The organism is Microcoleus sp. FACHB-68 (assembly GCF_014695715.1).
In the GTDB taxonomy this organism is placed as follows: domain Bacteria; phylum Cyanobacteriota; class Cyanobacteriia; order Cyanobacteriales; family Oscillatoriaceae; genus FACHB-68.
The window spans coordinates 461,373-687,117 of record NZ_JACJOT010000013.1 but is presented as its reverse complement, the minus strand read 5'-3'; the positions used below and the strand labels follow the sequence as shown (position 1 = coordinate 687,117).

At 46.3% G+C, this 225,745-nt stretch carries 192 protein-coding genes, 1 tRNA gene and 1 pseudogene (1 of these 194 running past the window's edge); 104 read left to right on the top strand and 90 right to left on the bottom strand.

What is annotated here, in order from left to right; all coding sequences use genetic code 11:
* Positions 1–90: pseudogene (locus tag H6F73_RS20575) on the top strand (IS1 family transposase); the annotation flags it as partial.
* Positions 91–154: 64 nt separating this feature from the next.
* The gene (locus tag H6F73_RS20570) at positions 155–1,693 is read left to right on the top strand and encodes a DUF1565 domain-containing protein (protein WP_190760605.1); all 1,539 of its coding nucleotides are present in this window, start codon (positions 155–157) and stop codon (positions 1,691–1,693) included.
* Positions 1,694–1,697: 4 nt separating this feature from the next.
* On the opposite strand, the gene H6F73_RS20565 is transcribed toward H6F73_RS20570, so the two are convergent.
* A complete protein-coding gene (locus tag H6F73_RS20565; protein ID WP_190760604.1) occupies positions 1,698–2,585 on the bottom strand; it encodes a metallophosphoesterase in 888 nt (295 codons plus the stop codon).
* Positions 2,586–2,920: 335 nt separating this feature from the next.
* Between H6F73_RS20565 and H6F73_RS20560 the strand changes: the two genes are divergently transcribed.
* Complete coding sequence (locus H6F73_RS20560; RefSeq protein WP_190760649.1) at positions 2,921–3,256, top strand: STAS domain-containing protein; 336 nt, start codon at positions 2,921–2,923, stop codon at positions 3,254–3,256.
* A gap of 229 nt (positions 3,257–3,485) precedes the next feature.
* Here H6F73_RS20560 and H6F73_RS20555 read toward each other — a convergent pair whose 3' ends face one another.
* The 5 genes from H6F73_RS20555 to H6F73_RS20535 all read right to left on the bottom strand — a co-directional run bounded on the left by H6F73_RS20555 (position 3,486) and on the right by H6F73_RS20535 (position 10,293).
* On the bottom strand, positions 3,486–5,831 hold the full coding sequence (locus H6F73_RS20555; protein ID WP_242072554.1) for a SpoIIE family protein phosphatase: 2,346 nt from the start codon (positions 5,829–5,831) through the stop codon (positions 3,486–3,488).
* Between the two features lie 151 nt (positions 5,832–5,982).
* A complete protein-coding gene (locus H6F73_RS20550; RefSeq protein ID WP_347239581.1) occupies positions 5,983–6,567 on the bottom strand; it encodes an ATP-binding protein in 585 nt (194 codons plus the stop codon).
* Positions 6,564–7,562, bottom strand: a complete 999-nt coding sequence (locus H6F73_RS20545; RefSeq protein ID WP_190760603.1) for an exopolysaccharide biosynthesis polyprenyl glycosylphosphotransferase — start codon at positions 7,560–7,562, stop codon at positions 6,564–6,566. The genes H6F73_RS20550 and H6F73_RS20545 overlap by 4 nt, the downstream gene beginning before the upstream one ends.
* A gap of 605 nt (positions 7,563–8,167) precedes the next feature.
* Positions 8,168–8,560, bottom strand: a complete 393-nt coding sequence (locus H6F73_RS20540) for a hypothetical protein (protein ID WP_190760602.1) — start codon at positions 8,558–8,560, stop codon at positions 8,168–8,170.
* A gap of 308 nt (positions 8,561–8,868) precedes the next feature.
* On the bottom strand, positions 8,869–10,293 hold the full coding sequence (locus H6F73_RS20535) for an FAD-dependent oxidoreductase (protein WP_190760646.1): 1,425 nt from the start codon (positions 10,291–10,293) through the stop codon (positions 8,869–8,871).
* Between the two features lie 124 nt (positions 10,294–10,417).
* On the opposite strand from H6F73_RS20535, the gene H6F73_RS20530 reads away from it, so the two are divergent.
* Positions 10,418–11,029: a cupin gene (locus tag H6F73_RS20530; RefSeq protein WP_190760601.1), complete on the top strand. Its 612-nt coding sequence runs from the start codon at positions 10,418–10,420 to the stop codon at positions 11,027–11,029.
* A gap of 177 nt (positions 11,030–11,206) precedes the next feature.
* On the opposite strand, the gene H6F73_RS20525 is transcribed toward H6F73_RS20530, so the two are convergent.
* Positions 11,207–11,662, bottom strand: coding sequence for an ABA4-like family protein (locus H6F73_RS20525; protein ID WP_190760600.1), 456 nt, complete (start codon positions 11,660–11,662; stop codon positions 11,207–11,209).
* 33 nt (positions 11,663–11,695) lie between these two features.
* On the opposite strand from H6F73_RS20525, the gene H6F73_RS20520 reads away from it, so the two are divergent.
* Positions 11,696–12,643 carry a leucine-rich repeat domain-containing protein gene (locus H6F73_RS20520; protein ID WP_190760599.1) on the top strand — a complete coding sequence of 316 codons (948 nt, stop codon included), beginning with the start codon at positions 11,696–11,698 and terminating at the stop codon, positions 12,641–12,643.
* Between the two features lie 28 nt (positions 12,644–12,671).
* Here the strand turns inward: H6F73_RS20520 and H6F73_RS20515 are convergent.
* Positions 12,672–12,753 (bottom strand) — tRNA-Leu (locus H6F73_RS20515).
* Positions 12,754–13,116: 363 nt separating this feature from the next.
* Between H6F73_RS20515 and H6F73_RS20510 the strand changes: the two genes are divergently transcribed.
* Positions 13,117–13,890: a tetratricopeptide repeat protein gene (locus H6F73_RS20510; protein ID WP_190760598.1), complete on the top strand. Its 774-nt coding sequence runs from the start codon at positions 13,117–13,119 to the stop codon at positions 13,888–13,890.
* A 124-nt stretch (positions 13,891–14,014) separates the two neighbouring features.
* Here the strand turns inward: H6F73_RS20510 and H6F73_RS20505 are convergent, their stop codons facing one another.
* The 3 genes from H6F73_RS20505 to H6F73_RS20495 all read right to left on the bottom strand — a co-directional run bounded on the left by H6F73_RS20505 (position 14,015) and on the right by H6F73_RS20495 (position 17,503).
* The gene (locus H6F73_RS20505; RefSeq protein WP_190760597.1) at positions 14,015–16,066 is read right to left on the bottom strand and encodes a TonB family protein; all 2,052 of its coding nucleotides are present in this window, start codon (positions 16,064–16,066) and stop codon (positions 14,015–14,017) included.
* 177 nt (positions 16,067–16,243) lie between these two features.
* Positions 16,244–17,005 (bottom strand): precorrin-2 C(20)-methyltransferase, encoded by a 762-nt coding sequence (locus tag H6F73_RS20500; RefSeq protein ID WP_199330669.1) that lies wholly within the window; start codon positions 17,003–17,005, stop codon positions 16,244–16,246.
* Between the two features lie 39 nt (positions 17,006–17,044).
* Positions 17,045–17,503, bottom strand: a complete 459-nt coding sequence (locus H6F73_RS20495; RefSeq protein WP_190760596.1) for an NUDIX hydrolase — start codon at positions 17,501–17,503, stop codon at positions 17,045–17,047.
* A 203-nt stretch (positions 17,504–17,706) separates the two neighbouring features.
* Between H6F73_RS20495 and H6F73_RS20490 the strand changes: the two genes are divergently transcribed.
* Entirely contained in the window at positions 17,707–18,411 is a 705-nt protein-coding gene (locus tag H6F73_RS20490; RefSeq protein ID WP_190760595.1) for a lipase, read from the top strand.
* An 85-nt stretch (positions 18,412–18,496) separates the two neighbouring features.
* Here H6F73_RS20490 and H6F73_RS20485 read toward each other — a convergent pair whose 3' ends face one another.
* Positions 18,497–19,105 carry a glutathione S-transferase family protein gene (locus tag H6F73_RS20485; RefSeq protein WP_190760594.1) on the bottom strand — a complete coding sequence of 203 codons (609 nt, stop codon included), beginning with the start codon at positions 19,103–19,105 and terminating at the stop codon, positions 18,497–18,499.
* A gap of 166 nt (positions 19,106–19,271) precedes the next feature.
* Entirely contained in the window at positions 19,272–19,670 is a 399-nt protein-coding gene (locus H6F73_RS20480; RefSeq protein ID WP_190760593.1) for a hypothetical protein, read from the bottom strand.
* Positions 19,671–19,962: 292 nt separating this feature from the next.
* Here H6F73_RS20480 and H6F73_RS20475 point away from each other — a divergent pair, with 292 nt between their 5' ends.
* Complete coding sequence (locus H6F73_RS20475; RefSeq protein WP_190760592.1) at positions 19,963–20,832, top strand: DUF4351 domain-containing protein; 870 nt, start codon at positions 19,963–19,965, stop codon at positions 20,830–20,832.
* Positions 20,833–20,835: 3 nt separating this feature from the next.
* On the opposite strand, the gene H6F73_RS20470 is transcribed toward H6F73_RS20475, so the two are convergent.
* From H6F73_RS20470 to H6F73_RS20430, 9 genes are all read right to left on the bottom strand, one after another.
* Positions 20,836–22,761: a cation:proton antiporter gene (locus tag H6F73_RS20470; protein ID WP_190760591.1), complete on the bottom strand. Its 1,926-nt coding sequence runs from the start codon at positions 22,759–22,761 to the stop codon at positions 20,836–20,838.
* A gap of 326 nt (positions 22,762–23,087) precedes the next feature.
* A complete protein-coding gene (locus H6F73_RS20465; protein WP_190760590.1) occupies positions 23,088–24,254 on the bottom strand; it encodes an MltA domain-containing protein in 1,167 nt (388 codons plus the stop codon).
* Positions 24,255–24,335: 81 nt separating this feature from the next.
* A complete protein-coding gene (locus tag H6F73_RS20460; protein WP_190760589.1) occupies positions 24,336–24,563 on the bottom strand; it encodes a hypothetical protein in 228 nt (75 codons plus the stop codon).
* 95 nt (positions 24,564–24,658) lie between these two features.
* Positions 24,659–24,922: a hypothetical protein gene (locus H6F73_RS20455; protein ID WP_190670077.1), complete on the bottom strand. Its 264-nt coding sequence runs from the start codon at positions 24,920–24,922 to the stop codon at positions 24,659–24,661.
* A 664-nt stretch (positions 24,923–25,586) separates the two neighbouring features.
* Complete coding sequence (gene coaBC / locus H6F73_RS20450; protein ID WP_190760588.1) at positions 25,587–26,807, bottom strand: bifunctional phosphopantothenoylcysteine decarboxylase/phosphopantothenate--cysteine ligase CoaBC; 1,221 nt, start codon at positions 26,805–26,807, stop codon at positions 25,587–25,589.
* 74 nt (positions 26,808–26,881) lie between these two features.
* A complete protein-coding gene (locus H6F73_RS20445; protein WP_190670073.1) occupies positions 26,882–27,094 on the bottom strand; it encodes a DUF2555 domain-containing protein in 213 nt (70 codons plus the stop codon).
* A gap of 84 nt (positions 27,095–27,178) precedes the next feature.
* Positions 27,179–27,799 carry an alpha/beta hydrolase gene (locus H6F73_RS20440; RefSeq protein WP_190760644.1) on the bottom strand — a complete coding sequence of 207 codons (621 nt, stop codon included), beginning with the start codon at positions 27,797–27,799 and terminating at the stop codon, positions 27,179–27,181.
* 209 nt (positions 27,800–28,008) lie between these two features.
* The gene (locus tag H6F73_RS20435; RefSeq protein WP_190760587.1) at positions 28,009–29,298 is read right to left on the bottom strand and encodes an ABC transporter substrate-binding protein; all 1,290 of its coding nucleotides are present in this window, start codon (positions 29,296–29,298) and stop codon (positions 28,009–28,011) included.
* Between the two features lie 336 nt (positions 29,299–29,634).
* On the bottom strand, positions 29,635–30,912 hold the full coding sequence (locus H6F73_RS20430; protein ID WP_190760643.1) for a DUF389 domain-containing protein: 1,278 nt from the start codon (positions 30,910–30,912) through the stop codon (positions 29,635–29,637).
* 453 nt (positions 30,913–31,365) lie between these two features.
* Between H6F73_RS20430 and H6F73_RS20425 the strand changes: the two genes are divergently transcribed.
* The 5 genes from H6F73_RS20425 (at position 31,366) to H6F73_RS20405 (ending at position 35,532) form a co-directional block, all read left to right on the top strand.
* A complete protein-coding gene (locus H6F73_RS20425) occupies positions 31,366–31,569 on the top strand; it encodes a hypothetical protein (protein WP_190760586.1) in 204 nt (67 codons plus the stop codon).
* On the top strand, positions 31,566–32,726 hold the full coding sequence (locus tag H6F73_RS20420) for a PAS domain-containing protein (RefSeq protein WP_190760585.1): 1,161 nt from the start codon (positions 31,566–31,568) through the stop codon (positions 32,724–32,726). The genes H6F73_RS20425 and H6F73_RS20420 overlap by 4 nt, the downstream gene beginning before the upstream one ends.
* A gap of 301 nt (positions 32,727–33,027) precedes the next feature.
* On the top strand, positions 33,028–33,726 hold the full coding sequence (locus H6F73_RS20415) for a Crp/Fnr family transcriptional regulator (RefSeq protein WP_190760584.1): 699 nt from the start codon (positions 33,028–33,030) through the stop codon (positions 33,724–33,726).
* A gap of 2 nt (positions 33,727–33,728) precedes the next feature.
* Entirely contained in the window at positions 33,729–34,142 is a 414-nt protein-coding gene (locus H6F73_RS20410) for a hypothetical protein (RefSeq protein ID WP_190760583.1), read from the top strand.
* 433 nt (positions 34,143–34,575) lie between these two features.
* A complete protein-coding gene (locus H6F73_RS20405) occupies positions 34,576–35,532 on the top strand; it encodes a protein-glutamate O-methyltransferase CheR (protein ID WP_190760582.1) in 957 nt (318 codons plus the stop codon).
* A 70-nt stretch (positions 35,533–35,602) separates the two neighbouring features.
* Here the strand turns inward: H6F73_RS20405 and H6F73_RS20400 are convergent, their stop codons facing one another.
* The 5 genes from H6F73_RS20400 to csaB all read right to left on the bottom strand — a co-directional run bounded on the left by H6F73_RS20400 (position 35,603) and on the right by csaB (position 38,336).
* On the bottom strand, positions 35,603–35,899 hold the full coding sequence (locus tag H6F73_RS20400) for a potassium transporter TrkG (protein ID WP_190760581.1): 297 nt from the start codon (positions 35,897–35,899) through the stop codon (positions 35,603–35,605).
* Positions 35,893–36,036 (bottom strand): NAD-binding protein, encoded by a 144-nt coding sequence (locus H6F73_RS20395; protein ID WP_242072553.1) that lies wholly within the window; start codon positions 36,034–36,036, stop codon positions 35,893–35,895. Before H6F73_RS20395 ends, H6F73_RS20400 begins: the two co-directional genes overlap by 7 nt.
* Before the next feature lie 227 nt (positions 36,037–36,263).
* On the bottom strand, positions 36,264–36,752 hold the full coding sequence (tadA, locus tag H6F73_RS20390) for a tRNA adenosine(34) deaminase TadA (protein ID WP_190760580.1): 489 nt from the start codon (positions 36,750–36,752) through the stop codon (positions 36,264–36,266).
* Between the two features lie 45 nt (positions 36,753–36,797).
* Complete coding sequence (gene grxC, locus H6F73_RS20385; protein WP_190760579.1) at positions 36,798–37,115, bottom strand: glutaredoxin 3; 318 nt, start codon at positions 37,113–37,115, stop codon at positions 36,798–36,800.
* 168 nt (positions 37,116–37,283) lie between these two features.
* Complete coding sequence (csaB, locus tag H6F73_RS20380) at positions 37,284–38,336, bottom strand: polysaccharide pyruvyl transferase CsaB (protein WP_190760578.1); 1,053 nt, start codon at positions 38,334–38,336, stop codon at positions 37,284–37,286.
* Positions 38,337–38,466: 130 nt separating this feature from the next.
* Here csaB and H6F73_RS20375 point away from each other — a divergent pair, with 130 nt between their 5' ends.
* From H6F73_RS20375 to H6F73_RS20350, 6 genes are all read left to right on the top strand, one after another.
* Positions 38,467–38,835, top strand: a complete 369-nt coding sequence (locus tag H6F73_RS20375; protein ID WP_242072583.1) for a DUF2499 domain-containing protein — start codon at positions 38,467–38,469, stop codon at positions 38,833–38,835.
* On the top strand, positions 38,832–39,128 hold the full coding sequence (locus H6F73_RS20370) for a DUF3593 domain-containing protein (protein WP_190760577.1): 297 nt from the start codon (positions 38,832–38,834) through the stop codon (positions 39,126–39,128). Before H6F73_RS20375 ends, H6F73_RS20370 begins: the two co-directional genes overlap by 4 nt.
* A 114-nt stretch (positions 39,129–39,242) precedes the next feature.
* A complete protein-coding gene (locus tag H6F73_RS20365; protein WP_242072552.1) occupies positions 39,243–40,172 on the top strand; it encodes a WD40 repeat domain-containing protein in 930 nt (309 codons plus the stop codon).
* A gap of 317 nt (positions 40,173–40,489) precedes the next feature.
* The gene (locus H6F73_RS20360; RefSeq protein WP_347239580.1) at positions 40,490–42,361 is read left to right on the top strand and encodes a serine/threonine-protein kinase; all 1,872 of its coding nucleotides are present in this window, start codon (positions 40,490–40,492) and stop codon (positions 42,359–42,361) included.
* 62 nt (positions 42,362–42,423) lie between these two features.
* A complete protein-coding gene (locus tag H6F73_RS20355) occupies positions 42,424–43,551 on the top strand; it encodes a serine/threonine-protein kinase (protein WP_190760575.1) in 1,128 nt (375 codons plus the stop codon).
* 203 nt (positions 43,552–43,754) lie between these two features.
* Entirely contained in the window at positions 43,755–45,605 is a 1,851-nt protein-coding gene (locus H6F73_RS20350; RefSeq protein WP_190760574.1) for a serine/threonine-protein kinase, read from the top strand.
* A 24-nt stretch (positions 45,606–45,629) separates the two neighbouring features.
* Here H6F73_RS20350 and H6F73_RS20345 read toward each other — a convergent pair whose 3' ends face one another.
* Positions 45,630–45,965, bottom strand: a complete 336-nt coding sequence (locus H6F73_RS20345) for a hypothetical protein (RefSeq protein WP_347239579.1) — start codon at positions 45,963–45,965, stop codon at positions 45,630–45,632.
* A 293-nt stretch (positions 45,966–46,258) separates the two neighbouring features.
* Between H6F73_RS20345 and dusB the strand changes: the two genes are divergently transcribed.
* Positions 46,259–47,314, top strand: coding sequence for a tRNA dihydrouridine synthase DusB (gene dusB, locus H6F73_RS20340; RefSeq protein ID WP_190760573.1), 1,056 nt, complete (start codon positions 46,259–46,261; stop codon positions 47,312–47,314).
* A 45-nt stretch (positions 47,315–47,359) separates the two neighbouring features.
* On the opposite strand, the gene H6F73_RS20335 is transcribed toward dusB, so the two are convergent.
* The gene (locus H6F73_RS20335; protein ID WP_190760572.1) at positions 47,360–52,537 is read right to left on the bottom strand and encodes a PAS domain S-box protein; all 5,178 of its coding nucleotides are present in this window, start codon (positions 52,535–52,537) and stop codon (positions 47,360–47,362) included.
* 534 nt (positions 52,538–53,071) lie between these two features.
* Positions 53,072–53,581 (bottom strand): allophycocyanin subunit beta, encoded by a 510-nt coding sequence (gene apcB, locus H6F73_RS20330; RefSeq protein ID WP_190760571.1) that lies wholly within the window; start codon positions 53,579–53,581, stop codon positions 53,072–53,074.
* 559 nt (positions 53,582–54,140) lie between these two features.
* Between apcB and glnA the strand changes: the two genes are divergently transcribed.
* From glnA to H6F73_RS20310, 4 genes are all read left to right on the top strand, one after another.
* Positions 54,141–55,562 (top strand): type I glutamate--ammonia ligase, encoded by a 1,422-nt coding sequence (gene glnA / locus H6F73_RS20325; protein ID WP_190760570.1) that lies wholly within the window; start codon positions 54,141–54,143, stop codon positions 55,560–55,562.
* 139 nt (positions 55,563–55,701) lie between these two features.
* A complete protein-coding gene (locus H6F73_RS20320) occupies positions 55,702–56,757 on the top strand; it encodes a class I SAM-dependent methyltransferase (RefSeq protein ID WP_190760569.1) in 1,056 nt (351 codons plus the stop codon).
* 402 nt (positions 56,758–57,159) lie between these two features.
* Positions 57,160–57,660 carry a YbjN domain-containing protein gene (locus H6F73_RS20315; RefSeq protein ID WP_190760568.1) on the top strand — a complete coding sequence of 167 codons (501 nt, stop codon included), beginning with the start codon at positions 57,160–57,162 and terminating at the stop codon, positions 57,658–57,660.
* Positions 57,661–57,793: 133 nt separating this feature from the next.
* Positions 57,794–58,462: a biotin/lipoate A/B protein ligase family protein gene (locus H6F73_RS20310; RefSeq protein ID WP_199330701.1), complete on the top strand. Its 669-nt coding sequence runs from the start codon at positions 57,794–57,796 to the stop codon at positions 58,460–58,462.
* Here H6F73_RS20310 and argF read toward each other — a convergent pair.
* From argF to H6F73_RS20290, 4 genes are all read right to left on the bottom strand, one after another.
* Complete coding sequence (argF, locus tag H6F73_RS20305; RefSeq protein WP_190760567.1) at positions 58,448–59,368, bottom strand: ornithine carbamoyltransferase; 921 nt, start codon at positions 59,366–59,368, stop codon at positions 58,448–58,450. The two genes, H6F73_RS20310 and argF, sit on opposite strands and share 15 nt — an antisense overlap.
* A 300-nt stretch (positions 59,369–59,668) precedes the next feature.
* On the bottom strand, positions 59,669–60,082 hold the full coding sequence (locus tag H6F73_RS20300) for a response regulator (RefSeq protein WP_190760566.1): 414 nt from the start codon (positions 60,080–60,082) through the stop codon (positions 59,669–59,671).
* A 286-nt stretch (positions 60,083–60,368) separates the two neighbouring features.
* A complete protein-coding gene (locus tag H6F73_RS20295; protein ID WP_190760565.1) occupies positions 60,369–60,764 on the bottom strand; it encodes a response regulator in 396 nt (131 codons plus the stop codon).
* A gap of 74 nt (positions 60,765–60,838) precedes the next feature.
* A complete protein-coding gene (locus H6F73_RS20290) occupies positions 60,839–62,992 on the bottom strand; it encodes a GAF domain-containing protein (protein WP_190760564.1) in 2,154 nt (717 codons plus the stop codon).
* A 962-nt stretch (positions 62,993–63,954) separates the two neighbouring features.
* Between H6F73_RS20290 and H6F73_RS20285 the strand changes: the two genes are divergently transcribed.
* On the top strand, positions 63,955–64,494 hold the full coding sequence (locus H6F73_RS20285) for a pentapeptide repeat-containing protein (protein ID WP_190760563.1): 540 nt from the start codon (positions 63,955–63,957) through the stop codon (positions 64,492–64,494).
* Positions 64,495–64,974: 480 nt separating this feature from the next.
* Positions 64,975–68,367 (top strand): PAS domain S-box protein, encoded by a 3,393-nt coding sequence (locus tag H6F73_RS20280; RefSeq protein WP_190760562.1) that lies wholly within the window; start codon positions 64,975–64,977, stop codon positions 68,365–68,367.
* Between the two features lie 106 nt (positions 68,368–68,473).
* Here the strand turns inward: H6F73_RS20280 and H6F73_RS20275 are convergent, their stop codons facing one another.
* The gene (locus H6F73_RS20275; protein WP_190760561.1) at positions 68,474–68,737 is read right to left on the bottom strand and encodes a transporter suffix domain-containing protein; all 264 of its coding nucleotides are present in this window, start codon (positions 68,735–68,737) and stop codon (positions 68,474–68,476) included.
* A gap of 8 nt (positions 68,738–68,745) precedes the next feature.
* Positions 68,746–69,507 carry a carbohydrate ABC transporter permease gene (locus tag H6F73_RS20270; protein ID WP_242072580.1) on the bottom strand — a complete coding sequence of 254 codons (762 nt, stop codon included), beginning with the start codon at positions 69,505–69,507 and terminating at the stop codon, positions 68,746–68,748.
* Between the two features lie 436 nt (positions 69,508–69,943).
* Between H6F73_RS20270 and H6F73_RS20265 the strand changes: the two genes are divergently transcribed.
* The 5 genes from H6F73_RS20265 to folE all read left to right on the top strand — a co-directional run bounded on the left by H6F73_RS20265 (position 69,944) and on the right by folE (position 74,953).
* Positions 69,944–70,639, top strand: a complete 696-nt coding sequence (locus H6F73_RS20265; protein WP_190760559.1) for an aldehyde oxygenase (deformylating) — start codon at positions 69,944–69,946, stop codon at positions 70,637–70,639.
* Between the two features lie 326 nt (positions 70,640–70,965).
* Entirely contained in the window at positions 70,966–71,991 is a 1,026-nt protein-coding gene (locus H6F73_RS20260) for a long-chain acyl-[acyl-carrier-protein] reductase (RefSeq protein ID WP_190760558.1), read from the top strand.
* 153 nt (positions 71,992–72,144) lie between these two features.
* A complete protein-coding gene (gene accA / locus H6F73_RS20255) occupies positions 72,145–73,125 on the top strand; it encodes an acetyl-CoA carboxylase carboxyl transferase subunit alpha (RefSeq protein ID WP_190760557.1) in 981 nt (326 codons plus the stop codon).
* 271 nt (positions 73,126–73,396) lie between these two features.
* Positions 73,397–74,122 (top strand): SDR family oxidoreductase, encoded by a 726-nt coding sequence (locus tag H6F73_RS20250; RefSeq protein ID WP_190760556.1) that lies wholly within the window; start codon positions 73,397–73,399, stop codon positions 74,120–74,122.
* Between the two features lie 108 nt (positions 74,123–74,230).
* Complete coding sequence (gene folE / locus H6F73_RS20245) at positions 74,231–74,953, top strand: GTP cyclohydrolase I FolE (RefSeq protein ID WP_190760555.1); 723 nt, start codon at positions 74,231–74,233, stop codon at positions 74,951–74,953.
* 78 nt (positions 74,954–75,031) lie between these two features.
* Here folE and H6F73_RS20240 read toward each other — a convergent pair whose 3' ends face one another.
* On the bottom strand, positions 75,032–75,697 hold the full coding sequence (locus tag H6F73_RS20240; protein WP_190760554.1) for a phosphoribosylanthranilate isomerase: 666 nt from the start codon (positions 75,695–75,697) through the stop codon (positions 75,032–75,034).
* A gap of 158 nt (positions 75,698–75,855) precedes the next feature.
* On the opposite strand from H6F73_RS20240, the gene psaK reads away from it, so the two are divergent.
* The 14 genes from psaK to H6F73_RS20170 all read left to right on the top strand — a co-directional run bounded on the left by psaK (position 75,856) and on the right by H6F73_RS20170 (position 87,630).
* Complete coding sequence (psaK, locus tag H6F73_RS20235) at positions 75,856–76,122, top strand: photosystem I reaction center subunit PsaK (RefSeq protein WP_190760553.1); 267 nt, start codon at positions 75,856–75,858, stop codon at positions 76,120–76,122.
* 378 nt (positions 76,123–76,500) lie between these two features.
* Positions 76,501–77,736, top strand: coding sequence for a site-2 protease family protein (locus H6F73_RS20230; protein WP_190760552.1), 1,236 nt, complete (start codon positions 76,501–76,503; stop codon positions 77,734–77,736).
* Between the two features lie 281 nt (positions 77,737–78,017).
* Entirely contained in the window at positions 78,018–79,553 is a 1,536-nt protein-coding gene (locus tag H6F73_RS20225) for a HAMP domain-containing sensor histidine kinase (RefSeq protein ID WP_242072551.1), read from the top strand.
* Positions 79,510–80,178 (top strand): response regulator transcription factor, encoded by a 669-nt coding sequence (locus H6F73_RS20220; RefSeq protein ID WP_190760551.1) that lies wholly within the window; start codon positions 79,510–79,512, stop codon positions 80,176–80,178. Before H6F73_RS20225 ends, H6F73_RS20220 begins: the two co-directional genes overlap by 44 nt.
* Positions 80,179–80,534: 356 nt before the next feature.
* Positions 80,535–80,750: a hypothetical protein gene (locus H6F73_RS20215; protein ID WP_190760550.1), complete on the top strand. Its 216-nt coding sequence runs from the start codon at positions 80,535–80,537 to the stop codon at positions 80,748–80,750.
* Positions 80,751–81,023: 273 nt separating this feature from the next.
* The gene (locus tag H6F73_RS20210; RefSeq protein ID WP_190760549.1) at positions 81,024–82,568 is read left to right on the top strand and encodes a SulP family inorganic anion transporter; all 1,545 of its coding nucleotides are present in this window, start codon (positions 81,024–81,026) and stop codon (positions 82,566–82,568) included.
* A gap of 266 nt (positions 82,569–82,834) precedes the next feature.
* Positions 82,835–83,470, top strand: a complete 636-nt coding sequence (locus tag H6F73_RS20205) for a Uma2 family endonuclease (protein WP_190760548.1) — start codon at positions 82,835–82,837, stop codon at positions 83,468–83,470.
* Positions 83,471–83,491: 21 nt separating this feature from the next.
* A complete protein-coding gene (locus tag H6F73_RS20200; protein ID WP_190760547.1) occupies positions 83,492–84,028 on the top strand; it encodes a nucleotidyltransferase family protein in 537 nt (178 codons plus the stop codon).
* 91 nt (positions 84,029–84,119) lie between these two features.
* Positions 84,120–84,416, top strand: coding sequence for a DUF4258 domain-containing protein (locus tag H6F73_RS20195; protein ID WP_190760546.1), 297 nt, complete (start codon positions 84,120–84,122; stop codon positions 84,414–84,416).
* Between the two features lie 4 nt (positions 84,417–84,420).
* On the top strand, positions 84,421–84,663 hold the full coding sequence (locus tag H6F73_RS20190) for a YgiT-type zinc finger protein (RefSeq protein ID WP_190760545.1): 243 nt from the start codon (positions 84,421–84,423) through the stop codon (positions 84,661–84,663).
* A gap of 84 nt (positions 84,664–84,747) precedes the next feature.
* Complete coding sequence (locus H6F73_RS20185; protein WP_190760544.1) at positions 84,748–84,984, top strand: DUF433 domain-containing protein; 237 nt, start codon at positions 84,748–84,750, stop codon at positions 84,982–84,984.
* 536 nt (positions 84,985–85,520) lie between these two features.
* Entirely contained in the window at positions 85,521–85,970 is a 450-nt protein-coding gene (locus H6F73_RS20180; RefSeq protein ID WP_190760543.1) for a TFIIB-type zinc ribbon-containing protein, read from the top strand.
* A 1-nt stretch (position 85,971) separates the two neighbouring features.
* Entirely contained in the window at positions 85,972–86,904 is a 933-nt protein-coding gene (locus H6F73_RS20175; RefSeq protein WP_190760542.1) for a hypothetical protein, read from the top strand.
* A gap of 96 nt (positions 86,905–87,000) precedes the next feature.
* The gene (locus tag H6F73_RS20170) at positions 87,001–87,630 is read left to right on the top strand and encodes a PAP/fibrillin family protein (protein ID WP_347239578.1); all 630 of its coding nucleotides are present in this window, start codon (positions 87,001–87,003) and stop codon (positions 87,628–87,630) included.
* Positions 87,631–87,764: 134 nt separating this feature from the next.
* Here H6F73_RS20170 and H6F73_RS20165 read toward each other — a convergent pair whose 3' ends face one another.
* Together H6F73_RS20165 and crtW are read right to left on the bottom strand one after the other, a co-directional pair.
* The gene (locus H6F73_RS20165; protein WP_190760541.1) at positions 87,765–90,872 is read right to left on the bottom strand and encodes an ExeM/NucH family extracellular endonuclease; all 3,108 of its coding nucleotides are present in this window, start codon (positions 90,870–90,872) and stop codon (positions 87,765–87,767) included.
* 506 nt (positions 90,873–91,378) lie between these two features.
* Complete coding sequence (crtW, locus tag H6F73_RS20160) at positions 91,379–92,203, bottom strand: beta-carotene ketolase CrtW (RefSeq protein WP_190760540.1); 825 nt, start codon at positions 92,201–92,203, stop codon at positions 91,379–91,381.
* A gap of 586 nt (positions 92,204–92,789) precedes the next feature.
* Here crtW and H6F73_RS20155 point away from each other — a divergent pair.
* A complete protein-coding gene (locus H6F73_RS20155; protein WP_190760539.1) occupies positions 92,790–93,617 on the top strand; it encodes an SDR family NAD(P)-dependent oxidoreductase in 828 nt (275 codons plus the stop codon).
* 42 nt (positions 93,618–93,659) lie between these two features.
* On the opposite strand, the gene H6F73_RS20150 is transcribed toward H6F73_RS20155, so the two are convergent.
* Both H6F73_RS20150 and H6F73_RS20145 read right to left on the bottom strand, forming a co-directional pair.
* Positions 93,660–94,952 (bottom strand): glycosyltransferase, encoded by a 1,293-nt coding sequence (locus H6F73_RS20150; RefSeq protein WP_190760538.1) that lies wholly within the window; start codon positions 94,950–94,952, stop codon positions 93,660–93,662.
* A gap of 32 nt (positions 94,953–94,984) precedes the next feature.
* On the bottom strand, positions 94,985–95,725 hold the full coding sequence (locus H6F73_RS20145) for a DUF2993 domain-containing protein (RefSeq protein ID WP_190760537.1): 741 nt from the start codon (positions 95,723–95,725) through the stop codon (positions 94,985–94,987).
* Between the two features lie 506 nt (positions 95,726–96,231).
* On the opposite strand from H6F73_RS20145, the gene H6F73_RS20140 reads away from it, so the two are divergent.
* A complete protein-coding gene (locus H6F73_RS20140; protein ID WP_190760536.1) occupies positions 96,232–97,797 on the top strand; it encodes an FAD-binding oxidoreductase in 1,566 nt (521 codons plus the stop codon).
* Between the two features lie 205 nt (positions 97,798–98,002).
* Here H6F73_RS20140 and H6F73_RS20135 read toward each other — a convergent pair whose 3' ends face one another.
* Positions 98,003–99,940 carry an alpha-amylase family glycosyl hydrolase gene (locus H6F73_RS20135; protein WP_190760535.1) on the bottom strand — a complete coding sequence of 646 codons (1,938 nt, stop codon included), beginning with the start codon at positions 99,938–99,940 and terminating at the stop codon, positions 98,003–98,005.
* A 258-nt stretch (positions 99,941–100,198) separates the two neighbouring features.
* Positions 100,199–101,305: a transcription termination factor NusA gene (nusA, locus tag H6F73_RS20130; RefSeq protein ID WP_190760638.1), complete on the bottom strand. Its 1,107-nt coding sequence runs from the start codon at positions 101,303–101,305 to the stop codon at positions 100,199–100,201.
* A gap of 247 nt (positions 101,306–101,552) precedes the next feature.
* Here nusA and H6F73_RS20125 point away from each other — a divergent pair, with 247 nt between their 5' ends.
* Positions 101,553–101,999, top strand: a complete 447-nt coding sequence (locus H6F73_RS20125; RefSeq protein ID WP_190669965.1) for a helix-turn-helix domain-containing protein — start codon at positions 101,553–101,555, stop codon at positions 101,997–101,999.
* A gap of 191 nt (positions 102,000–102,190) precedes the next feature.
* Here the strand turns inward: H6F73_RS20125 and H6F73_RS20120 are convergent, their stop codons facing one another.
* The 4 genes from H6F73_RS20120 to H6F73_RS20105 form a co-directional block, all read right to left on the bottom strand.
* Positions 102,191–103,681 carry a serine/threonine-protein kinase gene (locus tag H6F73_RS20120; RefSeq protein ID WP_190760534.1) on the bottom strand — a complete coding sequence of 497 codons (1,491 nt, stop codon included), beginning with the start codon at positions 103,679–103,681 and terminating at the stop codon, positions 102,191–102,193.
* Positions 103,682–103,768: 87 nt separating this feature from the next.
* Complete coding sequence (locus H6F73_RS20115; protein ID WP_190760533.1) at positions 103,769–104,230, bottom strand: hypothetical protein; 462 nt, start codon at positions 104,228–104,230, stop codon at positions 103,769–103,771.
* A 70-nt stretch (positions 104,231–104,300) separates the two neighbouring features.
* On the bottom strand, positions 104,301–104,678 hold the full coding sequence (locus H6F73_RS20110) for a DUF1823 family protein (protein WP_190760532.1): 378 nt from the start codon (positions 104,676–104,678) through the stop codon (positions 104,301–104,303).
* 295 nt (positions 104,679–104,973) lie between these two features.
* Positions 104,974–105,519 (bottom strand): CPBP family glutamic-type intramembrane protease, encoded by a 546-nt coding sequence (locus H6F73_RS20105; RefSeq protein ID WP_190760531.1) that lies wholly within the window; start codon positions 105,517–105,519, stop codon positions 104,974–104,976.
* 130 nt (positions 105,520–105,649) lie between these two features.
* On the opposite strand from H6F73_RS20105, the gene H6F73_RS20100 reads away from it, so the two are divergent.
* From H6F73_RS20100 to sds, 7 genes are all read left to right on the top strand, one after another.
* Positions 105,650–105,943, top strand: coding sequence for an acylphosphatase (locus H6F73_RS20100; protein WP_190760530.1), 294 nt, complete (start codon positions 105,650–105,652; stop codon positions 105,941–105,943).
* A gap of 216 nt (positions 105,944–106,159) precedes the next feature.
* Complete coding sequence (gene yidD / locus H6F73_RS20095; RefSeq protein WP_190760529.1) at positions 106,160–106,417, top strand: membrane protein insertion efficiency factor YidD; 258 nt, start codon at positions 106,160–106,162, stop codon at positions 106,415–106,417.
* A 224-nt stretch (positions 106,418–106,641) separates the two neighbouring features.
* Entirely contained in the window at positions 106,642–107,124 is a 483-nt protein-coding gene (locus tag H6F73_RS20090; protein ID WP_190760528.1) for a helix-turn-helix domain-containing protein, read from the top strand.
* 121 nt (positions 107,125–107,245) lie between these two features.
* Positions 107,246–107,476 carry a hypothetical protein gene (locus tag H6F73_RS20085; RefSeq protein WP_190760527.1) on the top strand — a complete coding sequence of 77 codons (231 nt, stop codon included), beginning with the start codon at positions 107,246–107,248 and terminating at the stop codon, positions 107,474–107,476.
* Positions 107,477–107,647: 171 nt separating this feature from the next.
* A complete protein-coding gene (locus tag H6F73_RS20080) occupies positions 107,648–109,396 on the top strand; it encodes an N-acetylmuramoyl-L-alanine amidase (protein ID WP_190760526.1) in 1,749 nt (582 codons plus the stop codon).
* Positions 109,397–109,463: 67 nt separating this feature from the next.
* On the top strand, positions 109,464–110,345 hold the full coding sequence (gene murI, locus H6F73_RS20075; protein WP_190760525.1) for a glutamate racemase: 882 nt from the start codon (positions 109,464–109,466) through the stop codon (positions 110,343–110,345).
* 1,645 nt (positions 110,346–111,990) lie between these two features.
* Positions 111,991–112,962: a solanesyl diphosphate synthase gene (gene sds, locus H6F73_RS20070; RefSeq protein ID WP_190760524.1), complete on the top strand. Its 972-nt coding sequence runs from the start codon at positions 111,991–111,993 to the stop codon at positions 112,960–112,962.
* A gap of 57 nt (positions 112,963–113,019) precedes the next feature.
* Here sds and H6F73_RS20065 read toward each other — a convergent pair whose 3' ends face one another.
* Complete coding sequence (locus H6F73_RS20065; RefSeq protein WP_190760523.1) at positions 113,020–113,508, bottom strand: hypothetical protein; 489 nt, start codon at positions 113,506–113,508, stop codon at positions 113,020–113,022.
* 193 nt (positions 113,509–113,701) lie between these two features.
* On the opposite strand from H6F73_RS20065, the gene hetZ reads away from it, so the two are divergent.
* Genes hetZ through H6F73_RS20050 form a run of 3 tightly spaced genes read left to right on the top strand, consistent with a single transcriptional unit; the run spans position 113,702 to position 118,224 of the window.
* The gene (gene hetZ, locus H6F73_RS20060) at positions 113,702–114,844 is read left to right on the top strand and encodes a heterocyst differentiation protein HetZ (protein ID WP_190760522.1); all 1,143 of its coding nucleotides are present in this window, start codon (positions 113,702–113,704) and stop codon (positions 114,842–114,844) included.
* Positions 114,837–115,856, top strand: a complete 1,020-nt coding sequence (locus H6F73_RS20055; protein WP_190760521.1) for a hypothetical protein — start codon at positions 114,837–114,839, stop codon at positions 115,854–115,856. Before hetZ ends, H6F73_RS20055 begins: the two co-directional genes overlap by 8 nt.
* A 55-nt stretch (positions 115,857–115,911) precedes the next feature.
* Positions 115,912–118,224, top strand: coding sequence for a DUF3488 and DUF4129 domain-containing transglutaminase family protein (locus tag H6F73_RS20050; protein WP_190760520.1), 2,313 nt, complete (start codon positions 115,912–115,914; stop codon positions 118,222–118,224).
* 128 nt (positions 118,225–118,352) lie between these two features.
* Here the strand turns inward: H6F73_RS20050 and H6F73_RS20045 are convergent, their stop codons facing one another.
* Positions 118,353–118,601: a DUF1816 domain-containing protein gene (locus H6F73_RS20045; protein WP_190760519.1), complete on the bottom strand. Its 249-nt coding sequence runs from the start codon at positions 118,599–118,601 to the stop codon at positions 118,353–118,355.
* 639 nt (positions 118,602–119,240) lie between these two features.
* On the opposite strand from H6F73_RS20045, the gene H6F73_RS20040 reads away from it, so the two are divergent.
* Positions 119,241–120,104, top strand: coding sequence for an alpha/beta hydrolase (locus H6F73_RS20040; RefSeq protein WP_190760518.1), 864 nt, complete (start codon positions 119,241–119,243; stop codon positions 120,102–120,104).
* A 182-nt stretch (positions 120,105–120,286) separates the two neighbouring features.
* Here the strand turns inward: H6F73_RS20040 and H6F73_RS20035 are convergent, their stop codons facing one another.
* The 5 genes from H6F73_RS20035 to carA all read right to left on the bottom strand — a co-directional run bounded on the left by H6F73_RS20035 (position 120,287) and on the right by carA (position 124,387).
* Positions 120,287–120,571 carry a DUF1816 domain-containing protein gene (locus H6F73_RS20035; RefSeq protein WP_190760517.1) on the bottom strand — a complete coding sequence of 95 codons (285 nt, stop codon included), beginning with the start codon at positions 120,569–120,571 and terminating at the stop codon, positions 120,287–120,289.
* Between the two features lie 99 nt (positions 120,572–120,670).
* Positions 120,671–121,639 carry a 23S rRNA (guanosine(2251)-2'-O)-methyltransferase RlmB gene (gene rlmB / locus H6F73_RS20030; protein ID WP_347239587.1) on the bottom strand — a complete coding sequence of 323 codons (969 nt, stop codon included), beginning with the start codon at positions 121,637–121,639 and terminating at the stop codon, positions 120,671–120,673.
* Positions 121,640–121,946: 307 nt separating this feature from the next.
* A complete protein-coding gene (locus tag H6F73_RS20025; protein ID WP_242072578.1) occupies positions 121,947–122,351 on the bottom strand; it encodes a ribonuclease III domain-containing protein in 405 nt (134 codons plus the stop codon).
* 357 nt (positions 122,352–122,708) lie between these two features.
* The gene (locus H6F73_RS20020) at positions 122,709–123,068 is read right to left on the bottom strand and encodes an STAS domain-containing protein (RefSeq protein WP_199330668.1); all 360 of its coding nucleotides are present in this window, start codon (positions 123,066–123,068) and stop codon (positions 122,709–122,711) included.
* A 164-nt stretch (positions 123,069–123,232) separates the two neighbouring features.
* Entirely contained in the window at positions 123,233–124,387 is a 1,155-nt protein-coding gene (gene carA / locus H6F73_RS20015) for a glutamine-hydrolyzing carbamoyl-phosphate synthase small subunit (protein WP_190760514.1), read from the bottom strand.
* Positions 124,388–124,952: 565 nt separating this feature from the next.
* Between carA and H6F73_RS20010 the strand changes: the two genes are divergently transcribed.
* Both H6F73_RS20010 and H6F73_RS20005 read left to right on the top strand, forming a co-directional pair.
* Entirely contained in the window at positions 124,953–125,993 is a 1,041-nt protein-coding gene (locus tag H6F73_RS20010) for an aldo/keto reductase (RefSeq protein ID WP_190760513.1), read from the top strand.
* 416 nt (positions 125,994–126,409) lie between these two features.
* A complete protein-coding gene (locus tag H6F73_RS20005; protein ID WP_190760512.1) occupies positions 126,410–127,915 on the top strand; it encodes a phenylacetate--CoA ligase family protein in 1,506 nt (501 codons plus the stop codon).
* 172 nt (positions 127,916–128,087) lie between these two features.
* Here the strand turns inward: H6F73_RS20005 and H6F73_RS20000 are convergent, their stop codons facing one another.
* Complete coding sequence (locus tag H6F73_RS20000) at positions 128,088–129,524, bottom strand: calcium-binding protein (protein WP_190760511.1); 1,437 nt, start codon at positions 129,522–129,524, stop codon at positions 128,088–128,090.
* A 444-nt stretch (positions 129,525–129,968) separates the two neighbouring features.
* On the opposite strand from H6F73_RS20000, the gene H6F73_RS19995 reads away from it, so the two are divergent.
* The 3 genes from H6F73_RS19995 to H6F73_RS19985 all read left to right on the top strand — a co-directional run bounded on the left by H6F73_RS19995 (position 129,969) and on the right by H6F73_RS19985 (position 131,670).
* A complete protein-coding gene (locus H6F73_RS19995) occupies positions 129,969–130,208 on the top strand; it encodes a hypothetical protein (RefSeq protein ID WP_190760510.1) in 240 nt (79 codons plus the stop codon).
* Positions 130,208–130,714 carry a GNAT family N-acetyltransferase gene (locus H6F73_RS19990; RefSeq protein ID WP_347239577.1) on the top strand — a complete coding sequence of 169 codons (507 nt, stop codon included), beginning with the start codon at positions 130,208–130,210 and terminating at the stop codon, positions 130,712–130,714. The genes H6F73_RS19995 and H6F73_RS19990 overlap by 1 nt, the downstream gene beginning before the upstream one ends.
* Before the next feature lie 203 nt (positions 130,715–130,917).
* A complete protein-coding gene (locus H6F73_RS19985; RefSeq protein ID WP_190760509.1) occupies positions 130,918–131,670 on the top strand; it encodes a HEAT repeat domain-containing protein in 753 nt (250 codons plus the stop codon).
* Positions 131,671–131,765: 95 nt separating this feature from the next.
* Here the strand turns inward: H6F73_RS19985 and H6F73_RS19980 are convergent, their stop codons facing one another.
* The 6 genes from H6F73_RS19980 to H6F73_RS19955 form a co-directional block, all read right to left on the bottom strand.
* A complete protein-coding gene (locus tag H6F73_RS19980; protein WP_190760508.1) occupies positions 131,766–133,010 on the bottom strand; it encodes an NAD(P)/FAD-dependent oxidoreductase in 1,245 nt (414 codons plus the stop codon).
* Between the two features lie 254 nt (positions 133,011–133,264).
* Positions 133,265–134,140, bottom strand: coding sequence for an NAD(P)-dependent oxidoreductase (locus H6F73_RS19975; RefSeq protein WP_190760507.1), 876 nt, complete (start codon positions 134,138–134,140; stop codon positions 133,265–133,267).
* Between the two features lie 186 nt (positions 134,141–134,326).
* A complete protein-coding gene (gene rd / locus H6F73_RS19970; protein WP_190760506.1) occupies positions 134,327–134,488 on the bottom strand; it encodes a rubredoxin in 162 nt (53 codons plus the stop codon).
* Positions 134,489–134,591: 103 nt separating this feature from the next.
* On the bottom strand, positions 134,592–135,359 hold the full coding sequence (locus H6F73_RS19965) for a ChaB family protein (RefSeq protein ID WP_190760505.1): 768 nt from the start codon (positions 135,357–135,359) through the stop codon (positions 134,592–134,594).
* Positions 135,360–135,722: 363 nt separating this feature from the next.
* Positions 135,723–136,376 carry a retron system putative HNH endonuclease gene (locus H6F73_RS19960; protein ID WP_190760504.1) on the bottom strand — a complete coding sequence of 218 codons (654 nt, stop codon included), beginning with the start codon at positions 136,374–136,376 and terminating at the stop codon, positions 135,723–135,725.
* Entirely contained in the window at positions 136,373–137,671 is a 1,299-nt protein-coding gene (locus H6F73_RS19955; RefSeq protein ID WP_190760503.1) for an AAA family ATPase, read from the bottom strand. Before H6F73_RS19955 ends, H6F73_RS19960 begins: the two co-directional genes overlap by 4 nt.
* Before the next feature lie 91 nt (positions 137,672–137,762).
* Here H6F73_RS19955 and H6F73_RS19950 point away from each other — a divergent pair, with 91 nt between their 5' ends.
* From H6F73_RS19950 to H6F73_RS19935, 4 genes are all read left to right on the top strand, one after another.
* Positions 137,763–138,278 (top strand): DUF4112 domain-containing protein, encoded by a 516-nt coding sequence (locus H6F73_RS19950; RefSeq protein ID WP_190760502.1) that lies wholly within the window; start codon positions 137,763–137,765, stop codon positions 138,276–138,278.
* Between the two features lie 81 nt (positions 138,279–138,359).
* Positions 138,360–139,397 (top strand): hypothetical protein, encoded by a 1,038-nt coding sequence (locus H6F73_RS19945; RefSeq protein WP_190673686.1) that lies wholly within the window; start codon positions 138,360–138,362, stop codon positions 139,395–139,397.
* 230 nt (positions 139,398–139,627) lie between these two features.
* Positions 139,628–140,704, top strand: coding sequence for a fatty acid desaturase (locus tag H6F73_RS19940; protein ID WP_190760501.1), 1,077 nt, complete (start codon positions 139,628–139,630; stop codon positions 140,702–140,704).
* A 377-nt stretch (positions 140,705–141,081) separates the two neighbouring features.
* The gene (locus H6F73_RS19935; RefSeq protein WP_190760500.1) at positions 141,082–142,995 is read left to right on the top strand and encodes a serine/threonine-protein kinase; all 1,914 of its coding nucleotides are present in this window, start codon (positions 141,082–141,084) and stop codon (positions 142,993–142,995) included.
* A 38-nt stretch (positions 142,996–143,033) separates the two neighbouring features.
* On the opposite strand, the gene H6F73_RS19930 is transcribed toward H6F73_RS19935, so the two are convergent.
* The 3 genes from H6F73_RS19930 to H6F73_RS19920 are packed head-to-tail and all read right to left on the bottom strand — an operon-like array spanning position 143,034 to position 147,592.
* On the bottom strand, positions 143,034–144,338 hold the full coding sequence (locus H6F73_RS19930; RefSeq protein ID WP_190760499.1) for a hypothetical protein: 1,305 nt from the start codon (positions 144,336–144,338) through the stop codon (positions 143,034–143,036).
* A 15-nt stretch (positions 144,339–144,353) separates the two neighbouring features.
* The gene (locus H6F73_RS19925; RefSeq protein ID WP_190760498.1) at positions 144,354–145,043 is read right to left on the bottom strand and encodes a hypothetical protein; all 690 of its coding nucleotides are present in this window, start codon (positions 145,041–145,043) and stop codon (positions 144,354–144,356) included.
* A 38-nt stretch (positions 145,044–145,081) separates the two neighbouring features.
* Positions 145,082–147,592 carry a dynamin family protein gene (locus H6F73_RS19920; RefSeq protein ID WP_190760497.1) on the bottom strand — a complete coding sequence of 837 codons (2,511 nt, stop codon included), beginning with the start codon at positions 147,590–147,592 and terminating at the stop codon, positions 145,082–145,084.
* A 799-nt stretch (positions 147,593–148,391) separates the two neighbouring features.
* Between H6F73_RS19920 and H6F73_RS19915 the strand changes: the two genes are divergently transcribed.
* Entirely contained in the window at positions 148,392–149,123 is a 732-nt protein-coding gene (locus tag H6F73_RS19915; protein WP_190760496.1) for a 1-acyl-sn-glycerol-3-phosphate acyltransferase, read from the top strand.
* A 600-nt stretch (positions 149,124–149,723) separates the two neighbouring features.
* The gene (locus H6F73_RS19910) at positions 149,724–152,420 is read left to right on the top strand and encodes a chloride channel protein (RefSeq protein ID WP_190760495.1); all 2,697 of its coding nucleotides are present in this window, start codon (positions 149,724–149,726) and stop codon (positions 152,418–152,420) included.
* Positions 152,421–152,458: 38 nt separating this feature from the next.
* On the opposite strand, the gene H6F73_RS19905 is transcribed toward H6F73_RS19910, so the two are convergent.
* Positions 152,459–152,809, bottom strand: coding sequence for a DUF86 domain-containing protein (locus H6F73_RS19905; RefSeq protein ID WP_147686561.1), 351 nt, complete (start codon positions 152,807–152,809; stop codon positions 152,459–152,461).
* A complete protein-coding gene (locus H6F73_RS19900; RefSeq protein WP_190760494.1) occupies positions 152,799–153,095 on the bottom strand; it encodes a nucleotidyltransferase family protein in 297 nt (98 codons plus the stop codon). Before H6F73_RS19900 ends, H6F73_RS19905 begins: the two co-directional genes overlap by 11 nt.
* A 217-nt stretch (positions 153,096–153,312) precedes the next feature.
* Between H6F73_RS19900 and H6F73_RS19895 the strand changes: the two genes are divergently transcribed.
* Complete coding sequence (locus tag H6F73_RS19895) at positions 153,313–153,609, top strand: DUF2288 domain-containing protein (RefSeq protein WP_190760493.1); 297 nt, start codon at positions 153,313–153,315, stop codon at positions 153,607–153,609.
* Positions 153,610–153,653: 44 nt separating this feature from the next.
* Here the strand turns inward: H6F73_RS19895 and H6F73_RS19890 are convergent, their stop codons facing one another.
* The 3 genes from H6F73_RS19890 to H6F73_RS19880 all read right to left on the bottom strand — a co-directional run bounded on the left by H6F73_RS19890 (position 153,654) and on the right by H6F73_RS19880 (position 156,519).
* Positions 153,654–154,301 carry a YdcF family protein gene (locus H6F73_RS19890; RefSeq protein WP_190760492.1) on the bottom strand — a complete coding sequence of 216 codons (648 nt, stop codon included), beginning with the start codon at positions 154,299–154,301 and terminating at the stop codon, positions 153,654–153,656.
* 229 nt (positions 154,302–154,530) lie between these two features.
* Positions 154,531–155,214, bottom strand: coding sequence for a DNA endonuclease (locus H6F73_RS19885; RefSeq protein WP_242072549.1), 684 nt, complete (start codon positions 155,212–155,214; stop codon positions 154,531–154,533).
* Positions 155,215–155,445: 231 nt separating this feature from the next.
* Positions 155,446–156,519 (bottom strand): tocopherol cyclase family protein, encoded by a 1,074-nt coding sequence (locus H6F73_RS19880; RefSeq protein WP_190760491.1) that lies wholly within the window; start codon positions 156,517–156,519, stop codon positions 155,446–155,448.
* Between the two features lie 272 nt (positions 156,520–156,791).
* On the opposite strand from H6F73_RS19880, the gene H6F73_RS19875 reads away from it, so the two are divergent.
* The 12 genes from H6F73_RS19875 to H6F73_RS19815 all read left to right on the top strand — a co-directional run bounded on the left by H6F73_RS19875 (position 156,792) and on the right by H6F73_RS19815 (position 171,694).
* Positions 156,792–158,876: a dynamin family protein gene (locus H6F73_RS19875; RefSeq protein ID WP_190760490.1), complete on the top strand. Its 2,085-nt coding sequence runs from the start codon at positions 156,792–156,794 to the stop codon at positions 158,874–158,876.
* A 59-nt stretch (positions 158,877–158,935) separates the two neighbouring features.
* Positions 158,936–160,045 carry a leucine-rich repeat domain-containing protein gene (locus H6F73_RS19870; protein WP_190760489.1) on the top strand — a complete coding sequence of 370 codons (1,110 nt, stop codon included), beginning with the start codon at positions 158,936–158,938 and terminating at the stop codon, positions 160,043–160,045.
* Between the two features lie 94 nt (positions 160,046–160,139).
* Positions 160,140–161,870: a leucine-rich repeat domain-containing protein gene (locus H6F73_RS19865; RefSeq protein ID WP_190760488.1), complete on the top strand. Its 1,731-nt coding sequence runs from the start codon at positions 160,140–160,142 to the stop codon at positions 161,868–161,870.
* A 358-nt stretch (positions 161,871–162,228) separates the two neighbouring features.
* A complete protein-coding gene (locus H6F73_RS19855; protein ID WP_190760486.1) occupies positions 162,229–163,317 on the top strand; it encodes a leucine-rich repeat domain-containing protein in 1,089 nt (362 codons plus the stop codon).
* Between the two features lie 63 nt (positions 163,318–163,380).
* Positions 163,381–165,042 (top strand): dynamin family protein, encoded by a 1,662-nt coding sequence (locus H6F73_RS19850; RefSeq protein WP_190760485.1) that lies wholly within the window; start codon positions 163,381–163,383, stop codon positions 165,040–165,042.
* A 172-nt stretch (positions 165,043–165,214) separates the two neighbouring features.
* On the top strand, positions 165,215–166,288 hold the full coding sequence (gene dhaK, locus H6F73_RS19845) for a dihydroxyacetone kinase subunit DhaK (RefSeq protein ID WP_190760484.1): 1,074 nt from the start codon (positions 165,215–165,217) through the stop codon (positions 166,286–166,288).
* A 10-nt stretch (positions 166,289–166,298) separates the two neighbouring features.
* Positions 166,299–166,934 (top strand): dihydroxyacetone kinase subunit DhaL, encoded by a 636-nt coding sequence (gene dhaL, locus H6F73_RS19840; protein WP_190760483.1) that lies wholly within the window; start codon positions 166,299–166,301, stop codon positions 166,932–166,934.
* Positions 166,927–167,928: an iron ABC transporter permease gene (locus H6F73_RS19835; RefSeq protein WP_190760482.1), complete on the top strand. Its 1,002-nt coding sequence runs from the start codon at positions 166,927–166,929 to the stop codon at positions 167,926–167,928. The genes dhaL and H6F73_RS19835 overlap by 8 nt, the downstream gene beginning before the upstream one ends.
* A 229-nt stretch (positions 167,929–168,157) precedes the next feature.
* Positions 168,158–168,949 carry an ABC transporter ATP-binding protein gene (locus tag H6F73_RS19830; protein ID WP_190760481.1) on the top strand — a complete coding sequence of 264 codons (792 nt, stop codon included), beginning with the start codon at positions 168,158–168,160 and terminating at the stop codon, positions 168,947–168,949.
* A 95-nt stretch (positions 168,950–169,044) separates the two neighbouring features.
* Positions 169,045–169,917 carry an ABC transporter substrate-binding protein gene (locus H6F73_RS19825; protein ID WP_190760480.1) on the top strand — a complete coding sequence of 291 codons (873 nt, stop codon included), beginning with the start codon at positions 169,045–169,047 and terminating at the stop codon, positions 169,915–169,917.
* 449 nt (positions 169,918–170,366) lie between these two features.
* The gene (locus tag H6F73_RS19820; protein ID WP_190673782.1) at positions 170,367–170,750 is read left to right on the top strand and encodes an AbrB family transcriptional regulator; all 384 of its coding nucleotides are present in this window, start codon (positions 170,367–170,369) and stop codon (positions 170,748–170,750) included.
* Complete coding sequence (locus H6F73_RS19815) at positions 170,750–171,694, top strand: alpha/beta hydrolase (RefSeq protein ID WP_190760479.1); 945 nt, start codon at positions 170,750–170,752, stop codon at positions 171,692–171,694. The genes H6F73_RS19820 and H6F73_RS19815 overlap by 1 nt, the downstream gene beginning before the upstream one ends.
* A 75-nt stretch (positions 171,695–171,769) precedes the next feature.
* Here H6F73_RS19815 and H6F73_RS19810 read toward each other — a convergent pair whose 3' ends face one another.
* Entirely contained in the window at positions 171,770–172,498 is a 729-nt protein-coding gene (locus H6F73_RS19810; RefSeq protein ID WP_190760478.1) for a DUF72 domain-containing protein, read from the bottom strand.
* A gap of 464 nt (positions 172,499–172,962) precedes the next feature.
* On the opposite strand from H6F73_RS19810, the gene H6F73_RS19805 reads away from it, so the two are divergent.
* The 6 genes from H6F73_RS19805 to H6F73_RS19780 all read left to right on the top strand — a co-directional run bounded on the left by H6F73_RS19805 (position 172,963) and on the right by H6F73_RS19780 (position 186,886).
* Entirely contained in the window at positions 172,963–174,240 is a 1,278-nt protein-coding gene (locus H6F73_RS19805) for a hypothetical protein (RefSeq protein ID WP_190760477.1), read from the top strand.
* Positions 174,241–174,445: 205 nt separating this feature from the next.
* The gene (locus H6F73_RS19800; protein WP_190760476.1) at positions 174,446–175,081 is read left to right on the top strand and encodes a GerMN domain-containing protein; all 636 of its coding nucleotides are present in this window, start codon (positions 174,446–174,448) and stop codon (positions 175,079–175,081) included.
* 20 nt (positions 175,082–175,101) lie between these two features.
* Entirely contained in the window at positions 175,102–175,974 is an 873-nt protein-coding gene (locus H6F73_RS19795; RefSeq protein ID WP_242072548.1) for a nucleotidyltransferase domain-containing protein, read from the top strand.
* Positions 175,975–176,978: 1,004 nt separating this feature from the next.
* Positions 176,979–179,816, top strand: coding sequence for a PAS domain-containing protein (locus tag H6F73_RS19790; protein WP_190760475.1), 2,838 nt, complete (start codon positions 176,979–176,981; stop codon positions 179,814–179,816).
* 1,300 nt (positions 179,817–181,116) lie between these two features.
* Positions 181,117–181,911: a DUF928 domain-containing protein gene (locus H6F73_RS19785; protein ID WP_190760474.1), complete on the top strand. Its 795-nt coding sequence runs from the start codon at positions 181,117–181,119 to the stop codon at positions 181,909–181,911.
* Positions 181,912–181,918: 7 nt separating this feature from the next.
* A complete protein-coding gene (locus H6F73_RS19780) occupies positions 181,919–186,886 on the top strand; it encodes a CHAT domain-containing protein (protein WP_190760473.1) in 4,968 nt (1,655 codons plus the stop codon).
* Positions 186,887–186,901: 15 nt separating this feature from the next.
* On the opposite strand, the gene H6F73_RS19775 is transcribed toward H6F73_RS19780, so the two are convergent.
* The gene (locus tag H6F73_RS19775; protein WP_190760472.1) at positions 186,902–187,048 is read right to left on the bottom strand and encodes a hypothetical protein; all 147 of its coding nucleotides are present in this window, start codon (positions 187,046–187,048) and stop codon (positions 186,902–186,904) included.
* A 255-nt stretch (positions 187,049–187,303) separates the two neighbouring features.
* Between H6F73_RS19775 and H6F73_RS19770 the strand changes: the two genes are divergently transcribed.
* Both H6F73_RS19770 and H6F73_RS19765 read left to right on the top strand, forming a co-directional pair.
* Positions 187,304–189,394, top strand: coding sequence for a CHASE2 domain-containing protein (locus H6F73_RS19770; protein WP_190760471.1), 2,091 nt, complete (start codon positions 187,304–187,306; stop codon positions 189,392–189,394).
* A 20-nt stretch (positions 189,395–189,414) separates the two neighbouring features.
* Positions 189,415–190,665: an ATP-binding protein gene (locus H6F73_RS19765; RefSeq protein ID WP_190760470.1), complete on the top strand. Its 1,251-nt coding sequence runs from the start codon at positions 189,415–189,417 to the stop codon at positions 190,663–190,665.
* Positions 190,666–191,044: 379 nt separating this feature from the next.
* Here the strand turns inward: H6F73_RS19765 and H6F73_RS19760 are convergent, their stop codons facing one another.
* Complete coding sequence (locus H6F73_RS19760) at positions 191,045–191,248, bottom strand: hypothetical protein (protein ID WP_190760469.1); 204 nt, start codon at positions 191,246–191,248, stop codon at positions 191,045–191,047.
* 379 nt (positions 191,249–191,627) lie between these two features.
* Here H6F73_RS19760 and H6F73_RS19755 point away from each other — a divergent pair, with 379 nt between their 5' ends.
* A complete protein-coding gene (locus H6F73_RS19755) occupies positions 191,628–192,119 on the top strand; it encodes a DinB family protein (RefSeq protein WP_190760468.1) in 492 nt (163 codons plus the stop codon).
* 69 nt (positions 192,120–192,188) lie between these two features.
* On the opposite strand, the gene H6F73_RS19750 is transcribed toward H6F73_RS19755, so the two are convergent.
* Both H6F73_RS19750 and H6F73_RS19745 read right to left on the bottom strand, forming a co-directional pair.
* A complete protein-coding gene (locus tag H6F73_RS19750) occupies positions 192,189–193,094 on the bottom strand; it encodes a pyridoxamine 5'-phosphate oxidase family protein (protein ID WP_190760467.1) in 906 nt (301 codons plus the stop codon).
* Positions 193,095–193,106: 12 nt separating this feature from the next.
* Positions 193,107–193,742 (bottom strand): glutathione S-transferase, encoded by a 636-nt coding sequence (locus H6F73_RS19745; protein WP_190760466.1) that lies wholly within the window; start codon positions 193,740–193,742, stop codon positions 193,107–193,109.
* Positions 193,743–193,844: 102 nt separating this feature from the next.
* On the opposite strand from H6F73_RS19745, the gene H6F73_RS19740 reads away from it, so the two are divergent.
* Positions 193,845–194,390, top strand: a complete 546-nt coding sequence (locus H6F73_RS19740) for a TetR/AcrR family transcriptional regulator (RefSeq protein ID WP_190760465.1) — start codon at positions 193,845–193,847, stop codon at positions 194,388–194,390.
* Positions 194,391–194,607: 217 nt separating this feature from the next.
* Here H6F73_RS19740 and H6F73_RS19735 read toward each other — a convergent pair whose 3' ends face one another.
* Positions 194,608–195,906 carry a hypothetical protein gene (locus H6F73_RS19735; protein ID WP_190760464.1) on the bottom strand — a complete coding sequence of 433 codons (1,299 nt, stop codon included), beginning with the start codon at positions 195,904–195,906 and terminating at the stop codon, positions 194,608–194,610.
* A gap of 91 nt (positions 195,907–195,997) precedes the next feature.
* A complete protein-coding gene (locus H6F73_RS19730) occupies positions 195,998–196,303 on the bottom strand; it encodes an antibiotic biosynthesis monooxygenase family protein (RefSeq protein ID WP_190760463.1) in 306 nt (101 codons plus the stop codon).
* A 141-nt stretch (positions 196,304–196,444) separates the two neighbouring features.
* Between H6F73_RS19730 and H6F73_RS27080 the strand changes: the two genes are divergently transcribed.
* Together H6F73_RS27080 and H6F73_RS19725 are read left to right on the top strand one after the other, a co-directional pair.
* A complete protein-coding gene (locus H6F73_RS27080) occupies positions 196,445–196,579 on the top strand; it encodes a hypothetical protein (RefSeq protein ID WP_277882628.1) in 135 nt (44 codons plus the stop codon).
* 407 nt (positions 196,580–196,986) lie between these two features.
* Positions 196,987–198,069 carry a glycosyltransferase family 4 protein gene (locus tag H6F73_RS19725; RefSeq protein WP_190760462.1) on the top strand — a complete coding sequence of 361 codons (1,083 nt, stop codon included), beginning with the start codon at positions 196,987–196,989 and terminating at the stop codon, positions 198,067–198,069.
* Positions 198,070–198,282: 213 nt separating this feature from the next.
* Here H6F73_RS19725 and H6F73_RS19720 read toward each other — a convergent pair whose 3' ends face one another.
* Complete coding sequence (locus tag H6F73_RS19720) at positions 198,283–201,861, bottom strand: HEAT repeat domain-containing protein (protein ID WP_190760461.1); 3,579 nt, start codon at positions 201,859–201,861, stop codon at positions 198,283–198,285.
* 615 nt (positions 201,862–202,476) lie between these two features.
* Here H6F73_RS19720 and ftsH3 point away from each other — a divergent pair.
* A complete protein-coding gene (gene ftsH3, locus H6F73_RS19715; protein ID WP_190760460.1) occupies positions 202,477–204,315 on the top strand; it encodes an ATP-dependent zinc metalloprotease FtsH3 in 1,839 nt (612 codons plus the stop codon).
* Positions 204,316–204,412: 97 nt separating this feature from the next.
* On the opposite strand, the gene H6F73_RS19710 is transcribed toward ftsH3, so the two are convergent.
* Both H6F73_RS19710 and H6F73_RS19705 read right to left on the bottom strand, forming a co-directional pair.
* The gene (locus tag H6F73_RS19710; RefSeq protein ID WP_190760459.1) at positions 204,413–205,822 is read right to left on the bottom strand and encodes a sorbosone dehydrogenase family protein; all 1,410 of its coding nucleotides are present in this window, start codon (positions 205,820–205,822) and stop codon (positions 204,413–204,415) included.
* 139 nt (positions 205,823–205,961) lie between these two features.
* A complete protein-coding gene (locus H6F73_RS19705) occupies positions 205,962–206,552 on the bottom strand; it encodes a hypothetical protein (RefSeq protein WP_190760458.1) in 591 nt (196 codons plus the stop codon).
* A 115-nt stretch (positions 206,553–206,667) separates the two neighbouring features.
* Here H6F73_RS19705 and H6F73_RS19700 point away from each other — a divergent pair, with 115 nt between their 5' ends.
* Positions 206,668–207,369 carry a dienelactone hydrolase family protein gene (locus tag H6F73_RS19700; protein ID WP_190760457.1) on the top strand — a complete coding sequence of 234 codons (702 nt, stop codon included), beginning with the start codon at positions 206,668–206,670 and terminating at the stop codon, positions 207,367–207,369.
* A 19-nt stretch (positions 207,370–207,388) separates the two neighbouring features.
* On the opposite strand, the gene H6F73_RS19695 is transcribed toward H6F73_RS19700, so the two are convergent.
* Together H6F73_RS19695 and H6F73_RS19690 are read right to left on the bottom strand one after the other, a co-directional pair.
* Positions 207,389–208,108, bottom strand: a complete 720-nt coding sequence (locus H6F73_RS19695; RefSeq protein ID WP_190760456.1) for a DUF1838 family protein — start codon at positions 208,106–208,108, stop codon at positions 207,389–207,391.
* Positions 208,109–208,383: 275 nt separating this feature from the next.
* Positions 208,384–208,956 (bottom strand): hypothetical protein, encoded by a 573-nt coding sequence (locus H6F73_RS19690; protein WP_206754754.1) that lies wholly within the window; start codon positions 208,954–208,956, stop codon positions 208,384–208,386.
* A gap of 857 nt (positions 208,957–209,813) precedes the next feature.
* Here H6F73_RS19690 and H6F73_RS19685 point away from each other — a divergent pair.
* On the top strand, positions 209,814–210,530 hold the full coding sequence (locus H6F73_RS19685; RefSeq protein WP_190760633.1) for a L,D-transpeptidase family protein: 717 nt from the start codon (positions 209,814–209,816) through the stop codon (positions 210,528–210,530).
* A 264-nt stretch (positions 210,531–210,794) separates the two neighbouring features.
* Here the strand turns inward: H6F73_RS19685 and H6F73_RS19680 are convergent, their stop codons facing one another.
* Positions 210,795–212,672: a tetratricopeptide repeat protein gene (locus H6F73_RS19680; protein ID WP_190760454.1), complete on the bottom strand. Its 1,878-nt coding sequence runs from the start codon at positions 212,670–212,672 to the stop codon at positions 210,795–210,797.
* 17 nt (positions 212,673–212,689) lie between these two features.
* On the opposite strand from H6F73_RS19680, the gene H6F73_RS19675 reads away from it, so the two are divergent.
* Positions 212,690–212,932, top strand: coding sequence for a hypothetical protein (locus tag H6F73_RS19675; RefSeq protein ID WP_206754753.1), 243 nt, complete (start codon positions 212,690–212,692; stop codon positions 212,930–212,932).
* Positions 212,933–213,163: 231 nt separating this feature from the next.
* Here H6F73_RS19675 and H6F73_RS19670 read toward each other — a convergent pair whose 3' ends face one another.
* The 3 genes from H6F73_RS19670 to H6F73_RS19660 form a co-directional block, all read right to left on the bottom strand.
* Entirely contained in the window at positions 213,164–216,037 is a 2,874-nt protein-coding gene (locus H6F73_RS19670; protein ID WP_190760452.1) for a HEAT repeat domain-containing protein, read from the bottom strand.
* 184 nt (positions 216,038–216,221) lie between these two features.
* On the bottom strand, positions 216,222–217,091 hold the full coding sequence (locus H6F73_RS19665) for a DUF4351 domain-containing protein (RefSeq protein ID WP_190760451.1): 870 nt from the start codon (positions 217,089–217,091) through the stop codon (positions 216,222–216,224).
* Between the two features lie 136 nt (positions 217,092–217,227).
* Positions 217,228–218,190: an aldo/keto reductase gene (locus H6F73_RS19660; RefSeq protein ID WP_190760450.1), complete on the bottom strand. Its 963-nt coding sequence runs from the start codon at positions 218,188–218,190 to the stop codon at positions 217,228–217,230.
* 133 nt (positions 218,191–218,323) lie between these two features.
* Here H6F73_RS19660 and H6F73_RS19655 point away from each other — a divergent pair, with 133 nt between their 5' ends.
* A complete protein-coding gene (locus tag H6F73_RS19655; RefSeq protein WP_190760449.1) occupies positions 218,324–218,911 on the top strand; it encodes a DUF1802 family protein in 588 nt (195 codons plus the stop codon).
* A 150-nt stretch (positions 218,912–219,061) separates the two neighbouring features.
* Here the strand turns inward: H6F73_RS19655 and H6F73_RS19650 are convergent, their stop codons facing one another.
* Positions 219,062–220,078, bottom strand: a complete 1,017-nt coding sequence (locus H6F73_RS19650; protein WP_190760448.1) for an aromatic ring-hydroxylating dioxygenase subunit alpha — start codon at positions 220,076–220,078, stop codon at positions 219,062–219,064.
* A gap of 173 nt (positions 220,079–220,251) precedes the next feature.
* Here H6F73_RS19650 and H6F73_RS19645 point away from each other — a divergent pair, with 173 nt between their 5' ends.
* Entirely contained in the window at positions 220,252–220,956 is a 705-nt protein-coding gene (locus H6F73_RS19645; protein WP_190760447.1) for a Uma2 family endonuclease, read from the top strand.
* Between the two features lie 120 nt (positions 220,957–221,076).
* Here the strand turns inward: H6F73_RS19645 and H6F73_RS19640 are convergent, their stop codons facing one another.
* From H6F73_RS19640 to H6F73_RS19630, 3 genes are read right to left on the bottom strand one after another with little or no spacing between them, the layout of a single operon-like run.
* Positions 221,077–221,997 carry a glycine betaine ABC transporter substrate-binding protein gene (locus tag H6F73_RS19640; protein WP_190760446.1) on the bottom strand — a complete coding sequence of 307 codons (921 nt, stop codon included), beginning with the start codon at positions 221,995–221,997 and terminating at the stop codon, positions 221,077–221,079.
* A complete protein-coding gene (locus H6F73_RS19635; protein ID WP_190760445.1) occupies positions 221,994–222,629 on the bottom strand; it encodes an ABC transporter permease in 636 nt (211 codons plus the stop codon). The genes H6F73_RS19640 and H6F73_RS19635 overlap by 4 nt, the downstream gene beginning before the upstream one ends.
* Entirely contained in the window at positions 222,626–223,393 is a 768-nt protein-coding gene (locus H6F73_RS19630) for an ATP-binding cassette domain-containing protein (RefSeq protein ID WP_190760444.1), read from the bottom strand. Before H6F73_RS19630 ends, H6F73_RS19635 begins: the two co-directional genes overlap by 4 nt.
* Before the next feature lie 131 nt (positions 223,394–223,524).
* Between H6F73_RS19630 and H6F73_RS19625 the strand changes: the two genes are divergently transcribed.
* From H6F73_RS19625 to H6F73_RS19615, 3 genes are all read left to right on the top strand, one after another.
* Positions 223,525–223,767 carry a hypothetical protein gene (locus H6F73_RS19625; protein ID WP_190760443.1) on the top strand — a complete coding sequence of 81 codons (243 nt, stop codon included), beginning with the start codon at positions 223,525–223,527 and terminating at the stop codon, positions 223,765–223,767.
* A complete protein-coding gene (locus H6F73_RS19620) occupies positions 223,754–224,212 on the top strand; it encodes a type II toxin-antitoxin system VapC family toxin (RefSeq protein WP_199330667.1) in 459 nt (152 codons plus the stop codon). The genes H6F73_RS19625 and H6F73_RS19620 overlap by 14 nt, the downstream gene beginning before the upstream one ends.
* Before the next feature lie 62 nt (positions 224,213–224,274).
* Complete coding sequence (locus H6F73_RS19615; protein ID WP_190760442.1) at positions 224,275–225,060, top strand: Uma2 family endonuclease; 786 nt, start codon at positions 224,275–224,277, stop codon at positions 225,058–225,060.
* 248 nt (positions 225,061–225,308) lie between these two features.
* Here the strand turns inward: H6F73_RS19615 and H6F73_RS19610 are convergent, their stop codons facing one another.
* A protein-coding gene (locus tag H6F73_RS19610) for a cytochrome b N-terminal domain-containing protein (RefSeq protein ID WP_190760441.1) crosses the window boundary here: on the bottom strand, positions 225,309–225,745 show its 3' portion. Its footprint extends 187 nt past the window's final position; only the last 437 of its 624 coding nucleotides appear in the window; the start codon falls outside the window, past its right edge; its stop codon occupies positions 225,309–225,311.

The window sequence follows — 225,745 nt, the reverse complement described above, 5'->3', positions numbered from 1 at the left end:
TGTTATTCCAAGTCTGTGGAGATGCTGAAGTGTTCACTGCGTTTACTGCTTCACTACTTAAAGTACCGAACAGTTCCCTTGCCAGCTTAGTTCATTACATTTTCAGCAACGCCGAGTAAGATAGTAATTGTTCGCTTCACAGAAAACAGGGGAAATGTTGAGACGTACATTAACTCGAAGGGCGGCGCTGGCGTTAGGCGCAGCTTTGTTCGTTGTGGCTGCTACAAATCTTGCTGCTACAGCAAAAACCTATTATGTCGATCCTGCCGGCAGCGATAATCAAGGGGATGGATCGAAGCGTAAGCCCTGGAAAACGCTTGCTCATGCCGTCAAGAATGTCCCTGCGTCGCCGGGACACACGATTCATTTAAATCAAGGCATTTTTACAGAGACTGTCCCATCCATTGTTCCCCCCGGAATTAGTATTGAAGGAGAAGGAGCCGGTAAAACCGTAATTAAAAGTGGAATTGATGATTTTTTACTTCAACTTGAATCTGCCCCGGTGGTCGAAGGCAATCAAATTTTAAGTAATTTCAAAATTGAGGGGCAAAACCGGAAGTTGAAGGGGGGTATTTTTGTTCGAGGCCGGCATAATGTGATCGTTCGGGGCGTATATTTTGAGGAAATCGATTTTACCGGCTTGCAGATTATTGCAGAGTGGACTTCTTCTAGAACGACTCCTCCGGCAACTTATCTCAATGGAATTGAAGTTGATAATTGCAACTTTAAAAATTGTTCAAAAGATTTAGATAAATGGAGTTCGGGCTGTCTTCACATTGGCGGATTAAAAGAAGCCCAAATTCACGATCTTAAAATTCAAGAAGATCGAGGCTATGGCATCAAGTTTTTCGCTGGGGGCTGGTTTAAAGGAATCAAAATTTATAATTGTGAACTCGTTGTTCCCGATTCAGATCCCCTTTGGAAAGCAGATAGCGCTTTGGAATTGTGGCGTATGTTCGATGATTGTGAAATTTATAATGTGAAGTCTAACCAGTGGTTTTCTCTGGTGGGTGGCGACAAAGGTAAAGGAACCCGAAGCGTTACAGTTCATGATTGCGAAATTATTGTTAAACGCTCGGATGAGCAGTACCTTCAAGGCATAGAAGTGACCGTCTCAGATAGTGAATTTTATAATAATTATTTTGAAAATCCCGGAAGTTTTGGTGCTTTTGCGATGTGGGGAGGTGAACCGCTCTCTAATATTCTCATTCATCATAATATTATTCGCGGTGGCTCGAATACGAACGCGCTGGCATTTGTTCAATCTGATGATTCGGCAAGTTTTTCAGATATCAAGTTTTACAACAACCTTTGTGAGAACCTAGAATTTGGAGTGAAACTGAAGCCGGTGGGGACAGGAGAGATCCGTAAAGTAGAGATTAAAAATAATATTTTTAGTAATGTTAAAACTGCAATTTTAGCTTATAACTCACCCAATAAAATACTCGATACCGCTGTTGCTCATAACTGTTTTTATCAAGTAGAGAAAACATTTAAAGAAGAAAAGGGTAAAACTGTTAACACCCAGTTTGAAAATAATATTGAAGTTGATCCCGAATTAATCGGGTCAGGAAAAAATTGGGATCAATACTATAAACCCAAGAGTCCAAAGAGTCCGGTGGTGGATGCCGGCATAGAAGTTGGCTTGCCCTATAAAGGAAAAGCTCCAGATATTGGTGTTTATGAATATTAATCTGTTACAGCACTTTTCCTAAGAGAGTGGGTTTCTGAAATTCGTCTAAACTACAAGATGGAGAATTGACAAGCGTAATTAGCGTAACTTCTGGAGGACAAAACAGGCGTCCAGGGCGATATGATCCCAGTCCTCGATTAACATAAAGCTGGTTATTTCCTAACTGGTAAAATCCCGCTGCCCATTCCCAATGCTCAACCACTTTGTAACAGTTTCCAGACAGATAAGGAATCCAGCGCCGTAGAGGTTTGGGGGTAGCACGCCGCATTGGTTTGAGAAATGCCGCCACCGGCCCGATTTTGGGTAAGACAATTTGGCCACCGTGGGTGTGCCCAGACAGTTGCAAATCGACTCGCCACTTTTGCAGGGGCAGGGCAGTATCCGGATTGTGAGATAATACGATTCGGGGGGTCATTTGATCTAGCAGGGTAAACACCGGCTTGGGATTGAACTCGCCCGACCAAAAATCGGCTAGCCCCACCAGGGCTAATTCTGGCCCTAAGGGATAGACAATTTCGTTCCACAATACGCCAATACCGATTTGAGTTAAAGCTTGGGTAATTTCGGTTTTCGAGTGCTGATATTTGAGGTCGTGGTTGCCTAAAATCGCATAAATGCCGGCGCGGCTTTGCAGATGTTTAAGGCGCAGCACGAGCTTGTGAATGGGTTCTGGCTTCTTCGTTACATAGTCGCCAGTGAGCAGGATGAGTTCTGGTTCTGCCTGATTGGTAACGGCGAGGGCTTCTTCTAAAAGGGCGTCAGACAGCCTGCCTCCATCGTAGTGGAAGTCCGACAACTGCGCGAGCTTTATCCCTTGGAGACGTGCCGGCAAGTTGGGGATCGCAACGGTTAAATTTTCTACCCGCAATGGGCCAGTTAATAGCCGATGCATATTTGGGATATTGATTGACAAAGTGCAAGTTTAGCTTAACAAACCAGCCGGTGTTGAGGGGGTGCCGGTATGAAGGTGCGGGGGCGGCACCGGCTGCCAAATTGCCATATATTTGGACAAAATTAGAGATTTTCAAATCGTTATAACTCCTGTGCTACAACTGTTCTGGCAACCACTAGACAAACAGGCAGTTTTTAGGAGACTCTATAAATGAGCTGGCTCCGAACAAATCGTTTCCTTTTTACGTCGGTTTTTGGTACAGCTACGCTAGTTGCGAAATCAGATGCAGAATTGCTGCTGTGTCTATTTGTGAAATGAAGGATGCCTTAAAAAACATGAGCCTTACAGTTAAAGTTGTTGAACCTTCCGGAATTTTAGATAGTACGAAAGCCAATCAATTTGAGCAAGAAATTAGCGAGATAATTGAAGCCGGCGCTGATATTGTGTTGGTTGATTTAAAGGATGTAACCTTTATGGATAGCTCAGGCTTAAGAGTTTTAGTATCCGCTTTTAAAACGGTTCAAGCTGCTAAAAGCAAACTAGCTGTCTGCTCCGTTAACCATCAGGTAAGAATGTTATTTGAGCTAGCAAGCGTTGATAGATTCCTTGATATTTTTGCCAATCGTGAGGAATTTAGCAACTCTTTAGTCTCATCCGACTCATCACGTTGATTGTTTGATAAAATTGTCGCTCGATAGGCAATACTGTTTAATCAAAGACTAACGCTTTTGGAGCCTTTGATTTTTATTTTACGCCGGCACAACTGAGATTTCAGTCAATTTTTCTGGGGAGTCGGGGCGATTTTTAACTTCGCCCCTATAATTTTTAAAATGAATGTAAAAAATAATAATCAGCATGAAAGCTGAATCGTTCGCAGCGCCGCCGATTGAGTGTTTAGATTTAATCGAAGTTCACTTTTAAAAGAGATACATCATCCTCAAAGGTGTCTTGGCTGCCCAAAGCCCGTAGGTCGTCTAAAATATGTTGAAGGCTGAGGGTGTCGGGTCGTCTGGACTCGGCCAACCACTCAATAAAATGATCGAAGCTCCAAATCGTCCCATCCGGTTGCTTAATTTCGTAAATTCCATCACTGTAAATGTACAACGTGCTGAAAGGTTCAACGTGACACTCAGCGTTTGCATATTTGACGTTAGGAAACATTCCAATGGGCAACCCTCCGGGGGTTCTTAGATGTTGAACTTGGGGGGAAGAAGTATTGATCTTTGATAGTAAGACTGCCGGCGGGTGGCCGGCACTAGCATAGACGAGTTTGCGCGTGACTCGGTTATAAACTCCATACCAGATGGTAAAGTACATATTTCGTTGCTTTTCCATCTGAAACGCCTCATTCAGCGCTTCTAAGACCGCATTCGGTTGATAAAAATTTGTATTGAGAGAGCGCGAACGCAAAACATTTAATACAGAAACCGATAGCAGTGCCGGCCCTAAACCATGCCCGGAAACATCTAGCAAGTAAATCGCTAAATGGTCTTGATCAAGCCAGTAATAATCAAAGCAATCTCCGCCCAACTGTTGAGAGCAAATAAACTTTGACTCTATTTTTATTGGCTCAGTAACCGGAGAGGGCAGGAGCGATTTCACATACTCAGCCGCTTCCGCTAATTCTGCTCGCAACGCCGCCTCGGCTTGCTTGCGCTTAGTAATATCAATCCCGACAAAAACAGCCGCTTCGTCTCCAAGCCATTTCCACTTTTTGGCAATCACCACCAGACTTCGGGGAATGCCATCGACTGGCGGACCCTCAATTTCTATAGAGTCTTCGCTCGTCCGGTTAGCAAAAAAACTGCGGACAAATTTACCAAACTTATCTTGGCGAAAGCCGACTTCTTGACCAACTAACGCGTCTTGAGACAAGTTGAGAAGGCTTGCCAAATGCCGGTTCACTCCCAGATAACGAAAATTAGAACTAATTAAAGAAACTGTACCGGGCACTGCATCCAGCACAACTTGGAGCAAGTCCCTCGCCATCTGTAATGTCGCCTCTGACTGCTTGAGATTGGTGATATCCTGCACAAACCCTTCCACAGCCACAGACCGGCCTTGGGTATCTCGCAGCAGCCGGATCGTTTCGGAAATCCAAATGACCGAGCCATCCCGTTTGCAGACCTCAGCCTCAGTCTTGTACTGCACCTGGCCTTGAGTCTCTAAGTAGCGTACGCACTCACTCCAGTGGGTGGGATTAACATAGAGTTGATTGATATTTCCCACACTCTCTAGGAATTGCTCTGGGGAATCATAACCGTAAATGCGAGCCAAGGCGGAGTTAGCGGTGCGATAATGTCCGTCCAGGGTCACTTGAAAAAGCCCTTGAGCGGTATTTTCAAAAATTTGCCGGTACTTCCGAGCGGTGACATTTCGGAAAATCCCTCGCGTGATGGCAGGTTGACCATTTTCCCACCGGCAGCTGATATTTCCTTCCACCCATATCGGCTCCCCTTGCTTGCTAACAAAAATCATCTCGACTGATTCGAGTGATTCTCCGTGGCGGAGTTTTTCGAGCAACCAAGACTGACGGCTTTCTGGATGTAAAATATCCCACAGCGATAGTTGGGCCACTTCCTCGTCGCTATAGCCCAACGTTTGCCGCCATGTCTGATTGACAGAGAGAAAACGCCCATCAGAAACGCGAATGCTCTGGATCAAAACATTGGCTCTGTCGAGAAAATTGTGGAGATGAGCTTGGGTTGTTTCCATTTGCCGCAGTTGGCGGCCTTTCTCCATCAGCGCCATTATCTGACGCGACAGGGTTGCTAAAATGTCTAGCTGCCCGTCGCTCAAATCTCGCGGCACGTAATCCATAACACATAAGGTGCCCAAGACCAAACCATCGGGGGTCACTAGCTGGGCACCGGCATAAGACCGGATATAAGGAGGACTAATCACTAAGGGATTGGCGGCAAAGCGGGGATCTTGCAAAGTGTCGCTAACCGTAAACACTTGATCGGACAAAATCGCATGGGCACAGAACGCCACATCCCGTTTTGAAGCCCGTCCTGCCCATCCCACTTTCGACTTGAACCACTGCCGGTCGGTATCGATTAAGCTAATCAGTGCGATGGGAGTTTCACAAATTTTTGCAGCGAGACGCACCAGATCGTCAAATGCCTGTTCAGGTAATGTATCAAGTACCTGATACTTCCGTAGCGCTTCAATCCTCTTGGCTTCGTTATCAGGCAATGGTGCCTTGATCATTGCGATACGACCACTTGCGAGGGAGTTAACCATCAGACGATTTGCCTCAAGCCAAGATTTGAATGTATAAGCTACTCCTATACATCTAAATAGACCTAGCTCATGGAGGCAATCCCCCTAGGGGGTGATTTTAAACGGGCGGGGAAAAAAGCGCAATTAACACGGCCAACATTAAAAAATTTGATTATTTGCTAATTTTTTTTCGCATCAGCAAACAATTGCGCTCGTCTGGTGTTCGCGTATACGAAAGCTCATCCATCAGCTTGTACATGAAGATCAATCCATTGCCGTGCGGGTCGGGATCGCCGGGACGAAAGAGTTTTAGGTTTTCGTGCAACCTTTTTTCTAAATCAAACGGTTGACCTTGATCCCAAATTCGCATTTCCATCTGGTGCGAAAAAAGTTTGACCTCAATCTCAATGGGGGTCGTCTGGGGCAAGTTTCGGTGAGCATGGCGCACCGCGTTCGTTAAACCTTCTGCGAGGGCTGTTTGGCATTGCCACCAAACGTTACAGGGGAGCAGCGCCAGTTTAAACTGCTCAAACCATTGCAAAACTTCGGCTAGAGCATTCAGTTCCGTCAAGACGGAAAGCTGGGCTTGTTTGAGGGGTTGTTCTTGTTTCTCTGGTTTTTTTCCCAGGTGGGATTTCCACCAGCCGCCAAGGTTGTCTAACACCATCTTCTCAATGAAGAATGAAGAATGAAGAAGGAAGAATGAAGAAGGAAGAATAAAGAATTCCCAATTCTTAATTCTAAAGTCTTCACTCACATCGCACCGCTGTTTTTATTAAACAGGACTAGAACAGTTTGAAGAATTAATTTTAAGTCATAGATAAGGCTCCAATTTTTTTGATATTGCAAATCCAGACGGATCACGTCCTCAAATTTGCTGATGCGAGACCGGCCCTTTACTTGCCATTCGCCGGTCATGCCGGGTTTGACATCTAAGCGTTGCCATTCTGGCACTTCGTAACGCTCTACTTCATCCGGGGTTGGAGGCCGGGTGCCAACTAAACTCATTTCGCCTCTAAGGACGTTCCAAAACTGCGGCAGCTCATCCAAACTGGTTCGCCGCAGAAACCGGCCTACTCGCGTGATCCGGGGATCATTGTCGTTTTTAAACAATGGGCCTTCTACTTGGTTAACCACTTGCGATTTCAGCGCTTCTGCATTGACGCACATTGAGCGCAGTTTCCACAGCCGAAATCGCCGGCCCATCCAACCGCAGCGGATTTGACTGAAGAAAATTGGGCCAGGATCGTCCAGTTTGATGGCAATCCCAATGGGAATCAGCAAAATTGCCGTCAAAACCAAACCCACCAAAGCCCCCACCACGTCTATCAAGCGTTTGACCCACGAGCGCACGGAGGGATGGGTCGTTGGTAGCTGATTTTGGACGCGACGGGCGCTACTGGGTGTCGGCGTTTCCGTTGCGGGTTCAATTTTTAAAACTTGATCGAGTCCAGTTATGGACAGGACTGCCATAACTTGGGGCTGGACAGTTTGCAGGATCAATTCAATTCCCTGCTGTTGGGTGATTCGCACATTATTGACCAAAGCCCCAACCCCACTACTGTCCATAAAGTGGGTTTGGCTAAAATCAAGGATGATTTTGCTGGGAACGGGGCTTTGCTGGCAAAGCTGTTGGCAGGTTTGCTTAAAGGCAACTGCTTCTAGCACGCTTAGGCGAGCAGGCAGCTGAACCAAGGGAATTTCGTTGGTGACTATAACCCGAAAGTCTGCGTCTGGGGGTTGGCTAACCATAAAAGCCTGATACTAAGTTACGCTCGCATAATTTTATTTTGAGACTTTGGCGAATGATTTTCATCCTTATCTGGCTAATCCTAACTGAGGAAACAACTTAGTATCAATCCAACTCACACTTTTCTAACACAGTCGCTTGAACAAAAAAAGTCCCTTCGCACTTTAATGTCAGCTATCTTTTATTTGGGGAAAAGTTTGTACCGGCAAAACTGACCACATTGGAATGCTCCGATCTGGCCGACTGTATTGCCGATCACGCCAAGCCGCATCAAAACTCAAAACTAAATACCTACTAGCCGCTTTTGTCAAGCTTTTTTTTGCTTTTGTTGCTTGGTCACCTGGACTCCCAGTGCATGGAGCGGCTCCCGGAGAAATAATATCAGTTGTTCGCTACCAGTGGTTAGTTGTTCAGGCATTAGACGCAAAAAAACTTAACAATTGGTTTGGGGAGCGTTCGTCTTGATCGGGAGGCGCACTAGGCTGCCGGCAGAAACATCGTAGCCCTTTCCCTTGGCACAGCGTGATCCCCATTAAAAAAGCCCACAAAAGCAGGCTCTCACACAGCAGGTCATAATTAGATGTCGCAGGGGCGAACAAAATATTTGCTAACTTGCACTTCCAACCTCGGATGGGTGGGAGAAAATTTTACCCATCATAAACTTAGGTGGAAATTGCCCTAAGTCGTTTGAAGCGGCAGAATCTTCTGCTTGAGTATCAGCCGGGACTACGCAGATAGCTGTCTGGGCGACTCCAGGCATGAGGTTTGTGACTTGAGTGATGATGCTACCGATGCTTTCGGCTAGTTGCTTTGCCACGTCTAGGGAAGGAGCCAAGATGAAAAAGGTTTTCACGCCAGTTTGACTGGGGGCAATACCAAAAGTGCAATTATCTAACAGGGTGCGAGTGGAACCATCAAAAGAATCACAGAAGCGATCTAGTAACGCTTGGTAAAAGGATTCAGCCAGAGTTCGATCATCGAAACTGGGTCTTGAGAGCATGGCAAGTCCCTCCTAGGACTGTTGGGTGCCATAAACAAATCTTCATATTTCTAGTATGGGGCATTTTTCCCCCACCGGCAGTGACCGATTCATTAAAATTATGTGACAATCATCTACCGGAAGAGTGATTCTAGTTATTGAGGAAGGGTGATATAGGTATGAAAATTATGTGATCTAGCTCACTAATCGGAACGAATGGATGAGATCGGTGGCTAGTGAGCAGGCAGTGCGGCAGCGCGAGCGTAAAAAAATTGAAGCGTGAAAGAGTAGCAGACAAAAAAGGAGAAATGTGTTTTTGCTCGGTCTGCTCACAAGGATCGACGCAATTGGAAGAACTTCTCTAGAATGCTCTGCAACCGGCTATTTTTGGCATATTTTTGCTTGGTGAGCTGCAAAGCCGCTTTACTGTTAACTTCTGCCAGGGTGGGGTAGATGTGAATCATGCCGGTGAGGGCCGATACCTTGAGCCGGTTGGACATCGCCAAAACGACCTCGTGAATTAACTCGCCGGCAGATGGGCCAACAATATGAGCGCCGAGAATTTCTCCGTTACCCTTAGTAATAATTTTAGCAAACCCCACTGTCGCTGCCTCTGCTTGAGCGCGATCTACAGAGGCAAATTCCTGTTTAAGTACCTCAATGCGATCCCCGTAACGATTTCTCGCCGCTTCCTCTGTTAATCCGACTCTAGCAAGTTCGGGATCGGTAAAGGTGGCCCAGGGAATCACCCGATAATTCGCTTTAGTTATGGGAAAGAATAAGGCATTTTTCAGCACCACACTGGCTTCATAGCTGGCAACGTGGGTGAACTGGTAGCCGCCGATCACGTCCCCACAGGCATAAATGCGGGGATTGGTTGTTTGCAGTTTGCCGTTTACCTGAATTCCCTGTTTACCGGCTTCCACACCGGCAGCTTCTAAGTTAAGAGATTCTACATTCGCAACTCGACCGGCAGCAACCAAAATTTCATCCGCGACAATTTTCTGGTTTCCCGCCCAGAGAAGTTTTTGACCCTCAACCACTTCCACCCGATCTACTCGTGTGTTCGTTAGCACTCGAATGCCTTCAGATTCAAACTGAGCTTGCACCACAGCCGCAGCTTCCGGGTCTTCTTTAGGTAAAATGCGATCCTTGCTGGCGATCAGCGTTACCTGCGAACCTAAGCGGGAGAATGCTTGACCCAACTCGCAGCCAATTGGCCCCCCACCAATAACCGCAAGAGATTTGGGACGCTGTTGCACAGAGAAAACTTGCTCGTTGGTGAGATAACCGGCTTGTTGCAGTCCCGGTACAGGGAGAAGTGCCGGTTTTGAGCCGGTGGCGATCACAAATGCTCTAGCGCAAAGTTTTCGGCCATTTACCTCAAAAGTCTGCCGGTCAAGGAATTGGCCCGATCCAAAGATGACTTCAACGCCTAAGCTTTCAAATCGTGCCGGTGAGTCATTGGGTTCAATAGTAGAGATGACGCGCTGAACGTGCCGGTTGGCTTTGGCAAAATCAATTTGGGGATCTTGGCAGGAAATACCAAAACGCTCAGCATTTTTGACTTCCCAGGCGATACGAGAGGCATGGATCAGGGATTTGCTGGGTACGCAACCCACCCAGAGACAGTCGCCTCCCAAACGATCCCGTTCTACCAAAGCTACTTTTGCTTTCAGTTGCGCTGCCGCACTGGCGACGACTAAACCTCCAGATCCACCGCCGATGATGACTAAATCGTATTCAACTGCCACGATTTCACCTGTTATTCCCGTGTTGCGTCGTAACTTTAGCTTAGCTTGGGATGCAGTTAAAGCTGATTGAGCGATTCGGTTCAGTAATATTTGCTGCACCGATATTTTTAAGTTTTGCCTTTTTATGGAAAGTCATGATTGGTTAGTCACCGATAGCGGGCAGTGTCAAGCTTGTGTGTTGCTGAGCGAGAGTGAGTGGCCAACCAGCACTTACCGGCTCTATCGGTTTCTAACAGAGGTGGAAGATATTCTGTTGGAAGTACAGGAAGATCGCCGGCGTCTCCAAGCAATTCGCCCATTGGTGCGCCGGTTGCTCACAAGTTCCTATTGGCTGCAATGTGCTTATCTTGAACCTTCACCGGAAACGGGATGGTCGGTTTTAAAGCTTTATGAGGAGCCAAATTTTCCGCTGTGCGTGCAGATTGTATCGTGGCTACCTGGAAAAGTTTCGGCGATTCACCATCATGGGACTTGGGCGGTGGTGGCGCTAATTAGTGGCCAAGAGAAAAATACGTTTTGGCAAAGAACCGGGGAGGCTGAATTTCCAAATCGAGTTCAACGGGTTGGTGAACGCATTTTGGAGGGTGGGGATATTCTCGGTTTTACGTCTAATGTGATTCATTGTGTTGAAGCTTTAGGTGATGAGCCGGCGGTGAGTTTTCATATCTTTGGGAAACCGGAAAAGTGTTCGCCTTTAGAGTTTGAGCCGGTGAGTTCTACGGATGGGAGTGTTTAAGCTGTTTATTGGAATTTTTAAGATTTTTTAACCACAGATAAACACAGATAAACACAGATGGGTTATCTGTATTTACCTAGGTTCAGTTGTTTTTTTTAGGATGATTTTTGCCAAGAGTTTGGTGACAAAGAGCGGTTCTTGTTCGTTTTGTTTCGGTGCAATCTCTCTAAAATGGGGTTAGGGTGTTGTTGGTGTTGGTTCTGTTTCAGGTTGGGGGAAGAATTTCTGACTCACCCAAGCGGTGACAATATGGGAGAGTAAGCCTAATGGGCCGGCAAATAAGCAGAGGGCGATAGAATGAATTGTCCAGGTGCCGGTGCGTTGTCCTTCTAGGTAGATCCAACGACCGACAAATAGATCCATTACTAGAAAATGTATCCAGCCGGTTGCTGCGGCTCTTTCTTCAGCGAAGAAGCGGGCGATATCTGCTAATTTTGGATTGGATAATGCTTGAGCAGATTCAGATGTGATGGTGCCGCTGAGCAAAAATAAGTACAGCGCGGCTAAGAGCACAAAAGGTATGAGGGATTGCATAATCTTTCGGGTGATCCCCCAGTTGGGCAATAAAATCATTAATGTCCAAAAGGGTAAGACGAATAAATTAGCGCCGGTGAATAGTTGTTCGATTGTCATAACCTGATCGTGACTCCTGTGTAAAGTAAGAGAATGTTACTGAAAATTTTAGGCAAAAATAACTCGGTTCGCGCAAAAATCTTTCAAACAGTCGTTTCTGTCAGTATTGCTATAACGCTCTCTTTAGAAGTTTACAGGCTGCCGGCTTCTTCGGGTCAAGGGGTGCCGGCAACGATGTTCAAAACGTTTGCTGATTGGTGTTCCAATCAAGCCAATCTTTCTGCCGATGTCAAACATACGGTTGAGGTGCTGTTAAAAGAAGCCGGCACTTCTGATTGTGATGTTGCAAACAAGCAACTTTCAAGACAGACTATTCTTATCCTTAAAAGTCAGCAAATTTCTAATCTTAGCCCCTTACAATCCCTGACTAATTTAACGAATTTATATCTCAGCTATAATCAAATTTCCGATCTTACACCTCTGCAATCTTTAACGAATCTCACTCATCTAGACCTGTACGAAAATAAAATTTCCGATCTCACCCCCCTGCACTCTTTAACTGAACTCACTTATCTTTCTCTCAGTCATAATCAGATATCAGATATTACGTCGCTGAAATCTCTGACTAAGTTAAAGACATTATCTCTAGATTTTAATCAAATTTCTGATATCAGTTCCTTACAATCTCTGACAAATTTAACCGGACTCTATCTCAGCGGCAATCAAATTAGGGATCTCAACCCGCTGAAATCGCTAGAAAACTTAACTGCTCTTTTTCTGAGCGGCAATCAAATCAGAGATATTAGTGCTTTGCAAGGATTGACTAACTTAACGATTCTTTATCTTAGCGTCAATAAAATTAGAGAAATCGAGGCTTTGCAATTTCTCACGAATTTAACTGAACTGAACTTGAATTCCAATCAAGTTAAAAATATTACCGCTTTGAAATCTTTAACGAAACTAACAACGGTTAATCTGCGCCAAAACCGAATTTCTGAACAAGCTTGCCCGGTTCAACCTGAGTCGATTTGTAAGTTTTAGCTTGAACCGGCTTACAACCGGCTTCTAATGCGGATGAAAGGACTTGAACCTTCACTCCTTGCGGAACCAGAACCTAAATCTGGCGCGTCTGCCAATTTCGCCACATCCGCATGATGCGCTTTGCTATCATAGCAAAGCTTTGTGCAATAAGGAACTCCCTGCAATGGATAATTGGAAGAAACTTTAGCTCACAGGGGCTTTGAGAGGAATTGCTAATCAGTGAGGGAGACGCCTGCCGGCCATTGTAACCGTTGCAGGAAAAGGGTTTCGGGCGGATAGGGTCCTCAGCAAAACTCCTGCCGGTGTGCATCCCGCCGGCAGCAAAAGTATAAACGTTAAGATTTAAAAGGTTTACTCGCTTCCCACTTTAAGAATACCCATCGGGCAGCAGAGGAAAATGCTGAGATAGCGATAATCTTCTTCTGGGAAGGGAGCGATTCAAGAAAAAAATCAAATCTAAGCCTATAAACCCTATGAATGAAGAACGCATTGAAGCTTACTTGGCGCTGATCGAAGAACTGATGACTTGTACGAGTGGTGAAGAACTGGAGATCTTAAATGCCAACCTAGACTTGATTGATGCCGGCTTGGTGGAAACGATGCAAATGGTGTCGGCAAAGCTGTCAGAGGAGGGCAATCACGATGCTGCTGGGTTCTTACAAGAGTTCGCAACTCAGCTAAATGCGGCGATGGGTAACGCCGCCGCTGCCGCTGCCAGTCCAGAGGAGTATTTCAATTTCTTGGGTGAAATCTTGCAAGTCGTCTCAGAAAATCCTGATCCGCAAGTGGTTTACCCGCTGCTGCAAAATAATGTAGATAAGCTGGATGGATTTTTCGCGCAATTGCTGCAAAGCTGGGCGATGTCAACGCTGCCGCAGGTGGATCAAGAAGAGGGCGAAGGACTTGCCGGCGTGATTGGCAATTTTAGCAACCTGATTCAGCAATTCCCAATGGGTGATAAGGGCAGTAATTTAGAGATTGCTATCACCGGCTACGAAATTGCGGCGGCGGTGTTTAGCCCGGAAAGCTTCCCAGAAGTGTGGGCCGGCACCCAAAATAATTTAGCGGTGGCTTACAGTGATCGCCCTCAAGGGGATCGGCTGGAGAATTTAGAGCAAGCCATCAGCTGCTATGAAAATGCCTTGCAGGTTTACACCCTGGATAAATTCCCAGAACAGTGGGCGATGGCTCAGCGGAATTTGGCCATCGCTGAAGATGAGCGCAAAGTTCTTGCCGGTGTGGTTTAAACCATTTCCTGAAACCAGCCAAATTGAACCAAAAAGAGGGAAGCTGAGATTTAAGTTTTCTCGGCTTCCCTCGGCGTTATTATTCTGCAACCTTATACGTTGAGCTAATTCCGCCAATCTCCAGTTAAGGCAGTGAGGGAAGTGCAGATTCCTTTGTCGGCGGGGACTTTTCGGGAATCAGGTCAGGTGCCGGCTGTTCGGGAGCAGGAGTAGCCGCCTCTGTTGGAGTAGCTGCCGGCTGTTTGGCTGCCGGTGTGAGAGCATCCGTTTGAGGCGCTGCCGGCTTTTCAGGGGCAGGTGTGGCAGCCTCTGTTGGAGTGGCTGCCGGCTTTTCGGGGGCCGGTGTGGCAGCCTCTGTTGGAGTGGCTGCCGGCTTTTCGGGGGCCGGTGTGGTAGCCTCCGTTTGAGGCGCTGCCGGCTTTTCGGGGGTCGGTGCGGCTGCCTCTGCGGGAGGTGCTGCCGGCTGTTGTGGGACAGCGGATGAGCCTTTAGAAGTCTGATTCACTGCCGGCTTTTTAGGGGCAGATGTTGACTTATCTGGGTTCTGAGCCGGTGCCCCACTTTCTGGTGCCGATGCCGGCTGTTCGGGGATCAGGTCAGATGCTCCTGCGCCTGGTGTCGGCGGCTTTTCAAGCTGTTCGGCTGCAGGCTTTTCTGGAGTGGGTGCAGACTGTTCCGGCTGAGTGGGTGCCGGTAGCGGCTGTTCGGGGATCAGCTCAGGTGCAGGTTTTTCCGGAGTTGGCTGCTGATTTTGTGCCGGCTTTTCTGTTGCCGGTTTTTCTGGAGTTGGCTGCTGGTTTTGTGCCGGCTTTTCTGTTGCCGGTTTTTCTGGAGTTGGCTGCTGGTTTTGTGCCGGCTTTTCTGTTGCCGGTGCTGCATTCTGGGGTGAGTTGCCGGTTTGGAACTGGACAACTACCTGGTAAACGATCGGCTTTTCATTCGGTGGGTATTCATCCTGCATCGCCGCCTGTAGCGCTGCCTTGTCCACAGCTGCATCCCCTGTGCTCATTAACAGCATGACCTCAACAACTTTGCCTTGGGGATCCACCGTCACCCCAACTAAAGCAGCCGCTTCTTTTTGCGGTGAACCGGCCTCTTTCGGATAGCGAGCTTGTAGCACTTGGGGGCTTGCCGGGACGGCATCAGGATTTGTCTGTTTTACTTTGGCAACGTAGCTGGTATAAGCTTCTGTCGCCCTCAGCCTCAGTTGGTCATTCTCTGAAATCGAGCCGGTAGCAGTTGCGGCGGCTTGTTGCTGTTGCTGCCTCTGCCGCATCATTGCCGCCGCAATTCTTTCCTCTTGTGCCCTGCGTTGTTGCTCAGGGGTGAGTGAACTGGAATTGGGAGTGCCTGGTTTTGCTAATGCCGTTGCCCCAGCCGCATCTGTCTTCCGCACAGCTTGATCCTGCTGTTGTTGGCGTAGTGCGATCTGCTGTCGCTTCTTCAAGGTTTCTGCAACCTTTTGTTGAACTTCCCTTGCTGGCGGGTTATCCGGTAGATCAGCTGCCAGCATTTGATCAAGGGGCGATAGTCCTGCCTGCAAACCCGTATTCGGCAATATCCCACCCGATGTTACAGGGGGAGGGAAATTTGTCAAGGGCGGCGGTGCCGGCAGGGCACCCCAGTTTGCAGAGGCCATTTTTTGCCGCTGGTCGAGCGAACCTTGCACACTGTTGTTCTGTAGCAGGTTTGACCCATCTGGGATATCGGCGGGGGATGTCAGGTTTGACCAATCTTGGAGGGGAGTGGGAGGTATGGCGCTATATAAATCTGGTAAGGAAATCGGCGGCGGCAGATCGGTTAATTTGGGAAAGGCATTCGGCGGCGGCAGGGGAGGAAAATTATAAGCAGTGACTTGATTATCTAGGGGCGGCAGCTTGGGTAGCTCACCTTCTCCGGGCAGCGCCGGCAGAGGTGGCAGTGAATTAATGGGCGAAGGAATCGGTGGTAGGGTAATTTGCGATCTGCTTGACAAGTCCGGCAGGAGGCGCTGTTCTTGGGGAGTTAATTGGATAACATTAATTGTTGAGGCCGACTTCACTGTCTTGGAAGACAGGGGCAACAGGGGCCACCCCACAGCGAGAAGTGCATGGATGCCCACTGAGGCGAAGATGGCCAACCAAGTTGGCTGCAACAGTGTTGTTCGCAGGCTATTCAAGGGGGAGGCGTTTTCCATAATCGGTATACTATAGGCCACTCTGTCGTGGCGGACTTGTCAGCAGGCAATCTATTCTACAGAAGTATTCCGCTCATAGATTAGGCGTCAGAATTACTTCAAAATTTTAAGATCGTAGAAGGGGTTTTTACCACTGCCGAGCTAAATTTGCTCTGGAAAAATGACCGCTTTGCCGGCTTAAAAGTTGCTATCCTCGGATTTGATAGGCTTCGTTCCAGACACTTGTACGATCATTAGCGAGAAATAAGGCAAGTTTAAGTGGGGACGATCTAGCAAGTCAGTATAGATCACTTGGTCTGGTAATGTGGCGCGTTCTACCACCCAAGTATTGGTTAGTAAATTATGCCGGTGTAATAGCGCCCAAACTTGTTCGTAAACCGAACTCAGCTTCATTAGCACCACAACATCTGCCCAATTTAGCGCCGTTTCTAGTTCAGTGATGTTATAAAGTGCCGGCAGCACAACCAGGCGTTGACCACGAATGGTTAGAGGCAATCCTAAAGCTGCTGCTGCTGCCATTGGTGAACTAATTCCAGGGATCGTCTGCACGACAGCTTCTGGATGCAAATGTTGTAGTGTTTGCGATAAATAGGTAAACGTGCTGTAAAAGCTCACATCTCCCTCAGAGACAAACGCCACATCTTGTCCCTGCTGCAAATATTGCCAAACTGTTTCGGCTGACTGCTGCCACGCTTGTGTCAAGATTTCCTCATCTTGCACGTATGGAAAGTTTAACGCCAGTTGCACTTGTTGGGGACGCAACCATTCAGCCACAATGTCTTGGGCGATTCCCGGTTTGCCGTGAATGCCGGCTGGAAATGCCACCACCGGCACCCTTTCCAGCAGCCGCATTCCTTTGACCGTGATTAATTCTGGATCGCCTGGGCCAACGCCAATGCCGTATAATATGCCGGTTTGCACAGTTATTTCAGTCTTCAAAATTGAATAAATAGCCTGTTTGATGTTTAATTTTATTTCCTAAAGGGCGCTCCCTTTAAAAGTTACCAGCTCAAGCGGGTAAATTATGCCACCGCCGGCTACATAATGACAGATTTCTCGAACATCTTGTCCGCGAAGCGGTAAATTCTCTATTTCTTCTAAAGTAAACCAGGCTGCACCTAAAGATTCTTCATCTGCTATTGTTTTCGGGGGTGTGTTATCTTTCGGACGCGCAACAAAAAACACTCGAACACCAGCCGATATTCCATCTACAGGGGTGTATTCAATGCGAATAATTCCTTCAAGAATCACAGAAATTCCGGCTTCCTCTAATGTTTCCCGCTGCGCCGCCTCTATCCAAGTTTCTCCCGGCTCAATTCTGCCGGCTGGAAAATACCACGGCTGACCGTAGTTACATTCTTGAACTAACAGAAACTGCTGTTCTAACCGAACAATAACGATTGCAGAATACCTAGTCGGAATTGGTTCACGTTGCATAATGCCATTTTAAATTTTAGATTAACTTTTAACCATCAATTTGTTTATAGAGAGATGCACAAGCAAACAATATTATGGCAAAATATCATAAAATATTACCTGAGATTAACGAACCAATGAGCTAGATTAGCGTAGATTTATTCTTACCTTTTTAAGCATCTTTTGGAATAATTGTCAACTCAATTTTAACTTTAAAAACTAAAATGCCATTACCAACTGTTATTTTACCGGGTTATTTCGCTGGCGCTGCTGAATACCTCGAATTGCAACAATCTTTGGTGGGGTTGGGTTTCCCTGCTGTGACAGTGCCGGTGCGCCGGCGGGATTGGTTGCCCACGGTGGGGGGACGCTCAATTGTTCCTATTTTGCGGCTACTAGATCGCACAGTCAAACAAGTTTTACAACAATACAATGCTTCTCAAGTTAACTTAATCGGTCACTCTGCTGCCGGTTGGATCTCGCGCATTTATTTAGGAGAAAAACCTTACATCATTCATGGAGATGTGATGGAAGATGCCGGTTTGTGGTTCGCCCATCCATCGGTGACGACGTTGGTGACGCTGGGAACCCCTCAATACAGCTTATATGAACGTTGGACTCGCAAGAATCTAGATTTTGTCAATAATAACTATCCAGGTGCGTTTCATCCAAATGTGCACTATGTCTGTGTTGCCGGTAAGGCGATTTTTGGGGCGCGGCGTCCGGGGCAATTGTTGGCTTACAACAGTTATAAATTGACTTGTGGCACCGGCAATACTTGGGGAGATGGAATAACGCCGGTTGAGGCAGCACATCTGGAAGGTGCGGAGAACCTAGTGATAGAAGGAGTCATGCATTCTCCGAGGCGTGTTGGGTTGTGGTATGGTTCCCCAGAGGTTTTGCCGGCTTGGGTGCCCTATTTAAAGTAAAAGGTAAAAGAAAACTTTGTCCTTTTACCTTTGTTTCAACTACTACAATGCTATGCAAATTAGAGGCAAAAGTTTTAGCTGCCGGTTATCCTTGCGGAATGGTTGAGTTTACCGATGCGCGTTGGTGAAGCGTTTTAAACCATTGTTCAAGGTGTGGGTGTTGCTGCTGCCACTCTTCCCCAAATCGCAGAGTATAGTAGCCAAGGGCAGACAGTGCAGCAATATCTGCAGCCGTCCAATTTGCACCGAGGAGGTAGGGAGAGGTGCTGAGTTGCTGTTCTAGGATAGGTAAGAGCCGGTCAATTGCCGCTTGATACTTCGCCTGATCGCCGGCGTCTGCCTTGTCGCCTTTACGCTTCTGATACCAGAGGCCAACAATATTATCCCCCAGAGTATCCGCTAGTTCTTCCCACTGCCGGCACTGGAGGCGTTGGGCGCGATCACTGGGGTAAAAACTCGGTTCTGGATAAGTTTCGTCAAGATACTCCACAATCAATGTAGAGTCCCAAAGGGTGGTGCCATCTTCATCTACGAAGACTGGGACTTTGCCAATGGGAGAAATTTTCAGGAATTCCGGTGATTTATTGGCAATATCCGTTTCCTTGAGTTCACAAGGCAAATTTTTCTCTGCCAGCAAGATCCGCACCTTCCGAGCGTAAGGCGATCTCTGAGCGTAGTATAGGGTTCTAGCCATCAGATTGATTTGGTATCCAAAGTTACTGTTTTAAAGTTTACTCTATGTATGGATACCTAGTCTCTGTAGGGATAGAGTTATGGATGATATTTCCAGAAAACTGCAGATAAACTGCACACCGCATTTAATTGGGTTGTTGTCCTAATAATAGGTCATCCTATTACCTTCACTGCTGCGGATCTCCAATTGTCACCTTAGCTTGTCCAATTTCACAAGTCGTACCTGTATGGCACAAGCCGGTGCCTATGGGATCATTAAATTTTACATCAACATCTACGACAGCTATTTTAAAGTTCCCCTCTGGAAGATCAGCATTAAACTTGCATTTAAAAGAATCTGGACACTGGGAGCTAGTGATAGACTCAATTTTGTCGCCATCAGGGAAGCACTCCATGCCAACCATTTGATTTGTCACACAGATAGCGATATCTGGTGCACCATTCAGAATATCCCACTTTTCACTATTGGCTTTTGCTCGATCAATTTCTACATTAATGGTAGTCAGCTCAGCCTGGGCTAGATTCGGAAAGCTAAATAGAAAACAAACCAAGAGAAAGCTTAGCAAAAGTATTCTTTTTAGGAAGATATGAAGATTTGAATGTGTCATTATTAGTGATAGTGCCGGTGAGGAGGATTCAACAGTTAAACCAGACGTTATCAGTTTTATAATCCCTTAGAATCCGTATAGTTACTAAGGCAATAGTTTAAATTGATCTACCGGCAGCGCATCGCTCAGTATAAACCGCAGCTTCCGATTTACAAAGAGCTACTTAGTGCGGTGAGGGGTATCACCGGCATCCCCAACTTTACCGGCTGCCGGTAATATCAATGCGTAGTCCTTTACTTAACACATCCTTTTGACTTACGACAACGCCTGTAAATATCTCGCTGAAAAGTACCCAGCAGAATTTGCTCGCTGGCTGCTATCAGTTAACACGACTTCCGTTCAAGTTCTTAAAACGGAACTCACCCTAGAACCCATTCGCGCCGATTCTGTTACTTTTCTACAAACGCCTAACCAAATCTTGCACATTGAATTTCAAACGATACCGACTTCTGATCCACCTATTCCATTCCGGATGCTTGATTACTATACGAGATTAAAGCGACAGTATTGGTGTGAAGTTGAGCAGGTGGCGCTCTTTTTAAAACAAACCGGCTCAGAAATTGTCTTTACCGACGAGTATCAAGACACAAACACGCGACATCGCTATCAAGTCATCCGTCTGTGGGAACAAGATCCCGCGCCATTTCTAGCCAACCCTGCACTGCTGCCCCTAGCCACCCTAACTCGCACCGCCTCTCCTGCAACCTTGCTAGAGCAAGTCGCCCAACAAATCGCTAAAATTGAAGACATTGATGAGCGACGAAATATTTTAAGTTGTGCGGATATTCTCGCCGGCTTACGATTTGAAAAAGATTTGATTCGTCAACTATTTAGAGAGGACATTATGAAGGAATCTGTTACCTATCAAGCTATTCTTGAAGAAGGCCGGCAAGAAGGTCGCCAAGAAGGTCGCCAAGAAGGCCGGCAAGAAGGGCGTAAAGAAGGCGAGGTGCTGCTAATTCTGCGCCTGATTGCCCGCCGGCTGGGTAGGGTTGATACACAGATGCAAGAACGCATTCAACGCCTATCAATCCCTCAGCTAGAGGAATTAGGTGAAGCGCTGTTGGATTTCTCCGAAGCTACTGATTTAGTTGCTTGGTTAGAAGCCCATCAGTCATAACTTTTACGACTCGGCTTTAACTTCTTCTAAAGCAGTTTCTAACACAGCAGCCGGGATCGGAATTTCTTCCACCGCCGGCAGTTTTTCCAGAGTTAGACGAGAATTATTTGCACCCGATAGTCGCCTCAAAAGTTTGGGTTTGGGGTCGTGCAGCAGATAAATAATTCGATCTCCAGGTTGCCAAGCTTCAGAGGCCGGCACGACCTGCAAATGCGCTTCCCGTTCTATTAATAAGGGCACCAATTCTCCAGAACGAATTAGCGCTTGGAGATGAGCTTCTTGAAAGGCAAAGCCAGGTTCTTTAAGAAGCGTTTCTCCTAACTTTACTTCCCCATCGCTGATGTATTCATTCCAAGTTTTACTTGGCACATCTGGCATAAACGGCTGATTGATTTTTCCTTTATTCGCGGGAGGATTCGCTTGCGGATCGCGAGGAAATATTGCCAAAACTCTGGGAGGTTGAAATTCTTCCACAGCACGCTGAGCTAAGACTAAATTTACCTCACCATTGCTCGTCATTGCTACAAATGTTCCCATTGATGCCAGTCCCGCCTCTTCCAATACATTGGTATCGAGAGCGCTGCTCAAAAACACCGGGATATTTTCTTGCTCAGCCAGCTTACAAGCTTCCGGGTTCGTATCAATTAAAACGATTGATTCACCCCGTTCTTGGAACAGACGTGCAATCAGCCGCGATAGCGGGTTTGAACCTACAATCACCGCGCCGGTTGCCTTTGTGGAGGTAACGCGCAGCAACTGAGCCACCCAACGAGCGGTTAATCCTTGCACAAAAACCGTCAAAATAATTGTGAGAAAAACCAGGGCTTTAATTGAATCTCCCCCGTTAATTCCGCGCTGGGTTAGCAAAATTGCGAATAGAGAAGACACTGAGGCGGAAACAATTCCTCTGGGGGCTATCCAACAGACAAATAGCTTTTGACGCCAGTTTAGCCCACTGTTCCAAGTGCAAAGCCAGACATTAATCGGGCGCACTATAAACATTAGCGCTAAGACTGTGAAAAGGCTGCCCCATCCTAAAGCGATAATACTGGCGATGGATAAATCTGCCGCCAGCAAAATAAACAGCACTGAAACGGCTAAAATCGTGAGCTGGCCTTTAAACCGGCGCAACAAACGCTCTTCTGGCAAAGACGCCGAACGCAAGACAATACCGGCAACCACCGTTGCCATCAGTCCCGACTCATCCCGCACGCTTTGCGCCAGACAAAATATACCCCACAAGCCGGCTAAAACGACTAAATTCTTCAATTCCTCAGAGAGGAACTCAGCTTTTTTCAGGAAAAAGCCCATAACCCAACCACCGGCAGCACCGATTGCACCGCCAATTCCTAAGCGAAGAACCAAACCTGAAATCAGCCTTACAGGGTCAGCATCGCCATTTAAAATGATGTCGAGCACTAAAACCGATAAAATCGCCCCCACCGGATCGATTAAGACTCCTTCGCCCTCCAGCAAGGCGGCAACCTGACGATCAACCTGTACCTGTTTCAGCAATGGGCCAATAACTGTCGGGCCGGTGACAACGACAAGCGCAGCGTAGAGAAAGGCAATGGGCCAAGGAAATTCACCCAGCCAGTGCGCCGCCATGCCCCCGCCAATTAGCGTGATTAGCGTGCCGATGGTAACTAAGTTCCGCAAACTCGTTGAAACTCTTCCGAGTTCTCGCAGTTCTAGATTCAGCCCTCCCTCAAATAAAATTAATGCCACTGAGAGAGAGACGATCACCTCTAAGCCATCGCCCAGCAGGTTGGGATGCAGCACTCCAAAGCCATCCGCGCCTAAAAGAATGCCGAACAGCAGCAAGAAGACGATACTGGGGACTTTTAAATAGTCGCCCAGAACTTGAGCCGCTATTCCGCTGACGACAGTTAAAACTATCAGCAGGGTAATATCAAAAGGTGAGTCCATAGGCGTGATTCAGTGCAGACTATCCGCTTGGGGTTAAATGCCTCATTTTTCGGGTTGAGCGCGACTGAATGGAGTTGGCATAAACACTGAAGCGGGGGAGTAAAAAGTTTCCCCAGAAGTTCGTCCAAAGTCAGGGGTTAACCCAGGAAAAATGATAATCTAAAAATTGTTTTTGATTTCCTTGGAGCCTCAGACCCAAGTCAACCCAGAATAGCATAGCCGATTGAATGCTTTAGTTAGACTGCTAAGCTCAAGGGTGCCGGCCAGAGACTGAAGGCTAATCACCCTGCTCTGTCCGGCAAAATCTAAAGATTGTGGATATCTCCTTATTTAAGGAGCAGATAGTATAGATTTCCTCTGGTGCCGGTGACACCGGCACGTTCTCCAGCCATCTTACCGGCTCCCACAAAATAATCGGCGCGACCCGGCCCTTTTATGGCGCTACCGGCATCTTGGTCAAGCACGTAGCGGCTAACCAAACGTTGCTCTATCTGACCGGCAGCATTGTGGTAAGGCAGTTTGGTGTGAACCAAGGCTAAGGCACCAGGAGGCATAACAGATTTATCGGTGGCGATCGAGCGTTCCGCAGTCACCGGCACTTGCAAGCTTCCCGTCGGTCCCCCAGCCTTCGTTTCCGCAAAGAAGATAAAGCGATTATTTCGCGGCAGATAGTTATTCATTTCAGCCGGATTTCTGCGGAAAAAGTCGGTGAGAACCGGGATTGTCTGGCCATCGAGCTTTAATTTACCATCGTTTGCCAGTAGCCGGCCAATGCTGGTATAGGGATAGTTGGTTGCGCCGCCATAGCCAACGCTCATCACGCTGCCGTCAGTTAACTGCAATTGCGCCGATCCTTGGATATGAACCCAGAAGGCTTCTAAGCGATCACTGAGCCACACCAGTTCCATCCCCCGTAGCGGGCCATTCGCCGCTTGCAATCCATCGTAACCTTCAAGTTGGGCGCGAGTGGGATGGGGTTGAGACCAGTTGGCGAAGTTGGGGGGCCGGCGGTAGAGGGGGTAACGATAAACTGAATTGGGGACGCGGCTGGCGGCAAATTGCGGTGTGTAATAGCCGGTGAAAAACACGGTTCCCCGATCATCGCTGCCGGTGGATTGGTAATACACAAATTCACGGCGCACAGCCGCTTGCAGTTCTGCCGGCGAGTTTGATTTGATCACCAGTTGCCGGAACCGTTGGAGACTGCGACGAACCCGATCAAGAGTAATGTCCTCCGCCGGATACTGCTGATAGGCTTTGGCGGCTGCCGGTGTTTCTAAATATCGCAGGCTGTTGTCAATTGCCGTCAAGAGTGCTTGCCGATCTCCAGGTTGGCCGGCTTTGTCCCACAATTGATCATCTAAACCCAAGACGTTGCTCGTATTCTGGCGATCTGGAATGATGGGCTGCAATGGGACACTCGATAGCACGCTCAATGGTAGCGTTGATAAGGCGACTCCCAAACTGAGTACCAAAGCCAGTTTTTTAATCATAAAGAAAAATCCGATAGAGTAGGAAACTCAGTCGCTAGGCTGCGCTGAGACAAAAACACTGGCTGCCGGTTGTAACCGTTCTCACGCCAATGCCATCCTGATCACTTCGCTATCTAGTCTCAATAACCCGAAAACTCGATGAAGCAATAAATCAATATTGGAGGCAAAAACAATCAGAACTGTGTCTAAATTCCGCATGGGAGTCTGAGAAGCAAGCTCAGCGCGTGATGTGAACGATACGGCTTGAGCAACCAGAGGATGAATGCTGAATGTAATGGTGCCGCCAATATTGCAGATAAATGTAGCCACAAGGGTTTTACCGGAGTGGGTAGAGGCTGTGTTAAACAGCCTAAAAGAAGTCAGAATCCTCGTCTATATGGCTAGCGCGATGAGAGCGAGGTGTGTCAATCTTCTTCGGTATATCTTTCTACACTCGATGTGTAAATCGGTTCTACCCGAAGCGCCAAAATTCGGGATGGGCGTGCGACCATATACTCGCCTTGAATATTTTTGATCGGTACGCTGATGAAGTCGTTGGAATTGGATTTGGGCACTAATTCGCCGCTGTACCACTTCTGAAATTCTTGAATGGTCGGGAAACGAACTTCTTCCCGGTGTCCACCCTCCATCAAGATGTGGACGGCATATTCATTAGGGGTTCTGGGCATACAGAATGGCTATCCTAAACGCATCCCTCTCATTATGAGCAGGGTTATATAGAAAACAACGCAATTTTCTCAGAAAACTGCACCAAAAACTTTACCTAGGATAGCAGACTCACAAAATTTTAGGTTTTAGAGAAAGAAGGCTGAGATTAGGGGATGAGGGGATTCGGAAAATATTTAGTTGTTATTAATATTTTAAACAGCAACACCCAAGGCTTTACTAACTGAGTGATTTCCTCTTGTTTGGTGATCTTTTTTAGAGGTGTACTGATTTATATTTTTCCTAATTCTCTTAGGAATATCAGTGACATTGCTCTCTATCAACTAAATGAGGAAGTATCAGCGTTCTGCTTGGGTGTTACTGTATTTAGACGAGACAGATTTAAGTGAAACAGCTCTTTTTACCTCTCAATTTAATGGGACTTGGCTGTTGTCTCTGCCAGGGAAGCTTTGTTGCTTCACTTATTAATATAGCACTGCATTTTGAAAGCAACTGATTGTGATAAAAAACTTTACTTTTAGCAAGATATAGTTATTTTCTAACAGTGGAAAAAGCCTGTAAGTCTTTATCCTATGAGCTTTGATAAGTTTTAATAAATGTAAACTTATTAAAAGCTCGGCTTGCTTAAATGTTAAGTAAAAGCCAGTTGAGTAATTGTGCTTGGGATTAATTACCGGCTTCTTCTTGAAGAAAATCAAAAAGATGATGAGCCAGTTGCAGCTTGCTACAGGGGGGAATTTCAACTTGCCGGCCTTCAGTATTTAGAAAGATGGCTTGATTGGTGTTACTGCCAAAACCGGCATCCGGGATATCAATCGGGTTAGCAACAATCGCATCTAATTTTTTAGTCTGTAATTTCTGCCGCGCCGGCGTCAAAATATCGCCGGTTTGGGCAGCAAATCCGATCAAACGCTGATGAGGTTGTTTGAGTGTGCTTAACTGCGCGACAATATCAGGCACCGGCTCTAAGGGTAAAGATGCCGGCAGTGCTCGTTTTGGTAACTTTTGGGCGGTGTAATGCGCCGGCTTAACATCGGCGACTGCTGCCGCCATGATAATTAAATCAGCATCGGGAAAACATTCAAGCATTGCCTGCTGCATCTGCGCTGCGCTGCCGGCAGCAATCGTTCGCACTTGTTGGAGAGAGGCGAGCATTTTTGTCTCCATTGGTGCGTGAACCAGTGTCACCTTCGCACCCCGGTGGACGGCTGCCTGGACTAAGGCTATGCCCATTTTACCCGTCGAAGGGTTGCCGATGAAGCGCACCGGATCTAAGTATTCTCGTGTGCCACCGGCACTAATTAAAATCTGCTTGCCGGCTAAATCTCGTTTGCCGGCGGTATGTAGCAGCGATTCAATTTGGGTCAAAATTTGGTCAGGTTCTGCCATCCGACCGGAACCTACGCGATCACAGGCTAAAATACCGGCATCAGGGCCGACACTATGATAGCGGGAATCGGTTTGAATCAGTTGCCAGTTTCGCCGCACCGGCATCTGTTCCCACATATCTGTATTCATTGCCGGTGCTAACAAAATTGGACAGGTAGAAGCGAGTACCGTATTTGTCAGCAGGTTGTCTGCCATGCCGTAAGTTAATTTTGCCAACGTATTCGCGGTTAGCGGCGCAATTGCAAAAATTTCTGCCCATTCTCCCAACTCAATATGTAGCGGGCGTTTGTGGGTGGGTTGCCAGAAATTTGCATCGGTATAGGCGGGATGCCGGCATAGGGTTGCCACCGCTAGAGGTGTGATAAATTCTTGGGCACTATCCGTCATAATTACCCGAACTTCCGCCCCAGCTTTTGCCAAGGTTGAAATCACATCACAGACTTTATAAGCTGCAATGCCGCCGGTGATGCCAATTAAAACTCGTCTGCCACTCAACATAATTTAGAAAAAAGCAAGGGAGAACTTTTAAGTTTAATTCTCCCTCACTGCTGGAGTTCCTCTGTTACTTCCCGTCAAGCTTCGTCATAAGCTTCCATATCCAGGAGGTAGATGTAAGGTTCAACGAGTTCTGGACGTTGAAATGCGATGGCACGCAAAAGATGCCAATCATTTAGCCCCTCAAAGGCATCCGTATACTCATCTTTCTCTAGGCGTACAGCCAGTTTCGCTACATCATCTGATGTCAGAGTAGCGATTTCTTGCTTGAAAATGCTCGAAGTTACCATTGATCCGCCCTCCTTTGGTTAGCATCTGCATTAACTTTTGACTCAAGGAGTACAGATGCGACTCCGACATCTATCCTACGCTTTTTAGCGGGTATTCGACACCGTTTCCACAATAAAACTTCGCATCAGAACAATGGCAGCCGGCACAATTTCATGCCCCATGTCGTATTCTTGATACTGCACCGGCAATCCTAAAGCCGTTAAAGTGTCTCGTGTTTGCTGGGCAGCCCGCAGTGGCACCATATAGTCTTGCCGGCCATGTATGATCAAAACCGGCGTGGAAGTCTTAGCCGGCTGAGGGTTTGGATGCAAATAGCCACTGAGACAGATTAAACCGGCAAGGGGTAAGGTTAATCCCACATCCATCGTCATTGCCGCACCCTGAGAAAATCCGCATAAAATTGTGCGCGAAAGGGGAACGCCGGTCGTGCTTTCGAGGGATTTTAACCAATCTGTTAATATTTGCCGGCTTTCTGCAAGTCCCTTGTAATCTTCTCGTTCCAAGTTGTACCAGGCTTTGCCCCTAGGCATCCGGGGGTGAGTAAAGGGGGCATTTGGGCACAGAAACTGGTAATCCGGTAAATTCAACACCGGCACCACAGATGCCAAATCTTGAGCATTGGCACCCCAGCCATGCAACACAATGATTAAGCCAACAGGGGGTTGACCGCTTGCCGGTGGGATGGTGATAACGTCTAGTGACAGAGGGTTGCTCCTTAAATATGACTGACTAGATCAATCTTAGACTTTGCACCCACTGCCGACTTGCGTCTTAAGGAGAGGGTTAAGACAGAAATATTGCACCCTTTTGCGAGGAATTCAGCTATTTACGGGGGATTTAAATTCCTGCCGGCTGGGGAGACGGGTGCAATATTTCAGTTAATACCAAGATTTGATACGAATTGCCAAACCCCTCAATTTAAAATCAAATTTAAGCGCTTTTGAGAATTTTCTAAAGCTTCTTTAGGTGCGCCCCCTAATAACGTTGCTTCAATTGCCCTTCCCAAGCTGTCAGATAAGCGAGAGTAGCCGGGAATGATAGGCCGCGAACGTGTCCATTTCATTTGCTCTAGAAATACTTTGAGCGTCGGTTGTTGGGTGATAAAAGCTTGATAAGCTTTGCTTTTTCTCGCTTTTAAGTTAATCGGTAAATAGCCAGTGCCCAAAGCCCATTGCGTTTGAAATTCTTCAGTTAAAACATACTGTAAAAATTCCCAAGCCGCTTGTTCTCGTGCCGGCAGTGTTTTCATGACAAATAAATTTTCCCCACCCATGACGGCAGCCGGTTTCTCTAACACCGGCACCGGCATCACATCAAAATCAATCCCTGCCTGGGGCAAATAACCTAATGTCCAAGGGCCGGTTAATTGCATTGCCACCCTGCCGGCAATAAAATCATCTTGTTCATAACCTCGTTCTGGCGCGGAAAGTATAGCCGATCCTTCTTTTACCATATCTGACCACAATTGCAAGGCGGAGATCGCCCCCTTATTAACTAAATTAGGTTGGTCGCCTTGCAACAATTCTCCACCGGCACTATACATAAAAGGCAACCAGGTGAAAACTGTCCATTCACCTTTGCCTAGAGATAAAATTATCCCATGCTGGTCAGGCCGGCCATCTCCATTTTTATCTTGCGTCAATTTGCGGGCGACTTGCCGAAATTCTTCCCAAGTTCGGGGTAATTGAGTAATGCCGGCTGCTTTAAATAAACTAGGCCGGTAAAACACTCCAAGATTATTCGTCCCCATTGGGATAGACCAAGTATGACTGTCCAAGTTCATGCTTTCAAACATGACCGGATCAATGTCAGACTGTAGGGGCGATTGATTCAACCAATCTTCCACAGGTCGAATTGCTCCCAATTCTAACAACTGGCCGGTGAGCATGGGTGAAAACCACAGAATATCCGGCGGCGCATTGCCAACCACAGCCGTGAGAATTTTCGCTAATTGTTGATCGGCTTGCCCCACATAAAGTGATTCAACTTGAATGTTGGGATGCGTTTTATTAAACTTATCGACCAACTTTTGAAACACATCCCGGTTGGGTGGCGGGTTGATGCCATGCCATAGCGTCAGATGAATGACTTGCTTTGCCTCCCCGCTGACAGACGCATTTGGGAAGGTTTGACAGCCACTGATAATCAGCAAATTGAGACTGAGGAAAATTACACACAACCAACGCCACCACTGAGCAATCATCGCTAAGCTAGATAAAATTTTACTTTCAAGCTTATTGTGCCAGAAAGATGCCGGTTATGCCGAATTTAGTGGGAAGCCTCTCAATTTGGTTTTAGCTTTCACTCGGTTTCGGTTTTTAATTTCTTCCCAACATTGAAGATAAAAGCAGCAATTGCAAATAGTTAGTTTTTAATCAATTGTAAATTTGTTAAACCGGCTCAAAAAAAGGATAATCTTTTTGTTCCAAATTAACGCTTAAAGCTGCTGTCTTTACCGAAACAGAAATCTGCTCTCAAGGCGTATTTAAATAAATCACCGGCTGCCTTTTGAGAGCAAAATTATTCCAAAAACGTAAGTTTAATTTGGAGAGTCAAGAACACTGACATCTATCAAAGGTGTGATATTGAAGTCTTGATTCTGTAATTGCTTTTGAATCTGGCTGGTGAGACGAGATTTTATTTCCACAGATGACTGGGTGATTCCTTGCCGGCGCTGAACGTAGACGGTGCCGAGAACCGTGTTTTGACCTTTAATGTGTGGGCGGGTAAAACGAACATCTGCCTCCACCAAGTCTGCCAAACCGCTGTTGTTAACGATTTGTTGAATCTCACTATTCGCTCGTTGAGCAATACTAGAACGCTGTAACTGAGGTGAAGTGGAAAACTGCCACGTTAGCAAGCCGGCCAGTCCTGCCACTGTAGCGGCTAGAATGGCTGGAAATGCCCATTTTTTCCCGCGATCATAACGCGCACCTTTTGCAGACAGCCCGAAAAGGCGGAACACTAAGGCACCTGAAATATTAATCCCCACCAGTTGCAGCAACAGTACAAACACCCCATTAATTGCCAGATCCCACTGGCCCATTGCGCTTGCCATCCCAACCAGGCCGGCAGGAGGTGCTAGGGAAGCCGCAACCAGCATTCCAGTTGCCGCACCTGAGACAAGGCTGCTTCGTTCCGATTGCACTAAATTGAGCGCCCCAGCCCCACCGGCAATCAGTGGCAGCAGCAGCGCCACAGACGAAACTGTACTGGTGGCAGACATTTGGGCGGTTACTGTTTCTTGCCGCAGAATCAGACTCAGCGCCCACGTCACGGCGATCGTCACTGCCAAGGCTGCAAAATATCGCATCAAACCTCGTTTGAGCAACGTTCCATCGCCCCGTGCTGTAGCGAGCGCTACATTCATCGCCGGCCCTGCAAATGGCGCAATCAGCATCGCAGCCACCAAAAGGTAGCTTGTACTCGTAAATAAGCCGATCCAAACAATAACCCCGCCACAAGCTGCATAGGCCAAAAAGCCTTTCCATGAACCTACACTTTGCAAACCGGAGAGAAACACTTCGACGGGACTGCGTGCTTCCACATTCGTGACTTGCTGCGCGGCTTCCGAAGCCGGTGGCTTGAGGGCGATCACCCCTTGCGGCTGCAACGTGATGTGCAATTTTGGAATGGATTCTAACTTTTCGAGCAGTTCCTCAACTTTTCCGTTGGAGACGTGAACGATCACCAAGTCCAGTGGTTCATCGATTCCGGTTGCTTCAATTTGGGCAAGATTCGCTCCGTTACAAGCTTTGGCAATATCCAGAACATCATTCCCGCACCCACGGGGAACCTGGATTAGTAGTTGACGCATTTTACTTGCCTTCGTAATGTGCGATTCGAGCCAAGCGCTACTGTCTGTAGCAATCATTCAGCGCTTGTCTGCCAGCTTTGCACAACAGCTCGTCTGATCCATATATCTGTAGATAGATTCAGTTTTTAACAAAGGTAGGATTGTTTGATAGAGTAATTTGATTAATAATTTATTAAAAGTCCTAATTGTGCAGGGCGACACACTGCAATACTTTGGACGTACTATTAATTAAATAGGGCTGAAAAATTTTACGCCACAGTCAACATTCAGCTCAACTTGACGGGTTAATCCTTGGCTGAATTAGATTTGCCTGAATTCATCGCAGGTAAGTACGGTTTCGTACTGACTACGAATGCCGGCAAACATTATACTAAATTTTAGCTGAGCAGTCTAGCTTAATTTAGCAATGCTTTTGCATTAAAAGATATTCCTGATCAAGATAACTACTCACTGATGAGTCGGGTGAAAACTTTTGAGAACGCGCAACAACTACTCATAATCCCAGCCATTACTTTACCGGCACAGACTGACGACGACAAGCGCATCGTTCTGTCTGCTGACGTTTGCCGGCATCGAGCAAAATTCTCCGACATGGATATGTTAATCGCAACCGTCGCTCAGCAAAGTCCATACCTTCAAGGGGTGCTTACAACATGAACACAACGGTCTTTACACAACAGGTTAAAGTGATCTCTGATCGCTTAGCACACCTGTATCAAGGACTTAATACCTCTGCTGCACTACCGCCGGCACTCCTGCCTTCTGCCCTAAAAGAACTTGGCATTGTCTCTGAACGGCTTCAGCTGGCAGCCAAAATGCTGTACCAACAGAATGAACAGTTATTATTAGCTGACCAGACGGTAAAAACCGAACGCCAGCGATATCAAGAATTGTTAGAGTTTATCCCCGATCCTTGCCTGCTAACCGATGCAACGGGAATCATTCAGGAAACTAATCGGGCGGCTGCGGAATTGCTCAACCTTCCTCAAACCCTAGTGATCGGTCAGTCTCTCACCGCTTTTATCGCGCCCGAAACGCGCAAACAATTTCAAACTCAGTTGCAGCAGTTTCAGCAAAGTCCCTGGAAACAGCAGTGCCAGCTAAATTTGCAGCCACGTCACGATATTGCTTTTAAAGTCAACGCTGTCGTTGAGAGCAGCCGGCCCGCAATTGACGAACCCCTGACTCTGCGCTGGTTGCTGTGCCGGCACAAAGATGACAGCCGAGGGGAAACCTTGGAAGCATCTAACAGTAATGCCGAGCTGAACTATTCTGTGCAGGTTTATTACAAAGGAGAAGCCATTCCCCTCAACCCTCAGATCATTTGGCAGGTGCGTTCAGGATTGGTGAAATTAACCACATTTTCAGATAACGGTCAAGAAGTTTTGGTTGGCTTAGCGGGTGCTGAGGCTCCTTTTGGCCCTAGCTTGACTGCCTTGCCACTTTATGAAGCAACTGCCCTCAGCGATACTGAGCTGTGCAGCATTCCCTTGGCTGACTTTGAGTCTTCTCCTACACTCAGACAGCGCCTTTTGCCACAAATTAGCAGCCGGCTCAAACAAACTGAATTGCTGCTAACGGTTTACGGACAAACACGAGTTGCAGATCGCCTGTACAGCTTATTACAGCTGTTAAAACAAGAAGTTGGGGAACCTGTAGCAAATGGCACTCGGCTAAGCGTTCGTCTCACCCATGAAGAGTTAGCCACTGCCTGCTGCACAACTAGAGTCACCGTCACCCGGTTACTGAGCAAACTTCAGCAGCAAAAGAAACTGAGCCTAGACTCCCAGCATCACTTAATTTTGAAACGATAAAACCGCGAAGAAATGGGAGCCTCTAATTTTTGCAAATCTTCTATTCGCCCTTTTTGCAATCGTGAAAGGCGGGCGAATCAATCTCCCATATTGGTTTGCAAACTGCCGCACAGCATTTGTAGAGGCACCCTTTGATAGATAGTTTATTCCTTGGGAAGCTGAGATAATTACTCAATCCGCCCCTACAACAATGCCGGGATTCCACCGGCAGGAAAAACGCTGTATTTGTCTGCGAGATGTTGCTTCTTTTTTAGAAAGGCTCTAAAAGGATGTTTTCATCTAGCCGTTTAAAAATATCCTTATGAGTCATCACAACCGGCTGCTTACTGCCTTGCCTCGTGAAGTATCCGAGAAATTCGCTCCCCATTTAAAGCTAGTCTCCCTAGAGCGAGGCAAAATTCTCCACCTTCCAGGCGAGATTATCCGCGATGTCTATTTTCCCCTTGATTGCCTGATTTCCATCACCATCACCATGAAAGACGGTTCTACCGCTGAGACGGGTGTAATTGGCAATCGAGAAATGCTGGGTGTCAACGCCTTTATGGGGGGCAGGGAAACCACGCAGACGGAATATATCGTACAGATTGCTGGCAGCGCGATGAAGATGGATGCGGCAGTGCTGCTGGATGAGTTTGATCACAATAAGGAAGTGCGGGATTTAATGCTGCGTTATACCCAAGCGCTAATCGCGCAGATATCGCAAACAACCGCCTGCAACCGACTTCACCTTTTGGAACAACGCTTTGGACGTTGGCTGCTAGAATCCCAAACCCGAATGGAATCGGACAAGCTGTTGCTGACGCAGGAGTTCCTTGGGCATATGCTGGGCGTGCGCCGTGCCGGTGTCACCCAAGCCGCCCAAAAGTTCCAAGAAAAGCGTCTGATCGACTACAGCCGGGGGCGCGTCCAGATTATCGACCAACAGGGACTAGAAGCAGCCTGCTGTGAGTGTTTCGAGACAGTCAAGGACGAATATGATCGCTTGCTAGGACTAAAATAAAAATGTCTAACCTCATGAAAGAGGAACGAAGTGCACCGCCAACCATTCTGGTGCTTGAGCCGGATGACGAGACACGCCCACTGCTAAAGCATAATCTCATCAGCAAAGGCTACCGTACGATTGTGGTGCTAGATGCACAAGACGCGATCGACCGTATTCGTGGCAGAAGCGAACCTCCTGACCTACTTTTGATCAATCAGATGGATCTGTCGATTGAGGAGTGCGTAAATTTAGGTCTGTATATCTGTCAAAGCACGGATATTCCTAAAGATACGCCGATTGTGATTATCGCTGAGCACTACGGGACGGATCTGGAAGGCCAAGATATTCAGATTGGCGAACGTGAGTATGTGACTTACCTGGAAGATGGGCAGCAGTTAATGAATCTTCTGTGCCGGCTCTGTTGCGCTCGCTAACTTTTCACGATTTAATGTCCTGCTTTCAGCGAGCTGCCGGTGCTGAGAAATCAATACATTTTAAGTACGGAACCGTACAGAAACTTGAGGCCGGTTAAAATTATTCTTAAGGAAGATTAACAATCAGGTTTTAGAGCTATTGTTCGCGGTCGGTACAATTACTCAACCCTACAATTTTTCAATATTTAGTTTGCTGCACGATATCAAGGAGATCTTACCCGTTTATAAAAGCATAAGTTTCAACTTTTCATACATTTGTGGTCAAATGTTAAATAATTATTTTTAGTTTCGGATTTTTTCTAAAAAATCCGAAACTTTTTTTTAATTTTAATAAACCTCATCTAGAGAATAAAAAAATATTTATTAGAGTATTTTGCCAGCACATCTTGTCTAGTTGATTGAATGATTAGTTTGGCTACATAAAATTTATTTTTTGAACATTCATTGGTTGCAATTCATCACCATGCTTTCAAATAATGCTGTTGAAAATTCAACAAAAAATCACGATTTTATATCTGTTGAAGAAAGAGAGTCTTTTGAAGCTTTTCTGAGCTACCTTTGGAAAAACTACGGGGTTAACTTCACGGATTACAAACGCCATAGCTTGATGCGACGAGTCGGGCAGCGAATGAAATTTGTTGGGATATCAAGCTATAAGGATTATATCGAATACATAAAAGCGTATCCAGAAGAGCCAAAAGCTCTGTTTGAGTTCTTACCCGTTAATTACACGCATTTTTTCAGAGATGCAGAGACTTGGGATTATATTGCTACCCAAGTTATTCCGCAGATTCTTGATAATAAAAAATCTGATGATTTAATTAAGGTTTGGAGTGCTGGGTGTGCATCTGGAGAAGAAGTTTATACCCTAGCAATTTTACTAATTGAAGCCTTGGGAGTCGAACAATTTAACCAGCAAGTTCGGATTTATGGAACGGATATCGATCCAGAAGCGATCGAGCTTGCTCGTCAGGGCAGATACTGTAAAAATAAAATTATGGGAGTTCCCCCGGCTTTCCGAGAACGATACTTTGAAAAAATCGATCAAAACTATATCTTTCGCAAGGAATTACGGCAGCCAATCATCTTCGCCCAGAGGAGCCTGCTTGACGATGCTCCTATTTCTAAAGTGGACTTATTGGTGTGTCGCAATACGTTGATATATTTTAACATCAGGGGACAAAATCGAGTTTTATATCGCCTTCATTTTGGGTTAAAGGATACTGGATTTTTAGTTTTAGGCAATCAAGAAAAACCAAATTCTGGAATTGACAATATTTTCTTTTCTACATTCAGCCAGAAACATCGGCTTTATAATAAGCTTTCAATATCTTATTCAGCTCACCAATTAATTGAAGCATTTCAACAGAGGAAACCTAGAGAGTTGTAAAATTATTGATGCCGCGAACGGGGAGACGTTGAAAAACGTTAAAAAAAACCACACTTTTAACCTCTCTCCCTCACAACCGGCCCATCAATTTATTAAACGAACCCAGCAAACAGGAAAACAAAATCAGAACAGGAATAATTTCCAGCCGGCCCATCCACATAAATAAAATTAAGATAAGCTTGCCTAGCCAATGCAAATCGGGATGGGAAATTCCTGTGGATAAACCCACACTTCCCAACGCAGAAGCCGCTTCAAAAATGACATCGCTTAATGCGTACTGAGGCTGTACGATATGCAGCAAAATCAGAACACCGGCAGCCAAAAGCCCCACCCAAAGCACTGCCAAAATAGCCGCCCCTTCTACCAAACGGTTGGCTTCAGGTTCGGTACTGCTTGAGCGCGTTTCTCATCTTTCTCAATGATTGATACCCGATGACCATCTTTAAGCGCTAATTCGACTAAGCGAGAGCCTTCCGGGCCGGCTCCTACGATAATTAAGTACATCGCAGGCCGCTAAAAAATAAAGTGCTTTTAAGTGTGCCGGTGAACGCCAATCTTGATCATATCTAACTCGATTCTGAATCTAGCCCTCTCTCTTTAGAATGATGCTTTTATATTGATTTTTGCAAATCTAAAGTTTGATACTTTTTTACGAATTTTGCCTTAATCGGTTCAACAGATTGATGAGCAGAATTGATCTGAGAGTTGCTCTCTCCCTCTTTGGTTTCCCTTTACCCTTTTGCTTGTTGCCGGCGCTGGGCAAACCAAGATTGCAATTGCTGCCGGCAAGCAGATTCTAAAATGCCGGCAAGCACCGGCAAGCGATGATTAGAACTCGCACTGTCTGGTATATTTGCCACTGTGCGAATCGCGCCGGTTTTGGCATCATCTGCCCCATAAACGAGCAGATTTAACCTTGCATGAACAATCGCGCCGGCACACATGGGGCACGGTTCTAGGGTGACATAAAGCGTGCAATCATTAAGATGCCAAGTTTGCAAAAATTGGCCGGCAGCCCGTAAGGCAAGAATTTCAGCATGAGCAGTGGGATCTTTATCTCGCTCTTTACGGTTCTGCGCTTCTGCAATTAATGTGCCGGCATTGTCCACAATTAACGCCCCCACCGGCACCTCGCCGGCATCTCCGGCAGCTTGTGCAAGTTCTAAGGCGCGACTCATCCAGTGCCGGTGAATCTGATAGGTTGGATCATCAATTAGCATCTCAGATTTGAATTCTGGGGCTGCACAAACAATGCCGGTGATTATCTAAACAGCCGGTTGCTGAGTTAGCAGGGGTTCTAACTGTCCCTGACTATCTAACTGATAAAGATCATCACACCCACCAATGTGTTGGTTGTTGATGAAAATCTGCGGCACACTGCGGCGTCCATCCGCCCGTTCAGCCATTTTAACTCTGGCTGCGCCATCGCCATCAATTTTGTATTCAGTGTAATTAACACCTTTCCACCAAAGTAATAGTTTTGCGCGGATGCAATAGGGGCAAGTTTGCCAAGTGTAGATTTCCACATTGGCTTTGATGCGTTCTGGATGCCGGCCAAGAACAGGGTTAAGAAAATCTAGCATTTTTAAACCGGGTAAATTGTAAGTGAACTGTCTATAGCCTAGATCATTCCTCGTCAGGAAATCTAATTTCCTGTAAAAATAAATATCCTTCTATTGATAGAAGAACGCAGGAAAACTTTAAATGCCGGCAATATTCTAAAAAATTGATTAACTTCCCCTATCAGTTGTCTAGAAATGCTGAAACGCATCTCTTAAAACCTCTTGATGAATCAATGCCCGATCAACCAAAGATTGAATCTGCCCTTGGGAAAGGGGATCGCCATTGGCATATTCTTCTATCCAACGCTTGCTAATGAGTGTGGCGTCTTCAGGGATTTGGGATAATTCCCATCCCGGCATTTCGAGTTCTGCCATGAGTTGAGTCACTTTGGGATCATAACTAAGGGCAAAACACCGGCACTCTTCCGCCGCCGCCATAATTAAGCTGTGAAGGCGCATTCCGATTGCCATTTCTACTCCCCGAAACACGCCTTTTAATTGTTTGGGGTCTTCCAGCCTGAGAATATGAGAAGAACCGGCTAATTGCGGCTGAATGAATTCAGCGATTGCCAAATCTTGAGAAGCCTGAAATGGGATTAGGAGAATACAAGTTTGGGTGGCTTTCTGGAAGTCAATCAGGGCGCGAGTGAGAATTTGCAATCGTGCGGGGGTGAGTTGAGGATGCGATCGCAGTGTTACAGCCACTCTAGGGGCCGGCAAATCCCATAAACCAGGCACAGGCGATGAATCTAGCGCCCAGACGGGATCGGGTGCCATACAGCAAGGAATATCCCAGTCTAACAGCAGGCCGGCAGAGGCGCGATCTCGGACGCTGACGACGTTGCAGCCGGCGAAGGCTCGTTTTGCCATTTGGCGAGTTAAGGGGCGCTTCAAGGGGCCAACGCCTTGCGCCCAAGCAATCGTTTTCAAACCCAAGCGCTGCGCTAATCCCATCAAGCCGGCATAATAAACCGGGCTGAGGGCGCTAGTCACATCTTGAATTAAACTGCCGCCGCCCCAAATAAATACATCAGACTGGCGCAAGGCGGCAAATACCAACCGGGCGTTCATCCGATCCACGGCTGCCACCCCATAGCGTTCACGGGTTTGCGCCGGGTTGCCAGAAAGAACAACCGGCGTCACATCAGCCGGTAACATTTGCAACAGCGACGCCAACAGCGCTTCGTCACCGCCGTTGCCTTTGCCATAATATCCGCTACATACTGCTCGAATCTGCCCCATTTCACTTCCTAGCTGTGTTCGCCCCTTGTTCAGTTTAGGGCAGCCGTTGCCAGCAAACTTCAAAAGACAACGCTTCGCGCAACAATCAATCGGGGTAGCATAAACAACATCTTCTGTGTCCGTTATTTTTATGCACGCGCTTTCGATTCCCACTTGGATTATTCACGTTTCCAGCGTCATTGAGTGGATTGCAGCCATTTGGCTAATTTGGACGTATGGCGAAGTTACCGGCAACCGGGCTTGGTGGGCGCTGTCTTTAGCGATGCTGCCGGCATTAATTAGCGCCATGTGCGCCTGTACTTGGCACTTTTTTGACAACCCAGAATCCTTAGAATGGCTTGTCACCCTACAAGCAGCGATGACAGTGGTGAATAACTGCACCCTCTGCATCGCCGGCTGGTTAATTTGGCGTACAGGAGACGCTGCCGGCAATCAACAGCAACTTGAACAAGAAAAGGGTTCTCGCCCTTCTACCACACCAAAGGAATTCGAGGGATGATTTCTAAAGAAACTTTGTTTGCTGTGTCCTTGTTTCCTTACCTGGGATTCTTGTGGTTTGTCACCCGTTCAGGGCAAATGCCCCGGCTGGCGCTGATCGGGTTTTACATGACTTTGGTTTTTGTTGCCGTTACCATTCCCGCCGGCATTTATGCCAAAGTTGTTTATCACGAGTCTTTAGCGAATATAGATTGGTTGCATGGCAGTGCGGAAGTGTTCTTAACCCTGTCAAATATCTTGGTTGTGCTAGGCTTTCGGCAAGCTATACTTGACAGCCGGCAGTCATTAAAATAGAAAGCTTAAGCTCGCGCTCGACCAGATAAATTCCGGGGTGCTGCCGGTAAATCTAAACTTCCATGCTGCCTCACCAAACCAAACACCGCTATTCATTGGGTAACAACATTTCCGATGATCGATTTGCAGCAAGACAACCAGAGTATGTGTACGCACACCCTTACAGGTCATTCTGATGGGGTTAAGTCCGTCCTGATCAGCCCGGATGGGCAAACCTTGATCAGTGGGGGGGAAGACGGCACGATCAAGCTGTGGCAGCTACACACCGGCGAACTGCTTCGCACCCTCACCGGACACACCTACGGGGTAAAGTCACTGGCAATTAGCCCTAACGGACAAACGTTGGTGAGTGGGGGGGGCGATGGCACGATTAAGTTGTGGAAACTGCCGGCTGCTGAATTAATTCGCACCCTAATTGCCGGTTACTCTCGCTTAGATTCTGGCTGGATGCCGGTGGCTATCAGTCCCGACGGTCAAATTGTGGCAAGTCATAGCAGCAGCTACAGCCAGACGATCAAGTTGTGGCAGCTAGACACCGGCGATTTGATTGGCACTCTAACCGGCCATGCCGGCTCTGTAAAGTCCTTTGCCTTCAGCCCAGATGGCCAAACCCTCGCCAGTGATGGGGCAGATAACACGATTCGACTCTGGCATCTGAACACTGAAGAACAGATTAATACGCTTGCCGGTCACACCGGCGGGATTTATTCGATCGCGATTAGCCCCGATGGCCAGACTTTGGTCAGTGGCGGCGTTGATCAAGTCCTGAAGATTTGGAATTTGCACACCGGCAAACTGGTACGCACCCTTTCCGGGCACTCTTACTCAGTTAATTCGGTTGTGATTAGCCCAAATGGGCAACTGCTGGCTAGTGGCGGTTATGACGGAATTATTAAAGTCCGCCAGCTGGCAACTGGAAAACGGCTGCAGATTTTTTCAGGTCATTCGGGTTCTGTAAATTCTGTAGCGGTCAGTCCGGATGCTCAAATTCTGGTCAGTGCAAGTGCTGACAAGACGATTAAAATTTGGCAGATCGCACCCTAGAGCGTCGGTCACGGATGTAAAATAAGGTCAAACAACCAGTTTTTTTAGCTAGAAAAACCATTTTTTCGAGTTTGACAACGATTAGAAATCGGGTTTTTAAAATGAGTTGACCGGCTCTCTAATCGCAAGTTCACCAGCAAGAACAGACAATTTAAAAGGCCGGCTTAGCAGAGTTGGGCAGAGGAAAGTCTGTGGAAGCTTTACCATAGGATCAGGTTGCTCTGCTGCCCAGTATGACTTTTTGTCTTAATCCCTCGTGTTCACATCCAAAAAACCCTGAGTCCGTCTCGCATTGCCAAAAGTGCGGGTCGGCTTTGTTGCTCAGAAATCGTTACCGTGCCCTCACTCCCATCGGGCAAGGGGGATTTGGCATCACCTATCTTGCCGTAGATGAAGACCGGCTGGGAACCCGGTGCGTGATTAAACAATTCGTGCCGAAAATCGAAGGAAGTGGTTCCCGGCAGCAAGCTTCCTTAGAAAAGGCCATCCAGCTATTTAACCAAGAAGCACTGCGACTGTGCGAGTTGGGAGAACACCGGCAGATCCCGACGTTGCTGGCTTTCTTTGAACAAGACAAACGCTTGTATCTAGTGCAGGAGTTTATCGACGGACAAAATTTGTGGCAGGAATTGGACGAACAAGGCGCTTTCAGCGAACAGCAGGTGCGGCAGGTATTAACCCAGATGCTGCCGGTGCTCAAGTTTATCCACGGCCATCGCGTGATTCATCGAGACATCACCCCAGCCAACATCCTGCGCCGGCATCGTGATGGCCAATTAATGCTGATCGATTTTGGAGTTGCCAAGCTGTTAACCCGCACCTCGATGGCGCAAACCGGCACAAAAATTGGCACGCACGGCTACGCACCCCTGGAACAAATGCGGAGTGGTAAAGCCTACCCCGCAAGCGATATCTACAGTTTGGGCGTCACCTGCCTGCACCTGCTGACCAATGTGAAACCGGAACATCTTTATGATCCACTCACCGGCTGGACGTGGCGAGAGCATTTATTCAATCAGGGGAAAGCAATTAACGACCAATTCGGGCAAATCTTGGACAAAATGGTTCAAGACATGGTTCGTGAACGCTATCAATCTGCGGAGGAAGTGCTCAATGAACTCAATGAACTGCCGGCAACTTCTGTATTACCCAGCAGCACCCCCGCTCCTATCCCGGCACAGCCGGCAACGGCTTCTGCTTCTGTAAAAAAATCAGGGGAAAATCTCATTCAGGCCACAGTTAATCCCCCAGCAGCAGTCTCTAAGCCGAGAAGTCGCGGCTGGCGATGCGTGCAAACGCTGCAAGGTCACTCTTCATGGGTCACCTCTGTTGCTATTGGCCTGAACAGCCATATCCTGGCCAGTGGTAGTTTAGATGACACGATCAAGATTTGGAATTTGCACACCGGCGAATTATTGCGGACTTTATTTGGGCATTTAAATGCCGTGAATTCGGTTGCGATTAGTCCCAATGGTCAGATTGTTGCCAGTTGCAGCGATGATGGCAACATTAAGCTGTGGGAAATATCCACCGGCCATTTGTTAAGCACCCTGGTTGGACATTTAAGAGATATCAATTCGGTTGCCATCAGTTCAGACGGTCAAATTTTAGCCAGTGGCAGTGAAGACAGAACGGTTAAGCTGTGGCAGTTAGTCGAGGCAGTAGAACAGCAGCAGTCCTACCCCGCACGCAACCTTTCCGGGCGTTCGGGTATGGTTAAATCGGTTGCCATTAGCCCGGATGGACACTTCATTGCCAGTGGGGGTTTGGATAATAATATCCATATTTGGAACTTGGCAAATGGGGAAGTATTTAACACACTTTCGAGTCATTTCAACTCGGTAAATTCAGTTGCCATTAGTCCAGATGGGAAAATTCTTGCTAGCGGGAGTAAGGATCAGACAATTAAGTTGTGGTCAATGGCTGCCGGCGCTACGGCACCGTTACGCACGCTTTCCGGTCATGCCGGCATGGTAAATTCTGTGGTTTTCAGTCCTCAAGGCAGCACCCTGATCACCGGCAGCAGCGATAAAACGATCAAGCTGTGGCACGTTGCCACCGGCAAGCTGCTGGGCACGCTTTCCGGGCATTTAGGCGCTGTTAATGCGGTGGCAATCAGTTCAGATGGCAAGACAATTATCAGCGGCAGTTGGGATAAAACCATTAAAATCTGGCGTTGGTTTCCTTGAAGAAAGATTAGGGGCAAGCTACTAAAAAAAAAGAACAGTCCAAAATCTAAAATCCAAAAGATATGAGTTATTGCCTTACTCCCAACTGCCCAAATTCCCAGAATCCTGAAGGGACAAAGTTTTGCCTCAGTTGTGGTTCTAAGTTGCTGCTCAAAGAACGCTATCGCGCCATTCGACCGATTGGAGAAGGAGGTTTTGGACGCACCTTTTTAGCCGTGGATGAAGACCGGCTCAACGCACGCTGCGTGATTAAACAGTTTTTACCGCAATTTCAAGGCACGACGGCGATTCAAAAAGCAACGGAACTTTTTAGCCGGGAAGCGGTGCGATTGGATGAATTAGGGGAACATCCACAAATTCCGGCGTTGCTGGCATATTTTGAACAAGATAAACGGCTATATTTAATCCAAGAATTTATTGATGGGCCGAATTTATTGCAGGTATTACAACAGCAAGGTGCTTTTAGCGAACAACAAATTCGGGAATTCTTGCTTGATTTGTTGCCGGTTGTGCAATTTATTCACGAGCATCAAGTTATTCACCGCGATCTCAAGCCGGATAATATTTTACGGCGCAACAAAGATGGCAAATTGGTAATCGTTGATTTTGGCGTGGCGACGCAAGGCACCGGCACCGCACTCGCTCAAACCGGCGGTACCAGAGCCGGTACTCAAGGTTATGCGCCAATGGAACAACTCCGGGGTGGGCAAGCGTTTCCGGCGAGCGATCTTTACAGTTTGGGTGTGACTTGCATTCAATTGCTAGTGGCACGAATGCCAGATGAATTGTATAACCCGGTGGATGGGAATTGGATCTGGCGAGAAATTCTTGCAAAAAAAGGGGCATCTATCAGCGATCATTTGGGGAAAGTTTTAGACAAAATCTTGCAAGAAAGACCCAGTGATCGCTATCAGTCTGCGGCTGAAGTGTTGCACGATTTAAATGCTGCCTCCCCCGTCATGCCGGCAAAAATTTCTCCCAAATCTTCATCAACAACTGCTCAGCCGGTAAAATCCGATATTATTGCCCTGGAATTGGAAGCACTGAAGTCTCAAATGAGTCAAGCTCAACCGCCGACTAATCTGCCGGCTGCCGGCAATCAATCTCCTCCATCCAAAAAATCTGCCGGTTTTGACCCTGTACAGGCTGATCTAGAGTCTTTAAAAACCGAGTTTGGGCAACAAAGTTAATTTCTCACAGTATTTTTAAATTGCCTATTTTTTCACAGAAACTTTAAGAAATTTATATAATTTCGCTGGCTCAACTTCATCTGCTGCTGTCTCACGGCAGGCTGCCGGTAACATTTGCGGTTTTTCAAAAAAACAAATTTTGCAAAAGATATAATATAAATCATACCAAACTTTTTATCTAATATCTAAACCCTGCATTTTTTATGAGTTACTGTCTTAACCCAGACTGCCAAAATCCCCAGAATCTTGAAGGAATGATGTTTTGCAAAAATTGCGGAACAAAATTGCTGCTCAAAGATCGCTACGCTGCGATTGAAGTGTTGGGTGAAGGGGGATTTGGCAGAACATTTATCGCCGAAGATTCAGACCGGCGCAATGCTCGATGCGTGATTAAACAATTTTTGCCCTTATCACAAGTTCAGCAAAATTCTGGCTTATTGCAGAAAGCAACGGAAATGTTTACCCAAGAAGCGAGACAGTTGTTGCAACTTGGAGATCACCCGCAGATTCCCGCTTTATTTGCTGACTTTGAACAAGAAGGCCGGCTGTATTTAATCCAAGAATTTATTGATGGGCAAAACTTATTACAAGAATTAGAGCGAAAAGGCGCATTTAGTGGAGAAGAAATTGAAGAACTGTTGCTAGATATCCTGCCGGTGCTCCAATACATCCACGACCGGCAAGTGATTCACCGAGATATTAAACCCGAAAATATTCTCCGCCGTAAAAGTGATGGCAAATTAGTGCTGATTGATTTTGGCGTTGCCAAGCAATTAAGCGCCAGCGTTTTAGTTAAAACCGGCACAAAAATCGGCACAGAAGGTTATGCACCCATTGAACAATTGCGAGGCGGCAAAGCCTATCCCGCCAGTGATATTTACAGTTTAGGTGTCACCTGCATTCACCTGCTCACCGGCACCCCCCCCGATGAGCTTTATGATCCGATGAAAGGCAATTGGTTGTGGCGATCGCACCTCATGGAAGAGGGAATCGCTGTCCGTGACCGATTAGGAAAAGTTATCGATAAACTGCTACAAGATTGGGTCAGCGATCGCTATCAATCTGCCGGTGAAGCAATCTCTGACCTTTATTGGTCGCCGGCTTCATCCTCAAACTCGAATTCTCCCACCAAAATTCAACACCCAAACACCGGCATTCCCCAGAGTTGGCGCTGTGTTCATACCCTTGCCGGTCATACTAACTATGTCATTGGAGTTGCGATCAGTCCCGATGGCAGAACCCTCGCCAGTTGCAGTTATGATAAAACGATTAAAGTTTGGCATTTGGGCAATGGTCAACTATTAGGCACCTTAAATGCTCATGCCGCCTGGGTAAGTTCCCTCGCCATTAGTCCCGATGGCAAAACCCTTGTTAGTGGCAGTTTAGATAACACCATCAAACTGTGGGAAATCGGCAGTGGCAACCTGAGAACCACCCTCACAGGTCATTCCGGCTATATCATTTCCCTCGCCATCAGTCCCGATGGCAAAACCCTTGCCAGTGGCTGTTTTGATAACACGATCAGGCTGTGGCATCTGGAAACCGGCAACTTAATTGGCACCCTCACCGGACACACCGGCTATGTAGAATCTCTCGCCATTAGTCCGGATGGGAAGCGGCTTGCCAGTGGCGGTGGCTTTGATGACAACACGATCAATTTATGGGATTTAAGCAGTGGCAACTTGATAGATACCCTCAAGGGTCATGCTGCCTCGGTTCGTTCCGTCGCCTTCACTCCAGATGGTCAGCGGCTTGCCAGTGGCAGTGAAGATAAAACGATTAAAGTTTGGGATTTAAACACCAAAACAGTAGACTATACAATTGCGAATAAATCTGGCTGGGTGCAAGTGGTGGCGATTAGACCCGATGGGAAATTACTTGCAACCGGCAGCCGGGATAGCACGATTCATTTGTGGCATCTTGATAGCGGACAATTGCAATATACTTTGAAGTGGCATTCCGGGCCGGTTACTTCTCTCGCCTTCAGTCCAGATGGGACACGGCTGGCGAGTGGCAGTTGGGACAATACGATTAAAATTTGGCAAGCTGAATAGAAATTGCCGTGCTATTTGCGAATGCTATTCTTGCCAATCTTCTCCACCGGGTAATTGAATTAAATACTCACCTAAAATATCTGGTAAATTATACGCTGAATGTACATAAGTAAGCTTCAGCAATTGCTTTGCTGTTAGGATAATTTGCGGCTTATCCAGCATCTCTGAAAGTTGAGAAGGTCTTAAGCGTCCTCCTAGCACTTCTACGCTAGCCGGACGGATGGCAGCGGCTAGTGAGTCTTGAAGAATTTGCTCCCATTCATCAATTTTGATGTAGTGTGAACTTTTATTATCTTGCAGGTTCAAATCTTGAATTTGTACAATCGAATCAGAGATAAAAGCAACCCAGGAATTTGTCAATCGTCGCTCAACCTGATTTTTAATTAAGTGAACAAACAGCCTGATTAAAAAAAATTAGATATTTCGCAGAGTTGCTTTTTGACTCATCCAATCTAGCTCATCCACAATAGCCAAAGCGTCTGCATAGCGACCTTCAAGGATACTACTTCTCAAATCTATAAGTTCTTGAGTCATAAAACTTTTCCGCACAGCCGGCATTTCTGCCCTGAGTTTAGCGCATGACGCTGCTTGCAAGATTAAGTCTGGATAAAACAAGATAAAATAAAGAAATCAGATTGGCTCTGTCATTAACGATGCCTGTTCTCTCCCCTGAATTAAAACAAAGATTATCAGCGCCCCTCAAAATCGGTAATTTTGAGGTCAAAAGTCGCGTCCTGCAATCGCCACTATCCGGCGTTACAGATATGGTATTCCGTCGCTTGGTGCGCCGGCACGCACCCGACTCGATGATGTACACCGAAATGGTGAACGCCACCGGCTTGCACTATGTGCGGGAATTGCCGAAAATTATGGAAGTTGACCCCAACGAACGCCCGATCAGTATCCAATTATTCGACTGCCGGCCTGATTTTTTGGCACAAGCAGCCGTGATGGCTGTTGAAGAAGGCGCGGATACTGTTGATATCAACATGGGATGTCCGGTTAACAAAATTACCAAAAATGGTGGCGGTTCTTCCTTGCTGCGCGATCCAGAAACAGCAGAAGCAATTGTTCGCGCCGTGGTGGAAGCTGTTGCAGTGCCGGTAACGGTTAAAACCCGTATTGGTTGGACAGACAACGAAATTAATATTTTGGAATTTGCCAAGCGCATGGAAGATGCCGGCGCACAAATGATCACCATTCACGGTCGCACTCGCGCTCAAGGATATAATGGTGCGGCAAAGTGGGAATGGATTCGGCGCGTGAAAGAAATTCTCTCAATTCCTGTAATTGGAAATGGGGATATTTTTTCAGTTGATTCCGCAGTTCGGTGCTTAGAAGAAACCGGCGCAGATGGAGTCATGTGTTCGCGGGGAACGATGGGTTATCCCTTTTTGGTGGGAGAAATTGATCACTTCCTGAAAACCGGCATAGAAAAAGCAGCACCCACTGCGATTGAACGCTTGGAATGTGCCAAAGAACACCTGCAAGCCCTTTATTTATATAAAGGTGAACGCGGGGTACGGCAAGCGCGGAAACACATGACTTGGTATGCAAAAGGTTTCCCGAATGCCGGGGAGTTGCGTGATAAATTAGCGCGAATGGAAACGGTAAGCGAAGGGTGTGATTTAATTGATCGGGCGATTGATTCTTTGAATGCCGGCGCTGAGTTTGCCAATGAACCTCTTACATTGGCAAATATCGGATAAGGTAATAAAGATAGTTTAAGGCTTAGAGAAAAGCTTTAATTGCTATTAACAAGATTGCTTGACGGGAATCTCAATCACAAACTTAGCTCCCTCTCCGGGGGCTGAAAAACATCGCAAACTTCCGTGATGTTTTTCTACCACAATTTGGTAGCTAATCGACAAACCTAAACCTGTTCCGCTGCCGATTGGTTTGGTCGTAAAGAAGGGATCAAATAGCTTGGAACGCACCTGTTCGCTCATGCCTGGGCCGTTATCAGAAATCGCAATTCGTACAAATGTTTGCTCGTTTGCAGATGAACGAGCAATGACTTCTGTGTGAATTTTAATTTGGTTAGAGTTGGCTTTAATTTCTTCTGGGGAGTGGTGTTTATTGTATTCCTCAAGGGCATCAATGGCATTTGTCAAGATATTCATAAACACCTGATTGAGGGAGCCGGCATAACACTCAACTAAAGGCAAGCTGCCATATTCTTTGACAATTTCGATGGGGCGGCGCTCTGACTTCGCTTTCAAACGATTGGCGAGAATTAGCAGCGTACTTTCAACACCTTCATGAATATCGACCTCCTTCATTTCCGCTTCATCTAATCGGGAAAAAGTCCGGAGAGAAAGGACAATTTCGCGAATGCGATCTGCTCCTATTTTCATTGAAGATAAGAGCTTGGGTAAATCTTCTTGCATGAAATCTAAGTCAATAGCTTCGATTTCTTCCTGAATTGCCGGCGTAGGATTTTGATAAGTTTCCTGGTAAAGCTGTAGCAGTTTTAGTAAATCTTGCGTGTAATCATTTGCATGGGTGAGATTGCCGTAAATAAAGTTAACCGGGTTGTTAATTTCGTGAGCAACTCCCGCGACTAACTGCCCTAAAGAAGACATTTTCTCGCTTTGAATTAACTGGGTTTGAGTGCGTTGGAGTTGGTGCAAAGTTTGCTCCAGTTCGTGGGCTTTGGCGCGGCTTTGTTCGTAGAGTCGGGCTTGATCCATTGCGATAGCCAGTTGATCGCCAACCGCTTGCAACAGTTCAACTTCCTCTTCACGCCACAGCCGTGGTTGAGTATGATTGCAGACAATCACCCCAATGTCTTCGCAAGATTGCGTTTGAATAGGCAGTGAGAACGACGAATTAATTCCCAGGAACAAATAAGTTGCTTGCACTTGCGGATCGTCAATTGTTCTGATATCGTCTGCCCACATAGTTTTCCGCTGCACAATATGGGACAAGATTAGGTTCATTGACTCAAGTGGATAAGAACCCAAAAGTGATGGCAAAGCGGGATTTCTTGCTTCGTGTACGGTTTCCCAAAGACCGGGAAACAATTGGAGGCGAACCCAGTTAAAGGTACACCAGTCTATCTGCAAAAGATTGCGAATTTCTTGAACGCTTGTTTCTAAAATAGTATCTAAATCAAGAGAATTGCGAATTTGACCGGCAAGCCGGTTTATCAGTTTTTCTCGCATTGCTTGCTGTCTGAGTGCTTGCTCAGAGCGCACTAAAGCCGCTTCTGTCTCCTTGCGATCAGTGATATCTGTCAGCATTCCTAACGCGCCGGCATAGCGTCCCTGTTCATCTGTTAACGCACTGCTGGAGATAATTACCCAAAGAGCGCTGCCATCTTTGCGGAGGAACTTAAAATCGTGCTGTTCATTAATCCTCTGACGCCGAAGTTCCATCTTATCTGTGGCGATGGCGATGCCTTCTTCATCCATGAAAGCAAACATGGGTTGCCCCATCACTTCATCAACTGTATAGCCCAACATATCGGCCATCTTTTGGTTAATAAATGTTGTCTTATTATCCGCATCAACACTCCAAATGCCTTCGCCGGCTGTTTCTACAATGCGTCGAAAACGTTCCTCACTGTCGCGTAATGCCTCTTCTATCTGCTTGCGCTCGCTAATATCTCGTGACATTCCAATAAGGCCAACTACATTTCCTTCCAAGTCGCGCCAAGGACTTTTGGAGGAAAGATAAGTTTTGATTTGGCCATTTTCTGGGGCTTCCTCTTCCAAAACCTCGGTCACACCTCTATTGATAATTCTGAGGTCATTTTCTCTAAGCTGACGCGCTAGAGGAGCCGGCATTATGTCAGCATCTGTCTTGCCAATCACTTCGTCAATCGATTTTTTCAATATGCGGGCAACCGTAGAGTTCAACATCACATACCGTCCTTGAAGATCCTTGACAAAAATTAAATCAGGTGTACTTTCAAGCACGGAATTCAAGAGATTATAGCTTTGCTGGAGTTCTGCTTCTGCCTGTTTGCGCTCAGTGATATCAATAACAACAATTCCCAAACCTAAAGGTTTACCATCTGGGCCAGGAAGCGGAAAATAAGAGTTGATCCAATACCGGGTAACGCCTGGGTGCTTTTGGGTTTCCCCAGCAATTTCAATGTTAATGACTGGTTCGCCAGTGGTTAAAATTCTGTTGTAAATCGGTTCTAAAGTGGGCGCGAGTTCGGGGATAATTTCCCATATATTGCGACCTAGACACTCTGCCACCGGCATCCCAATGAAATCTGCTAGGGTTTCGTTAATTTGAACATAACGCAGTTGCTCATCAAAGATACAGAGGCCGGCAGGTGCAGTGGTAAAAAAGGCATCAAAACGAGCTTGCCGCAGGGCTAATTCTTTTTCGAGTTCTTTACGAGCTGTGATGTCTATCGAGTAGCCGATCATGCCGGTTACAGCACCGTCGCTATCGCGTAATAATGACAGTGACAAATGAGTATAAATAATTTTTCCACATTTGCAACGCGCTTTGAGTTCTACTTCATTACTGCCTTTAGCTAAAAGAGGTTCGAGGACTTCGACGTGCAAACGTGGCAACTCATCATCGGTGTAGAAAAAGGCAATATTTTGTCCGATAGTTTCTGTTGCCGAATAGCCATAAACTCGCTCCGCTCCATTGTTCCAACTGGTAATTACTCCCATCAAATCGGTCGTAATGACGGCATCGTGGATTTGAGCGAGAATTTGCGTTTGTTGCCGTAAGACTACCTCGGTTTGCTGGCGTTCTTGGATTTGTTGTTGCAGTTGCTCGTTTGCTTCTGTTAAAAGAGCAGTTCTTTCGGTTACTAACTCTTCTAGGTGTTCCTGATACTCGCGCAACGCTTCTTCAGCCCGTTTGCGCTCTGTAATTTCCACAACCACGCCGCCGACTCCCAAAACTGTGCCATCGGCCCCGGGAAGTGGAAAGTAAGAGACCATCCAATGCCGTTCTACACCAGGTTGTTTGGGTGTTTCACCGTTAAGCTCGATGTTAAGAATTGGTTGGCCGGTGGTCATCACCGTCTGAAAGGTAGCCTCCAAGATTGTGCCTACATCAGGCAGGACTTCCGGCACGGTTTTACCGATAGAGTCTGCCATCGACACCCCATTCATCTCGGCTAGGGCTGCGTTGATGTTAGTGTACCGCAGTTGCTCGTCGAGGATGACCATGCCGGCGGTTGCAGAGCTGAAGAAGGCGTCAAAACGAGCTTGCCTCCTCTCTAATTCTTTTTCTAGCGCTTTGCGTTCGCTGATGTCGCGAGTGACGGTGGCTATGCCGTAAACTTCGCCAGTTTGTGGGTCTTTGAGGGCAAAAACATTCCAAATGACGGGAATCGCTGCGCCGGTTTTAAAGTGTCTGAATTGAACTTCGCCTTCCCATCGCCCTTGTTCCATGACAGTGGGCAGAATCTGCTCTAAAACATAGGCTCGGTCTTCAGGGAAGAAAAACTCTATAATTTTGGTGTTCTTGACTTGTTCAAGGCTCTCAAGACCAATCAACTTTTGACCGGCTTCGTTCAAGTAAGTCGCTTCACCAGAAAGGTTTGAGATACCGACAAAGTCATAACTGCCTTCAATTAAAGCAATAAATTTTTGCTCTTCTTTCTCAGCTTGCTTGCGCTCGGTAATATCTTGATGGGTTCCGAGCATCCTCAGCGGTTTGCCGGCTTCATCTCGTTCTACTATCTTGCCGGTGCTAAAAATCCACTGCCATTCTCCCGATTTTCTCGGCATTCTAAATTCGGTTTGGTAGGCAGAAGTGCGCCCTTCTAAATGTAGGTTCAGCGCCTCCTGCACTTTTGGCTGATCGTCAGGATGTACCAAATTTACCCAACTATTGACGTGTGCTTCAAGCTCGCCCACCTCATAGCCGAGCATTTGTTGAAATTGAGGGCTGAAGTAAGCTTCGCCGGTGGTTATATTCCAATCCCAAACACCGTTATCTGCTGCCTCTAGCGCCAGCTTCAACCGTTGTTCGCTCAAGCGCAGCGCTTCCTCAGCTTGCTTGCGAGAGGAGATGTCCCTTGAAATGCCAACTAAGCCAATGACGTTTCCCTCTCGATCTCGCCAGACGCTTTTTGTTGTCAGATACGTTCGCCTAGCGCCGTTTATCGGCATAACTTCTTCCAAGGTTTGGGCTTCGCCGCTCACGATAATTCTGCGGTCATTTTCTTTGATTTGAGCTGCAAGTTCTGGAGGAAATAAGACACTATCATCCTTATCCAGAATTTCCTCTTTTGCTTTCCCAAACAGCTTAGTAAATGCCGAATTAACGGTTACATAGCATCCGCAAGTATCCTTGACAAAAATAATATCAGGTGTTCCTTCTATGACTGTTTGTAAAAGGCTATAATTTTCCCATAGATAACGATTAAATTGAAAGCTGTCTTGTAATATTTTTGCTACCGGCTCTGGATGAGAGTCACTCTCTACGATGTCTTCAGATAAATGACGCTTTTCGTCTGTGATGTCAAAACAAGTGCCGATGTAGCCCAGTAAATCGCCTGCCGGTGAAAATTGAGGAATGCCGGTTTCTAAAATCCACCGATATTCCCCGCCGGCATCTTTGCGGCGATATTCGATCTGGAAGTGCCGGCACTCCTCAAAAGCGCTTTGGTAAATATTTTTACATTTTTGAATATCATCTGGATGGATAGCTTCAAACCCATCACTTCCCAGTTGTTTTTCGGGAGTACCCCCTTTTAATTCCAGCCCTACCGAACTGAACAACTGCCGGTTCATCAGGGGTGAAATTCCCCCCTCTTCTCCCTTTTTAGGGAGGTTTAACCCTACTCCAACCCCTACCTTCCCTTCTTTTTTAGCATTCTCATCCGCCCAAAGTGTCACGGGGACTGGGAGGAGTGGGAAGGTCACTTCTTCTAACTTCCCAGATAGCTTTGTGGTGGGGCGATTGCGTGAGGGATTTTTGCCGTTTTGTTTTCGGGGAGTCACAGACAAAAAACCTTTTTCTAGAACTATAAGTCTTTATTTTAGAAGAACTTCTTATTTAAGTTTTTCCGTAAAATTGCGGATATTTTTTTGCCGGCTCTCCCTTAAGCTGGAATTCTCAAGAATTATCACGAAAAATTTTATTGGACACGACTCGACCTCATCCACTCTGGCGTTAAAGCGCAGGCTTTCAGAAGCTCTCAATCCCACATCCTGCAAAGAGCAAGCCAGACTCACTTCATAGATTCGTGTACCTTTGTCAACTTTCAGTTAATGATTAAAAACGCAAAAAGTCCGCATCCGCGAACTTTCTTCAAAGTGTAAATAAAAAATACAAAAAGCCCGCCGGTGCGGACTTTATTTGATCGCGCTGCAATTATCAACGCACTTAAATCTCAGTTATCCTAATTTGCTTTTAACTTGCTTTTAATTGTGATTGGATTAGCACTTAGTAGAGAGTCGCTAAAAAATAACGGCTAACCATTAAGTGCTAAGCATCACATCTAAATAAGTTGCAATCGCACTCACAAATTGTTATTAGATATCCCGCTCACTCAACTCACGGGTCATGTGTTCAAACGGCTGATCTAACCAAGCACCGGGAGTAATTCCCGCTGCTGCGACTTGCTCCTTAACAAGCTCCTTGAGAATTTCAATGCCTACAACCGTTGGCCCAATGGGTACACCTAAAGAATTATAGGTTTCCCGCAGACCTTGGAGTACCCGCTCATCGAGCACATCCGTATTACCGGCAACCAAAGCATAAGAAGCATAGCGCAGGTAATAATCCATATCCCGCAGACAAGCTGCGTAGCGACGGGTTGTGTAGGCATTCCCACCCGGACGGAGCAGTTCGGGCAATTCAACAAACAGACGAGATCCAGCTTGCTTAACCAGCGATGCTGCATTCCCATTAATCACTGCTGCCGCCTGAACCCGTGCGGTGCCGGTTTCAAAATAGGATTTTAGCTTTTCAATCCCATCCCGGTCGAAGTAACGACCCGTAACATCGTAGTTTCTAATCAGGCTTGTGACTGCGTCCCGCATTCAATTTCTCTCCCAACAATCTCAACACAGAATTTGCAACTTGTGACCGGCCTCCACACACCTAGTACCCGCTTGCACACTTGAAACCTGATAGCGAGAGCGTTTATCAACTGCTCCAGCTTGATAAGGAGTCGGGCAAGTTGACACCAATTGTCCCGCCAGTCCGCGTAGGCGTCATACAAATAGCCGATTGTAGTCTACTACAAAGCGTTACCCACAAACATATTTGCCAGCTTTTGTTCTTGATCTGTCGTTGTTTTTGATCACTTTTTTGTAACGCTTCTTTACAATATCTTCCCCATCTTTAACCCCCAGCCACTAACCCTTAAACAGGGAAATGGGCCATCAGGGATAGCGCACCCCCTCACCCACTCACCCCCACTTCCCTAGTCCCTATTGGCGCTAAGCCCAGAGTATGGTTAAATCCATCAAGCACTCTGCGCGACGAAAAGGGATATTGTATCCTTCGATACAATATACAGCCAGCCCTAATCTCTAGGATGATTCAGATTCAACAGAGTGGCAAAACCTTAGCTACCCAGGAAACAAGGAGTCGTTCATGCCCCAGACCCCTCAAGAAGTCTTGAATCTGATCCAAGAGCAAGACATCAAGATCATCGATCTAAAATTTATTGATACGCCAGGTATCTGGCAGCACTGCTCTTTCTACCGCGATTTGATTGACGAGAGTGCCTTCGACGAAGGTGTTCCCTTCGACGGTTCCAGCATTCGGGGTTGGAAAGCAATCAACGAATCAGACATGGCAATGGTGCCCGATCCAACCACGGCTTGGATCGACCCATTCATGAAAGAGAAGACTCTAAGCATGATCTGTAGCATTAAAGAACCGCGCACAGGTGAGTGGTACAACCGCGATCCGCGCACGATCGCTCAGAAAGCCGTCGATTACCTGATTTCCACCGGCATCGGCGATACCGCCTTCATTGGCCCAGAAGCCGAGTTTTTCGTGTTTGAAGATGTCCGTTTCGACCAAACCGAGAACACAGGGTACTACTACGTCGATAGCATAGAAGGGCGCTGGAATTCTGGTAAAGAAGAAGCCGGCGGCAACCTCGGTTACAAACCTCGCTACAAAGAAGGTTACTTCCCAGTCGCGCCGACAGATACGCTGCAAGACATCCGCACCGAAATGCTGCTGACAATGGCAGAGTGTGGCGTTCCCATTGAAAAACACCACCACGAAGTCGCCACCGGCGGACAAAACGAACTGGGTTTCCGCTTTGACACCTTGGTGAAAGCCGCTGACTATTTGATGACTTACAAATACGTCATCAAAAACGTTGCCAAGAAATATGGCAAAAGCGTCACTTTCATGCCGAAGCCGCTGTTTAACGACAACGGTTCCGGGATGCACACCCACCAGTCTATTTGGAAAGACGGCCAACCCCTATTCTGGGGCGACGGTTATGCCAACCTGAGCCAAACTGCTTTGCATTATATCGGTGGCTTGCTGAAGCACGCACCGGCACTGCTGGCACTCACCAACCCCACCACCAACTCTTACAAGCGTTTGGTGCCTGGTTTTGAAGCGCCGGTTAACTTGGCTTACTCTCAAGGCAACCGTTCTGCCTCAATCCGCATTCCGCTGTCTGGGATGAACCCCAAAGCCAAGCGTTTAGAGTTCCGTTGTCCGGATGCCACCTGCAACCCCTACTTGGCGTTTGCAGCCATGCTGTGTGCCGGTATTGATGGCATTAAGAACCAGATCGACCCCGGTGACTCCCTGGATGTGGACATCTATGACCTCACTCCTGAAGAACTGGCCAAGGTTCCTTCAACGCCTGGATCTCTGTTGGACGCACTCAAAGCACTCGAAGCCGATCACGAATTCTTGACGAGCACCGGCGTGTTCACCGAAGACTTCATCAATACCTGGATCGAGTACAAACTCGACAACGAAGTCAACCCGATGCGTCTGCGCCCTCACCCTTACGAGTTCGCTCTCTATTACGATTGCTAAAACCGGCCTCTTCGTATAACGAGCGCAGCAGCCACCCTATGCGGTGGCTTTTTTTTATCTCAAAGCCGGTTCGAGATTTATTCGTTACAATTATTAATAATTCCATCCCCCTAGACTTAAAATTGACCCATCCACCCCCATGTCTGACACCCTAACTAAACTCGCCTATCAAAGTTTTCAACAAGGCAAAACTTACTTTGGTCTGGCTCACAAAGCGATCAGTTCGCAGTTGCTGAACTTGGTTAGTCCTGCTAAACAGAAGACTCAACCTCTACATCCAGAACTGTTACTAAAACTTCAACAAAGGTTCAATCAACTGCTTGAAAAAGACTGGCAGGATGCCGAACAAGGGGTATATCCTTCCAGCTTGCTGTTTGATAATCCTTGGGAAGATTTTTTCCGCTACTATCCGGTGATTTTGCTAGATATGCCGCAAATCTGGGAACGCGCGAACCAGAAAAAATATCATGAATTTTCCCCAGAAATTAAGACAGAAGGTTATCCCAGCTACTACCTGCAAAACTTTCACCACCAAACGGACGGCTATTTAAGTGATATGTCCGCCAATTTGTATGACTTGCAGGTGGAAATTTTATTTAACGGCGGGGCTGATGCCATGCGCCGGCGAATTCTGGCTCCTTTAAAGCAAGGACTGCAAGCGTTTAGTTCCATCCCACCTCATCAAATTCGGGTTCTAGATGTGGCTTGTGGGACTGGGCGCACCTTAAAATTCATTCGGGGTACTCTGCCAGAAGCCTCCCTGTTTGGGACGGATCTCTCACCGGCTTACCTCCGCAAGGCAAATCAGTTACTCTCGGAAAATCCAGGAGAACTGCCGCAACTCCTACAAGCCAATGCAGAGGAGTTACCCTACCTGGATAACTACTTCCACGCATTGACTTGCGTTTTTCTGTTCCATGAGTTGCCGGCAGCGGCGCGGCAGCAGGTAATTGAGCAATGCTTCAGGGTAACAAAACCGGGCGGAGTCTTTGTGATCTGCGACTCAATTCAGGTGAGTGATTCTCCTGATTTTATGGCGATGATGGAAAACTTCCCAGCCATGTTCCACGAACCTTACTACCGGCACTACACAACGGATGATTTGGTAGAACGGCTAGAAAAAGCAGGGTTCACGAATATCACCACGGAAGTTCACATGGTGAGCAAATACTGGATCGCCCACAAACCATCCTGAGTGAAAAGTGAGCGGGATTAAGCATTTGTGGGGGCGAATTCCCTGAACTCGCCCCCCTAACCCCCCAATTCTGGGGGGAACCGGAATATTAAAGTCCCCCAGAATTGAGGGATTTAGGGGGCTAATCAACACTCGCCCCCCAATTCTAGGGAGAACCGGAATATCAAAGTCCCCCAGAATTGGGGAGCCAGTTGCTCCACTTGGGGTCTCCCCAAGTGGAGCAACTGGCGTGGATTTAGGGGGCTAATCAACCTCAAACGTAACTAGAGAAGACTTGTGTGTACACCGTAGACTCTTGATCTGCTGACGCCTTAAGAAAAAGTCAGTATCACTGGCTGAGAAGACCACTCACACGCGATACTGTTGCTTAAGCGACACCTTAACAGAGGAGGAGAGACTTGTATGACGACCAGTGAGCAAAATTTGCAAGCGGTTTCCGCTCAAAGCCCGTCAACTGAAGATATCATCACCAACAAGCTGGTTGAAGATGCGACGACAATCAATCTTATCGGGGAGATTGAAACGGTTGTCACCAGTATGGCCATCGATCAAAAGGTGATGGTTGCCCAAAGCGAAGAGGGTCATCTTTGGAAGTTTAACTACGGTAGCGTTGAGGTGTTCGTGCAACTCACCGGCACAACCGATGATGATACCTTAAGCGTTTGGTCATTTGTGATGCAGCTGCCGGCTAAGAACGAACCGCAGTTAATGCGGAAGCTGTTAGAGATGAACGCATCAGCCACATTTGAATCCCGCTTTGGCATTGTTAACGATCAGGTTGTGGTAATAGCGACGCGAACCGTAGCAGACCTTTCACCAACAGAAATTTCTAGAACGATTACAATTGTGGCGACAATCGCAGACGACAACGACGACGCGTTACAGGCGGAATACGGGCAATAGTTAATAGGGTATGGGGCATGGGGCATGGGGCATGGGATCAATGGTAAAACCCGACACAGGTAAGGTTCTTTCCTGCGCTTGTGCCCCTTCTTGGCGTTTCATACCGCTGCTGCAAGCGTCTGGGGACGTTCAGATGGCGATTGACCGTTGGTTGCTGCAACAGCATGGTGCCGGCTTGCATCCGCCAACTTTACGGTTTTATACCATGTCGCCGCCGGCTCTTTCTCTGGGATATCATCAACATCGCTGGCCGGAATTTTGGCAGCAAATCAAGTGGCAAGGGATGCCGGTGGATGTGGTGCGGCGTCCCACCGGCGGGCGGGCGGTGCTGCATCAGGGAGATTTAACCTATGCGGTAGTGACTTCAAAATTAGCCGGCAACCGCATTCAAGCGTATCAAGCAATTTGTGGATTTTTAATTGCCGGTTGGCGATCGCTGGGCATTGAGTTGCACTACGGGGATGCTGGGCGCAGTTACATTCACAACCCCAATTGTTTTGGCAACGCAACCGGCGCAGATTTAGTTACAGATGCCGGTGTGAAGTTAATTGGCAGTGCTCAATTAAGACGCGATGGCGCAATTTTGCAGCACGGATCGATGCGGCTACAACCGGATATTAAATTGTTTTCTCAGGTCTTTGGCGAAGAAGCAACACCGGCAGCGTTATCCCTAAATATGTCAATTGAAACGATTATCAATGCGTTGGTTGCTGCTGCCGGCTGCTGTTTTGGGGTTGAGTTGGTGATGCAGCCATTAACGGAGGCTGAGTGGCAAGAGATTCACCAATTAGTTCGCATCTAAGACACTTGCCAACAAAGCCTTTTGCACGTGCATTCGGTTCTCTGCCTGATCCCAAACCCGCGAATGCTCACCTTCCATCACTTCGTCGGTAATTTCTTCTCCCCGATGTGCCGGCAAGCAATGCAAGACAATCGCATCTTTATCGGCATAACTTAATAGCTGTTCGTTGAGCTGGTAAGGTTGAAACAGCGGAACGCGATCCTTTGCTTCTTCTTCTTGCCCCATACTCGCCCAAACATCGGTATATAGCACTTGGCTGCCGGTGGCAGCAGCTATGGGGTCATTGGTAATTGTAATTTCGCATTTGCCGCCGGCAAGGGTTCGCGCCTGTTCTACAACGTCGGCTGCCGGCATAAAGTCTGCCGGTGTCGCCACTCTAATATTCATCCCCGCCATTGCACAGCCTAGCAGCAGGGAGTTTGCCACGTTGTTGCCATCGCCCACATAAGTCAGGTTAATGCCTTTCAGCGTGCCAAAACACTCCTGAACCGTCAGCAAATCGGCCAAAGCCTGACAGGGATGCGCCAGATCACTCAGGGCATTAATCACAGGAATGTTGGCATAGTCTGCAAAGGTTTGCAAATCCGCTTGAGCAAAGGTGCGAATGGCCAAAACGTCTAGATAACGGTCTAAAACCCTGGCTGTATCGATCAGCGGTTCCCCCCGACTCACCTGAGTCACGCTGGGATTGAGATCCATGACTTGGCCTCCCAACTGGTACATCGCCACAGAAAAGCTAACGCGCGTCCGAGTTGAAGCTTTGTAGAACAACAAACCCAAAACTTTGTTACATTGCCGGTTAATTTTTCCCGCTTTCATCTGCGCCGCCAGTTGCAGAAGTCCTTCTAATTCCTCGTTGCTGAGGTCTGCCAAACTCAATAAATCGCGTCCTTTTAATGTTTCCATGCTCATCCTCCTCACTCCCTCCAGTAGATGCAATGGCGCGATTTCCAGCAGGTGCCTCAACGCCTGTCCGGATTCGCCACTCTGTCGATTGTCTTAAAAAGCTAGCAGATTTTTCCGCTTACAGACTAGCCGGCTGTCTGTTTCGTCATGTACTCTTAAAATTTTGAGCGGGTTCGTTAAGATGAAACTTCTCCTCTTTTTAACAGGAAGCGGCAAGGCGTTTTTCCCGTTAATTTCCTCGCCAACAGAATCGGATGCGTCGGTTACTTTGAAAATTTTTAAGTTCGTTAAAATAATTGTTTAAATTTTATTGTTTGAATCGTTGTTTTGATTAGTTTTAACTTCTATCAATTCTTGAATTTGGATCAAAATTTGATCTAATCCAGCATCTTTTGCTAAAAAATCGTCAGCTTCCAAACACAGTTGCTGACCGGCTTCTCTGTCGCTTTGGCTAATAAATCCACTCGCTAAAACTAAAATTGGCGGATTCTTTAAAGTTGTTTTGAGATGAGTAATAATCTCGCTGCCGCTAATTTTTGGTTCAAATTTAGCTCTCGGAATTGAGAAGTCTACAATCGCCAAGTCAAACTGACTCGCTTGACTTAAAAAAAATTCTACTTCAAGAAATATAGAAACTTCAAATTCTTTCCTGAAATATCGCTGGATTGCCAAGCACCAATATTCATCATCATCAAGCACGGCAACTTTATACATTTTCCTCATTACTTTCTTTGATTTATGATAGAAATGTCTAATTCTACCGCATAATTTCTTAAATTATTACATATACTGCTCAAGCAAAAATCGGCAAAAATTTAAAATAATCTTAAAATCATCGGCTGGCACTCGCTACAACCGGCAAATAAAAGCGAAGTTTTTGTTTTATATTTCTTGGTTGCGGGAGTTGACCTTTACCTAGCGTGCTGTTGCTTTCTATACTTCGCCTAAAGTCAGGTGACTTTCTGCCAAGCCCAGCAACAGACGCAGCGATTTCCAGCCTTTAAGTCTTTTTAGTGAGCTGATCGATTAATTCTAAAAGTGCCTCATAATCTGTGATGGGTTTACTACAAAAATCATTCGCGTGGGAAATTGCCAACAGGGTTTGTCGCTCTGTCAACATAGCATAGGCGGTAACAATAATAATCGGAATATGGGAGGTTGAGGGTTGAGTTTTGAGGATGCGAGACAAGTCTGCCCCACTAACTTCTTGCCCTTCCCAAGATGCCCCCGGCAGGTTAACATCCATAAGCAAGATGTCTACCTTTCCCGATTCACATTGCTTGAAAATTTCAACGGGATTGTCTGTGATAGAAACGGTATGCCCTCCCATACGTTGAATTAATTTGGCCGTTCCTTTGGCCAAGAGGTAATCATCATCTACGAGTAAAATGTTCACTCGGAACCTCTGCAATTGTTGCTGGACTGGAATCAATCGGTTTTTCCCCAATTACAGGGGGTGTTTGTGGCATCCTACATCCAGGGTAAAGTGAAAGCAACGCTTGTGCCGTACCCTAAACCAGAGCTTTCTAGCCAAATTTGACCGCCCATCAATTCCACCAAACGTTTGCAGACGGTTAAACCTAAGCCGGTGCCCCCATAGCGCCGCTTAATTGAGCCATCTCCCTGCACAAACGGTTCAAATAGCAAATTCGCTTGGGTGCTGTCGATGCCGATGCCGGTGTCAGCGACGGAAATTTCCGCAAATTGCCGGGAGAATGGCTCTGGTGCCCCAGCAGTGGGGGAGAAACCGGCACCGAGTCGTTTGATAGCCCGAATGCGAACCTCGCCGGTGCTGGTGAATTTAAAGGCATTAGAAAGAAGATTTGTCAGGACTTGCCGGAGTTTAACTTTGTCAGCCCATAGGCTTTCTACCTCACACTCAACGATCAGAGGAATATTTTTACACCGGCTGTCAATACTGAACATTCGCGTGAGTTCTTCAAGTAAGGGCGGCAGACTGACTCGTTCAAAGTTAAGATTCATCCGACCGGCTTCTATCTTGGCAATATCCAACACATCGTTAATAATTGCAACCAGATTTTCTGCAGACTGGTGGGCGACGTGGATATATTCTTTTAACTCTTCTTCGCTGTCATAAAAACCTTCTTTTAAAAGTTTCAGGTAATTGAGTGTCGAGGCAAGTGGTGTGCGTAATTCATGGCTTGTGGAGGAGAGAAAATCTGATTTTAACCGGCTGGCTTCCTCGGCGGCGGCGCGGGCGGCATTAAGTTCTTGGTTTCGCATTTCCACTAACAGCCGGTGTTCCCGTTCCCACAAATAAAGCCGGTTTTGCATCACCGCCATCGCCAAGTGAGTGCCCAAAGACTGTACCAATTCTAGTTCGTCACGCGTCCACTCTGGGGCTTGACCGAGTTTTAACTCTCGCCAAACCTCAAACGAATCACGTACCCTTGCCGTTCGTTCATCTGGGTTAAAACGACCCGCCCACAGGATATCAGTATCAATTTCATCGCGGAAGAGGGTGAGGCAACCGAGGGACTGTTGCCCGTAGCGTAGGGGCATCACCAGTAAACTGCGAATTGAGCCGGTGCGGAAACCGGGCGCAACCGACTGCAGTAAGGGTTCTTGGTAAAGATCCCTAACAATGCGAACCGAGGCGATCGCTCGCGCTTGTCCGGAGAAAGCGTTGGTATCAAATAGCCATTGATCAGCCTCATCAGCCGTGGGATGATAACCCACTCCTGCTAAACTTTCTTGTGCCATCAAATGCTGCCAGAAAGCGTGATATTCCAGCCAGATCGCTCTGCCGGCTTCAGAAGGCAAATCTGGTTGTTCGCCGGTGGTGTAAAGTTCTGGCAGTGAGGCGGTGTCCATTGGATTCAGGTAAAGTCTGCCGCCGGCACAAGCAACAGATTTTACGACTCTTCCTAGAACATTTTGCAGGATTTCTTGAATATTGAGAGGTGCGTGTAATAACTTGGAAATTTGATTAATTAAAGTTTCTCGGCGTGCCTTGGTACGAGCTTGCTCTAGCAGATTAGATTGGGCGATCGCAACTGACACTTGATCCGCGATCATCTGCACAATTTGCAGATCTTCCGATGAAAAAGTTTTGGGATCTGCGTGATGGGAAACCAGCAACCCCCACAGTTCTCCCTCGTGTAAAATCGGCACCACAAGAGACGAGTTTACCCCCATTCTTGTCAGGTATTCCACATGACAAGGATCGACAGGTCGTTGTAGTACCTCTTCAATCGTTCGTGAGCGCACTTCTTCGATGCTTAAGCCGCCGGTAGTATCCACAGAGTTGATACAGCTAAGGGTGATGCGCTGAGCTGAAACATCCACAATTGAACGCACTCGTGCCTTGACAAATAGCTCGCGGGCGTGGACGGGAATGTCGCTGGCAGGAAAGTGCAAACCTAACAGTGATGGCAGACGATTCTGATAGATGGACTCGGCTATCACTTCGCCCGTGCCATCTTCATGAAATCGATAGACTTTCACCCGATCAGTGTCGAGAAACAAGCGCATTTCTGCCACTGTTGCCGACAGAATTTCCGCTAACTCCAGAGATTGGCGGATGCGATTTGTCATCCGATTTAACAAACTTCCCTGAGTTAGGGCTTCACCTACATCCTTGTTTCTAGTTGAGGAACTCATTTGTATGACTTTCTGCTATCCTGTAAATCAATTTTACCGTTTACTTTTCTGGGGATTTAATAAGATTTCTTTTATATTTGCAAAAATCTGATTCTAAAAACCGTGCCCCACTGATTGAAGCCCTGTAAAAATTTTAGAAGATAAATAACTTTAATCAAGCCGGTTAAATTTGACATTATTTCTGAAGCGGGTGCGTAGATCATAGGGCTTTTCCTAGAAAAATTCCTAATAGACGAGGCATAGGATGCCGGCACAAAAGGTCTCGCAGTGAGGTCTATCTGCCTGCTGATGGCCGGGTTACAGGTGTTTTTTGGAAAATTCACCAACTGAGGTATTCTTTTGTTAGAGGGTTTTATATTTGCTCGCCTGTGGAGACTTAAAATTTTAACGAAGTTGGTTAAAGTTTGAGTCGCTACGACGAGGCACATCTCTGCAAGCCGATTGCTCCATTAGGCCAAACCTGGCTTGAACCGGCTCCCTGAACAAGACCTTTGCATCGCTCCCTGACAAGCCTTTTCTGATTTCAGTATCTACAATCTAGCTTTAATGGAGAGGAGATTGGGAACTTCCCGTGAGAAACTTCAGATTTCTCCTACCTGAGTTGGTGGATTTGGGGTGTTAACTTGCTGTTGCTTTAAAGAAAAGGGTAATAATTGTAGATAATTCTCCAGTCCTGAAAAACCGAAAAATTTGTTTTGTGCATCTGCCGTGTCCTTGGTGGTATGGGTTCTGCGGAGGTTTTACAAGTTAGTAGGAATGACACCATTGATGGATAAAGAAAGGGAAAAATTCAAAGAGCGAAAGAAGAGGTGCGAGATTTGGATGAACGCCATTCGGTCTAGCACTCCTATAAGTAAAGAATAGTTTCAGACTTTTTAGCTCAAGAATGAAGGGAAACACTGGCGGCAATGCCACTGAGTTGTTCCAACAGTCAAAGTTATTGTGCCCAAAAAAGAAATTAAATGGCTAACGAACGACATCTTGCGGTGCTTAAAGAAGGAACTGCCGGCTGGAATGCATGGCGGTTAGAGTCCCCCCCAAACTGCCCTGACTTGCGTAAGGCATTGTTACACCAGATGAACCTAGAAGGGGCGAATCTAAACTGTGCTGACTTACGTGAGGCTAACCTGTTCTGCGCCAATCTTGCCGGTGCGAATTTAGCGGGGGCGAACTTGGTTGCGGCTGATCTGCGTAAGGCCAATTTAGCCGGCGCTAACCTAGCCGGTGCCAACTTGCTTTCAGTTGACCTGCGGGAGGCAAATTTAGCCGGCGCTAACTTGGTTGCCGCGAATCTGCGGATCGCGTATCTCCGTGGATCTGATATGCAAGGGGCTGATTTGCGGACGGCCAACTTGCTCGGCGTTGATATGGCCAAAGTTAACCTTAGTGGTGCAGACTTGCGCGGGGCGGCCCTTAAAACCACTAATCTTCTCGGTGCGAATCTCCAGCAAACCAAATTGGGCGATGCCAACCCGGAGGGCATCACGCCTCAACTCGGTTAAAAGCCACTTATCCACTGCTGAACCCCACTGTGCAACACACGACTTTCTCATCTGTCGGCCTACCTTCAGGTTAACACTTAAAATCATCCTAAAGGTAGAGTTTCTTTCATAACAAAACAGCTTAAGCTGAGATATCTTTCTATATTGTTTTCTAGAATACAAAGAACGCCTAGGCTGAATCTACCAGCGATAAGCCAAAACTGCTACAGGCTAACGCTCTACATTTTCAACTAACACCACTAGACATTTGAATCGCCTTCCCTGGCCTTGGCACAAAAGGGTAAGCAGCCGCTAAAGCTGCAAAGGGAAAAGGTTGAGTTGCATCTACCGAGTGCCGGCACTTTTAGTATTCATGGGCCTGCACAATAGCCGCCAGTTATTATCCAACAAAAGCACTCAAAATGAGTGGAAGTTTCTAACATATTCACACGCTCGGAAAATTTGCCCAGAATTTTTATACTTTTTTAATCGGATAGCCTCATGACACTTCTTCCCACTCAGACCTTGCACTGCAATCCTTCCGACCGTAGCGCACCCAGCCTGATGGAAGACGTGTTCCGACTCTATGAGCGGGCTTTGGACGCAACCAGCACCGGCATCGTCATTGCGGACGCAACCCAACCCGACCAGCCCCTCGTTTACTGCAATCGCGCCTTTGAGCGCATTACCGGCTACTTGCGAGAAGAAATTATCGGGCGTAACTGCCGGTTTTTGCAAGGGCCAGACCCCGATCCAGTCGCGCTTCAAGAAATTCGTTGTGCCCTGCGCGAAGAGCGCGACATCCAAATAATCTTGAAAAACTACCGCAAAGATGGCACCGCATTTTGGAATGAACTGAGCATTTCGCCGGTACGCGACGCCGAAGGGCGAGTGACTCACTTTATCGGAGTGCAGACAGAGATCACCCACCGCAAACAAGCAGAAGAAGCCTTGCGGCAAACCGAAGCCAAATATCGCAGCATCTTTGAAAACTCCACCGAAGGCATCTTCCAAACCGCAACAGACGGACGATACCTCAGCGCCAACCCCGCCTTAGCCAGAATTTATGGCTACGACTCACCCGAAGAACTGATGGGATGTTGCGTCGCACACAAAATTTATGTCGATAGCAGCCGGCGCACCGAATTTACCCACCACATCCGAGAACAAGGTTCCGTCAGTAATTTTGAAGCCGCAATTTATCGCGCTGACGGCAGCGAAATTTGGATTTCAGAAAACGCCTGGGAAGTCCGAAACCAACAGGGCGAGCTTTTGTACTACGAAGGCACCGTCATGGATATCACCCAGCGCAAACAAGCCGAAGCCGCCTTGCGAAATCAAGAATACTGGCTCAACACCTTAATTGACGCCGTCCCGGATGCAGTCACCCTTAAAGACAGTCAGGGGCGCTGGGTTGTAGCCAATCAATCCGCCCTCCAACTCTTTGGCTTAGAATCGGTAGACTATCACGGCAAAACAGACGATGCCCTTGCCCCCTATATCAGCGAACCCCACAAACATCTGTTAGCCGAGATTCGGCAAATCGATGGCACCGCCTCGACTGCCGGCAACCATCACACCAAAACCCTGCCACAGCCAGATGCCTCAAGCAAAGTCTATGACACTCGCAAAGTGCCCCTGTTCAACCCGGATGGCAGCCGCAAAGGACTCGTTGTTGTCAGCCGCGACATTACAGATCGCATCGCAGCAGAAGCCGCACTGCGAGACAGCGAAAAGCGCTTCCGCACCATTTTTGAGGGCGCAGTGATCGGCATGGGACTCGCTTCTGTAAAAGGACAAAAACTCATTGCCACGAATCCGGCATTTCAGACAATGCTAGGTTATACCGAAAGCGAGTTGCGCGGCATGACGTTTAATGCCTTGACTCACCCAGATGATGCAGATTTAGAGGGCGATTGGCCGGCGAAGGGCGAACAAAACGCTTACCAAAGTGAGAAACGCTTTATTTGCAAAAATGGTAGCATCCGCTGGGTTCGGCTGAGTGTCTCCCCGCTCCGGAATGCTCAAGGCCAAGTCCAATTTATTCTAGGCGTAGTAGAAGACATTACCAATGCCAAACAAGCAGCGGTTGCCCTATTTCAACATGAAGCAAAATGGCGGTCGCTGATTCGCCATAGCTCTGATATCATCACGATTACGGATGCCGAAGGCACAATCCTCTACGCAAGTCCCTCAGTCTCAACCGTGTTGCGCTATCCACCGGAAGAAATGGTGGGGCAGTATGCCTTTGAATTTGTCCACCCTGAAGACTTGCCCCAAGCACTCGCTAACCACGAACGTCTGACAAGCAAGCCGGCAGTCTCAATTCCCCAAGAGTATCGCCTCCGGCGTGCCGATGGTTCTTGGTGTTTTCTGGAAGCGGTGAGCGTTAATTTACTCGAAGATCCGGCTGTTAGAGGGATTGTCATCAACTCCCGCGATATCACATCTCGCAAACAAGTCGAGTTGCGGCTGAGTAAAATTAATGAGTGCTTCTTGGGATTTGGCACCAATGCCGTTGAAAATATCCACCGGCTGACTGCACTGGCAGGAGAACTCTTAGGAGGCGATTGTGCGCTTTATAACCGGCTAGAGAAGATCGGGCAAACACAAGAAAAGCCCTTGCTGCACTCAGTTGGACAGTGGCACACCCCAGCTAACTATTGCCCGGTGGATCGCGCTGATGGCCATATCTGTTATGACGTGATTCAGCAAGGGAATGCTGAGGCTGTCATTATTTCTGGCTTGCAGAACACTATTTATGCCGAGACTGATCCTTGTGTAGCATCTTACGGGCTGCAAACTTACATCGGTCAAGCAGTGCGGCGCGGTGAGACTTATCTCGGTTCGCTGTGCGTGGTATATACTGAGCCGGTGACATTCACGGAGGCTGATCAAAAGCTGATGGGGATTGTTGCTGCTGCGATTGGAGTCGAGGAGGAACGCGCTGCAGCGGCTGGATTAGAACGTCAGAGATCGAAGGAATTAGAAATGGCTTTGCGCGAGTTGCAACAAACTCAGTTGCAGCTGATTCAAACTGAGAAAATGTCTTCTTTAGGGCAGTTGGTGGCTGGGGTTGCTCATGAAATTAACAATCCCATTGGCTTTGTCACCGGCAATTTAAGTCATGCGACGATTTACATCCAAGATTTGTTGGGTTTGGTAGAACTTTATCAACAAGAATATCCAGAACAGACTGCACGAATTCAGCAGGAAGTTGAGGAAATTGAGTTAGATTTCTTGATGCAAGATTTGCCTAAGCTGCTGGATTCCATGAAAATGGGGGCAGAACGCATCTGTGAAATTGTGCGAACGCTGAAAAATTTCTCCCGATTAGATGAAGCGGAAGTCAAGCCGGTTAATATTCATGAGGGAATTGACAATACACTGCTGATTTTGCATAACCGGCTCAAACCGAAGGGGTCTTTTCCAGGGATTCAAGTGATTAAAGAGTATGGGAATTTACCCTCTGTGGAGTGTTATGCCGGCCAAATTAACCAAGTTTTTATGAATCTCTTGGCAAATGCTATTGATGCTTTGGAAGAGTCATTTGCCAGTGCCGATATAGACGATGCTCAAACCGCAACCTCTGAATGTAAAATCCCTACAATTGGGATTCGCACGTTTGTTTCCGCTGCCGGTGCTATTGTCGTAGCAATCTCTGATAATGGCCCTGGCATCCCGGAAGAAGTCCGCAATAAGCTGTTTGATCCCTTTTTCACCACAAAGCCGGTGGGCAAAGGTACAGGGCTTGGCTTATCTATCAGCTATCAAATTGTGGTAGAAAAGCATGGGGGTAAATTATCCTGTTTATCTGAACCGGCACAGGGAACAGAATTTATTATGGAGCTTCCCAGCCGGCCACAACCAGATCCTTTAAATACACAAAGTTAAAAATATACTGGATTTCGTTATTTTCTCAGATGAAAAAATAAACAAACTTTTTTGTTTGCTCATGCTCAATTTTCCTAAAAATTACATTTATCCCTCGCGCCCTCATTCAATGCCGCCTGATCCACTTTTTCAAACGCTTCCACAACGTGCGAAGATTGAAATAGCGTCGGTAGCGAGTTGCGGCTTCTTTTCCTACAAGTATCAAACCTAGCCAAAAAGCGACTTCTGCTAGAACTAGCATGACTGGAACCAGAACAGCTTTAAAGGCAACAGTTAACGGCAACCACGGCACAATGGCAACAATGGCAATCCAGGGGAGAAAAGAGAAAAGAATTAAAAATAGGCCAAGTTTTTGTAAATTTCTCGACATCTGGCCGTTTAATTCTTAATTCCTGTCGTGGCGATGCCGCGAATAAACTGCCGCTGGCCGGCAAGAAATAGTAACACAACCGGCACAGTTGCAATTACTACCGCTGCCATCAGTAACGACCAGTTATTAGTAAATTGCTCTTGAAAATCTGCTAAAGCGAGTTGTACCGTTCTCAATGCCGGTCGAGTGGTGAAAATTAAGGGTTTAAATAAATCATTCCATTCACCGATAAAGGTGAACAAAAACAGCGTTACTAAAGCCGGTCGGGCTAACGGTAGCATGACTCGCCACAAAATTTGCAGCCGGTTTGCCCCATCAAGTGCCGCTGCCTCTTCCAACTCCACCGGCACAGTGAGAAAATATTGTCGCAGCAGAAAAATGCCAAATCCATTGGCCGCCGTAGGTAAAATCAGCGCTGCGTAGGTATTAATCAGGTTTCCCCATTTCAGCACTAGGAAGATGGGAATCACCAGCAGTTGAAAGGGAATCACCAGCGTTGCCAATACGATCAGCAGGATAACTTGCCGGCCTTGAAATTTTAACCGAGCTAAGGCGTAACCCGCTAAGGCCGAGGTGACAACTTGAAAGCCGGTGACTGCCAGGGCAACGAAGGTAGAATTAGCAAACGCTAGCAGGAAATTCCCGCGCCGCCACGCCTCCTGATAATTTGCCAAAGTTAGATGATTTGGCCAAATGCCTGATGTGCCGGCGGGGGTGAATGAAGAGAGAAATACTACACCCAGCGGCAACAGTACGACTGCCGCACCCATGACTAGCGCAATCAGGCTCAGCCATGTCCCGATTGTAGAAGTGTTTGCCGGCTGCGAGACAGACGCGGCGAACTTTTGGCTGTGCTGGCTTGCCGGTTTAAGTTTATCCAAACTGTATTGAGGCATGGGAGCTTATGAGATTTCCCTATTATAGGGATTAGCAATTAAAATCACTACTCTTGATTTAAGGGAAGCCTGATCAGATTTATTGCGTTATTTGTAGTTTATAATACATCTATTAAGATAAAAGCCGGTCTGAGGGAGACCCGTTGAGACGTTAAAGCTTTCCCGGAGCCAAGAACAGAGGTAAACCCTTTGTTGAAAGTATGTAAAGTAAACTATAAGCTAAGTTACATTCCACAACCTTTAACTGTTGCCCTACAGTCTACGGGTCAATCTCGTACCGGCTTACTCGTGATGAGGAGAAAAGAAACCTATGCCGCAGCTTGAGGCCAGCCCAACCATCGACTTTCAAAGCGAAAAATACAAAGACGCTTACAGTCGCATTAACGCCATTGTTATCGAAGGCGAACAAGAAGCCAATGAGAACTACATCAAACTGGCTGAAATGCTGCCCGATCAGAAGGATGAGCTGATCGGCTTATCTAAAATGGAGAACCGTCACAAGAAAGGATTCCAAGCTTGCGGGCGGAACCTTGAAGTGACTCCTGATATGGAATTTGCTCGCAAGTTTTTTGCCGGCTTGCACAAAAATTTTCAAGTCGCAGCAGCAGAAAATCGAGTTGTAACCTGCTTGCTGATTCAATCACTGATTATTGAGTGTTTTGCGATCGCCGCTTACAACATCTATATTCCCGTCGCTGATGAGTTCGCTCGCAAAATCACCGAAGGCGTCGTCAAAGATGAATACAGCCACCTTAACTTTGGAGAAGTTTGGCTGAAAGCACACTTTGAAGAATCCAAAGCGGAACTAGAAGAAGCCAATCGCCAGAATCTCCCGCTTGTCTGGCGGATGCTGAACGAAGTTGAAGGAGACGCCAGTATCTTGGGGATGGAAAAAGAAGCACTCGTTGAAGATTTCATGATTGCTTACGGCGAAGCCCTCAGCAATATTGGCTTCACCCCCCGCGAACTGATGCGCTTGTCTGCTTACGGTCTGGCTGCTGTCTAGTTCTTTACGGCCTATAAAGCTGTCTGTTTTAGCAAAATCAGTCTAAAAATCCAAGTAGAGGCACGCTAGGCCGTGCCTCTGCTATTTTAAGCAGATATGTGCTGTAGTATGTTAATGATTAAGTATCTTTAACAATTTTTGCAGTCCATGCCCGTGTAAGGATTCGGTGTTAGGTATCAGGGTAAAGGCAAGTGAAGTGAAGAATCATGTATTCTTCCCCCTCACCCCCTCACTCCCTCACTCCCTCATTACGCGTACGCGGATTAACACAATTTGTTTGCCTTTGCTCATTGCCCCCAGATTCACCGGCTCACCCATAGCAGTTCATGTTTGGTTTAATCGGTCACCTTACCAGTTTGCAACACGCCCAGTCTGTCGCCAGAGAATTGGGATATCCAGAATACGCAGATCAAGGGTTGGACTTTTGGTGTTCTGCCCCACCCCAAATCGTTGACGAGATTACTGTCACTAGCATCACCGGCCAAAAAATCGAAGGCCGGTATGTAGAATCGTGTTTTCTACCAGAAATGCTAGCTAGCCGCCGGATTAAAGCAGCCACGCGTAAAATCCTTAACGCAATGGCTCACGCCCAAAAGAATGGCCTAAAAATCACCGCTTTAGGGGGCTTTTCCTCGATCATTTTTGAAAACTTCAAATTGGAACAGCAGTTCCAGCAAATCCGCAATATCAAACTAGAGTTTGATCGCTTTACCACCGGCAACACGCACACGGCTTATATTATTTGCCGGCAGGTAGAACAAGCTTCCCAGAAACTGGGAATTGAACTGTCAAAGGCAACCGTCGCGATTTGTGGCGCAACCGGCGACATTGGTAGTGCCGTGTGCCGGTGGCTTGACTCCCGCACCGATGTGGCTGAACTGTTGCTAATCGCACGCGATCAAGAACGATTGCAAGCCTTGCAAGACGAGCTAGGACGGGGCAAAATCATGCAGCTAGAGGAAGCCCTTCCCCAAGCTGATATCGTGGTTTGGGTGGCAAGTATGCCTAAGGGCGTGGAAATCGATCCAGAGCAATTAAAGCAGCCGTGCCTGATGATTGACGGCGGCTATCCCAAAAACATGGCCAGCACAATTCAGCATCCCAATGTTTATGTGCTCAATGGCGGCATTGTTGAGCATTCCCTCGATATTGAGTGGAAAATCATGAACATCGTCAACATGGATGCGCCGGCGCGACAGCTATTTGCTTGCTTTGCCGAGTCAATGCTGCTGGAATTTGAAAAGCTGTACACCAACTTTTCTTGGGGCCGCAATCAGATTACTGTGGAAAAAATGGAGCTGATTGGTCAGATGTCCGTTAAACACGGATTTCGGCCCTTACTGAGTTACTAGCTGTTTGTCAGCAGTCAGTCGTCAGTTGTCGGTTGTTCGCTGTCAGTTGCCGGCAGTTGGCTTTAAATCAAAAAAGCCAACTGCCGGCACTGAAAGTATAACCACGCTTCCACTGACCGCTGACCGCTGATCGCTGACTATTGACTGTTAACTATGGCAACCGCTGAGCGCAGAACCTTTCTTTTAGACTTTGAAAAGCCCTTAGCAGAACTAGAGGGCCGCATTGACCAAATTCGGCAACTCGCTGAAGAAAACGGGGTTGATGTCTCCGAGCAAATCCGGCAGTTAGAAGCGCGTGCTTTACAACTGCGTCAAGAAATTTTTAGCAGCTTGTCGCCGATGCAGCGAATTCAGCTGGCACGTCATCCCAGACGCCCCAGCACGCTGGATTATATTCAAGCGATGAGTGATGAGTGGATGGAACTGCACGGCGATCGCCGGGGTTCAGACGATCCAGCACTCGTTGGTGGCGTTGGGCGTCTTGCCGGTCGTCCAGTCGTGATGCTGGGCCATCAAAAAGGCCGCGATACGAAAGATAACGTGGCCAGGAACTTTGGCATGGCATCTCCCGGCGGCTACCGCAAGGCGATGCGGTTAATGGAACACGCCAACCGCTTTGGAATGCCAATTCTCACGTTTATTGACACGCCGGGAGCATGGGCCGGCATCGAAGCTGAACATTTGGGCCAAGGAGAAGCCATTGCTTATAACCTCCGGGAAATGTTTAGTCTGGATGTGCCGATTATCTGTACGATTATTGGTGAAGGTGGCTCAGGTGGAGCTTTGGGCATTGGCGTAGGCGACCGGCTGCTGATGTTTGAACACGCGGTTTATACTGTGGCAACGCCTGAAGCCTGTGCCGCGATTCTTTGGAAAGATGCCGGTAAAGCAGCACTCGCCGCAGATGCGCTTAAAATCACCGCTTGGGATTTAAAAAACCTCGGCATTCTAGATCATTTGCTGACTGAGCCGGTTGGGGGTGCCCACTCCGACCCACTTAAGGCAGCGGAAATCCTGAAAAAGGCACTGTTGCAGCATTTGGATGAACTCTCCCAGCTCACAAGTCAGCAACGTCGGGAACTGCGCTATCAAAAATTCCGCAATATCGGGATGTTTGAAGAAGCTCTCGCTTAATTTATTTTGCTGTATTCGAGCCATACCGTCTTTAAGAGACGATAAATTCGATTCGCCGGCAGAGGTAGGGGCGGGTGAGGGCGAATTTAGAGTCCCCGCCCTTACCCATCGGCATCTAAAAGAATTCCAAAGCCTCAGTGGTATAATTACATAAGTTACAATTTGTAACAGTTTTCTCATACCGGCTCGCGTGCAGTTTTCTGACGCGGCGGGCTTGATGCCGTGTGAGGAATGCAAAGCTCAAGCCGATCGGAGATAATCAAAACATTTGATGAATTTTCCAACAAAACGACGCGCCCTGATTACAGGAGCAAGCAGTGGGATTGGTAAAGCAACAGCCTTGGCGTTCGCACAAGCCGGCATTGATGTCGCCCTTGTTAGTCGCTCACAGGAAAAACTAGAGACGGTTGCTGATGCAGCCCGTCAGGCTGGCGTCAAAGCCGGTGTTTATCCCTTGGACTTGGCTAAGGTTGAGTTAGTGCGAGAAGGGATGAGTGCGATAGCCGCTGATTTTGGCCCCATTGATATCTTGGTGAATAATGCCGGCATGGGTTACACCAACACCTTGATGGACACACCCCTAGCCGACTGGCAGCAGGTGATGGATCTAAATCTCACCAGCGTTTTTCAAAGCATCCAAGGGATTTTACCGATGATGCGCCAACAAGGGGCAGGCATAATTATTAACGTTGCCTCTGTAGCTGCCTACCGTGCCTTTCCGGGCTGGTGCGCCTACACCGTCAGCAAAGCTGGCTTAGTAGCCCTTTCTAAAACCCTTGCAGAAGAAGAACGCAGCAGCGGCATTCGCGTCACAACCATCTGTCCGGGTAGCGTTAACACCCCGATTTGGGATACAGAAACGGTTCAAGCTGATTTTGAACGTTCTCAGATGTTAACTCCAGAAATTGTCGCCAGCTCAATTTTACATACCGCACTGCTGCCTCAAGGGGCTGTGATTGAAGAAATCATGCTGATGCCTAGTGCCGGTGCCCTGTGAGTGTTGAGTTATAAATTAAACATTCGCAAGTTCGCACTCAGCTTGCCTCAGCACTTACCCTTGATGGCTAACTCTGCTAACCACTACACACCCTAATCCAGACTGCTAATGACTATTGCATCTTCCAGCGGATCGAACTCAATTATTAACAATTCCATAACACCTGACTCTGCGGATGCTGTCGGCTTCGTCCAAACACGACCCGATCGCAATACTAAATTAGACGGGGGCAAACCCGATCTCCACCCTCCCGCTGAAGAAGACAACGAGAAAATGATGGAAGCGGTGAAAACCATTCTGCTTGGCGTTGGAGAAGATCCAGAACGTGAGGGATTGCTCAAAACGCCGAAACGGGTGGCAGAGGCAATGCGGTTTCTCACCGGCGGCTACACCCAATCTTTAGAAGAAATTGTCAACGGTGCCATCTTTGATGAAGGTCATAATGAGATGGTCTTAGTCCGAGATATCGCCGCCTTCAGCCTCTGCGAACACCATATGTTGCCATTTATGGGCAAGGCGCACGTTGCTTATATCCCGAACCAAAAAGTTGTTGGACTGAGCAAACTTGCCCGCATTGTGGAAATGTATTCCCGCCGGCTACAGGTGCAGGAACGCTTAACCCGCCAAATTGCAGAAGCAGTTCAAACAATTTTAGAACCGAAGGGCGTTGCGGTTGTGATGGAAGCCTCCCATATGTGCATGGTGATGCGCGGTGTCCAAAAACCCGGTTCTTGGACAGTCACCAGTGCGATGCTGGGGGTATTTCAGGATGAACAAAAAACCCGTGAAGAGTTTCTCAATTTAATTCGCCACCAGCCAGCGTTCTTTTAGGGACTAGGGGCATGGGGCTAGGGGAGAGGGCAAGAATACTTGCTCATCCCCCATGCCCTATGCCCCATGCCCCTACCTTTAGGTTGGCGAAGCCTTGACCCATGCCCCATGCCCCCTAACCGTCAGTCTTTCAAATAATCTGGCGACTTTTGTTAAATCTTTATCTCCCGGTGACCGCTCTACGCCACTTGAGAGGTCGATACCGGCAGGTTTAACTTGGTTGAGGGCATCTGAGACGTTTTCTGGTGTTAAGCCGCCAGCAAGCAGCCAAGGGCAACTGGGATTAAATTGCTGTAAACTTTTCCAGTCTAGGGTTTGGCCGGTGCCGCCTTGCATCTGGGGGTGGTAGGCGTCTAATAGCAGAGTATCGACATAGCCGGCATAAGTCTCGGCTTGATCAAGTGCTTCTGGTGAGCGCACTCTCAAAGCTTTAATTATTTCAATATTAGGTAGCAACCGGCGCAACTGCCGGCAAACGTCTGGAGATTCGTCGCCATGCAACTGGATGCCGGTTAAATTTCCAACTGCAACGGTTTCACAGATTTGCTCATTCGTCTCATTGACAAAAACGCCAATTCGGTCAATATTCACCGGCTCGATTTGGTCTACTATTTCCCGAATTTGTAGCGAAGTGACGTAGCGCGGGGATGCCGGCACGCAGATAAACCCCAAAGCAGTGCATCCCATCTGTGCGATCGCACACCCCTGATCGGGTTTCGTAATTCCGCAAATTTTTACCCGCATCAAAAAAAGCTCTATTTCTTGTAAACTTTATACTTTTGTGTCAAAAAGACCGCTAATTGTTAACTATTAAAACAAATAGAGACAATAAACTCAACCTTTCATGTAGAAAATATAACAAACTTGTTTGTCGCACTTTATCAAGGTTAGGAGATAGTAACTTGATTTACCCAACTTTACTGCTAACATCTGCTTCAACGGCGCAGTGGTCGCCCAATATTGCAATCGTGATGGTTGTCGCCAATCTCTTGGCAATTGCTATCGGACGCTTTGCCATTCAGAAACGCGGTGTCGGCCCTCGTTTGCCCCTTGAAGTGCCCGGTTTATTTACCGGCTTTGGCTGGCCGGAATTGCTAGCAACCATGAGCTTTGGTCACTTGTTGGGTGCAGGGGCGATCTTGGGACTCAGTAACGCCGGCGTCCTGTAGGCAACATGAGGCGGTGAGGGGGAAGCCGGTGCTTTGGCTTGCTAGAACCTCACCCCACCCTTGAATTGGGGATTGAAGCATTAATCGGCAACGAATTGCAAGAAACTGCTTTAAAAGGCGATGCGCCCAATCGCTGCAAACCGGCAATCATTTAAAAAATATAAATTTAATCTAAAAAAAGACGATTCGGTTTCTTTATGACTCTTCAATTGAGAAACTGATTTCGCGATAACGACTCTATGAAATGCGCTCAAGTTGAGAGATATGTTAGCTGATGAGCAGCGTGTCCGGCAGGGGAGCCGGCGAAATCAGTAGAATTAAGGAAGCAAGCTTTAATTCTTGCACAGATAAACTGCTGCGCTCGGCAAGGAAAGTTTCATGCAGTCAGGTTGGCGAATTGGTTATCTATTTGGAATCCCTTTATATATTGATTCCTCTTGGTTCATTATTCTAGCGTTGCTAACGCTTGCCAATGGGGCGGATTGGCAAAATCAGCATCCAGAATGGGGTTCCGTTGTCGCCTGGAGTGCCGGCCTGGTGTTGGCGCTGTTGCTGTTCGCTTCCGTGTTACTCCACGAACTCGGTCACAGTTTAGTCGCGCGTTCCCAGGGCATTAAAGTTAATTCCATTACTTTATTTTTATTTGGTGGAGTTGCCTCAATTGAGCAAGAATCGAAAACACCGGGCAAAGCGTTTCAGGTGGCGATCGCCGGCCCTGCGGTGAGTTTGATCTTGTGCTTTCTGTTTAGTGCATTCGCCCAGTTCCCAGGGCCGCAGCCGGTGAAGATTATCGCAGCCCATCTAGCGCAGATCAACTTGATTTTAACTTTATTTAACCTGATTCCCGGCCTGCCTTTAGATGGGGGACAGATTGTTAAAGCAGCCGTGTGGAAACTGACCGGCGATCGCTTTGCCGGCGTTCACTGGGCCGCGAAAGCCGGTAAAGCCTTGGGTTGGACTGCTATTACTTTAGGCGTAGCAGCGGTATTGCTGGGGGGGAGAGAGGGAATTGGCGGTTTGTGGATCGCACTGCTGGGCTGGTTTGGAGTCCGCAATGCTAGCGCCTACGACCGGCTCACCGATTTACAGGAAGCCTTAGTGCGGCTAACCGCAGCGGATGCCATGAATCGCGAGTTTCGGGTGGTTGATGCTGAGATGACGCTGCGCGAGTTTGCGGATCAATATCTGTTAATTGAAGGCGGTGCCTCAGAAAAACCTTTTTATGCTGCGTCTAATGGTCGCTATCGCGGCATGATTGTTACCGATGATATTCGCTTTGTAGAGCGCAGCCTTTGGGAAAAACAAACGCTTCATCACATTGCGCGTCCGTTTGCAGACTTGATTACCGTTGACGAAAAAACGCCGATTGTGGAAGCGATCAACCGGCTGGAAGTTCATCAATTGCGGCGCATGACGGTTCTCTCTCCAGCGGGTGCAGTTGCCGGTGTGATTGATCGCGGCGATATTGTGCAAGCTGTTTGTCAGAAGTTAAACTTACCGATTCCTGAAGCAGAAATCAAGCGCATTAAGCAAGAAGGCGATTATCCCCAAGGATTACAGCTGGGGACGATTGCTAAGGCAACGGCTGATGTCGTTAGTAATCAGAAATCTTAAACGGTTGCCGGTTTGTCGCAGCGATTGAGTTTGAGGCTAGGATTCGAGGAATAGAAAAATTGACAGGACGAAATCAGGTACAGTGGGTGCAGATGAGGGGCATCCGTTGTAACCGGCTCGTCTAGACAATATTCTTTGACAGAGCAATCCCATAATTTACGCTCTTAAACTGCAACTGTCCTATAAAATTTTTAATTGAAAAGATACGCCCCAAGCCGTCAAAATGTTTCTACGCATATAGCATAGAACCTTAGAAAAGTCTAGTGTAAGCCGGCTGAATTATGAGCCTAGAGACAAAAACAACCTTGATGAGTCGGGTTTTGCAGAAAGGAGAAATTAATGCAAACCCATCCTTTGGCTGGCATCGAGTTTTTTTTGGCGCACGAACGCGCATTCTAGCCTGGTATGTCGTGCTGATGGCTTTTTCAGCCCTCGTCTCTATTTTGATTATTCGTCAAATCCTGTTTGTGCGATTAGAAAAGGGCATTGAACAGTCACTTGTTCAAGAAGTGGAAGAATTTCGCAAATTAGTTGAAGGCCGCAATCCAGAAACAGGTCAACCGTTTGGAGAGGATGTTGCTGCTATTTTCAAGGTGTTTCTGTCTCGCAATATTCCTGACCAAGATGAGTTTTTGCTTGCTATTTTAAATGGGAAACTGTACAAATATAGTCCCACAAAGATTCCCGCTCTGCTGCGTCAAGATTCAAAGATTGTTCAGCAATGGGCGCAGCTAAAGAGTGTGCAACGAGGGAAAGTATCAACCCCACAGGGCAATATCCTATTTTTAGCGAAGCCGATAGTCTTTAACGGAGAAATTCGTGGTGTGTTTGTGGTTGCTCATGCCCTCGCCGGCAAACGTCAGCAGGTGAATGAGGCCGTTGTTATTATGATTAAGGTAATAACGGCTGTATTGGCGGCAGCTTCAGCACTAGCTTGGGTCGTGGCAGGGCGGGTACTTGCGCCTTTACGCTTGCTGACAGAGACAGCGCGAGCAATTACTGAGTCTGACTTAACGCGGCGCATTGCCGTACAAGGCTCAGACGAAATTGCTGAAATTACGGTGACGTTTAATGAGATGCTTGACCGGCTGCAAGCGGCTTTTACAACTCAACGTGACTTTATAAATGATGCCGGCCATGAACTGCGAACTCCGATCACGATTATTCGCGGGCATTTAGAACTATTAGGTGATGACCCCGAAGAACAGCGTGAAACCATAGAATTAGTGATGGATGAACTGGATCGGATGAGCCGGTTTGTCGATGATTTATTACTCCTGGCTAAGGCAGAGCAACCTAATTTTTTAACCTTAGAAACGGTAGATGTGAACTCGCTAACAGAAGAACTTTTCTCGAAAGCAAAAGCCTTAGCCTCTAGAGACTGGCGTTTAGAAAACAAAGGCACCGGGCGAATTATTGCAGACCGGCAGCGCCTGACTCAAGCGATAATGAACTTGGCTCAGAACGCCACCCAACACACCACAGAGTCTGATGTGATTGCCCTGGGATCGGTACTGATTAACGGCAACGTCCGGTTTTGGGTGCGCGACACCGGCACGGGAATTGCTTTTGCCGATCAAAAGCGAATTTTTGAGCGCTTCGCCAGAACGTCTGACAGTCGCCGCCGTTCCGAAGGTGCTGGTTTGGGATTAGCGATCGTTCGCGCCATTGCAGAAGCTCATGCCGGTCAAGTTATACTCTTCAGCCGGCCCGGTGTTGGCTCAATGTTCACCGTTGTGATTCCAGTGGAACCCGCCCAGGAGGTTTTGTCTCATGAACCGGATTTTAATCGCAGAAGACGAACCTCGCATCGCTAGCTTTCTGGAAAAAGGGTTAAAAGCCAGCGGATTTACCACCACCGTTGCAAAAGACGGTTATGAAGCGCTGGGGATAGCGTGTAGCGATAATTTTGACTTGGTAATTCTTGATATCGGGCTTCCTGGCAAAGATGGCTGGGCAGTATTGGAAGAATTGCGAGGTCGAGGTGAGCGACTGCCGATTATTATTCTCACAGCCCGTGATGATGTCAGGGATAAAGTTGCCGGTTTGGAAGGGGGGGCGGATGACTATGTTACCAAGCCGTTTCGATTTGAAGAACTTTTAGCACGAGTGCGGGCGCGGTTGCGGGATAATCATTTGCCGAAAGTGAAGGAAGAAATGATTCTGAAAGCCGGCCCGATTGTCCTTGACTTGCGTACCCGTCAGGTGAAAGCCGGTGATCGCCTAATTGAGCTATCCGCACGAGAATTTACTCTCGCTGAAACGTTTGTGCGTCATCCAGGGCAAGTGATGAGCCGAGAGCAATTGCTCAGCCACGTTTGGGGCTATGACTATGACCCAGGCTCTAATATTGTCGATGTTTATGTGGGTTATCTGCGTAAAAAGTTCGGTAGCGATTTAATTGAGACCGTCAGAGGCATGGGCTACCGGCTGCGAACATGAGAATTTTCTCATCATTCCCTTATCCTTAATTCATCCCTACTTGTCAGGCTAAGGATAGAAGCTTTATTTTTACTAAAGGTTAAATCCTGAAGATTCAGTTATCAACAAGTTACGCTGTAGCTTTTGTAACATTTCAGGATTTCTTTTTTTCTTTAGTAAAAATTAACTTTTAACATTTTTTTGACTGTCAATCTACCTTTGGGCTTGTTAGAATTCTACCTTTTGTTTGATTAATTTTGAAAAATTCAAGGGTTAGAATCAACGCATTCACGAAACAAAACTTAATGTAATTATGCGTGAACAATGCCTTGGCTAGTGAGCCAAACAAAACACTTAGAAATTTGGAGGGTGTGATAATGCTTTCTCCGATTAGCATGATTAGCTTATTGGTTGCCACAATCGCTTTGTGGGCGATTTTGCAAACCACGAATCCACTTTTAACGTTAGTTGCATTAGGAGCAATCATCGTTTGCTGTCTAGTAACTTATAGCTTCTCTCCTTTGCCGGTGCAGCTTCTCATTGTCACTGTTGTCATGAGGATCGACAAGCTCCAAGGTGTTATCAAGGGCTAGGTTTCTAGATTTTTCCTTAGCACAAAAAAAGAGTGTTTTTCATTTTTTTTACCGGATAAGGTTTGACTCGTTTTTAGTTAGCATTTTTTTAAGAATCTCAACAAAAAGCGGGCACTCAACCCTACTATCGCTGCCAATCATGAGTTGAGCGATGCCTTATGGGAAGCATTCGGAGCTATAAATCATAGTCTATTTATAGATTTCTACCCGAATGCTATGCCACAAAAGCACGCTTCTAAGACATGAAATCATCACATCAAAAAGGGAAATAGCATGACAACCTTTAAGATTAGAAGCCAAAAATTTATTACCAACGACCTCTTAGCTTCCTTTGTGGTATTTCTCGTTGCCCTGCCTTTGTGTATGGGAATTGCAATTGCTTCAGGAGTACCACCGGCTCTCGGATTACTAACCGGAATGGTGGGGGGAATTATTGTTGGTACAGTTTCCGGTTCTCCGCTACAAGTTAGTGGGCCGGCAGCGGGATTAGCCGTAATTGTTGCCCAATTAGTTCAAGAGTATGGCATCGAAATGCTCGGCCCTGTATTGATGCTTGCCGGCTTAATTCAGTTACTCGCCGGCATCTTTAAACTCGGTCAATTCTTCCGTGCCATGTCGCCGGCAGTGATTTATGGAATGCTTGCCGGTATTGGGGTGCTGATTTTCTCATCCCAATTTCACGTCATGGTTGATGACAAGCCTTATACACACGGCTTCGAGAATCTACTTTCCATTCCAAAAGCGATCTACAAAGGCATTTTTCCCATCGATGGCAGCACTCATCACATCGCCGCTTTAATCGGTGTCACAACAATCATTACCCTGATTTTGTGGGAAAAATTTAAGCCTAAACGTTTGAACTTGTTACCCGGTGCGCTGATTGCCGTGGTTTTAGCAACTGCAATTGCTAGTGCCATGAAGCTACCCATTCAATACGTTGATGTGCCGGCAAATTTAGCTGATGCGATTCGATTGCCGGTGCCGGCAGACTTGTCACGGCTACTGCAAGCACCATTACTCACGGAAGCCATTGCAATCGCCTTCATTGCCAGTGCAGAAAGCTTACTCTCCGCCGTCGCAGTAGACCGGCTGCATCAAGGGCCAAAAACAGATTTTGACCGCGAATTAGCCGCCCAAGGCTTAGGAAACATGATTTGCGGAGTCTTAGGGGCGCTACCCATGACGGGCGTGATTGTCCGCAGTTCTGTTAACGTGGAAGCCGAAGGAAAAACCCGTCTTTCTACAATTTTGCACGGCGTTTGGTTGCTGGCGCTGGTGGTTGCCGCACCGAATATTTTGAAACTTGTTCCGACAGCTAGTCTTGCCGCAATTCTGGTTTATACCGGCTACAAATTGGTGAGTGTGGAAAACATCCGCAAACTGAAAAAGTACGGACGTTTTCCGCTGGCGATTTACTTTGCCACCTTATTAGGAATTATTGCCACCGATTTGCTCACCGGCGTTTTGATTGGAATTTTCCTCTCAGTCGTTAAACTCATTTACAAAATCTCTCGCCTGAATATTTCTTTAGTTAAACATGAAAAAAGACAGCGAATGGACTTATATCTGGATGGAGCTGCAACATTTGTTCGTTTGCCAGAGCTTGCCACGATTTTAGAGCAAATTCCGCGAGAAACTGACTTGCATCTCCACTTAGATAAACTGGCTTATATCGATCATTCCTGCCTGGATTTGTTCTCAACCTGGGCAAGCCAACAAGAAGAAACCGGCGGCTCTCTTGTTGTCGAATGGGAGCGTTTGGTCGAGCGTTATCATAAACCTTTGATGTCTTCAGGGCGACCGCCGGTGACTGCCTAAAAACTGTTGAAGGCTGTTAAGTCTTCGGAGATTTTCATCAGAAAGCGTCTCAGGGTTTTTGATCAAATACAGAATTTTAGTTTTCTAATTCCCGAATGCCGGCTCATTTCAATCATGAGCCGGTTTTCATTAATATGAGATACAGGTATTGTGCGAAAATAACGCAGATTGGACTGGAATAGGTTTTCACAATGCAAAATCGGCTCACAGATGAATGGCAAGTTACCCTTGAAGAAGCTGCCTGAGCAATCGACGGAGGAACATTAATGACTGTTACCATCCCCATTGGTGCCATTGAACTCACTGCCGGTAGCATGATCACCATTCATAACCTGTCCTGGCAGGAGTTTGAGGAGATTCTTATCGAACTGGGAGAACAGCGCAACACGCGGATTGCTTACTATCAAGGAACGCTGGAAATCATGTCTCCTTTGGCATTGCAGGAACGTTCCCATCGCATTATTGCTTACATACTCACAACAATTTTGGATGCCCAAGGACAGGACTGGGAAGATTTTGGCTCAACGACTTTGAAGCAACCAGACATTGCCGGTGTTGAACCCGATACCTGCTTTTATATCCAGAATGCCGGTCGTGTTCGAGGTTGTACCAATATGAATTTGGAGGTTTACCCACCTCCCGATCTTGCCATTGAATCTGATGTTACTTCAAAGACGACCTTGAATGCTTATCAAGCCTTGCGCGTTCCGGAAGTGTGGATCTATCGAAATCGCAAACTGACGATTTATATTCTCCAAAATGAGACCTATACTGAATCATTGATTAGTCTGACTTTTCCCGATCTGCCTATTACTGAAATGATTCCCCAGCTAGTGCAAAAAGCGATTGATGAAGGAACCAGTCGGATGCTGCGCGAACTGAAAAGACAATTGGGTAAATAACTGGAAAGACATAAATAAAACATGGATAATACCACTCGCCTCCAGAAGATTTTGGTTGATTCGCCGGTGGGTGTTGTATTGCCGGCAATCTCCATGCTCAATCTGCCGAATTGGTGGTTAGCCGGTGGTGCAATCCGAAATACGGTTTGGAAATCGCTGTTTGGTAATGAATGTCAGTTAATTATTAACGATTTTGACATTGCCTTTTTTGATGCGTTGGGAGATCGTGAGCAAGAACTCACGGCGAAAGCGACCCTTACAGCGCAGTTTCCTAACTATAAATTTGATGTTAAAAATCAAGCAAGTTTTGCGCGTTGGCGTGCCGGCAGCCGGTTGTACAATAGCACTGAAGATGGAGTCAGTGATTGGCTGCACACAGCAACGGCTGTAGGCGTTCGGTTAGATGAGCGAGGACAATGGCAGTTCTTTACTCCTTACGGTTTAGATGATTTGTTTGATGGTATTATCAGGCCGGCTCCAGCACATTTACACAACCCAAATGCGGAGAGTAAAGCGGCTTCATTTTTACAAAAATGCCCTTGTCTGCGTCTTGCTTAGAAATTGCCGGCAATATTAGTAAGGTTTAGATTAAAAGAATGAACGTCTTACCAACTTGATATAATTGCCTGGATGTGATCCAAGCAATCAAGTGCCTCCCAGTGATATTGACCGTATTAGAGAGAAAATTCGATTCCGTCAGTACGATATGTCAGCTCATGCAATGGAAGAGATGGCTGAGGATATGCTGACTATTCTGGATGTAGAAGAGGCTGTTTTAACGGGTCAAGTCATACGGGTTGAAAAAGACGATCCTAGAGGAACAAAATATATAGTTGTAGGGACTGGATTAGATCAACAGATACCTGTTGGCGTGGTTGGACGTTTCGCTAGCAACGGACGTTATCTGATAATCACTGTTTACGAAGTCACTGAGTTGGAGGGCTAGTTGTATGTATGGATACAAATGCGAGTATTGTGAAGGAAACGTTCAACCTCGCACTGTCAAGCGTGAAGCCTTCAAACACAAAGATGGATTTGTCATTCTTGAAGATGTGACGATTGGTGTTTGTGATGTCTGTGGGAATCGATACTACAGTGCGGATATTCTCCATGCTGTTCACGCCATTGCAACTGGGGCAAAATCGCCTGAGAGAACCGAACAGATTCCAGTCGCTCATTTAGAATCTACTTAAGTTAGCGCGACTTGCCATCTTCGCTGGAAGATGTAGAGGCATTAGAAGAATTGCTAGGATAATGACTAATTGAGGGAATTGAATATGGAAAACAATCTGCTAGAACGTATCACTCTTAACCCAGAAATTTGTCATGGTAAACCCTGCATTCGTGGACTTCGCTATCCGGTGGAATTCATTCTAGAGTTACTGAGTTCTGGCATGAGTACCGAGGAGATTATGGAAGATTACGATGACTTAGAATCGGCAGACATTCTTGCTGTATTAGCGTTTGCAACCCGATTGACTCAGGTTAAAAGCATTCATAGGGTACTCCAGTGAAGTTTCTAGTCGATGCTCAGTTGCCGGTTCGGTTGGGTAGGCTGCTGCAAATATCTAGCTATGATATAATCCACACTAGAGACTTACCTTAGCAAAATGCGACGATAGATTCTGAAATCAATGCCATTTCGATGCAGGAGGAGCGAATTGTGGTAACGAAAAATCGGGTTTTTGGATTCTTTCTTGCTTCGTCAGCAACCCTACAAGCTGCTTCTAGTCACGACTAACACTATTACGAATACTGAACGGAAGTATTCCTCACTTAATATAAACACTTAATAAACTAATAACTGTGATGGAACTTTCTGACACAAATAAAGATTTAATACGGGTTTTAAAATATAAATAAACTTACATTAGGCATATACATTGAAGAGAAAAACACATAATTTTCTCTCAATTGGTTAAACTAAGGCTATTTTGTCATAAGTCAGCTTAGTTTAATTCGTGTTAGGAGAGAAACATACTATGGCCGTCCGCTTGCTTAGCCGATGTATTAGGCAATGAAACCAGCACTACAGTTGAGGTAAAGTGATATGAACAATGTATTTTTTAAAATAACTGTTCCTAGTGATAATGATGGATTTATTACTATTCAATGTCCTTTTTGTAATGATAGATTTAAGCTAACAGTAGAAGATTTTAAAAGAGAAGATATTATCGAAATATTTTGCCCTTATTGCGGACTTCGGGATGAGCCTAGTCATTTTTATACAGATGAAATCGTTGAACAAGCTCAAGTTGTAGCTAGAAACTATACAAAATCTCTCCTTAGCCAGTCCTCAAAAGATTTAGAGAAAACCTTCAAAGGCAAAAAACATATTTCGTTTAAAGCAGGCAAGCCAATTAAAATGGAAAGTGAAAAGATTTTGTTTGAACACGAAGAGTTAGAGGTTACGAATCTGGATTGCTGTCAGTTTATTGTTAAAACCAGAGCTTTGAGTAAGGAAATAGGCATTTACTGCCCTTGTTGTGGAGTCAGATGAAATGGAAAGCGAGATTAAGATTAGTAAAAAAGAGCTGCAAAAGCTTTCTGTTACATTTAGGACAGTAGCAAGCCGACTTCTTAGAACAAGATTTCAAGAGGGAATGAGCAACTTAAGGAGATTTATCAATTTTATAGAAAATGATCCGATTATTTATAATTTTATCCAAAAACAGCAACAGCAGTCTACTATTTTCGATATAGAATATATTTTGAGTAGTCCACATATAGAATTTCCAATTCCGGACGAAAGTGACGAAGATGAAGTAGCGTTTACTTACCAGCTTTTAAGGTATGGACTCAATAAATATCCTAGCAATCCTCATGGTTATGTTTGGCTGGCTCAAGCAGGCTTTCAAGGTAAAAATCAAGAAAAAGTGGATTTATTCAACAAAAACTTGGTTCAACCTTTTGTACGTTATATAGAAAATCATCTCACTCACTTACAAATTGATATGGGTGAAGATGAACAAGTTAAAATACACATACAAGTTTATGGAAATAACTTAGGAGACATTATGACCTCGGCAGATAATCAGTCCAAAAGTATCAATTATAGTTTCGGGAATTCCAAATGGGGGGGTGGCTTTGCGGCTGAGGGCGGTACTCAGTATGGTGGCACACTGAATGACTTCTCCCAGAACATTAGTCAAAACCTTGATGAAATTAGTAGCCTGATACAATCTCTTCGCAGCAATGCTCAGGAGTTTCCAACTGAAGAGCGAGAGCAGGTTTTAGTACATCTGGAAGATTTAGAAGAACACATTCACAAACCTGAGAAACGCAAGCCAGACAGAGTCTTAGCTATCGTCACTGCATTGTTCGCGATTGGAGGTGTTGTTGCGACAGGGACCGATTTTGCCAATAACGTTCTAGAACTTTCTGAGAAGGTAGGATTTCCCCGTGAAATGATTCAGCCCCAATTTCCTCAATAACCACCGCATAACAGCCATTGCCGTCTTCCCGGATTTTCCCCATAGGGGCCGCCACCCTTTAAACGCTCTGAGGTATGCTTTCCTCAAAGCAGGGAAGTGGAAACTCAGAACATGGTAGAGGATGAGACAACGAGAATTGCCTTAAAAACCGGCCTCTTGCAACGAGTCAAAGCATTAGGGCTACAGCAAGCCTTATTTCCCTCGGATGGAGGGGAGATCGATGAAATGGTGCGACAGCTAGAAAGCATTAATCCTATCGCGCGCCCACTCCAACCGGCATCTCTCCCTTCTCTACTCGGTAATTGGCAATTGGTGTATGCCTCAAAAGGAACCGTCGTCACCCGCCGGCTTGCTTCAATGCCAGATTTTGGGGAAACAATCAAAATCAAACGGGTGTGGCAAACTTTGGCTGCCGGCAATTCTGGGAAAATTTTTGCCTCTAATCATGCTTTTCTTGACTTACCCCTGCTAGGTGAATGGCAGTTACAGGCTGCCGGCATTTGGACTTGGGGCACAGATGAACAAATGGCTAAAGTCAGCTTTGACAGTTTTTCTGTGCAAGCAACAAAGTTTTTTGGTATGGAAAGTTGGCGTTTTCCGGAATTGAAAATCCCTGTATTAGAATTTCTCCGCAATGAGGCAGAGTGGACAACTTCCTATTTAGATGAAGATATCAGAGTCGGAAGAGGTGCCACCGGCAATCTGTTTGTGTTTCGCCGTGAGTGACTGATGAAGAGAGCCGGTTGCTCATTAATCGTTGGTAGAAATGCAAAATTTTGTGATTCTATTTTTTGGACAAAAAATGCCGGTTTGTCTATATTAGTTGAGGACAAACCGGCAATCTTTTTTTGCGGAACTAATTAGAATGCAATGAAATCAGCAGATGTGAGGCTGCCGGCAGAAACTCCCGTGAGAGTTGCTAGCAATTCATCGCTACTGGTTAGCCGGATCAAAGTATTGCCGGCATTCACATCTGTGCCTTGAGAAATAGTTAATTGCTCAAACAACAAATTACCGGATAAACCGATTAGATCTTGACCATCTGTAAAGTCAGTGATCGTGTCGCTACCGGCACCGGCAGCTAAGACAAAAACATCATTGCCATTGAAGCCGGTTAAGATGTCGTTGCCATTGCCACCAATCAGAGAATCATTGCCATTATTGCCATTGAGCGAATCATTGCCGGCACCTCCATTTAATAAATCATCCCCATTTTGACCGAGGAGAGTATCGTTGCCGGTGCTGCCGTTGAGGATGTCGCTGCCGTTTCCTCCACTAATGCTATCTCTTCCAGCGGTTCCGTTAATGGTATCGCTGCCGTTACCGCCATTAATAGTTGTGATTTCGCTGGCTAAATTCAAACCAATAATCACTGGATCATGATCAGATGAACGGTAAGGCGTTGCGGTGTAAAGATCCGGTGAGGTTCCACCTGAAGGCGTTTTAAATTCCAGGTTGTAATCTAAAATTCGAGGTTCATCAGCGTTAATATGCCACTCGGTTACACCGGCAACTTGTGCGCTTAAATTCGCCGTCGTCAACGCGTGATCTAAATAGCCGGCTTGTCCGTCAAAAACGTAGGAATAAGGATTCTCAACAAATCGATCCAGTTGATCAATTAACCCACCATTTCGTAGCACATCAATCGGATCTTCTTCGCCGTAAGCATTCAAATCACCGATCACCAAAACATCCTCATCTCCCGATGATGTTTTGAGGTTATTTACAAATTCAAGCAACGTTTCTGCCTGTTGCGTGCGCTTGAGATTCCAAGCACCCTGTCCATCGCCTTGATCTGCATTCGGATCGCTAGAATTGCTGGGTGCGCTGCCTTTAGATTTAAAGTGGTTCACCACGGCTGTAAACGTTTCGCCGTTAGAATTGAGGCTAAATGTCTGCGCCACCGGCAGCCGGTCAAAAATTGCCTCTGTGCTGCTGGTTGCGGAACCAGTCGGCGTCACTTCATCGGGTTTATAAATAAAGGCGGTTTTGATTGCATCCGTTCCCACGCCGGTCGCTGGATCGCGGATATAATCGTAAACATCTGCGCCGATATATTCATTTAAACCATTCACCAAATCGGCAATTGCAGAATTCGCTCCATCTCCATCATTTTCGATTTCAATTAAGCCAACGACATCTGCATCCATCGCCGACAAAGCTGCAAAAATCTTGCTACGTTGACGCTCAAATTCAACGGCACTACTGGCACCGCGAGACGTGGGAAACCCGCCACCCATGCCATCACCGTTGAAATAGTTAAGCACATTAAAACTGGCAACTTTAACATTTCCTCCAACTTCTTCAGGTGCGGCAGTGCGGGGATTGGTTGCTGCAAACGTTGGGGTAACGGTTGGCTGAATGCGATAACTATTGAAACCGTAACCGAGGACACCTGTTAAATTTGTGGTGGTGTCGCCACTCCGCAGGGTGTTATTTGCATTTAAGAAAGGAATCGTTGCAGGATTCTGAACATTGCTGCCATCATCAAGGAGAATTCCACGCAGATTGTTAGCGGTTTGAGCCGTTGTTACAGCCGCTACGTTATCCTCATCATTTTCTGTTTCAGAGGAAGGAATATCCGTTGGATCGATAACGTTGGTGGGATTAAAAAGCCGGCCTTCTGATGAGAGCAAGACTTCCCCAAATCGGCCTAAATTAAAGTTTTCTGTGACGGTTAACGTTTCGGGGAAATTAACCAGCATTCCCTCATAACGTTCCAAATCACCCACGGCTGCCACCGGCAAGTCAAGGGTAAGCGGAGAAACTGTCCCGGAACCCGTTACACTCAAATCGCTGAGATTGCTAATTTGGGTTTGATTGGAAAACTCAGAAACGCTGCCGGTGAGTTGCACCGCATCGCCAATATTGACATCAAGACTATTCGGCGCAAACACAAAAATGCCATCAGACGTTGTGGCATTACCATCACCGGCAGCATCTTGAATAAAAAAGCCGTTTAAGCCGGCACTTCCTTGAAAATCGCCGACAACTACGCCTTGTGTTGTAACCGTATTCCCCACAAGCGAACTCGCTGCGCCGCTGCCTTGAATATCGTAGATAGGAGTCAGGGTAAATTCGTTATCAATGATGTTGACATTAACATTAGGAACCGGCGTCAAACTGTTAGAATAGGCAGGATCACTGCTGCTTGTAATCGTGTGGCTGATTGTGCTGGTGTGGGGAGAACCTTCGGCATCCAGATCGTTCACGGCTCTAACCGTAATCGTTTGCGGGTTGGTATTATTTAACGTCAGGTTAACCGTGTTGAAAAAGTTAACGCCATCGCTGCTAATTTGAGTTTGTTCGTCGGCAGCAATTTCAAGAGTTACAGAACCTGCCGGCGCAGTATTCAACGCAATATTATAAGTATCGGTGGTTTCTCCGGCTTCATTAACATCCGTACTTCCGGCAGTTTGAGTAATCGTAATGCCGGCAGTTGTACCGCCGCCATCTGCCGTATGAGTGCCTAAATTATCAAAGCTATCCGTAGCAAATCCATCCCATTCTGTACTGGGATTAAACGCATCGGTGGGATTAGGATCGCCGGCAATGATGCTACTTTTGCGACGCAAAGTGTTGTCAGCAGTGCTGCTCAGTCCGCTTCCCCATTCAGTCCCCGGATCAACGCCAATTTGTCCAATCGCATCAACAATCGTCCCACTTCCGCCACCTCTCCGCAATACAATCGCATCGTCCCCGTTAAACCAAGATGCCGCACTGGTTTGATCAGCTTGTGCGAGAATAGCGGCGCTGGCGTTACTCTGTGCGAGTACAAAAACTTCCCCGTTTGCAACGGTGCCGGTGAGATTAATCGTTAAGCCGGCACTGGTGCTGCCGTTGAAGTACATTTGCACCACATAACCTTCTGCTGCTAAATCGATTGCAGTGCCGGTGCCGTTGTAGATTTCCAACGCTTTGTTATTACTGCTTCCCTCGATATATTCTGAGAAAAATAAATCCGCCATAAATCCCCCCTTTCCTAACTGTTGATTGAATTTGCAAGATCGCTTTTGTTCTGACAAAGCAGAAATCACAGCGCAGCGTTATAGAATTTCAGGAAGCTTTCAACTCTCTCCGTAAAATTCCGCAAAGTTTACTGTTTCTTTACCGAGCGTTAACCGTGCTTTTACTGAGAGCAACACCCGTCAAAAAGTTATCACTTATACAGAATTTCTGTAAAGTGATTTAGAAGACACTGAAGGTAAAATTTTGGTTAAGTCGGATTAATTTTGATTTGAGATGAGCTAATTGTGGAGAAAGCTGCATCTCATAATCTTATTGTTAATTCGATTTTAATTATATATAAAATTTAGGGCGCAATACAGCGCCCTAACATATAGCAATCTTCTGCGATTGGTTAATGATTATCCCCCCCAAAAGCTTGGTGTGCCGGCATCTTACCCGCTCATGTTAGGACACCCAATTTAGGAGTGCTATAGCCAATGAATGCAAGTGAAAACTGCGAAGAAGTTCAGGATGCGGGTTGCTGTTTTGAATTTTTATAGATTTCCGGTAACTTCCACCAAGGAACATTAGGATTTTCGTGATGTTGTTGGTGGTAGCCAAAATGATAGCAAGTCACAAATGACCAGAAAACTGGAAACTCACTGCTTTGTGCTCGATGGGAATTCGTATAGCCTCCTTTGGGTTCTCGATGGGGTAAGAAAGTCCCAAAATAAAATAATTGCAGCGAACTCAAAAGTGAAGGAAGACCCCAAAATAGCTCTAAATTTAGTTCGGGAATATGAGTTACAGATCTAACAATATTAAAGATAACCATTAATCCAATAATTTGCCTCCAAGTCGTGTAACTCATCATAAAATGGAAATACCACGCAAAAAAGTTTTTGTGCTTTAGATCGTGAAAATCGGGATCGAGTTCAGTTGCCGGATGTTGGTGGTGTACTCCATGCTTTTTCAGTAACTTTTTATAGGAAAAGAGAGCGTAAACAAAGACGGCTGCTGAACCGATCAAATTGTTAATTTTGCGATTTTGAGGAAAGACTGCGCCATGCATGGCATCATGAGAAATAATAAATAAGCCCGTGTACATAAAAGTCTGCCAAAGGATAGCCGGCAACACCAACCACATGGGAACTTTGGAAAGATCCAGGTAAAACAAGAAAACCAGGCTGCTCGCCCATAGCGCAAACATCGCAAAAGCGATTAAAATTCCCTTGCTTCCCTCTTCATTTTTAGCGTTTGCAGAAATTTCTACGAGTGGCAGCGATACTCTGGTGTTAACGCTTGAAGAAATTTCTATGGGTGGCAGGGAGGCTCTATCGAGCTGAATCATACTTTGACTCCGTGTAGCTTAAAAGTGAAAATTTAGGAACCTGATCATCAAGACAAGACGGCACACTAGGCAATAAAATATTATCGCCACAACGCTCTAAAACATAGCTTTATCTGTAGGAATTTTTGCAGATAAGCAAAAATAAGAATGCTTTATAGCCGATTTTTACAACAATGAGAAAATTGGGCTTGATCTTAGTATTTTTTATGCACCAGCAGCTTCAATCTCCTTATGACAGAATAACATATTTACATTTATTTACAATTTACTTGTGATTTAATTCTAGCTTTCCCTCCAGCCCTGATTATCTGCCGGCAGTTTAAATACCTCGCATTCCTTAAGGATGATATCATTATGGGGAAAACTGTGTTAGAAAGCACACTCCTACGTTTCGCTTCAACCGGCTCTACTTTTACTGCTTTTACAAATAAAATGACGCTTGCCGGTGAAAGGCTAGCAAATCTTTTTTATTCTGGCTCTAACTACGGAGTGAAATTGCGGTGAAACATCCGACAAAAGTTAGAGTTTATATTTAACGATTTTGAATAAAATAAGATAACAAAATAGCATTTTCAGGATAAGGAGTATGGCTGGCACAGTATTAATTACGGGTGCGTCTGAAGGCATCGGCAAAGCAACCGCACTTTTATTTGCTCGCGAAGGGTACGATTTAGTATTAGCAGCGCGTCATGCGGATCGATTGGAAGCGGCTGCCGGCGAAGTGCGATCGCTCGGACGTTCCGCACTCGCCGTCCCTACCGATGTCACCGATCCCGTGCAGGTGAATGCGCTGATCCATAGAGCACTAGAGCAATTTGGCAAAATCGACGTGCTGATCAACAATGCCGGTTTGTACATATCCGGGCCGGCAGATAAGTTTTCCCTTGAGGATTGGCACTCCTGCTTAGACCTCAATCTTTGGGGATATATTCACACAATTCACGCATTATTGCCGCATTTCATTGAACGAGGAACCGGCACGATTGTTAATATTAGTTCCATCGGCGGCAAAGTTCCCATTGCTTATTTAGTGCCTTACTCCACGAGCAAATATGCCGTCACCGGCTTAACAGAAGCACTGCACGGGGAACTCGCACCCAAAGGCATTCATGTTTGTGGAATTTATCCCAATATAATCAAAAGTAATTTTTTGGAACGGGCGATTTTTCGAGGTACAGATGAGCAAGACACTCAAGCACGTCATGATCAGGTGAAGCAGGTGCTAAGTGTTCCCGTCGTGGAAAAGCCGGAAGATGTCGCCAAAGCCGTTTGGGATGGAGTCAAGCATAAGCGAGCTGAGGTAATAGTGGGTTCGGCTAATATGTCAAAGGCAGCTTATAGCTTGCTTCCCGGCATGATGCAGTGGGTATTCCGGCGAACATTTGCGCTCAAAGATAATAAAGTATCGGGATAAACTCAAAGGCGGGATACAAAAAAGCTGTCTGTGTTTCTTCCCCTAGCCTCTAGTCCCTAAAGCCGCCTGCTTTAGCGCTGGACGATCAACCTTAACAGCCTGCTCAACAATATCAGCAGCTCGTTTCACGCCACCGGCTTGAGAGATCGCTTGCTTGATCCGCAAGGCATTTTGTAAGTAAGAATCTTCTGTCAGCACCCGCTGAATGGTTGATCGCAGCGTGGGAACGCTCAAGCTAGATAAACCAATCACTTCCCCAGTCCCCGTCCAGCGAATTCGTGCGCCGGTTCCGGGCTGTTCAAAGGTAATGGGAATGGCAACCAGGGGAACGCCGTAGCTGAGGGAATCGAGCACCGTGTTCAGTCCCCCGTGAGTAATGGTTAAGCTTGCTTTGGCGAGCACTTCCATTTGGGGCGCGTACTCAACCACTAATGGGGAACCGCGAAGTTGTTGAACCGCTTCTGCATTCATCCCGCCCCCATGCGTGATCACCAGTTGCACATCTAGCCCTTCACAAGCAGCGGCGATCATTTGAAAGAGTTCGTGCTTCGTGTTTTGCAAACTGCCCAGTGAAGCGTAAATTAGTGGTTGGCCGGTTAACCGTTCAAACGGAAAAGAAACCGATCGCGGCGAGGCATTGCGAAATGGCCCGGTGTAATGGAAGTGCGCCGGCAGGTTGGTGTTGGGGAAATCAAAGGCAGCCGGCTGCTGGCTAATGTGGGCCAGTCGGGCAGCGGAGGCGTACAAGTTGCGATATGCCGGCAGTTTCCACGCTTGCCGGTAGTGATTGAGCGCTTGCAAAATCGGTTGGCTGCTGCGGTCTAGCATATAATAAACGGCCAGATTGCGAAGCCGCGCCCACCAAGTATTGTGGTAACTCCAAGGCGTGAAAAACGGGGGAACATCCGCTCTGCGGTGCATTGCCTGAGCGCAAGAGACGCAAATAAAAGGAATACCAAGGAATTCGGCGACTGTTTCACCGGCAGGTTCGAGCTGATCGACGAGCAACACTTCAATCCCCGCCGCCTTAATCGCACCTGGGGCATCTTCGCAGATAATTTCAGTAATATGCCGGCAAAAATCGAGTGAGTAGCGCAGCGCTTCCATATCGCTCAATTTACCGAGTTGCTCGCAAGTTTCAGCCAGAAAACCGGGCCGGTAAAGAGACTGCCCAATGGGCCAATAGTTCAGCCCTTCTGAGCGCACTTTAAGTTCTACATCAGGAATTTGCAGAAAAGTGACGCGATGACCGCGTTTTTGCAGTTCTCGTCCCAAGGCTGCCTGGGGATTTAAGTGACCGGGAAACGGCGGGCAAATAATACCAAAGTGTGTCATGAACTCACCCCAATAAAGTTTTAATAAGCCGGTTAACCGGATGGAAATTGCTCAATGTGGGCGGCAGCTTGCCAAGTTAACTTGCCGGCTACCAGATCGAGTTCCTGAAATTGCAGAGACATTCCTTTTTCCTCAAACTCAGGCAAACTTAAAATTTCGCTTGCCTGCGCCACTAAAGCTGCTGCTAATCCGCTTGGGGGTTCCTTGCCTTCCACATCCCGCACATCTTGGAACACAATTTTTCGCCCATCCATCCCAATGCTGGGTGTGGCTGTGAAGGCAACGGATTGAGCTTCATTTGTTTTTTCCAAAATCGCTTCGCAGTTAAAAACAATATGACCATTTGCTAGGAAAAAACACCGCAGTTTCTGAATGTGAATTCCGCTAATTTTCCTCTCATCAAAACGTTGATTTTGTCGAGAATTTTTGGAGGAAGATGGGTTGTTAAGGGCATGGCTGAGACTATCCTCGTTGATCACAGCACGAACATTACCCTCACAAGGATGCGTCAGTTCGATTTTGCCGAACAGGGCGCTAAAAGGCTTAACTGTAACGCGATTAATTTGTAGCTGCAATTCTTCTAGGCGCAAATTTGCTTGCATTAATAAGCCAGCGATCTTGATCGCAATCGACTCAACTTCTCCACGCGCGAGTTTGTTAAAATCGATCTTAATCCGAACTTCTAATTCTCCCGCATCGTGTAGTTGACTTGCCAGCGCCATCTCAGCAATTTTATTAATCGCTTGTTCTCCCAGTCCCGCTGTTTCTCGCATTTTGCTACTTCTGCTTCGCTATTACTACTGAATCTGCGCTATTAGTTATCGCTTAAATTAGTAATTGTGTCAGACTTGATTTTTTCCAATCTGCTAGAATTCCAATTAAACTTTCAAACCCACATCTGTTTGCGCCAACAAAGAATAAAATCTTGTCAGCACATAAATTTACACTTTCCTCCCTCACCAAAGATTGAGGAATGTTGGGTGTTTATATAAAATCAAAGCAATGCTATTTGTAAGCCTGGAGTTATTTTATGAAGCTGGAGGTGCATATTCCTCTCTCTCAGGCGTAATCTGGGTTTTTCGCGTTCTCTGCCACAAGCATTATCTAGTATTACTGGTTTGTGTAAGCGATAATACAAAAAGAATCGAACTGAGCAAGCAAGTTGACAGAAAAAAGGGCTGTTAAACTCGCTGCCGGCGTTGCGACTGCTGCGACGATGTCAGCAAAACTGATACCAGATTAGGATGTAAAGAAAGCTTCTGTAGAAAATTGACAACTCATGAGCCAAACCGAGCAAATTCTATCTCAGCTACCTGGTGACGCATTGGGGACACTGCGTCGTGCCGATAGCCTCTGGCAAGCCATTAAAGAGGGAAGCGCCCCTGTGCCGGCTGTGGTGAAGCAAAACGAGCAGCCTTTGGAAACTGTAGAGTGGGATATTGTGATCGCCGGCGGCACTTTGGGAATTTTCATCGGTGCGGCTTTAGCGCAGCGAGGATGGCGGGTGGCGCTAATTGAGCGGGGGATTTTGCGCGGCAGAGATCAAGAATGGAACATCTCTCGCAAAGAATTAGATGTGTTTGTGGAATTAAATTTACTTTCGGAAGCAGAATTAGGGCAAGCGATCGCAACAGAATATAATCCAGCCCGTGTAAGTTTTTTAAATGGCGCTGAAGTTTGGGTGCGTGATGTTCTTAATATTGGGGTTGATCCAGTTTCTTTACTCGACACGCTTAAGTTACGATTTTTAGAAGCCGGCGGACAGTTATTTGAAAATACGGCTTTTGAGGCAGCCATTGTTCATCCAGATGGAATAACGATAGAAGTCAAAAGTCAAGCGGAAAATTCCGCAATCAGCACTTTAAGAACTCGATTATTCATCGATGCAATGGGGCATTTTTCCCCAGTGATTCGGCAGGCGCGGCAAGGACAAAAACCCGATAGCATTTGTTTAGTTGTGGGAAGTTGTGCGCGGGGATTTCCTCAAAATGAAACAGGTGATTTGTTTGTGTCTTTTACGCCAATACAACATCAATGCCAGTATTTTTGGGAAGCGTTTCCCGCTAGAGATGGGCGCACGACTTATTTATTTACTTATTTAGACGCTGATCCGCAACGGTTTAGTTTAGAGTTTCTATTTGAGGAATATCTGCGCTTGCTGCCGGCATACCAAGGCGTTGAAGTCGATCAATTGCAATTTCAACGAGCATTGTTTGGCTTCTTTCCTTCTTACCGGCAAAGTCCCTTACAAATGCCTTGGAGTCGCATTCTGCCGGTGGGAGATAGTAGCGGCAGTCAATCTCCTTTGAGTTTTGGCGGGTTTGGGGCAATGGTGCGCCATCTCAAGCGTTTAACCACCGGCATTGAGGAAGCGCTGCAAGCAGACACACTTTCTGCGCCGGCTTTGGCTTTATTGCAACCTTATCAACCGAGTTTATCAGTAACGTGGCTGTTTCAACGGGCGATGACTGTTGGGATTGAGCGTAAAATTGAACCGGAACAAATTAATCAGTTACTCTCTGGAGTGTTTGCCGGCATGGAGCAATTGGGAGAGCCGGTTTTAAAGCCTTTTCTACAAGATGTGGTGCAGTTTTCTGCTTTATCTCAAACCCTCCTGAAAACAGCTATAAATAATCCGGCATTAATTATCAAACTCACCCCACAGCTTGGACTGATTCCGCTCTTAGATTGGATGCGTCATTACATTAATTTGGGTGTTTACAGTGCGCTATTTCCCCTCGGACAAGCTATGGAACCGTTTGTTAAAACTTTATCGCCGGCACAACAATATTATTATCATCGTTGGCTTGATGCGTGGATCTATGGTTCTGCCGGTGATTACTAAAGAAATCTTGGTAGACGCAGGGCGAATTATGTTTAAATTCTGAATATTTTGCTAATTTTTGAAAAAAATTATATTTTTCTAATAACAATTACTCAAAAAATTTTTGAATTTAATAACGATATCTGTTTATCCGATTATTCAATTAAAGTGATTGGGCGCAGCAACCCAATTTTTTTTAAGAAACTGGGTTGCTTTTCCGATTAAGTTAATGACTCCAAGTATCGCGCCACTTGACAATACCTTCGTCTGCTAGAAGCCACCGCCGGCACACTAAATTTTCCCGGACTGGAGCTTGACCTTCGCGCCACATCGCATATTTATATGAAATTGCCTTGCCGGCACTTTCATTAAATGGAATTTCGGTAAACCAAGTATTTGCATTGATATATTCCAGCGGGTAAGCTTTGGCAATATCCCAATTTCCTAATTCCGGACAATCGCCGATAATTACCACAATTTCACCCGGATTCGTTGCGATGCCATTGACTTGCACCCGCACCACAGTTTGTCCTTTAACTCGCTCCCCAACATGACTGATGACAATGGCTTCTTTCGCTCCCAATTCTAAATTATAGAGAAAGCCATCTTTGACTTCTAATTTACGCCCCGTTAAAACACAAGTATGCTCTTTATCGGGTAAATCAGTATCCACCTTCTCAAGCGTCACCGGCTCACCTTTATTCATCGCCACAAAACAGCGGGAATCCCGATAACGTCGCAGGTAACAATAAACATCAGCAGTGATATATTTTAACCACTGACTTCCTAAACAAATCGCCGGGTTGAGCCGGCGCAATCCTGACAGCAACCGAATATCCCGATAAATGGCTGTATCGGTATCCCAGTTTTCCATCATCGGGCGGTTATACGGATCATTATTTCCGTATGGATTGCCATCAGCATTCGTATCATTGTGAAGAAACTGTTCAGTCCCGTAATATATACAAGGAATCCCCCGGCAAGTCATCACCAAATTCATTGCCAAGCGCAACACATCAGGATCAGGATTAAGGCTTTGGAACCGAACCATATCATGATTGTCAATAAATGTAATCAGTTCCGTTGCACCATCATAGCGATAATCCAGATCGAAAACTTCCTGAACCATTTGAAAGCCCGGTTCAGCATTGACAGCCATAGCTTGCCGGATCGCCATGCACAACCCAAAATCTAAAAGAGTCATGCCCGATCGATTTGCAAATTCAACCGATCGCTCATCATTTGGACTATTGTAAATCCACTCTCCAAAAATAAAGACGTCAGGTTTATGGGTTTGGATCTCCCCATTAAATTCTTGCCAAAACCAAATTGGCATATGCTTTACAGTATCCACCCGCAACGCATCAACGCCCCGATCTAGCCATTGTTTAATGGCTGCTTTAATGTAATTTCGGTATTCAACGTTGTTTTCGTTGAAAGTTGCCAAACCTGAAAGTTCGCAGTTTTGCACCTGCCACTCGTCTTCCCAGTTTGTCACTTCACCATAATGGTGATACCAGTTATCTTTATCGTTATTAAAATCAGCAATTTTTACGCCATCGTCGTAAAGTTCTCCTTTTTTGCCGCTAAAATCTGGGTTACTGTGGTTACAGACAATATCCAGGATCATTTTCATATCCCGTTTGTGTAACTCAGCAATTAATCGGTCAAAAGCTGTATTTCTCGTTTCCTGGGTTTTGTTTAGAGAAGGCTCATCATCTTTGCCAATAAATCGAGGATTGAGGCGCTTAAAGTCTTTGATCCAGTAGCCGTGAATGGCTGCTTGTTCAATAAATAATGCTTCAACTTGCTCAAAAAGAGGAGTCAGCCAAAGCGCGGTTACTCCCATCCCTTTTAAGTAGTCTAATTTGTCGATAATCCCCTGTAAGTCTCCCCCCCAGTATTTGCCCCAATCTTCACCGGCAGGATCATAAAGTTCGGGGTTTGGGCCTTCGCTATTGTCTGAATCGCCATCGTGAAAGCGATCTACAACGATGAAATAAATGGTTTCTTGACGGAATTCAATCGCTCGCGTAAAAAGAAACTCATACGGGTTTTCATCTTCTCTGGCTTCAGTGATTTCAGCCGCAGTGCCGGCATCAACAACTGATTTAGAATCGGATAAAGAAAGCGTTTTAGCCTGGGATGAAGATTTGGGTTCCATAAAATCAGCTCTCTTAGCTGGGTAAAGAAGTTAGCAAGTAGGTACTTAACCGGCACTTGAATATGGCAATTGTCTCGAATTTCGAGAGATTTGTCTAGCCTTTTGTCTAAGAAGCCGGTTTAAACTTGGTTGAGCGACCGAATTGGGTTGTATTCCTACGCAAAATGCCCAAGTGAAAGTAGAGAGAGAAAGTGCTTATCCCAAAATTTTGCGATTTAGATAAGAAGCTTTCTTCTCTAACAATTAGCAACAATCAATTTAAGTTTTAAGTTCAATTTGCCAACCCGTCAAACGAGCAGCAAGACGGAGGTTTTGCTCATCTGGCCCTAATGCTAAAGGCAACTGGTCTGCCGGCAAGAAAACTTCAGCAACCAGTGTTTCTGGATCGACGAGCAGAACCTTCTCCACCTTTGCCGGACACAAAGCTCTTGCAATATAGGTTGCGGGGTCATCAGACCATCGAATAATATCAACTTTTTCGCCCCGCAATTCATGCATCACCGCTTGCAATCGCGCTCCATTTTCTCCCACACAAACGGCAACGGGGTCTAAATCTGGCTGTTGAGTATCCACCGCAATTTTACTACGAGAGACAACCAAAGGAGAAGCCGGTGTTGCATCTCTCACCACTCCAATAATTTGGATAATTTCCTGCTGAATTTCTGGGACAATGCCGGATAAAATGCCGGCAACTAAACCTGTTGTTGCTCTAGAAACGCGCAGTTGCGGCCCTTGCCGGGGAGTTTCATACACTTTTTTGAGGTAAACTTTCAGCTTGGCATCCGTTGAATAGTTGTCTTGGAGCAACTTTTCATAATTAGGCAGTTCCGCCTCTACCTCTGGCTTGCCGGCACCACTGCTGACTCCAACAATGGTGGCTTTGCGCTCAATGCGAATCACCCTTGCTTGCACAACGGTGCCTCTAAGCTCTAGAAACTGTTCTTTAATGAGCTGGCACTGCTGTTCTTGTAGTTTTTGGGTGAGCACCTGCTTGGTTTGTAGTGCGGCGAGACGCCCAAATTCCCCCTGATCGGGTGTCACGTCTACAACAACGGTGTCGCCTAAGCCGGCTGCTGCAGCCGGTTTTGTGTTGAAGGCAACCTCCTGATCTGGCTGGCTGGCTGCTTCCACAACAGTTTTGGTTGCGAGGACTCGAAAGCCTTCTGCTTCCAAATCAAGTTCAACTTTAAAGTTGTTGAAGTAGTCTTCCGGAAAGTTTGACCCTTCCAGGCTTTGCATCCGACGATAGCGCTCGTATCCTTTTAGCAGCGCTTCTGTTAGGGCGTTCTGGACGGCTTGCTTCGGCAAGTTGCGCTCTCGACTCATGACGTCGATTATTGCTTTGAGTCCGGGTAAACTGACCATTGACATGGAAATTGGAGGTTTTAGATGTGAGATGACCGATCAAAAATTAGGCGACTGGCTGTTTTTATATTGTTGACCTTAATGGTGCGTAAGCAAAGCATTTGGGCTAGGTGGGAAGTCTGCCGGTGTGGGAACCCTGGTAAGAAGCGATTTACGCTCTCAGGAAGTTCGCTTTTTCCGGTGGACAAGCGGTTATTTTACAATTAAATAGCATAAAATAGAATGGCGATATATTTCAAAAAAATTTATGCCGGTTAAAGACTTTCTCACCTCACTGCAAAGAAAGCGTCTGCAAAAAGCTATCCGGAAGAGTGATTGCCCGCGCTTGCGCGAACACGCTTTAATTTTGTTATTACAAAATGACGGTAAAACTTACGAAGAAATTGCTGATTTTATCGGGTGTTCCTACCGAACCGTTGCTTATTGGTGCGTGCATGGCGATCCGGATAATCTCGACAGCTTGAGAGATAAGCGAGAGCAAGGTAACTATCGCAAAGCGAATGAGGGCTACATTCAATCATTACTAGAATCGATCAAGAAAGACCCGAAAAAGCTGGGTTATGAGTTTGATCTGTGGACAAGTCAACGCTTAGCAACGCATCTGGCGCAGCAAACCGGCATTGAAATTAGTGCCACGCAAATTACGCGCATTTTACGCAAGCACAAGGTTCGTTTACCGATGAGTAGAATTTAAGGGGTGGCAGAAGAGAAAATGCAACTTAGCTGTATAAAAGCTGAGAGGTGAAAGGGTGCCGGTGTAGCGAGGTTAAATTTGGGATCGGGGAAAAGCCAAGGGTGTAGAGGTGCATTTACTTGGGGAATTAGAATTTTGCCGGCCTAAGTGCAGATAAAGTTGAAGTGTTCCTAAGAAAAATCAACAAAAAATTATTGAGATTCTCCTGCCAACCAAGCCCGAATTTCATTTGTCAACTTAATTAACTCAGCTTCACTCAATTCTTGACCAAATATATATTTCTCCCATTCATTTTGAGAAGGGCCGGCAGTAATGACAACGGCTGAGTGAGGCGAATTACTCTCACAATCGTTGCTCTCACCATAAGTCGCAACTGACACATCTTGAATTTCAGAGGTTACCCCAGTTTCCCGACGATAATTATAGAGCCACACCTGCTGCCATTCCATGACAAAATTATCCAATTCAAAACAAACATAAGTGCGCTCAAAATAACTTCGGGGATACACACGCCAACTCCCCAGTAAAATGAAAATAGCCAGCAACATTAAAGCCGGAATTAATAAGTTTAAAAATTGCATGGTGTAAATAATTACAGGAAACGCAAAACTGAGCAGCACTAAAGCACCGCCGACAACACCGGCACGCAATAAAATTGCTTGTTTTGGGATACTTCCGGCTGAATCCTGCAATTGGCTAAACACAGTATTTAAACTGCTTTGCACTGCTTCTAAACCCCGATTGAGAACTTTTTTAACCGGCTCAATTACTTCAACTTCCACACGCGCCGGAATTTCAATCTCTAACCGTTCCGGCGAGTGATTGACGATCGCACAAGTGTCGGCAACGGCAGGAACCTCTGCGATCGCCCAAGGAATCGTGAGCGCACCTTTCAGCGCATCCCGTGCTCGCACTGCTGAAGGAAATCTTCTTTCCACAGCCGGCTGTATCAGTTGATCAACCCACCGCACAAAATTTCCACTGACATTAGAAGTGATGCGATCGCTCCACTGAACACGCAAATCCCGTTGTGGCAATTCTGCCGGCGCTGTGCCGGTGAGCAAATGAATCAGCGTCGCACCCAAGGCATAAAGATCGGATGCCGGCACGGTTTGACCGCCATATTGTTCAAGGGGCGTATATCCGTAAGTTCCCACCACCGTAAATGTTGCGCCCGTTGCACTTGGCCGGTTTTGCACCGCCCCAAAATCCACCAAATAAACCCGATCATCCGCCCCTAAAATTAAATTACTTGGCTTAATATCGCGGTGAATCACCGGCGGCTTCAGTTCATGCAGATAAATTAAAATCTCCAGCACATCTTGCGCGATTTGGCGAACTTGCTGCTCAGAAAACTGCTGCCCCTCTTCTAGCAATTGCTTCAGCGACGAACCGGGGATATACTCTTGAACCAAGCCAAACCACAGATTAGACTCATCAACTGCAAAATAATCTCGATATTTGGGAATCTGCGGATGGTTTAGCTGTTGCAGCACCTTCGCCTCGCGTTCAAACAGTTTGAGGTCATCCCACTGCATCTGACCTCCAAAAGCCAGCAGCTTGACCACAACTTGATCTTGCGATTCTAAATCCTCTGCCAACCAAGTCTGACGCACGGGATGATCACTGAGCTGGTGTTTGAGCTGATAGCGATTCTGCAATACAGAGCATAATTTGAGCATATTGTACTCGGCGGATGCGATGCAAATAAAGCTATTACCACAATAGCTGTTACTCCCCAAAAATCAGCCAATGCGACTGGCAATTACCTATCTGCGCCAGATATCCGGGTCATTTCGCCGCCAAACATCAGGATCATTTCTATCATCCGGCAACCAAGCGTTAGGATCTCCCTCCACCTGTTCTACCCCGTTTTTGGTGAAGGAAAGTTTAACCACATTACTTCGCCCCAGATCCAGATAACCCGAATCCCACACATCCATGCTTGTGATGCCGGTGAAAACCACCCTATACGCGCCGGCACAAAGGTTTAGGGTTTTGCGCCGGTTGAAATTTTGCGGCTGAAACACTGGTTTTTCATTAATCCAGACATTTCCCCAATCATTGCCACGCGCGATTAACTCCACAACCACCCGATGTTGCCGGCAGACATTTCGATTTCGATATCGATAGTCAGCGATGATTGCCGATCCGTCTATTGTCGCCGGCAATGGGGGAATGATGGCGGGAGTGCCGGTTAATGCCAGGGACGAAAGGAACGCAAAAAACATAGGAGTTTCCTCTAGATAACGACTACTTGACGTTCCAGAATTAACACCTACTAGATCGCAGACAAATCAATTACAGTTCCCCACTTTTAGCGCCACTCATATAACTCAACAGCCAATTAGCCATCGTCGCCCGTCGAGTTTGTCTAGGGCCAAATTCACCCACTTTGTAGCCTTTAAAACCCAACTGCTCTTTCAATAGTTGCTTATTTTCCGGTGGAATCGAGCGAGTGAGTTTCACCGTAGGCGGGCGGTTTTCTATAAAATCTGGCGGTTCAGGATACTCATCTCGCCATTCATCCCCAACAGCAGAAGCATCCCACTTGCCGGCGGCTTCATCATAGCGATATCCTAAGTAATGCCAAATTAATTGGTTCACCGTCGCATCCTCAATTTCTTCATTAAGGATTGCCCAAATCGTTTCATTATTCAGTGCCGGCAGTTCAGACATAAGCAGTTATTCAAAGAGAGGGCATAGGGCATAGGGCATGGGGCATAGCAGCTTTTTTAAAACTCGCTTAGCTATAATTTTCCCTTTTGTAAAGAAGAAATTGCCCTGCGTTAAACTCAAAAAAAATTTTACCATACCCGAATTGACATCTTGCAGATAAACTCGAATCAACCATCTGTGGATATTTACCGGCAGACTGCGCTTTCATCTGTGTTTATCTGTGTGCATCTGTGGTTTCTTAAAAAATCTATTTTTGCAAAAATTAAATCTAAAAGCAATAAAATCTTTCATTTCCTCAAGCATAAAGCTTTTGATATCCACCTAACAACAGCAACCAGACTGCTACAATCACCCAGTGAATTATCACCGGCGGCCAAAGAGAACCGCTTTGCCAGTAAGAAATCGTACAAGTCACCCCTAAAAGAGCTGCCAGAAATAAAAATATTGGATTTAGAAAAGTTTCACGGGCAACTGGGAAAAAAGTCATTGCGTTCAGCGGATGGTACACAAGAAAAATCACCAAACCGCCCAAACCCCAAAACCACAGGGCTGCCGGCGAAGTATTTTCTGTTGCATGAGGCAAGAGTAAGACGCGGAAAAATAACTCTTCTGTGAGAGCCGGTCTTAACAAAGAACCCGCGATTACTCCAATAACAACCACCCACGATTTTTGAATGTCTATTTTAATAAAACCTGAGCCAAATCCTACCGGCAATGCAATCAGCGTGTAAATTCCTAACAGTGCGGCTGACCCTAGCCAAGCTTCGGCATCTGGAATGGTTGAGACAGCAGTAACTACGCGATGCCAAAGAACTTCTAACCCTAAAAAATGGATTATCATCTGTGAAACCCTATAAAAAAATTCTGTTAATGAGCGTTAATTATAATTAGTCAGATATAATTTCCACATCCCTATAATATTTAGTTTGTCAAGATTCATCTTTCTTGAAATCTAAATTAATAAAAATCAAATGCAAAACTCATCACTACCCAATTCTATCCGCGCTCATGTTATCGTTTCTGGGACAGTTCAGGGAGTCGGTTATCGCTTTTCCACACTGGATGAAGCAAAGAGCCGAGGCATCACCGGCTGGGTTCGCAACCTTCCCGATGGACGTGTGGAAGCTGTCTTTGAAGGAACTGAAGAAACCGTCAGAGAAATGATTAAGTGGTGTGATCAAGGGCCACCGGCATCTGTCGTAAAAGACGTTTTCGTAGAGTACCAAAACCCTGAAGGACTTCAACAATTTGACATTCGCCGGTAGACTTTCCGCAACCGGCAAAACCACACTTTCGGGAAAACTGCCCCTTTACCCGTTACAAGCTTAGCCGGCAAACGCCCCTATCCAAAATTGCTATGATAGAGTGTCTCACTGCTTAAAGTTTGGGTGCAACGATGCCGCCCGTCAAGTTAGCCGGCTTTTGCCACTTGCGGCGGTCGATTTTTAATGGGTAAAGCAGGTATCTTTTTCGAGGTTCAGATGAAAGTTTTACTCATTGCCTTAATTCGGGCCTATCGAACGCTCATTTCTCCTTTGTTTCCCCCAGTTTGTCGCTATCAACCGACTTGTTCTAAGTATGCAATAGAAGCGGTTGAGCGGTTTGGGGCATGGCGCGGGGGACTGATGGCGATCCGGCGAATATTGCGCTGCCATCCCTTCCATGCCGGCGGTTACGATCCAGTCCCCCCAGCAGTTCAACCGGCTGCAGACACAACTCCAGAAGACATCACAGCTTAGAAAAAGCCGGTTGCAGCGATTTTAAATATTAAATTGTGTAAAAACTGGTAAAATCCATAAGCTGTTAGGCTTTGTGCTTTTAGCAGCCGGCTTAAATAAATAAAAACAATTGGATTTAATATCATGACCTGATGAATCGATTCAGCGTCAACCAAACGCTACGTCCATTCACTTTTTTTTTGCAATTCATATTGTATAGTGGTCTTGGAGTAGAAAATTTTCTCATGGCAGGGGTTCTCAAGCTCCATATCACCGAGACTGGTGAACAACTCAAAACGCTCCTGGCACAACAGACAACCGCAAGAGGCAAAGAAAGAATTCAAGCCTTGTATTTACTCAAAATTGGCCAGGTTCAGACCCTCAAAGAGCTATCCGTCGTCTTGGGTAGAGATACAGCAACCCTTTATCGCTGGTTTCAAAAGTACAAAACAGAGGGATTAGAAGGGCTGCTAGAACTCAAAAAAGGCCAAGGCAGAAAGCCGGCTATTCCCAAAGAAGCAATGGAACGATTGAAACAACGGCTGCAAAAGGCAGAGAAATTCAGTAACTACGGAGAGATCCGCATTTGGCTGAAAGAAGAGTGCGGTGTCGATGCATCTTACAAAGTCGTCCATGAAGCCGTTAGGTACAGACTAAAAGTGAAATTGAAAGCACCTAGAAACAAGGGCTTCAGAAAAAAGCGTCAGCAACAGGAAACCTTAACGTGAGAACTCAGCCAAACTCCAGATCAGACAACTATTACAGAAAACTCAGCTTGTATGGACTCAGCATTTTCACGGATGTGGGGTAACAAAACTGAATGCAAGATTTTTAAGCGGACAGCAGAGGATGAAAGCTGAAAACGGTTTTGAGGAGCTGGGATTGGATATAAGCAATTGGCACAGAGCAAGAAATGATTTCGTCACCCACCGGAAGCACCCTCTCGCGACTCGCCCCTGCGGTAAAAAAATGCAAATTAACTGTATGAAAGCTTATTTCAGTAGGTTGCTGTCGCCAAATCAATGTCATAAAAATGGCTTTCCCGCTGTCCGCACCGGCTTCACTGACAAAAAATTTTAATTTTCAACGCTACACTCTTGACCGAGTCATGATATTTTTCAACCCAGTCTTAAGTTGTTTAAAAGCCTCTAACCCAGAGGTCTTAGCGCAGGGAGGTGCACTGCTACATCTTAAGGATTTCCCATTCGGGAAACGCTTACAGCTCAGCAACGCGAACAAGGAGAAGCTGTTGTGAGATTCCACTGGCTACTACCCAGTTTGTTTACCATCTTTTTGCTGTCAACTCCCGCCGAAGCAGCTAAACTGCAATCTTGGCGTTTTGACGCAGCTCAGAACCGGCTATACATTAACACAGAGGGCGGCGTTCAACCGAGGGCGCAGCTGCTGGCCAATCCAACCCGGTTGGTGATTGATTTGCCCGGTACAACCGTAGGGCGTAACCCCCTGGCGCAACCAGTGGGAGGCGCAATTAAATCGGTGCGCGTGGGACAGTTTGACGGCCAGACAACTCGCCTTGTGATCGAGTTAAACCCCGGTTACACCCTAGATCCCCAAAAAGTTCTAGTCCGAGGCACAACAGCCAGCCGGTGGACAGTACAATTACCGACTCCCCAACCGATTGCTGAAGCTCCTGGAGACTCCCCCCAGGAAACGTCCCCAGGAGCAAGCTCAGACACAGCCGGCTCACCCACTGTGCTTGAGAATGTAAGGGTTACACCCGATGGATTGTTCCTTCGTACAAGCGGACGCTCTCCCCAAGTTAAAGTGCAGCGCACACGAGATCGCTCGGTTGTCAACATAGAGCTGCAAAATGCGACGGTTAAACCCGATTTACAAGGGTTTGAGCAGGCGGTAAATCGCTATGGTATCCAGCAACTGAAAGTCAGCCAAGTTAGAAATTCCGGGCCGGTGGCTCGCATTTCTTTAAAAGTCACCAACCCCAAAGACGAATGGGAGGCAACGGTCACCAACTTAGGCGGAGTGATCGTTTTACCCAAAGGAGCAAGAGTCGCTTCGGGTAGTCCAAACCAGCCCTCACCTGCGGCGAATGCCGGCGATGTAGCCACAATTGAAGCGGTTCAGTTAGCCGGCAATGGCGAACAACTGTTAATTAGAACAGATAAGCCGTTTACCTACACCAGCGACTGGGAACAGGGATCTGGAGCCTACAAGATTGTCATCTCCTCAGCGCGGGTGGGTGCCAAAGTCAGAAGCCCTATCACAAATTCAAGGACTTCTGTCTCATCTGTGCAGATCCAGCAGACAGACTCAAACACTGTAGCCATTTCAGTGCGACCGGCAGCCGGTGTGCAAATTACAGAACTCAATCAGCCCACAGCCCAACTGCTATCCTTGCAACTGCAACGCGCTGAAAGCAATAACGCGCCCCCGCCGAGAACCAATTACCCACCCTCACAAAATCCCGGCATTCGCAACGGGCGAGCTGTGGTCATTGTCGATCCCGGACATGGCGGACGCGATGTCGGTGCAGTCGGCATTGGAGCGATACGGGAGGCCGATATTGTTTTGGACATCTCGCTACAGGTGGCGCAACTGTTGGAACAACAGGGGGTACAGGCCATTTTAACCAGGTCAGATGACCGGGAAATTGACCTAGAACCTCGTGTGCAACTGGCTGAACGGGTGAATGCGACGCTGTTTGTCAGCATCCACGCTAATGCAATTGATATGAGCCGGCCTGAAGTGAATGGCATTGAAACGTATTACTACTCCAACGGTGAGCGTTTAGCTGCGACCATCCACAACAGTATGCTGCAAAGCACCGGCTCTCGCGATCGCGGGGTACGACAGGCCAGATTTTATGTCTTACGCAAAACCTCAATGCCGGCTGTTCTAGTTGAAACAGGTTTTGTTACCGGCGCAGAGGACGCACCTAAACTTGCCAACGCCGCTTACCGGCAGCGTATGGCAGAAGCCATCGCTCGCGGTATCCTGCAATACATCCAACAAAATCAATAGACCTCTCCTGATGGAGCAACCTGTGTCTTTGAACTCACAATTGAGCACTCAGAAATCAGAAGACGGAATGAATTCATCCTTCTCTCCCAGATCCTTCAATCCTTCATCCTTTACTGGAGAACCCCAGCGCGACAGAATCGGAATTTTTGACAGCGGTGTGGGTGGCCTCACTGTTTTAAGGGAACTCTACCGGCAGCTTCCCCATGAATCTATCCTGTATTTTGGGGATACGGCTCGGTTGCCCTACGGAACTCGCTCACAAGCCGAAATTTTGCAGTTCGTGCGCGAGATTCTCACCTGGATGGTGCAACAGGGCGTGAAAATGGTGATCATGGCCTGCAACACCAGTTCAGCCCTTGCCTTGGAAGCTGTGCGATCTGAATTTCCCTTGCCTATTTTAGGCGTGATTCTTCCAGGTGCTCGCGCTGCTGTTCAGCAAGGGCGGCGAATTGGGGTGATCGCCACGCCGGCAACGGCTGCTAGCAATGCCTACCGCCGCGCCATTTTAGAAATGGACGCCGAAGCTAGGGTTTGGCAAGTGGGCTGTCCGGAGTTTGTGCCCCTGATCGAGCAAGGGCGGATCGATGAACCCTACACTTACGAAGTGGCGCGGGAATACCTGGCACCGCTGATGCAGCAGCAGATTGACACCCTAATCTATGGCTGCACCCATTACCCCCATTTAGCGCCGGTGTTGCGCCAGATTTTGCCTCCCTCGGTGCAGTTGGTCGATCCGGCTGTGTGGGTGGTGACAGCAGCCGCCCAGGAATTGGAAGTGCTGGGTTTGCGAGACAACCAACCCCCCTTGCCCACCCAATTTACCGTTAGTGGGTGCCCACAACAGTTTGCCCAACTGTCTGTGCAGTGGTTGGGTTTTACACCGGCTGTTGAAAAGGTGTCTTTGCCGGCAGTTTTCGCCCAGCCTGTGCGACTAGAATCTGCTGAATAAGAACGCGTCGGGCGGTGAGTTCACCGTCCTGTGCGCGATTCCTCGTCGGCTGCTTTTACACAGTGCAAAGCGATGGCACCGCCTGTGATACGCGGCGAACCTGACCCAGTTCACAGGCACTTGCTGAATTTAAACTTTAAATCCCAGGATTTCGTTGAGCAAAACTCAACAGCACATAAATTGTTAACAAATAACCTGTTGCCAGAAAGGGAATAATCAGAGGAATCTCATGGTAAGTCATAGTACGGCCAGAATACGAGAGTTAAGTTAAATAGAAACTAAGGAGGCTTTCAGCGAACCGAATTTAATGCCGGTTTAAAAAGCTGTTTTGTGATTGAACTGTACCTGGATTACTCGCCCTAACCCTAGTTCAAAAACTTGCTGGCTATCTTGAGCTGCACTCATGTCCTAACCTTCTTTCAAGATTAGGCACTTTTCCAGCGAGTCGCGAACACAAACGACGAGTCATTGTGTCAAATGCCGCAGCTATTTTTATGTATGGAACACGATTGCGGGTGCCGGCTGCACTGACAAGCGAGTGCCCCCTTTCCTACGAACTGCAATCAATGCGATTGCACTGAGGACAGCACCTTCAACTCAAAACCCTCACTCCTAGACTTTCACCTCAGTCCTAAGCTAATTCCTACCGCAGAACGCAGTGGCTAGCCTCAAACAAGCTGCTTTCTCTAGGCTGAAGCCGTATTAAAAAAGCGAGGCGTGGTTGGCTGCTTTCCAGTGAATCAGGAAATGCCCGTTTTAAAATGTGCTTAGTCCTCCAAACGAGCCGAACCCGAAAAACCGATTACACAGCAGCAGCCCTCAACCTCCATTACCCTCAGGCTAAATAACCCTCGGTCATCAAGAGGTCAAAGAAAGTTAATCGAGCCTACTTCCAGACGTAGCGGGCTATGTCCGTTTATAAAGAGACCATCGTCCAAAGACACTGGCGTAAACCCGGTATGCCTGATCGATCTTCGGATGCTTTATTTCAGGATTGGCTCAAGTATCCTGAGAGGATACGGTTAGCCTTTGCAAACAACACAGACTCGTAAGAAGACAACGGTCAACAGTTAAAACTTAAAAATGAGAAAACCCATTTTTTACCTGATGCCTTCTTTGAGAGCCGGGTCGCTAGCTCCGGGCTGCAAGCTCCCGCAAAAAGCGAACAGCATTTTCCGGTAAATAATATACAGGTTTTTCAAGATTTCCTGTAATTTTATTGCCGGCAAAATATATGGAATTTATGAATTTCTTATTATTTAAAGTAACACAAGATGCGTGATTTTCACAGGGTGTTGGCGGGGTGCTTAATAAATCTACATAATTAAGGGCGAACCAGAGCAGTATTGTTGAGTCAAGCTGTCGCTGTGCCGATTGAAGCGGATAAAAGTGCGCGTTTGATTCAGCGAAGTGGGTAAAAGCGCTGGCAAAATAGGGGAAAGCGTTGATTTTGTAGGGTTCTTACTCCAAGAAGGGTCACCGCCAACCCACCCTTGCCGATGGATCTTCTAGCACCGGCTACTTCTTCACAATTCAATTGGCCGGTACAGATAATTCAAACAAAACTTCCCTATCTGAAAGCCTTAGCTTAGAATAAGGAGCAGATATGTAAACTTTCGTAACTAACGCCTGAGCCGGCCTATCCATGACCTCAGCCACCTCCCTATTTTCCCCCGTTGAAGCAGACCTGCGGGTGCTGACAGAGAACTTAAAACAACTCGTCAGTGCTCGTCATCCGATCCTGTTCGCTGCGGCAGAACACCTATTCGGTGCAACGGGAAAGCGAGTGAGGCCAGCAATTGTCCTCCTGATCTCGCGAGCAACAATGCAGGGGCTTGACATCACCCCCCGTCACCGCCGGCTGGCAGAAATTACGGAAATGATCCACACGGCAAGCTTGGTACACGACGATGTGGTGGACGAGTCAGAAGTCCGTCGGGGAATTCCCACCGTTCACAGCAGCTTTGGCAACCGAGTGGCTGTGCTGGCAGGCGATTTCTTATTCGCCCAGTCTTCCTGGTATTTGGCCAATTTAGATAACTTGGCGGTTGTCAAACTTCTGTCAGAAGTAATTATGGATCTGGCAGAAGGAGAAATTCAGCAAGGACTCAACCGTTTTGACACGAACTTGTCGGTAGAAGCTTACTTAGAAAAGAGCTACTACAAAACAGCTTCTCTGCTCGCCAACAGTTCTAAAGCAGCCGGTTTACTCAGTGAAGTTTCGGAAGAACTGGCAGAAGATTTGTATAGCTATGGGCGTCATATCGGTCTGGCTTTCCAGATTGTGGATGATATCTTGGACTTTACGGGTTCTACAGAAGCATTAGGCAAGCCGGCAGCGTCCGATCTAAAAAGTGGGAATCTGACAGCGCCGGTGTTATTTGCCTTGGAAGAAAAGCCTTACTTAGAAGCTCTGATCGAGCGAGAATTTTCCCAAGCAGGAGATTTAGAACAAGCCCTCACGTACATTAAAGAAAGCACCGGCATTGATCGCTCCCGCGAATTAGCTGCACATCACGCTCAGCTAGCAGTGCAGCACATAACCAAGTTACCGCCCTCAGAGCCGCGTCAAACTTTAATTAACCTAGCCGACTACGTTCTAAGCCGGCTTTATTAGGATTTTAAAGGGCAGATTTGTCACAATCTGTGCATCTAAAATCCAGGCTAAATTCCCTCAGGCAATATCTGGGGGAATCTCGTTAAAATTCGGTGCCGGTGCTGATACATATTGCTGCAACAGCGACTGAATGAGATTTTGCACATCCTCGCGTCGAACTTCAGTCGCCGAGTCTAGTGCTCCAGGCATTTCAAAAAAAACCGTACTGTCCACCGTATCGAGAGCAACCATTTGAAACAAAATGTGGGTGACAGGAACCGGCAGCGCCATCACTTGCGGATCTTGGGGAGCAAAGGCTCCAGTAGCGGCGTCTTTAAGGGTAGGGAAGGCATAGATCGCACGTTTTTCGACATTGGGTTGTGCACGATTGCTTAAAGTGGTCAAGACCCAATCATGATCAAGGGTTTGCAGGATGTAGTATTGGGAATGGCGCAGCTGGGCAGCCAGCCATTTCAGAGCCGGTGCGATCACGGCTACAATTTGGGGGGTTTTGCCATCTTGGGGGGCATTGTCCACGAGGGCTTGAATTTGTTGGTCTAAATCCATCTGAATTTTGAGGCGCTTCTATACTTTGAGTGTAACGGGACAAGCAATTATCAGCCGAGGGGCGTGGCATACTGTGCCGGTGAAAGTGGCATTTTAATTGCCGCTTTAATTAAACCCACATAAGTTTAGTTTCAACAGCTTGTGCTAGGGTTTTCGATAGCGATTAACCATTAAAGGGGAGAGCTGCCAGGGCGTGGAAGCAATATTTCAGCTGCTGTTTAGTGAACTCAAACAGTCCACTCGTGCATCTGAGCACAACTGCCGAGATGTGGCAATGCGGATCGCCGAAGAAGTCACTCGGATCTGCGACCAAAGCCAGCGCATTCAGGCATCCGGAGAGGTAGAAGTCTGGGCGACAACTTTGGCTCGGCATCGCTTACAGCAATGTCTTAACTATTACGCCTTGGGGTCGCGTCAAGGACGAGTCGAATTACACAGCACCCTCAGTGCCATTGTCTATCGTTACATTACACCTCCCCAAGCACAAGCCGGTTATCAAGCGCGGCTAACCCTGATTGAAGATTTTTTACAGGGATTTTATCTGGAAGCCTTAAATGCCTTTCGGCGGGAGGCCCAGCTAAGCGCGACTTACAGCCCCAAAACGCTGTTAGAACTCTCCGAATATATGGCCTTCGTAGAGCGCTATGGTAAGCGGCGCATTCCTTTGCGCGGGGGACGCAGCCAGCAGTTGATTATTCTACGGGCGCAAACATTTTCACAACAGCAGCCGCTAGAAACCTCTGTAGATATGGAGCAGGCAGCAGAGGGAGCCGGTGTCGAGTCTGATCAGACGTGGAACGACACCTCTGTACAGCAAGTGCGAGAGCTGATGGTTGCTAAAGAACCTGAACCGATGGTTGAGGATCTGCGCCAAGAGGTCATTAAAGAATTAATGGCCTACCTAGAAGAGAATCAGCGAAACGACTGTGCCGATTACTTTTCGCTGCGCTTGCAAGATTTAACAACCCACGAAATTGAGACTATTCTAGGGTTGACACCTAGGCAGCGGGATTATTTACAGCAGCGTTTCAAATATCACCTCATTCGGTTTGCACTTCGCCATCGCTGGGAACTCGTCCATCAGTGGTTGGAAGCAGATTTGGAGAAAAACCTAGGGCTTGTGCCACACCAGTGGCAGGAGTTGCACGAAAAAATTGGTCAAGAAAATTCTGAACTGCTACGGTTAAAACAAAAGGGAAAAGCTGATACGGAAATCGCACAAATCTTGGGTTGTACAGTTAACCAGGTGCAGAAAAGGTGGTTTAAGCTGCTGGAGCAAGCCTGGGAAATTCGCAATCGTTTAGTGTCCGGAGAGGGTACATCTACTAATGAATAGAGACTCAGAAGCGCTACAAAGTTTGTTCGCTTGGCTGTTACAGGATCCCCCCATAAATGCCTCTCCCCAGGCTGGAGACTTCTCCAGCTCAGGGACTTCTGCGGGCGATGACGGGGTAGAAGACCTGGAGTTGGCTGACATAGACCCCCTGGATTCGGAAGAGGAGAACCCCCCAATCTCTAATCACCGTGCATCGCAAGTCCTTCCCCCGGATCGAGGTGGTCAACAACTCAAACTGGGAGACATACCTGCCGTGCAAGATCGTTTTCACGCGCTGCTGAAGCGTCGAATGCAAATTGAGATCCAAGAGAAGCTGCCGCTTTTTCCTTGGGAAACTGAGGTGTCGGAATATCCTGACTGCGGATTTGAGGCGCAAGTTCCCGAACAGTCTTTATGGACTGCTCAACTACAAACGCTCAAACTGCCGGTACGGGTTCCGGAAACCGTCTTAGCCCCACTTCTGGATCGATGTCAGGAGTTGGTGCAATCTTCTCTGCGGGAAGGGGTAAAGCTGGTGCGTGCTGTGGAAGCCCTATTTCCCGATCAGTCCCAAACACTAAACAATATCGCTGGGAAAATGCTGCTGGGACCGGCTCGTGGTGGTTACGATTTTTCCTTCCCCGATACTTACGAAGCTGCAACTCAGGCTGAACAGATCTTACTGTCACTCCTGGCGGCGCGGGAGATCGTGGGCAATCTGACGCTGAAAGTCTCACCGGCTCAGCTGAGGGTGGAAAGGCAATGGCTAACTGCGGCTGGTGTACTGAGCTTGGACGGAGAATATCAACCGGAAGGTCAGTTTCCCCGTCTCCGGATTCAAAGCCAACTGCCTTGTGGTGGCAGCTTGCAGTTAAGGTGCGGCCAAGCTCTGGCAACTGCACAGCGCCCTGATGGTGGGTGCTTGAGTGTGGAAATATTCGACCCACAACCGGGCCAGACTTATTCGTTAGAAGTGCGTTTTCAAAACTTGGAAAACAAACCTCTGATGTTGGCTGTTTGCCCCACTTTATAGCAATTTTCGATTTTTGATTTTAGATTGAAAAAGCATCCAAAATCAAAAATTGACTATGTCTAACTCGTCAGGGCTTCGGCAGCTGCGAAATGCTCCGTTGTTGGGCAATCTGCGGCGGCGTCTGCAGGCGGTGCCGGCACCAGTAGCAGAGGACTCTATCTTGCTGCGGGTGTTGGTGCAAGCGCTTGTAATTGTTGGGATTGTGGCCACTGATGTTGCCGGCGAGACTCAGCTGAGTCTGTGGGCGGTGCCATTGAGCATTGCGGGTGCCACTTGGAGTTGGTATCGGCGTCGCCGGCCCAATGTGCCGATTAAATTCTTAATTGCAATCGGAATGCTCGTGGCTTTGGCGCTGTTCTTTCAGGGTCTATTTGCCTCGGCCATTAACGCAACGAATGATACGCGCTTGGTGTTGGCTCAGTTGCTCATTCAACTGCAGGTACTTCATAGCTTCGACCTGCCGCGCCGCAAGGATTTGGGCTATTCAATGGTGATTGGGCTGATTCTGTTAGGGGTTGCCGGCACCATCTCTGAAACGTTAGCGTTCGGGCCACTCTTGCTGCTTTTTTTAGCGCTAGCTCTGCCCACTTTAGTCCTCGATTACCGTTCACGGTTGGGGTTAGACCCAGGCAAAAGCAAACAGGCAACTGTCAAAAGAAAGCCAAAAGAAACTCGAAAACTTTTTACGTTTTACCTTTTACTTTTTACTTTAATTGTTGGGCTGGGTTTGGGAATTTTTGCCTTGCTGCCCCGCTTTCCCGGTTACCAGTTGCGGACATTTCCGGTGAGCGCCCCGATAAATTTTGAGGGCGAATTTGATAGCAGCCGCATTTTCAATCCGCGTTCTGCAAGAGCGGGAAATGAAGGCACTGGGCAAGGGATAGGTAGCGGGCCAGGGCAGCTTGATGAGAACTTTTACTCTGGCTTTAACACCGAGATGAACCTAAACCTGCGGGGTGAAATGAAACCGCAAGTGGTGATGCGGGTGCGCTCTCAAGCGCAGGGATTTTTGCGAGTGCTAGCGTTTGACCGATACACCGGCCAAGGTTGGCAAATCTCCCGCAACGAGACAACGCAGAAGGTGAATCGACCTTCTTGGACTTATCAATTTTTTCTGAGTATACTGCCTACGGCTAATCGCACTGAGGAGGTCATCCAGACTTATACCGTTATCTCGGATATGCCTAACCTGATTCCGGTTCTGTCCCAACCCCGGCAACTTTACTTTCCCACCCAGGAAATAGCGGTGGATACAGAAGGGGGGTTACGAGCGCCGGTTGGATTGGGCGAGGGACTTACCTACAGTGTGATTTCTCAAGTGCCCTACCGCAACCGTGCGGTGTTGAGCAAAGCAAAGCCCCTGGCTCCTAATAACCGTAACTACAAGGACATCCGAGATTATTACCTGCAAGTTCCTCCGAAAATTGCGAGTAAGGTCAGGCAACATACTGAGGAATTATTAGCACGGTCGCCCCAACCCATCACTTCTCCTTATGAAAAAGCGCTTTATCTCGCCCAAGCGGTAAAGCAGCGCTATGCAATTGAGCCAAATCTACCGTTTTTCGAGGAAGATGAAGATATGGTGGAAGCTTTCTTGTTCAAATATCAAGGAGGCTATCCCGACCACTTCTCCACAGTTCTCACGGTGATGCTGCGTTCGATCGGCATTCCGGCGCGACTGGTGGCCGGTTATGCGCCTGGAGAGTTTAATCCTTTCACCGGCTTCTATATTGTCCGCAACACAGATGCCTACGCGATGACGGAGGTGTATTTCCCCAATCACGGCTGGTTTGCTTTTGATCCCATCCCCGGTCATGAATTGATTCCGCCTTCGATTGAAGAAAACCAAACGTTTAGTGTGTTGCGTCAGTTCTGGAATTGGGTTGCCGGCTGGCTACCTTCGCCGGTGGCTGGTTTTTTAAACTCCTTATTCGGTGGATTGATCGGCTGGCTACTTGCAACAGTTGCTTGGTTGTGGGGGGTCTTTTCTCAAGGCTGGGGCGGTTTATTTATGGGCCTGCTTTTTGCGATTTGCCTGGGCTTTTTAGGCTGGTTAGGTTGGAATCAGTGGCGAGCATGGCGGTACCGGCAATGGCTTGCTAAGTTGCCTCCGATGGAACGTCTTTATCAGCAAATGCTCAGTTGGTTATCGACCCAAGGATTCCGCAAGCACCCTGCTCAAACGCCTTTAGAATATGCCCACGAGTCGCAGCAGCAGCATTCTGGCCTGTTGGCCCAAACAATTGAAGAAATTACACACGCCTATGTCAGTTGGCGTTATGGGGGTCATACTGCAAATGTCAATGACTTGCGCGAACGTTTACAAGCGTTGAAAAAGAAGTCACCCCGTAAAGGTTCTAAATCCTGAGTTGTGAATTTATGTCACTTTCAAGTTAGTGTGGATTTAGAAAAAATGTTGACTTGACTGGAATCGTAACATTGCCGAGTTTGGAAGTACCGGCAACGTTACAATTCCAGCCACGCTCAAACTCTATATTAATCCTGACAAATCGTTAGATCCATTGGCTGGCACTGCTTAATTTTAACGGCAATTCCTTGGGCTTTCTCTTGTTCTAAATCTTCTATATAACCGTTTTGAGAGAGTTCAGCATCTTTGGCCGTGATAAAAGGGCCAAAGTAGTAAGTGCAGGCCGGCTGACAAGTGATAATTTCCACCCACCAAGCTAATTCTAGTTTTTCTAAGCAAACCGTAAAAATTTCTTCGATTTGTTTGGCTAAATTCATGGAGGTTCCCTCAAGGTTTTTGCTGAACCGCTTAATTAAATTTTCGATTAATGACTAAAAATACTGAATTGCCTATAAAAAGTAGACAATTTTGATACTAAAATAATATTGTCTTTTTCAGTTATAAATTGCCTGAGTAATATTTTTTGACAAAACTTTGAATAGTAAAGCACTAATTCCCAGTTTTTTTTATCGCTAATAGATAGCTGAAAAGTTTGATTCATGAAGGGGCGAGTCAGAGGCGATTTCAATTTTTTACGAGCAATTAAACGAGTGTCTACATTATTATTTATAGAATGTCCATCCAAGAACCCCCTAACGATAGATTTGCAGAAGACATCTTGAATAAAGGTTAGTTGAAATATTGGTTTGGGCGGTTGTAATTTGACAGCCACATTGCCTTCTTGAACTTAAACAGGATAAGGGTTGATTGGGATAGAAGTTTGTCTGGCTGGTTTGATCCGAACCTAAAACTTTACAAAATTTTACATTAAACAAGGCCGGTGTGGAATATCCCTTTTTGGCAATTTTCAGCATTAAGTGCTAGAAATCAAATAGAGCGGCTGGGATCGGTGGAGCGAAATCAATGAATCGCCACCGGCACAACATCGCTAAATTATCTCCTCATTCAGCCAAACCATGCAGAAGACCCACATAAAATCGCATCCAAGCGATCACCCTCAACTGAATGTTGACATTCAGGGGGTAGGTTTCCCCATTCTGTGCTTGCATGGCCATCCCGGTTCTGGCCCTAGTATGGCCGTTTTTACCAAGCATTTATCTCAACGGTTCCAAACCGTGGCTCCCGATCTGCGAGGATATGGCAAGAGTCTGGCGAGTGATGACTTTGATATGACCGATCACCTGCTCGATCTCGAAGCGCTTTTAGACCGATTGAACATCGAGCGTTGCTTGGTTCTGGGATGGTCTTTGGGCGGAATATTAGCGCTTGAGCTAGCGCTGAGGCTGCCGGCGCGAGTCACCGGCCTGATTTTAGTGGCCACCGCCGCACGGCCTAGGGGCAGCCATCCGCCGATTACCTGGCAAGATTTGCTCTACACTGGAGTGGCTGGGATCGTGAACCGGGCGAGTCCAGGCTGGCAGTGGAATATTGACACGTTTGGCAAGCGCTCGTTATTCCGTTATCTGATACAACAACACACAGCCACTGCTTACCGGCACATTGCCGATGAAGGACTGCCCGCGTATTTGAAAACGTCTGGTGCGGCAAGACGGGCACTTGAGAAAGCGCTGCGCTCTGGTTACAACCGGCTCGACGTTTTGCCCCAGATTCAATGTCCAAGTTTAGTGCTCGCCGCAGCAGCAGATCGCCACATTACCCCTGAGTCGAGTTTAGAAACCGCTCAACATCTGAGGAATTGCCAATCTCATTGCTATCCCAATACAGCTCACCTGTTTCCTTGGGAAATTCCCGACCAAGTTTTATCCGACATTGACTGCTGGATGGCTGTGCATCCACAAGTGGTAGGAACAGATGTCTGAATGAGGCTGAATCTCCTCACACAAAAAGTTCGAGCGCTTGCTGAGTCACGAGAGAAAAGCGGTTGGCTAAACCTCTAATTCAGCAGAACCCAACGTTCTGCGTAGCTCAGATTAAACAGCTATGCCCGAACATCGGCCTCACCCACAATTTGTTCAACTCGCTGCTGCGATGGCTCAACCGATTAAGGTTGACTGCTAAAAACAGGGATGTTGCGCTTGCGATCACGCATCTCCCCCATTTCGTCATAAACAGTGAGATAGAGGGGCTTGCACCGCTTAGTTTTCACGGTAATGCCCTGAGCGCCTTCTTGGAGCAAATCTTCCATGTATCCTGCCTTAGCAGATTCAGCTTCTTTCTTAGTCATGAAAGGGCCAAAGTAGTAGGTGCATCGGGGGGTTTCGGTAACGACCTCAACCCAGAAAGCCCAACCAAAGAAGTTAAGCAAGCTAATCATCAATTCTTTCATTGTGTTTTGCCTATTTACCAAGGGTTCGTGAGAGTGCTACGCGGTCAAAGAAGTCTTGTTATCTTTTACATTTTGTTATACTATCTTGCTTTTGTTTTTTCAATTGTTTTCTTTTTTGAAAGAATCAAGGTAAAACGTACTAGCCCATCGCTGGCGATAAATTTCGTAAAGCGCCATGCCGGCAGCAACCGAGACATTAAGGCTGGGCGTTTTTCCCTGTAATGGAATTGAAACCAATTGATCACAGCAACGCTGTATCAAAAGACTCAAACCGTCTCCTTCAGAGCCAACGACTAGGACTACCGGGCCGGTGAATTTTACCGTGTGTACCGTCTGGCTAGTCTTGGCCGCCGTCCCGTAAATCCAAAAGCCTTCTGTTTTTAATTCTTCCAAGGCTCTAGCAAGATTGACAACTCTTGCAACTGGAAAATTTTCTAAAGCGCCTGCTGCCACTTTTCTCACAGTTGAAGTGATACCAACAGCGCGTCGTTGTGGGATCACCAACCCTTGGGCACCCAAAGCTTCAGCCGTGCGAATAATTGCCCCAAGATTGTGCGGATCGGTAATACTATCAGCGGCAATAATCACAGGTTGATCGCAAGCAGATTTGGCTTGGGCGATCAGATCGCCTAGCTCGTAGTAGTCGTAGGATGAGACTTGAGCTGCAACGCCCTGGTGATTGGCTTTTTGGGTAATTTGGTCGAGCCGGCGGTACTCAACTTCATCAACGACGGTGCCGTTATCTTTGGCTTGGAGGATCAAGGCATGAAAGCGGGGATCGTAGCGCAGTTGGGGCGTTATCCAGAGCCGGTGGAGTTGGCGCTGGTTCTCTAAAGCCGAGAGAACGGGATGACGACCATAGATCAAGTCGGCTTCTTCCTCTGAAGGCGGAAGAGGCGTCTCAATGACGTGTCGCTGCCGGCTTTGGAACGTTCTCTCCTGAGCCGGCCTGCTTGGAATCGTGAGTTTACGGTCGCCCCTGCTCTCCGAATTGCTAGAAGTTGGGGTGGTTATGCTAGGTTTGCGGTCACCTCTTCTCTCGGAAGTGTTGGAAGTTGGGGTGTTTATGCGGAGTTTACGGTCTCCTCTTCTCTCGGAATTGCTGGAAGTTGGGGGGGTGATTCTGGGTTTGCGATCCCCTCTTGTCTCGGAATTGCTGGAAGTTGGGGTGGTTATGACCCGCTTAGACTTGGGTTTGAGGGAAAGTTTGTTGCGATGGAGGTTGCCTCTGGGGGAGGGGTTTTGCGGTTTCTCTGGCATAGCGTTCTGAATTCCTGACTTGTCGAGCTTTGTGATGAATTCCTGACTTTTGAGCCACTTCAACAGAATTATCCGGGTTAAAGTTTGATCCGCGTCAGACTTTGGAAACCTTTAACTATTCAGCTAATGTGGGTTCAAGTTCCAACTGTGCTAGCAGGTGGGTTAAACGTTGGGGATCGCTCAGGTACAAATATCCAATTAAGGCTTCCAGACTGGTTGCCTGTTGGTAAATTTCTGGAGCAACCCGCTTGGGCCTTCCGAGGGCAGCATTGCGGCCTCGTCGGAGGATGTCTAGTTCTGTGCTTGTGAGGTGAGGTTCAAGCCGGCGCAGATGCCTTGCCTGAGTTTCTGCTCGCACTTGAGCAACGACTTGGTTGTGGTAAGTTTGTAAACGCCTGGGAGGCATGAGATAGCATTTGCGGATATAGAGTTCATAAACGGCGTCCCCTAAATAGGCTAAGGCTGCCGGTGATATTTGTTGAAGTTGCGCCCATGACAAGGTTTCCGGAGGCAGCTGCATGAACCCTATATTGGCCAGACTCGGCGCTGGATTTTCATCGGGGCTTGATGACATGATCCTGCCTATATGCTTCACAAGCTATCACCTGAGCTGACCTTTCATTAAATGGCTGATAGCCCTAGCCTCCGCGTTGATGTTGATTGATTTAATGACATTAGAGTTGTTACTTACCTCATATTATATTGAGTCTGCGGTTTTGACGGCAGTGCGGATTGCACACTGTTTAGGCACTGACGCACGAGACTCGATTTCCCGCAAAAGCGCTTCAGCCTTAGCTTTTCCTAGAAAGTGGCAGATGGAACCGGCACAAACAAGCTATCCAGCAAAAAACTGGATAGCTCGCTTCCTCCATATAAGTCAAGATGACTTGGGCGGCTTGATGTTGTTTAAGGCGTCATCAACCGAAGGCTGCAACGACAGAAACTTCTCTAAGCGAACAAGCTTGACAGTCTGAGTCACCCTGGGATTGGTGACAATTTGCAATGTGCCCTCATCGGTTTGGGCTTTCTTAACGAGCTGCACCAGAGCGCCCAAACCGGAACTGTCAACAAAGTCTATTTGAGAGAGATCCAAAATTATGTGCTTTGGACCGTCCTCAATACACTTGCTAATAACCCTCCGAAAGGTGGCTTCGGAGAAGGCGTCTAATAAGCCGGTGAGTCGGAATAGTTGGTAATTCTCCTTGACTTCGCGAGTGCCTCTGAGGCTTACGGTCAAGGTTAGTGGCTCAGCAATAGCTCCCTCCTAGCTGCATCTTCCTCAAATCGACGCTCCAGTATAGATTCTTTCTTGTGTCTTGTCTACTGCCCTGCTCATGATAAAAAAGCCGGCACTAAACGGTACTGACTTATGTTTATCACTTTCTCTGTTCATTGATGTGTTTAAGAGGCGGTTGTGGCTTTGCGGGCATCTCGCATGGTTTGGACAAATTGTTCAAACATATAATCGGCGTCATGCGGTCCGGGGCTGGCTTCTGGGTGATATTGGACAGAAAACAGGGGCAGCGAACGGTGACGCAAACCGGCTACGGTGCGATCGTTGAGGTTGAGATGGGTAATTTCTACTTCAGGGGCTAAGGAGTCGGGATCGATAGCAAACCCGTGATTTTGGCTGGTAATTTCTACCCGCTGTTCTAAACCGGCAGGTTGATTTAAACCCCGATGGCCAAATTTGAGTTTGAAGGTTTCCGCACCAAGGGAAAGGCCGAGAATTTGGTGCCCCAAGCAGATGCCAAATACAGGTTTCTGGCTGTTCAGCAGGGCTTTGGTGGTGGCAATGCCTTCTTTGACAGCAGCCGGATCGCCTGGGCCATTGGAGAGGAAAATGCCGTCTGGGTTGTGTTTGAGTATTTCCTCTGGGGGTGTGTTTGCCGGCACGACAATGAGCCGGCAGCCATAACTAGCTAGACGCCGCAGAATATTGCGTTTGATGCCAAAATCAATGGCGACAACGGTTAACTGTTCCTCGGCAGGCTGGGTTGTGTCGCTAAATTCCCAGACTCCTTGGGTGGCTTCTGACCATTCGTAGGTTTTAGAGGTGGTGACTTCAGGAACCAGATTTAATCCATTCATGCTGGGCGCGTCCTGCACCACTGACAGCAACTCTGTCGGGTCAAGGATTTCGCTGGAAATGGCCCCGTTCATCGCTCCCACCGAGCGAATTTTGCGGGTGAGTGCTCTGGTATCGATCCCGTAGATTCCTGGAATGTTGTGTTCTTTGAGATAGTCGCTTAAGGATTGGGTGGATCGCCAGTTGCTAGGTCGGCTGCAGATGTTGCGAGCGATCGCTCCTCTAATTTGAGGGCGGTTGGATTCTTCGTCTTCGGGATTGACGCCGGTGTTGCCGAGTTCTGGGTAGGTGAACGTGACGAGTTGGCCACAGTAGCTGGGGTCAGTCAGAACTTCTTGATAGCCGGTCATGCCGGTGTTGAAGACTACCTCTCCGACGGTAGTGCCGGTGGACCCAAAAGACCAACCGCGATAAACAGTTCCATCGATGAGTACGAGAAGGGCCGGTTGAGCAGCAGAGAGCGGCATAGACAGTCAAAAGCTTAGTTGCACTAAGGCGTTATTATGCCATGAGTTGCAGAGAGTGTGTGGCGCTGGGGAGGAGCGATTATGATGGAGCGATCGCAAATTCCTCTACAGTGGCTTTCTGGCTTGTGTGTGTTTAGACACAAACTTTCGGCTTGAACCTGACTTTTTTCCGTTCAATCAAGGATTTTAGCCGTCGTATTTTCTTGAGAATATTCCTATTTTATATGTAAATGAGGGGGATAACTCAAGTTTTTAACGCTCATATTGAGGATAAAGCAATCCTAAATTATTCGTAATATTTTTCCAGAGTGTGTTCGCGTCAGCGCCAACGTCTCGCTCGCGTCTATAACTTTTATTAAAAGTATCTAGATTTTATAAAAATTTTTATAGCTGCCCACTCTAACTGGGACAGTTGCTTCTTAAATAGTAATCTGATTCAGCAACAAACAAAAATATTTGCAACAAAAGCAAGGGCTGTTCTCTTTCAATAGTTAGATGCACCACATGATGTCATCGTGCAATCCTGTGAGGATGAGTTTTGATACTTCCTTAGAAGGAGACAGCGATGAATATCAGCAGACGAGATTTATTGAAAGTAGCTTCTACCTCTGGTTTGGTTGCCGCAGGGCTTGCCGCTTCAGACAGGTTGTTTGGCCAATCGCTATTAGCCCAACAACAATCCACCCCAGCCCAAACTAAAAGTGGGGAGATGATATACAGGACACTAGGGCGCACAGGAGAAAAAGTATCCCTAATTGGTTTAGGCGGGCATCATATTGGACGCATACCAGATGAGCAAGAGAGCATCAAACTAACTCGCAGTGCCATTGATCGGGGCATCAATTTTATGGATAACTGCTGGGATTATCATGATGGAAAGAGCGAAATTTGGATGGGAAAAGCGCTTCAAAACGGATACCGTGATAAGGTGTTTTTAATGACTAAAATCGACGGGCGAACGAAAGAGGCTGCGGCTAAACAGATTGACGAGTCTCTAACACGTTTGCAGACCGATTATATCGATTTGATGCAGCATCATGAAATAATTCGCCTGGAAGATCCGGATCGCATTTTTGCTGCCGGCGGTGCGATGGAGGCTGTGGTGGCGGCGCAGAAAGCCGGCAAGATTCGCTACATTGGTTTTACCGGACATAAAGATCCCCTTGTTCATCTCCGAATGCTGGAAATCGCCGATCAAAATAATTTCCGTTTTGATGCGGTGCAGATGCCGCTTAATGCAATGGACGCTCATTTTCGCAGTTTTGAAAGTGAAGTTTTACCCAGACTTGTCAGAGATGAAATTGGGGTTTTGGGAATGAAATCGATGGGCGATCCCTACATTTTAAAGAGCAATACAATTAAAGCAATTGAGTGCCTCCACTACGCAATGAATTTGCCAACTTCAACAGTTATTACCGGCATTGAGAAGATGGAAATTCTAGAGCAAGCCTTCGAGGCGGTACGCACGTTTGAGCCGATGAGTCAAGAACAAGTGTCGGCGTTGTTAGCTAAGACTCGCGAGGCGGCTTTAAAAGGTGAATACGAGCTTTATAAGACGTCTAACCGATTTGACGGTACAGCGAAGAATCCAGAGTGGTTGGGGTAAGCGCTATTTGGAGAATGAAAATTAAAGTGCGAAAGCAAGTTTAGACGGGTGCGCCGGCTGGAATAGAGCGTCATCGTTAAAACTCTAACATTTAGTTGGTATCACCCTGCTTTTCTTTGGGTAAAACTTTTAAATTATTAGAAAATTTGAAAGATTAAATAAGCGTCAAAACTAATTTACAGAAATTAATTAATTATAAAATAATGTTTAAGTTTTTATATGATATTGCTCGTTTTATGCAAAGTTGCTCATCTTTTTTTGATTGACGCTAATCGGCTATCCGATGCAGGTAAATCTGGTAGTCGGTTGAGTTACATTTTTTTACGCAATGATGTTTATTGAGACTTACCTGTTTATCATCTTGAGCAAGATGGAGAAAAAGTTGCCGGCAAAGCAGAGATAAGAGGACTTGGGAAATGCAGGAAGAACAAAAACAGCGGGCGTTGGCGGGTTTGCAAGCGTTTTTAAATATGCCGGTGGAAACGTTGCTTCAAGAACGCGCAAAAGAAAATGCATCGGCAGCCGCGCTAAAGCTGTTTCATTCAGTGGTTGCAACTGTGCCGGCTTATCAAGAATTCCTGCATGAACAAGGCATTGATCCAACTTCGATTAAAACCTTTGAAGATTTTCAAAAACTGCCTTTAACAACAAAAGAAAATTACTTGCGCCGGCACTCTCTCGCCGCACTTTGTCGTAATGGAAAATTGGAAAGTTGCGATCTGATCGCTGTTTCCTCCGGTTCAACCGGCACTCCCACATTTTGGCCCCGTTTTATTACGGATGAATTTCAAATTGCCAGCCGGTTTGAGCAAATTTTTCGTGACAGTTTCCAAGCCGATAGCCGCCACACACTAGCTGTCATTTGTTTTGCTTTGGGAACTTGGGTAGGAGGGATGTATACCGCTAGCTGCTGCCGGCATCTTGCTGCCAAAGGCTATCCGATTACTGTGATCACTCCAGGTAACAATAAAACAGAAATTTTTCGAGTTGTACAAGAACTCGCACCGGCATTTGATCAAGTCGTACTTTTAGGCTATCCACCGTTTTTAAAAGATACCATTGATGCCGGCATCGCCCAAGGCATCGAGTGGTATAAATATGCAATTAAGTTAGTGATGGCAGGTGAGGTTTTTAGCGAAGAGTGGCGGACTTTAGTAGGGGAACGCATGGGTTCGTTAAGTCCTTGCTATGACTTTGCTTCCCTTTACGGGACAGCAGATGCCGGTGTTTTAGGCAATGAGACACCGCTGAGTATTTGCATTCGCCGGTTTTTGGCAAATCATCCCACTGTCGCCCGTTCCCTGTTTGGGGAGTCTCGCCTGCCAACGCTGGTACAGTATGATCCCTTGAGTCGCTTTTTTGAGGTAGATAATGGCACTTTGCTGTTTTCTGGTGACAACGGTATTCCTTTAGTTCGCTATCACATTTCTGATGCCGGTGGGATTATTTCTTATTCTGAAATGCTGCAGTTTCTTTTAGACTGGGGTTTCGATCCCGTGGCTGAATTACAATCTCAAAGTGAGCGAGGCATTTATTCTTTACCGTTTGTTTATGTGTTTGGGCGTTCTCATTTTACAGTTTCTTATTTCGGGGCAAATGTTTATCCAGAAAATGTCACAGTTGGGTTAGAACAGCCAGTCATTCAAGATTGGGTAACGGGTAAATTTGTCTTGCAAGTAAAAGAAGACGCTGATAAAAATCGATGGTTATCTGTTGTGGTGGAATTAGCGCCGGCAGTGGAAGCGACTGAAGAAAAGCAGGAGGTGATCGCGGCCTCTATTTTAACTCACCTGTGCCGGCTCAACAGTGAGTTTGCAAACTATGTCCCAGAAGATTACCAAACCCCGCAAATCACCCTAACACCCACGGGCGATCCCGAATATTTTCCGGTTGGAGTCAAGCATCGTTACACGCGCGGGTGAGTTACGATTTAAGGATTTATAAATATGGGGATAAGGGCGCATTCGTGTGTGCGCCCAAATCAAAGAACATAACTACCAGAATTTTAGCCTGTAACTTCGGTGTTGCCGGCATACTCAATAAAAATTGATGCCTAACGCCTCTATCTCAAGTTTTCCAGCCAAAATCTAAAAGTTAAATTTGGACGAAATCACTTTCTGAAATTGAGCTGGGATCAATTCCAACGATATTTGCAATAAATTGACCGTTAGAAGCAATCAAAGTTGAATTTTCTCCTGCTGCAATTACTAACTGCCTGAAAGTTAACCCGCCAGATAAAGCCAGTAAATCTTCACCTTTTATAAAATCGACGATGATATCGGTTCCTTCCCCTAAAGATAGGACAAACTGATCGGAACCACTGCCGCCGGTTAAAAAGTCGCTATCCGATTCTCCGTTAAGAATATCATCACCCTCACCTCCAAGTAAGGTATCACTTCCTTTGCCGCCGTAAAGGCTATCATTCCCTAAATCTCCAGATAAATAATCAGTCCCTTCGTTACCGAATAAGACATCATTATTTTGACCGCCATAAAGAATATCATCTCTACCGGCACCACTCAAAATATCATCAGCTTGATTGCCACTAAGAGTATCATTTCCCTCATTCCCAATTACTGTGTCATTGCCTTCCAGCGATAAAGCCGTATTGTTTAAAGCATACCCATCTAGATAATTATTCTGAGACAAATCGAGAGTTGTATCTATCTGATTCAGTAATCCAAAATAAGAGAATCCTGGCGTGACTCTATAACTTTCTGCGGCGGATCTTGAGTTAAGGAATGTTGCCAGTTGAGGAAGGGAAACCGACATTGCTGCGGTAAACTCTTGAAAATCAGGATCGTCGGTGAAAGTAAAAGAAGAACTGTTAAATTCTTCAATAGATATTTCCCGCTGACTGTAACCGGCAGGAGGGTTTGTTAGTAAACCTTCCACTCGATGCTTAGTCCTTACAATTAGCGGATTAATATTTGGGTCTGTAAAGGATTGTAAAATGACAGTGCCGGGGAGAAAAGCTTGACCAACAAGGCTAGCAAAGTCTCCATTCACAATATAGTGAGTGACCTTTTTATCGGCTCCTCCATTTTGGATAAAAGCATTGGCTGCTGTCTGGCTCACCCCTGGAGAGTTAAAAGTAATGGTATCTCCGACAACAGATACAAATACAGCCGCTGTTGTTTGCGCTAAGCCACCCCCCAAACTGTGACCCGTCACATCAGCCAGTAATTTATTGGGATTTTTCGTGGTATCTTGGCTAATTTGTGTCAGCCAAGTTTGTAGCGCTTCTTGATTAGCTTGTATTTGGCTAACACCTACTCCCCGTGTGTCTGATAGTACAATATCATCGACAGGAGAATCGGCACCGCGAAAGACAAGAACGGGGGGTCTATCTGGTGTTGCGGAAACTAAACCAATCGCATGAAGACCTGTTTGCGGATCGTCAAATACTTGATCAATTGTATAGCCGGTGGCAGCTAGGAAACCTTGAACTTGAGTTTGAAACTCTGGTTTATCATCCACATAAACAATTGACTTTGCGAGAGCTTCATAAACTGCCGGTGATGCACTCATGGCTTAGTTTCCTCTGTTATTGCGTTGGGATGGTTCTTGTCGCTTTAAATTCAGCAATTGTACATTATAGGCAGTAACTTTTTATCTTTTTGCTACCGGCACCGGCATGAGGGATGCTAAGCGAATTTTCAGATTTGTTCCGCAGCGTTTTCTACCTATGTGACTGCCCTAATGCCGGCCCATTTTATTTTAGATCCGCGAATGCGTGAAGTTTAAATGGTTACGCCGCTAACAATTAAGCGTTTTTGGTAGCCGCAAAATAGGCAATCATTTCGCAAACGAGCAAAATTTCTGATCTTCCCCCTCTCAGACGGGATGATCGCAATGCCGGTGGCGACCAGTTGTAAAATAGATAAAGAGAGCTTTACAAATCTTGAGCTTGCTTTTCTGATTGCGTAAAAGCGACGAACTACAGCATTCCCCAAACCCCAAACTCGAATAACTATGGCAATTTTCCGTCAGTACATCGCCCCGTTTTTAATTTTGTTAGTGTTTTTGGTGGCACTGGTGGCAGTGGCTGCTCGCAGCTTTTTGCCGAATGATATGGCAGCACCGGCACCCGTTGAAGAAGTCACACCGCAAACATCGAGCGCACAAATCCAACCCCTGAACTCGCTCCATGCCGATGCCGGCTTGCCAGACGCTTTAGCAGCAACACCAAATTTAAAGGTGAGAGTCAATTAGTGTTGTTACCGGGATACACGTTGCGTACCGGCTCTGAGCTAGATCGGGCATTGCTCGTAAAGTTCATGCAGCGAACTTACCATGAGCTTTATCCAGAACACGATTTTTCCCATTTAGCCTTAACGGTTGAACAGTATTTTTCTAGCAAAACGCCGCTTTGGTGGGTTGATCGCCAGGATGAAGCGGACAGTACATTTTATCCCCCTCCCTTCGCCCGTCATCCTTCCCCTGTGGGTTGTTTGTGGCTGGGAAATGCCATCGATCAGGTGAGCGGGGATCGGCACGCTCACATTTTTATGGTGTATGTCGTACCCGAACACCGGCGTCGCGGCATTGGTGGGGCATTAGTGTCTCATGCTGAAGCTTGGGCAAAAGAACGCGGAGATCATCAAATTGCGCTGCAAGTTTTTGTGCAGAACCAGCCTGCTTTGAATCTATACGAAAAGCTGGGCTATCAAACCCAGTCTCTGTGGATGTTAAAACTTCTGCAACCGAATCGGGAATAGAACAGGATTTACGCATAATTGCTATTGTGCGTAAGTCTGGGCTGATTGCTTCCTGCTGCCTTGTGTCGGATGTGCCAATCCTATTTTCAGGTTGAAAGAATCAAAGACTTCCCCTAAGCTGCTGAAGCCGCTCTGTTGATATGTCGCGAATCGAAGCTGAAACCGTATAATAGCAGTGCGCTTCGTGCGGTAAAGTTACTTTTATGGACGATTACGATGACTTGAGTGGCCTCACGATTGAGGCAGAACTGGAAAGTCCTTTGGATCTGATGGAAGAGGCAGAGCCTCCCAAACCCGATCCAGAGGAAATGCTGCCACTTTTGAACTCGCCAGACTCCCAACAGCGGATGCTGGCTACGCGGGCTTTTTGTGAAATTCAGGATGAGCGGGCAATTCCCCATCTGATTCGGCTGTTAAAAGATCCTTGCCCGTTAGTTAGGGTGAGCGCCGGCTATGCTTTGGGGCGCAATCCCAGTCCAGATGCGGTAGATTCGCTGATAGAACAGCTTAATCGAGATTGGAATGGCTACGTGCGTAAGGGCGTGGTTTGGGCGCTGGGAAATTGCCGAGATCGCCGGTCGTTAGTGCCTTTGCTGGATGCACTGAAAACAGATATTTCTGCGGTGCGCCTGTGGGCGGCTAGTTCGCTTGGCCAAATGGGTTCGGTGGGTTACGATACGGTGATTGCTGCCCTTCCTCCACTGATTGAATCTTTACGCCGAGATCCGATGCCGGCGGTGCGGAGTAATTGTGCTTGGGCGTTGGGGCAATTATGTCGTGAATTGCCTTCTAATGTGGTGTATGCCACGGCAATTGATGCCTTAATTGAGGCTTTTGCGGAAGATGAAGATATGGGTGTTCGGGAAGATGCGAAAGGTTCTTTGTTACGTGTAGGTGATCCGCGTGGTATACAGCTGATTGAGGAGTTGGAACTTGAAGGTTGGCCTCTGGTTTAAGAGATCCGGAAGAGTTTTTAACCGCAGATAAACGCAGATAAACGCAGATGTTGCGGTAGTCTGCTGTTAGGTATACAGAGATAAACGCAGATGGGTTAAGGGTTGGGTGATTGGGTATTGCCCATTGCTTGACCGGCTATCCAACCTGTTGTCCAGGCACTCTGGAAGTTAAAGCCGCCGGTGACTCCATCAATGTCTAAAATTTCACCGGCAAAGTAAAGTCCTGAACAATGCCGGCTTTCCATTGTTTTGAAATCGATTTCTTTTAAACTAACGCCGCCACAGGTAACAAATTCTTCTTTGAAAATGCCTTTGCCGGTGATTTCGTATTTGCCTTGAATGAGTTGTTGAATGAGTTCATTTAAGGATTTGTTGGGAAGTTCTGCCCAGCGTTTTTCGTTATCAATACCGGCAGCATCAATTAAACGTTCCCAAAGCCGGCGGGGAATGGGAACGGGGCAACTGGTTGAGATCGCACGTCGGGGAAGTTGTGACTTTACTAGCAGTAACATTTGACGCAGTTCTTCTTCTTTGTACTGCGGCAACCAATTAATCTGCAAAGAGGTTTGATACCGGCACTCGTGCAAAAACCGGGCACCCCAGGCGGAGAGTTTGAGTACAGCCGGCCCGCTTAATCCCCAGTGGGTGACGAGTACCGGCCCAGTTTGCTCTAATTTGGCTGCCGGTAGGCGCACGCGGGCGTTGGCAACGGATACACCGCCTAATTCCTTGAGTCGCTCATCGCGCACGTTAAAGGTGAAGAGAGAAGGCACGGGTGACTCAATTTGATGGCCTAAATTTTTGGCCCATTTGTAACCCATCGGATTGCTGCCGGTGGCGAGGAGGAGGCGATCGCAGGTTACAGTTTCGCCGGATTTTAATTCAATTTTAAAGGAAGGGGAGGGGGAGTGATAGATGGAACTAACCTGGCTGCCGTTGCGAAATTCTACCCCGGCCCCGTGAGCCGCCCGCATCAGACACTCTACAATTGTGGCGGAGTCATCGGTTACGGGAAACATCCGCCCATCGTCTTCGGTTTTTAGCTGCACTCCCCGTCCTTCAAACCAGGCAACGGTATCGCGACATTGAAACCGTGTGAATGCGCCCCGCAAGGCTTTGCCGCCTCTGGGGTAATTTTGCACTAATAAGGCCGGTTCAAAGCAGGCATGGGTGACGTTACACCGTCCTCCGCCGGAAATGCGAACTTTGGCTAGGGGTTCCCGCCCTGCTTCAAGTAGGGTAACTTGGGTGTGAGGATGAGTTTTGGCACACGCGATCGCGCCGAAGAAGCCGGCGGCACCTCCACCAATTACAACTACTTTTAAAGATTGCGAACTCAAGGCGATACCTACTAATTTTGGGGACTGGATGCACGAAGGAAATTTGCTTGTGCGGTTTTTTATTGTCGCAAATCTTGAGTGCGATGGGGCGGTTGGATTGAAAGGGTTATTCGTTTTTTTAGGGATATTGGATTTTTTTTAACCACAGATTCTGCCGGTGAAACCCGAATGTGCTTTGCTCGTCATAGGAGTTCCACCTGCGTCCACAGATAAGATTTAGGGGACGCTGAGGGGTTATTAAGTCTGCGATTAGCTTACACTTTTCCCCGCAATTGTTCAAATTCTTCTCGCAAGGATGGCGGGTGATAGCCTAGGGAATAAGCTTTGGAACTGTCTAGGGATACGTCGGGGGGTCTGGGCGCTGCCATTTTAACGTCTTGTTGCCGGCAGGTTATGATTTTTGCTTCGTCTAGTCCTAGCACTTCTACGAGTAATCGGAAAAAGTCATAACGCGATATTCTTTCTTTTCCGCCTAAATGAATTCGCCCACTCACTTTTTCTAATGCGAGTAAAAGTCCTTTTGCTGCTGTTTGGCCGCTTACCGGCGTACGAAATTCATCGGTGAATAAAGCGAGTTCTTGTCCTTTTCTGAGGCTTTCTAGCATGGGTTGAATGAAACTTTTGGCTGCCGGCCCTCCATCACCAAACATTAAAGGCATCCGACAAATTGCTGTCTGGGGATAGCGTTTGAGCATTCCTTCTTCTGCTAAGACTTTTTGTTCCCCATAGATGCTGACAGGAGACACGGGATCTGTTTCCCGGTAAGGAGAATTTAAGCCATCAAAGACTAAGTCGCTGGAAGTGAAAACGCAAGGAATGGAGTAATCTGCACAAAGGCCGGCAATATTGCAAGATGCGGTTACATTAATTTCGTGTGATTCTTGAGGGCGGGTTTGGCATAAGTTCGGTTGCGATTGAGCGGCAGCATGAATGACGGCATCTGGTTTGATTTCTTCAAAGATGCGCTTGAGTTCTTCAAATTTTCTTAAATCAGATTGGACTAAATTTATTTCTGGAATTTCCACCGGCTGGGAAAAGTAGGTTCCATAAACCTGCCATTCTTCTCGGGCAATTTGGCACAGGTTCCATCCTAGAAATCCACTGCTGCCGGTGATTAAAAGTTTTGCCATTCTTATTTTAACGTTTCAGATTTTCTCTATTTCTATTTTAAATTAAAAATTGCAATTATATGGGCGTTTGCTTAAAAATATCAAGCTTGGGAGTTTGAAAAGGGAAATGGGTAGAAGCTCAATTTTATCCCCATTTTTGATTACCTTTTACCCATTTTCCTGATTCAAAAGTAAAGGAACTCTCGATTATTCAGCCGGCTCAAAATCTGCTTTGGAAACTCCGCAAATCGGACAAACCCAATCTTCAGGAATATCTTCAAATGCCGTACCGGGTGCAATTCCGCTATCAGGGTCGCCTTCTGCTGGGTCATATTCATAGGCGCAGGCGGTGCATATATATTTTTGCATTCTAATCTTCTCCTGATACATCCCCTGTATGATACAAGCCTCCAGAACCAAAGTTCTAGAGGCCGGTTTCAATCTTCTATCAGGCTAAGACAAGAAATGTAGTCTACACACTCACCTTGGCTTTTGACCAAACACCATTTTCGTCTTCGTTGTACTGTTGGTGAATGGTATCCCAAGCGGCGTGTTCAGCCTGCGAGGCATCGTTACTTTCATCAAACGCGGCGTTGTAGCGTTCCATAAATGTCCGTTGCGCCTCTTCAGATAGGTGTGAACGGACTTCGGGAGACAGATCGGCTACAGTGTTGCACTTGCCGGCACTTGCACGAGGCAGCGTCATTTCGCTGACTGTAATTTCTTCCCCACCGGCACTTTCCAGCAGCAGTTGAATTTCACCGGCTTTATTTGCCGGCACTTCTGCCATCACCAGAAATTCCCCGGCTTCCACGCGGGTTTGATAAATTGCCGCCTTATCTTCAGGCATTCCCAGCGTCGCCAATGCAGAAACTAAGCCGGCACCGGCACTACCCGCAAGGGCACCACTCGCTGCACCTAAGAGTACAGCACCCAATGGGCCGGCTGCTACGACTGAGCCGACAAAGGGAATAAACAGGATGCCAACGCCGGTAAGCAGACTTAAAAACGAACCAAAAAGGGAACCAAAAATCGCGCCGCTTCGCAAGCCTCCCAAAATCACATCTTTTTTCGTAATAAAGCCGGTGATGCGCGTATTAGATTGAAAATTTTTGCCCATCATCGAAATGTGATCTTGGGGTACACCCCGATCCAGCAGACGCCGAACAACACCATCTAATTGACTTTCTTCTTTAAAGACGGCTGATATTGTGCGTTCTGCTTGATATTGGTCAGGCATTATGCTTCTCCTTGAGATTTTTTCGTCCTTTCTTGTAGCACAATAACAAGACACACCCCTATTCCTGAATCTACCTGGGGTTTGATCATTCTCAAGCCGGCAGTCTCAGCTTTTCTCTGCCGATGGTAACAGAAAGTGCCGGTATCTATGGCTACTAATTGGGCGTGAAGTCACGACTGTTTCTGCATTGCTAAAAGAAGGCGAAAAGAGATAAATTAGCTTAAATTTTTTGTTAAGCGAACTCAAGTATAGAAGCTAATAAAAAGACGAATGACATTGTTATTTAAAAGAAAATAGTGATGGGAAATTTAGCGAGTTAGATGCCGGTGTTGTTGAAATTTGCAAGTGGCAAGACAGGTTAGATCATGTGGTTCCGGTGAAGTATTTTTTATAAAAATAGGCAATCACTGTAGCAAATGGCGCGTACTTACCTTTAACATCAAGTTTTTCATAAGCTTGAGCAAACTGCTGGATCTCTTCGTCAGTGAGTCCTTTGATAGCCTGCAAGAAACCCTCAATTGCTTGGATGCGTTCTGCTCTCAACTTGTCAATGTCAAGTCCGAGTTTATCAATTGTTTCTTTAGCAGCGGCTTGCTTGTCTGGATCAGTTGCCGGCAGAATTTCTCCAGAACCGGAGTAAGTAAAAAAATCTGCACAGTTTGGCTCTAAAGGAGAAATCATCAGTTGCTCATCATACCAGTAAGCTTTCTTCGGGCCACAATGGACTGGCTCAGATTTTTTGCCTTCTCTCTGACATGAAGCCAGCAAATTTGTGTACTCCAAGGTTAAATCTGGATAAGTAGTCTGAGGCTTGAAATGTTCAATATGGCTGTCTTTGTCGTTGATGCTGTTTCCGCAGTAACAACAAATATACCCTTGTTCACGTAACAACGACTCATGCAGTTCGGTTTTTGGTGTTCCCCGAAGGTCTTTATAGATAGGTGTCCAATCTTCGTTAGCACGCGCTTTCCATTTTGCCAAGCATTCTGGTTCCTCACCTTTTGGGATATATCTCACTTGTTAAGAATCTCCTTGCGACGAATTAAGATATCTGCTCTGACAAACTCCGGCTCATCCGAGCCGATTTCATCTGCCAATTCTTGGCGCAATTGCTGAGCAGCTTCGATATCTCCGCTATCAATAATTTGAAACAGTTTCAGAATCTTATTTTTAATTTCCAGTGGACGCTCTGGAACTCCCATCGAGTCTTCAAGGATGCGATTGCTATCTCTGCCAAATGAACTTTTTGGACGCTTGGCAATGATCTCCCCTTCCTCTGTTCTCTCAAGAATATAAATGCTTTCCGGTTTAACTTGGCTAAGGACTTGTGGGGAATGAGTGGTAACAATAAACTGGCAATTGGGAAATGTGCTGGTCAGTTTGGGCATAATTTCACGTTGCCATTCTGGGTGAAGGTGCAGCTCAATTTCATCAATCAATACAACACCAGCTCCTTCCAGTGGTTTTTTTAAGTTCGGATTGGCAAGTGCTAAACGCCTCGCCAAATCTCCCACCATTGCCAGCAAGCATTTCTCACCATCAGATAACTGATTTAGAATAAATTCCTGACCTTGTTTTTCTACCGTCATTCGCAGGGGTGAGCGCCTAACTCGTAAATTTAAAAACTCCTCAATGAGATTCTTGATGGCGTCTCTAACTGCTTCTAGTCGCCTATCTCTATAATCAGGGTCATCTCGTCGTTCTTCGTTCTCCAAATCTTCCAATGTTCTAAACCATTGAAAGAAGCTATTAAAGCCTATTTGCCCACCTGTTAGTGCAGAATCATAGGCATCTAGTTTATTGAATGAAAGTTGCTCCGAAATATCTAGAGTAATATCAAGCACCCCTCGATTAACCGGGTAGTAAATAGCTAAAGGTATGTTTCCACTAAAATTTGGGTCACATTGCTCATATATTTGCTGTAGTAATTCAATATAAGAGGGTTTTATGGTGCTTGCCAACCATTTAACGTCTAACATTTTTTCCGTTAAAATTGTAATTTCAATCTGACTTTCTGCTTGTCCATTTTTATTATTTTCTTTCTCATAGAATTGCGAAATCAAAGGATTTAACTTGATCTGTCTTTTTTGCTGCTTAAGTTCGTCAAAGCTGCTAAAAGAGCTTTTTGGAACCGTAGGCCACATCTTAATCAAATTTATATAAGGAGATAAGAGAATAGCAATGCAGTCCAGAATAGTCGATTTTCCCACGCCGTTAATACCGATAAAAACTGTCGGTTCATCTGGTGGGAACTCTAGGGTTAAATCGCCGATTCCGCGAAACGATTGCATCTTCAGGCGCTTGACTCTCATTTTCTGACCTTCACTGCATTATGATCTGGATCTTAATAGGCATCTGGCAAATTGTAAGCTAGCTGCCATGCGATAAAAAGAGAGCGTTCAGATGTCCCAACCTCCTCATCAACCTTCCCCGATAATTCCTGGTAACGAAGCTCAAATAGCAACCGTGCAACGCCTGCGCCAGCTTAGTCATCTCCTCGATAACGCCGTTGGCATCCCTGGCACTCGCTATCGCATCGGACTTGATCCCCTCCTGGGACTGCTACCGGGTGGCGGTGACATCGCCGGCGCGGTTCTTTCTGGCTACATCGTCTACTCAGCCGCAAAGCTAGGCTTGCCACGAGAAGCCTTGGTGCAAATGGTTTCTAACATCCTATTTGAGACATTCGCCGGCACGGTGCCGGTGTTGGGAGACTTGGTAGATGTCACTTGGAAAGCCAATACTAAGAATGTGGCATTGTTGGAAAGCCACTTGAACGTTCCCCAACCCAATAGCAAAAAAGCTGACAAGTGGTTTGTGTTCATGCTGCTAGCCGGCTTGATGCTTGTCGTGATTGCGGTTGCGGGTTTGAGCGTATTCCTGATCAGCCTAGTGGTGAGACTATTCACCGGCGGCTAATGGCTGGCAGTTGGCCGGCTCCCCACACGCCGGCTTCACAAGAGGTGGGATAATAAACCAGCTGTTGTCTGCTTTTCTCCAATGGTTCAGTCTTTCCAGTCTCCCGACGATCTTGCCAATGCCCTCGCCGGCATCACCGATCTGACTTTTCAACTGCCTGATCCAGAAGATGAGCAAATTTCTGAATTAGATTATCAGCAGCAACTTGACAGTGCGTGGCAAGTCTGCGATCGCTTCGACTTGCAAACCGACATTTGGCGCGGACGAATTTTGCGATCTATCCGAGATCGTGAGAAAAAAGGCGGAGACGGGCGCGGCACCGGCTTTCTCAACTGGCTGAAAAACCGGGAAATTAGTAAAAGTCAAGCCTACGCACTCATTGAACTCTCCAACAGTGCCGACACCCTCCTCGAACAAGGACATCTCGATCCCTCTTCCATCAACAATTTCAGCAAACGCGCGTTTGTAGAAACCGCCAAAGCCTCCCCAGAAGTGCAGCAGCTTGTCACAGATGCCGCCCGTACCGGCGATCGCATCACACGGCGGGAAGTGCGCCAACTGTCTGATGAGTGGACAGCGATGAGTTCCGACTTACTGCCGGATGAAGTCAAGGAAAAAGCTGCCGGTGGATCAGTTCCTACTCGCTTTCTCGCGCCTCTGGTGAAAGAGATGGAAAAGCTGCCAGAGTCGCACCTCAACGCCATCCGCCAGGAAGCCGCCGAAAATCCCGATGTTGATACCGTCAAACAGCTCACCTCAGACGCTCGTAACTTGTCAAAATATCTGGATGCTGCTGCTCAAGTGCAAACCATTAACCAGTCGTCTTTAGACATGGAAATGGCGCTAGAAGAAGCCCTGCGGCTAGGCTGTCTGAACACGGCAGCAGATATGGTGAAGCAAGCATCCCAAGTAGAACAGACTGTGGCAAAGCTGTACACTACTTGGAAGCGTTTGTCAAGTCTTGCTGACCGGCTTTATGTAGACACCGGCGCAACAACTCCGCACCTGCGCTCTCTCATCAGCTGTATGGAGCGACTTGCCGGTGAAGTGATTGAAGTGCAATTGGGTGATAACGAACGCACGATTCGTCTGCGAATCTTGAGTGATTCAGATTCTTAACCGCCTCCTCACCCAACTCTATGCCTGGGTGGGGATTCCCAAACTACTCAATACAAGATTTAATAAGATTTACACACGGCTTCTTGACAAAATACATTTCTCCTAATTTGTCAAAGACTCCAGTGTAATAGTATGCACAGCCTGTTGGCTTAGCCAATTCAGTTGGTTGTTAATCAAGGTATTTCCCGTTGACTTTACAAAATCTAAAGAATCTTGCTGACGAGCAGATTATGGTTTCCCAGCCAGAGTATGCAAAGAAATTGCGTCCCCTGCTGCCACCCGAAGCATTTGAACCGGCTCCCAGCAAGTTAGTCCTCCTGTTGCTGAATCTGGTAATTCTGATGGGAGGTTGGGCCATTGCCTCCACATTAGATCAGTGGCCGGCCTACCTTTTATGGCTTTACCTACCCATATCGCTGGTGATGGGTAACAGCGTGATTGTATTGCTTTTCAGTTCCCATAACCTCATGCATGGCAGCGTGATTAGAAACCGGCGGATCATGGGGATTCTGGGTTTGCTGGGACTTGCGATATTGTGGATGCCGCCAACGCAGTGGAAAGCAGTGCATAACCGAGAGCATCACAACAAAACGAATTCCCTGACAGATCCCGATCGCAATTACTTAAACGAGCAGCCGAAAACCTGGGGAAAATGGATTCAAAATTTATTTGTCCCCTCTGCTGAAGTGAATCCTTTGTGGTTAACTGTGGGGATGACCAGTGCTTGGGGAGTTCATACTTTTAGAAACCTCACCTCAGTGCTGTTTTTTAATGATGAATCGGTTGATTATGTGCCGGCTGCTTTTACAGTCAGCGATAAAGAACGGCGGACAATTGCGGGTGAAGTTCTAATAATTTTAGCGCTTCATCTGTGTATCCTCAGCTTCTTGCAATTTAACCCACTCAAACTCGCACTGAGTTACTTTCTTCCCATCGGGATTGGTTATGCCGGCCTGATGTTTTATATTTATACCAATCATATGCTTTCCCCGATGACAAGCATTAATGATCCCTTGCTCAATAGCTTGTCAATCCGGGTGCCTAAATTTTTCGATTGGTTGCATCTCAATTTTTCTTACCACACCGAGCATCATATTTTCCCTGGCATTAACTCTGATTATTACCCCCTAGTCAGAGAATTGCTAGAACTTCACTATCCGGGTCGAATGAATTTATTGGATGCGGGCGAAGCTTGGCAGTTGTTACTGCAAACTCCTCGGCATTACAAAGATGAAAATACCTTTACAGATTGGTCAGAAGAAAAGTCTGTAACTAGCCCGCTTAGTCAAAACTTGATCCAGAACTGAAGGATTGCCCTTGACTGCTTTCTGGCGAGTAAGCGCTTTTGCTATTAGCTTGGATTTAAACCCCAGGCTAATAGTAAAAGTCAGTTTCACCTGACTCATACTAAATTCGGTTTTGCAAGAATTTTTTGTTAACTCTAAACCTCTAATTCATCTAAGAATTATCAATCACCTATCAAAACCGGCTTTGGTCTGACATAAAGAGCCGGCTAAACGTCACCACTGGGATATTTGCCGAGAAACCGGCGCTTAAGTCGCCTCAATTGTCGAGGTCGCACGTCTGCACTACAGCTGACAAGCTGGATTAAGAGAATTTGGGCAAATTCTCAAACTTGTCTAGATCGTCTAAAGTAAAGCTTTAACCTGGTGATGTCGCCAGTATGAGCTACTGTCTCAACCCTGCTTGCCAGAAGCCCCAAAACCCAGACTCCGCAAGTTTCTGCTTAACTTGCGGCTCACTGCTGCGGCTTAAAGAGCGTTACAAAGCGATTGAGCCAATCGGTGCCGGCAGCTTTGGCAGAACGTTTTTAGCTGAAGACGCACATCGTCTGGAGAGTTTGTGCGTGATTAAGCAATTGTTGCCGCAGCCGCATATTCAAAATAATTCTCAGGCAATGGCTAAGGCGATCAAGTTGTTTAAGCGGGAAGCACGGCAGTTGTTTCACTTGGGACATCATCCCCAGATTCCATCGCTGTTTGCGTTTTTTGAGCAAAACCGGCTTCTGTATTTGGTGCAAGAGTTAATTGATGGGCACGATCTCTCGCAAGAATTGGGCAAGGGCAAACGCAAGGGTTCCGACAATGAGGGACAAAGCCGGCAGTTGTTGAAAGAGTTGCTGCCGGTGTTGCAATTTGTCCATGAACATCAGGTGATTCACCGGGATATCAAACCGATGAATATTCTCCGCCGGCACAATGGGGAACTGGTGCTGATTGATTTTGGAGTTGCCAAGCAGCTAACCGGCACCGGCATTAGCCAAGCCGGCTCAAGAGTGGGGACAGAAGGATATGCGCCCATTGAGCAAATACGCGGCGGCAAGGCTTATCCAGCGAGCGATCTTTATAGTTTGGGAGTGACTTGCATTCAGTTGCTTACCCAAGGCTCACTCGATGAGCTTTATGATGCAATGGAAGGGCGCTGGGTATGGCGAGAATTTTTAAGCGCGAAAGGAATCAATATTACCCCTGAGTTGGCAGAAATTTTAGACAAAATGCTGAAAGATGGGGTGAATGAGCGCTATCAATCTGCCGCAGAAGTGCTTAAGGATCTTAATAAAATTCCCGCAATTCTCAACCGGCAGCCGGTGGGTTCTGGACATTCACCTGCCGCAAAGATAGCGGTGAAATCCACTAAAGCAATCAAAAATCCCAAATCAAAAAGTGTGCCGGTTTGGCGATGCGTTCAAACCTTGATCGGTCATACAAAAGAGGTGAATTCGATTGCCCTGAGTCCCCAAGCTTACGTTCTGGTAAGTGGCAGTTGGGATCACACGATTAAAGTCTGGAATCTGAACACCGGCAACCTAATTCACACGCTGCGAGGACATTTCGGCCATGTCAGTTCAGTTGCGATTAGTCCAGATGGTTATATTCTCGTCAGTGGCAGTTGGGATCGCACGATTAAAGTCTGGAATTTGGGCAGTGGCAAACTGATTCATACGCTGAAAGGACATAACAATTATGTGAATTCGGTTGCAATTAGTCCCGATGCTCAAACGCTTGTTAGCAGCAGTTGGGATAAAACGATTAAAGTCTGGCAGTTGAACACAGGACAGCTTATAGAAACCCTTGCCGGCTCAGATTGTGTTCGCACTCTGGCGATTAGTCCGAATGGGAAACTTCTCGCCGGCGGCAGTGATGATCGGCTGGTTAAATTATGGGGATTGGGTGCCGGTGGCAGACCCGACAGTGCCAACTTTTGCACCCTTGCCGGTCATTCAAATTGCGTTCGTTCGGTTGCTTTTAGTCCAGATGGGCAACTTTTAGCGAGTGGCAGTTGGGATAATACGATTGAGCTGTGGGAGATACACAGACAGCCGGCAACTAAGCCGCTACGCACTCTTGCCGGTCATTCCAGCTACGTGTATTCGGTTGCCTTTGGTGAAGATGGCAAGATTTTAGCCAGTGGCAGCCGGGACGGCACGATTAAGCTATGGCAAATGGACACCTGCGACCCCGCGCACACCCTGACTGGGCATTCAGGGCCGGTTTATTCGGTTGCCTTTAGTCCCGATAGTCAGACGCTTGTGAGTGGGAGTGATGACGCGACGATTAAGATTTGGCGGTGTGAGTAGACGATTATTTCAATTGTTTATAAGCTTTCTATATTTTTTTAAAGTATATATAAGCCTGATTCAGTGTCAGCCCCAGGCAGAATTTCACGGCTGCTCTTAACACCTCTACTCTCGCACAACTGTGCAAAAGACTCTAAACTTTCTAATCTTGCTGAAAGTTCGCTCAAAGCATCTAAATATTCAGCTACAGCAATTTGGCGATGTGTCCATGTTTCATCAAATTTTGAAGAACTATAGGACATTTCAAACTCTACATCAACATGATTTTTTTTGCTTCTGATTTTGTCAGGAGATAAAGTGCGATCGCTTGTAGATATTTCCGTAATTCGTTCTATCCGTTCTGGAGTAATATGCTTTTTAAACCGAGAATTAGTAAAGCGATAAGCTGTAGACAAATAATAATTTTCTTCTCTGATTAATTTATCGCCCCATCTTTCCGCGACTTGTTTAAACTTGGGGACTTCTATCGCAAGCAATTCTTTAGCTTCTTGAGGCTTCCCGATTTCTAGGAGAAGATTCGCTTCTGTTGCTGTGGCGACTGCCCAACCTTGAATAGAAACATCAACATTGAGCATAATTTCAGCATCTAATTCTGGGGTAGCCTGCATCGCTTGATTACTGAGAAATAATTTTACTCTAGAAGCTGTTTTAATGGCTTCTCTGGGTGATTCATCAGGAAAACGAGAACGGTCATCAAGTTCAGCTTTTAAAGCAGCAATTTCTTTAATTAGCATTGCTTGATGAAGATGGGAAATAGCTTTGGCAAGGCTTTGTTGTTTTTGCCGGCTATCTTCTACCAATAAATACAAATATGCCAGTTGTCCGGAAATAGTGTCTAAGCGGTTATCAACGCGATTCAAGCCGGCTTCAACCCGATTAAAACCTGTTATCACGCTATTCTCAATCCGGTTTAAGCCGGCTTCAACTCGGTTAAAGCCCTCTTCCATTGACTGCTGAATGTGACCTAAAGTGTTTTGGATTTGGTGCAGCTTGTAGCCCATATAGGCAAAGCCGGCAATACTGACACCAAGGTTTAAAACACTTGCTCCCGCCGCAATTTGAGTTAATCGCATTACTGAGGATAGGGTTTTTTCAATACCCATTAATTTCTGATAGGTAAGCCCATGACCAATAACGTCAGTTCCTCCCAAGATGGGAGAAAAGGGAATACCCATTAGTTTGCTAGTTAGTCCTGGGGTTTCGGCTAAATGGCGCACAATTTGACCACCATTTTCTGTACCCGCAGCCCATCTAATAACGCTTCCGTGGCGTTTCATTGAGCCATCTAGTAAAGCTTTTATGAGTTCGGGATTGTTAACTAAGAGAGTGGTATCAATAAGCATTTTAATTACTCCTGTTTAGCGATTATAAACTCCCAGGTTTCCGTAGGCTTCCATCTGCAATCTAGGGGAGATTGTAAGATCAACTTTTAAATCAGCTAATCTACGAAAAGCATCATATCTATCCAGTTGATTGACTTGAGGCTTAAATCCTTCATCAGCTTGCTTTAGTTCAATATAGACTAAGCGGATATCATATTCTGATTCTTCTTCTTCTTTTGATACTGAATACTGGCTCATGTCATTTTTTATTTTAGGTAATTCAGTTTTAGAACCTAGCCCCAAATATTTTGTAATTTCATAAAGAGATTCCCCATCTTTAGAATCTATGCTTCCTTTTGCTTGGAGTGATTCAATAAAATCTGCTTGTAATGCAGAAACTACTAAAACTAAAAACTCTTTTCTTTGAATTGGAAAAGCTTGAACTGTGGAAGATGAATTATGAGAATAATACTGTTTATCTTCTTCTCTATAAGTTGTCTGTTGTTGTCTTTGAATCGGAGGAGTTTGATCGCTAGAAGATCGAGGATAATCAAGGTTAGATTCTTTAGATTCTTCCCTACGATTCGGCAGTCGTGATAGTTGGTCATGTAGCTTTTTGAGATGAGGTGCTAATGCTGTTCCTGCTAATGCTGTTCCTGCTAATGCTGCTAATTTTGGTAAGGCTTCAAATAGTGCTTCTACTAATTCTTCTCCAAAAGGTTCCATTTTTTAACTCCTGAATTTCATTAGGTTTAAAACTTACTTCACTGACGACAATCTTCTTCTAAACTTTGACAGACTGATGTTGCATAATCTTTTTGAACTTCAAAATCAAGCCAGAACTGTTTTTGCTGATCAAAGTTTTCCTCAATGATAGTTAATTGTTGTAGTAAAGCACGTTCAGCTAGATTGGTAACCTCATCAACGGATTCTTCAAAGATACTGCTAACATAATCTAATCGTTTGAGAATCCACTTAAGCAAAATATCCCACAAACTTCCTTTCCTTTTCTCAATTCCACTTAACCATTGTTTTGCCATTAAGTCTGGGGATGGAAGAAAAAGTTCAACATATTCAATATCTTCATAAACATTGCTAGTTACCGCTTCTTGGTATTCACTGGTTACTGGACGTTTTTTTGTTCTCGTTTTTGTGCTAGCGAAACAAGAACCGTCTTGATAGGATTCTGTATATTCTTCATCTTCTGTTTTTGTGCGAGCTTCATATTCTGTTTTTGTACCAACGACTTCTGTTTTTTTAGAACGGTTTTGCTTAACAGCATCTGGGAGTTCAAAAAACTTCTCAGGTAAAGTTGACGAGTTTTGAGCTAACTTCTTACGCAAATTACTAATGGCTGCTTTTTCAATATTAATCGAAGAAAAGTTTTTCTCGGACAAACAAACTTTTAATCTCTTAACTTGTTCATCAAGTAATGATTCTAAAGCTTGTTCAAATTGTTGAACTTTTAATTGTAGAACAAACTCTGCCCTTACGGATATAGCTTGCCTCATTGTGTGATAGAGCAGACGAACATAACGCTCATCATGTTCAAGTTCTTTTTTCCCCTTGTCATCATCAGCCCGTACACGCTTAACTAAGTATTCTGATTCAGCATCAAATTTACTGAGTCCTCGGCTAACATTATCATAGGCTCTAGAAATATCCTCAGCTAATGAAGGTAATGTGACTTCCCGGAGTTTATCTCTTAGATCAAAAGCTCCTTGATTATTTTTAAGAGAATCGCGGACTGGAACAATTAGAGATTTTGTTAAGTCTCCTTCTACTTCAGCGACAGCATCAAGAATTGTAGAAAACCCCTTACCTCCTTTTTTTTCAGCATCTTGTTTAATCTTAATTCGAGTATTAGGAACATCCTTATTTTTTAGAGTTTTTATCATTTCTTTAATCCAGGTGTTAAATTCTTGAATGATTTTTTCGATCTTTTCCTGCAAATCTTGACTAATTTTAGCAATTTCATCTATTGCTTTTTGAACTTGCTCTTGATTGTTAATTTTTCGGGTTTGAATCACAATATCAAGAGATTCTGCCAAAACATCGTAATTATCGAATACTTCCAACAACGCAGGAAGTATTACCAGTTCTGCAAATGATTCTTGAACCCGCCCACGAAAGCAATCCCAAAGTTCTCTACCACCACTCCAATCTAGTGCATAGCGGAGAATTCTTCGCATGGTTTCATCATCAATAACCTTATTCTCTTCTACCCGATCTTCAATATCACGAAACCAATTTTTTAAATCTCGGTTCTCTTTGGTATTTAATTTAATAACTCCTGCACAGTCTTGAAACATAGCTTTAAGGAGTTTTAACCGTATCTCCTGATTCATCAGTGACGGTTCGTTAAAAGCTCCTGAACCCCAAGCACACTGAGCATAATATAAAAGACGAGCATTAAAAGCCAGAACATCAGGAAGTTCTTTAAGTGATAAGACCTCTTTAATTTCCTCTCTTAACTGATTAATACGCACTGACAGAGGTAAATCATCCGCACCTCGCTGATCGACCCGATTTAAGATAAAAATCATCGAATCCGTTCGTCCCTGTAGGTATTCGACAACTTTCTTTAATTCTTCCAATAGGCGTTTTCTGTGGTCATCATCGACCTGCATATAGTCCAAAGCCACTAAACTAAACGCTTTATTGACTTGGTTTTGGATACTTGCTAAGTTAGTCCGGTCTTGAACTGATTTCAATCCCGGTAAATCAATAAATTCAACACCTATTCCATTGGGTAAACCCAGTAAAGAAGCATCACAAGCAGGTAAAAGAGAAACAGTGGCGGTTATTTGTGGCGCAACATACTCACGCTTTTTCCGTGCCTCGTGATAGGAGTGCATCACGGTGCCAATTCTCTGGTATAAATCCTCATCACTTAATCCCGTCCATTCACCAGTCTCCCAAACCGCATCCTTCGTTTTTGCAATGATTAATTTTTGTTTTTGAGAATGTTTGATAGTTAATACACCCCCACTCATTTCACCGGCTTCAATCGGTGCGATTTTCCGACCAATCAGCGCGTTAACAATCGTTGACTTTCCAGAAGACGTAGTTCCCAGAGTCGCAATCCGAAAGCTAGGATTTTCTAACCGTTGGACGGCTTCTTCATAAACAGTTAAAAATTCCTGTAGGCAAGATTGAATCCCTGAATCAGCAAAAACATCAGGGGACGAGTTGACTAAGCTAGAAACTGAGTTCCCTAATTCTTTTAAGAGGTTACGGGTGTTGTTTAACTGAGATTCAATATTGAGTTCCACTGGATGCCCCTGTAATTAATAGTTTGGGTTAATTCCACTAAATGCTTAAAAATGTAACGGGTTGCTTTGCAGCAAATCTTCCCCATGCAGGCGAAGTCTGCCTTTAGGCGGATTCTTTTTTTTCTTCACCATCACCTTAATCTGCGGGAGAAGGATTGGCAAGGGCGGTATCCCGCCACCTTCCCAGCGGTTCACCGATGGAAACGACAGTTTCAGTGCTTGAGGAAACTGCGTTTGCGTCAGTGCCGGTGTAGCAATCTCTAGCGAATTAGACAGGTCGCAAAAATACCTCCCAAGCTTCCTCAATCAAGGTTAAGCAATGAGTCGCTGTATGCACCTGGTATATTTACTGATTTTTCATTTAGTCAGCGACAATCATGCTTTGAGATAACGCATGAATCTATCTATTCGCTCATTTTCTCACGTTGCAGCGCTCTGTGCTTTTCTCCTTGACACATCACAGCATTGAGTTAAATAAAGGTTTAATTTCATCACCGGCTTTTATTAACTGTTAGATACGCCTTTGCCGGCATCAAGCTGTTTAACTTTTGCAAAGTTTTGTTATTAACATCTTTTTCTCTGTTGCAAAAGTGAGTTTAATGATTAATTTTTTTTTAAATAAAATCTCTTTGAGCCAAAGATCGCCCCGACTTCCCTTTTTAATCTAGCTACTGGAGGATTGAGGACACTGGGAAAAGTGTCCCTTAGAAAGAAGACAAGGCAGATAAAGCACCTTAAGTTAGGTTTAAGCAGCCTTTCAGGAAGTTCATCACCTCTAGCCACAGTCAGCGACACCACCATGATCCAGCTCAATTCCTCAGAACATTCTCTCAACGTCAGACCTTTTGCCACTATGAGGCCGGTAACTTCTGGTGTTTCGCCTTGGCTAACTGCCTTAACTTATCCTCTGGGTCGTTTCCTGGTTCTGCCATCTTATTTTGGCCGGCTAGAGGTGAGCGGGCAAGAAAATCTACCGAAAGAAGGGCCGGTGATTTTGGCCCCCACCCACCGTTCTCGCTGGGATTCGTTGATGCTGCCTTACGCAACAGGACATCATGTCACAGGCCGGCATTTACGATTTATGGTGACGGCAGATGAAGTGAAAGGACTGCAAGGCTGGTTGATTCGGCAACTCGGTGGATTTCCAATTGATGTTAAGCATCCCGGCATTTCCAGCTTGCGTCATGGCGTAGAACTGCTTCTAGATAGTCAGATGATGGTGATCTTTCCCGAAGGTGGCATTTTTCACGACGGTGAAGTTCACCCGCTAAAACCCGGACTCGCTCGGATCGCCCTGCAAGCTGAATCGACCCACCCCGGATTGGGTGTTAAAATTGTGCCGATGAGCATTCGTTACGGTCATCCCTATGCGACTTGGGGCTGCGGTGTCAGTGTTCGCATCGGTTCACCCTTGGCGGTGGCTGATTACTGCCAGCAACATACCAAGCAAGGCGCACAACAGATCACCGATCACTTGGAAACCGCGATTAAAAAATTGGATAGCGAGCACCCTTCATTTAAAGCAGAGTAAGCATTAAGGAAAGGCACATACCCAGTACCTTTTTTAGAAAAATCCCAAAAGCCGGCCCTTGTAAGCGATAACCTACCGCGCCGGCATTCGCATCACACTCTTAACCCTATCTGGATACACCTGCCGGCACGCTGCGCTATCATCTGCATATACCTGCCGGCAGGCTGCGTTATCATCTGCGGTAAAAAAATACCCTTTGCAACTAAATCTAATCACCCGCAAACTAGAAGATACGCTCCAATAGTTTGATAATATTGAACGGCTACAGCAAAACAAAAAATCAAAATTTTGCTGAGCCTGGTTTAAGTCACTAAACCACACCACGCACACCCCACTCTTTGTGAAACTGCGAGAAACGCTTCCAAGGGGGTTTGCGTGGGTTAATTCATTTAGGGGCTGATTTTTAAAATATTTTTCCTAAAAGTATCAGCCTTTACTGACCACCCCTTTCAGCAACCCTTTCAGCAGCTAGTAGCTCCTTGACGGCATAAATTAGCCTAATGGCTGATCCATAGAAATTTGATGCAATGCCAACCGCAACCAGATTAAACTAAAAAAGATGGCTTTAACAACATCCATTTGGATTATGAATTATGAATTATGAATTATCAGAACTTAATTCAAAATTCAAAGTTCAAGCTTAAAAAATATCGAAAGATTATCGCGTCTCAAATCCTAGGCCCAAAACGCCTTGCAATTTTGGAAGCGTGTCTGATTGGCTTAGTCTCTGGACTGGCGGGTGTTTTGCTCAAACAAGGGGTGGGATGGCTGGGAGGGTGGCGAGTTTATACAGCATCCCAGCTGATCCCCGCTTGGTTCTTGCTTCCCAGTGTCGGAGTTGTTGGGGGGTTGCTCACCGGCTGGCTGGTGGAACGACTGGCACCGGAGACTGCCGGCAGCGGCATTCCCCACGTCAAAGCCGCTTTAGCCGGCGTGAGTATTTCCCTAGATTGGCGGGTGGCTAGTGTCAAGCTGATCGGCACAATTTTAGCAGTGGGTTCAGGGTTAACCTTAGGCCGGCAAGGCCCGACTGTGCAAATTGGAGCCGCTTTGGCTGCGGGGATCGGTCGCTTGATTCCCACCTCGCCCGACTACCGACGCCAACTCATTGCTTGTGGGGCGGCAGCCGGCTTAGCTGCCGGTTTCAACGCACCCATTGCCGGCGTGCTGTTTGTCGTGGAAGAATTGCTCCACGATATCTCCGGCTTTACCCTTGGCCCAGCAATCATCGCTTCCTTTATCGGTGCTGTTGTATCTCAATTGCTGGGTGGCGATCTGAATCTCGACATCACTCAAAGCGTTTCCCCGACCCGGTTTCTCGCCCAGGAAATTCCCTGTTACGTGGTGTTGGGAATCCTGGCTGGATTGCTGGGCAGCCTGTTCACGAAATCAATTGTTGCCCTCTTACACTTCAACCGGCGCGTACTGCGTCTGAGACTGCCGGTGCGTATCGCCCTAGCTGGGCTGGTGTGTGGCCTTGCGGTGGCCATGCTACCCGAAGCCTTCCGCAACAATTCAGGTTTGCGAGACTTCCTCCTCAGCAAAGAAGCTAACCTGACCAGTATTTCCCTCGCCTTTGTCGCTCACTTCGTTCTGACCATTATCGCCGCCTCTTCAGGCGCACCGGGCGGGTTATTCGCCCCATCCCTAGTGCTAGGTTCTGCCTTGGGCCACATAGTCGGAATTTTGCAGTGGGATTGGTTCGGCATTGGGGTGCCTACCACCTACGCCCTTGCCGGCATGGGCGCATTTTTTTGTGCGGTTTGCAGAGCACCGATTACAGCCGTGGTGATTGTTTTTGAAATTACCACCGATTTTAAACTGGTGCTGCCTTTAATGATTGGCTCTGTGGTGGCTTATCTAGTGGCGGAAAAGGTGGAAAAGGAATCGCTTTATGACCGGCTACTAGAATTTAATGGCATTAATTTGAAAAAGGAAAAGCCGACCGATGGGCTTTTGGCTGAGCTCTCGGCATCGGATGTCATGCAGCGCCGTGTGGAAACGCTATCGAGCCAAATCAGCTTAGATGAAGTGATGCAGGCATTTTCCCGCTCTCACCACCGGGGCTTTCCCGTGGTCGATAATGGCAAGCTGGTGGGGATTGTTACCCAAACAGACTTGGCAAATACCGGCAAGCGGCAGTTGCCCGGAAATACGCCTTTGAGCCAGTTCATGACGCCACAGCCGGTGACAGTCAGGCCGGCAGATACCTTAAGTGAGGTACTGTACCGGCTCAATCGCTACAATCTCAGCCGGCTGCCGGTGACGGAGGGCCGAAAGCTGGTGGGGATTATCACGCGCAGCGATATTATTCGGGCAGAATCAGACAAACTGATCGGCGAAAAGGCTCAGGTTGGCCCGCATCCTGAGCCTTCTTATGTGGTTTACCAAACGCGAGCACCGGCAACGGGTAAAGGCCGGCTGCTGGTGCCTTTGGCGAACCCGCAAACCGCCCCAGCCTTGTTGCGTCTGGCGGCGGCAATGGCCCACGAGCGCAACTATGAAATTGAGTGCCTTCAGGTGATGCTGGTCTCTCGCCACAGTTCGCCGGCAGAGACGCCGGTGAGAACCGTCAAAAGTCGCCGGATGCTGCGTGAGGCTGAGCGGATCGGGCGAGATTGGGACGTGCCGGTGCACACCCAGGTGCGCGTCGCCCATGATGTAGCCCAAGCAATTTTAGAAACCATTAAGGAACGACACATCGATTTAATTTTGATGGGGTGGAAAGGCAACACCTCCACTCCCGGTCGAATTTTTGGCGATTCTGTAGATACGCTAATCCGGCAGGCGGCGTGTGATGTGGTGTTGGTGAAATGGGGTGAGAAAAGCCGGCGACGGCTTGAAATCTTCAGCGAGGCAGCCATTCCCCCCTCAAGACTCAACACTCTAAACTCAGGACTTTCTTTAAATCGCTGGCTGGTGCCGATGGCCGGCGGCCCGAATTCTCAGCGTGCAGTGCAATTACTGCCGGCTTTGGTCGCAATCAGTGCGAAACCAGAAATCCGGCTGTGCCAGGTTTGTCAGTCTTCGGCTGGGAAATTTGATACAACGTTGTTGGATAATGCCTTGCAGTTTCTAGACCGGCAATTGAATGTGCCAGTGATTTTGATGCCGGTTTGTGCAAATTCTGTTTCTGAAGCGTTAATAGATTTAGCGCAAAAAGATCAGTGTGATGTGATTGTTTTAGGCGCAAGTCGAGAAGGTTTATTGCAGCAAGTTATTAAGGGAAATATTCCCGAAGCCATCACGCGAGGTTGTGATTGTACCGTGATGCTAGTAAGAAGTGCCAGCGCGTAGGTTGCGTGACTCACGCCCTCTACTAAGAAGTGAACTATTTATTTAATTCCTTCACTTCTTAGTAAATCTTGTAATGGCGGCACAAGTGCCGGCAGGTGATTTTGAATCGTATTCCAAACCCGCACCATATTCACCTGAAAATATTCGTGAGCCATGACATTTATCATATCTCCCATCAGCCGCCAGGGAATGTGAGGATAACGGTTTTGCAAAGCCAAAGGGACATTGACAGCCGCCTCACCAATGATAATAAAACTGTAGAGAACGGCTCCAGAAATCGCTTCATCTGCCTCAAATTCCTCAAACGTCTTCTGCTCTGTTAAACGTTGAATTCTGGCAATTGCAGCGATAATATCCTGAATCCGTAGAGGCCATTCTCTAGTAGGCACGAATCGCCTCGTTGATCACCCGCTCCCGCAGTTCTTTTCTTAATTCTTTACGAGTCCCGATGTCTACAGAGCATCCCAAGATATCTTCTAAGAAAAACCGCACTTTGCTAAATTCAAACAATCCGATAGAGTTTTTGTCCTCAAACTCTACTAAGAAATCTACATCACTATATGGGCCGGCTTCATCCCGTGCCACTGAACCAAATAGCTCTAAAGATTTGACTCCTAAAGCTTTTAATTCATCTTTATGGGCTGCTAAAATTGCGATAACTTCATCTCGCTTCATAGAATTTTCTCGACTTGATTTTATGGGGGTGTTTTTTGCCGGCTGAAATTAGGGGATTTGGAAAGCTGCCGGCTTGGGGGCAACATTTACAGGATGAATGACTGCTGTTTCTAGTTATAAACTAACTCAAGCGCAGGGAAGGAATTTTGCAAGGATGAACGCGAATGCCTCACTGAATTCGCTAAAATGAGCGATGAGCGAACCGGAATTTTAAGCAATGGAAGATATCAGAGCGGAATTAGAGGAAATGCTGGATGAGGCTGAATGGAACTGGCTGCAGCCTCATGCTGACCGGCAAGCGTTGGTTGTGGTGGGACAAGAGCTAGACTTGATTGAAGTGGGGGTGGCGATTGCTAGTGATAATGTTCAGTCTGTCCAGCATTGGCTGGGTGAGCAATTGATCTACAAACCATCTGCCGAGCAAGTCGCAGACTGGAACGTTAACCGCAGCAAACGCTTTAATACGTTAATTGTGCAGCCGTTTGTTTTGGTTCAAGAATTGGCGGCTGCTTGAGGGGTGAAAAGGTTAAGCCGGCATTCTTAGCCGGCACGCAGGCTTTAACGGTTTCGGTTGACGGAGCGAGAAGGCGGTAAAACCTTGCTCAATCTTGAACCTGTATGGCCGGTTGTCACCCACAGAACCGCTCTGGCTCCATCCCGGAGTGTTTTTTCAATCGGTTCTGGCGGTCGTCCAGAAGGCACCGGCATCGGTTTAAAGGCAATTCCCCGACTTCCGAATATAATTTCTCCAATGACCCTAGCTCGCCTCATGTGGTCATCGGAGGTAATTAAGTAAACGCTTGTAATGCCTCTGGCTTGAAATTCATCCACCAGGGTGGTGAAGTTGGTGACGGTGTCTACTGCGCGATCATCTAAATGCAGCCGGTTTAGATCGACTCCTGCTTCTGAAAACACCCATTCTGCATATTCTGGGTTGCTGCCGCTAGAGACCCAAATATCCATTTCAGGATGCTCGTTTGCCAATTCTGCCGCAAAAATTTCTCGCTCTTTCGCGCCACCCAACACTAATAATGCTTGGGGTGTACTGAAGTTATTTTGCAGTTGCCGGTAGCCAATCCAACACACAACAGAAACTCCTAGTAGCCAGCATAAGATCGATCTGCCTCTAGACCACATAGAGACGGAACGTAACGAGTCTCTGGAACGTCGGTGACGTTTAGGGTTCGGACAGATCCTCAAAAGCATATACAAAAATCAATACATAACATTGCACCCAGAAGCGCCTTTTGTAGCCGGCGGCTTCAGAGCGCTTCCCGAACTCCCTTCTAAGCAGATCCACTCAAATCAGGGAATTTGTCACATAAAGCTTAGCAGATAACGGGATTGGCCGGGATCGAACCGGCGGCCTAGCGCTTCAGATTTGTGTGAGTTTCTTCACTCTCTGGACTATTCCTTCACCATAGGCTGTAAACCCTTAGGTGGTGGCCGTTGTGTTTAAGGAGGTTTGAATTTTGTAGAGCATACTTTCGTGAACGTAAGGGTGAATGAAGGATAAAAACCTTTTTCCTTCTTTGGTGCCCATTCTGAGCCGGTAAGTTTCGTGACTTTTACTTAACCCCCACTTAAACCCCCACACGTCTGAGAAATAAGAAACGATGATCTCACTCTCTTCTTTGGAAAGATAAGTATTTAGGCTAATTTCCAGCGCATGAACTTTACCGTTTTTTTTCTTGAAGGATTTAGAACCGCGATCTATAAACCAAATCGCTATTCCTTGGGGAGTCAAAAGGTTCAAAAACTTTCGTGTGATTGTTTTCGTTCCGCCCCGGTATAACTTTTTCACCAAAACCCGTGTTAAAGGTATTAACTTGGGTTCTATGCGAATCAGTTCTTCTCCTTCTTTTCCCTGCACCCTTTGTAAACTTACGGGTCTTCTGGTTATTGTTTCGAGAACTTCTTTTTTATAAAGAATGTAGCTCTCTAACTTAGATGAGTTCAGAATAAAGAAGTTATTTTGACTTCTTCTTCCCTCACCTAACAACATTCCAACCAGAATTCCTCTTTGCTCTACTTTTGATAAGACATGAGAGTCTATCTTTTTTGACTCCTTAAAACCAGTCTCTGCACCTTCCAAAGCGTTTTGAGTTTTGAGCTTCAATTTTTAAGTTTTAAATTCACCCATTACTCAGCACTGTCTTTGGCTTGGCTCAAGATTACCTTATCTGTTACCAGAGGTAGGCTTCCTTGAATTTGACCACATTCACACATGGAGTTTCCCCCAAGGTGCCCGATTTTCAGGAGGCGCTCGCTCTATCCAACTGAGCTACAACCCCAAATACAGAAATATCATAGCAGTTTTTGGGGATGAGTTTTTGTTAATTTTCCACTTTTAAGAAGAGTGCCAAGTTTCTTCCCAAGGGCCACCGCCTGTTTCCAGCCCGCAGACTGAACTGGTGGCTTTCAGGATCACTTGCGATTGACCGGCTGAAAGTTCGCTCAGTTGCAGGCTAAGCTGACCGTGCATGGTGTCGCGGCAGCAGAAGATTAAGCCTTGTTCGGTGGGTGCTCTAAGGAGTGTGCCGGCCCGATCTGTGGTGCCGGTTAGTTCAATCGCGTAGTGAGCATTTTTCGCTTGCATCTGCCAATTGCCCCAAGGCTCGATCTTCCAGGAAACTTGGGAGTTCCAGGGCACAAATTCATAGAATTTGCCTTGATAATGCAAGCCTATCATGGCGACCGATTCCATCCACCACAGGACGCCGCGCCGGCCTCCACCGGCTGTCAAAGCGAGATCGGGTTCGTTGTCAAATAAGTTGCAATTCAGCCAAAACCATTTTTGCGGGAAAGACCGGCCCCAGTTTTTTTCACTATAAGCGGGCGCGTCGGTAAATTCGTAGCGCCGGCCATTCCAATCGATCCAGCCGGTGGCCAACCCGTGTGCCATCAAAATTTGCCATCCGGGTTCAAAAATGGGGAAATAAGACAGCCAGCCGGCGGTTGATTGTTGAGGGCTGCCGGTGTTTCCCCATCCGTACACTGGCTTTATTTCGTACTGCCATTGTGCTAAATTGATGCTGCCGGGATCGTGGAGAATTCCTTGATGCCAAGTGGCGGTTCCTTGATAGCCTTCTTGAATGTGATGCTCAAATTCTGCCGGTTCTAAGTAAAGCGGAGGGGTGTTTAAGTCGGTTTTGCCCCAATGTCCCAATCCCAAGGCATCTCGCCATCCCCAAAATCGATCAGTTGCGGGAAACGTGCGGCAAAGATAGCTATCATCAGGGCCGAGAATTTGGGCTGCGCCGCCGCTGTGGGGTGTACCACCGGCAGGATCTTCAATTGAGTACATGAAGGCGAAGGTTTGATTGTCTGCCGGCAGGGTAACGCGGTAATACCAACCTTCAAAAAATCGCTGACTGCTACCGTCCCATTGGTAGCCACTGTGAGGGGTTTGGAGATTAACCATAAACTTATTCGTTGATTGATCGCTTCTTTGCCTGAGTTGGTATCTTATTGGCGTAGTTGCTTGAAAGTGTTTTTAGGAAATTATTGAGAATTGGCGGGTCTGCTTCATATTTATACATGATTTTTGTATAGAAAACCACTTACGAAATCTTGGCGAAGGGTGTTTAAATGGTGAAATACCTGCCTGCCGGCGCTTGACACAATTTTCTGAATTTGTTCTCGCTCATTTTTAGTTAGAGCCGGCACTCACTCCCAAACAAAGGTGTAATTTATATGACTTACAAAATTGAACCTGACAGTTTCCTGAATAATTTAAATCAAGTGGCGCAAGTCCGCGCTGAAGTTGCGGGTTGTTTGGGCAGAATTGCTGACACAATCGAGCAAGCAGAATTAGAAGGAAAACAGAATTCTGGGGGGCTTGGTTTAGAGCGAGAAATCGAGGATATTAAGGTTGCCGGTGAAAATTTACGAACCGGAGTATTTCGGCTTTTAGTTTTGGGGGATATGAAACGGGGCAAAAGCACGTTTTTAAATGCTTTAATTGGTGAAAATATCTTGCCAAGTGATGTCAATCCCTGTACAGCATTGCTAACGATTTTACGATTTGGGCCAGAAAAGAAAGTAACCCTTTATTTTAATGATGGGAAGCCGGCACAACAATTAGATTTTAAAAGCTTTAAACAAAACTACACCATTGATCCGGCTGAGGCAAAGCGACTAGAACAAGAGAAAAAACAAGCCTTTCCAGATGTTGACTGTGCGGTGGTAGAATATCCCCTGCCTCTGCTAGAAAAGGGCATTGAAATTGTTGACAGTCCAGGGCTGAATGATACAGAGGCACGAAACGAGTTATCCCTTGGTTATATTAATAATTGCCATGCGATTCTTTTCGTGCTAAGAGCTTCGCAACCTTGTACCCTTGGAGAGCGCCGGTATTTAGAAAACTATATCAAAGGTCGCGGGTTAACTGTCTTCTTTTTAATTAATGCGTGGGATCAGGTGCGCGAGAGTTTGATCGATCCGGATGATACGGAAGAACTCGAAGAATCTGAAACAAAACTGCGGCGAGTTTTCAAAGCAAATTTAGCAGAATACTGCCAAGTTGAAGGGCACGATATTTACGATGAACGAGTGTTTGAAGTTTCTGCATTGAAAGCTTTACGCAAACGCTTAAAAAATCCTTCTGCTTCTTTAGAAGGAACCGGCTTTTCCGAGTTTATGGGCGCACTCAACACATTTTTGACAAAAGAACGGGCGGTTTCTGAATTGCGGCAGGTGAGAACCTTAGCGCGTCAAACCTCCTCTCATGTTCAGGAAGCAATTGAGCGCCGGATTCCTTTACTGGATCAAGATGTAAATGAATTAAAGAATAAAATTAGCTCAGTTGAGCCAGAATTTAAAATCCTGACAGAAATTCGGGATAAGTTTCAGGAGGAAATTAAAAATACTCGCGATGCCAAGGCAAAAACAGTTGCAGATTCTTTTCGTTCTTATGTATTGAATTTGGGGAACTCCTTTGAAGCAGATTTTTTACGCTATCAACCCGAGTTAAAATTAACCGATTTCTTTGATGGAGACAAACGGGAAGCGTTCAATACATCGCTGCAACAGGCATTTGAGCAATATATTAGTGATAAATTGGCTGATTGGAGTCTCACGGCTGAGCGAGAAATGAATGCAGCCTTCGCCCAATTATCCAGAAGTGCGGCAAATTATGGGGCTTCTTATAGTCAGGTGACGGATAAGATTACTGAGAAGTTAACCGGGCAAAAAGTACAAGCCGGCACCCATAATTCAACGGAGGATAAATCGCCGGGATGGGCTAAATGGGCGATGGGATTATTTTCACTATCAACCGGCAATATTGCTGGGGTAGCAATGGCCGGTGCCGGTTTTGATTGGAAAAGTATTCTCCTGAATTATTTTACCGTAATTGGTTTGAGCAGCATCATTGTTGCGGTTTTTCCGGCTGCAATGATTTTCGGGCCGGTGGGGCTTGCTTTATTAGGCTTAGGTGTGGGATTTTTCCAAGCCGATCAAGCGCGTAAAGAAGTTGTGAAAGCAGCGAGAAAAGAGTTAGTCAAACATTTGCCACAAGTTGCCCAAGAACAATGGCAGCCGGTTTATGATGCGGTTAAAGAGTGTTTTGATGTGTATGAGCGGGAAGTGACCAAGCGGGTAAATGATGATATTAATTCCCGCAAAGCTGAGTTAGATAATTTACTGCAACAAAAACAATCCCGTGAAATCAACCGAAGTGCGGAACTCGAACGCTTGAAAAAACTGAAAACGGATGTTTCTACGGAGTCTCATAAAATTGAGATTGTATATCAAGATTTACTGAAGTTTATCGACTGAAGTTTTTCTAATGCCTTTAGTTTGAGTTGAGTCTGTATTGAAAAAAGAGGAATTGTTGGATGAAACTGTGCCGGCGTCTTGAACAGAAAGCTTGCTTAATTAGTACCGCTTTATCTTTGTTTCTAGGAGGCTCATCTTGTTCTGTAACGACACAGACAGGGACTCCCAAAAGTTTTGCAGATTGGTGTTTGAGTAAAAAAAATCTTCCGCCAGAGACAAAACGTACTGTTTATGTGCTTTTGCAGAAGGCCGGCACTTCTAATTGTACTCAGGCTAACCAGAAGCTTTCAACTACGACAAGACTTGACCTCAACAACAATCAAATCAGTGATCTCAAACCCTTAAGTTCCCTGACCAACCTGACATACCTCTCCCTCAACAACAGTCAAATCAGTGATCTCAAACCCTTAAGTTCCTTGACCAACCTGACAAACCTCTATTTCATGAACAATCAAATCAGTGATCTCAAACCCTTAAGTTCCCTGACCAACCTGACAAGCCTCTTCCTCAATAACAATCAAATCAGTGATCTCAAACCCTTAAGTTCCCTGACCAACCTGACAAGCCTCTGGCTCAGCAACAATCAAATCAGTGATCTTAAACCCTTAAGTTCCCTGACCAACCTGATTGACCTCAACCTCGAAAACAATCAAATCAGTGATCTCAAACCCTTAAGTTCCCTGACCAACCTGACAAACCTCTACCTCACTAACAATCAAATCAGTGATCTCAAACCCTTAAGTTCCCTGACCAACCTGGCTGGCCCCTCCCTCGGTAACAATCAAATCAGTGATCTCAAACCCTTAAGTTCCCTGACCAACCTGACTGGCATCAACCTCCAGAACAATCAAATCGCTGACCTTAAACCCTTAAGTTCTCTGACGAACCTGACTTCCCTCGGCCTCAGTAACAATCCAATCAGTGATCTCAAACCCTTAAGTTCCCTGACCAACCTGAATCACCTCCACCTTGAAAACAATCAAATCAGTGATCTCAAATCCTTAAGTTCCCTGACTAACCTGAATTTCCTCTACCTTGAAAACAATCAAATTAGTGACCTTAAATCCTTGAATTCCCTAACCAATCTGAAAGAAATCCAACTCGACAACAATCCAATGCTCACAAATAAAACTTGTCCAGTTAAGCCAGAGTCTATCTGTAAATTTTAAACGGCTAAAATTTAGGGTTCGATTGCTCTTTGTGGAAACTGTCACGAAATCAAGCCGGTGATTAACTTTTTTAATGCGCGTAGAGAGTATTTAGATGAATAAAGATCAGTATATGATGCAGAAAATCTTCTTAGCCGGCCTGCTTGTCCCCCTGTTTCTAGGAGAATCATCTTTTTCTGTCAAGGCACAGGCAGCAACTCCAAAAAGTTTTGCGGATTGGTGTTTGAGTAAAGAAAGTCTTCCTCCAGAAACAAAATATACTATTGATGTGGTTTTGCAGGAGGCCGGCACTTCTGACTGCAACCAGGCTAGTGAGAAGCTTTCAACTCTCACAGAACTTAACCTCTCCGATAAGCAAATCAGGGACATCCAACCTTTGAGTTCCCTAACGAACCTGACTCACCTCAACCTCTACCACAATCGAATTAGGGACATCCAACCTTTGAAGAACCTGACAAACCTGACTCACCTCAACCTCGACCGCAATCAAATCAGAGAACTTCAACCCTTGACGAACCTGACTAATTTGGCTGACCTCAGCCTCTGGAACAATCAAATCAGCGACATCCAACCCTTGAGGAACCTAACGAACCTGACTCACCTCAACCTCGGCAACAATCAAATCAGCGACATCCAACCCTTGAGGAACCTGAGGAACCTGACTTACCTTAGCCTCGAGCAAAATCAAATCAGCGAGCTCCAACCATTGAGGAACCTGACCAACCTAACTTACCTCGACCTCGCCATCAATCAAATCAGAGAACTCACACCTTTGATCACCCTAACCAACCTGACTTACCTTAGCCTCGACCAAAATCAAATCAGAGAACTTAAACCCTTGAGGAACCTGACCAACCTGGCTGACCTCACCCTCAACCAAAATCAAATCAGTGATCTCAAACCCTTAAGCACCCTGACTAATCTGAATTTCCTTAGCCTCAACCAAAATCAAATCAGAGAACTTAAACCCTTGAGGAACCTGACGAACCTGACTCACCTCTACCTCGACAACAATCAAATCAGTGATCTCACACTTTTGAGGAACCTGACGAACCTGACTTACCTCAACCTTGGCATCAATCAAATCAGATATCTCACACCCCTGATCACGCTGACCAACCTGACTAGCCTTGGCCTCGACAACAATCAAATCAGCGATCTCCAACCCTTGAGCACCCTCACCAAACTGACTGAGCTCTACCTCGACAACAATCAAATCAGCGATCTCCAACCATTGAGGAACCTGACCAACCTAACTTACCTCGAACTCGGCCAAAATCAAATCAGTGATCTCCAACCCTTAAGCACCCTGACTAATCTGAATTTCCTTATACTCGAAAACAATCAAATCAGAGAACTCAAACCCTTGAGCACCCTGACTAACCTGACTCTCCTCTACCTCCGAAACTATCAAATCAGCCATCTTAAAGCGATGAGCGGCCTAACTAATGTGACTTACCTTGAACTCAACTTCAATCAAATCAGAGAACTCCAACCCTTGAGTTCTCTGACAAACCTGACTAGCCTCAGCCTCTGCGACAATCAAATCAGAGAACTCCAACCGTTGAGCACTCTAACTAATCTGACTCATCTCAACCTTTGCAACAATCAAATCAGCGATCTCCAACCCTTAAGCGCTCTGACTAATCTGAATTTTCTTATACTTGAGAACAATCAAATCAGCGATCTCAAACCGTTGAGCACTCTAACTAATCTGACTCATCTCAACCTTTGCAACAATCAAATCAGCGATCTCCAACCTTTAAGCACCCTGCCCAAGCTAACTGAACTCAACCTAGGGTGTGTCATCAATGAAGCCAGATAATAGCAGCAGCTAGATAAATTGCACCCAGAAAGTTTTCTGCTGGCTTATCGTAGCGTGCTGCAAGAGAACTTACGCCTCTGAGGAGCCTGACTAAATAATGATTCTCTACTTGGACAATAATCAAATTAGAGAACTCACTCCCTTGAGGAGCCTGACTAATATAAAGCATCTTAACCTGGACAAAAATCCAATGCTTACAAATAAAAGTTTTTTTGTGAAACCAGAGTCTATCTGTAGCTTCTAAACTGCTAATATTTAAGGTTCGATTACTCTTTATAAAAAATGCAACAGAATCGAGATAGTAGTAATTATTAAAGTCATAAAAAAAAGTATTTTAATGAAAAAGTTAAAGCATTTTATGCACAAAATTTACTTAGCCGGCCTGCTTGTCCCTCTGTTTCTAGGAGGCTCATCTTTTCCTGTTAATGCAAAGACAGCAACGCCAAAAAGTTTTGCGGATTGGTGTTTGAGTAAAGAAAGTCTTCCGCCAGAAACAAAGCATACTGTTGATGTGCTTTTGAAGGAGGCCGGCACTTCTGATTGCAATCAAGCGAACCAGAAGCTTTCAACTCTCCAAGAACTCGACCTCGACAACAAAGAAATCAGAGAACTCAAACCCTTGAGTTCCCTGACCAATCTAACTATCCTCTACGTCAACAACAATCAAATCAGCGACCTAAAACCCCTGAGTACCCTGGCTAACCTAACTATCCTCAGCCTGTGGAACAATCGAATCAGCGACATCAAACCCTTGAGTTCTCTGACGAACCTAAGAGAACTCAGCCTCGACACCAATCAAATCAGCGACATCCAACCCTTGAGTTCTCTGACGAACCTGAGAGAACTCAGCCTCTGGAACAATCAAATCAGCGACATCCAACCCTTGAGTTCTCTGACGAAATTGGGTTTGCTCGTCCTTAGCAACAGTCAAATCAGCGACATCAAACCCTTGAGCTCTCTGACGAACCTGAGAGAACTCTACCTCAACACCAATCAAATCAGCGACATCCAACCCTTGAGTTTTCTGACTAACCTAGATACGCTCGACCTCGTGAACACTCAAATCAGCGACATCCAACCCTTGAGTTCTCTGACGAACCTGAGAGAACTCTACCTCGACACCAATCAAATCAGCGACATCCAACCCTTGAGTTCTCTGACAAACTTGCTTAGCCTCGTCCTTAGCAACAATCAAATCAGCAACATCCAACCCTTGAGTTCTCTGACTAACCTAGATAAGCTCGACCTCATGAACAATCAAATCAGCGACATCAAACCCTTGAGTTCTCTGACAAACTTGACTTTCCTTTACCTCGACACCAATCAAATTAGCGACATCAAACCCTTGAGTTCTTTGACGAACTTGCTTAGCCTCTTCCTCAGCAACAATCCAAGGCTCACCAATAAAACTTGTCCTGTGAAGCCGGCCTCTATCTGTGAATTTTAAACTTTTAGCGATTATTACCTTAAATAATTGAAGCCAAAATCTACAATTTAAAAGAGCAGTATTATGCAACAAACGGCACCGACTCTAACCCTTCTCAATCATCTTAAGTCCGCACTTGGCGTACTGGAACTCGATAAAAACTCACAGCTTTATCGAGATGCGCTTTCTATCTGCGACTATTTAGAAAAACCAAGCTTTCGGATTGCTGTTTTTGGCCCGTTTAATTACGGTAAATCAACGCTGCTCAACGCTATCCTGGGAAATCGAACCCTTCCTATTGATCTGATTCCCACAACCGGCGCGGCAATTACAGTTAAATATGGAAATGAGCTACACACGCGAATTACGCTCAAAGATGGCACTGAAATTAATGAAAAAGGAACAGATGTTTTAAAACAGTTTGCAATTCTAGATGATGAAAGACGAATGCGGAATGATGTCACCTATGTAGAGGTTTTCTGTCCTCATCCATTCTTGCAAGGCGGTGTTGAGTTATTAGATTTGCCGGGAACGAATGATCAGGAAGCGCAGGATAACTTGGTGCGCGACCAACTTTTAACAGCAGATTTGGTGATTCAGGTGCTAGACGCTCGCAAGCTAATGACTTTAGGTGAGCGAGAGAACTTGAGAGATTGGTTGCTGGATCGAGGAATTAAAACGGTTGTTTTTGTTGTTAACTTCTTGAATTTACTAGAAGCTGAAGAGCAAAAACAAATTTATAACCGACTCTTATTTGTCGCTGAAAGCTTTCGCTCGGAATTACCGAACAATCTCAGTAATTTATACCGCGTTGATGCGCTGCCGGCACTGAGAGCGAGATTGAAAGGAGATACATCAGCGGCACAGACTACCGGACTAGAAATGTTTGAATCTGCCTTGCAAACTATTGTAGCTATGCAAGAAGATAAAATAGCTATTCGGTTGCCTCGTGTCTTAGCAATCGCAACTCAAATTCAGCAAGCTTTGCAAACAAAAATGCGAGACATTAATACAGAATTAGAATCGGCTGAACAAAAGCGCAAAGCTAAACTTGAAATCAAGCAAAAAGCACAGAATTTAATTAAAAAAGGTTTTCAAGATAGCATTTTAGAGATTCAGAGTTGGTTAAACTTGTCAAGTCTTTTATCAAACTACCAATCCGATCTAATTTCAGCGCTGCAAAAAGGTGAATTTAGAACTTGGGAAAGGGTATCGTTCAAACAAGCACTTGTAGATTATCAGCAGGCGATTGTAAAATGGGTCAATCAAGCCTGTGAATTCTTCAATAAAGAGCAGCCTGCCGGTTTAGTCATTTCATTTCCTGGCGATCCGCAAGTTATTTTACCCAATCCACCTCCCAATTCTAAATCATCGAATAGTGCAGCGCCGATCGCTTTAGCAACTGGACTCGGTTGGGTTTTAGGCGGGCCGGTGGGTGCAGCCGTTGTAGGCGGTGCTACTTATTTTCTCAATCAAAATACTGACCCAAAAAACCCTGAAAGCTCAGATTCCTATTTAAATCAGGTACAAGAAGCTTATGCAAATGCTGCGAGAGAGTATCTAACACTCTTTAGCAATCAAGCATTATTGGCACTAAGTGAATATGAGCGAAAGGCAGACAGGGTGATTAATTTTCAAATTGCTGAAGAACCGGCAGATATAACCAGCCGGCAACATCAGCAGCAGTTATTGCAAAGCTTGCTGGATAATTTGACTGAAGAATTAGAGATGCTAAGACAGCATTGAGCTAAATCAAATTGAAATTCTAAAAAATATAATAAATAACCTTTAATTTGAGAAAATAGATTTATCTGGGATTACTCGTGCCAAAAATCTGGAAAATCGGCCAAAAATACCCAGTGTGTAAATTTTTCCTGACAATTCTAAAGCCCAAATCCCAGCCTCTTCTTAAAAAACTATGAAAAAACTTATCAACAATCCCGACAATGTTGTGCGAGAAAGCCTGGAAGGCATGGCAATCGCACATCCGGATTTAATCAAAATCCATTTTGATCCTCACTTTGTCTATCGCACAGACGCACCCATTCAAAATAAAGTCGCCCTTATTTCCGGCGGGGGTAGTGGACACGAACCGATGCACACCGGCTTTGTTGGCATGGGAATGTTAGACGCCGCTTGTCCTGGTGAAGTTTTTACTTCTCCAACTCCTGATCAAATGCTAGAAGCCGCAAAAATGGTGAATAGTGGTGCCGGCATCCTCAACATCGTTAAAAACTACTCAGGCGACGTGATGAACTTCGAGATGGCAGCCGAACTTGCTGCTTCAGAAGGCATTCCAATTCTTAACATTTTGATTGATGATGATATTGCCGTTAAAGATTCACTTTATACCCAAGGGCGTAGAGGAGTTGGCACAACGATACTTGCAGAAAAAATATGTGGGGCTGCTGCTGAAGCGGGTTACAATTTACAGCAAATTGCCGATCTTTGCCGGCACGTTAACCTAAACGGACGTAGCATGGGAATGGCACTAACTTCTTGCACAGTGCCGGCAAAAGGAAGTCCCACGTTTAACTTAGGTGATGATGAAATCGAAATGGGAATTGGCATTCACGGTGAACCCGGACGTCAAAGGGTGCCGGTGAAATCAGCCGATGAAATAACCGAAATGCTTGCGGTTTCTATTATCGAAGATTCAAATTATACCCGCACACTGCGAGAATGGGATGCAAATAAAGGAGAATGGGTGGAAGTAGAACTCAGCGATCCTCCGTTGCAAAGCGGTGATTCAGTTTTAGCTTTTGTGAATGGCATGGGTGGCACTCCTCTTTCTGAGTTATACATTGTTTATCGACACTTGGCAAAAATCTGTGAACAGCATAAAATTCAAATTGTCCGCAATTTAATTGGCCCTTATATGACTGCTTTAGATATGCAAGGCTGTTCGATTACCTTGCTAAAGTTAGATGAGGAAATGCTTAAATTTTGGGATGCGCCGGTGAAAACGCCAAGCTTACGATGGGGAATTTAAAGGAGGCATTATGGTAACAAAAGAGCAAATCGTGCAGTGGTTACAAGCCATCGCTGTCACGATACAGGAAAATAAAGACTACTTAACTGAATTAGATGCTGCAATTGGCGATGCGGATCACGGCATTAATATGAATCGCGGTTTTCAAAAAGTTTTAACGCAGTTACCTAGCGTCGCTGACAAAGATATTGCAGACATTCTTAAAGCAGTAAGTATGACGCTGATTTCTAGTGTCGGGGGTGCGAGTGGGCCGCTTTATGGCACGCTATTTTTACGCGCGAGTACAGCGGTTGCCGGCAAATTAGAATTAACTGATCAAGATATGAGCGCGTTTTTAGAAGCCGGGGTTGATGGCGTTATTCAACGTGGTAAAGCGCAGTTAGGTGATAAAACAATGCTCGATGCTTTGCTGCCGGCATCTGACGCTTTTAAAAACGCCATCGCTGAAGGAATGGAGACAAAAGAAGCCTTAAATCGGGCCGTAACAGCGGCAGAAGAGGGCGTAAAAAACACCATTCCCTTAGTGGCAAAAAAGGGACGGGCAAGTTATTTAGGGGATCGCAGTGCCGGCCACCCAGATGCCGGGGCTACGTCTGTTTATCTCATTCTCAAAACATTATTAGAAACTTTACAAAATCATGAGTAAACGAGGTAACAGCGCTTGGCAAGCCGGCATCATTTTGGGTATTTGCTTGCTTCTAACGGTTGCACTTTCCTTATCTCAAGGTGCTGTTTCCCTGAGTTTTGCCCAGTTGTGGCAAGCGGTGCAACATCAAGGTGATCCGATCAATCAAACGATTCTCTGGGATTTACGACTGCCGCGCACAATGGCAGCGTTAGTGGTTGGGGCGGCTTTAGGAATGTCGGGTGCGTTGCTACAAGGAATGTTGCGGAATGGATTAGCTGATCCCTTTTTATTGGGAATTTCTGCCGGCGCAGGTTTAGTTGCTGTAGGGTTAGTAACTTTAGGATTATTTACCGCTTGGTTGCCCTTAGCCGCTTGGATTGGGGCCATATTAACAACCGTATTTGTTTATTTTATTGCCCGTACCAAAAGCACCGGCGTTTCAGTAGAACGATTAATTTTAGGCGGAGTTGCGGTTAGTTCCCTCTTTGGTGCAACTCAATCAACCATGCTGTTGTTGGCAGATGATGGGCGGGTGCAAGTTGCCCTCAATTGGCTGATTGGCAGTCTCAATGGCAGAGGATGGTCAGAAGTGAGATTAGCCGGCCCTTATATTTTGATAGCATTAGTCGCCGGCTGTCTGCTAGCACGTTCAGTTAATATCTTAAATTTAGGCGACGATCTTGCAGTGGGATTGGGATTTTCTTTAATGCGATCACGCATTTTAATCGGAGGCGTCGCTACTTTACTCGCTGCCGGTGCTGTTAGTGTGGGCGGCTTAATTGGATTTGTCGGTTTAATCGTACCGCATGGCGTGCGGCTGCTAGTGGGAACAGACTACCGCTGGGTTTTGCCGCTTTCAGCCGTTGGCGGGGCTTTAGTCCTAACGTTTGCCGATATGTTATCTCGCTTGGGGGCAGTTGAGTTGCCGGTGGGTGCTGTCACCGCACTTCTGGGATCGCCCTTGTTTATCTGGTTGCTGTCTCGCCGATCTATTGCCCCGACACGTTTATAAGGGGGGAGATAATGTAGCAAATTCCCCATGTCCCTTTTTAAGGCTGATGCTTAATTTTATCTACTTACTTAGTAGCAATTAAAACGTTAGATATTCATTCACATACTCAGTTGAATTTGTCTAAATCTCAAAATTAACGTTTCTCCCCCTCTGGGACGTTGCCAAAAAACTTGTTTTTCTGATTATATAAACTTCTCCCCTTCTCCCCCTCTGCCTCTCTCCCCAGATCATGCCCTTAGAAGTTCAAAATCTTGCCGGTGGTTACGATACAACGCCTGTGATTCATGACATTGACTTAACCCTACAACCGGGCGAGTGGCTGAGTTTAGTTGGCGCAAACGGTTCAGGTAAATCTACCTTGCTTAAACTTCTTAGCCGCATCCTGCAACCCCAGCAAGGCACAGTCATTTTAGATGGAAAAGCCATTCACAGCCAGCCGGCAAATGTAGTCGCGCAAAAATTGGCAATTTTGCCGCAACAGCAACCAATTCCCGCCGGCTTGACAGTGCGGCAGTTAGTCGGGTTGGGGAGAACACCGCATCAACCTTGGTGGCAGTGGGAACTCAATGCAGAAGATCGCGCCAAAGTTGAGGAGGCAATTGTTGAGACAGGGATTGAACCATTTAGCGATCGCCCCGTCGAACAACTCTCCGGGGGAGAACGGCAGCGGGCATTTTTGGCACTGGCGCTGGCACAATCGCCGCGCGTATTGTTATTAGATGAACCGACAACTTATTTAGATATTCACTATCAGCTGCAACTGCTGGAACTCCTCAAAAAACTCAACCAGCAACAAGGACTATCAATTGTAACGGTACTGCATGAGGTAAACTTAGCGGCGCGGTATAGTTCACGCATCGCCATGCTTAAGCATGGGCGGCTGAGTGACATCGGGACGCCGGCACAAGTTCTGACTGCTGAAAATTTCGCCCAAGTTTTTGACGTCGAAGTTGTCGTTCTGCAGACGCCGGTTGGCCCTCAAATTTGCCCGATTTCCCCCTCTGTTGCGGTTTCGGGTTGATTGTTTTCCCGATGACTGAGCAGAAAAGGGAAAGAAGGGAAGCTGAAAAATTTTCCATTCTCCTTAAATATTGCGTTTCAAACCCGGAGGTTTTTATGCTTCGTCGTTGGATATTCGCCGTTGCCGCACTCTTATTAAGTGTTGTGTTAGTCGCTTGCGCCCCTGCCACGAACTCGCCAACAGACACCTCTAAAAAGGTAGTCGAAAGAGTTGTCACCCTCACCTCTCTCTCTTCGGATATTATCTACCGGCTGGACAAAACCAAACTCGTTGGCATAACAGGCAGCAAGTTATTTGAAGAGGATGCCCGCTTTCAGGGAATCGCGCAAGTTAGCAAGGGTCAAACGCCCCCCAATCTGGAAAAAATTGTCGCTCTCAAACCCGATCTCGTTGTCGGGAGTGAGGAGTTTCATGCTGAAATCCTGCCAAAATTGAAAGAGCTAGGGATTCCCACTCTCTCCACCCAGATTGATAAATGGGATGACCTTGCAGAAATCACTAAAAGCCTCGCTCAAGCAATTGGTGCCGATCCTCAGCCACTGTTGTCACGCTATCAAACGTTTATCGAAAAGCCGGCAACCGACTCTCCATCTACTTTAGTGCTCGTGAGCCGCCAACCGATTCTCTCACCCAACAAAAACAGTTGGACGGGCGATTTGCTGGCTAAATTTGGGGCAAATAATGTCGTGGCAGACTTACAAGGTAAAAGTCCCATCGGTGGGTATGTGACGCTTTCGGCAGAAAAAGTGTTGCAGGCAAATCCCGAAATGATCTTAGTTGTGGACACCAGACAGGAAAATCTCAAGCAGTTTAAGTCTGAGCCTTTCTGGGGAAAGCTAAGAGCGACTCAGAACAACCGAGTGTATGTTTTTGACTACTACGGGTTGGTAAATCCCGGTAGCATTGACAAAATTGAAGCAGCCTGTAACCAGCTTGAGCAGGCGCTTTCAGCAACAACTAAAGCTTAGCTCGGTGAGGGAAAAGGTGGGGCAAGAGAGTGCCGGCACCAACGTTATTCAATGTGCAAAATGCCAAATTCTTGATCGCTTCCGTCTTTTCCTCCTTTATAATATCTAGCTGGAAATTCTCGTTGCTTGTGCCGATGCCGGCTACACAGAGCAAGATCGCATCCCTTAGCAATACCTGTCATTAAAATAGGGGGGGAAAGGGGGAGCGGGAGACGAGGAAGAGAGAAATTAATCGGTGGGCAACTAACAAGACTCAAGATGAGTTGCAGTCATTAAGCCTAGCGGGTCGGTACATCTTTGAGGGTGATTCCTTCAGGTAGAATTTTAGGGCGATTTAATTCTCGCTCTCCCATCTTTGGATAGAGCCGGTACTAAATCCTTAAAAATCCTCTTGTGTTTTAGCTAGTTAATGATAGAATCATTGAATAATTTTTCTAAGGTGTGATTTAATGGCTAAAGCAAAAACTCCTCAAGTTCTAACAGGTGAAGACCTGCTGAAGAAAGTTAAAGAGCTTTCCAATCTCAGCAAAGAAGAAAAAGCGAAAGCCTGCGGTTACTACACCGTTACCAAAAACGGATTGGAAAGGGTCAACATTATGAAGTTCCTTAACGCACTGATAGATGCGGAAGGAATCGATCTTGATGGAAATTCTGAAGGATCTGGGCGCGGGGGACGGACAGCAAGCTATCGCATTAGCGTGCAAACGAACGGAAACCTTTTGATCGGTGCTGCCTACACCAAACAAATGGAACTCCAACCGGGAGATGAGTTTGAAATTTCCTTAGGACGCAAGCACATTCATCTGAAACAAGTTGATCGCGTAGAAGATTAATGTCGCTCAATCCACAAGTACAGAAATTTTTGCAGCAACTAGATCGGCTGGAATTACCGGCCCTTACTACCCTCGAACCAGCACAGGCACGGGAACTCGCCGCAAAAGTGCGAGGGAAAGCGCTCAAACCACCAGCCGTTTTTCACATCGAAAATCGAACCATTCCTGGCGGGGATGGCAATATTCCGGTTCGTATTTATAGCCCACAAAGCAGCACACCCTTGCCGGTGCTGGTGTATTTTCACGGTGGCGGGTGGGTACTGGGCGATCTGGATGCGGCAGATAATATTTGTCGCTTGTTGGCGAGGGATGCGAAGTGTGTGGTGGTGTCGGTAGATTACCGACTCGCCCCAGAACATAAGTTTCCCGCCGCTGTCGAAGATGCTTTTGCTGCGACTGCCTGGTGTGCCGCGAATGCCGCTGTGATCAATGGTGAACCCACTCGCATTGCTGTGGGAGGGGATAGCGCCGGCGGCAATCTCGCTGCGGCGGTAGCACTCATGGCGCGAGATAAAGGTTCTCCAGCCATCGTGCATCAACTGCTAATTTACCCCGTAACTTGTTATGGCTTTGAAACCGAGTCTTACCGGCTTTATGGGCAAGGGGGCTATGGTTTAAGCCATGACGAGATGATCTGGTTCTGGCATCACTATCTCAGCAGTGGGGAGGATGGACAAAATCCCTATGCTTCTCCCCTGCTGGCTGATAGCTTAAGTAACCTGCCACCGGCACTTATTATCACTGCTGAATGCGATGTGCTGCGCGATGAAGCCGAAGCCTATGGGGCGCGGCTGCAAGAAGCCGGGGTGCCGGTGTGGCTGAAACAGTATGCCGGCATGATTCACAGTTTTGTCGGCTGGGCATCGGTACTTGATGGCGGCAAACAAGCGATCGCAGACATAGCCGGCCAACTCCACGCATTTTGGCACAAGGAATCAGGGTAGGTGCCGGCAGGCATCTATCCAACCAGGCGGAAATTTTTTGTGAATAAGATTTATTAGGATTAATTTAAAACCGCTTCAAACGCCTAAAAACCCCTTCAAAGTATCTGCATTCCTGACAGCATTTCCCTCTCCATCGTTGTTGAAGTAAACAAACACACTGCGTCCCTGCGCTTCCCACTCGCGGATGCGATCAGCCCACCAGTGCAGATCGTTGTCAGAATACGATCCGCCATAAAGGAAGTTCTGATCTGGGCCATGTAGCCGCACATACACAAATGAGGCTGTGGCGCGAAGAATGCAGGGCAAATTTGCCCCACTCATTACGCAGTAAGCCGCATTTCTTTGTTCGAGTAACTCAAAAACTTCGTGCCGGTGCCAACTCGGATGCCGGAATTCTACTGTTAATTTTATCCAAGCCGGCGTTCGTTGCAAAAAGTAAGCCAGACGTGGAAGATCGCAGGCAAACTTGGGCGGCAGTTGCACCAGTAGAATGCCCAACTTGTCTCCGAGACAGTGCAGGCCGGCATCCATCCGATCTAACCATCTTTCCGGCGAATACAAACGAGTGCTGTGCGTCAAACCGCGAGGCGCTTTTACCGTCATCAAAAAGCCCTCTGGGAGACGTTGCTGCCAGCCAGAAAACGTAGCATCTGGAGGCCAGCGGTAGTAAGTGCTGTTAACTTCGACGGTTTGATATCGCTGGATATAATAATGAAGCCTTTCGCGGGGTGGCAATTGGTGAGGATAGAGTATCCCCTGCCAGTGGTCATAACTCCAACCTGATGTGCCGATGTGGATCGCCATTATTTTGATCTTAAAAGTCCTGATCGTAAGGTTTCATGATAGGACTCAAAAGTAAACCAGTCTTTGCTGAGCAATTCGAGGCCAAAGAAAGCACGTAAAGCATTGGTACTCTCTGTACTTTACAACAACTAGCCATTAACCGCCGGTTAATTCACCCACTCTCTGCCGGTTTCAGTTTTAGAAACCACTGACATCCCCCTTGAGGCAGAATGCTAGAACAATAACAAAGCAAACCTCTGGCTAATTTGCGACTAACCGGCAACCGAGTTTTATGATGTTTTTGGTTAATTTGAGCGCTTCTTTTTCTTCAATAATTTTTGGGGAGTTTTTTACAATCAGCGCCAAAATCCGAAACACCTTAATCTTTGCACTGCCGGCCTATCTCCAAATTTCCCAAAAGTTTCCAGTTTCTTGATGTGAGAACATGAAGAGTATTTTCAATCACCCATTATAACGCACTAGCTATGAAAGACTTCCAACAGAAAAATAATCTAAAGTCTCGTGTTTTTGTCGCCTTAACGCTAACAGGAATCTTGGCAAGTGGGGGAACTTTATCCCTGCTACAAACAGCAAGCGCAGAAGCTTTTAACCGGCAAGACAGGACTGCCCAACAAATTAAACAAAGACGCCCTTCCAGTAAATTGCCTCAAGTCGTTGCGAATGCCGTCCTGAAAGCTGCCGGTCAACGCACAGGGTTGCAACCAAAAGAGTTTCGCATTGTTAAATCTGAACAAATTCAAACCAACGGCTGTTTAAATTTACCGAAGCCGGCTGAAGGTTGCACAAAAATAAATATGCCGGCTTGGGAAGTCACGTTAGAAGCCAAACAGCAACGCTTAATTTATCGCAGCGATACCCGTGGTTCCCAAGTCAGACTGAATGAAGCAGCTAGCAATATTATTGAAAGCAATTTGCCGAAATCTGTAGAAAAAGCCGTTTTGCAAGAAGCTGCAAAAGCTTGGAAATTACCAGAGAAAAGCTTCCGCATTGTCAAAGCTATCAAAGCCAATTGGGCCTATGGTTGCGAAGTCTCAACATTTCCCTATCCTTGCGATCAAATCGCGACAACCGGCTGGCAAATTACCTTACAAAACGGACAAAAGCGCTGGGTTTATAATACTGACGAAACGGGTTCCTTGGTTAGACTTTCTAAAAGAGAACTCCTCACGGTTAATACGAAAGCACCTGCTGCCGTTGCCAATATCGCTTTAAAGCTGGCATCTCAACACTTAACCTTGCCAACCTCCGAACTTTTAATTGTAGAAATTAAGCAGGAAACTTGGCCCGATGCTTGTTTAGGTCTTCCCAGTCCTGTGGAACGCTGCATGGGAACTCCGACACCCGGTTGGCGAGTAGTTGTGGAAGGCAAACCCAAGGAAATTCAAGTCTATCGTACAGATAATGCCGGTTCTCAAATCCGGACAGAAGCAATTGCCGGAATGCCTCCGCGCAACGACGAAGCACCTAATACCATTGCTTACGCAGCTTTGCGGGAAGCCGGCAAACGTTTAAACGCACCCACTTCTGAATTACGCATCCTCCAAGCACAAAGGCAATTTTGGTCTGATAGCTGTTTTGGTTTGCCAAGTCCCGCAGATGGCTGTGCACTAGGTAGGTTTGTGGGATGGCGAGTGATGATAGACGGCAGAGGCCAAAGCTTAGTTTACCGCACCAATGAGGACGGTTCCCAAATCCGACTGGAAGATCCAAATACTCAGTTGGAAGGCAATAGCCGGCTTTAGTAAGACGAGTAACAAAATAGACTGAGGCATAGACAGTTTCTTTTTTGGCACCCTTAAAAATGAGGCCGGTTCCCAATGCCGGCTCAAAAATCCAACAATTCGTAGCCAATTAACTTTTTGGCACTCGCGAAATCCAGTTGAGTTGGCTTGAAGCCAATATAGCAGCGTAGACATTAAACAAACTTCTAAACAGGTCAAAATGCAAATGAACCGCCAATCAACTTTCCGCGCTTTATTCCTTCTCCTGACTGTTTGCACTGTTAACGCTTGTTCCACTTCTGTAACAACTGCTGTACCTTCACCCAACCCATCTCCACAAGTTACCGCATCACAATCAGCGTCAAACGTAACGAACTCTCAGCAAAATAATGGAGTAAAACAAGTTGCTCAAGGAGCATCAAATTCCATTAAAGCAGCTAAAACTAAGGTCAAAGTCTTTTTCCCAAAAAACTCTGCAACCACTCAAAATTTTACCGATGTTGAGGCTGTGTGGCGGACAACAGAAAGTCAGAGTGTAGCTACCTTCGCTATCGAACAATTGATAGCCGGCCCCCAAGCAGCCGAACGGCAAAAGGGCTTAGCCGATGCTGTCAAATTAAGAGGAAACTCTAACTGTGGCCGAAACTTTACCATCTCCGTCACCAATGGAGTCGCCAAAGTGAAATTCTGCAAAGATGTGGTTTCATCCGGCGTTGGAGATGATGCTCGTGCAAAAACCGCTATCAATGCCACCCTCAAACAATTTCCGACCGTTAAATCTGCCATTATCCTTGATAAAAACGGTAACTGCTTAGCCGATCATAGCGGTGAGAACTTGTGTTTGAAAACCGCGCAAAGATAGGATAAACTGACAGAATTGGAATGCCGGCAATTAATGACATTAAGCCGTTGATGCCGGCACTACTTTGGGGATTGAGTCTGACGCTGCTTCTTTTATTTGTTGGTTTCCTCTATCTTTTTGGACAATCGATGAGAGCGGTTATTCTAGAAACGATTATCGCGGCCCTGCAGCCCATCGATTGGGTTTTAGCTTTATGGCAGGGCGGTTCGGCAGCGCACGGATATACTGATGAGTGGTCAGATATCGATATTGCAGTGATTGTTGAAGACAATCGGGTTCAAGATACCTTCGATATTCTTGAACAAGCTCTCAAAAAAATTTCTGAGATTCAATTTAAATGGAGAGTGCCAGAACCGGCTTGGCATGGACACAGCCAGTGCTTTTATCAACTTGAAGGAGTGAATCCTTTTTTACAAATTGATTTTGCCGTAATCAAGCGCAGCAGTCATAACGATTTTTTAGAAGTGGAACGACACGGTAATGTTGTTGTTGGATTTGATAAAGCCAATCTTGTCACGAGGCCGGCGATCAATCAAAGCAAACATTTACAGGAAATGCAAGCTAGACTTGCAATTTTGAAAAATAATTTTGATTTCTTACAAATCTTTGTTAAAAAAGAACTCAATCGTGGAAACTTAGTCGCTGCAATTTCTAACTACCACTCACACACCCTTAACCCTTTAGTTGAAGTTTTGGGAATGGTCTATCGACCCAATCGATACGATTTTGAAACCAAATACTTTAACCGAGATTTTCCCCCAGAAGTCATCGCCCGTGTGGAACAGCTTTATTGCGTGATGAACCTTGCCGATCTTGCCAAAAAACAGCAGGAAGCAGAAGTGCTTTTTGCTGAAACTGTGAAAAAAGCTGAAGCCGGCTTAAATATCAGTTAATAAAAAACTTATAAAAACATAAAAAAGCAGGATTTGCTCATCAAACCTCTTGCAGAAATCTTATAAACTTCCCTTCCATTGCCTTAAACTGTCGAAGTTCTATGTGTTTATCTGCTATCAGCTGCAAAATCTGCGGGTTTTAAAACAAATCCTTTGATGTTTGCAATAAATTTAATAAAATTAAGTGTAAAATTATTTATATCTCAAAATATCAACTGAGCCGGCAGAAAACCAGAGAATATTTTATTTGGGAGGCTTCCGTTTTATTTTCCTCTGTTCAAAGTAATAAAAAACAGCCAATCAAAAATTTCCCTTTTAAACTCCTGAAATTTTAAGAATTACTTAAAACAGTGGTAAATTTTTTAATTTCATGCTAATCAGGCAATAACTTGCGCGAGCGTGCAAGCGACCCAGTCCAACGGCAATAAGGATACCTTCGGGCGCAAGGCTGGCCGGCTGAGATTGCAACCAAACATGATATTTTTTTTAAATTGTGTAAAATTGCGATACAAAGTATTAAAATTTATGCAAAAATGTACAAAAAAAATTTGACGACTATCATAAAGAAAAGTTAAGTTAGGGGACATAGGTCATAAAACCGAAGCCGTGGGAAGCAAAGTCTTTGTTAAAGACACAGTTAATTCAGCCCAGTGCATCCACTCCCGCATCTAACTTCATCGGCTCATAGGGTTCGCATCACTCAACCTGAAGACGGCAGTGCCGCCGCCAGGATGGATTTAACTAGGGTTTATAGAATTTGGCAACTTTCAAGCCATAGCTTGGGGCTTTAACCTCAGTAAGAAACCACCATTGATAGCGAGGAGCTTTTCAAAAAAGCGGACTCAAACTTGACGGACGTTTGAAAGTTTTAACTTTTGGATGGCCCAATTGTGCGTTAACCCTACCAACGATTACAAGCATATTTTGGTAGGAAAAGCACGGATATTTAATAACAAAACAACTGTCAAAATTCTCATTCAGAGCCATACCGGAGGTTTCCCAGAGTGCTTAAAACATCCGTTCAGCAAACGCTTCATCTGCAACCCTCGCACAAAGTTCAAGAGCCAATTAATCACAATCACCAAAGGACAGACGTGGCACTGCATGAGAGTGAAGAGCGATTTCGCCGATTTGTAGAACACGTACCGGCAGCAGTCGCGATGGTAGACCGGCAAATGCATTATTTAGCCGTTTCGCGTCGGTGGCAGAGCGAGTACGGCTTAGAATCGGAAAACCTCATTGGTCGATCTCATTACGAATTTTTTCCAGCCGGCAATCCAGAGTGGCAGCAAATTTACCACAACTGTTTAGCCGGCGAACAGGGACACAGCCAAGAAGAATCTCTCACCACACCTGATGGCAAACAAGATTGGGTCAAGTGGGATATCCAGCCTTGGCATAACTGTGCCGGTGAAATTGGTGGATTAATCTTATTCACCGAAGTCGTGACCGAACGCAAGCATCTCGCTCAAGCGCTACAGCTCACTCAGTTTGCAATGGACAAAGCTGCTGATGCAGTCTTTTGGATGACCTCAGATGCAAAATTGAGCTACGTCAATGAAGCCGCTTGCCAATTGTTGGGGTACAGCGCCGAAGAACTACTTTCGCTGAGCGCTCACGACATCAACCCTGCATTTTCTGGCAACCTGTGGGTAGAACACTGGCGAGCGATTAAGCAATTTCAATCCTTCACCTTTGAAACCACCTACCGCACCAAAGAAGGTCTCCTGTTTCCTGCCGAAGTCACCGTCAATTATTTGGAATTCAAAGGTGCTGAGTACCACTGCGCCTTTGTGCGAGACATTACCGAACGCAAACAAGCCGAAATCGCACTGCAAAACGCCAACGAGCAACTCCAGACAGTCTTGGATGCCGTTCCCGGATTAGTTTCTTGGATCGGATGCGATCTGCGCTACTTGGGGGTAAACCGGCATTTAGCCGCCGCCTTTAACTTGGCCCCAGAAAGCTTTCTGGGTCGGGAAGTGGGCTTTTTAGAAACCAGCCCCAAATTTGCCGACTTTGTTCGTCAGTTTTTTACTTCTTCAGAAAAGACAGCCGCCCAAGAAGTGTGCGTAGGCTTTGAAGGAGGTGAGAGCAGTTATTTAATCGTCGCGCAAAAATACTGTCAGGGGACAAGAGCTGTTTTTGTCGGGGTGGACATTACCAAACGCAAACAAGCCTCTGACGAGTTGCAAAATGCCAAAGATCAACTCCAGGCTGTCTTGGATGCCGTACCCGGTTTAGTATCTTGGTTAGATTCAGATTTGCGATATCTCGGAGTCAACCGCCATGTTGCCGCCGCCTTAAATTTGCCGGCTGACACCTTCATTGGGCGAGAAGTTGGTTTTATGGAAAGCCGGCCTGGATTTGCCGAATTTGTACGCCAGTCTTTTGCCAGTTCACAACAAACAACTTCTCAAGAAATTTGTGTCGATCATGATGGCGAACGGCGAAGTTATTTGATGGTGGCTCAGAAGTACAATCAAGGAAAAAGAGCGGTCTTTGTTGGGCTAGACATCACCGAACGTAAGCAAATGGAAGCTGAACTGCGACGCAGTAAGAATCTGTACCGCACACTCGCAAGGAACTTCCCCAACGGATCGGTGTGCTTATTTGACCACAACCTCCGCTACACCCTGGCAGAAGGCACCGAGTTAGCTAAAATCGGGCTTTCTAAAAAGTTAGTGCAAGGCAAGACTTTGTCAGAAGTTTTCCCACCAGAAACCGCTACCCTTAGCGAACCGCTTTACCGGGCGGCACTTGCAGGGGAAGAGACGGTGGCTGAAGTACCCTATGCCAACCGGCTTTATCTAACCCACACCCTGCCGGTGAGAAACGAACAGGGAGAAGTGCTCGCAGGTCTCGTGATGACGCAAAACATCACCTTGGCCAAACAGGCAGAAGAAGCGTTGCGCCGGTCTGAAGAGAACTTCAGGCAGCAAGCCCAACAGCTAGAGCGGGCTTTGCAAGACCTGCAAGCCACTCAAACCCAACTGATTCAAACCGAAAAAATGTCTTCTTTGGGGCAATTGGTTGCTGGGGTCGCCCATGAAATTAATAACCCAGTTAGTTTTATTTACGGTAATCTTGCCTACGCGCGTCAGTACACTCAAGACTTGCTGAGCCTTGTCAATCTTTATGCCAAACACTATCCCCATCCTGTAGCAGAAATTCAAAGTCACATTGAGCGCGTCAGCCTCGATTTCCTAACCCAAGATTTTCCTAAACTTTTGTCTTCTATGCAGGTGGGGGCAGATCGCATTCGCGAAGTTGTGCTTAGCTTGCGGAATTTCTCTCGCTTGGATGAAGCCCAAAAGAAGCCGGTGGATATCCACTCTGGGATAGACAGCACACTGCTGATTTTACAAAACCGGCTGAAAGCTAAAGCAGGGCGTCCAGGTATTGAAGTGATTAAAGAATATGGAGATTTTGCTTTAGTCCCCTGTTATGCCGGCCAACTGAACCAAGTGTTTATGAATCTGCTCAGTAATGCCATTGATGCCATTGAAGAATCCTTTGCCGGCGAGCAAAAATTATCTGCTTCGCACCCCGAACAGCGAACAAAAGACAAAGGACTGCTTCGCATTTGCACATCCCTCATAAACGGTAAAACCCTAGAAATTCGCATTAGTGATAACGGCCCTGGTATGAGTGATCAAGTCAAATCCAAGCTGTTTGACCCGTTCTTCACAACCAAGCCGGTGGGCAAAGGTACAGGATTAGGATTATCCATTAGCCACCAAATTGTAGTAGAAAAACATGGCGGAAAGCTAACGTGCAATTCTGTTATGGGTGAAGGTTCAGAATTTATCATTTCGATTCCAATTGACACGGAAGTTTAGCCTTCAGATACCTTCACTAATTTCAAGGTTTCAAAAAAACTGCCGATAGGCAATGAGGTAACAATAAGGTAAGGCTTAAGCACCCATTTATTGGGGCTAATGGCGAAAAGCTAGAGCTATCTATCTTTTCTAACCCTATCCCCCTCCCCCCCTCCCTTCTGAATCCCCCCTTAAACAGCATAAGTTTTGCCAGGGGAATGTGATTAAGCGCAAACAGATAGCGTTGAGAAAGTATGCGAGCTTTATTTGAAAAGATTCATCTGATACTGTTTAAGTCAGCGGCTATATTTTGTATATACTACATCTTCTTTTTTGCATTTATAAAACTTTGCAAGACCGTAGTTAACGGAAAAAAACAAAACTAGATGAACCCCCTGAAACTTTTTCATGCTTGATACAACAATCAGCTCTATTTTCTTGAAGTCGGCTATCCATACATTCAACCTCAAAAACTGCCGCTTGAAACAAATGTTAAAAAGTAAAAAAAGATTAACACATGAAAATAAAGTTATAGTTTTATTTTTTACATTTAAATTTATTAAAAAATTTATGTTTTTCATCTAAAGTTAATCTATTTTTATCTTAATGAAAAATAAAATGTTTGCAAGTATATTTATTACGTTACCTATCTAATTAGATTGTTTTAAAATAAATAGTTAATTATTGCAACTAAAGCAGTTATTGTTCTTTCTTTATAACTTTTCAAAAAAACTATGAAATGTTAGTACGCTAAATTATTGAATTTAAACTCAAAATCAAAAATTATAAAATAACAGTAAAATATGACAATGCTACAACACCTTCAAAATTATTCGTCGATTAGTTTATGTGTGAAAGCGATTCGAGCCTTGTCTACTGGAATTTACTAGCGTGAGGGTAAAAAAACTGGCAAGAGTTAGGGTTGACAGCCAGCAACTTTTCTGCAATAACGGCAGTCATAACCTCACTCCCTGAAAAATCCTTGAACCTTGTGCTTATAAGAACAAAAAGTTCAGTTAATCCTACGGAAACCAATAGAGCCAGCAGTCTTTTTTCTTTTCTATCGCTGGATTTTTTTGGGATATGTTACAATTTATATAGTGGGCTACAAACAAAAGTATGCATTTGCTAAAAAAGGTTCGTGTACTCTTGTTTTTCAATCAATTGGCATCGATAAAAATACTAGGGAGCAAGGGGCGGCTGAACGCTAGTAGGATCGTTTAAATTTGAGATCTGAGTTTGCCGGCACACAAGAAGACCTTCTCCAGTCAGAAAGAGAAAGGTTTGACACCTGTTAATTTGCTCAAAAGGGAGTTTCCTTATGATTTTGAAAAACTTACTCCAACCACTCGCTACCGTTTCAGGAGTTTTGGTTCTGGGACTCGTAGTCGGGTCAGGCTTCAACTCGCCGGCACAGGCTAGCTCACAACCAGCTCTAAGGGATCAAAACCTAACCCTTCCTCAAAAAATTAGTGAAGCCTTCCAACCGCCGGATCGGGGAGCGCCGCCAAGCACAGCCGATGGTGGTGCAAGAGGAAGCTGTGGCTTGTACAAACCGGGTGAAAAAGTTCTCACCGCCTTGACGCCAATGAATTCTTTGGCAATGACGGTATCAGACTTCCCGACTTTTTTGTGGTATGTTCCGAAATCTTCAGCCAGCACCTTGGAGTTCACGCTGCGGGATGAAACGGATCAACAGGTGATTTATAAAACTCAATTAGCGATGCCAAGTCAAGCCGGCATCGTCAGCTTTAGCTTGCCGGCAGGTGCCTTACCTCCCTTAGAAGTGGGTAAAATGTATCACTGGTATTTGGCAATCGTTTGTGATCCAGAGGACCGATCTGGGGATACGGTCGTAGACGGCTGGATCGAGCGAACCAAAGTGAGCCGAACTGTGGCAAACCGGCTAAAGAACGCTCCTATTAACGAACTCCCCTCTATCTATGCTAGAGAAGGTATTTGGCATGAAGCTATAGCCAGCTTAGCCCAGCTACGACGGAACAATCCGGAAGATTTAACCCTCATTTCCAGATGGGAAGAACTCTTGAATTCAGTTCAACTTGGCAGCTTCGCTCAAGAACCGCTTGTTGAAGATCGTCAAATAAGTCAGGAGTAACAGTAGGATGTCGTCACGGGGAAGAAGCAGAAACACTCTGATTCTCGGAATCTTTCTGGGAGTGGGAGCAATTGTTTGGATAGAAGCGTTTGAATTAAAGCCGGTACTCGCTTTACCGATCGTTCCTGCTGCCGATGGCACCGGCACCATTGTTACCCCTGACGGCAACCGCTTTGATATCGGGGGGGGAAAGTTATCTCAAGATGGAGCGAACCTATTCCACAGCTTGGAGCGGTTTGGCCTCAATTCAGGCCAGACTGCCAACTTTCTCTCTACCCCGGAAATTCGCAATATTTTAACTCGCGTTACCGGCGGCAATGCTTCCATCATTAATGGATTAATTCAAATCACCGGCGGCAACTCAAACTTATTTTTAATCAACCCAGCCGGCATAGTATTTGGCCCGAACGCATCTTTAAACGTGCCGGCAGCTTTCACCGCCACAACCGCTAACAGTGTCGGTTTTAATTCAGGCTGGTTTAACGCAACGGGTAACAACGACTACGCTGCCTTAGTCGGCACTCCCAGCGCCTTTACCTTCATCCCTCCCAATCCGGGCGCAATCGTCAACAGTGGCGCTCTGGGGGTAAAATCGGGCCAAAACTTAACCTTGCTCGGTGGCACTGTAATCAACACCGGCACTCTTTCTGCCCCCAAAGGTCAAATTACCGTCGCCGCAGTCCCCGGCGAAAGCACCGTACGCATTACCCAACAAGGGCATCTTCTCAGCCTGGATGTCAAACAGGATTCGGGGAACATCCAACCGACAATATCGCCAGTGCAATTGCCTCAGTTACTCACCGGCGATGGCGGAAATCACGCAACAGGTTTAACAGTCAACACGGATGGCACAGTACAGCTAAGCGGTTCCGGGCTAAAAGTACCTAATCAAGCCGGTGTGGCAATCGTAGCCGGTTCAGTGGATGTGTCAAACACTCAAGGGCAGGTTCTCTCACCGGGCGGCAATATCGACATCTTAGGCAATATAGTCGGACTAGCCGATGCCAAGATAAACGCTTCAGGCACAGTCGGTGGCGGGAATGTGCGGATCGGCGGCGATTATCAGGGAATGGGCTTAGTGCCAAATGCTGCCCATACCTATGTCAGCAGAAATTCACAGATTACGGCAGACGCCATAGCAGCCGGCAATGGGGGTCGTGTCATCGTTTGGTCTGACAAAGTCACCCGATTTTATGGCAATCTCAGTGCTCGTGGCAGCAACACTGGTGGGGACGGGGGTTTTGCTGAAATCTCAGGGAAAGAAAGCCTCGCCTTTGATGGAACAGCCGATCTGAGCGCACCGAACGGCGAGTTAGGAACTTTGGTACTAGACCCAGAAAATATCATCATTGTCGATGGCAATAACGGAGCAGATGACAACCAGTTAGACGATGGTCAAATATTGGCTACAGATCCGGGAGAAACCTACACAATTTCTCAAAATAATATTCAAAGACTTTTGCGAAATGGGGCAGTTATCTTAGAAGCGACAAACAATATCACGATTGATAGTGATTTTCAGGTAAGCGGCACCAATGGCTCACTAACTTTTACAGCAGATGCGGACAGTGATGGGAATGGGGCATTTGTGGCGCAAGGTATGCGCTTCCCAAACCCAGGAACGAACGAGATAGAGCTAAACATTTCAGCAGCGAGTATAACAATTGGCGACATTGCAACAGAGCTGAGAAGTATTAACTTCAACAGTACAGGTTCGATTGAGCTAGGCGCTGTAGACACCACCCATAACTCTGGAAATGCGGGGAATGTTACCTTGGATGCCGGTGGCAACATTAATGTCGAGTCTATTAACGCCCAAGGTGCTACTAACCAAGGGGGTAATGTTACTATCACCACCCAGCAATTTTTACGAGTGGGCGGCTCCTTTGTTGACCAAAATGGGAGAGCCGCCAGTATCTCTACTGCCGGCTCTCCGGGGGGTTCGATTACGATCAACCACGGAGGTGGCAGCACTAACCCAGTCACACCCTTTATCGTAGGAGATGCCGGCACTAACGGAACTGCCGCCAGGATTACAACTGGGGCTGACAATACAATTTTACCTACCGTAGAGTTTCGTGAAGCCTACACCTTGGGCAATATTCAGATCAATCCTTTAACCTCACAAACGCCGGAACCAACCCCGGAACCAACGCCGGCACCCATACCAACCCCAACACCAGAACCAACACCAGAACCGACACCAGAACCAACACCAGAACCAACACCAGAACCGACACCAGAACCAACACCAGAACCGACACCAGAACCGACACCAGAACCGACACCAGAACCAACACCAGAACCAACACCAGAACCAACACCAGAACCAACACCAGAACCAACACCAGAACCAACACCAGAACCAACACCAGAACCAACACCAGAACCAACACCAGAACCGACACCAGAACCAACACCAGAACCGACACCAGAACCGACACCAGAACCAACACCAACACCAGTACCGGCACCTAATCCCATACCTGTTCCGGTACCCATACCAACCCCAACACCAGTACCGGCACCCAATCCCATACCCGTTCCGGCACCCACACCAGGAACTGGTTCACTACTAACGCCCATACCGACGCCGTCACCCATTCTGACGCCGTCGCCATCAAACGGCTCAATTTCAACACCAACACCGTCGCCATCAGGCGGCTCAATTTCAACACCAACACCGTCGCCATCAAACGGCTCAATTTCAACACCAACACCGTCGCCATCAAACGGCTCAATTTCAACACCAACACCGTCGCCATCAAACGGCTCAATTTCAACACCAACACCGTCGCCATCAGGCGGCTCAATTTCAACACCAACACCGTCGCCATCAGGCGGCTCAATTTCAACACCAACACCGTCGCCATCAAACGGCTCAATTTCAACACCAACACCGTCGCCATCAGACGGCTCAATTTCAACACCAACACCGTCCCCGTCATCAGACGGCTCAATTTCAACACCAACACCGTCCCCGTCATCAGACGGCTCAATTTCAACACCAACACCGTCGCCATCAGACGGCTCAATTTCAACACCAACACCGTCGCCATCAGACGGCTCAATTTCAACACCAACACCGTCGCCATCAGACGGCTCAATTTCAACACCAACACCGTCATCAGACGGCTCAACTTCAACACCAACACCGTCATCAGACGGCTCAACTTCAACACCAACACCGTCGCCATCAGACGGCTCAATTTCAACACCAACACCGTCGCCATCAGACGGCTCAGTTTCAACACCGTCCCCGTCATCAGACGGCTCAGTTTCAACGCCGTCCCCGTCATCAGACGGCTCAATTTCAACACCGTCCCCGTCATCAGACGGCTCAGTTTCAATACCGTCCCCGTCATCAGACGGCTCAGTTTCAACACCGGCACCCTCACCAACGCCGTCACCGTCACCCAGCCGTTACTCATCTTCATCAAAAACTCAAAATTCTGCTGACAGATCAACAGGTTTACCAACAGATGCTAGACCCCTGCCACGAGTAGCAAGAGCAACAGGAGTCCCCACAGCAGAAGTGCCTGAATTTACAGGCAGTGTTAGCAACTTTTCGAGCAATATCATTTCCAAGTTCTCGGTTGCCGACTCTACTGGACAGCTCAAGAGCGATTCATTTGTCAACAAGGCTGAGTCCTTTTCTATCTCAACAGAAAACAACCTTTCTGTTTTCAAATCAGCAAATGAGCAAGCGCCGACTCTGCAAGCCACTAACCGCAGCGACATTCAAAATCTGATTGAGAAAGGCAACTTTGCTCAAGCCGTGGCAATGACTGATCGCTTTTATAGCGAAGAATTTGAGGGGTATTTAGGCCGGCAATTCCCAGTATCTTATTTGTCTTATTCAGGGATACAGAGCAAACTAAATGAGATGGCTGCCCTTACAGGAACCAAGGCAGTGGTTATCTATACCTTTGTGGAAGCCGATCAATTAAATCTGCTGCTAGTTCCCCTCACAGGCAAACCTATTTATAAAAGCGTACCGGCAGCCAATGCTAAAGTGCTGATGGAACAAGTGAGAAAACTTCAGCAACAAATTGGCGATCCGACTCAACGCCGAACCACAAGCTATTTAGCAGCATCCCAGCAACTCTATCAGTGGCTCATTGCTCCTCTAGAGGGTGAGTTGCAACAGCTAGATGTCGATACACTGATGTTTAGTATGGACACAGGGTTGCGGACATTGCCGGTAGCGGCTTTACATAACGGTCAGCAGTTTTTGGTAGAAAAATACAGTTTGAGCTTGATTCCCAGCTTGGTTTTAACCGATGATCGCTATGTAGATGTAAGAAACGCTTCAGTCCTGGCAATGGGAATGTCACAGTTTCTTGACCAACCTCCTTTGCCGGCAGTGCCGGTGGAAATCGCCTCGATCTCGGAAAATCTGTGGTCAGGACAAGCTTTTCTCAATCAAGCGTCTACTCTCGAAAATTTGCAACGAGAACGCAGAAAGCAGTCGTTTGGCATCATTCACATAGCCACTCACGGAGAGTTTAAACCGGGTGAGGTCAATAACTCGTACATCCAGTTATGGGATGAAAAGCTAGGTCTCGATGAGATGGAGCAGTTAAAATGGCATGACCCACCTGTAAATTTATTGGTGCTCAGTGCTTGCCGCACAGCCGTTGGAGATTCGCAAGCCGAACTCGGCTTTGCAGGGTTAGCGGTGCAAACCGGCGCGAGTTCGGCACTAGCAAGTATGTGGTACGCTAACGATGCCGGCACGCTAGGGCTGATGAGCGAGTTTTACAAGTCTTTGCACTCAGTCCCCATCAAGGCAGAGGCATTAAGAAGGGCGCAGATAGCAATGCTTCAGGGAGACGTGCATTTGCAAAATGGTCAGATGATGGGGAGCTTCGGGAAACTAGCGCTGCCTCCGGAACTGACCGCACTAGGGAATCGAAACTTAAAACACCCTTATTATTGGGCCGGCTTTACAATGATAGGCAGTCCTTGGTAGTAAGCAGCATGATTTTCAAAATTTGTCGAGTGGGTAATAACTGATATATGATCGTTGTGGGTTAATGCGATCAGCGAGCGCTATGGGATAGCCACTCAGGCGAATGCGAACGCTCAAACTGTGAGACTGCCGGCAAACCAACTCGTCCTTTAATTCAGGCATCTTTTTCGAGCAGCATTTTGGGGTTAGCCGGCCACAAAGCTTGCTGCTGCATCACTGCCATCCCAAGGCTTTTTAATTTGAGCATCTACAATCTAAAATCCGATGACTCTACTCATCCCCTCATACCTTTTTTCTAGTTGCGCTTAGCTAATAAACTAACAACATTATATTTATGTGGACCAAGGCTAAAAAAAAACATGGGAGTGGCGCGGTGGATTAATTATCGCCCCTAGTGTGGCAGCATTTGTAATTCTTATGCGAATGCTTGGCTTCTTCCAGCTGTTAGAATTGTCTGCTTTAGATCAATTATTTCGCCTGCGTCCCTTAGAAAAACCCGACTCACGCATTGTCATTGTTGGCATCGATGAGTCCGATTTGAAAAAAGTAGGAAAATGGCCGATTCCGGATACTGTACTGGCGCAATTGCTGAAGAAAGTGCAACAGCAGAAACCGAGAGCGATCGGTCTGGACATCTATCGAGATTTGCCGGTGGAGCCTGGTTACGGAGAATTAGTTCAGGTTTTTGAATCTACCCCAAACTTGATCGGTATCCAGAAAGTCGTTGGCTATGGACTCAATCAAACTGTCGCTCCATCGCCGCTGCTCAGTAAGTTGGGTAAAACCAGTGCCAATGATTTTCCTTGGGATGTGGATGGCAAGATCCGGCGCGGCTTTTTGTATCTAAAAGGCAAAGAAGGCAAAAATGTATATAGTTTAGGATTTAAGCTAGCTTGGCTATATCTGGAAGAAGAAGGCATTCAACCAAAGATGAAAAATGAAATTCAGATTCAGCTAGGTCAAGCAATCTTTACGCCTTTTGAAACAAATGATGGTGGATACGTGGGTGCTTCCGCTCAAGGCTATCAAATTTTGTTGAACTACCGGGGACCGCAACAAACATTTGAAACAGTGTCGCTAGCCGATGTATTGGAAAATAGAATCAAGCCAAACTTGATGCGCGATCGCATTGTCCTGATCGGCTCTACGGCAAAAAGTGTCAAAGATTACTTGCTAACTCCCTACAGTAGCAACTTAGTATCTATTCCTCAGCCAATGGCCGGCGTTGAAATTCACGCTAATATGACCAGCCAAATTATCAGCGCAGCTTTAGAGGGAAGATCACTAATAAAAACGCTGAGTGAACCCCTAGAGTGGCTGTGGATTTTGGGTTGGTCTGCGCTTGGTGCCACACTAACCTGTAAATGGAGAGATATCGACGGTGTAGCTAAAATTTCATTTCTGCGAACCGGCAGCAGAATAGTGCTCTTCAGTGGCATTCTCATCGGCTCTGGCTACATTGCTTTTGTCGGAAACTTGTGGGTTCCTGTATTTCCAGCCTTACTGACTTTGATCGGAGCTACGATTGTTAAAACAGGTTACACCCTTTGGGAAAATTTGAAACTTTCTTACAAGCAAATCGAGGAGTATTCGCGTACGCTTGAAGTAAAAGTTGAGCAGCGAACCCAGGAATTACAGACTAAAAATGAAGAACTTGATGGAACTTTGCAACAGTTGAGAGCGGCACAGAAACAGATGATCGCTCAAGAGAAATTGGCTTCTTTGGGTTCTCTCACCGCCGGAATTGCCCATGAAATTAGAAATCCTCTTAATTTTGTTACCAATTTTGCCACCATTTCTGTGGATTTGGCGCAAGAACTTAAAGAAGAAATTGAAAATCAAACAGAAAACTTAGAAGCTGAAGCTGTTGAATATATTAATGAAATTTTTACTGATTTAACAGAAAGTGTGGTTGAAATAGAAAAACAGGGCAAAAGAATCGAAAGTATTCTTTTGGGGATGATGATGCACGCTCAGCAAGAAACCGGCAAACCCGAACTGACTGCGCTGAATTCCTTATTAGCCGAATCAGTTCAACTTGCTTATCAGAGTTTCCGGGCTAATAAAGAAACTGTTGAAATTATGTTGAAACTTCAGTATGATGAGCCTTTAGGTGACTTTTACATAGTTCCTCAAGATATTAGCAAAGCTGTGGTTAATATTATCAACAATGCTTGTTATACAGTTAACCAAAAGAAGAAAGTGTTAGGCGATAAATTTACTCCAATTATTGAAATAAAAGCTATCAACTTGGAAGACCGTGCTGAAATTTACATAGGAGATAACGGTGAGGGCATTTCACAAGATATTATAGATAAAATATTTAATCCATTTTTTACAACCAAACCGCCTGGAGAGGGAACAGGTTTGGGTTTGTCTATCACGCATGAAATTATTGTCGGCCAGCATCAAGGAGAAATAAAAGTAAAAAGCGTTCTAGACTCGCATACAGAATTTATCATAGTCTTGCCAAGAAACGCGCTTGAGAGCCAAACAGTTGTTCGGTGAGAATAAAACGGGAGTAAATTATGCCACCCAAAATTTTATTTGTAGATGATGAATTGCCTTTTGAAGCCCTAATTAAACGGCATTTCAGGAAAGAAATTAGGGCAAAAATGCTGGATTTAATTTTTGCTTCTAATGGGGTAGAAGCGCTAGCCAAGTTGAAAGCAGAATCTCCTGTTGATCTCGTCGTCACCGATATCAATATGCCAGAAATGGACGGTCTAACATTGCTTGATAAAATTAATGTTTTAGATCCAACCCTCAAAACGGTGGTGCTTTCAGCTTATGGGGATATGAAAAATATTAGAACGGCGATGAATCGGGGTGCTTTTGACTTTCTCAACAAGCCCATTGATTTTCAAGACTTAGAAATTACAATTAACAGAGCTTTAGATCAGGTACGGCAAATCAGAGAAAATCAACAAAAACTGTTATCTGCTCAGACTCAACTCATCCAAAGCGAAAAAATGTCCGCCCTCGGCCAGCTCATTGCCGGTGTCGCGCACGAAATTAACAACCCAGTTGGCTATATTACCGGCAATATTGAAATTGCTGAAGAGTATCTTCAAGACTTAATTGATCTGTTAAATCTCTATCAGGAGCAGTTTCCTGATCCAGGGCCAGAAATTTCTAAGAAAATGCAGGATATTGGTCTGGATGCTTTAGTCAATGATATGCCTTTACTGATCTCATCCATGAGAGAGGGAACGGATCGCATTTGCTTGCTAAGTACGTCACTGCGAACGTTTTCTCGTTCCGATATGTCTTCTAAGGTAGCCTTTAATATCCATGATGGACTTGATAGCACCCTGCTGATTTTGAAGTACCGGCTTAAAGGGAAGATGAACCGGCCTGCTATTGAGGTGATTAAAGAATATGGGTCATTGCCGTTAGTAATGTGCTACCCCGGACAGCTCAATCAGGTGTTTATGAATATCATTGCGAATGCGATTGACGCCATTGATGAGTTTAGTGAGGAGGGATTATCGAATGAAATCAAGGAAGTTTGCCATATAGTTAAAATTCATACAGAGTTAACGGCAGATGAGAAGGGTGTTGTGATTCGGATTTCTGACAATGGGCCAGGAATCCCAGAAGATGTGCAACAGCACGTATTTGAATACTTATTCACGACAAAACCTGTCGGCAGCGGCACAGGTTTGGGATTGTCAATTAGCTATCAAATTGTGGTGGAAAAACACGGAGGAAAACTTAGTTGTGTGAGTGCACCCGGACAGGGGGCGGAATTTATTATAGAGATTCCCCTTGAGTAATGCTCCCTGAGCAATGAGATTTTTTTGAGGATTGCTCATTTCGGGTTGTTTTGGAAGTGTCCCATGAGATTCTTCCAAACTTTGTCCATCAAGTTTCTAGCCGGTTGCGAACTGCCGGCAATAAAAAACCTCGACAACCAGCTTGGGCACCGAGGCGTCAATCAAGGTTCTTTTATTATAGAGCAAGCTCTGCATTTTTTCACTATTAATTTCTAACCTCAGATAGAGGCGAAGGCTATCGTTTGAGGTTAATGAGCAGATACCTGTGGAAATCACATTGAACGGCACTTGCTATTTAAGGGCCGGCGTAAAGATGGGCCAATCCCGCTGATTTTAATAAGGTCGCGAGGATCGGCACGATCCGCTAACCCACTAAACCTTAACTTGATTCTTGGTTGTTGTCACCGGGACGCTGGGTAGCAGCCTCATTCTCTTGCGCTTCATCGGTTCTCGTAGAATCATCATCACCAAGACCGGCAACATCGCTTACCTGTGCGGGATCGGCAGCGGCATTTGTCAGTCCCTCAGTATTCGTATTGGGTTTAGTTGAAGTGCTTTTATGACTGGCGTGACCACTAGGCATAACATTTTCCTCTGATTAATTGAGTTAATACACCCAGCTTAGACTTATCAATTACAGGGCAGACTCTATCCCCAGGTGGAGATTCAAACCTCTGCCGGTGATAGATGAATGTTACCCGCTATCCCTTCAACACTCAAATTCTTGGCTTCTATATTAGGTTGAATTTTTACTGAAGAATTCGGTTATTTTAGACAATAAGAATGTTACTTAAAACTCAAATAATATTAAACAAAAGCGAAGAGTATTTTTAATTTGAATTTGAATTTATTACCGTTAATTCAGTTGTTTTTCCTGAAAGTAATATTTTTCAGGTATGATAAACTTATTCATCCTGTAGAAAAAAGCTGAACCGCTTTATTAAATTTGCTCGGTGGCCGTTATGCTCAGACAACACTTCCAAATGCTCGCCCGTTACAACACTTTAGCAAACCGCCGGTTGTATGAAGTTTGCGCTCAACTGAGTGATGCAGAACGCAAAAGTATCAGGCCGGCCTTTTTTAAAAGTATTCACGGAACACTTAACCACATTATGGTAGGTGATCGCATTTGGATGACGCGGTTTGAGGGTGGAAATATCGCTTCCACAGGTCTGAATGCGATTTTGTATGAAGATTTTGATCAGCTTTGGGAAGCGCGGGTGCTAGAAGATCAACGAATCGAGACTTTTATCTCTACTTTAACAGACGAATTTTTCAGTCGGACAATTGAATATCGAAACAATCAAGGGAATATCCATGCTGATCCGGCAAATTTATTATTGGCACACTTTTTTAATCACCAGACACATCATCGGGGACAAATTCACGATTTGTTAACGCAAACCGAAATTGCTCCGCCAGTTCTCGATATGCACCGGATTCTTCGACCCTAGCCTGACTAGGGAAATTGATCAAGATTTGAGCTTAGAGAAACAGCAAATTCTCTCGTTGTACGCTTGAGTTCAGCTCGGATTGAATGGGGAGTATTCCACAAAGCGCCAGCGTAGTGAGCTAGCACCAGTGATCGCGATTACCTCATCGATTTGAAACTCCACCAAGCGTTCGGCACCAGCAAATTCCACTGTGCGATCTGCCTCCCATATTACGCTAGCCTTGCCTGTAACCTGTATGGTGCGGCCACGTTCAAAATCGATGAACAGTAAGCCGCAAAGCGGATTTACGGAAATATTGCCGAGGGTGTTGAACATATTATTGCCAGAATAATCCGGAAATACGAGCTTACTTGCGTTCAAGATTCGGACAAAACCTGGATACCCACCCCGATGGGATGCATCGGCACCACTGTCAGGATGGAAACTGGCAATGAAAAATGTGTCTGTCTGTGCGATCCACTGCTGCTGAAAGGAAGTAAGCGTTGGTGTACGTTGGATTTCAGGCAGCACCGGCAGTTTAGTAACATCGGCAGTTAACTTTCGCGACTGGATATACTTAGGACAGTTGAAATACACCTGCTTGGTACGCAGGTAAATGCTGTTATCTGGCTGTATTTCAGCATTGCCGTTCAACCTCAAGCGCCGTCGGGTTGCCAGATCGAGCGCGAGAATGCCAATTTCATTTTGCAATAGCAGGTTTTCAGGCAATGGATCGCCAGTAACGGGTGCGGCATCAATTCTGATCATCTGCTCTGCCAGCACTTGTACAAATCCAGGTTCACCAGTCAACAGAGATGCCCAGACGCGATTGTCGGCATCGACTGTGCTGGTGATCACCAGTCGTTGAGTATGCAAGAACGCTTGTGCGGTTGGCTTAATGAGCGAGCCAATGCTCTTACCCAAGGCTTTGGCTTCTTCTTGGACGCCGGTACGAGCCTGAACCGCAAGTTCTCCAGAATGATACATGGATGTCATCGCCTGCTCCTTTCATTCGGTTAACCATTGGCGACGGGCAGACGTGACAACTAATAAACCAGGCATACCAATGTAACCTGGAAGTTGCTTTATGCGCTCACACCAAGTCACTACATGGGGATAAGCTTCTAGAGAAATCTTTCCATCTGCCCCCAGTCCAACATAGGGGAAGCAGGCGACATCTGCAATAGTTGGGCGCTCGCATTCAAGCCAAGAGCGCATTGCCAAATGTTCATTTAGAATCTGTAGTATCTGATGTGCTTTCTGTTGAGCTAGCTCCAGATTTATCTGCGCGTTGAACAGGAAATATAATCTAGCCGTGGCAAGACTGTGTTGAATCTCATTCGCCGCCACTGTCAACCACTGCACCACTTTACTCATAGATTCAGATTCCACCGGCAGCCAGTCTTCGCCGCCATAGCGCCGCCCCAGATAAACTAGAATTGCCTGAGCGTCCCGAATCACCACCTCGCCATCCGTGAGAACTGGTACTTGTCCCAACGGGTTGAGCTTGAGAAACTCTGCAGCTTTCTGCTCACCTTTGATGAGATCAACGGGCACAAGCTCATGCTCTAACCCAAGCAGCGACAGCATTAGCCGTACTTTATAGCAATTTCCCGATAACTCGTGATTGTACAGCTCGATCATTAGGCACTCCTGTAATTGTTCCGATTCTGTACCGAATGTTCGGTCTAATTGACTTTACCGAACGGTCGGTATAATGTCAATCAGACAACAGAAGTGCTAAAGATGTCCAGAAACGAACTCATCGCCCGATTGGCAAAAGTGTTTCGGCAATATGGCTATGAGGGCGCGACGCTGGCGCGACTTTCAGAAGCCACTGGGTTAGGCAAAGCCAGCCTCTATCACTATTTCCCCAAAGGCAAGGAAGAGATGGCTGCCGCCGTTCTCAATCAAATTAACGATTGCATGGAAGAAAGCGTGCTCGCACCGCTGCGCGGCAGTGGCGAGCCGGCTGAGCGAATTTGTGCCATGAGCAAAAATGTGGCTAAGTTTTACAATCATGGTCAACAAACTTGTCTTTTGGCTGTGCTGGCACTCGGAGAATCCAAAGACCTTTTTCACACTCAAATAAGATGCGCCCTTAATGTTTGGATCGATACCTTGACAACAGTTTTGATTGAGGCGGGATTCGAGCCGGCTCGTGCACGTTGCAAAGCCGAAAACACTATTTTGCAGATCCAAGGGTCTCTCGTGCTGGTGCGGGGTCTTGATGACACCGCACCCTTTGAGCGTATCATCAAGCATTTACCAGAAGAACTCTTGAAAGCCTAGTATTTACGTTCAGGTTGTCAACTTTAAGCGAACGCTCGGTTTTAGTCAGATACAGCGCTTTTAAAGCCGGTGAGGTACAGGGAATCTGTATCCCGCTCGCGCAAATTATCTCTCAAATCGGCCTCTGCAACACCTGGGGTGCGGCAACTTTCAAACTGCTATAGATGACGCTGCAATTTAATAAAAACTGTGGCAACCCCCGCGTTTCAATAACGGCTTAAATCTTTTCCCTGAACTTTGATTCAGAGAAATATTTTTCTATCACTTGTCCGAGCAATAAACCTAACCCACCAAATAAAATCCCCATACCCATAATATTCAATTGGACATTACCAAATATTGCTGTTTTGGGAGTGACTAGCATTAAGATCAGCACAGAAATTGAGGAGAGACTCCCCATGAATAACGACAACATCACGCTAGCTTTATTGAATTTATAGCCTCCTGTTTCAGAAAGCAGATAGACAATAAAGGGGATAAATACTGCGGAGACATAAGCGGCATAAAAAGAGACAATTAAATTGACAATTTCGCCTCCTTTCAAGGCAATGGCTAGACTTAACAAGACGTTGGTTGTAGTGATAAGCAGCCGATTTAAGTTAGATGCCGGCAAAAAGTTAAAGTCTAAAATTGTCTTGGTTTGCACTCGCAAGATGCTGCTGCCAACACCGAGTGCCGGTACTAATAAGGATAGAATCAAAACAATACCCAAAGGCTGGTGAATGCCACCGCCAATCCACAACAGAATAAATGGGAGGGTTTCTTTGGCATCAATGCCTGCCGGCAAAATTTCCGCAGTTTGAGCGGCAACCACAACTGAGGAAGGTAAAAAAGCAAGTAATAGTAGTACAACTGCAGCTAATAAACAGCCTTGATACAAGCTTTGCACATTTTTTGCTTGGACAAGAAATTGCTGGTACTTCATATCAATCAAAACCAGCAAAATTGTACATAGAGATACGCCGGCTAAATCTGGTGAACTGATTTGTTTGAGTGAGCCGGCAAACTTAAATGGCTGGTGTAAATATTCAGAGAAACCGTGCAGCACCCAGAGTCCATAAAGTAGTGCCAAGAAATTTAAAATTAACAATCCTCGAAATAAAAAGCCGGCTTTCTCCACCGGCAGCAAGGAAACAAGGGTAAACAAAAAAGCTAAAATAATCATACTAGAAAGCACCGGCACCCCCAAAACTTTGAGGATGAAAGCGCCTGAAATCATTTGGACGGCTTCAATCCCAATCAGGGACGCCCACGACATTAAACCCACACCAATTTTTACTGAGCTTCCATAGCGATTACCCAACAAAGTCCAGACTTGCTCAATGTTTGTCCAGTAAAACTTTGCCAGTGCTAAAAGTGCAAGTGTGCCTAAACCCAGAGAGACAGCATAAAGGCTGCCGGCGGCACCCAAAGTCAATGATTTTTCAGCCGTTCCCAGGATAAACCCCAAGCCGTAATGTGCCGATACTAGCAATGCAGCTAGGGAAAAGGCATCGAGTCTGCGGTTTTCTACCATATTCACACCCTTGTCTATAAAAAGCCTAAGCGGCGCTTAGTTTGTTTAGCCGAGTTTGCAAGTAGAGTTATTGCTAATTATTGTATTTATTTTATTTTTGGGGGTTAATTTCCACGACTGTACTGTACACATGACCATCGTTTGAAATAATTGAGTTATAAAAATTTTCATTATGCAAGTCTTTAAAGCCTTGGGTGTTTCTCAGAGCTTTTAAGTTTTCTTCGCTCTCCCACTTTGCAATTGCAGTGACTCGCACACCATCATCACTGACAATTAAGTTGGCGGAGATAAATCCAGGTTGATGAGCAACAACATCTGTATAAACTTTCTGAATTGCTTGAAAAGCATCTTGTTGCTTTTCTGGAAGAACGGTAAAGACATTAACAAAGGTAATCATTGGTATTGAATTTATTGATTGTGAGCTATCCTCATCGGGAGCCGGCAGTTCCCCTTAATACAGTAACCGCTATCGGGATACTTGAATAGTCAATAAGAAAGTTTTAAGGCAGTAACAACTCTCTGAGCCGGCAGACAAAAGATGCAAGTTAATAACAAACAACCCGCTTCCAAGAAGTCAGAGAGGGTTCGCTCAACTCATAAGTATGATATTGTATTTATCAAAGATAATGAGGCTGCCGGCACCGATATCAATATCGGCCCTCTTTTCCCGTGATTTTTTTGGCTGTCGTTGTCTTTAAGTGTTAAACTTAAGATATTCAGATTCTATAGTTGGCAACCTGTTCTGGCAGGGCTAATCTTGGCAGGTGTGAACCTTTGAACATATATCAAAAGTCATATTAAAGCGAAATTAAGTCTATCAAAGTAGAGATGAATCCCTGTAACACCTGAACGTTAATCTAACCAAAGGAATAGATAAGAGCAAGGCAGGTTTTGTACGGTTTTCCGAACTTTCAAGTGTATAAAACTCGACTTGCTAAGTCAAAAACTTTTTCCTAAATTGCATTTCAAGCACTACTTCTTTAGCAGGATGCGTAGCTCGAAGAGACAGCCTACGATGTAAACCAGCCTCTTCATTAAAAAAAGAGTTTAATCCTGCGTACTATTTAGGAGGTATCATATATGCGGATTGCCCAGGTTGCCCCGTTGTGGGAAAGAGTTCCACCCCCAGCTTATGGCGGCATTGAACTGGTTGTTGGTCTGCTTTGTGATGAATTAGTCCGACGTGGTCATGAAGTAACGCTATTTGCATCAGGAGATTCTATCAGTCTGGCTAAGTTAGAATCCGTACACCCGCGAGCCATGCGGTTAGATCCTTCGATAAAAGAGTATAGCATTTACGAAATGCTGCAAATGAGTCGGGTGTATGAAAAGGCTGATGAATTTGATATCATTCACTCCCACATGGGTTGCGCGGCATTACCTTACGCCAATTTAGTTAAAACGCCAACAGTTCACACCCTGCATGGGATTTTTACGCCGGATAACGAAAAAATGTTTTCGCACGCGCGCCGGCAGCCTTATGTGAGTATTTCTAATTCACAGCGTGAACCCAGATTAGACCTTAATTGTGTGGCAACGGTTTACAATGGCATTGACACATCGACTTATGAGTTTCACGAAAAGCCACAAGATCCGCCATACTTAGCATTTTTAGGTCGGATATCTCCCGAAAAAGGAACGCATTTAGCAATAGAAATTGCCAAACGTTCTGGCTGGAACTTAAAAATGGCCGGCAAGGTTGATGTTGTTGATGTGGAATATTACGAGCAGCAAATCAAACCTCACATTGATGGCAAACAAATTGAATATTTAGGTGAAGCAAACCACGAGCAAAAGAACGCCCTAGTGGGAGGAGCAGTCGCCACATTATTCCCCATTACCTGGCGCGAACCTTTTGGGTTAGTCATGATTGAATCAATGGTTTCTGGTACACCCGTAATTGCGATATCTATGGGATCTACGGAGGAAGTTATCGTAGACGGGAAAACCGGCTTCTTGTGTCATAGCGTTGACGAGTGCGTGGCCTCAATTGATAAAGTAGCAGGCTTAAATCGCTATGATTGTCGAGAACACGTTGTCAAAAACTTCAGTGTGCAGCGGATGACTGAGGGTTATGAGGCAGTTTATCAGCAAATTATTGGAGAGCGCTTCTCAAAAAACGGTCACTACCAGCACTTACCTACCTTGCGGAGTGTCCGTTAAATGTCTCCAATTAGAAGCTTATAGCGAATTGCTTTTAAAAGATTATTGCAGGGCGGAGGAATTATTTCCATCCGTCCTTTAAAAGTTTAAGATATTAATATAGGGATCGAAAAATTTACTGCGGGCAATGGAAAGCACCTTGATTTCTCCCCAAAAAATCAGGTGGCTGTTAGCGGCAGTGGCGAGAATTTGGCGTAAGGTGTCTCAGGTTAATCATTGTGCCTCTGGGGTGTTTCCCCAAGTGGTGATGTCTGGCATTTCCGGATGGGTGGGGGGCTGCCGGTGCCAAGCTTGATAAAAGTCTGGGTAGGGTAGACTTTGGGCGCATTGCCAGATGACTTTGTAGTATTCATAGAATCCTATCAAGTCATTTTCGTAAGTTTCATCGGATAAACAATCTTTCACAGCAGAGACAACCTTCAGCAGTTGCTTCTGTGTCGCCACAATCTCCTGTAAGCTATGTACTGCCCTCCATCTGGCTTCGTCATGCTGAGAATTGCCAATTAGCTCGACTAAAGCACGGATAGCATCAGTGTTGCCTGGATCGACTTTCTGCAAGCTTTCTGCTACCCTCCAGCGGGTGTATTCATCCTGAGAGTTAGTAACTAGCTCGACTAAAGCACGGATAGCATCTGGGTTGCCGATGCCGATATACTCCAAGCATTCTGCCACCCGACTGTGGGTATCTTCATCCTGAGAGTTAGTAACTAGCTCGACTAAAGCACGGATAGCATCTCTATTGCCAGGGTCGAGTTTCCCCAAGCATTTTGCCGCCCAATAGCGGGTATCTTCAGACTGACAGTTGCGGGTTAACTCGACTAAAGCGGTGATAGCATCTGGGTTGCCGATGCCGATGTACTCCAAGCTATAGGCCGCCTGACTGCGCGTATCTTCAGACTGACAGTTGCGAATTAACTCGACTAAAGCACTGATGGCATCTGGGTTGCCGGTGCCGATATTTCCCAAGCATCCTGCCGCCATCCTGTAGGTATCTTCATCCTGACAGTTGCGAGTTAACTCGACTAAAGCAGCGATGGCATCAGAGTTGCCAGGGTCGAGTTTCCTCAAGCATTTTGCCGCCCAATAGCGGGTATCTTCAGACTCACTGTTGCGGGTTAACTCAACTAAAGCAGTGATGGCATCTGGGTTGCCGGTGCCGATGTACTCCAAGCTATATGCCGCCTGACTGCGCGTATCTTCAGACTGACAGTTGCGAATTAACTCGACTAAAGCGGTGATGGCATCAGAGTTGTCGGTGCCGATATTTCCCAAGCATCCTGCCGCCATCCCTCGGATTTCTTCATCCTGACAGTTGCGAATTAACTCGACTAAAGCAGTGATGGCATCAGAGTTGCCAGGGTCGATATTCCTCAAGCTGTCTACCGCCCAATAGCGCATTCCTTCAGACTCACTGTTGCGAATTAACTCGACGAAAGCAGCGATGGCATCAGAGTTACCAGGGTCGATATTCCCCAAGCTTTCTGCCGCCCAATAGCGCATTCTTTCAGACTGAGAGTTGTGAATTAACTCGACGAAAGCAGCGATGGCATCTGGGTTGCCAATGCCAATTTCCTCCAAGCATCCTGCTGCTATCCTGCGGGTATATTTATCCTGACAGTTGCGAGTTAACTCGACTAAAGCAGCGATGGCATCTGGGTTGCCGGTGCCGATTTCCCTCAAGCTATATGCCGCCCGACTGCGGGTATATTTATCCTGACAGTTGCAAATTAACTCGACTAAAGCACGGATGGCATCAGAGTTGCCGGTGCCGATTTTCCCTAAGCTTTCTGCCGCCATTCTGCGGGTAAATTCAGACTGAGAATTGCGGGTCAACTCGACTAAAGCCCGGATGGCATCAGAGTTACCAGGGTCGATTTTCCCTAAGCTTTCTGCCACCCTCCAGCAGGTATCTTCAGACTGACAGTTGCCTATGAACTCGACTAAAGCACCGATAGCAGTTGGGTTGCCGGTGCCGATATTCACCAAGCTTTCTGTCGCCATCTTTGGAGTTTCTGGGGATTGAGAATTACCTATTAACTCGACTAAAGCACCGATGGCATCAGAGTTACCAGGGTCGATATTCCCTAAACTTTCTGCCGCCATCCTGCGAGTTCCTTCAGGCTGACAGGTGCAGGTTAACTCGACTAAAGCGGTGATCACTTTGGATCGCTGTGTCTGGGGCAACACGTCTCTCGCTGCCTCTTGAATAGGATTGAGATAGGTTTGCCACTCCTGTTGTTTGTTAACGTAACCAAAGCCCCATTTAACGATTTGTCTAACTATTTCATCGCTTTTAGAATACTGGCAAAATTCAGTTATACCGGCTGCTGCTAGAAAATAGGCTCTAAATTCATAGAATCCTTTATTTGCTCTATCAATAGCGTCCCAGTCGCCGCACCTATCCTCAAACTCAATTAAAGAATTAATCAACTCCTCTTTCTGTTCTGCCGGCACATCCAAACGCCCCAACCATAGCAAAAATACCTCTTTCCATCGCGGTTCAAAGATGCGGTAATTGTCTCGCTCGATGTTGTGGGGTAAGGGTTTCAAGAAAAATTGCCAATCCTCAATTTCACACGCAGCAAAATATTCTAGAAGCGTGGGATGATAAAAAACGTAAGCAGATTTGAGTGGGTTTAGGGTGTCACCCCCCACAGGATTCAGCCAACCCAAGGTGAGGGCTTGCTCAAATAATTCTGGATGCAATTTCTCTAGCGCTTCGTTGACTAAACTGTAGGGCAAAATTGATTTGTATCCCTGATCAATTGCCTTCATCGCCAACTGTCCAAGGGCAGCATTTAAGTTTTTCCGCTGCGCTGGGGTGGTAGGATAAACACTGTTTTTAGACTCATAAAGCGCCTCAACAAATATCTGATAAAGTTCGGCTTTCGTATCGGGCAATTTTCTTTGCCTAGATTGCCAGGTGAAGCACAGTAGCGACAAATGCAGCGGATAGCGGGCTAAATCTTTGATTCGCTCTTTTCCGGATTCGTTTAATGCGGCGCGTAATTGACTTCCCTTGCTCCTTTCCACATCAGAGAGAATTGAGGAATACTTGTTAAACCATTTATCAATAAATTGTTTGACCTGATCCCGGTTGCTGCTTTCTCTATAACTGAAACCCAGCATTTTATAAGTGTCAAAATACCATAACGTACCCCCCAACGTATTTCCCGCCGCTTCCCAAACATTAAGCCGGCAACTGATCACCATCAGCACGTTGTTCAACAATGGACTTATACGCGATTGCGCCAGCGTTCCTAGTAGAGCGGGAACCCCCATTTCATCCGCACCATCCAGCAGCAAGCACACTTTTCCATCTTTCAGCAATTGTGTAAATTCTTCCACCCATGCCGATGGGGCACTATCCAATTCTTTCGCCGCCTCGCGCAACCAATCTTCTCTTAAATACTGGTGCAAGGGTTTTTTCACCTGCGCCAAGGAAATCCAAATCGGTAGCGGTTTAACAAACTCGGTTTCTGTATCGCTTGGGGTATCATCCAGCAACCAATCCGCAATTTTTAATAACTGCGTGGTTTTTCCCACACCGGGTTCGCCAATAATCGTCAGGCGTTTGCCGCCGCTTTTGTAACTTTGTCCCTTAGCAAGGACATTGTTCAAAAAATCATCTTCAATGTTACCCAATTCATCTTTAATGGTGATTTCAATACCAGAGATCAACAAATTGCTGGCAAGTTGTCGGCGCGATTGCAGCATTTTGCGGCAGACTTCACGCCAGTTAATCGCCTCTGGTTTGGCAGGGGCACCGTGAGGTTTACGCGGTTGATTCATAAGTAACAGATGGGTGCAGTTGCCGATATCAATAGCATACTCAGCCTCACCCAACCTCTAGGGTGAAAGAGAAGGAAACTTAATTATCTTCCGCAAACAACTCTTCTAACACCTCTGCCGATTAAGTGGGTAATAGGCGGGAAACAGAGACTAGGCTTCGCTAGCCAACGCTACAACACGAAGAAACTATCTGTGTTTATCTGTGGTTAAAAATTTATCCCCATTGCCGGCACAGTGAAACGCTCAACGTTACAGAATATGAATAACAACCGGCAATCTCATAAATGCACACGCTACGCTAAGAATGTAACCAGTCACCTTGCCACTCTTCCCAAATGAGAGCAGCCATCGCGCTGGACATTGTGCCGGCAGAACAACTAAGCAGATACCGGCAGGGAAATCAACAGACGTGAACCCTGCCACCGCCTAGCAACCCCAGCAGACACTTCTCAAGCTTAACGTCTCAAATCCTTACCAGACGCAGCTTTACCCTCTTAATCTGCCGGCTCCAATACCCCACTACCGCATTTAGCTGAAAATCGGTTAATATTAGTTTACATAAACAATACTAACTGTCCGCGTCAAAAAATAAAAGTTTTAGGAGGCTCGATCCCGGTGAATAAACGGTGGAGAAATGCGGGACTGTACGCATTGCTAGCAATTGTTGTCATTGCACTATTTACTGCATTTTTTGACAAACAACCCCCCAGCCGGCAAACGCTGCGATACAGCCAGTTTATTGAGGAAGTTGAAGGGAAAAAAGTAGATAAAGTCAGTATTAGTGCCGACCGGACTAAAGCATTAGTTCAAGCCCAAGACGGCAAATTCTTAGTCAATCTACCCCCCAACGACCCTGATCTGATCAATATATTGACCGATAACAAGGTCAATATCGAAGTATTGCCGCAAACCGATGACGGCTTCTGGCTGAAAGCACTGAGCAGTCTGTTTTTCCCCATCCTGCTTTTAGTGGGCTTATTCTTCCTGCTGCGCCGCGCTCAAAGTGGCCCAGGTTCTCAGGCGATGAACTTTGGCAAATCGAAAGCCAGAGTGCAAATGGAACCGCAAACCCAAGTCACCTTTGGCGATGTGGCCGGCATTGAGCAAGCCAAACTAGAACTGAGTGAAGTTGTCGATTTCCTTAAGAATGCTGATCGCTTCACCGCCGTGGGTGCCAAAATTCCCAAAGGCGTGCTGCTCGTTGGCCCTCCCGGAACCGGCAAAACCCTCCTCGCGAAAGCTGTTGCAGGGGAAGCCGGCGTGCCCTTCTTCTCCATCTCCGGCTCAGAATTCGTGGAAATGTTCGTTGGCGTCGGCGCTTCCCGCGTCCGCGACTTGTTTGAACAAGCCAAATCAAACGCCCCCTGCATCGTCTTCATCGATGAAATTGACGCCGTTGGTCGTCAGCGGGGTGCCGGTTTAGGTGGCGGTAACGACGAACGCGAGCAAACCCTGAACCAGTTGCTCACGGAAATGGACGGCTTTGAAGGTAACACCGGCATCATCATTATTGCCGCAACCAACCGTCCCGACGTGCTCGATTCCGCCTTGCTACGTCCAGGCCGGTTTGACCGGCAAGTTGTGGTAGATCGCCCTGATTATGCTGGCCGGTTGGAAATTCTCAACGTCCACGCCCGTGGCAAAACCCTGGCAAAAGACGTGGATCTGGAAAAGATCGCCCGTCGTACCCCTGGTTTCACCGGCGCAGACTTATCTAACCTGCTCAACGAAGCCGCTATTCTCGCCGCCCGTCGCAACTTGACTGAAATCTCAATGGATGAAGTCAATGATGCCATCGACCGCGTCCTTGCCGGCCCAGAAAAGAAAGACCGCGTGATGAGCGAAAAGCGCAAAACCTTAGTTGCCTATCACGAAGCCGGTCACGCCTTGGTTGGTGCGTTGATGCCCGACTATGACCCCGTGCAGAAGATTAGCATCATCCCTCGCGGTCGCGCCGGCGGTTTGACCTGGTTCACCCCCAGCGAAGAACGCATGGACTCTGGTTTGTATAGCCGGTCTTACCTGCAAAATCAAATGGCCGTCGCTTTAGGTGGTCGCATCGCCGAAGAAATTATCTTCGGTGAAGAAGAAGTCACCACCGGCGCGTCCAACGACTTGCAGCAAGTCGCACGAGTCGCACGGCAAATGGTCATGCGCTTCGGCATGAGCGATCGTCTCGGCCCTGTTGCGCTGGGTCGCCAACAAGGTAATATGTTCTTGGGGCGCGATATTATGGCGGAACGTGATTTCTCAGAAGAAACCGCCGCTGCCATTGATGATGAAGTTCGCGGCCTCGTCGAACAAGCCTACAAGCGTTCTAAGGAAGTATTGGTCAACAACCGGCAAGTTCTGGACAAATTGGCAGATATGCTGATTGAAAAAGAAACCGTTGATGCTGATGAACTGCAAGACTTGCTAGCCACCAACGATGTAAAAATGGCTGCGGTTGCTTAATCGCTTGTTTGTATAAAGTTTCCTTTTGACACCTCACACCAGCCCCCTCTCCTCACGGAAAAGGGGGTTTTTCTTTGTATTCCCAGAACATCTGAGGCTAGGAAGGATTTTGCGCCGGCCTCTGTACTGCCGCCGGCTGATATTGCACGCGATATATCCGGTTGTTGCCTTCCTCAGTAAACAGTAAACTGCCATCCGGCATTACCAATAACCCCACAGGTCGCCCCCAAGTCGTTGGGCCAGATGGGTCGAGTAGAAAGCCGGTGACAAAGTCTTCATAGCCGCCTTGGGGACGACCACTGCTATTGAAGGGCACAAACACGATTTTATAACCTGTGCCTTGATTGCGGTTCCAACTGCCGCGAAAGGCAACAAACGCCCCATTGCGGTATTTTTCCGGGAACGTCTGGCCATCATAAAACTGTAATCCCAAAGCCGCTGAATGCGCTTGAAACAGCACATCAGGGGTTTGGGTGCGCTTCACCAATTCCGCCTCCAAACTTTGGCCGTTTTTCACCAAACGAGGGTCGAGGTTGGCCGGCGAGAAGTAAGCATAAGGCCAGCCGTAGAATTCTCCTTGACGAATCCGCGTCAGGTAATCTGGCACCAAATCATCCCCTAAACCATCCCGTTCGTTAACGGCGGTGTAAAGTTCGTCGGTGACGGGATGAAAGTCGAGTCCCACAGGATTGCGTAAACCGTAGGCAAAGGTTTTTTGCTCAGAACCGTCCTTATTCATAACCTGCACAGAAGCGCGAGGAAGCGGTTCTTCATCTGCATTCGATTCTGAACCAATGGAAACATAAAGCTTCTGGCCATCGGGCGAGACAGCCACATTGCGCGTCCAATGCTGGTTATAGCCTTCCCCAGGAAGATCCGCGATTTTTTCACCGGCACCCGTGAGTTTATCGCTGCCGGCAGTGTAGGGAAACCGCCGCACTTCGTCCGTATTGCCGAGGAAAAAGTAGCCGCCGGCAAATGCCATCCCTAGCGGTAAATGCAATTTGTTTTCCGCAGTAGCAAACACTTTAGTTGTATCGGCAACGCCATCACCATCGGTGTCGCGCAGCAGGCGAATACGATTTTGGGGCGTTTCTGTCACCAACACGTCACCGCTAGGGGTGAGTGCCAACCAGCGCGGTTTTTCTAACCCTTCGGCAAAGACATTGACGGTAAAGCCGGCAGGAACATCGAGCACAGGGTTGGCCGGCACCGGCACAACGTCAGGAGAGCGGGAGGCGCTGTTACTGTGGTAGGGTTTGGGCAAACTTTCCACAGTGATGCGAATCGGTTTGGGTGAGAGTGATCGGGTGCGTACCTGTCGTTGAAGTGGGGCAGAAGCCGCCACAGGTGCCAAGGTTGGCTGGGTTTGTGCTTCCCCAACTGGGGCGGGGTTTACTGCTGGGCGATTATCGCCCTTGGCCGGTTCTGCAGGCTTGCCAGATTTGACATTCCCACTACAACCACTCAGCAGTAAAAGCAGCATTAAGCAACGCAATCGGTACATTAAAGCGACCTCAGAAAATTAGCCGGTTAGTTCGCGCACTTCTTGAGATCGGGGAGATTGGGAGAGGAAAAGAGTTCACCAGTGAAAGGATTTGGAGTTGAGTGACTCCTGCACGCCCGATCTTCGCGCTTCACTGCCCTTACATTTTTAGGACTCCCCAAATCGCCCGACCATAAAAGTTAAGGTATCCAATCAAGTACACTAAATCAATCACAATTACAATTCCCTTGCCGGCCCAAGAGTTGATTAAACCCAAAACTGGGAACGTGGCGGCCAATACCGCTAACAGTTCAATCAGCGCCCCAATTGCGCCGTTGTGTCTAGGGTTCCAGTAGGATACGGGACTGATAAATCGGTAATTGCTGAAAGGGAAGAAGTGCCGGTGGGCGTCGTCGTTGTGCAGGGGCAAGTCGCACAGGGAATGTAAAATCGCACTGAGACAGATTTGTTTAACTGCCGGCCAACCGCAGTAGTGAGCAACCGCCACACCCATTACTGCAAGGGGGATGGAATGGAAGGTGGCCGTGATGTTTTGCCAAAACGGTTGATAATAAGCTTCAGACCAAATCTGCTTTTCTGGCAGGCGAAGGAAGAATTTTGCCCAAAAATAAAAGATAAATATCGGTAAATCAGGTAAAATCGCACCGATAACGATGGGAATAGTCGCGGGTGAAGGCTGGTGTTTGCCAAGAATGGCCAGATTGATGATAGCGTGGCTGGGTGTGTTCACTGGTTGATGTCCAGTTGCCGCGTTTTATGGATGTCCCTTTTTTATCACAAGCTGGCCATCGCTGCCTCATCTCACGCAACATTGCTTCTCAATAACTAACGAATAACCAAGATTTATGAGCGCTCAAGAGATTGCGATCGCAAGCTTAGATGGCGGCAGTTTCAGCGGCTATCTGGCAACTCCGACTGCGGGTGCCGGTGCCGGCATGATTATCATTCAGGAAATTTTCGGCGTGAATCAGGTGATGCGGCGTTTAGCCGACGCTTACGCTGCTGCCGGCTACGTTGCTCTTGTGCCCGATTTGTTCTGGCGGCAGCAGCCTCAAGTGCAATTAGATGACCATAGCGAAGAAGACTGGAATAAGGCATTACAGCTTTTTCAAGGTTTTGATGAAGATAAGGGGGTTGAGGATCTCATTGCCACGCTCAATACGCTCAGACAACTGCCTGAATGCACCGGCAAGGTGGGGAGTGTTGGCTTCTGTCTGGGTGGTAAGTTGGCTTATTTAATGGCGACTCGTTCGGATGCTGCGTGTAATGTGGGCTATTACGGCGTTGGCATTGAAAATAATCTTGATGAAACCGGCAATATTCAAAAGCCGCTGATGCTGCATATTGCGGAGAGCGATCAGTTTGTCCCCCCTGAAGCCCAAGCGACTATTAGGGTACAGCTCAGCGGTCATCCACAGGTGACGGTTTATTCTTACACCAGCGTCTCTCACGCCTTTGCTCGTGAAGGCGGTCAATCCTATGATCAAGCCGCTGCCGAGCTTGCCAACAGCCGTACAATGGCGTTTTTTCAGGAGCATTTAACTTGAGCCGGCAAAATTGGATGATTTAAACTTCTTCAGCAACGGGGGCCGGCAGGGGAAATTCTTCACCTCTTAAATACCCATCAAACTGTTCGTCAAACCGGCTCCAACTGGTGGCGATAGACCGCTGTAAGCGATGGGTTGGAGCCTCGTAAAACAGCGGCATTCTCTGCTGTATTTGGGCTTTAATTTCTGGATGCAGTTCTTCAAAGGCATCTGTTTTAGTTCCGGTGTAATTCAAAACTAAAAAGCCGGGTTTTCCCTTCATTTTCATCCAAGGTTCCCAAGGCCCCATGCGGTAGTAGGAAAGTGCGACAGCGCGGTTATCAGCGGGCGTGAGGGTTTCATCACTCAGCATTTTTGTAGGAAAAATAAATTTATAAGAATCTGAAGATTGAATAAATTCTTCAGGAGAATGCTCGGAAAATTTGGGATTTTTTGCCAGTGGGTTCGGTAATTTCAGGTTAATATCTAATGAAACTGAGGAAATTTCCGGGGCGATGTGAGCCTTGATTTGTTGAGGAATTTCAAATTCTTGGTAGTCGTAAGAGCGATGCATAACGTTGAGCGTTTCACCACTCCAGGGATTTTGCCAAGTCTTTAAAACTTGGCCAGTTTGCGGGTCAAGATAAAGTGTAATTTTACGGCTCAGTAATATCCAGCCGTTAATAATTTCATCTTTAATGCAGCGTGAGATATCTACGCCAAGAAAATCAAACAGGTAAGCCGGTTGATTTCCATCCATCGGTTGGGCCTACATTGAACCAGTGGCAGAGAAATAATGAGTTCTGCTATCAAGACTGCAACAGATTTTAACGAATTGTTCATCCGTTATGGACGCTGTTGCTAAATTCATCTGACATTTTTAAATAGTTTGTGTTGCCGGTGAAAATCGTCTGTAAAACCGGCAATGGCTTAAGTATGAAGTTCAGTAATACAGCTTAAAAAGCAATACCGTCCTTTAGGACGGCATTACTTAATTAATCAGGCTTTAATTAGCCACAAAATTGTGCAGTGAAATTACCACAGCCCTCTCACCGGCTGCGCGGGAGCTTCATAATAGGTATTATCGGGTGCGGTTTCAACCTCAACAGGTGCCGGTCGCACTGTTGGGGTGGTTGTCATCGTCGGTGCCGGTCGGACAACAGGTTCCGGTCGCATTGTTGGGGTGGTTGTTGGGGTGGTTGTTGTCATCGTCTCTCGGACGGTTGGCATGGTGGTTGTGGTCGTCGTCGAGGTCGTCCGCACCGTTTCTTCGTTCATCATCGGTGCTCTGGCGAGATCAACGACACGCCCGTTTTCCATCCTGGCAATGATATCCATTCCCGGCACCAGTCCTAGTGCCCCTCTTTCCGGTCGTCGAACGGTCAGCGGTCTGACTCGACCATCAGGCTCCTGAATCGTGACCACATCGCCAACAATACTTTTAATGGTGCCTCTAATCATTTCAGAAGCCGGCATATTGTTTTGGGCAATAGGCTGCTGCTGAGCGATCACATCAGATTGGCCGGCAACTGCCGGATACATTGAGATGGCGGAAAGCAACAGTGAAACGGTCGTCCCTGTCAGTAATTTCATTCTTTCAATTCCCATGAAAACCTCCTCACTTAGGAGAACCTTATGTTAGTACACTAACTGCTTAAAGTTAGTTTGGCTCTGCAAAACGTTTATAGATTTAGCCTTTATGCCCAAATTTTAACGTTCGCAGCTTTCGGTTAAATCTACCTGTAGGTATAGCTAATTGCTATTCGCACAGGTATTTGAAATCTTGCTTTTTTAAAGCCAACGTGACTGTTAAAGCAAGTAAATCAGTTAATGCGCCTGCTCTAGTGTACTAATCCTACAGCGTTTTAATACAGAATCAGGCTGATAATACATCTCGACTTTTAAAATCTCTGATTTATGCCTTTTGTCTAAAATATAGCCGCCGAAAAACTTGAAATTTGGCCCATTATCCCCCACTGCGTATAAGTACGGTTAAAAATGAGGCTGGTTACTGCCGGCTCAGTGAGGTTACTGATATTTTACTTTATAGGGAGCATTTATAAGCAGACTCTTTTGTACAGCCAACCCTTTTGTAGAAACGATGAGAAGTTAGGGCTGCCGGCGGGGTTTTCATTACTCTCATAATAAAAATTTATCATCTACCCCCCATTTAAAAAGAACAAATCGAATGAAAAGTTGCGTTATCCCTGAAGAAACTGGGGAATTTTAATCAAAAGTTATCAAATTAATCGGGATGACTGATAAATGTCCGGGTTCGTAAGTTATTAAAAGTATTATCCAGCAAGGCGTTCGGTGAAAGCTTTCTTTTTTTTTGGAAAATTCTATATCCAATCTTAAACGCTAAGATAGATATGCCTTAAAATCTAACGAAGCAAGGTCTGCTTCTGTGAATTCTAGACAGTCATTTTGCATAAATCGTTTGCTAGAGATAAGAGATGACAGCAATGGTGAGAGGAGAGTCCCTAAATCGTTCTTCCAGCATGGGCAAAACGCACAGATTAATAATGCTGTGCTTGAGTGCGACAATGGTACTGCTGTGGGGGCACCGGCAAGCTGATGCTTTAGAGGTTGCCCAGAAAGGAGGCGCTGCCGGTGAGCTAAAGCCACAGGTTGAGCAACGTGTCTCGCCGCCGATTGAGCAACCGGCTGATATTGCGCCAACCGATAAACCTGCTGATATTGCTCCGAGCAATAAACCTGCTGATATTGCACCCAGCGATAAACCTGCCAATATTTCTCCGAGTAATAAACCTTCTCCAGCCAGCGACAGCCTCAGCACCCGCTTGGTGATTAAGTTAGGCGAGCGCCGCGTTTATGTGTATCGCGATAACCAGATGCAAATTAGTTATCCAATTGCAGTGGGTAAGGATGGGTGGGAAACGCCGGTGGGCACCTATCAAGTGATGCAAATGATCAAAAATCCAACTTGGGAGCATCCCTGGACGGGAGAACTTGTCGAGCCTGGGCCTGATAATCCGTTAGGAACCCGATGGATTGGCTTTTGGACGGATGGAAAAGATGTCATCGGTTTTCATGGCACGCCGAATGAAGATTCAGTCGGACAGGCAGCTTCCCACGGCTGCGTCCGGATGTTTGATCGCGATGTTCAAGCTTTATTTGAGAAGGTGTCAGTTGGAACACCTGTTGTCGTAGAACCGTAGGAAAACTAATCGCAAGCGTCCTTTTTCTTTGCATTATTGACAACAGGGTGATTGACAAAAAGTTGATGGGCGCGTGCCGGTTGAAGTGGGGAGCATCCCATTTTTGAAAATTAGTAGTGCGGGCATCTTGCCCGCTGGCTGTGATCTCAGGGAACAAGCTGTTCCCACTACTAATGTTTTTGCCGATCTGGGATGCGCCCTTGAAGTGTAATTGAGCGGGTTGGTGGGGGTTAAACAAAAAATCAACGCTTGCAAATAGTCTAATTACTCTAAAGATTTCAGGTATCTTTCTAACAGTTCGGGGATGTAGTCATAGCCATCTACCCCAATGACTGCAATGATAGTAGGGCGCTTCTGCTCCAAAAGATTTTGAAATTCAAGGCTTAATTGACCCTGTAAGATTGTCAACAAGCCTGCCGGTTGCCGCCACTCATTTGCACCAATTTGCTCTAAAATATACATTCCCAAACCACCGTAAGCCACAGCATTGCCAATGGCGGTTAAACTGTAGCAAACTTGCGCTAAGTAAGCCAAATTCAGACCTTGTAGATATAAATCTCCTGACATTTGGGCAGTTTTCCACCCGTCTGTTAGATAGTTGAGGGCTTCTTCAGGTTGATCTAAAACAACGTGAGCGATGCCGAGACTGCTGAAACAAAGGGCTTGACTTTGACGATCACCTAATTTTTCTGCTAATTGCAAACCTTGCTCTAAGTAGTTAATCGCACTCTCATAAACTTCCGGTTCTAATTGTTCTTGTTGTTTGGCTTGGAATACTTCGCTAAAACCGAAATTTGCGAGAGCGTTTGCTTCTCCTAAACGATCACCGGCTTGCCTAGAATAAATAAGGGCGCGTTGACTGTAACTAATTGCACCGGCATAGTTTTTTTGAGCAACGCAGGTGCGGCTGAGGTGATTGAGATTGGCAATTTCACAGGGACGATCACCGGCTTCACGGGCAATTTCCAAGGCTTGTTCATGAAAGACAATTGCCTGCTCATAACGACCTTGAGCGTGTTGTGAATAGCCTAAAAGTGTGAGGATTCGAGCTTTTTCTTGGGTTCCTTCCACTTGTCGCAGCGGTTCACTCAGATAATCGAGTGTATTTCGCAAGTAGCTACCTGAAAACGAGGCAAAAATTCCCCCATAAAGCGGAAAGTATTCGCGTTGAGAGAAAGCTCGGAGAATTTGTAATGTAACTTGAAAACAGCCATTGGCTAAGCGTTCTCGATTACTGGAATTAAGGCTGGTTGCTCGCTCAAAGCCATTGGCTAACTGAACCCAAATTGCGGCAAAGGTTAAGAAGGTGGAAATGGAAAGCTTTGCACCAACTTTCGAGTCATAAACCAGTTTATCAAACCAGGCAACTAAACCTCGTTGCAAGCACTGCAAAATTACTGCTAATTCAATTAATGCTGCCGGTTCTAAACTGGCTTGCTTGCCAGTGGCTTCAACGATAGATTGATTGAGGGAAATTGCATTAAATAAGGCTTTAGGGAAGGGACTGCTGACTTGTTTTGCCCATAACGCCCAAGGGCCATTTTGCTCAGGAGTGCCGGCAAATCCGATTTGGCTACGTCTTTCGTAAATCCAGCTAACAAGATTGCCTTCGAGTCGTTGCCAAGATTCCAATCCTGCGGTGATGCCGGTGAGAATTTGCTGCACATCTTGCGCTAAGTCGGGGTTGGCAATTTGCGTGAGTTGTTGATGCAATAATTTTGCCAGTTGTTGCAGTTGCTCTAAGGTAAGCGGCTGCTTTTGGTTAGGATCGAGTACGCGCAACACAACGGTAAGGCGATCACGCTCATCTGCGTTGAGAATTTGTTGAATAGCGGATGCAATGGCACCAGACACTCTATTTTCTTTTTGCCAGCGTTCCCACTCGGTTTGAATCGTTTTAATCGCTCTCAGCCGGCGGTTGGCTTTGGCTTGCTTTAATTCATCTTTTTCAGTTTTTACTACAGATTGGGCGGTGTTTAATTGTTCATCTAAACTGCGTTCAAAAATTTCGCCAGTGCCGGCTTCTATGCCTTCCACAAGCATTTGATAAACCTGTTCTTTTGAGCGAATTTGCCCTTTGAGGGTGATTTCAACAATTTGCTCGATAAAGGCTAGGTAGCGCTCGCTCAGTGAGTCTGACATGGTTGGGGTTACGGGTGATGGCGTTCCCTTTAATTTTACTTGCCGGCTTGGGTGTGCCGGTTTGTCGCCCCGTCACCCTCTCAATTCGGGTAGATTATGCCGGCTCTGTTGCATTTTCAGATGAGGGAGGAATAGAGGCGATAAACTCATTGAGGGAATTCACGGTTACAGCCACATCCGCCAATTCCTCTAATTGCTCTAAATTTAATCCCTGTAGGGTAGTGGGTATATCTGCCGGCACCTCACCAAAGCGAATCTGAGTTAACTCTTTGGTATGAGTCCTCTTTAGTGGACTTTTGCTATTAGCCTGGGATTTGAATCCCAGGCGGGTTCTCGGTGGGGCGCTTACTCCGCCAGGGACTTAAGTCCCTGTCTCATAGCTTAAGTCAGTTGAAACTGACTAAAAGCTTGAGTTAGCAGCCTATCAAAACCGAATTTGGTAAGGGAGGGCAAGGGGTAGGTTCTTGGAAAAATAGCCGGCATCGCTCTGATTACGGGGACACTGGCACGGGCTGTACAGGTGCCGGTGGGGCACTGGGAATACAGCGATGTTCAATTTCTTTGGGGAGAAAATCGCTATTTTTTGCGCCTGGAATTTTTGTTAAATAGCAATCGCGTACTGCCAGCAAAAAGCCTTTAATCGCATCGGGAAAACCCGGTTGTGATTCAGCTACGGTTAAGAAACCTTGCCATTTGCTATCGTTATTGCCATAAACATCAATTAAATGCAAACCGGCTAGATATTCAGCTACCGGATCGAGGGTAAACCGGATGTCTTCTTTTGCTGCGCCTACGGTTTGAATCAGGCGGAGTGTTTCTTCCAGATATTTGAGGCGAATTTCTACGTCTTGCGGGTTTAAGGCAGAGAGCGCCGCTATCGCATCTTTAAATTTAGCAGTTGCCGGTTTGTAAGTGGGTTTCAAGCATTCCCAAGCGATGGCTTTGGCATCGGCATGAACCGTGCGCTCATCGAGCCGGTTTGTTGCGACATCCCGGTTAATTTCATTGACATATTCTAACATCAAATCAGGGATTGTTTCCGGCAAATTCTCATCTTTTTTGCCTTCTTTTCTGGCTATCACTAAATCAGCATACAATCTAGCCAATAAAACTGTGGTACTTCTTTGTTGCCTTTCTGCCTCTTCTAAGAGTCTGGCAAAGTCAGCGCATAATTTGTGAAAATCAGGCCCTTTCAATAGAGATGGTTTACCCAGTTTATCCAAGTATTTTTCCATGAAATCTGCAAGCTTAGCGCCTTGTATTTTCTGGGGTTGAATCGTGGTTTTGCTATCTTTGCCGAGGCTGCTTTTCAGCCGCGAAGTAACGACTAAAGCATTGATGGGAAATTCTGATGAATCCGGGTCAATTTGCTTTTGCGTGGCTTCGGTCATTTCTGAAAAGTGGTCTACGATGACCAGAAGGCGGCGTTGTTCCAGCAATTTTTTTACCAGGGTTTCATCAATCGCTTGGGGATGGTGGGTGAGGGTTTTCAGCTTTCCTCGAATCGCTTCTAGAAACGGATGTTTGCCTTGGGGAATTTGGGTGCTGAGTTCTTCTTCTATGAGAATGGGAAGCTGCCGGTGTTTGCAGAGACGTTTGGTTTGATCTGACTCCATTGCCCACAGTGCCATCTGACAAGCGATGCTGGTTTTGCCAATGCCGCCTTCGCCATAGAGCAGCAAGCAGATACGCTTTTTGTTGAAGGTAGCTTGCAACTCTGTAGCCTCTAAGGAAATTTTTTTATCGTCGAGTTCAACATCAACGGGGACGTAGGTGGCACGACGTTTGACGGTTTCTAGCTTGCTAAATTCTTCATGGAATGTTTCGATATGTTTAGCAACCCAGGCATCAAGAACTCTGGGATGGTAAACAAAAAGACTGAAAAACGTGAGGTCACGAATGCGGATGGGTGCGCCTCCCAAGGTTTCAGGGAGTTTAAATTCGTAGGGTTTGAGGGCGTCGTTAATTCGCAACAGCCACCGGGGACGCAGCCAGAAAATTGTTAACCATAGGGAGGGGAAGAAGAGGAGATAGAAAAGGATGCCGGCTCGCCAGGGATTTTGCTGAATCCAATAGGTTAAATTGGCATTTCTTTGGGCTTTGAGGGCGTTGAGGGACAGATGAAAAGTTCTAATATTGTCTGCTGAGAATTCAGCTTTAGGCGCTTCGAGGATTTTTAAAGCTGCCTCCAAGTCTGAGATTGTTTTATCCAACTCCTTTGGTGATAGGGTGTTTGCTTTTTCTTGAAGGCTAAGCGCGATGCTTTGCAAGGCAGAAGCGGCATTGCCACGCACCTCGTCATTTTCATCTTTGAGAGCGTTAACCAAGTCAGGGACAGCGGCTTTGGCTTCTGTGCCGATCTTCCCCAAGGCAGAAGCGGCACGGCTACGCACGTAGGCATTTTCATCTTTGAGAGCGTTAACCAAGTCAGGGACAGCGGCTTTGGCTTCTGTGCCGATCTTCCCCAAGGCAGAAGCGGCATTGCCACGCACGTCTGCATCTTTGTCGTTAAGAGCGTTAACCAAGTCAGGGACAACAGCTTTGGCTTCTGTGCCGATGCTCCCCAGGGCAGAAGCGGCATTGGCACGCACGCGAGCATTTTCATCTTTAAGAGCGTTAATCAAGCCGGGAACAGCAGCTTTGGCTTCTGTGCCGATGCTGTCTAAGGCAGAAGCGGCACTGCTACGCACGTAGGCATCTTTGTCGTTAAGAGCGTTAACCAAGTCAGGGACAGCAGCTTTGGCTTCTATGCCCATCCACACCAACGACCAAGCCGCATGGCTACGCACGTCTGCATCTTTGTCATTGAGAGCGTTAACCAAGTCGGGGACAGCGGCTTTGAATGCTGCCGACAATGCTGCCGACTTTGAGCTATCGAAGCTCATTCCTACTAGAGACTGGGCAGCAATACGGCGCATTCGTGTATCCGGATCTTTTAGTGCTTTGACAAGAACCGGAACGCCTTCACTGTTATCGGTGTCACCTAGCGCAGCAGCCGCTAGCCAGCGCACTCGCTTATTCTTGGACTCCAAGGCTTTGATCAGGGCCGGGACAGCCGGCTCACCGATTTTTTCCAGTGCATCGCCTGCACCTTGGCGGACTAGCAAATTATCAGATTCCCAGGCTTTGATGAGTTGGGGAACGGCGGGTGCGCCAAGTTTGGCTAACGCTTCAATCGTTTCGTCACGGTTAAATTCATCAGCGGTTTTTAATTTCTCGATCAGGGGCGCAACCTGTGTGACACCGGCATCTTTCCCACGTTGATTTTGCGCCCAAGCACTGCCGGCTACCAGTACGGGCAATGTCAGAGACAGGAAAAGAACGGTGAATGCAGCGAACAGAGATTGCCGGCGATGTTTAGTCATTTGAGTAGAAGTTGTTGTTGAGTTGAACAACCTCAGCAATTGGAATAATAATATCTACATTTTAATCAGGCACGTTTACGCAAGCCGGCTGAGAGTGCCGGTGGATTTTCGCTAAAAGTACCGCAGCACAATGCCGGCAACCCTCAGACAGGTTGGCAATTCAGTTTAACCGTAAAATTTTGCTTTAGAAAAGCGCCTCACCTGGCTCATTTTCCTCAGCAGCGGGAATTGCACTGATAAACGCATCCAGAGAATTGACTTCAATCAGCACCTCTAGCAGTTCCTCTAGTTGATCCCCATTTAAGGCTTCTAGGGCAGTTTGTACAGTAGCCGGCACCTCTCCAAATTTGCGTGGAAGCTGGCGTTGCAATATCCGCAAGGCTAATCGTTTCTGCTCTTTCTGTACCATTTGCTGATACATGGGAGATTGCTCTAAAATTGCCATATCAAACCTCACGATTTGTTGAATTCGGACGGGGTTTAAAACATAGGTGGCAAAGAAACCTAAGAGGCTTTCCAACTCGCTTAACTGTTGGTCACTTCGTAGGATTTGGATAGCCCGAACGACGACAGATTCCTGCGCCCCACCCCTGAGTAAGGGAGAAAAGGGAAGTAAGGCTTTGAGTGTCGGTTGAAATGCCACCTCAACATCTACTTCCCAAAGGTTAATGACGCGATAATCTTGACGTGCTTGTAAGCCGAGAAAGTTGGATTCATAGCGGTTGGGAATTTGGACGGCTGTTTCTGGCTGAAAAATGTTAATCAAGACGGGATAAACCGGCAAGTTATATTTTTCTTCTGCCAGCGCCGCATAAGCCCGCATCCGCTTTGGCATCCGAGTGTCATAGCGAAATTGTAGCTCGTTTAGTACGAGAAATTCTCCTGTTTCCGGGCTGCTTACTTTGACGATGACATCGCTTTCTCGCCCGATCCATTGAAATTCAGAACTGATAATTTCGTCTGCTTCGATATCAGGACGCTGTGTTACCCATTGCACCCATCCATTCGGATCTAGACTGATTAATCGTTTGCTGCCGGTGTCTGCTTTTGCCATTTGGATTTAGGCGTAAATGCTCTATTCAATTAAAGCATTTTTTCCGACTTCTAAATGATGGAGAAAAGGAGGAAAAAGAGAACCGACAGCATCGCTTAGTCATTAATGATTAAGCAATCCAATTATTGCCGGGTCATTAAAAATCCCACATCACTGGATTGTCATCTAAATTATCTGTAACAGTGCGCCCGATGGTATCAATTTCTGCTAAATCATCTGCCGATAATTTAAGAGTGCCGGCTTTCGCATTTGCGGTTGCTTGTTCTGCATTCCGCGCCCCAACAATTGCACTAGATTGCGGTTGAGCGATTAACCACGCCAAAGATAACTGAGCGAGGCTGCACTGATTACGTTCGGCAATCGGACGCAATTTATTTAAAGCTTCCTGCACTCGTTGATAATTCTCTTTATCGGCAAACAACTTATTTTTTGCCCGGTTATCGCCTTCCTCAAATTTGTGATCGGGGCCAAATTTGCCGGTTAATAATCCCTGTGCAAGTGAAGAATATGCGAGAATAGAAATATTCTTGTCAACACAATAAGGCATTGTCTCTTTTTCCACCCAACGCCAAAATAAAGAATAGGGCGGTTGTAAACTATCAATCTGTCCATACAGTGAAGCTTCTTCTATCTGTCCGCGAGAAAAATTAGACACGCCAATCGCTCGAATTTTTCCCTGTTCCTTCAATCTCTTCAGAGCGCCCATCGTCTCTTCAACTGTCACAAATTCACTGTTCCAAGTTCCAGCCGGCCAATGAATTTGGTAAAGATCGATATAATCTGTTTTGAGATTTGTCAGGGAACGCTCACACGCTTCAATCACTAGATTACGGCTGAGATGATTCGAGAATACTTTCGTTGCGTAGACGACTTTATCCCGTACAGATGAGAGCGCTTCTCCGACTATCCGTTCTGAGTGTCCCTCCCCATAAACTTCTGCGGTATCAAAGGTTGTGATCCCGGCATCATAGGCAGCTTTCAATGCTTTTATGCTGTCGGCATCCTCAATTCCCACCCACATTCTTTTGCCGGTTTGCCAAGTCCCCATAATGATTGGGGTAATTTTCACGTCAGATGTGCCTAGAGTTCGTGTTTCCATGCTTATTTTTTAATTCTGCTTTTTTGAGTATATTTGGTTTTTTAACCGCAGATTCCACAAATTAATGCAGATAGGTCTGTGTCAAGTTAAGGTTTGGTAGTTTAATCTGAAAGAAAGAGGTGATGTGGTTGCTATGGAATTAATGACTTCTCACGCACTGAAAGAATGGGCTGTCGCCGTCGATGCCCTGGAAGCCGGCAAAACTATCATTCTGCTGCGGAAAGGCGGCATACGCGAAGAAAATGGGCGCTTTCGTGTTGATTACGACAAGGTTTTTCTCTACCCAACTTATGAGCATCAACAGCCGAATCTGCTGAAATCTGAATATGCCGGCAAGGTGATGCCGGTGGAGTCTGGCTGGCATCCGGAAACGGTTCGGATTGGTTGCTGGGCTGAAATTACTGATATTTTCCCAGTTGCTCACGAGCCGGCAATTAAGGCACTGTTACCTTATCATATTTGGAACGAGCAATTTGTTAGCGAACGTCTCAAATGGAAGCCGCGCCAGCCGATTTATGTGCTGCTACTGCGGGCTTATAAACTTCCGCAACCACAAGTTATTCCATATCGCCCAGAATACGGTGGCTGCAAATCTTGGATCGATCTGGTTGAACCGATTTCAATGGAAGGGGCAGTGCCGGTTTTAAGTGAGGGTGAGTATATTAAACAAGCGAATGCTATTCGCCGCACGATTGCTAATCCGGAGTTGGTTTCGTTGTGATGCCGGTGTTGGTAAGTGAGGGTTTTAGAAAAAACTGGAATTAGAAAATTTTTAACCGCAGATGCACGCAGATAAACGCAGATGATAGCGCAGCGTGCCGTCAGGCATATACAGATAATTTATCTGTGTGCATCGGTGATTTTATCTAATCTAAACTGTTCCAAAAGTAACGCCGAATTGTTTTAACCATTTACGATAAGCTATGGAGGCGCGATCACAAGGTAGGTGAAATTCTGCCGGCAAATCTAATGGGAGACGCTTAGGTTGCTGGGATTCCACAATCGGAATATCTTGCCGGACAACTTTATCTTGAAATGCTCGTAATTCTGCTTCTGGGATCTCATGCCCGTAATTCATGGTGATCCACATCCACCCTAAACATTCTTCCTCATTCACCGGCGTGACGGTAAAGAAAATTGTCAATTCGCCGGCTGGCGACTGCTTCACAAAATACGCCGTCAGGGGGCGCAAGACGCGGTAATTGTAAGTAACTTCTCCTCCCGTGCCGGTGCCGTCTGGATCGGGTTGCCAGACGCGCACATTGCGGAGTGAGATGCCATTTTTCTCGACTTCCACTTCATAGTCTGCGGTGGCGGTACGGTTGCGATCGCCTAGCAATCCATCATGCACGAATGGGAAATGGGACACATCTAGGAAATTTTCAATGGCTCGAAATCCGCTGGAATGGTATTTGTAAGAGCCGCAGAGGAATTTGCGAAAAGCTGGATTTTCCCACTCTGGAAAGGAAGGTGGGATGATGGACTCAACCTCGGAATCGTCTTTTTTATCTTTGATTATGGCTTGCGAATCTGCGCCAAGACGCACCCAAATTAAGTCATAAAATTCGTATGCCTGGTAAGTTTGAACATGGGCGCGTGCCGGCGGCAGTAAATCTGGATGGGCAGGTATGTATGTACATTGTCCTTTAGTATCGTAAGCTAAGCCATGATAGGGACAAATGAGGGTATCACCGGAGATATTCCCCATCGAAAGACGCGCACCTCGGTGAGGACACACGTCTTTCCATGCCATGATGTGATCTCCGTTGCGCCACAACACTAAGTTTTCTCCCAACAAACGTGCCGGCAGGATGGTTGCCGGTGGCAAGTCTTCCGATTTGGCTACAACGTGCCAGTCGTTGAGTAAAATTGCGTCAGATGTAACCATTTTTGATACTTATTGAGTTATATCAATTACGACAAAAGCAGTTTTAGAGCGAGTTAATATGAAGCTATAAATTTTTCCATCTCTTAAACAATTATACTATTTTTATTTAGCATATACTTCGATACAATAGAATTAAAAATCAACATAAGCTGCTGCTATCTGGGCTATGCGATATGGTAGAAAGCACTCCATCTGAGATTCCAGTGTTTCCAGCCGGCGATTTACTGAGTGAGGAACCACAATTGGAAACTTACCGGCATCTGAAACAATTAATTCTACTATTAACCTGCTTAGAACGGTTGTGGGGCAGCCGGCAGGATTTCTTTGCCGGCGGAAACATGAGTATTTACTACAGCACCCGGCAACGTAAATCAGAAGACGTGCGGGGGCCAGATTTTTTTGTTGTTTTAAACACCGAACGCAAAGAGCGCAAAAGTTGGGTTGTTTGGGAAGAAGACGGCAAGTATCCTAACTTAATTCTAGAAATTCTTTCTGATAGTACGGCTCAAACTGACCGAGGGTTAAAAAAACAGCTTTACCAAGATATTTTTCGCACTCCTGAATATTTTTGGTTTGACCCTTATAAATTAGAATTCAAGGGGTTTAAGCTCATCTACCGTCGCTATGAAGAGATTGAGCCAAATGAGCGGGAATGGCTTTGGAGTGAGGAATTGCAATTGTATTTAGGTATTTTAGAAGAACAGTTGCGGTTTTTTACCCCAGAGAGAGAACTGGTTCCCACTCCAGAAGAAGCGGAAGTGCAAGAACGCCAACGCGCAGAGGCGGAACGCCAACGAGCAGAAAATGCTGAAGCAAAAGCGGAACGTTTACGGCAAAAGCTGTTAGAAATGGGAGTTAATCCAGAGGAGTTTGGATAGAGGAAAGATTTTTTAACCACAGATTCCGCAGGTGAAACTTGAATGTGCTGCGCTCGTCATCCAAGTTCCACCTGCGTCCACAGATAAACACAGATAAAGATAGAATTTAGCTATCTGTGTTTATCTGTTTTGCTGGCGGCTTAATAATCCTTTTGCTTGTAAAAAATCACGCACGACTTCTTCGACTTTGCGAAATTCTCCATCGACTTGATAGTTCATTTGCTGCATTTCCTTGGCAGTGATGATTCCTCCCAATGCCTTGAATGCTTCGCGTAATTTGGGGTGTTTTCTTAAAGTTTCCTTGCGGACAATTGGCACGGCTTCGTAAGGAGGAAAATATTGCTTATCATCCTTGAGAATTACTAAATTTAACGTGGCAATTTGACCATCTGTTGAGTTGCCGGCAACCATATCGACCTTTTTCTCGACTAACGCTCGATACATTAACCCCAAATCCATAATTTTGGGAGATTTTTCAAATTTTAACCCGTAAGTTTTAGCTAATCCCGGAAATCCATCCTCTCGCTCAATAAATTCGTAACCGAAGCCGGCTTGCCATTGGGGTGTATATTTAGCGGCTTGCGAAAGTGTGGCAATATTCAAGCGTTGAGCATCTGCGCCGCGCACAACCATTGCAAAGGTATTTTCAAAACCTAATGGTTCTGTTACTTCTAACTCAAACTTACTGGCATATTGTTGTTTAACCTGCTTGTAAACTGCTTTAGGGTTGCTGATTGTTTTCTCTTTTAAAATAGAAGTGAAAGCAGTGCCGGTGTATTCAATATAAGCATCTAGTTGGCCAGACTTTACGCCTTCGTGACAGATGCCGGTGCCGCCTAAGTTAAGTTTTCTTTCAACTTTTAAGCCGGTTTTTGCTTCGATCTGCTGCGCTACAAGCTCTCCTAAAATGACTTGTTCTGTGAAATTTTTTGAGCCAATCACAATGTCACCGCCGCCACCACCGGCTTTGTTTGTATTGCAGCCGGCAACGATACAGGCAAAAGTCAAAATGCAAAAAGCAAAACAAAGAAGTCTTTTCACTTTTCAATCATTAATTGTTTTTCAAACCAACCGATGGCAAAATCTACAAGTAATGCCAGCGCGGCTGCCGGAATTGCCCCAGCAAGAATTAGCTGGTTGTTGACGACAGAAATACCCCGAAAAATAAACACCCCTAAGCCGCCGGCACCAATTGCCGGTGCGATGGTTGCAATACCAATGGCAATCACAGTAGCGACTCGCACACCCGCCAAAATAACGCCCAGTGCCAGCGGAATTTCGACTTGATAAAGCAGTTGCCAATCAGTCATTCCCATCCCGCGACCGGCTTCTCGAACTGCTGGATCTACCCCGATAATTCCGGTATATGTATTGCGGATAATCGGCAGCAGCGAGTACAATATAAGCGCGACAATTGCCGGATTATTGCCAATTCCCCCCAGCAATGGCACAGAAATCAAAAAGCCAAAAAGTGCCAAACTCGGAACCGTTTGCATAACATTGGCAAAACCCAAAATAGGCTTGATAAATCCTGGCTTGCGGGTGATTAAAATTCCCAAAGGAATGCCGGCTAAAGTAGCAATGGCAATGGAAATCCCCACGAGTAATAAGTGTTCGCCGGTGCGTGTTAGAATTTCTGTGGCGTATTTAAACAGAAAAAAATCAGTATTCATTGCCCATCCTGCGTTGGTTCAAGCGATTTCAGACAAGCCATAAAAGCGCAGGCTTCTGGGTGTTGCGATCGCAAAAATTCTGCCGACGTCCCTAACACCACCATTCGACCTTCCTCCATTAAACCAATTCGCGTGGCTAAAATGAATGCTTCTTGAATGTCGTGAGTAACAAAAATGACCGTCTTTCCTAATTCTTTTTGCAGCCGGCCAAACTCTTTTTGAATTTCCAATCGTGTAATCGGATCGAGTGCGCCAAAAGGTTCATCCATCAACATCACCGGCGGATCGGCAGCGAGTGCTCTAGCGACACCAACCCGCTGACGTTGTCCTCCAGAAAGTTGATGGGGATATCGGTTTACAAAGTCCTCTGGAGCTAAGCCAACTAGATGCAATAATTCATAAACTCGTGTTTTAATTTGCTTGGGTTTCCAACCTTCCAAAGCCGGCACTAAACCGACATTTTTCTCAACTGTGAAATGGGGAAATAACCCGATTTCTTGAATCACATAACCGATACGCCGACGCAGTTGAATCGGGTTCCATTCAGTTGTGGGTTTACCTTGCACCAAAACTTCACCACTGGTGGGTATCAGCAGGTGATTAATCAGTTTCATCGTGGTAGTTTTGCCGCTGCCGCTGCGTCCCAAAAGTACCAGCGCTTCTCCTTGACGGACGGTGAAATTTAAATCTGACACCAGTTTCCGGTGGTTAACGGTGTAACTCACCTCCCGGAATTCAACAGCAATTTCGTTATCTTTTTGCATAGTTTTTTTCAATGCTGAATAAAGTTTACTACAGCATTGAGTAATAAGCAGTGGGTGCCGGCACCACTCCACAAAATGCCAGAATTTCAAGATAAGATAATTATGTCATAGTTAGAAATCGAAATAATGTTATGAAAATGATTGAAACGGTTGCTACAGTCACAGAAAATCGCCAAATGACGGTGCAGTTACCTCCAGATATTACCCCAGGTGAGCATCACGTGGTGCTAGTAATTGATGAAAAGCCGGTGAATGAAGTGCCGGCAACAAAAAAAGAACGTCCCCCGCTAAACTTCCCAGTACGCAGTTACGGCGCTTGGCCGGCTGACCTTTCCCTGAGACGTGAGGATATTTATGGTGATGATGGAAAATAACGCTATATTTTTTCTCGACACCAACATTCTAGTGTACGCGAATGTTGAAGAGTCTCCGTTTCACGAAGTTGCGCTACAGGCGATTCAACGCCTTTATGATGCTGGCAGCGAGTTATGGATCAGCCGGCAGGTATTGCGGGAATATTTAGCCACCCTGACTCGTCCTCAGCAATTTACTAATGTCCATCCTATTGAGGTATTGATTGAGGATGTTCGCCTATTTCAAACTCAATTTCGCGTGGCTGAAGATAATGCAGAGGTAACGGAACAACTTTTAAGGCTGATGGAGGAAATACCTGTCGGTGGCCGGCAAGTACACGATGCGAATATTGTTGCCACGATGTTAGTTTATGGAATTGGTCAATTACTCACGCACCATGTTGCAGATTTTAACCGCTTTTCTGAATTAATTTCTGTGGTGCCACTTGTGGGAAATGAGGCTTAATAATAGAAAACGGTTTAAGATATATATAACATTTTAAGCCGGCACCAGGATGAGGTTAAATTATGTCTGCCGTCACTCAAAAACCCGTCCACCAACTATCAATTACCTGGCCCTTACTGCCCGATGATTTTATCCTGCCTGACGATCCTGTGGAAAATACCGACCAGCCCTTAATTGCAGCGGCACTGAGTCAACCTTTGAGCTTCTTGCCTGAGTTATCGCAAGAAGCGCTGATCGTGTCTAATTTTGCCTTGTGTGCGGCGATAGACGAGCGAATGATCTGCAAAGCACCAGACTGGATGTATGTGAAGCCGGTGCAGCCTTGGCAGTCAAGCAAACCCCGTCGCAGCTACACACCGCACACACAAGGAACGATCCCGCAAGTCGTGATGGAGTTTCTATCAGCAACTTACGGTGAAGAATATTCTGTTGAGTTTACTGAAAGTGTGGGCAAATGGTTCTTTTATGAACAAGTTATTCAAGTTCCCATCTATGTGATTTTCCGACCAGATACAGGTCGCATTGAGGTTTATGCTCTAGAATCTGGGCACTATAAAACCCAAAAACCGAATGAGCCGGGGCGTTATTGGATTCCAGGTTTAGACTTATTTTTAGGAGTTTGGGAAGGTAGCCACGAACTGAGAACCGGCCATTGGTTACGTTGGTGGGATGCTGAAGGAAATCTGCTGTTATGGTCAGAAGAACGAACTGAACAGGAACGGCAACAAAAGCAGGTAGTGCAGCAGCAACTTGAGCAGACGCAAACGTTGTTAGAACAGGAACGACTTAGGGCGCAAGCGTTAGAAGAAAGGTTGCGTTCGCTGGGGATTGATCCAGAGCAATTATAAGGTTGAGAATAGGGGAAAATTTCTGCCGGCATTAATTTTAGATATCACTAAAGCTTGTTTATTCCGTAAATTGACATTGTCCCCAAGTCATATCAGTAAAATATTTGCGATTTGATAATTATTTGATCGTTATTTCTTTATAATAAACTTCTTTGGCTTAAAGATAGTAAAGGCAATTCTCCTAAAAATAAATCGGCACAGAAGAATTGCCTTTAAAGCCAAACACATTTTTTCTTCAAAACAACCGGCTAACTATTTGCCTCAAGCAGTTCGTTTTGCTTTTCCCTTCTTTCCTGTTGCTGCAACATCAACAGACTGATTAAATGCACAGTTGCCAAAGCGATTGCACCCAATGGCAAGGCGTAACTGTGTAGGGCATATAAATGTTGCACAGTCACCGTACTCACCCCGCTACCACCTGTTAAAATTGCAACTAATTGGGAGCCTATTAAAGGAATCGCCTCAATCGTTGCCACCTCAATGCGGAAACGCCAGAAACCTTCCTGACTCCAATCTAAAAGCATTGCAGTCCAACCTAAACCAATTGCCGTCAAAACGAGCAAAATATTGCTAATCCAACCGGCAATCCAACTGCGGCGAAACTTTTCACCCAGAAACATCACCACAATTTGAATTAATCCCAGCCCAACTAATCCATTACCGGCAATATTATGCACACTCCGAA

Excerpts from the sequence above, each read along its gene's own strand:
- H6F73_RS20055 (WP_190760521.1), top strand. The coding sequence starts at position 114,837 with ATGAATAGAGACTCAGAAGCGCTACAAAGTTTGTTCGCTTGGCTGTTA.
- tadA (WP_190760580.1), bottom strand. The coding sequence starts at position 36,752 with ATGCTAATTGATGATCCAACCTATCAGATTCACCGGCACTGGATGAGT.
- H6F73_RS19695 (WP_190760456.1), bottom strand. The coding sequence starts at position 208,108 with ATGGATGGAAATCAACCGGCTTACCTGTTTGATTTTCTTGGCGTAGAT.
- H6F73_RS19945 (WP_190673686.1), top strand. The coding sequence starts at position 138,360 with ATGGTTCAGTCTTTCCAGTCTCCCGACGATCTTGCCAATGCCCTCGCC.
- H6F73_RS20120 (WP_190760534.1), bottom strand. The coding sequence starts at position 103,681 with ATGCTCAAATTATGCTCTGTATTGCAGAATCGCTATCAGCTCAAACAC.
- dhaK (WP_190760484.1), top strand. The coding sequence starts at position 165,215 with ATGAAAAAACTTATCAACAATCCCGACAATGTTGTGCGAGAAAGCCTG.
- murI (WP_190760525.1), top strand. The coding sequence starts at position 109,464 with ATGAATTCATCCTTCTCTCCCAGATCCTTCAATCCTTCATCCTTTACT.
- H6F73_RS20315 (WP_190760568.1), top strand. The coding sequence starts at position 57,160 with ATGACGACCAGTGAGCAAAATTTGCAAGCGGTTTCCGCTCAAAGCCCG.
- H6F73_RS20290 (WP_190760564.1), bottom strand. The coding sequence starts at position 62,992 with ATGAGTTCCTCAACTAGAAACAAGGATGTAGGTGAAGCCCTAACTCAG.
- H6F73_RS19760 (WP_190760469.1), bottom strand. The coding sequence starts at position 191,248 with ATGCCTAGTGGTCACGCCAGTCATAAAAGCACTTCAACTAAACCCAAT.
- H6F73_RS20150 (WP_190760538.1), bottom strand. The coding sequence starts at position 94,952 with ATGACACACTTTGGTATTATTTGCCCGCCGTTTCCCGGTCACTTAAAT.
- H6F73_RS19875 (WP_190760490.1), top strand. The coding sequence starts at position 156,792 with ATGACTTACAAAATTGAACCTGACAGTTTCCTGAATAATTTAAATCAA.
- accA (WP_190760557.1), top strand. The coding sequence starts at position 72,145 with ATGGCAACCGCTGAGCGCAGAACCTTTCTTTTAGACTTTGAAAAGCCC.
- H6F73_RS19925 (WP_190760498.1), bottom strand. The coding sequence starts at position 145,043 with ATGGAACCTTTTGGAGAAGAATTAGTAGAAGCACTATTTGAAGCCTTA.
- H6F73_RS20035 (WP_190760517.1), bottom strand. The coding sequence starts at position 120,571 with ATGAAAGAATTGATGATTAGCTTGCTTAACTTCTTTGGTTGGGCTTTC.
- H6F73_RS19665 (WP_190760451.1), bottom strand. The coding sequence starts at position 217,091 with ATGGCAAAAGCAGACACCGGCAGCAAACGATTAATCAGTCTAGATCCG.
- H6F73_RS19975 (WP_190760507.1), bottom strand. The coding sequence starts at position 134,140 with ATGGCAAAACTTTTAATCACCGGCAGCAGTGGATTTCTAGGATGGAAC.
- H6F73_RS19855 (WP_190760486.1), top strand. The coding sequence starts at position 162,229 with ATGCACAAAATTTACTTAGCCGGCCTGCTTGTCCCTCTGTTTCTAGGA.
- glnA (WP_190760570.1), top strand. The coding sequence starts at position 54,141 with ATGCCCCAGACCCCTCAAGAAGTCTTGAATCTGATCCAAGAGCAAGAC.
- H6F73_RS20205 (WP_190760548.1), top strand. The coding sequence starts at position 82,835 with ATGACTGTTACCATCCCCATTGGTGCCATTGAACTCACTGCCGGTAGC.
- dhaL (WP_190760483.1), top strand. The coding sequence starts at position 166,299 with ATGGTAACAAAAGAGCAAATCGTGCAGTGGTTACAAGCCATCGCTGTC.
- H6F73_RS19880 (WP_190760491.1), bottom strand. The coding sequence starts at position 156,519 with ATGGTTAATCTCCAAACCCCTCACAGTGGCTACCAATGGGACGGTAGC.
- H6F73_RS19930 (WP_190760499.1), bottom strand. The coding sequence starts at position 144,338 with ATGCTTATTGATACCACTCTCTTAGTTAACAATCCCGAACTCATAAAA.
- H6F73_RS20565 (WP_190760604.1), bottom strand. The coding sequence starts at position 2,585 with ATGCATCGGCTATTAACTGGCCCATTGCGGGTAGAAAATTTAACCGTT.
- H6F73_RS19710 (WP_190760459.1), bottom strand. The coding sequence starts at position 205,822 with ATGTACCGATTGCGTTGCTTAATGCTGCTTTTACTGCTGAGTGGTTGT.
- H6F73_RS19780 (WP_190760473.1), top strand. The coding sequence starts at position 181,919 with ATGTCGTCACGGGGAAGAAGCAGAAACACTCTGATTCTCGGAATCTTT.
- H6F73_RS20355 (WP_190760575.1), top strand. The coding sequence starts at position 42,424 with ATGAGTTATTGCCTTACTCCCAACTGCCCAAATTCCCAGAATCCTGAA.
- H6F73_RS20260 (WP_190760558.1), top strand. The coding sequence starts at position 70,966 with ATGTTTGGTTTAATCGGTCACCTTACCAGTTTGCAACACGCCCAGTCT.
- H6F73_RS19795 (WP_242072548.1), top strand. The coding sequence starts at position 175,102 with ATGCCGGCAATTAATGACATTAAGCCGTTGATGCCGGCACTACTTTGG.
- H6F73_RS20395 (WP_242072553.1), bottom strand. The coding sequence starts at position 36,036 with ATGTACTTAATTATCGTAGGAGCCGGCCCGGAAGGCTCTCGCTTAGTC.
- H6F73_RS20310 (WP_199330701.1), top strand. The coding sequence starts at position 57,794 with ATGGCGATTGACCGTTGGTTGCTGCAACAGCATGGTGCCGGCTTGCAT.
- csaB (WP_190760578.1), bottom strand. The coding sequence starts at position 38,336 with ATGGGGCAGATTCGAGCAGTATGTAGCGGATATTATGGCAAAGGCAAC.
- crtW (WP_190760540.1), bottom strand. The coding sequence starts at position 92,203 with ATGATTCAGCTCGATAGAGCCTCCCTGCCACCCATAGAAATTTCTTCA.
- H6F73_RS20285 (WP_190760563.1), top strand. The coding sequence starts at position 63,955 with ATGGCTAACGAACGACATCTTGCGGTGCTTAAAGAAGGAACTGCCGGC.
- H6F73_RS20490 (WP_190760595.1), top strand. The coding sequence starts at position 17,707 with ATGCCATTACCAACTGTTATTTTACCGGGTTATTTCGCTGGCGCTGCT.
- H6F73_RS19750 (WP_190760467.1), bottom strand. The coding sequence starts at position 193,094 with ATGACATCCATGTATCATTCTGGAGAACTTGCGGTTCAGGCTCGTACC.
- H6F73_RS20240 (WP_190760554.1), bottom strand. The coding sequence starts at position 75,697 with ATGCGGGTAAAAATTTGCGGAATTACGAAACCCGATCAGGGGTGTGCG.
- H6F73_RS19650 (WP_190760448.1), bottom strand. The coding sequence starts at position 220,078 with ATGGTTACATCTGACGCAATTTTACTCAACGACTGGCACGTTGTAGCC.
- H6F73_RS20200 (WP_190760547.1), top strand. The coding sequence starts at position 83,492 with ATGGATAATACCACTCGCCTCCAGAAGATTTTGGTTGATTCGCCGGTG.
- H6F73_RS19810 (WP_190760478.1), bottom strand. The coding sequence starts at position 172,498 with ATGGCGATCCACATCGGCACATCAGGTTGGAGTTATGACCACTGGCAG.
- H6F73_RS19690 (WP_206754754.1), bottom strand. The coding sequence starts at position 208,956 with ATGGGAATTGAAAGAATGAAATTACTGACAGGGACGACCGTTTCACTG.
- H6F73_RS19940 (WP_190760501.1), top strand. The coding sequence starts at position 139,628 with ATGGTTTCCCAGCCAGAGTATGCAAAGAAATTGCGTCCCCTGCTGCCA.
- H6F73_RS20275 (WP_190760561.1), bottom strand. The coding sequence starts at position 68,737 with ATGTCGAGAAATTTACAAAAACTTGGCCTATTTTTAATTCTTTTCTCT.
- H6F73_RS20005 (WP_190760512.1), top strand. The coding sequence starts at position 126,410 with ATGCAGGAAGAACAAAAACAGCGGGCGTTGGCGGGTTTGCAAGCGTTT.
- H6F73_RS20560 (WP_190760649.1), top strand. The coding sequence starts at position 2,921 with ATGAGCCTTACAGTTAAAGTTGTTGAACCTTCCGGAATTTTAGATAGT.
- H6F73_RS19675 (WP_206754753.1), top strand. The coding sequence starts at position 212,690 with ATGGCGTTCCCTTTAATTTTACTTGCCGGCTTGGGTGTGCCGGTTTGT.
- H6F73_RS19765 (WP_190760470.1), top strand. The coding sequence starts at position 189,415 with ATGCCACCCAAAATTTTATTTGTAGATGATGAATTGCCTTTTGAAGCC.
- H6F73_RS19770 (WP_190760471.1), top strand. The coding sequence starts at position 187,304 with ATGCGAATGCTTGGCTTCTTCCAGCTGTTAGAATTGTCTGCTTTAGAT.
- H6F73_RS20530 (WP_190760601.1), top strand. The coding sequence starts at position 10,418 with ATGGAAAGTCATGATTGGTTAGTCACCGATAGCGGGCAGTGTCAAGCT.
- H6F73_RS19740 (WP_190760465.1), top strand. The coding sequence starts at position 193,845 with ATGTCCAGAAACGAACTCATCGCCCGATTGGCAAAAGTGTTTCGGCAA.
- H6F73_RS19820 (WP_190673782.1), top strand. The coding sequence starts at position 170,367 with ATGGCTAAAGCAAAAACTCCTCAAGTTCTAACAGGTGAAGACCTGCTG.
- H6F73_RS20465 (WP_190760590.1), bottom strand. The coding sequence starts at position 24,254 with ATGATTAAAAAACTGGCTTTGGTACTCAGTTTGGGAGTCGCCTTATCA.
- H6F73_RS19655 (WP_190760449.1), top strand. The coding sequence starts at position 218,324 with ATGGAATTAATGACTTCTCACGCACTGAAAGAATGGGCTGTCGCCGTC.
- H6F73_RS20250 (WP_190760556.1), top strand. The coding sequence starts at position 73,397 with ATGAATTTTCCAACAAAACGACGCGCCCTGATTACAGGAGCAAGCAGT.
- H6F73_RS20175 (WP_190760542.1), top strand. The coding sequence starts at position 85,972 with ATGGAAAGCGAGATTAAGATTAGTAAAAAAGAGCTGCAAAAGCTTTCT.
- H6F73_RS20045 (WP_190760519.1), bottom strand. The coding sequence starts at position 118,601 with ATGAATTTAGCCAAACAAATCGAAGAAATTTTTACGGTTTGCTTAGAA.
- H6F73_RS20115 (WP_190760533.1), bottom strand. The coding sequence starts at position 104,230 with ATGTTTTTTGCGTTCCTTTCGTCCCTGGCATTAACCGGCACTCCCGCC.
- H6F73_RS19625 (WP_190760443.1), top strand. The coding sequence starts at position 223,525 with ATGAAAATGATTGAAACGGTTGCTACAGTCACAGAAAATCGCCAAATG.
- H6F73_RS20270 (WP_242072580.1), bottom strand. The coding sequence starts at position 69,507 with ATGGGTGCGGCAGTCGTACTGTTGCCGCTGGGTGTAGTATTTCTCTCT.
- H6F73_RS20375 (WP_242072583.1), top strand. The coding sequence starts at position 38,467 with ATGCACGCGCTTTCGATTCCCACTTGGATTATTCACGTTTCCAGCGTC.
- H6F73_RS20545 (WP_190760603.1), bottom strand. The coding sequence starts at position 7,562 with ATGGTTAGCCAACCCCCAGACGCAGACTTTCGGGTTATAGTCACCAAC.
- H6F73_RS20040 (WP_190760518.1), top strand. The coding sequence starts at position 119,241 with ATGCAGAAGACCCACATAAAATCGCATCCAAGCGATCACCCTCAACTG.
- H6F73_RS19850 (WP_190760485.1), top strand. The coding sequence starts at position 163,381 with ATGCAACAAACGGCACCGACTCTAACCCTTCTCAATCATCTTAAGTCC.
- H6F73_RS19700 (WP_190760457.1), top strand. The coding sequence starts at position 206,668 with ATGAGCGCTCAAGAGATTGCGATCGCAAGCTTAGATGGCGGCAGTTTC.
- H6F73_RS19805 (WP_190760477.1), top strand. The coding sequence starts at position 172,963 with ATGAAAGACTTCCAACAGAAAAATAATCTAAAGTCTCGTGTTTTTGTC.
- yidD (WP_190760529.1), top strand. The coding sequence starts at position 106,160 with ATGAAAGTTTTACTCATTGCCTTAATTCGGGCCTATCGAACGCTCATT.
- H6F73_RS20410 (WP_190760583.1), top strand. The coding sequence starts at position 33,729 with ATGTCTAACCTCATGAAAGAGGAACGAAGTGCACCGCCAACCATTCTG.
- dusB (WP_190760573.1), top strand. The coding sequence starts at position 46,259 with ATGCCTGTTCTCTCCCCTGAATTAAAACAAAGATTATCAGCGCCCCTC.
- H6F73_RS20190 (WP_190760545.1), top strand. The coding sequence starts at position 84,421 with ATGTATGGATACAAATGCGAGTATTGTGAAGGAAACGTTCAACCTCGC.
- H6F73_RS20425 (WP_190760586.1), top strand. The coding sequence starts at position 31,366 with ATGAGTCGGGTGAAAACTTTTGAGAACGCGCAACAACTACTCATAATC.
- H6F73_RS20555 (WP_242072554.1), bottom strand. The coding sequence starts at position 5,831 with ATGGTTAACTCCCTCGCAAGTGGTCGTATCGCAATGATCAAGGCACCA.
- H6F73_RS19895 (WP_190760493.1), top strand. The coding sequence starts at position 153,313 with ATGGAAGATATCAGAGCGGAATTAGAGGAAATGCTGGATGAGGCTGAA.
- H6F73_RS20265 (WP_190760559.1), top strand. The coding sequence starts at position 69,944 with ATGCCGCAGCTTGAGGCCAGCCCAACCATCGACTTTCAAAGCGAAAAA.
- H6F73_RS20010 (WP_190760513.1), top strand. The coding sequence starts at position 124,953 with ATGAATATCAGCAGACGAGATTTATTGAAAGTAGCTTCTACCTCTGGT.
- H6F73_RS20165 (WP_190760541.1), bottom strand. The coding sequence starts at position 90,872 with ATGGCGGATTTATTTTTCTCAGAATATATCGAGGGAAGCAGTAATAAC.
- H6F73_RS20025 (WP_242072578.1), bottom strand. The coding sequence starts at position 122,351 with ATGCAGCTGCCTCCGGAAACCTTGTCATGGGCGCAACTTCAACAAATA.
- H6F73_RS20105 (WP_190760531.1), bottom strand. The coding sequence starts at position 105,519 with ATGATAATCCATTTTTTAGGGTTAGAAGTTCTTTGGCATCGCGTAGTT.
- H6F73_RS20415 (WP_190760584.1), top strand. The coding sequence starts at position 33,028 with ATGAGTCATCACAACCGGCTGCTTACTGCCTTGCCTCGTGAAGTATCC.
- H6F73_RS20100 (WP_190760530.1), top strand. The coding sequence starts at position 105,650 with ATGCAAAACTCATCACTACCCAATTCTATCCGCGCTCATGTTATCGTT.
- H6F73_RS19965 (WP_190760505.1), bottom strand. The coding sequence starts at position 135,359 with ATGCCTGACCAATATCAAGCAGAACGCACAATATCAGCCGTCTTTAAA.
- H6F73_RS20485 (WP_190760594.1), bottom strand. The coding sequence starts at position 19,105 with ATGGCTAGAACCCTATACTACGCTCAGAGATCGCCTTACGCTCGGAAG.
- H6F73_RS19720 (WP_190760461.1), bottom strand. The coding sequence starts at position 201,861 with ATGAATCAACCGCGTAAACCTCACGGTGCCCCTGCCAAACCAGAGGCG.
- H6F73_RS20220 (WP_190760551.1), top strand. The coding sequence starts at position 79,510 with ATGAACCGGATTTTAATCGCAGAAGACGAACCTCGCATCGCTAGCTTT.
- argF (WP_190760567.1), bottom strand. The coding sequence starts at position 59,368 with ATGGAAACATTAAAAGGACGCGATTTATTGAGTTTGGCAGACCTCAGC.
- H6F73_RS20510 (WP_190760598.1), top strand. The coding sequence starts at position 13,117 with ATGAATGAAGAACGCATTGAAGCTTACTTGGCGCTGATCGAAGAACTG.
- H6F73_RS19830 (WP_190760481.1), top strand. The coding sequence starts at position 168,158 with ATGCCCTTAGAAGTTCAAAATCTTGCCGGTGGTTACGATACAACGCCT.
- H6F73_RS20370 (WP_190760577.1), top strand. The coding sequence starts at position 38,832 with ATGATTTCTAAAGAAACTTTGTTTGCTGTGTCCTTGTTTCCTTACCTG.
- H6F73_RS19900 (WP_190760494.1), bottom strand. The coding sequence starts at position 153,095 with ATGAAGCGAGATGAAGTTATCGCAATTTTAGCAGCCCATAAAGATGAA.
- H6F73_RS20065 (WP_190760523.1), bottom strand. The coding sequence starts at position 113,508 with ATGGATTTAGACCAACAAATTCAAGCCCTCGTGGACAATGCCCCCCAA.
- sds (WP_190760524.1), top strand. The coding sequence starts at position 111,991 with ATGACCTCAGCCACCTCCCTATTTTCCCCCGTTGAAGCAGACCTGCGG.
- H6F73_RS20420 (WP_190760585.1), top strand. The coding sequence starts at position 31,566 with ATGAACACAACGGTCTTTACACAACAGGTTAAAGTGATCTCTGATCGC.
- H6F73_RS20215 (WP_190760550.1), top strand. The coding sequence starts at position 80,535 with ATGCTTTCTCCGATTAGCATGATTAGCTTATTGGTTGCCACAATCGCT.
- H6F73_RS19870 (WP_190760489.1), top strand. The coding sequence starts at position 158,936 with ATGAAACTGTGCCGGCGTCTTGAACAGAAAGCTTGCTTAATTAGTACC.
- H6F73_RS20445 (WP_190670073.1), bottom strand. The coding sequence starts at position 27,094 with ATGGTAACTTCGAGCATTTTCAAGCAAGAAATCGCTACTCTGACATCA.
- H6F73_RS20000 (WP_190760511.1), bottom strand. The coding sequence starts at position 129,524 with ATGAGTGCATCACCGGCAGTTTATGAAGCTCTCGCAAAGTCAATTGTT.
- rd (WP_190760506.1), bottom strand. The coding sequence starts at position 134,488 with ATGCAAAAATATATATGCACCGCCTGCGCCTATGAATATGACCCAGCA.
- H6F73_RS19865 (WP_190760488.1), top strand. The coding sequence starts at position 160,140 with ATGAATAAAGATCAGTATATGATGCAGAAAATCTTCTTAGCCGGCCTG.
- H6F73_RS19935 (WP_190760500.1), top strand. The coding sequence starts at position 141,082 with ATGAGCTACTGTCTCAACCCTGCTTGCCAGAAGCCCCAAAACCCAGAC.
- H6F73_RS20230 (WP_190760552.1), top strand. The coding sequence starts at position 76,501 with ATGCAGTCAGGTTGGCGAATTGGTTATCTATTTGGAATCCCTTTATAT.
- H6F73_RS19815 (WP_190760479.1), top strand. The coding sequence starts at position 170,750 with ATGTCGCTCAATCCACAAGTACAGAAATTTTTGCAGCAACTAGATCGG.
- H6F73_RS20455 (WP_190670077.1), bottom strand. The coding sequence starts at position 24,922 with ATGCCCAGAACCCCTAATGAATATGCCGTCCACATCTTGATGGAGGGT.
- H6F73_RS19730 (WP_190760463.1), bottom strand. The coding sequence starts at position 196,303 with ATGATTACCTTTGTTAATGTCTTTACCGTTCTTCCAGAAAAGCAACAA.
- H6F73_RS20350 (WP_190760574.1), top strand. The coding sequence starts at position 43,755 with ATGAGTTACTGTCTTAACCCAGACTGCCAAAATCCCCAGAATCTTGAA.
- H6F73_RS19635 (WP_190760445.1), bottom strand. The coding sequence starts at position 222,629 with ATGAATACTGATTTTTTTCTGTTTAAATACGCCACAGAAATTCTAACA.
- H6F73_RS19995 (WP_190760510.1), top strand. The coding sequence starts at position 129,969 with ATGGCAATTTTCCGTCAGTACATCGCCCCGTTTTTAATTTTGTTAGTG.
- H6F73_RS20540 (WP_190760602.1), bottom strand. The coding sequence starts at position 8,560 with ATGCTCTCAAGACCCAGTTTCGATGATCGAACTCTGGCTGAATCCTTT.
- H6F73_RS20505 (WP_190760597.1), bottom strand. The coding sequence starts at position 16,066 with ATGGAAAACGCCTCCCCCTTGAATAGCCTGCGAACAACACTGTTGCAG.
- H6F73_RS19630 (WP_190760444.1), bottom strand. The coding sequence starts at position 223,393 with ATGCAAAAAGATAACGAAATTGCTGTTGAATTCCGGGAGGTGAGTTAC.
- H6F73_RS19985 (WP_190760509.1), top strand. The coding sequence starts at position 130,918 with ATGGACGATTACGATGACTTGAGTGGCCTCACGATTGAGGCAGAACTG.
- nusA (WP_190760638.1), bottom strand. The coding sequence starts at position 101,305 with ATGGTCAGTTTACCCGGACTCAAAGCAATAATCGACGTCATGAGTCGA.
- H6F73_RS19670 (WP_190760452.1), bottom strand. The coding sequence starts at position 216,037 with ATGACTAAACATCGCCGGCAATCTCTGTTCGCTGCATTCACCGTTCTT.
- folE (WP_190760555.1), top strand. The coding sequence starts at position 74,231 with ATGACTATTGCATCTTCCAGCGGATCGAACTCAATTATTAACAATTCC.
- H6F73_RS19955 (WP_190760503.1), bottom strand. The coding sequence starts at position 137,671 with ATGAGAGTCAAGCGCCTGAAGATGCAATCGTTTCGCGGAATCGGCGAT.
- H6F73_RS27080 (WP_277882628.1), top strand. The coding sequence starts at position 196,445 with ATGCAAGTTAATAACAAACAACCCGCTTCCAAGAAGTCAGAGAGGGTT.
- H6F73_RS19825 (WP_190760480.1), top strand. The coding sequence starts at position 169,045 with ATGCTTCGTCGTTGGATATTCGCCGTTGCCGCACTCTTATTAAGTGTT.
- H6F73_RS20110 (WP_190760532.1), bottom strand. The coding sequence starts at position 104,678 with ATGTCTGAACTGCCGGCACTGAATAATGAAACGATTTGGGCAATCCTT.
- H6F73_RS20185 (WP_190760544.1), top strand. The coding sequence starts at position 84,748 with ATGGAAAACAATCTGCTAGAACGTATCACTCTTAACCCAGAAATTTGT.
- carA (WP_190760514.1), bottom strand. The coding sequence starts at position 124,387 with ATGCCGCTCTCTGCTGCTCAACCGGCCCTTCTCGTACTCATCGATGGA.
- H6F73_RS19615 (WP_190760442.1), top strand. The coding sequence starts at position 224,275 with ATGTCTGCCGTCACTCAAAAACCCGTCCACCAACTATCAATTACCTGG.
- H6F73_RS20525 (WP_190760600.1), bottom strand. The coding sequence starts at position 11,662 with ATGACAATCGAACAACTATTCACCGGCGCTAATTTATTCGTCTTACCC.
- H6F73_RS20050 (WP_190760520.1), top strand. The coding sequence starts at position 115,912 with ATGTCTAACTCGTCAGGGCTTCGGCAGCTGCGAAATGCTCCGTTGTTG.
- H6F73_RS19835 (WP_190760482.1), top strand. The coding sequence starts at position 166,927 with ATGAGTAAACGAGGTAACAGCGCTTGGCAAGCCGGCATCATTTTGGGT.
- H6F73_RS20135 (WP_190760535.1), bottom strand. The coding sequence starts at position 99,940 with ATGGAACCCAAATCTTCATCCCAGGCTAAAACGCTTTCTTTATCCGAT.
- H6F73_RS19680 (WP_190760454.1), bottom strand. The coding sequence starts at position 212,672 with ATGTCAGACTCACTGAGCGAGCGCTACCTAGCCTTTATCGAGCAAATT.
- H6F73_RS20320 (WP_190760569.1), top strand. The coding sequence starts at position 55,702 with ATGTCTGACACCCTAACTAAACTCGCCTATCAAAGTTTTCAACAAGGC.
- H6F73_RS20225 (WP_242072551.1), top strand. The coding sequence starts at position 78,018 with ATGAGCCTAGAGACAAAAACAACCTTGATGAGTCGGGTTTTGCAGAAA.
- H6F73_RS20085 (WP_190760527.1), top strand. The coding sequence starts at position 107,246 with ATGAAAGCTGAAAACGGTTTTGAGGAGCTGGGATTGGATATAAGCAAT.
- H6F73_RS20140 (WP_190760536.1), top strand. The coding sequence starts at position 96,232 with ATGAGCCAAACCGAGCAAATTCTATCTCAGCTACCTGGTGACGCATTG.
- H6F73_RS20300 (WP_190760566.1), bottom strand. The coding sequence starts at position 60,082 with ATGTATAAAGTTGCCGTGCTTGATGATGATGAATATTGGTGCTTGGCA.
- H6F73_RS19785 (WP_190760474.1), top strand. The coding sequence starts at position 181,117 with ATGATTTTGAAAAACTTACTCCAACCACTCGCTACCGTTTCAGGAGTT.
- H6F73_RS19660 (WP_190760450.1), bottom strand. The coding sequence starts at position 218,190 with ATGGAAACACGAACTCTAGGCACATCTGACGTGAAAATTACCCCAATC.
- H6F73_RS19950 (WP_190760502.1), top strand. The coding sequence starts at position 137,763 with ATGTCCCAACCTCCTCATCAACCTTCCCCGATAATTCCTGGTAACGAA.
- H6F73_RS20435 (WP_190760587.1), bottom strand. The coding sequence starts at position 29,298 with ATGATTGCTCAGTGGTGGCGTTGGTTGTGTGTAATTTTCCTCAGTCTC.
- H6F73_RS19735 (WP_190760464.1), bottom strand. The coding sequence starts at position 195,906 with ATGGTAGAAAACCGCAGACTCGATGCCTTTTCCCTAGCTGCATTGCTA.
- H6F73_RS20210 (WP_190760549.1), top strand. The coding sequence starts at position 81,024 with ATGACAACCTTTAAGATTAGAAGCCAAAAATTTATTACCAACGACCTC.
- H6F73_RS20090 (WP_190760528.1), top strand. The coding sequence starts at position 106,642 with ATGGCAGGGGTTCTCAAGCTCCATATCACCGAGACTGGTGAACAACTC.
- H6F73_RS19745 (WP_190760466.1), bottom strand. The coding sequence starts at position 193,742 with ATGATCGAGCTGTACAATCACGAGTTATCGGGAAATTGCTATAAAGTA.
- H6F73_RS19775 (WP_190760472.1), bottom strand. The coding sequence starts at position 187,048 with ATGCCTGAATTAAAGGACGAGTTGGTTTGCCGGCAGTCTCACAGTTTG.
- apcB (WP_190760571.1), bottom strand. The coding sequence starts at position 53,581 with ATGCGGGACGCAGTCACAAGCCTGATTAGAAACTACGATGTTACGGGT.
- H6F73_RS19620 (WP_199330667.1), top strand. The coding sequence starts at position 223,754 with ATGATGGAAAATAACGCTATATTTTTTCTCGACACCAACATTCTAGTG.
- H6F73_RS20280 (WP_190760562.1), top strand. The coding sequence starts at position 64,975 with ATGACACTTCTTCCCACTCAGACCTTGCACTGCAATCCTTCCGACCGT.
- H6F73_RS20125 (WP_190669965.1), top strand. The coding sequence starts at position 101,553 with ATGCCGGTTAAAGACTTTCTCACCTCACTGCAAAGAAAGCGTCTGCAA.
- H6F73_RS19725 (WP_190760462.1), top strand. The coding sequence starts at position 196,987 with ATGCGGATTGCCCAGGTTGCCCCGTTGTGGGAAAGAGTTCCACCCCCA.
- H6F73_RS20145 (WP_190760537.1), bottom strand. The coding sequence starts at position 95,725 with ATGCGAGAAACAGCGGGACTGGGAGAACAAGCGATTAATAAAATTGCT.
- H6F73_RS20180 (WP_190760543.1), top strand. The coding sequence starts at position 85,521 with ATGAACAATGTATTTTTTAAAATAACTGTTCCTAGTGATAATGATGGA.
- H6F73_RS19890 (WP_190760492.1), bottom strand. The coding sequence starts at position 154,301 with ATGCTTTTGAGGATCTGTCCGAACCCTAAACGTCACCGACGTTCCAGA.
- H6F73_RS19755 (WP_190760468.1), top strand. The coding sequence starts at position 191,628 with ATGCTCAGACAACACTTCCAAATGCTCGCCCGTTACAACACTTTAGCA.
- H6F73_RS20430 (WP_190760643.1), bottom strand. The coding sequence starts at position 30,912 with ATGCGTCAACTACTAATCCAGGTTCCCCGTGGGTGCGGGAATGATGTT.
- H6F73_RS20570 (WP_190760605.1), top strand. The coding sequence starts at position 155 with ATGTTGAGACGTACATTAACTCGAAGGGCGGCGCTGGCGTTAGGCGCA.
- H6F73_RS20470 (WP_190760591.1), bottom strand. The coding sequence starts at position 22,761 with ATGGACTCACCTTTTGATATTACCCTGCTGATAGTTTTAACTGTCGTC.
- H6F73_RS20520 (WP_190760599.1), top strand. The coding sequence starts at position 11,696 with ATGTTACTGAAAATTTTAGGCAAAAATAACTCGGTTCGCGCAAAAATC.
- coaBC (WP_190760588.1), bottom strand. The coding sequence starts at position 26,807 with ATGTTGAGTGGCAGACGAGTTTTAATTGGCATCACCGGCGGCATTGCA.
- H6F73_RS20365 (WP_242072552.1), top strand. The coding sequence starts at position 39,243 with ATGATCGATTTGCAGCAAGACAACCAGAGTATGTGTACGCACACCCTT.
- H6F73_RS19800 (WP_190760476.1), top strand. The coding sequence starts at position 174,446 with ATGAACCGCCAATCAACTTTCCGCGCTTTATTCCTTCTCCTGACTGTT.
- H6F73_RS19910 (WP_190760495.1), top strand. The coding sequence starts at position 149,724 with ATGAATTATCAGAACTTAATTCAAAATTCAAAGTTCAAGCTTAAAAAA.
- H6F73_RS20495 (WP_190760596.1), bottom strand. The coding sequence starts at position 17,503 with ATGCAACGTGAACCAATTCCGACTAGGTATTCTGCAATCGTTATTGTT.
- grxC (WP_190760579.1), bottom strand. The coding sequence starts at position 37,115 with ATGCTAGATTTTCTTAACCCTGTTCTTGGCCGGCATCCAGAACGCATC.
- H6F73_RS19645 (WP_190760447.1), top strand. The coding sequence starts at position 220,252 with ATGGTAGAAAGCACTCCATCTGAGATTCCAGTGTTTCCAGCCGGCGAT.
- H6F73_RS19915 (WP_190760496.1), top strand. The coding sequence starts at position 148,392 with ATGATCCAGCTCAATTCCTCAGAACATTCTCTCAACGTCAGACCTTTT.
- H6F73_RS19685 (WP_190760633.1), top strand. The coding sequence starts at position 209,814 with ATGGTGAGAGGAGAGTCCCTAAATCGTTCTTCCAGCATGGGCAAAACG.
- H6F73_RS20155 (WP_190760539.1), top strand. The coding sequence starts at position 92,790 with ATGGCTGGCACAGTATTAATTACGGGTGCGTCTGAAGGCATCGGCAAA.